We start from the raw sequence: 230,686 nt of genomic DNA, 5'->3' as shown, positions 1-230,686 counted from the left end.
GCTGCGCCGCCAAGGCTCGAAAAGCCTTTCCCCGGTGGGAGACCGCGTTCTTCTCCTCGGGCGACATCTCGGCGAACGTGCGCCCGTCTCCCCCGTGGGGCACGAATACCGGGTCGTAGCCAAACCCCTTACCTCCCCGAGGGGCCTCAGCAATTGTTCCGGCGGTCATGCCCTCGACCAGCAACTCGCGGCCCTCGGGGAATACCACTACCGCCACGGTGCGGAAGCAGGCCGAGCGGTCGGCGGTCCCTTCCAGTTCGGCCAGCAGTCGGACCCGGTTGTCGGCATCATCAGCGTCCTCGCCGGCATAGCGGGCTGAGCGCACTCCTGGCGCTCCCGCCAAGGCGGCCACCTCCAGGCCGGTGTCGTCGGCCACTGCGGGTCGGCCGGTGTGGATGAAGACTGCGGTGGCTTTCAGGCGGGCGTTGGCCTCCAATGTGTCGCCGTCTTCGACCACCTCCCCCAAGTCGTCGGGCCGGGCCAGCAATTCAACGGCCGGTCCCAAGATGGCCTCTATCTCGGCCAGCTTGTGCGGATTGGCGGTCGCCGCCACCAGTCGCGGCGTTTCCTCTGGAGCGAAGCTCAACGGGACGGCGGCGGATCGGCCAGTAGCTGGTTTTGCCGCTCGATGATCTGCTCGATACCCGATGTGGCCAAGTCCAGCAGCTCATCCAGATGGCCTCGGTGGAACGGCTGTCCCTCGGCGGTTCCCTGCACCTCAACGAAACGGCTCGACTCGGTCATGACCACGTTCATGTCCACCTCGGCGGCCACATCCTCCTCATACGGGAGGTCGAGCGATGGGGCGCCGTCGATCACCCCGACCGATACCGCGGCGCAAGCTTCGATCATCGGGTGCTGCTCAATCTGTCCTGCGGCCGCCAAGCGGGTGAAAGCATCGTGCAAAGCGACATAGGCGCCAGTGATGGCTGCGGTGCGGGTCCCGCCGTCGGCTTGAAGCACGTCGCAGTCGCAGATCACCTGGCGCTCGCCAAGCTTGGCGGCGTCGGTTACCGCTCGCAGCGAACGCCCGATCAGCCGCTGTATCTCTTGGGTGCGGCCAGACTGGCGGCCCCGGGCCGCCTCCCGCTTGACCCGCTCCGGCGACGACCCTGGAAGCATGGAGTACTCGGCAGTTACCCAGCCCTTTCCCCGGCCTTTCATCCACCGGGGCACATCGGAATCCACCGACGCAGTGCACAACACCCGGGTGCGGCCGAACGAGACCAGCACCGAGCCGTCGGCCATTTCGGTGAAATCTCGCTTGAAGCTGATGGGCCGCAACTCGTTCGCGGCCCGGCCGTCGCTTCTCATTTCGCTGCCCCCATACTTCTACTCCGTATCAAGAGGAACGGCCTCGACTCTGGCGGGATGAGTCGAGGCCGTTCGGCTGGAGCTGTGCTCCAGCGTGGTGGTGTGGTTTGGGTGTGAAAAGTTTAGCATCGCGGGGGGCTTATAGCACATCATGGAGAAGAAAACCCGCCCGAGGAATAATTTCCAAAAGGCCGGAATCAGAAGTAGATGATCGACTCGGCGCGGGCCGTTACCTGATCGATCGGGTCGGTCCACGCCCCAGTGGACAGGTATTTCCACCCGCCGTCCGCAGACACCACCACGACCGTGCCCTCCTCGGTACGCTCGGCCACTCGGGCCGCACCGGCTAGCGCCGCGCCAGTGGAAATGCCAGCAAATATTCCTACTTCCTCGGACAGGCGCCGAGTCCACTCGATCGACTCCCGGGGCCGCACGATACGCTTGCCGTCGAGCAGTTGGTCGCCGCCCCACTTCTCATAGACCGGGGGGATAAACCCGTCGTCGAGGCTGCGTAGGCCATCCACCAATTCTCCGGCAGGGGGCTCTACCGCCAGCACTTGTACCAAGGGGTTCCGCTCTTTGAGGTAGGCCCCCACCCCCATCAAGGTGCCACTGGTGCCCAAACCCGATACGAAGTGGGTGATTTGGGGGCAGTCGGCGTAGATCTCCGGGCCGGTGGTGTTGTAGTGGGCCCGGGGGTTGGCCTCGTTGCCGTACTGGTAGAGGAAAGCCCACTCCGGGTTTGCGTCGGCCAGCTTCTGGGCCATCCGCACGGCACCGTTGGATCCCTTGGCGCCCGGCGACCAGATGATCTCAGCGCCGAACACCTCGAGGAGCTGGCGTCGCTCAGCCGAGACGTTTTCGGGCATGACGATCTTGATCGGATACCCCCGGAGCCGAGCGATCATGGCTAGGGCGATCCCGGTGTTGCCCGACGACGGCTCGATAATGGTGCGGCCCGACTCCAGCATGCCGTCGGCTTCGGCTTCGAGGATCATCTCTCGGGCCACTCGGTCCTTCACCGAACCGGCTGGGTTGACGCCTTCAAGTTTGACGTGGATGGCCACCGACGGGTTCGGCGACAGCACGGTGACGTCCACCATCGGGGTGTTCCCGATGAGATCGATCACCGATTTATGCGCTGTCACAGGTTCTAGGCTACCCCTCGACAGACACCGGCTCTTCGGTAATCTCGCCGTCGAGAATGCGGTAGCAGCGCAGCGAGGGTTCGGGATCCTTCAGCGAAACGATTACATAAAGCAGCGCCCCGAAGGGGTCAAAGGCCGAGGCGTCGCGTACATCGGTGGGCGACGGAAAGGCCGTGGTGTGGGTGTGAGAGTGCATCACCGCCACCAGAATCATCCCCTCGTCATCGGCAGTGCGCTCCACCTGGAGATATTCGGCGTCATCGAGCCGGTATATCTGGCTCGACTCCGCCGCATTGCGCACTGGAAAGAACCGGTCTACCTGCTCTCGCCCACCCCGAGCAGCTAACAGCCCGCAGGCCTCGTTGGGCAGCCCCGAAAGCGCATGGGCAATGACCTCAGAGTAAACCTCACCACTCAACCGCAGCACCCGCTCACCCTACCCCTGCCCCGGCCCGATTCCGTCGACTTTGGGTTGCCACTTTGATCCCGTTCTACCCATAGCCTGGGATGTATGGCTCGGTTGTTCTTGGCGGTATTTCCGCCGACTGATGTCATAGATCGGCTGGACGGGGTTGGAGCGACCCGCGGTTGTCGGGCTGCCATTCGAGGCCGAGTTCCAGGCCACCGAGCTGCACCCCGGCATAGCCCGCTACAACCGGCTCAGCCAGTGGCCACTGACGGCAGGGATCTGAGAGAAGTCTTGATCAAGACTCCTCGACGAGAGGGACGAATCTCACGGGACAGAACCGCTGGGAGGTGGTCTTGTCCCCCGTTCGGGTAATGAGGGTCAGATTCTGGGACCGCGACGGTGACCCTACGGGAATCACCAGCCTTCCGCCGTCGGCCAGTTGGTCTAACAGCGCGGATGGGATGTTGGAGGCGGCCGCGGTCACCACTACTGCGTCATAAGGGGCGCCGGGTAGGTAGCCCTGTGAACCGTCGGCACACACCACGGTGGTGTTGGCGTACTCCAGCTCGGCCAGCACTCGGGCCGCGGCGTCGGCCAGCTTCCTGTGGCGCTCCACCGAAACCACTGAGCCAGCCAGTTCGGCCAGCACGGCGGCCCCGTACCCTGAGCCGGTTCCCACTTCCAACACCCGGTCGCAGGAGCCGATGGCGGCGGCCTCGGCCATGAGGGCCACGATGTAGGGCTGCGAGATTGTCTGGCCCGAGGAGATGGGCAAGGGGTGGTCTTTGTAGGCGTCGCTGGCCAGTGCTCGGGACACGAAACGGTGGCGAGGGACCGACTTCATGGCCTCCAGAACCCGCGGGTCGCATACCCCCCGCCCCTCAATCTGGCGGCGCACCATGGCCAATCGCCGGTCTCGGTGCCGATCGTCAGCCGCCGCAGCCATGCCCCATGATGCTCCAACCGCCCCCAATCCGGGGCGGAGAATGCTCTAGCCCTGTGATGACCTCGCCGCAGGGTAGGAGTTGGTCTTCTCGAATACAGCCTGAAGGGCGTCGGCATCGTGGGTGAATTCTCCGCCACGCTCGGCAGTCGCAGCCCATGGAGGTGCTGGAGCCCACCAGGGCGGCATCTCAGAACCGCCGTCGGCGGTCTCCTCGGGGATGAAGGCCAAGCACCATTGCCAGGAGCCCGTCTGTTCAGGGTCGTTGCTGTCAGGATGGCCCCCGGGGGGAACAAGGGCATAGGTGAAGCCCGGGCCGGGACCCGACTTCTCAACCTGGCGAAATGGGATTTGGCGAGAGCGCGGCAACCGGGCCGCCATAAACGGCAAGGCCAGTAACAACAGAATGATGATCGAAGTCACTACAGTGGTGAGGTTTAAATCGGGCATTTCAGGTGTCTCCGTCGAGAGCAGACCCTTGTTCTACTCAAGCAACACAGGCCCCTTTAACCCCACCCGCAACAAGAAGGTTACCGACCCTTTCCAATAACGTCAATCGGTGAAATTGTCTGAGGAATCCAGGAAAACTCAGATCACTACTACTGAGCGGAGCACTTCTCCCCGCTCCATAGCGTGAAACGCCTCCTCAACGCCTTCCAGCGCGATGGTCTCCGAAACAAACCGCTCCAGGTTCAGCCGCCCCTGGAGATACAGGTCGATCAACATGGGGAAGTCCCGAGACGGCAGGCAGTCGCCGTACCACGACGACTTGAGGACGCCGCCCCGCCCGAATACCTCGATCATCGGCAACTCAATACGCATCTCCGGGTTGGGCACTCCCACGAGCACCACCACCCCGGCCAAGTCCCGGGCGTAAAAGGCCTGTTCGTAGGTCTGGGGCAAGCCTATGGCCTCGATGGCCACGTCCACTCCGTGCCCACCGGTCAGCTCCCGGATCCGCTCCACCGCATCTTCCCTGGCGGAGTTGATGGTGTGGGTGGCACCGAACTCCTTGGCCCACTCCAGCTTGGTGTCGTCGATGTCCACGCCGATGATGGTGTGGGCCCCGGCCAGGCGGGACCCCTCAATGGCCGCGTCGCCGACGCCACCGCACCCGAATACGGCCACCGAGTCACCCCGGCCCACTCCGCCAGTATTCATGGCCGCGCCGAGCCCGGCCATGACCCCGCAGCCGATCAGACCGGCCACCTCCGGGGGGGCCTCGGGGTTGACCTTGGTGGCCTGGCCCGCGGCTACCAGCGTCTTTTCGGCAAAAGCTCCGATGCCCAGCGCGGGCGACAGCTCTTGGCCGCCCAAGGTCATCTTCTGGGTGGCGTTGTGGGTGGCGAAGCAGTACCACGGACGGCCCCGAAGGCACGATCGGCAATTGCCGCACACTGCCCGCCAGTTGAGGATCACGAAATCGCCGGGGGCCACATTGGTCACGCCGGTTCCCACCGACTCCACCACCCCGGCCGCCTCATGGCCCAATAAGAACGGGAACTCGTCGTTGATGGCCCCCTCCCGGTAATGCAGATCGGTGTGACAGACCCCGCAGGCCTGCACTGCCACCAAGGCCTCGCCCGGTCCTGGGTCGGGCACCTCGATGACTTCGATGCTGACCGGGTCGCCCTTGGCCTTGGCGATTACGGCTCGAACCTGCTGGGCCATCGGCTGCTCCTTTCGACCCGCCACCGGCTACCGAAGCCGAGGCATTTGCCGCGAACCTACTACGCCCCGAGAAAGCCAGGTGTCCAAGAAGAGCGGAGGAGGAGGGGCAGCCTGTCAGGCGTCCAAGAAGCGGCTCACCGCGATGCCCGAGCCCACCGTGCCCACGATCGCGCCCAGCCCCACCATCTGGAAGCCCAGCGCCCAGACCCGGGAGGGATCGACGGTGAAGCCCCGCAGCAGCTCTAGCGAGACGTCGTCGTTGATAACGCTGAAGAAGTTATTGGTCAGCCATATAAGCGGGATGGCGATCACCCCGCCGATGAGTCCTTGGATGAGCCCTTCAAACATGAACGGAACCCGGATGAACCAGTTTGTGGCCCCGACCAGCTTCATAACCTCAATGTCCCGTCGGCGGGAGAACAGCGCCATTCTGATGGTGTTCAAGATCAGAACCGCGGCGGCCACCAGCAAGACAATGGCAATGATGATCACCCGCTGCCGAAGCCCGCTGGAGAGGTCTTCGATAGCCCGTATGGTTTCGCTGGCGGTGACCACCTTGGCCACTCCCGGTTGGGCCCGGAAAACTGAGGCCAACTCGTCCACCCGCTCCGGGAGGGTGTCGGTGGGCTTGACCCGGAATGACGCCGGAAGCCGCTCCGGGGTGATCACGTCTACCAACTCTGGGGAGTCGCCCAAAAGATCCTGCACCTCGGCGTAGGCCTCATCCTTGTCGATGTAGGTGAACCCGCTGACCTCGGGTGAGCCCTCGAGTTGCCGGCGGACATCGGACTCCAGCTCGGGGCTGATATCGGGCTCCATGAAGACGATGAACTCCACCCCGTCCTTCCAGCGGACGGTGGCGTTGTCTACCGCGTCGCCGAACAAAAGCGCCGCGCCCAGAAGCGTCAGCGAGATCGTGACGGTGATAACGGTGGCCAGTGTGAGGGTGACATTGCGACGGAAGTTGCTTGCCGTCTCCCGCAGGACATAGTTCAACCTGAGGCTCATCGGTTCACGTCCACCGATCGACCCCCGGTGCCGGGATCCCTCCAGCCCATCGGTTATTCGTACACGCCCCGGGACTGGTCCCGGACAATCTGGCCCCGGTCGAGTTCCACAACCCGGCGGCGCATCTTGTCAACGATGCTCCGGTCGTGGGTGGCCATGACCACCGTGGTACCGGTGCGGTTGATGCGGTCGAGCAGCGTCATGATGCCCAGCGAGGTGTTTGGATCGAGATTCCCGGTGGGCTCATCGGCCAGCAGGATCAACGGCCGGTTCACGAAGGCCCGGGCGATGGACACCCGCTGCTGCTCCCCGCCCGACAGCTCGTCGGGATAGTTGTGCATCTTCTTGGACAGCCCCACCAGCTCCAAGATGGCCGGCACCTTGGACTTGATCACGCTGCGGGGGCGGCCAATCACCTCCAGGGCGAAGGCCACGTTTTGGACCACGGTCTTGTTGGGCAATAGTTTGAAATCTTGGAAGACACAGCCGATGTTGCGCCGCAAAAAGGGCACCTTCCAGCTCGGCAGCTCACCGATGTCTCGACCAGCCACGAATACCCGGCCCCGATTGGGCCTCTCCTCCTTGTTCAGCAGCCGCATGAACGTGGACTTGCCCGACCCGGACGGTCCCACCAAAAAGACGAACTCCCCCCGCTGCACATCGCAGGTGGCGTTCTGAAGGGCGAGCACCTCGCCCTTGTACACCTTGGTGACGTTGTCCATTCTGATCATGCGATGTGTGCTCCGAACTGCGAGCCGGTCTCGAACCACCCTACGTTGACCCAGAAACCCGGACCAACGCTACCACCGGCACCGGACGGCGCACGCTCACCCTCCTTCTGAGAGGGACAATGCTCAGCTCATCCGCCTCCAGCGCAGGTAGGCCTCGATCAGCTCGTCTAGGTTGCCGGCCAGGACGCCTTCAACGTTGCCGATGGAAATGCCGGTGCGGTCGTCTTTTACTTGTTGGTAGGGGTGCAGGACGTAGGAGCGGATCTGGCTGCCCCACTCGGCTTTCTGGTAGTCACCGGCTAGACCGGCGATCTCGGCTTCCCGCTCGGCCCGTTTTAGGTCGGCGAGACGGGCGGCCAGGATCTGCATGGCTCGGTCTTTGTTCTGGTGCTGGCTGCGCTCGTTTTGGCACGACACCACTACACCGGTCGGTATATGGGTGATCCGCACGGCCGAGTCGGTCACGTTAACGTGCTGGCCGCCTGCTCCCGAAGATCGGAAGGTGTCGATCCGCAGGTCCTTGTCGTCGATGTCCACCTCATCGGAAACTTCGTCGAAGAACGGGACCACCTTGAATTGGGCAAATGCGGTGTGGCGGCGGGCGTCGGAGTCAAACGGGGAAATACGCACCAGCCGGTGCACTCCCCGCTCCGACTGCAACAGGCCGTAGGCATTGCGCCCCGAGATGGTGAAATCGGCTGAGGAGATGCCCGCACCCTGGCCCGCCGACACGGAGTCCATCTTGAAGTCGAAGCCGCGGCTCTCGGCCCAACCCTGGTACATCCCCAGCAGCATCTCGGCCCAGTCCTGGGCGTCGGTGCCTCCTGCCCCGCTGTGCAGCTCGCACACCGCATCGGAGCTGTCGTGCTCGCCGCCCAGAAGCGAGCGCAGCTCCAGGTCATCTATTTTGGCGGTCAGAGACTCCAGCATTTGGGAGATCTCCGGGGCCAGCGACTCGTCGCCTTCCTCCACAGCCAGCTGGTGCAGCGTGTCGGCGTCTTCCAACGCGGCTTCCAGCCCGGAGAATAACTCCACGTCTTCGGCCAGCTCGGCCAGCTCCCGGGTTACTTTGCGGGCCCGGTCGGGATCGTCCCACAGGCCGGGGTCGACGGCGGCCTTCTCCAGGTCGGGGCGGCGGGCTATCAGGTCGTCGATGTGCAGGTAGCGCCGGGCTTCGTCGAGTTTGGATCGGAGCAGGGCGAGGTCGCCGCTGAAGTCGGGCACGGGGCTTTTGGGAGTTGAGCGGTCAGCGCCCGTGGCACTGTTTGAACTTGCGGCCCGATCCGCACGGACAGGGGGCGTTGCGGGGGGTCTTCTCCAATTCCGATTTCACCACCGGCACCTTTGAGGCGGGGGCCGATTCCTGGACCACCTCGGGTGCGGCTGAAGCACGGGCCAGAGAGGACTGCGTGGACGGGTCGGCCGGACCCGACTCGGTGATGTTGCTGGTGCCGGTGTCGTCGGCGCGAGCCGGAGCCTCCACGTTGATCTCCACGTGCATGATGTAGGTGACGAAGTCCCGTGCCACCCCGGCCATCATCTGGCCGAACATCTCGAACCCCTCCCGCTGCCACTCTGTGAGGGGGTCCTTTTGGCCCAAGGCCCGCAGGTTGATGCCCTCTTTGAGGTAGTCCATCTCGTAGAGGTGCTCGCGCCAGCGCTGGTCGATGATACGCAGCATGATCTGGCGCTCCACCTCCCGCATGGACTCGGCGCCGACTTCTTCCTCCCGCTGCTCGTAGTGGGCCACCGCCTCGCCCACCAGCAGGTCGTAGAGATCGTCGGTGGAAGTGGCGGAGGCCAATTCGTCGGTGCCCAGCTGGGTGGGCCACAGGACCCGGATCTCGGTTTCCAGTTGCTCCAGGTCCCAGTCAGCGGGATCCTCCGACGTGCACTGCCCGCCGATCACCGCGTCGACCGCCTCACCCAAGTGCTCAAGGGCGTCGGCCCTCAGGTCTTCGCCTGACAGAATCTGGGCCCGTCGCTTGTAGATCACCTTGCGCTGCTCGTTGAGGACCTCGTCGTACTTGAGCACGTTCTTGCGGGCCTCGGCGTTTTTCTGCTCCACCGTGCCCTGAGCCCGCTCGATGGCCTTGGTGACCATCTTGGCCTCGATAGGCACATCCTCAGGAAGGGCCTTGTCCATGACCCAGTTCATGGCACCGGTGGCGAAGATCCGCATGAGATCGTCTTCCAGCGATAGGTAGAACCGGCTCTCGCCGGGATCGCCCTGGCGCCCAGAGCGGCCCCGGAGCTGGTTGTCGATGCGGCGGCTGTCGTGGCGCTCGGTGCCCAGCACATAGAGGCCCCCCAACTCCCGTACCTTCTCGCCCTCGGCCCCGCACTCAGCTTCGTATTTCTCCAGCAGCTCGAATGCCCTGGCCTGGCCCTCGTCGCTGGCGAGGTCGAGTCCTTCGGCGACCGCGTCCCGGCGGGCCATGGCCTCGGGGTTGCCTCCCAAAACGATGTCCACCCCTCGTCCGGCCATGTTGGTGGCCACGGTGATGGCGTGCAGCCGACCGGCCTGGGCCACGATCTCGGCTTCCCGGAAATGCTGCTTGGCGTTGAGCACTTCATGGGGGATGCCCCGCTTGGTCAACACATCGGCCAGCTTCTCGGAGTTCTCCACCGAGACGGTGCCCACCAGCACAGGCTGGCCCCGCTCGTAGCGCTCCACCAGATCGCCGACCAGGGCGTCGAACTTGCCCTTCTCGCTCTTGTAGATGAGGTCGCCCTCGTCTGCCCGGACCACCGGCAGGTTGGTGGGAATAGGCACTACGTGCAGGCCGTAGGTGCTGAATAGCTCGTTGGCCTCGCTCACCGCGGTGCCGGTCATTCCGGCCAGCTTGTCGTAGAGCCGGAAATAGTTTTGGAGGGTGATAGTGGCCAGCGTCTGGTTCTCCTCTTTGATCTTCACCCCCTCTTTGGCCTCCACTGCCTGGTGCAGGCCCTCTGACCAGCGGCGCCCGTCCAAGACCCGTCCGGTGAACTCATCGACGATCTTCACCTCGCCCCGCTGCACGATGTAGTCCTTGTCGCGGTGGTAGAGCTCCTTGGCCCGCAGCGCGGCCTGAAGCTGGTGGACCAAATTGGCGCTGACCGAGTCGTAGAGGTTCTCCACCCCCAGCGCCCGCTCCACGGCGTGGACCCCCTCCTCGGTGGGGGCCACGATGCGCTTCTCCTCGTCCACGTCGTAGTGGACGTCGCGCCGCAGTCCCCGCACCACGCTGGCGAACTTGTAGTACGTCTTGGCGGCGTCGGCCAGGCGCCCGCTGATGATGAGCGGGGTCCGGGCCTCGTCGATGAGGATGGAGTCAATCTCGTCCACGATGCAGTAGTTGTGGCCTCGCTGGACCCGCCGATCGGCCGACATGGCCATGTTGTCCCGCAGGTAGTCGAAGCCCATCTCGTTGTTGGTGCCGTAGGTGATGTCGCACCCGTACTGCTCGCGTTTGAACTCGGAACCCCGTTCTACGGGAACCACCAGGCCAACGGTGAGGCCCAGCCACCGGTGGATCGCCCCCATCCAGTCGGAGTCGCGTGCGGCCAGGTAGTCGTTCACCGTGACCACGTGCACGCCCTTGCCGCCCAGGCCATTCAGGTACACGGGAAGCGTCGATACCAGGGTCTTGCCCTCGCCGGTTCTCATCTCGGCCGCCCAGCCGAAGTGAAGGGCCGCGCCCCCCATCAGCTGCACGTCGTAGTGGCGCTGGCCAATTACCCGCCAGGCCGCCTCCCGCACCACCGCGAAGGCCTCGATAAGCAGATCGTGGAGGTCCTCCCCGTTTTCCAAGCGTTGGCGGAATTCCCCGGTGCGGGCCCGCAGCGCATCATCCGACAGCGCCTTGGTCTCCGGTTCGAGCGCGTTGATGTCGGGCACCAGATCTTCTAGTGCCTTGAGCTTCTTGCCCTCTCCGGTGTTCAGAATCTTCTTGAACACACTCATGCCAGCCCAACTCTACCGCTACGCCCTCCCCATATAGTCAGCGGAGATGGGTCCGACTGGGCTTCGCGCGCCACCTCCTGCGGGCGGGTCAAAGTGCTGTTTGTCGCCTGCGCCGTGCTCAGCTGGCCCGGCGCTCCCGGGAGTGGTGTTGGCGATCCACCCGTCGTGTCTTGGTGCGGCGAAGCTGGCGCTCCAGCTTGGAGATGGCCCGATCCAAGGCCGCAAACGGCGTGGGGCCGTTGACTCGGCTGCGGATGTGATAGCCGTGACCCTCCAGAGTGACCTCGCAGATGTCGGGCTCGGCGATGCGGGGATTCTTCTCCTCGCTGAACCGGACCGTGGCGTGATCGATGCCCGACAGGTAGCGGCTTAGCTTGCCCACCTTTTTTCGGGTGGCCTCCCCCAGTCGCTGCGACACCTGCATCCCGCTGCTGCTAATGGTCACGTCCATGGCGGCTCCCTTTCGGCTGGGGTTGAGTTGTGACTTCTCATGGTAGTCACACCGGGCGGCTGTTGTAAGGAGGGCAGCGGTGTTGCCCCGGCCACCACCGCTTCCACGTGCCGGGCACCAGCCCGGATCAAGGCAGAGGCCGCCGCTTGGAGGGTGGCTCCGGTGGTGACCACATCGTCAACCACCAGCACCGCCGACTGCGGGGAACGGCAGGGAGCGAAAACAGGGGCGCAGTAACGCTGGCTGCGGCTCCGGCCGGTCTGGCCCGCGGCGTCAACTCTCTTCAAGAGGGAGACGACGGTCAATCCTGTCTCCCGCCCCAGAGCTCGGGCCAGCAGTTCAGCCTGATCGAAACCCCTACGACGGCGGCGCCGGGGAGATGTCGGCGCCCACGTGACCGCTTCAACAACCAAGCCCGAAGGCAGGGCACCGGCCATGGCCGACGCCACCCACCCCACACACGACCGCTGATTGCGGTACTTCAGTCGGGCCAGCAGCTCCCGGCCCGCATCCGCATAAGCGAAGGCAGCCCACAACCCGGACAAGGGCTCGGGTGGAAGCATCTCCCCCACTGCCCGCATGCCAGCGCGGCACGGCCCGCACGGCGACGGCCCCGGCCCTCCGCAGCCAGCGCAAACCCTCAGGAACAACATGGCCGCACCCTAGAGGCGGCCAGTGACATGTTCCCGCTGCTCAAACCACGACCAGGCCAACTCGGCATCAATGAATGCGGCCGCTGATGCCTTCTTCGGTGATGTAGCCGGTGACCAGTTCGGCAGGGGTAATGTCGAAGGCCCAGTTCTGGGCGATCATGCCCTCGGGGGCGAGCCGCACTCCGCCCACCTCGACCACTTCGCTGTCGGAGCGCTGCTCTACCACGATGTGGGACCCCGCAGGGGTGGCCGGGTCGATGGTGGAGGTGGGTGCGGCCACGTAGAAGGGGATGTGGTGGTGTCGGGCCAGCACGGCCAGCGAATAGGTGCCGATTTTGTTGGCCACATCCCCGTTGGCAGCGATGCGGTCGGCGCCCACTAAGGCCAGATCCACCTTTCCGGCAGCCATCAGAGATCCGGCCATGGAGTCCACTACCAGCGTGGCGGGGATGCCGAGCTGTTGCAGCTCCCAGGCAGTGAGCCGTGCCCCTTGGAGCACCGGGCGGGTCTCATCGACCCAGACCGACGGCTGTCGCCCGGCAACGTGGGCCGAGCGAATGACGCCCAGCGCGGTCCCCCACCCCACGCAGGCCAGCGATCCGGAGTTGCAATGGGTCAGCACTCGGGCGCCGTCGGGCACCACCGCGGTGCCGTGGGCTCCGATCGCTTGGTTTAAGGCCACATCGTCCACCGCGATCTGCACCGCCTCGGCCACTGGGTCGCCGGCGGCCAGTGCCCGATCCACCCCCCAGGCCAGGTTTACCGCGGTGGGACGGGTGGCCTTCAGCAGAGATGCCGTTTCAACCATCCCCCGGCCCTGCACCCAGGCCAGCGCCACCCCCATGGCCCCGGCTGCCCCCAGTGCAGGCGCGCCCCGGATGGCCAGCTCGGAAATGAGCTCGCACAGCTTCTCGATACTGTGCACCTCCACCAACACCAACTCTTCGGGCAGCCTCCGTTGGTCGATCAGCCGAATGTGATCGCCCATCCACTCGATGGTGGGCGGAATGGGAGAGTCCTCAGGCGGCGGCGATGGCATAGCTCGAACCAGCCGGCTCAGTACCGGTAGTGGTCGGCCTTGAATGGCCCGTCGGCCGATACCCCCATGTAGTCGGCCTGGTCGGGGGTCAGGGTGGTGAGGCGCACGCCGAGGGCGTCGAGGTGCAACCGAGCCACCATCTCATCCAATTCCTTGGGCAGCGTGGTCACTTCGTTCCCATAGGTTTCGGCGTTGGCGTGCAACTCCATCTGGGCCAGCACCTGATTGGCAAAGCTGCACGACATCACAAAGCTGGGATGACCGGTGGCGTTGCCCAAGTTCAGCAGGCGCCCCTCCGACAAGATGATGACCGAGTGACCGTCAGGAAAGACGTACTCGTCCACCTGGGGCTTGATGTTGGTCCTTTGCACATCCGACAGCGCATTGAGCCCGGCTATATCGATCTCGTTGTCGAAGTGGCCGATGTTGCCCACAACCGCCTGGTGCTTCATCCGCCCCAGGTGCTCAGCGCTGATCACGTCACGGCAGCCGGTGGCGGTTACGAACACGTCGGCCGTCTCAAGCACATCCTCAAGCCGCTGCACCTCGAAACCCTCCATGGCCGCTTGCAGCGCGCAGATGGGGTCCACCTCGGTGATCACCACCCGGGCGCCCTGGCCCCGCAGCGATTGGGCACAGCCCTTGCCCACATCGCCGTAGCCGCAGACCACGGCCAGCTTGCCGCCGATCATCATGTCGGTTCCACGGTTGATGCCGTCGATCAGCGAATGCCGACAGCCGTAGAGATTGTCGAACTTCTGCTTGGTCACCGAGTTGTTGACGTCGATGGCCGGGAAGCGCAGGGTGCCGTCGGCCTTCATCCGATAGAGCCGGTGGACGCCGGTGGTGGTCTCCTCCGATACCCCCCGAACGCCCTTGGCAATGGCTGTCCACAGCCCGGGTTCTTCGTCCAGCGTGCGCCCCAGCAGACGGCGGATCTCAGCCAAGTCCTCAGAATCGGCCTCATCGGGGTCGCCGGCGTTGCCCTCTGCCTCAGCGTCGGCCCCCATGTGGACCAACAGGGTGGCGTCCCCGCCATCGTCCAAGATGAGATTGGGTCCCCCGCCGTCGGGCCAGCGCAGCACCTTCTCGGTACACCACCAGTACTCTTCCAAAGTCTCACCCTTCCAGGCATAGACCGGAACCCCTTGGGGGTCATCGGGCGTGCCGCTGGCGCCAACGGCCACCGCGGCTGCAGCGGGATCCTGGGTGGAGAAGATGTTGCACGACGCCCAGCGCACTTGGGCGCCCAAGGCGGTGAGGGTCTCGATAAGCACCGCGGTCTGCACGGTCATATGGAGCGAGCCGGTGATGCGGGCTCCGGCCAGGGGCTGGTCGTCGAAGTGCCGGGCCCTCAGGGCCATCAGACCGGGCATCTCGTGCTCGGCCAGGCGGATCTCCTTGCGGCCGGCCTCTGCCAAGGCCAAGTCGGCCACTTTAAAATCGTGCTCCAGGGTCACCGCGACCCTCCCTTGCTATCTAGGTTTCTTTGCGGGGGTTCCCGATTGAATCTATGAAATGTCCCCGCCGAAGCCGTCATCGGGTGCGACCGGCCAGCGCCTGTCGCGCGGCCACGACGGCGGGCACCGGCCCGGGGTCGAGGCCCACCGCTGCGGCCATCTCCAACGATGTAATCGATCCCTGGTACATGAGGTCGAAGATCTGGGCCACCGGACCCTCTCCAGCCGCCTCCACGGTATGGACTGCGCCCACCACTTCGTCCATCAGGTCGATCATGATGTCGAAGCCCCGCATCACCTCGGGGTGCTCGTGATCGTGGCGCAAAACCACCATGCTGAACACCTGCCGGGTCAGATCGCCGTGCTGGCCCCAACCGGCGATCTCGTTGTGCAGCAGATCGGGAACTCCAGCGCTAAATGCTGGGGCCTTGGCACTGGTGTTGATCATGTTCTTCCAATGTCGGGCGGCCACCGAGCCGAGCCCTCCTCCGCCGTAAACCAGCGGCACCGTGCCTGCCAGGCGGCGGGCAAGGGATGCGGACCGTGCCCGAGCCGTGTCCCGGCGGCTGCGAATCTGCTCCACGGCAAAGCGCACCCATTGGGAAGCGCCGGGGAATAGGCCCATCTGCTCGAGGATGATCATGGGGGCCACGGTGAGAACGCTCAGCCCGGACCTTGGCGGGTACAGCATGGGATCCACTTCGACCAGAGGGGCACCCCAACCGGTGGCCATTTGGGCTAGTTGACCACCGCCGGTCACCGCCACCACTCGGCCTCCGGCTTCGGCAGCCTGGGCCGCGGCTTGGACGATCTCCGGTGTGTCGCCGCTGGCGGAGAGGGCGAACACCAGGGTCTGCTCGTCCACGTACGAAGGAGGCTGATAGCTCTTGACGACAACGATGGGAAGGGGCATGAACGGCCCGGCGGTCACCGACAGCAGGTCGCCGGCAAACCCGCCCGGTCCCATTCCCAGCACGAGCACATTGGTGATCTCCGAGCGTTTGGGCAGTCCGCGCATGTCCTTCGTCCTATCCAGCGCGTCCAGCATCTGCTCGGGCAGCCGATTGACCGCTGGCCACATCCCCAGCGTGTCTACCCGTTCGCTCATCAGCAGGCCCGACCTTGGATGGGTGTCGTGTTGCTCACGGCGTAAACGTGAAGGGAATGGACTCAGACTCAGCCCTGGCCATCAGTCGCTCGTGCTCAGCATCTTCCACGGTGGCAGCCTCGTCGATGAGCATATTGGGGATGTCGTCTTCCACCAGATAGCGGCGGCGCAGGCGGGGGTTGTAGAGCGCGTCTTCGTCGGGGAAATACAGAAGCGGCCCCTTGTCGTCGGGGCAGGCCAAAATCTCAAGTAGTCGGGGGTCCAGCGCCATGGTCACAGTCTTACCGATGGGCCGCCCCTGCTGCCCTATTCCAGGTGGTTGGTCCGGGCTCGAAACACCAGCCCAGTGCCAGAGATGGCGTACGCACCAGTCCCCGCTGGCAGCCACACCGCCCCACCGCCGGTGATCTCACGGCCGGCCGCGCTAACCCGGCCGGATGCGCACAGCACGATCTCCGGGCCTATGGGATGACAGCGGACTTCTTCGTCCACGTGAATGCGGGTGAGGCAGAAATCGGGCACTGGGGGACGAAATGTGAACAACGGACCATCAGGGGTTGTCACCGGTACTTCATGAACACGGCAATCCACCACCTCTAAAAGGGCGGGAACATCAACGTGCTTGGAGGTGAGCCCGCCTCTCAGCACGTTGTCGCTGTTGGCCATGATCTCCACCGCCACCCCCTGCAAGTAGACGTGGAGATTGCCTGCCCCCAGATAAAGGGCCTGCCCCGGACTGAGCTCCACCAGGTTCAGCATCAAAGCGATGGCCACGCCGATATCACCGGGATGCTGCTGCCCGATTCGCACCGCCCACCGCCGCTCAGCAGAAAACGAGCCAGGCTTGGCGCAGGCTTCCGCCACCTTGTGGGCGATTTCCGGGCCTGTCGACGCGGGTTGCTCCAGCAGCCACCGAAACGCCTGGTCGGCCTTGGCCTCCCGCAGGAAGCCCACTACTGGGGCCAGATCGGGGACCCTGAGCGATTCGAGCAGGTCTGCCGCAGTGTTCGGCGGGCGGAAACCGCAAAATGCGGTGAATGGTTCCAGCGCGCAGACCAGTTCAGGTTTGTGGTTGCGGTCGCGATACGACCGATGATCGGCATCGACAGGGATGCCTCTCCCATTTTCAGCGGCGAAACCCTTTTGGGCCTGCTGGCGGGTGGGGTGGGCCTGGAGCGAAAGCGGCTGGTCTACGGCCAAGATCTTGAGCAGAAAGGGCAATTCGCCGCCGAACGACCGAGCTGTTTCTCCCCCCAGTTCGCCCACCGGGTCGCTGGCTATCACCTCGTCGAGCGGATAATCCTCGCCGCCGCGGCGCAACATCGACGGTCCCCGGGGGTGGCCACCCAGCCACAGCTCGGCTTGGGGCTCACCGGTGGGCGGCATGCCCATGATCCGAGGCAGTGCCTCCCGCGACCCCCACGCATAGGGCTGCACCGTCCCGCGCAGCACGCCCGACTCGCTCACGCCCTCAACGTAAACACAAAGAACTCCGCGGTGCCCCTCAGGCCAGCCAGATCAGGTTGATTACCGCGATCAGATTGAAGCCCACATGGGCCCAGATGGCCGGTCCCAGCCGCTTGTATCGCTTCACCAGCAAAGCGGCGATGATTCCAAAGGCCATCAGCGCCGGAAGCTGGAGAAGTTGGAGGTGCACTACGCCGAACAGTGCCGAGGAGGCCAGCACCCCTAAGGTCGCCCCCCATTTCCGCTCGAACGCCCGCAACACCAGACCGCGGAAGAAGAGCTCTTCAAAGATGGGAGCCCCCACCACCACCCCCAGCATCACGAAGGCGATGTCGCTTCTGGTTGCGGCTCGGTCGGTGATCTGCCGTGCGGCCTCGCTCACGTCGAAGTCGAAGAACTGCTGGAACGGCGCATAGATGAGCCAAACCACCGCGATCTGGGCAAACACGCCGACAAACAGCCCAACGGGCGCATCCGACGCCTTCATCGACAAGCCGAAGTCGCGCCGCACTCCGCTTCCCCGCAGTGTGCCAGCTATCAGTGTGGTCAGGGCAAAACCAACCCACAGCCCAAGCTGCCCCACTGGCAGGGTCCAAAGGGGAAGCGCGGGATCGCTGCGTTCTTCGCTTATGACATCGCTCAGCCCGTAGCGACCCATATAGGAGCCGGTGCCGGTCTCGCCCCCGGTATCTAGCCCGACCGCGGCCAAAACAACGAAGAAAACCACCACCGCGGCCAGCCACGAAAAAACCACACCGATGAACACATCGGGCAAACCCCAGCGGATCTCCCGTGCTCTTGTCCGCTCAGTTGCTGCCACCAGGTGGCAGCGTAATGGTGAATTTGTCGCTGGCCACTCGTAGAATTATCCAATGGCCTCACCGCCGCCACCGCCTCCCCCGCCACCTGAGCAGCGCGAACCCGAGCGCGGGCCGGGTCAGCAGGCTCCACAGAGCCGCATGCCGCGCTGGGTGTGGTTCATCGTGCTCGGACTCTTGGCTGCTCTGCTGTTCTCCAACGTGTTCCGCAGCGAGGACAAAGGCGAGGAGATTTCCTTCAAGGCCTTCGTCGACTCTGCTGAATCCAGCGAAATCGAAGAGGCGGAGTACAACAACAACACCGGTGAGATCAAGGGCACAACGGTAGACGGCTCCAAATTCCACACCACCGGGCCGGTCCCGCTGAGCGAACAGGTCGAGGCGAACCTTCGGCGGAGTATCCTGACATTCGAGTTCCACACCCCCCAAAGCAGCATCTGGGCCAGCATCCTGCCGCTGCTCATCCCGGTTGGGCTGATCTTTTTGATCTTCTGGTGGTTCCAGCGCCGGGCCCAGGGCCAGATGAGCGGGATCATGTCCATTGGCCGGTCCAAGGCCAAGACCTACACCACCGAGCGCCCCGGAACCACTTTCGAAGATGTGGCTGGCTACGAGGGGGTCAAAAAGGAAATTGTCGAGGTCGTCGACTTCCTCAAACACCCCGACAAATTCGCTCAGATTGGGGCCCGCATCCCGAAAGGCGTACTGCTTGTGGGGCCACCGGGCACTGGCAAGACGCTTATCGCCCGGGCGGTGGCCGGCGAGGCCGGGGTGCCCTTCTTGTCGGTAACCGGGTCGGACTTCATGGAGATGTTCGTCGGGGTGGGGGCGAGCCGAGTGCGAGACCTATTCCAGTCGGCCCGCAAGATGGGCCGGGCCATCATATTTATCGACGAGATCGATTCCATCGGCCGTAAGCGGGGTGCCGGCCTCGGCGGCGGCCACGACGAACGCGAGCAGACACTCAACCAGATGCTGTCCGAGATGGACGGCTTTGAGGCTACTGAGGGCATCGTCATGATGGCGGCCACCAACCGGCCCGATATCTTGGACCCCGCTCTGCTGCGGCCCGGGCGGTTTGACCGCCAAGTAGTGGTCCCGCTGCCAGAAGCCGACGACCGGCTGCAAATCCTCAACGTCCACGTCCGGTCCAAGAAGATCTCTGCCGACGTGGACCTCCCGTTGATCGCCCGAGGATCTCCGGGCATGAGCGGTGCCGACCTCGCCAACTTGGTAAACGAGGCCGCCCTCTTCGCGGTGCGGGGTGATTCCGATCAGATCCGCATGGCCCACTTCGAGAACGCTCGCGACCGAGTGCTGATGGGCCAGCGCCGGGAGTCGATGGTCATGTCCGAGGAGGAACGGCAGATCACCGCCTATCACGAGGCCGGCCATGCGGTGTGCGCCGCAGTGCTGCCCCACGCCGACCCACTGCACAAGGTGACCATCATTCCCCGGGGGATGGCCCTGGGAGTGACCATGACTCTTCCCGAAGAAGACCGTCACACCCTGCGGCGCAACTATCTCGACGACATGCTGGTCATGCGCATGGGCGGGCGCATCGCCGAGGAACTGGTGTTTGGCGTATCTTCCAGCGGCGCGGCCGACGACTTGGCCGGATCCACCGAATTCGCTCGGCGCATGGTGCGCGAATGGGGCATGAGCGACCGCATTGGGCCGATGGCCTGGCGAAGCTCGGGACAGGTGTTCTTGGGCGATGACATGATGACCAGCCGGGAGTACAGCGACGAAACCGCTCGGGTCATCGACGAAGAAGTGGCTGAGATTTTGCGGACCCAGGAGAACCGGTGCCGGGAGGTCCTTTCCAAACACCGCAACGGCCTGGACCTGGTGGCACGGGCCTTATTGGAGCACGAGACGATCTCGGGTGAAGAAGTCACTCGGCTGGTGGAACTGGGCGCCGAGGATCCCATTGGAGATCCCCGAGACGTCATCGGCTCTGCTCTGAGCTCTCGAAACACAGGGGGGACGCGGGGTTCGGCTGCGACCACCGTTGCTTCGGCGGCTGACATTGATGAGCCTGACGCCCCGGAGTCGTGGCCCGCACTCTGATCGCCCTGGGGGTCATCGCCGGTGCGCTGGCAGTGGCCTGGATCTTTCGTCGCTTCCGCCCCTCGAACCCGACTGCACCCACGTACTCAGTGCCCGCCCGACTGGAACGCTGGGATTTTGCCCAGCCCAATGCCGACTGGCTATTGGCCGTGTTCACTTCCAAGACCTGCTCAACCTGCGCCGCGGTGCTCGAAGCTGCCGAGGGTTTGGCCGACGAAACGCTGGCGGTACAGGAGGTGGAGCATCGCCGGCACAGCGAACTGCACCGCCGCTATGCGATCGACGCCGTTCCCTTGGCAGTGCTGGCCGATAGCACCGGCACGGTGTGCGCTTCGTTGGCCGGCCCGGCCACCGAAGCGGAGCTGTCGGCCCTCGTCGCATCAGCCCGCCAACTGCCGGGTACGGTCTAAGCAAGTGAGCTTGTCGAGGGATTTGGCGCAGACCCGGGAGTTCTTCACACCCCGGGCGTCTGGCTGGGAGGACCGCCACCCCGACGACGACGTCTCGTTCAAGTGGGCCGTCGACCAGCTGGGGCTTTCTCCCGGCGATGCGGCCGTCGATGCCGGCTGCGGATCAGGTCGGGCGCTGGCTCCTATACGGGACGCGGTGGGATCCGAGGGCGCGGTACTCGGCATCGACGCCACTCCGGCCATGCTCCACGAAGCATCCCGTTTGGGGCGGCAGAACATATCGGTTTGCGCGTTGGGAGATGTGGGCCGGCTGCCGGTGCGCGACAACTGCGTAGCCGGGATCTTGGCCGCCGGGCTGCTTCCCCACCTACCCGATCCGGTGGGCACGCTGCGGGAGATGGCCCGGGTCGCTCAGCCCGGAGCACGGTTGGCCGTGTTCCACCCCATAGGCCGCCTCGCCCTGGCCGCTCGCCATCAAGAACGGGGCGCTCACGCCCATGACATGAACATCGACCCCCACCGAATCGGGCCTCTTTTAGCCGAGGGAGGCTGGACGCTGGAGCTTTTGGATGACGCCGAAGACCACTACTTGGCCCTAGGGGTGTGTGATGGCTGACCAGCCGAAGGGCGATTCCGTCTTGTTCGAGGTGGCAGACGGGGTGGCCTGGGTGACGATCAACCGCCCCGAGGCCCGTAACGCCATCAACCAGGCGGTGTCAGAAGGCTTGTCTGACGCCTGGGACCGGGTGGAGTCCGACGACGGCATCGCAGTGGCCGTGCTGACCGGCGCGGGCGAAGTCGCCTTCTCGGCCGGGGCCGACCTCAAGGAGATGGCCGCCCGAGCCGAGCGGGAGTTGCCCTCTCACCTCCTCGCCGGCCGCCTGGCCAACGGAGAGGTCTCCAAGCCGGTCATCGCCGCGGTGAACGGCGTGGCCTACGCCGGCGGTTTCAACCTGGTCATGCAGTGCGATCTGTGCGTGGCCGCCGATCACGCCCGCTTCGGCATCCTCGAGGCCAAGGTGGGCCGGGGCTCGCCGTGGGCAAACCAATTGGGCTGGCTGATTTCGCCTAGGGCGGCCATTGAGCTGCTGTGCACCGCCGAACCCATCAGCGCCCTGCGGGCTTACGAGCTCGGCTTGGTGAACCGGGTGGTGCCCGCGGCTCAACTGAGGTCGGCAACTGCCGAACTCGCCGCGGCAATCTCCGCCAACGCACCGCTCACCGTGCGCGCCGGTAAAGCCATGGTCCGAGCTACCGCTGGGCTGTCGCCGTCCGAAGCGGCCGCAGTGGCCGACGGGATATACAAGCCGGTCTATGCCAGCAACGATGCCCAGGAGGGCCCTCGGGCGTTCGCCGAAAAACGCCCTCCCCGATGGCAGGGCCGTTAGCCCAGCGCTTTCAGCAGCTCGTCCAGATTCTGGGGGCCGGTGGCTCTGGCACCGGATTCGATCTCACTCACCATCTTGTAGACAGCGTCGTTGACCGGGGTGGGGATGCCCAAGCGCAAGCCCTCCTGGGTGACGAACCCGCTGAACGAGTCGATCTCGGTCCTGCGGCCTCGCTCGATGTCGGTGGGCATTGAACCCTTGACTTCGCCCAATCCAGCCGCGGTGGCTTGCCAATCGGCGGCCAGCTCATCTGCCCCCGACCCTCCCGCACCTTCTACCAAGATGCGCCCGGAATCGATACAGCTGACCGGTTCGATCTGGTGGCCCAGGGCCCGCCCGACTGCCACCGCTTCTGACCCGCAGGCCAGGCTCACCCTGCGAGGCCCGGGTTGCTCCCGGCAATCCCGAGCTCGGCCTCCTAACACCGCGTTGACCGGATTGCTCATGCAGTTCATCACCAGCTTCGACCAAATGGCCCCCCAGATATTGTCGCTTTCCGCAACGTCAATACCCAGGCTCAGTGTCGACGACACCTGCTCTAGGCGATCAGAGCGACTTCCGTCAAGCTCGCCGATCTGAAGGATGGGATGCCCGTCGAGCCTTACCTGACCGGGTCCGACAGCTTCGGCGGGAAATAGCACCACCGATCCGACCACCTGCTCCGGACCGAGCAACTCGGCCAGCAATGGCTCGTTGACCCCGTTCTGGGCCGAAATCACCGTGGCGCCGTCGGCCAACTGTGCCGCCAACAGCGGGGCCAGCCATCGGTTGTCGAATGCCTTGGCCGCGATAACCAGTAGGTCTATCGGCGCCAGCCGCCGCCAATCATCTATGTGCCATGCGGGAAGCCTCACCGTCCGCTCCCCAGCCGGACTCGGGCCTACCAGGCGCAGGCCATCGGCCCGGATGGCCTCGACATGGTCGGCCCAGGCGTCGATCACGCTGACTTCCCCGCCGCCGAGGGCCACCTCCCCGGCAATGGCGCCGCCAATCCCACCGGCCCCGGCCACAACCACATGCATCAGCGCCATGCTAGGAATTCTCCATGGCCCTCACCCGATATCGAGATGTGGAGTGGTTCCAGCCCGGGGAGAACCCCAACCCCGACGACACCGAGCTGATGAAGGCATGGCTGCACCGGGGGTCGTTTTTCGCCCACGCCATCCGGTTGGCTCCCGGCTATGTGGTACCGCCCCACAGCCACGACCGGGACGAGCTGATGGTGGTGTTGGCCGGTAGCGCCACCCTAGAAAGCGGCGTGGTGGTAGAGCCGCCCGACACCCTGCTATTGGCCGCCAACTTGGAATACGGCTTCACCGCGGGCCCAGAGGGCATGGAGTTCATGGTGGTCCGCACCGGCCAAGCCGGCCTGACCATCACCGGATGAGCCCGTCGGCCAAGGATCTCACCCCACTGGTGCGGCCCCGGTCCATCGCGGTGGTGGGAGCCACCCCTCCGGGGGGCAACAAGCTGGGGTCGTGGGCGCTGAGCAATCTGCTCAAACACAACGTCTCGGCCGATCTCTACCTGGTCAACCCCCGCTACGAAACGCTGGCGGATAGGCCCTGTTACCCCGATCTCGGATCGCTGCCCGAACCCCCTGAATTGGTGCTGGTGCTGGTCCCGGCCGCCGCGGCCATCGACGTGTTGCGCCAAGCCGAGGCCATCGGCTCTAAAGCGGCCATAGTGTTCAGCGGGGGGTTCGGCGAGGGCGACCGGGCAGGTTCGCCGCTCGACCTTGAGCTCCAGGCGTTCTTGGCCGACACCTCGATGGCGGTATGCGGACCCAACACCAATGGCATCATCAATTGCGTCGACCGGATCCCCGCGGGGTTCCCGCCTTACGCCATGGCCGACGAACTGCCCGTCGGCACCCTCGGCGTGGTGTCGCAAAGCGGTGCTTTGGTTTCGTCTCTGGTGGAGCACCTGCGGGGAAACGGCCTCGGCCTCACTGTGGGCTTCGCGGTTGGAAACGGTATCGACCTGAAGGTGAGCGACTACGTCCGGTTCTTGGCCGGAGACGACCGCACCGAGCAGATCGTGGCGTATGTCGAAGGCTTGGACGACGCCGATCGGTTCTTTGACGCCGCTGATGAGGCCACCCGTGCGGGAAAGCCGGTGATCGTGCTCAAGGGTGGCCGATCTCCCGAAGGGGCTGATGCGGTCCGCGGCCACATCGGGGCATTGGTGGGCGACTACGACGCCTTTGCCGCCCGCTGCCGTCAGCACGGCATCTTGACGGCCCACGACCTGGCCGAATTGGCCGCTTTGCCCATGGCCCAAGGTCAGTGGGGCAAGCGGGTCGGGGTGCTTTCGTCATCGGGGGCGGTGGCGGGGATCCTGGCCGACTCAGCCCGACACAACGGCTTCGAGGTGCCTCCCTTGGGTGGCGCGACCCACTCGGCGCTGGCCGAGCGCATGACGCTGGGCGAACCTCGCAATCCTCTGGACCTCACCGGACAGTCGGTGGTCGACTTCGATCTGATGCCTGCGGCACTTGAGGCCATGGGCAACGAACCCGGGCTAGACGTGCTGGTCCACGGAATGCTGATCGGTCCCGATCGGTCCATAAACAGCCAAGTCGACGCCCTGCTGGCTCAGACCGAGCAGGGCACGCCGATCGCGGTGTTCAGCGCGCCCGGATGGCCTGCGGTGGACTACCCGAAGCTGCTCGAGGCCTCCATTCCGGTGTTCGGCTCAGCCGACCTCCTGTTTCGCTGTCTGGCTGCCTGGCAGAAACGGATGCCACAGCCTCCTTCGGCGGAAGGGCCGCGGACCTGGCCGGAGGAATCCCTCGAAGACCTGCTCGCCGACATATCGGCTCCCACTTGCGCGCCGGCCGAGTACTCCGATGACCAGCCCGCCGCGGTCAAGCTGCTGGGTGAAGGCTTGGACCACAAGACCGATCTGGGGCTGGTGGAGCTCAACGTGGCCCCCGAAGACATAGCCGATGCCGCCGCCCGACTGGAGGCTCGCGGCAAGGAGTTGGGCTTGGCCGACACCGCGGTGGTCGTCCAGTCCATGGCCGATCCCGGCGTGGAGCTGATTGTCGGCACCAAGGTCGACCCCGAGGCCGGTCCCTGCGTGGTGGCCGGACTCGGTGGCATGTTCACCGAGTTGGTCGACGACGTGGCCATCGCCCCGGCCCCGCTGGGCTTGGCCGATGCCCACGCCCTTTTGGACGCCACCAAGGCAGGCGCGCTGCTTGATGGCTACCGGGGCGAGCCGGGCCGCGACCGACAAGCCGCCGCCGAGGTGCTCATCCGACTGGGGCACATCGCGGCCCGCGACCACACGGAGGCCGAGATCAACCCGCTCATCGTGCATACTTCTGGGGTCACCGCCGTCGACGTGCTCATCGGCAGCCGCCGCAGCTGAGCGAGCATCACCCGCACAGGAGGCGCCCATGGATTTCACCCCCGAACAGGAGATGTTGCGGGAATCGGTGCGGGCGTTTGCCGCCAAAGAGATGCCCGACGGGTTCGCCCGGGAGTGGGACATCAAGGGCGAGCCCCCGCTGGACACCTACCAGCGGTTCGCCGACGCCGGGTTCATGGGGGTGGGCATCCCCGAGCAATACGGCGGCCAGGGGGGCGGCATCGTGGAGGTGGCCATCGTCTTGCACGAGCTCAGCCGGGCCATGATGTCGTTCGCCATCATGGTCTACCGGTCGGCCATCCACGCGTCGGGGGGATTGCAGATCTACGGCACCGAGGAGCAGCGCCAGCGCCTTTTGCCCGGCATCGCCAGCGGGCAGCACAAATTCTGCTTCTCACTCAGCGAGCCCGACGCCGGCTCCGACGCCTTTAACCTGAAATGCCGGGCGGTGCGCGACGGCGACGAGTTCGTGGTGAACGGCACCAAGATGTGGAACTCCTTCGCCCGCCACGCCGACTACGTGCTGCTGGCCACCCGAACATCCGATGAGCCGAAGAAACAAGACGGCATCACGTTCTTCGTGGTGGACCTGTCCAGCCCCGGCATCGAGATCACCCCTATCGAGACCATCGGCGAGCGGGCCAGCGGCACCAACATGGTCACCTATACCGACGTCCGAATCCCGGTCGCCAACATCTTGGGCATCGAGGGCCAAGGGCACCGCAACCTCCAGGCCAACCTGGAGCGGGAGCGGTTCTCCTCGCTGCCCATCAACCTCGGGCCGATGGAGGCCATCTTGGAGGAGGCCGTCGATTACGCCAATACCCGGGAGCAGTTCGGCCAGGCTATTGGCCGCTTCCAGGCCATCCAGCACATGCTGGCCGACGTGGCCGTGGACGTGAATATCGCCCGCACCCTCACCTGGGACCTGGCCCGGCGCATCGCCGCGGGTGAGCAGTGCGCCCTGGAGGTGTCGATGGCCAAACTGTGGATCAGCGAGGCCATGATGCGAGCTAGCTACACCGGAATGCAGGCGATGGGCGGCTACGGCTACACCCTCGACTCCAACATGCAGCTCCACTGGCGCAACGCCCGCCTCGGCACCATCGGCGCCGGCTCCAGCGAGATCCAGCGCAACATCATCGCCCGCCAAATCGGCCTCGGCCGCAAGCCAACTTGAGCTATTGGCCGTGGTCTTGGCTGTTTAATGCGAAGGACTGCCAGGGGGGGCGGCCCGTGGAATGACCCGTCTTGCATCACGGCGACCATTCGGGAGCTGTCCTGAAGGATTGAGATATCGACAGTCGGGTCCCCATCAATGAGCAGCAGGTCGGCCAGTCGGAGCTCCTCTATGGTGCCGACATCGAAACCGACCATCTCGCCGGCGGTCTTCGTTGCAGCCACCAGCACTTCGACCGGCGTGTAACCGAAGAGATCGACGAAGAGTTGGAGATCGCGCTCGTTGCGTCCGACAGGGTTGTACGGGAAGCCGTAGTCGCCCCCAGGGACGACGCGGATGCCGCGGCGCTTCATCTCGGGGTAGATCCGCTCCATGGACTCGAGACCAGAGACCGCACCCATCCGCTCTGCGGTCTCACGGTCTATGCCGAAGTCCTTAGCCTCGTGGATGCGGGAATAGAGCAGCCCCGGTGCCGTCGGAGATCTGCACGTTCTCGAAGAGGACGGCACCACCGCCGTGCCGTCCGATCATTTCGCATCTCCCGTGTCAGCGACAAGATCCACCGAGGTGATCCCGACGATGGCACAGATGTCGTCTTCGTCGGACGTTCCTCCGCTGATGCCTATGGACCCGAGGAGAGTCCCTTCATCTTCGCGGATGAGCACCCCGCCGGCGACCGGCACAATCCCGTGGGGCAGAAGCGGAGCAAGGGAGGTGAAGAACTTCGGCACGGCATCAGCTCGCCGGGCTAGCTCGCGGCCGCCGAAGCCCATGGCGAGACAGCCGTGGGCCTTGCCCATGGCGATCTCAAACCGGCCGATGCCAGACCGCTCATCGCGCTTGACCACCAGTATGTGCCCGCCCGCGTCGAGCACTACAACCGTCATCGGTGGGAAGCCGCGCTCGGCCGCAGCGGCCAGCGCGGCGTCGGCAATACGGTTCGCAACCGCCAAAGACAGGGCGCCGCTCACCCCGGCCCCGAAATCTCGTCGTGTGCCTCGGAAATCCAGTCCGCGATGAGGAACATAGTAGCTGCCTACTGAGATGCCAGACACCCCGGTGAACGAGTGTGGCGGCAAACAGGATCAGTATTGTCGATGCGGTGAGCAAACCCTCGAAGCTGTCAGAGTTGGCCCGGCGAGACCATGATGAGCTGGCGCTGGAGGACGACTCCCACCAGATAACCTGGGCTGAGCTGGATCGCCGTACCCATGCCATCGGGCGAGGGCTGATGGCCGCCGGGGCCTCACGAGGGGATCACGTGGGGCTGGTGTGCTCCAATCGCACCGAGTTCGTGGAGGTCATGTTGGCCTGCTTCCGGGCCGGGCTGAAGATGACCCCGATCAAGACCAACTGGACGGCTACCGAGATCGCCTATGTGCTGGACGACGCCGGTTCGGCCCTAGTGGCAACCGACTTGCCCGCAGCCAGGGACGCGGCGGGGGACCGCCCAGTGGTATGGATTGGCGACGATTTCGACGCCTGGGTCGACGCCCAGGATCCGAATCCCTTTCCAGCGGGGGGCACCGGCTACCGAATTCCCTACACCTCGGGTACTACCGGTCGGCCCAAGGGAGTCGAGCGCACACTGGACTCGGAGTCCACCTTCGAGCAGTGGTGGGAGTTCTCCTCATTGGGGGCCCAAGGGCTGGGCCTGCCCCGCGACGGCAAGCACCTCATGGTGGCCCAGCTCTTCCACGGCGCTCCCCTGGCCTTTGCCCTGGGGGCGCTGGCCAACGGTGCGCCCATGCGGATTATGGAACGGTGGGACACGGAGCGAGCGGTGGACGTTATCAGCGACGGGGTGACCGCTACCATCATGGTCCCCACCATGTTCCGCCAGCTCTTGGCCTTGTCCAACGAACGCAAGGCCGAGCTGGATCACTCCTATCTGGCCACTGTCCTGCACGGCGGCGAGCCCTGCCCGGTGCCCCTAAAGCACCGCATGATCGACTGGTGGGGCCCGATCTTCACCGAGTACTACGGATTCACCGAGGGTGGAATGACAATGTGCAGTTCCCCCGAGTGGCTGGCCCGGCCGGGCACCGTGGGCACCCCCATTGGCGAGCTGGCTATCCAGATCGTGGGTGACGACGGCGAACTGCTGGGCCCCGGCGAACCCGGCACGGTGTACTTCCGCCGTCCCGAGGGGCGCTATTTCCGCTACATCAATGCCGATGACAAAACCGACAATGCCTACAACGACTCCGGTTACTTCTCGGTGGGCGACATCGGCCACCTCGATGAGGACGGCTATCTGTACCTTTCAGGCCGCAGCTCCGAGGTGATCGTGGCCGCCGGGGTGAACATCTACCCCGCCGAGATCGAAGACGTGGTGTTCGCGGTGGACGGGGTGGCCGACGCCTGCGCGGTGGGCGGGCCCGACCCAGACCGGGGCGAGCAAGTGGTGGTGTACCTAGCCGTGGCCGACGGCTTCGAGCCCGACGAGGTGACTGGGGCCATCGATTCCGCCTGCGCCGAGCACCTCGCCGGCTACAAGCGCCCCCGTCGCTACATCATCCGCCCCACCGTCGATCGCGATCCCACGGGCAAGGTCCTCCGCACCAGACTCCGCGACGAGCTTTGGTCCTAGCCGGTGCCCATTTCATATTCCCTCAGGTCATAGAAGGAGTTATCAGCTTGCCCGCTGCGATCGTGGGAAGGGGTGCTCATGCGGTTCTCCCGTGTGCGTTGTCTCGCCATCTCTGTCCGAACGCCTCGAAGTAGTGCAGCGAATTCGGGTCCTGAAGAGCGCTGGCCGATGCGACCTGAGAGGCGGCTGCACCCAACAAGATGCGTTTCACGGGGACCTCGAGTTTCTTGCCCGAGATGGTGCGCGGGATAACAGGCGCGGACCGAATCTCATCCGGTACGTGGCGTGGCGACAGTTCGGCGCGCAGCCTCGTACGCAACCACTCGCGGAGCTCTTCAGTCAGCTCCTGCCCATCTCGCAACACCACGAACGCCAGCAGATCGCCGAGCCCGCCTTCGTCGTCTTCAAGATGCACCACTAGCGAGTCGTCGACCAGGTCGTGTTCCTCGATGACCGAGTAGAAGTCTGCTGTGCCGAGTCGCACTCCGCCGCGATTGAGGGTGGCGTCGGAACGACCACTGATAACACACGAGCCATCATCGAAAATCGTGATCCAATCGCCATGGGACCAGACGCCGTCGAATGACTCAAAATACGACCCCCGATAGCGCCGGCGATCCTCGTCGCCCCACAAGCCCACCGGCATCGAAGGTGCTGGGCCGGTGATCACGAGTTCCCCATCGATTTCCCGCAGCGGTTGTCCATCAGGATCGAACGCATCCACTCGCCATCCCAGCTGACGGCACGCGATGGCACCCGACCGAACGGGCAGCACGGGCGCCCCGCCGACAAACGCACTGCACACATCGGTCCCGCCGCTGATGTTGGAAACTGGCATCGGAGCAACGGCCTCGGAAATCCAGCGGTATCCCGCGTCGGGAAGGGGCGCCCCAGTCGAACCAATCTCCCGCAAGCGGCGTAGGTCCAGCGTTTCCCCAGGACGCAAGCCTGCGCTGCGGCACGCCATGAGGAAGGGGGCCGAGAATCCGGCGAGTGTCACGGCGCTCTGCTCGACGATCGACCACAGAGTGTCCAAGGTCGGCGAAGCGGGATCACCATCGAACATGACGATCGACGCACCCGCCAGCAGCCCCGACATCAGGTAGTTCCACATCATCCAGCCCGTCGTCGAAAACCAGAAGAACCGGTCTCCGGGTCCGAGATCGTGATGAAGCGCGAGTTGCTTGCCGTGTTCGAGCAGGATTCCTCCATGCCCGTGGACGATCTGTTTCGGCCGTCCAGTCGTGCCCGACGAGGAGAGGATGTAAAGAGGGTGGGCAAATGGGACGGGCTCGAATCGCAACGGCTCGGTCGTATCGGCAGTCAGGTCGGACCATGTCTGGACGTCCTTCGAAATGGTGGCATCCGGATCGAGATACGGCAGCAATACGGTGCTCTGCACTGACGGCAGGCCCCGTCGAATCTGATCTATGACGCCCGAGATGTCGATCGGCTTGGCGCCATATCGGTAGCCGTCGACCGCGAGAAGCACTTTGGGTTGGACCTGGGTCCAACGATCGAGGACGCCGCGGGCTCCAAACTCGGGCGCGCAAGAGGCCCATACCGCCCCGATTGACGCGGTTGCGAGAAAGGCTACGAGGGTCTCGGGAATGTTCGGCAGCAGCGCGACCACGCGATCTCCAGGTCCAACGCCGAGCCGTCGCAGGCCGGCGGCTGCTCGCCGGACCTCCTCGCGCAGCTCGCCCAAGCTGAGTTCTTGGGCAGGGCGCGTCTGGGACCTCCCGACTGCGGCAACATCGGTGTCGCTGAGCCCGTTTCCGCGCAAGATATGCTCCGCGTAGTTCAGGGTCGCGCCGTCGAACCACGTTGTGTTGGGCATGGGGCTGCCGCTGATGACCGATCGGGGCGCCTGCGTCGCATCGATCTCGAGGTAATCCCAGACTGAGGCCCAGAAGTCACCGGGTTCTTCAACCGACCACCGCCATAGGGCCTCGTAGTCGCCCAATGCCGCCGGTTGGTAGCGCTCAGCGAACTGCCCCATGCGGGAATTCGCCCACGCATCAGGAGGCGGACGCCACACCACGTCGTCAGCGATCGCAGGCGTCTGGCTCATGGGCGAAAAGCAGGGATGCGCACGCCAGTCGCTTCAGTCCAGGCTGCCGGTGACAGCGGACCCGTGGGCACCTGCGGTGCAGGAGGGAACTCGTAGTCCAGGAAGTTCCTCAGCTGCCCGCTCTCATGTGGATCCAACACCACCGCGGCGGTGGCCGAAGTGGCTGGCGTGGTGGGAGCATTGACCGTTGCACTTGCGGCGCCTGTGAGTTGGGCACTGGCTTGGGCGGCCGCGGCCGCCGTCACGATGGGTGAAGTTGAATCGGGTGCGGGGTTTTCAACGCTCGCACACGCAACGACAAGAACGGCGACTCCCACCAACAGCGCGCCAAGACGGACATCCACAATGCCACCCTAGGTGGCTCACATCGGCCCTAGGGAGCGGACTTCATCAACGCCTTGATTTTCGAGGCCGTGATGGGCAGGTCGGTAACAGTTCCAGGACGGCCGATGGCTTGCTCGATGGCGCTGGCCAGCGCAGCTCCGCAGGCATTGGTGCCGCCCTCGCCCGCGCCCTTGGCTCCCAGGGGGTTATGCGGACTGGGGGCGTCCTCGGAGAGCAGCACCTCCACCGCCGGCGTCTCCGATGCCGTGGGCATCAGGTAGTCCATGAACGAGGTAACTAGCGGTTGGCCCTGGCTGTCGTAGAGGAACTCCTCGAGCAGGGCACCGCCAATGCCTTGGGCGGCGCCGCCTTGGATCTGCCCCTCGATCAGCATTGGATTGATCGCCCTCCCGACGTCGTAGGCCACCACGTATCTTTCGATCTTGACGGCCCCTGTGTGCGGATCGATATCGACGACCACCGCGTGGGCGCCATACGGATAGGTCATGTGGTCGGCGGTGAATGATGCCTCAGCTCGCAATTCTCCTCCGATGGCCGCGGCAATCTCGCCCAAGGTGAGTGACCTGTCGGGCTGCCCGCGTACACCGATCGCTCCCGCCCGGTACTCCAAATCCTCTGCGCTTGCCTCGAGAATGTCGGACGCGACGTCGCGGGCGATCCTTTTGACGGCATCGGTGACAAGGCGGGTGGCCGACCCAGTCATGACGGTAACCCGGCTAGCAAACGCTCCGAGACCACGCGAGATGCGGTCGGTCTGTCCGTGGATCACCTCGATGTTGCGGTAGTCCATGTCAAGGTCATCGGCGCAGATCTGGGCAATGATGGTCTCGATCCCCTGCCCGACCGAGGCCGCGCCAGTAACCACTTCAACCGAGCCATTCTCGCGGATGGAGATTTGAACGTCTTCGAAGGGCCCTAGCCCCGACTTTTCAACGAACATGCCGATACCGAGTCCGACCAGCTCACCGTCCGCCCTGCGTTGGGCCAACTCGCGGTCAAGTCGTTCAAATTCGATGTGATCCACCATGCGGTCAAGGATCAACGGGTAGTCACCCGAATCGAGTACAACGGATGTGCCCAAGACGGATAGCTGGCGGTCGAACGGCATCGCGTCGGCCGAAATCAGATTCCGACGCCTGACGGTCACCGGATCGAGCCCCATCACGCGGGCTACGGCCTCGACCACCCGCTCGCAAACGAAGGTTGCCTCAAATCGCCCGGGAGCACGATAGGTGCCCGCCGGCGTCTTGTTGCTGAGGCAGATATGACCTCGAGACCGGTAGGCAGGAAAGGCATACGGGCCGGGCAGCATGGCGGCAGTCAGCGATGGCACGGTGGCACCGTGGGTGCGGACGTAGGCCCCTTGGTCATACCAGAATTCATCGTCGACTGCGGTGATCAGCCCGTCGCGGCTCACGGCGGCCTTGACTAGATGGCGCTGATCGCGGCTGTGGTTGGCAGCGATGAGATGCTCTCGCCGATCCTCGATCCACTTCACGGGGCGATTCAGGCGGAGGGCGGCCCACGACACCAAGACGTCTTCTGGATATAGCTCGCCCCGTATTCCGAATCCGCCTCCCACCGCGCACTCTCGGCCGACAACCGAATGGGGCTCCAAGTCGAGCATGGCCGAGATGGCGGCACATGTGTAGTGCGGGACCTTTGATGCACCGTGGAGCTCTAAACGACCCGTATCGGGATTTGGCCGAGCAAGCAGGCCCCGGGTTTCCATGGGAATTCCCGAGTGTCGGCCGACGGTGAGCTCAAGCTCCAGTATGCGGTGCGCCTCGGAGAACGCCTGGTCCACCGACCCGTACTCGCTCTCGAGCAACATGGCCTCAACCGGTTCGATCTCGAGGGGTTCGATGTCCACGACGACCAGCTCTGCGATGTCCTCGGCCACATAGGCATCCTCAGCGACGACGATGGCCACCGGTTCGCCGACGTATCGAACCGACTCCCGTGCCAGCACAGGTTGGCGGTAGGGCACCAGTTCGTCGTATCCGATCTGGCGGAAGTCGATCGGCGGTACCGGGGCCAGATCCTCCCCTGTCCAAACTCCGACAACCCCCGAGGACTGGAGTGCTTCAGAAACGTCGATGTCGACGATCAATCCGCTCGCCACCTCAGAGCGAACTACCCGCAGATGGGCCTCGTTGGGAAACGAGACATCGGCGATGAATTTGGCCCGCCCCAATAGCAGAGGGCGATCCTCGAGACGCCGTACCGACTCCCCGATCACTGCTGATCGCGCACGCTGCGAACGGCTTCGATGATCGTCTGATATCCGGTGCAACGACAGAGGTTCGAAGACAGGGCCTCGCGCAACTCATCGTCGTCGATGTCGGGCTGTCGGCGGAGGATGCCCTGGGCCAGCATCAGGAATCCAGGGGTGCAGAACCCGCACTGAAGGGCGTGATGTACCGAGAAGGCTTCCTGTAGCGGGTGCAGCTCCAGGTCGTCACCGGCAAGACTCTCGACGGTGGAGATCTCGCAGTCTTCGGCCTGCACGGCGAACACGAGACAGGAGCGGACCGGATCTCCATCGATCAAAACAGTGCAGGCTCCGCAGACTCCCTGCTCGCATCCCAAGTGGGTGCCGGTCAATCCGCAATTCTCCCGAAGGGTGTCGGCGAGGGTCCGTCGCGGCTCCACATCTACGTTGTGCTGCTCGCCGTTCACATGGAGGGTGAGCGCCTTTAGATCAGAGCTCATCGAGCGTCCTCCCGCGAGCGAATGAGCGCCCGGACCCTGTCGGGCGTGGCCGGCAGCTCATCAACAGCTAGGTCTAGGTGAGCCAGAGCATCGGATATCGCGTTGAGGATCGCGGCTGGTGCCCCAATGGTCCCCCCTTCGCCGAGGCCCTTGGCGCCAGTGATTGTGGCGTCGGTGATCGTCTCAAGGTGCCGTATTTCGATATCGGGAATCTCGGCCGCGGTTGGCGGCAAGTAGTCCATGAGCGACGCAGTCAAGATGTTCTCGTCATGGTCATAGACAACCTCTTCATACAGTGCATTGGCGATTCCCTGCGCGACACCTCCACGGATCTGGCCATCGACGATCATCGGGTTGATCAGCTTGCCAGCGTCCTCCACCACCACAAACCGGGTCACGGTGGTTGCCCCGGTCTCGGGGTCAACCTCCACCTCGGCGATATGGCATGCGTTCGAGAACGTGCCCGCAGGATCGTAGGAGGCTTCCACCGCGAGACCAGCCGGTGTGCCGGGTTCGAGGCGCTCGGCGTGGTGATGGGCGATTCGGGCCAAATCTGAGATGGGAATTCCTACCTCAGTGCCGGCCACGCTCGCCCGTCCGGCGGCGAAGACAATGTCATCGGCATTGGCCTCCAGCACTGCCGCTGCCACCTGGGCCAATCGCTGGCGCAAGCGGCCCGCGGCAATCTGGGTGGCACCGCCGGCGATCACCATCGAGCGGCTGGCAAAGGTCCCCCAGCCATAGGGTGCTCGGTCGGTGTCACTGTGGACGATCCGGATCTGGGGTACGTCGATGGCCAGCTCATCGGCAATCACCTGGGCCAGCGTGGTCTCGAGTCCCTGCCCGTGCGGTGAAGCCCCAATGCATGCTTCGACGAACCCCGACGGGTCCATGTTCATGGTGACCGTTTCGTAACCGAGGGTGATGCCCATAGATCGAGTTGCGAACACCGGCGTGCCATACCCGGTTCGCTCCGCGAAGGTGGAAATCCCAACCCCGAGCAGTGGGCCATCCGTTTTGCGGGCCTTTTCCTGCCGGTTCCGAAACTCATCGAGATCGAAGTGCTCCACAGCGGCGTCGAGCGATTCGACGTAGGTGCCGGCATCGTGCACCACGCCGGTAGCCGAAGTGTGAGGAAATTCAGTCACCAGGTTCCGGCGCCGAATCTCCACTGGATCAATGCTCAGACGACGGGCCGCGGCATCCATTAACCTTTCGAGCGTGGCGGTGATCACCGGGCGGGAAACACCCCGGTAGGGCGCAACCGGGCAGCGATGGCTGGCCTCACCCCGTGAACGGGCCCGGTAATGGGCCACCTTGTAGGGGCCGCAGAGTTCGCCCATGGCCATGAGCGGCTCAACGCCCCAGGTGACCGGATAACACGACCACGCGCCCACGTCGCAGGCAACCTCGGCATCGATGGCTAGCAGGTCTCCGTTGGCGGTGAATGCTCCCTTGACCCGATACACCTGATCGCGGCTGTGCCAAGACGAAGTGAGGTTCTCCGATCGGTCTTCGATCCAAGCGACGCTTCCCCGCCGCTGCACAGCCAGCCAAGCGACCACCACATCCTCTCGGGCGAGAGACATCTTCTGGCCGAATCCCCCGCCGACATCGGGGGCCACCACCTGAATATCGGCCTCGGGCATCCCGAGCAGATCACCAATCGAAGTTCGCAAGATGTGCGGGGTCTGGGTGGAGGCGTGAATGGTGAGGCGACCGGTCCGCCGGTCGTACTCGGCTGTGGCTCCGCGTGTCTCTATGGGCAGGGCGGCTTGTCGATGAGAAATCAGGCCTACGTCAACGAGACAATCCGCCTGTGCGACGGCGTCGTCGATTCCCGGGGTGGCGAACTCTCCTTTGATTACCGTGTTGGTGGCCGCGTCCGCCGGGTGGACCAATGTCTCTTCTTCAGGGTCGATTTCAACGACGACCTGCTCGGCCAGGTCCTCAGCCTCCTCCGGTGAGCTTCCGACGACAACCGCTACGGGCTCCCCCACGAAGCGCACACGGTCGCGAGCCAACAGGGGTTGGCTGACCTTGACGAAATCCGGGCGGTGAAGGACAGCCTCGATCTCGCCGACCCCAGCTGCGTCTAGATCAGCGGCGGTGTAGCAAGGTCCTTCGATAGATCGAATCAGTCCCGTCGACGACGCGCTGCGGACGAACCGCGCCGTCGCCATACCCAACGCCACGTCGCCGACAAAGCGACCATCACCGCGCACGAGTGCGGGATCCTCGACCCGGCGAATGGACCGCCCAACCCAGGTGTCGCTCAAAGTCACGAGAGCGCCCGTCGAGCCAGCGCCCGAACGAGGTCGCGCCGATACTCGGCTGACCCGTGAATGTCGCTCCGGGGATCTATTTCATCGCCGGCCACTTCCGACGCTGCCTCGATGGCATCAGTGCCCAAGGGCTGGCCAAGCAGCGCCGACTCGGCCCCGGTCAGGCGAACGGGGGTTGCGCCTACTCCCGCAGCCCCAATTCGCGCCTCGGCGATACGACCGTCTGCCAACCTGACGGCGCTAGCAACCGCAACCACTGCGAAGTCGCCCGCACGGCGGCTGAACTCCGAGAACCCTGTCTTCCAGTCGGCATCCAACCAGGGCAAGCGAACCTCGGTGAGCATCTCGTCGTCGTCGATCGAGGTGATAAAGGCCGATTGGAACAGGTCGGCGGCAGTGATGACACGTTCCCCGCGAGCTGAGGCAACGGCCACGTCAGCATCCAGCGTTCGGGCCAATAGGCACCATTCGGCGGCGGGATCGGCGTGGGCGATGGAGCCGCCGAATGTGCCACGCAAACGGATCGGGATATGTCCTACGTGCCGTGCTGCCACGGCCAGCAACGAGCTCAATGGCCCCTTGAACCTAGGGCGCTCAAGATCGACATGGCGCACTCGAGTGCCGATCTTGAGGTGCTCTCCGTACATCGCCACCTCGCCGAAGCCGGGAACCGCGCCGATGTCGATGATCACTTCGGGTCGGGCCAGGCGAAAGTTCATCATCGGAACCAAGCTCTGCCCCCCGGCCAAGATCTTGGCTTCGTCGCCATTCTCGGCCAGCAGATCCAAGACCTCGGCTACATCATGGGGCCGTTCGTACCGGAATGCTGCCGGCTTCACAGTATTGAACCGCCATACGAAAGGCCGTAGACGTCGGTGCGTCGGTCAGCACGCGGCTGGATCAGCGATCCTCGGGCCTCGGCACGCTGCACATCTCCGAGGTCGACCGTAACTAGTTGCGATTTGTCTTCGGTTCCCGACATCGGCCCGGCTGCTACTTGGCCAAAGCTGTCGATCACCAAAGACGACCCCAAGAAGTCAAACCCCGAGAGGGCTCCCACCTGGCTCGTGCAAGCGATGAAGACCTGGCTGAGCTTCGCCTGCAATGCGGCCCCATGAGCCTGGGGGCAGAAGCCGTCGGCGTCCCATTTTTCGGAGTCGAAGCCCGTGATCCACGCCGAGGGCACGCAGATGAGCTCGGCCCCTGACAGCGCCAGCACCCGTACTACCTCGACAAAACGCAGGTCGTAGCAGATGCACAGGCCAATTCGCCCCACGGGCGTCTCGACTACCGGGAGGCCCCGATCGCCTAGCGTGAAGCACGCTTTCTCCCCGGCGAACAAGTGCAGCTTGCGGTAGTGGCCGATAACCCCTGACTGATCCACGATGACGGCGGTGTTATAGATCGCTTCGCCATCGCGTTCGCAGAAGCCGCCAGCAACTAGTCCCGAATGATCGGCGGCCACTGCGGTCCAGGCATCGACGGTCGGCCCCCAGAGAGGCTCCGCTGTGCGAGCCACTTCGTCGGGCTCAACCGTGTACCAGGGCACGGCCAATTCCGGCAAGACGACTAATTGCGCACCCTGGTCGAACAGCAGTTTTGCCGCTTCCGCCGTCGCGGTTCGATTGATGCCTGCGTCTCCAGGTGGGCTGCCCATCTGGGCCAACCCGATCGAGACGGGGCGCGTCATAGGGCGCCACTCAGCTTGAGCAGATATCGGTCTGGAGGGCATGGTCCGCCAACGCTGACGATCCGACTGTCTCGGTCAGCTCGAACCGCATGCTTCACTCCGGCTGGCACATGGACCGTGTCTCCAGCCTCGAATTCGAGGACATTGTCGTTGTCAAGATCGGCCACTGACCCGCGGCCCTCGAGGATGAAAATCGTGTCCTCCGATTCTGAGTGGGCATGGGGAACGTTTTCTTCGTCGGGTTCGAGCACCACGTAGTTCATGTTTGCCATCTCGGAGCCCACCCCTGGCCAAACCACCAGACGGGCGTCTTTGGAGATCAACGGCATGTAGTGGTCGGGCTCGTCTCGATGGAATTGCTTGATGGCCATTGCTCAATCTCCTAGATGGGCGTAAAGAGAGGGATCGGGGGGACAGGGACCGCCCAAGAGCACTGCCCCTCCTGCACCCGCAATGAATCGGTAATTCGTTGCCGGCTCGATCAAGAACATCGACCCAATGGTGGCGTCGTAACTCTCGTCGGTGTCGAGGTCGACCATGGTGCCCGACCCAGTCGAAACGTGGTAGACGCACTCCGACTCATGGCTCAAGTCGACCGTGCGACCGCCGGGGTCAAGGGTTATGAGATGCATCGAGCGTTGTTGCGCCCCCACCCCGGGCCACACGACCGCATGAGCCGATCCACCAGTCTCAACCACCGACAGTCCTGGCCCGGGTTCAGAGGCTCGGACAACTTGTACTCGTCCACGCCGCATATCTTCGATGAGATTGAACGCTACCACGACCCCTCAGTCGTCGAGTTTCTTGTTGTTCAGCCTTTTTGAGCGATATTCGAGTGCCGCGGCTAATCTCCCGCCTACCGACGACGGGGTGAGTAGGTGAGTCAGACCGAAAATATCGAGCAACCTGCCCGCCCATGGTGGAAGCTTCCGCCAAGCTCTGAGCTGCCTCCCTCTGTGAACACAATCCTCTCGCTGGCAATCACGCTCGTGCTGGTCGCGGTGTTGATTCTCGCCATCGGGGCCAACCCCTGGGAGGCGGCCGAGGCGATTATCAAGGGATCGCTCATCGAGCCCTTCTTCCTCGGCCAAACCCTGATGATCGCGTCCATCCTCGCGCTTACCGGCCTGGCCGCCGCCCTGCCCTTCACATCGAGGTTGTGGAACATCGGAGGCGAAGGGCAGATGTTCGCCGGGGCAATCGCCGCGGTGGCCCTGGGAATCGAATTGCCGTCTAGCACTCCGAGGGTGCTGTTCATAGCAATCGTCATCCTGGGGTCGTTCGCCGGCGGAGCGGTTTGGGGGCTCATCCCCGGCGCTTTGAAGGCGTTCTACGGCGCCAGCGAGATCGTCACGACGCTGATGTTGAGTTTTGTCGCCGTGTTCGTCGCCAACTACATCATCGCCGAAGTCTGGCCTGACCCCTTTAGCCAGAAGACCGTTTCGATAGCCGAGAATGCCCAATTCCCAACAATCTGGGACGACGGCACCGTAGACATCAGCGTGCTCATTGCCATCGGGGCGGCGGCGTTGGCCTGGGTGCTGATTACGAAGACATCGCTTGGCTTCTCCATCCGTGCGATTGGGGCCAACCCCAACGCGGCGCGGCTGGCTGGCGTGCGGACAAAACGGGTCACTCTGCTCACCTTCTTGGTCGCGGGCGGGTTCGCCGGTTTGGCCGGTGGGGTCGCCGTAGCGGGAATCTTCGACGACCTCGACCTCAACTTCTCGAGCAACTTCGGCTTCATCGGCATCGCCGTCGCCCTGTTGGCACGGCTGAAGCCGTCCCTGATCATCCCGGCTGCCTTCTTGTTCTCCATGCTGCGGGTAGGGAGCAACAGCCTCCAGGCTTCGGCGGACATCTCGCCGTCCTTAGGAGACATCATCGTCGCGGTCTTCGTGATCTTGTTGATGGTCACCGGTGCCATTCGATTCCGCTACGCCCAGAATGTGGCCGACTGATGCCGTCCGAAGCAATCATCATCGCCTTCTTCGCAACAGGCTTGCAGCTCATGGTGCCGATACTGTTGGCTGCGCTCGGCGAAACGATCTCCGAGCGCAGCGGCGTGCTCAACGTGGGCATCGAAGGGTCCATGCTGATCGGCGCGCTGGCCACCGCCCTCGTCGGTATCGAGACCGAGAGCGTCACGCTGGCCCTGGCCTTCGGCTGGTTCGCCGGGATCTGTGCCGGAGTGGTTTTGGCGTTCCTCTATGTCAACCGCGGGACGGACCAGATCGTCACCGGCTTGCTGTTCAATGTATTCGCCCTTGGCCTCACCGGAGTGCTGCACGATCGTTTCATCGGGGGCAGGATCGGACCCACGCTCTCACCTTTGGACATCCCGTTGATTGGCGATATCCCCAAGGTCGGAGAAGTGCTCAACGGACAGAACTCAGTGTTCTGGATAACGCTCGCCATAGTTCTCCTTGTCTTCTACTTGCTGAACCGCACCTGGTGGGGTTTGTACGCGCGCGCCGCGGGCGAGCGCCCGCACGCAACCGAGTCCGGAGGGCTCGACGTACAGCGATTGCGCTACCCGGCAGTGATCCTGGCCAACAGTTTGGCTGCATTCGGGGGGGGCGCCCTGGTCATGTCATCTGCAGGCGGCTTCGTACCGGGCATGACCGAAGGCCGAGGCTTCATTGCCCTAGGTGTTGTCGTGGTCGCCCGTTGGAATCCGCTCTTGGCGCTGGCCACGTCGGCACTGTTCGGCCTCAGCCAGGCACTCCAGTTCATTGCCGGTCAGGTGGACCTGCTCGATGGCGTCCCCCACCAAGTGTGGCTGGCTCTGCCCTACGTTGCGACCGTGCTGGCGGTGTTGCTGTCCCGAGGCAGTCGGTATCCGGCCGCGGTGGGCATCCCGTGGCGGAGAGAAACTGCAGGCCGGGCGTAAGCTCGCTGGCGCTCCTGTCGGTGGCAATCTATATTGAGGATTGGCCGTAAGGCCTTTGAACCTAGGGGGGACATGTCAAGTCATCGACTTTTGAAGGTGTTGGCTATCTTTTTTGCATTCGTGCTAGTCGTTGCCTCATGCGGCAACGACGACGATGAAGAGGGCGAGCCAGCACCACCGGCCGCTACCGAAGCACCAGCCGCGACGGAGGCACCGGCCGCTACCGAAGCACCAGAGCCGGAGCCAGAACCAGAGCCGATGGAACCGTTCCGCGTCGTGTTCTTCTACCCAGGAACCAACGACGACCTCAGCTGGTCGAACGCGTGGTATGACGGAGCGCAGACGGCGATAGCCGACAACCCGAGCATCGAGGTTGAATTCGTCGAGCTGCTCAATGAGCCTGACGCCTACGTACAGCAGGGATCGGCGTTCGCTGACCAGGGATACGACTTCATCCTCTTTGCCCACGGCGCCATGGTCGACCCCGCGATCCAAGTAGCCGAGAACTTCCCCGACACCCAGGTATGCATGGCGCCGCACCATCCGACGGACGCGACGCCAGCAGCACCGGACAATCTGTGCTGGGTCGAGGTTGACCAGCACAACGCCAACTTCTTGACCGGGGTCATTGCTGCTCTTGTTACGGAAACCGGCTCGATCGGTTCACTCAACGGTTTCGAGTTCCCGGCGCTGACCCGTCAGCCCGAGGCCTTCCACCTAGGTGCTCGGTGCGTGGACTCCAATATCAGCTTCTCGCAAGAGTTCATCAACACCTGGGGCGACACCGCCGTGGCCAAGGCAGCCGCACAGTCCCTCATTGCCGGCGGAGCTGACGTGATCCTCTCCGCAACCGACCAAGCGGTGCTGGGCATCATCGATGCCGCGCAAGAAGCCGACTCCCAGGTCTGGGTGGTGCCGTCCTACTACGACAGTTTCGATATCGCCCCCGACGTGGTGATCACATCGGCCATCCACGGACTGGCCGATGCCGGCCGAGTGATGATCGAGCGGGCCTACGCTGGTGATATCGGTCCTGCTTCGTACCATCAGTTCGACGTTACGAACACCCCAGGCATCATCGCTGCGCCGCTATACGACAACGCCGATGCCCTCAGCCCAGAAGACCAGGCTATATACGAAGACATCGATGCCAAGGTCCGCTCAGGAGAGATCAGGATCCCCGACGAGACTGCCGGAGATCCCACCATCGGCGCATCAGGATCTGCTGCGGAAATCGATGTGACCGCGCTTGGTTGCACGCCGCGCTAGCCCGACGGCGGTCTTGATCAATGGGCTTGCCCGGGGGTATGGAACTGCGGTTTCGGCCTCCGGGCGAGTTCTATGGTGAAGCTTCGGGTCCTTGGCCCCGCGACCCCGCGCCAGAATGGCTAACAACCAGAATTGAACAGGAGAAGACATCATGGCTGAGAACGATCGGGTAGCCGTATGGGGCGGCGAACCAATGCCCCTCATGCCCTACAGCCCCGCGATCAAGGCGGGTGGCTGGGTCTTCATTGCCGGCCAGCTGGCGTCTGACTTCGTGACCGGCCTCGCGCCGGAGGCCGGCGGTGACGGCCGGAATCCCAACGGGTACAACGCCCTCGAACTTCAATCTCGGTACGTGCTGGAAAATCTCCAATTGACCCTCGAGGCGGCGGGTTGCGACATCGCCACCGACATCGTGCGGATATACCAGTGGTTCAGCTCACCCCACCCGACCATCGAAGAGTTCTGGGAGGGGAACGCCTGGCCGAAGATCAGTATCACCCCTTACCTGCGAACTCGTGATGAGTTCGTCCATCCCCCGCGGCCGGCATCGACGGGCATGGGCATCCGCGAGACGGGACTCCTGGTCAACAAGACCATCCTCGAAGTAGACATGATCGCCATTCCCGGCGGGGGCACCCAAGGCTTCGAAGTTCCCGAAGGCGTCCCATCGCCGCTAGCCGGCTACTCACCGGCGGTTCGAAGGGGCGACTGGATCTTCTGTGCTGGAGAGATCCCGGTCGACTGGATGGGCGACTACATGCAGGGCAATGACATGGGCACTCCCAGCGGCGTCGCCCCCGAGGCCCGCGTCAACCCGTATTTCTGGTACGGCTCCGAGATCGAATCCCAAACCGATTACGTCCTCCAGAAACTCGAGAAGATCGTCCAAGCCGCCGGCGGCTCAATACAGAACACCGTGAAGGCGACCGTGTATCTGGCCAGCCCGGCAGACTTCGAGGGCATGGAGCGCGTCTGGAAACAGTGGTTCCCCGAGAATCCTCCGGCCCGTGTCGTAATCCCCTACATGGGGCTTGGTGGCAAAGGCAGTCGCGTCGAGGTCGCGCTCAAGGTGCTGGCCGACGACGCCTCGATCCAGAAGGAGACCATCGAGACCTCCGATGCTGTGGAGTCACCCTGGCACGAGCCCCAAGCCGTGAAGGCCGGCGATTTTCTGTTCTTCAGCACCGCCATTGCCCACGACGAGCTCGGCAACCTCCCCGAGTCGGTACAGCGCCATCCGGAGTTCCCGTGGTACAAGCAGCCGCCGAGGCTGCAGATGGCCTACATCATGGACAACGTCTCGGCCATCTGCGAGGCGGCCGGAACCAGCGTCGAGAACATTGTCCGGCGCCAGTGCTTCCACGATGATTTCACCCATTTCCAGCAGTCGATTGAAGAGTGGTCCACCTACTTCCCCGGTGACCGGCCGGCCTCTACGACGCTGGAGATCGGCGGACCGCTCCAAGTGCCCGGCGCCCAGTTCCTCATGGACCTGATCGCATACGTACCGCCTAGCTGAGCACCCTCTAGTTGAGCATCCTCGGCAACTCCGTCCTACGCGTCGAGGATCGGGGACTGCTCACCGGCAGCCGTCCGTTCACCGCTGACCTCGTCACCCGCGACACTCTTCACGCCTGCTTCATTCGCTCCACCGTTGCCCACGGCAACCTCGTGAGGATCACCGGCCTTGGGGGCCTCCACACGGCCGCGTCCCTGGGGCTGCCAAAGCTCGTGCCGTGGCCGCCGACCCCCGACCGGTACGCGCGGGATCTGCTGGCGGTCGACAAGGTCCGCTATGTCGGTGATCCGGTTGCTGTGGTTACCGGCCAAAGCGCGGCGGAGGCCGAAGATCTGGCCAGCGACGTTGACGTGGAGATCGAGCCGCTCCCCCCCGTGGTGCATTCAAGGGACAGCCGCGAAGTCGCATTCGAGGTAGAGCCGCTGATGGACCTCTCGGTGCTCGAGGACGCGGACGAGGTTGTTGAGGCCACGTTCGTCAATCAGAAGCTGGCTCCGGTCCCCCTGGAGGCGAACAGCATTCTGGTCGTACCGGACGACGACGGTGCCGGTCTTTGCATCTGGGTGTCCACGCAGTTCCCTTGGGACATCCAATCGTCGGTCGCAGCCGCGCTGGATTTGGAGGCGGCCCGCGTCCGCGTGATCGCACCGGCTGTCGGGGGAGGATTCGGAGCCAAGGGACATACCTACCCCGAACACATCGTTGTCGCCGCGCTAGCCCACCGAATAGGCCAGCCGGTGACCTGGCAAGAGACTCGGTCCGAGAACCTGCTCAATATGACCCCCGGAAGGGGACAGATACAGCATGTAGCCCTGGGGGCGAGGCGCGACGGGACGATCACCGGGCTTCGGGTGGAAGTGATCGCCGACGCCGGGGCCTATCCCCATGTCGGCGCTTGGCTCCCGAACTACACCCGACTCATGTGTACGGGGACCTATCGCATTCCCAGGGTTGCCTTCAGCGCTCGAAGCATGGTGACGAATACGGCCCCGGTCGGCGCGTACCGAGGGGCAGGGCGGCCGGAGGCAACTGCGTTTCTGGAGCGCTCTATGGATTTGATGGCCCGTGAACTCGACCTGGACCCAATCGAGATTCGTCGGCGCAACCTTCTTGAGCGGCATGACACCAATCACATCACCCCCAGCGGAGCTGTCTACGACTCCGGTGACTATCGCGGGGCGCTCGACCACGTCGTCGAGCTGTCAGGCTACGAAGCCCTCCGTCGAGAGCAGCTCCTGCGGCGGACTCGCAACGATCAGTGGCTGCTGGGTGTCGGGGTGTCCTCCTACATCGAGGTGACCGGCAACGGACCCACCGAGGAGTTCGCCTCCGTCGCTATCGAGCCCGATGGCAGCGCCACTGTCCTCAGTGGAGTCTCGTCTCACGGACAAGGCCACCAGACCACATACGCCCAGATCGCAGCCGCACAACTGAGGCTGCCCATGGACAAGATCCGGGTGATCCAGTCCGACACCGCTGTCGTGCCGCGAGGGAATGGGACCTACGGCTCCCGCTCGCTCCAACTGGCCGGGAGCGCAGTGGACAAGGCCGCAGAGGCCGTGGTCGCCAGGGCCTGCCAGCTTGCCGCCGAGCGGCTGGAGGCCAACGCCGCGGATATGGTCGTTTACGACGGCATCGGGGTCGGCATCATCGGCAGCCCCGCCACCGCTATCCCCTGGGCGGAACTGGCGCCATTGGCCGTCGAGTTTGACTTCGACCAAGGCGCCCGCACCTATCCCTCGGGCGCGCACGTCTCGGTGGTCGAAGTCGATCGTGAAACCGGCGCCGTTCGGGTGAAGCGCCACATTACCGTCGACGACTGCGGAATCGTCGTCAACCCGATGCTGGCCCAAGGCCAACAACATGGCGGGATTGCCCAAGGAGTGGCCCAAGCCCTTTGGGAGGAGATGAGCTACACCGCGGAGGGCCAGCCCGTTACGTCAACGCTGCTCGACTATCTCGCCCCCTCCACTGGAGAGCTGCCCTCCTACGAAACTCACAGCATGGTTACGCCAACGCCCTTGAACCAGCTGGGTGTCAAGGGCATCGGCGAGGCCACCACCATCGGCTCGACGCCCGCGGTACACAACGCGGTTCTCGACGCTCTTGCCCCGTTGGGTGTAGAACATCTCGATATGCCCCTGACCCCCGAGAAGATCTGGAGGGCCATCAATGGATGAGATCCCGCAAGTCAACGGCTTTCCCAGATATTCGTCCGAGGAGATGGCGCATCGGTATCGCCAGCTCCGAGAGCTCATGGTCCGCCACCGGTTGGACGCCGTCCTGATCGGCGGGTCCACAGGGCCACACGACACGTCGGTTCAGTACTACTGCAACTGGCCACCGCTTTTTCCGGTGTACTTGATCGTGCCCCGCGACGATGACCCCGAACTCGTGGTCCGGCTCTGGAATCACATTCCCGACGCCGAGCGCATCTCAGTAGTCAAGAACATCAGCTTTGGCGGCGATGACCACTCCGAACTGGTGATTCGCGTCGCCGAGCGCCTCGGTGGCTACCGCCGCATCGGCACGATCGGTGTGGTTCCCTACACCGATGCAACCGCATTTGGATCGGAGCGCCTGGTCAACCTTAACCCCGACTACTTCGCACTTCGCCAGGTCAAAACGGACGAGGAGATGAAGTTCATCCGCATCGCCTCCAGCATGAACGACGACGCCGTCGCGGCTCTGGCTTCGAACACCGCTCCCGGTATGAACGAGTACGAGTTGGCCAAGGTGATCGAAGACGTTTATCTGGATCGACGGGGCACCAACCTCATTCACTTCACCTTGACCACCTCCATGGCCGATCCCGAATTTTTCGTGCCTCACCAATATCAGCCCGACCGGATCATCAAGGCCGGCGATGTCTTGGTGACCGAGATCAGCACCACGTTCTGGGGCTACACCGGACAGATCCTGAGAACTCTCTGCATCGAGGGTGAGCCAACGCCGCTCTACCAGGAAATGTACGAGGTGGCCGAGAACACATACTCGAGCATTGTGAGCATCATGCGCACCGGTGCGACGATCGGCCAGGTGCTCGATCGAGCCGAGTCGATACACGAGGCGGGCTATGACATCTGGGACGATCTTGTGCATTCCTACGGAGGTGGCGGCTACCTGGCCCCCATCGTTCGCACCCGGCAGAACCGCGGCGCCACACACCCCGACGACTGGGCCTATCCCGACGGCGCGGTCTTGGTCGTTCAACCGAATGTCATCGAGCCCAGGGCGCGAGCAGGCGTCCAAGTGGGAGACTCAATGTGGCTTCGACCGAATGGAGTTGAAGTGACCCAGAAACACCCGAGGGAAATGATTCGCTGTGGTTGAGAGCGTTGTAGAACTCCACGGCATTTCCAAGCAGTTTGGCGACGTCCAAGCCAACGACAGCATCGACTTTGATGTCCGGGCCGGTGAGATTCATGTCCTGCTCGGTGAGAACGGAGCCGGCAAGACCACGCTCATGAACGTCATGTTCGGCCACATCCTCCCGGACTCCGGCTCCATGTTCGTCAGGGGTCAACCAGCCGACATCCAGTCCCCCCATGACGCGCTAGGCCTGGGGATCGGGATGGTACACCAGCACTTTTCATTGGTCCCCACATTCACGGTGGCAGAAAACATCGTGCTCGGATCGCGACCCGCCCTCGATCTTCGCCTCAAGCCTCTGGCCATTCGCCGTGAGATCGCCTCGCTGGCCGAGAAGTACAGCATGCCGCTACCTCCCTCCACCCCCGTCCGGCAGCTCCCAGTCGACCTTCAGCAGCGGGTCGAGATCTTGAAGGTCCTCTATCGCGGCGCGAACATACTGATCCTCGACGAGCCGACGTCGCTGCTCGGACCCCAGCAGATCGAGAATCTACTGGGCATCCTCGAAGATCTGCGCTCCAGCGGACATTCCATCGTGCTGGTCACCCACAAGCTGGCCGAGGTCACCCAGGTCGCGGACCGAGTCACCGTGATTCGCTCCGGCAAAAAGGTGGTCGAGGTCGAACGCGGAGACTTCGACGAGCGCACCCTTACCCGAGCGATGACCGGCCAAGACATCACCGCCGTCAAGGTGGACCACACATTGCTTGGCGACGAGGTTGAAACCCTTCTTGAGGCAAGAGAGCTGGTGACGACCGGGGTCGGGGGCAATTCCCTTGATGGCTTGAGCCTGTCGGTCCGAGCCGGTGAGATCCTCGGCGTTGCCGGGGTCGAAGGGAACGGACAACGCGATGTCGTCAGTGCCATCACGGGGCTGAGCCCCCTTGAGTCTGGCACCGTCGTGATCGATGGCGCCGACGTGACCGGTTCTGAACCGGCCAAACTCCGCGACAGCGGCCTGGCGGTCATCCCTGAAGATCGCCATGGCTGGGGGCTGATCCTTGACATGTCCCTGGCCGAGAACCTGGCAATCAATGAGATCCCTGCGGGCCGGTTCTCCCGTCGAGGATTGCTGGACTGGAAGCGAATCAAGGAACAGGCCACTGGTCTGCTCGAGGAGTACGACGTCCGACCCGCCAATTCGGATCTTCTTGCGGGCACCCTTTCCGGCGGCAATCAGCAGAAGGTTGTATTGGCGCGCGAGTTCTCCCGGGAGCCGAAAGTACTCATCGCCGACAACCCGACGTGGGGGCTCGATGTTGGTGCTGTTGACTACGTGCACCGTCGACTGCTCCAGATCAAGGAAGCGGGCGCGGCTGTCCTTCTGTTGACGTTGGACCTAGAAGAGCTACTCAAGCTCAGCGACCGTGTGGTGGTGATGTTCCGCGGGCGCGTCGTGTTGGAGCGCAACGTGGACGAGTTGACCATGGATGAGCTCGCATTGGCCATGGCGGGCAGCCCCACAGGAGTGTCGTAGCGGCCAAGGGAGGAGCGCCATGGGTTTCGTCGGGGACTCTGTAGCCCGGCTCGAGGACCCTCGGCTCCTGCGCGGGGCGGGTCGATTCGTGGACGATATCGACCTGCCGGGCCAGCTTTGGATGCGAGTCGTGCGCTCAACCCTGGCTCACGGACGGCTGACGGGAATCGACACCTCCGCGGCCGCGGCTTTGGCCGGTGTTCGATTGGTGCTCGCCGGAGCCGACGTCGCCCACGTGGAGCCCATTCCGCTACGGCTGCCGTTCGACGGCCTCGGACTCGAACAGGCGCTCCAGCCGGTTCTTGCCCAAGAGCGGGTTCGCTACGTGGGTGAGCCGGTTGCGCTCATTCTTGCCGAAGACCCGTACTTGGCCGAGGACGCGGCAGAAGCAGTGATAGTCGACGTCGAACCGCTGGAAGCCGTGGTCGACATGCTCCGCGCCCCCAGCCAACCTTCGCTGTGGCCTGATTCTTCGAATGAGCTCTGCGTCCTCGAAAAGGGATACGGCGACATTGGGGCGGCTTTCGAACAAGCAGAACGGGTCGTGACCGCAGAGGTCGCCATCGGACGCCACTCAGGAGTACCCCTCGAAACCAGAGGATTGGTCTGCGACTTCGACGCCGGCCGTGACGAGCTCACGGTGTGGGGCGCGACGCTGGTGACGCACTATCACCGCAAGGTCTTGGCCCGCTTGCTGAAGCGATCGCCCACCACCATCCACATGCGCTCGACCGATGCCGGCGGGAGCTTCGGGGTCCGCGGCGACTTCTTCCCCGAGGATTTTCTGGTTGCCTACTGCGCTGTTCTGACCGGACGTCCGGTCAAATGGATCGAGGACCGGGCAGAGAACCTAACCACCACCAACCACGCTCGCGAGCAAACCCACCACATGCGGGGCGCCTTCGACACCGAGGGTCGTTTACTGGGGGTCGAGGCTGAGGTTTGGCACAACAAGGGGGCCTACATCCGCCCCACGGGGGTCATCGTGTCCGAACTCACTCTGGGGATGATCCCCGGCCCCTACCGTCTGCCCGCCTATGCGTCCAAGATCCATGTACTCACCACCAACAAGACCCCGGTAGGCCCCTATCGGGCGCCGGGTCGCTACGAACTCACCGTGGCCCGAGAGCAACTACTCGATCTGGCCGCCGCCGAATTCAACCTCGGTCCGGTTGAGATTCGCCGCAGGAATCTGCTCACGGCCAGCGAACTGCCCTATGAGCCCGGGTTCGAGCTAGCCGGCGAGTCGTTCCTCCTCGACTCTGGTGACTTCATCGGGCTAATCGATCAGGCCGGAGCCAAGTACGCAGAGTGGCGAGACGACATCACAGGCGCGAACGTCGAACGCCGGGGCATCGGATTGTCGATATTCATGGACAAGAGCGGGCTGGGCTTATACGAGACGGGAGCAGTCGACATAGACACAGCCGGCGCCGTCCGGGTATTCGTCGGGGGTGCGTCGTCGGGCCAGGGCATCGAGACGGTGATGGCGCAGATTGCCGCCGACGAACTCGGCGTGGACCCTGCCGACATCCAAGTCATCCATGGAGACTCAGACTTGGTCCCCGACGGCGTGGGCTCGTGGTCCAGCCGCTCGACGGTGATCGGCGGCATGGCCGTGCAAACCGCCGCCCGCCGCACCGCCGAAAAGGCCAAGCGAATTGCCGCCGACCTGCTTGAAGCCTCTACCGACGACCTGATTCTGGCCGATGGCTTGATTCACGTCGCGGGGGCGCCAGCCAAATCGGTAGCTCTCGGCCAGGTAGCCGAAGCGTGCGGGACGCTTGAGGCGGCCCAACGGGGTGAGGACCCGGGCCTCGGCGCCCGTGAGGTCCATTTCGACGAGCGGATGAACTATCCGTACGGGGCGGTGGTCGTTGATGCCTCGCTCGATTCTGAGTCGGGGCAGATTCGACTGAATCGAGTCTGGTTGGGCTGCGAGGTCGGCAAGGCGGTCAACCCGAAGCTCGTCGAAGGGCAGGTGCTCGGAGGGTTCGCCCAAGGGCTGGGAGGCGCATTGCTCGAGGAATTCGCCTTCGATGAGAACGGTCAGCCCCAAGCGGCCAACTTCATGGACTATTTGATGCCCACCGCTGCCGACTTGCCGCCGATCGAGACGGAAATCCTCGAGAACGCCCCGACCCCGACCAATCCCTTGGGTGTCAAGGGAGCAGGCGAGGCCGGGATTGCCGGTGCTGGCGGGGCGATCGCCGCCGCAGTAGGCCATGCGCTCGGCGACCCCGGTGCGGTGAGGGCGCTTCCGATCACGGCAGATTGGGTATTGGCTCAGCTCATAGCCAAACGAGATTCCTAGGGCTTGTGGCGCTTTTCTCGCCCAACCATTAAATTCAGTCTGATAGAAGACCAGCCCTACGAGGCAACCCACGAAAGCCGAGCCACCCATGAAGACTGAGATGTATGCATACCTTGAGGGTCGAGACCGCGTCGTGTTGCCCTCAGGCACTAGCAACTTCGAAGACGCGTTCGAGCGCTGGCTCGACCCTGACAAGACCGCTATCGCCTGTATCGACATGCACCGCGGTCACATAGGCCCCGAGGACGATCTGACCTGCCCGTGCCCGCGGGCTCGGGCGAAAATCCCCGCCCACGACATGTTCCACCGGATGGCCCGAGCCATCGACATCCCGATCATTCACGTCCAGCACTGGCAGAGGCACGGCGGTATCGACGACTTGAACTCCAAGCAGTACAACCGTATGGCCAACTGGAGAGTGCTGTACGAGCTGTATCTGCCCCCAAACCCGTCAATGGACCAGCACAGTTGGGAAGGTACCAAGTGGCTGGACATCATGGTCGAAGAGGAGGAAGGCGACTACTACATCCGGACCAAGAAGCGCCTCTCGTCCTTTGTCCCCACCGATTTCGAGTTCTTGCTCCGCCAGCTTGATATCAAGAACCTGGTCCTCACCGGGACAATGACCGACGCCTGTGTGCTGTCGACCGCTTTCGATGCCGCCAACCGCGATTTTCGAGTCATCGTGCCCGGCGACATCGTGGCCGGGGCCAGCGAGGAGGCCGAAGCCGCCGCGCTGCTGGTCACCTCGCTCCACCTTGGGCTAGTCACCGACGGCCCCGCCCTGATTCGCGAGTGGTACGCCCGTAAGGGTGTGGCCGTTCCGTGGGAGCTGGACGGCATCGAGAAGATGACCGAGGCGTCTGGCATCCTCGAGGACGCCGAGGTCTTTGCCTAGAGGTATGTCAGACGGCGGTGTAGCCCCCGTCGACGTACAAAAGGTGGCCGTGGACGAAGTCTGAGGCCGACGAGGCCAAGAACACAGCCGAGCCGGCGATATCGTTCGGCTGCCCGACCCGCCCGGCGGGAACCCGGGGAAGGAATGCCTCCAAGAAGCCCGGATCGTCGAGGAGGTACGCGTTCATGTCGGTTCGCACCGCGGTCGGCGCGATGGCGTTGACGTTCACACCGTGGGGGGCCCATTCCAAGGCCAACGTTCGAGTCAGCTGCATTACGCCGCCCTTGGAGGCGCAGTAGGCGGCGAACCCGGGAAAGCCCACCTCGCTGAACGTAGAGGCGAGGTTGATGATCTTGCCTGCACCTCCCTCGACGAAGCGAGCGCCCGCGGCCTGGCAGCAAAAGAACAGGGCCTTGAGGTTGGCGTCGATGGTCGCATCCCAGTCCTGCTCGGACACATCGAGCGCCGGTGCGGTCAACTGCATGCCTGCTGAGTTCACCAAGATGTCGAATCCACCGAGCTCATCGGCAAGTTCCGCGAACACGCCGGGAATGCTGTCGACATCAGTGAGGTCGGCCACTCTAACCCCGGCGGACTGGCCCAGCTCGCCAACCGCCGCCGCCGTTTCGTCAAGCAATTCCGCTGTGCGACCGATAACCGCGACGTCGGCGCCCGCCTCGGCCAACGCCACCGCTATGGCTGCGCCGATCCCCCTACCTCCGCCGGTGACGATCGCTTTCTTACCAGCCAGTGCCTGTTCAGCCATCTCGATGTTCTCCAATCCGGATTAGGTCTAGCTAGCTGGCGTTTTGAAGTGCCCGGTACACCGTTTCCGGTCCCAGCGGCGTTGCGGTGATCTTGGCTCCCAGCGGGAGCAGTGCGTCGGCCACGGCATTGGCGATTGCCGCCGGGGCGCCAACCGCACCGCCTTCCCCCGCTCCCTTCATCCCATCAGCGTTCAGGGGGGTGGGGACCGCCATGTGTTCCACCACCATCTCGGGCATATTGCCGATGGCGGGAACCAAGTAGTCCATGAAGTTCGCATTCAGCGGTTGGCCGTCGTCGCTGTAGGCGATCTCCTCGAGGAGCGCTCCGCCGATGCCCAGCGCCACGCCGCCTTGGACCTGACCATCCACCAAGAGTGGGTTGATCAGCGTTCCTGAGTCGTTGACCACCACATGGCGAATCAGGGTGACCACACCGGTCTCGATGTCGACTTCTACGGACGCAACATGGCATCCGTAGGAAAAAGTGTTCGTCGGCGGGTGATAGATGTCGGTCGCATCCAGGGTGTAGTTGACGACCCCCTCGGGCAGGGGTTGGCCGGGAGCCACCCTTCCCGCCACCTGGGCGAGCGACACCGAGCTGGCCGGTGACCCCTTGACGCGGACTTCGCCATCTTCCAGTTCGAGGTCCTGTGGCGAGGCTTCCAGCATCTCGGCGGCGATTCTGATCGCCTGCTCTTTGATCGAGCCGGCGGCATGGCGCACGGCGGTGCCGCCTATGGGCGCGCTCCGGCTGGCGTAGGTACCCACACCGCTGGCCACCAGATCGGTGTCTCCGTGCACGACCACGATGTCGTCGAAATCGACACCGAGCTCGTCGGCGGTGATCTGCGCCAGAACGGTATCGTGGCCCTGTCCGCTGCTGCAGGCCCCGGTGAACACGATCACTTGGCCGGAGGGCTCGACTCGAACGCGACCGCTCTCGTAGGGGCCGAGTCCCGTCTCCTCGACGAAAAAGCCGATTCCCATGCCCAGATAGCGGCCCTCGGCTCGGGCCCGCACTTGTTCGCGGCGGAACTCGTCCCACTCAGCCGCGGCGAGGGCACGGCTCAGGCACTCCTGATAGTCGCCCGAGTCATAGATGATCTCTCCGGCCAAAACGTTCCCGATCCCGCGGTGGAGCGGGAACACCTCCTTCGAGAACATGTTGCGCATCCGCACCTCGCCCGGGTCGATGCCGACGGCGGCGGCGACGACGTCGATGATGCGCTCCATTGTGAACGCCGCCTGAACGTGGCCGACGCCTCGGAATGGATTGAGGGGCGTGGTGTTGGTCATGACCACCGTCGACAACAATTGCTGATGCTCGATGACGTAGGGCCCCGAGAGCATCGAAACCCCGATGAAGGGCTCGACAAGCGTCAAACGCTGGAGGTAGGCGCCGGTGTTGGTTACCGCGTGGTCGCGGATGGCCAGAATCCTGCCGTCGTCGTCATAGGCCACGTCGACGTCGTGATACTGCTCGCGGCCGTGGGTGGACGCCAGAAAATGCTCGTAGCGGTCCTCCACCCACTTGATGGGGCGGCCGACCGATCTGGCGGCCAAGCCGAGGACGATCTCCTCGGGATAGGGCTGGAGCTTCACCCCGAAGGCACCGCCGACATCGGGGGCGATCACCCGGACGGCGTTCTCCGGCAGACCCAGGTAGCCGACCAGGGTGGCCTTCAGGCTGTGGGGAACCTGAGTCGACGACCACATGGTGAGGCCCTGGCGCGGCTCGTCCCACTCGACGATCACTCCCCTGGTCTCCAGCGGAGTGCCCGCATACCGCTGGGTCGCGAACCGCTCGCTGAGCGTGTGGGGCGCGGCTGCCAGCGCCGAGTCGGCGTCGCCCAGCGAGTACTCCAGCACATCGACCACATTCGATTCGAAGTGAACCAGCGGGGCGTCGGGAGCAACCGCCGCTTCAGCCGTCGACACCGCGGCCAGCGGTTCGTAGTCCACGTCGATCAGCCCGGCTATGTCTTCAGCGATGTAGCGGTCGCCCTCGACAACCAGCAGCGCCACCGGCTCGCCGACGAACCGGACTTTGTCCGTGGCCAGGATGGGTTGATTGAACGGCTTTGTAGTCTCCTCGGCGTCGATGCAGGGCAGCGGAGGCAGGCCGGCCGGGAGATCGTCGGATGTGATGACGCTGACCACCCGCGGATCGGCCGCCGCCGCGCTCGAATCGATTCCCCGAATCAGAGCGTGGGCGTGGGGACTGCGGACGAACACCGCATGGACCAGGCCGTGCAGCTTGATGTCAGACAGATACCGGCCATCTCCCCGAAGCAAGCGGGGATCTTCTTTGCGGCGAATGCTCGCACCAAACAAGCTCACGCTCCACCTCCCCGAAGGCTCACCGCTTCTTCCACTGCTTCCACGATCTTGACGTAGCCCGTGCAGCGGCACAGGTTCCCGCCGAGACCTTCGATGATCTCCTGCCTCGTCGGTGAGGGGTTGTCGTCCAGCAGCTCGGAGATGGTCATCACGAACCCCGGGGTGCAGAAGCCGCACTGCATTCCGTGCTTGGCCCAAAATGATTGCTCGATGGGACCGAGTTCGTCGCCGGCGGTCAGGCCTTCGAGGGTGGTGACCTCACTCCCGTCGGCCTGAACAGTGAGCAGCAGACACGCCCGGGCAGTCTCGCCGTCGACGAGAACAGTGCACGCGCCGCACACCCCGTGCTCGCACGCCAGGTGGGTCGCGGTGAGATCCAGCCGCTCTCGTAGGAAGTCGGCAAGCGTGAGGCGGGCCGGCACCGAGTCCGACCTCTCGACGCCATTTACGGAAATGGTGACAACGTGATCGCTCATACGGCGCGCTCCAGGGCTTGGGTAAGTGCTCGTCGGCTGGTCACCGTGGCGAGGTGCAGCCGATAGTCGCTCGAAGCGTGTACATCGCTGCCGGGGCTGAGGCCATCGGGGGCCAGCGCGGCTGCTTCGGTCGAGCTTGCCCCACCGAGGACTGCGGCCTCGACTCCGTGGGCCCGCATTGGGCGATCCCCGACACCGATCAGCGCCAGGTGGGCGTCGACGACGGCGCCGTCGTCTCCGATCTCGAGCTGGCAGAGCGCGCCGCACAGCGCATAGTCGCCTGGTCGGCGGGCAATCTCCACCACCGACCATCCGGTCCGCGGCCCCGACGCGGGCAGCTCCACCGCGGTCAGAATTTCATCGTCGGCGATCGCGGTGCTCAAAAACCCCTGAAACAGCTCCTCGGCTTCGATCGTCCGATCCCCAGCAGGGCCCGTGACTTGCACCCGCCCCCCCAGTGCCAACACCACCGCGGGCAATTCTCCCGCGGGGTCGGCGTGGGCCACGCTTCCGCCAATCGTTCCCCGAGATCGGATCTGCGGATGCCCCACATGGCGCAGGGACTCAACCAGCAGCGGGCAGCGATTGGCCACCATCGGATCGCGCTCGGCTCGGCGTTGCCGCGTCATCGCCCCGATGACCAGGCGGTCGCCTTCATCGGTGATGTGGTCGAGCCCGTCCACTCGGGCCAAGTCCACCAGTAGCGACGGGCCGGCCAGCCGGAAGGCCAGAAGGGGAATCAGGCTTTGGCCCCCAGCCAACACCTTAGCCTCAGTGTCGCTGCCGAGCGCTTTGACCGCGTCGTCGATCGATGTCGGAGCCACATAGTCAAAATCGGGTGGCTTCATCAGATCTTTCCTCGGATCCGTGCCCAGGCATGGGTCAGGAGATCAACATTGGACTCGCGCCAGCACTTCAGTGCCACCGATCCCTCATGCATAAGGCAGATATTGCACGAGACGCAGTCCACCATGCCCGTGCGACCAGCTTCGATCTGGCGAACCAGATCGGGTTCACGGATAAACGGTCGGGCCAGGGAGACGAAATCGGCCGACCCGTCTTCGATCACCTCGTTCATGACCTCGATTGTGCGCACGCCGCCGACGAGAATCGTCTGCCCCCTCGCTGTAGCCCTGTGGCGGCGAGCCTCCTCCCGGTAGTACGCCTCTTTGACCGGAGCCGCGAGCACACGATGCAGAAGCTTGTCCTGCAAGGCCCGTTTCCGGGTCACGCCCACGTATCGTGCCGCGCTTTCTGCCTTCGGCGACATAAGGCCGGCGGAGAGCTCGATGGCGTCCAGCCCGGCGTTGTCCATCATCGTGACCGTGGCCCGGCCTTCCTCGACCGTCAGGCCATCGGGTACGTAGTCCCACAGCCCGATCTTGTTGGTGATAGGAAAGTCGTCGCCCACGGCCGCCCGCATCGACTTGTACGTTTCGAGCAGCAACCGCTGGCGGTTCTCCAGCGATCCGCCCCACTCGTCCTCACGGCGGTTCGTGGCTGGCGATAGGAACTCCGAGAGGAGGTAGCCATGCCCGGCGTGAACGTGTACGCCGTCGAAGCCGGCCTCTCTCACCCGCCGGGCCGCGTTCCCGAACGACTCAATGGCCTCCCAGATCTCATCGGAGCTCGCCGCGGCGAACGGCAGGCGGTGAAACTGCGGATTCTCGACCACCGAGGGGGCCAGGGGCTCAATCGAATCATCGCGGCTCTGGCTGCCCGCATGGTTGAGCTGGGCAAAGATCTTGCCCCCTTCGGCGTGGATCGCGTCGGTCAGCTTCCTCATCGGCCCGATGGCCTCGTCTCGATCCAAGGCCGTCATGCCTCGGATGTAGTTGCCTCGAGGGTGGACCGAGCAGTGGCCGGTGAAGATGAGCCCTACGCCGTGACGAGCCAGCCTGGTGTGGAGGTCGAGGTACTGCTGGGTGATGATGCCGCGGTCGTCGGCCATGGTCTCGGAGGTGGACGACCGGATGATCCGATTGCGGGTCTCCACTCCTGCGATCTCTCCGGGTCTCAACACAGCAGGCAGCGACATCAGCTACTACCCAAGTGTCCGGGCCAAATAGTCGGCCATGCGGGGCCGGACCACGGGGCCCATGTTGTGACAGCAGTGGTCGCCATCGGGCTCAACCACGATCTCGGCCAAATCGTTGTGGGCCAGTCCTGCCTGTAGCAGCTCGGTCTGGTGCGGAGGGAAGATGGGATCGTGGATCCCCTGGATCAACAGGGTGGGGCAAGTCAGGTCTCCAATGGTCTGGGAGAGGTCGAACGTCTCTTGTAGATAGGCGCGGCCCTCGCCGAGGTCTTCGAACCCCGATACATACACGAATCCGCCGCGGGTATGGGGAGGCATGCCGTCGAAGTCGGACATGTCGGAAAACCCGCCCCACGCCACGCAGCTTTTCAGCCGCTTGTCGAGGGCTGCCGACTGCATGGCGTAGTAGCCGCCCAGGCTGCGGCCGAGCACCCCAATCCTGTCGCCGTCCACCTCCGGGCGGGGGGCAATGGCGTCGAGAACCGCCGAGGTATAGCGATGGAAGTCGGCGCAGAGTTTCACGTCGAAGTACATCTCGCCTTGACCAGGACCGTCGAAGGCAAAGGTTGCCAACCCGCGTCGGTGGCAGAGCGTCTCGAAGTGGTAGCTCTCCTCCTTGGTTGATTCCAGCCCGCCGATGAGAACCGCGCACGGGTGTGGCCCAGGCCCAGCCGGGAGGCGGAGATAGCCGGGGATGATCGTCGATTCGAATTCGATCTCCACCCGCTCGGCCGGGGCGATGAGATGGGGTGCCGCCAGCTTGTACATCTCGACCTTCTTGTGCTGGCCGTGCTCGCGGCGCTCAGGCTCGTGGAACCACATGAGCTGTCCGTAATGCCACGACAGAGATGCATGCCACAGCCATTCACCGCCGCTGACCCGGTCACCGGCTTCGATCGCCTCCATGCCCAGGGTTTCGTAGCGCCCAGCGGTCTCGGTCCAGAATGGCAGCCATTCGGCCAAATCGTCCAGCGCCCGGGCCGCGGCAAAGTCCGGGTAGGGAATGCCGTCCGACAGCATCCGGCCCGGATTCAGGATGGCCTCTACCTTTTGAGGCACCAAGTCGTCAGCACTCATGAGCGGCCTGCATTCCCAGGTGCGGACTGCTGGTCATCGACATTGGGCACACTTACCCCCTATTGGACACTAAACGCTGCCGCGAACATCCGCTAGCGACCTTCCTGTTCATTCCTTGCCACCGTGGCCTTCACCGCTTCGACAATGCCCTGATAGCCCGTGCATCGGCAGATGTTGCCGCTGAGCGTTTCCCGGATCTCAGGCTCGGTCATCGTGGACATTTCATCGAGCATCGATTCGATGGTCATCAGCAAGCCCGGTGTGCAGAATCCACATTGCAGCGCATGGGCGGCGCTGAAGGCCGCCTGGAGGGGGTGCAGGTCCGGGCCGGTCGCCAGACCCTCAACGGTGCGGATGGACGAGCCATCGGCCTGCACGGCGAAGAGCAGACACGACCGAACACCGTCGCCGTCGAGCTGAACGGTGCAAGCCCCGCAGACGCCATGCTCACAGCCAACGTGGGTCCCGGTCAGGTGAAGCTCGTGCCTTATGAAGTCCGAGAGCAACAAGCGGGGCGAGACCGAGCGCTCGTACACCGCGCCATTGACTTCGACCGTTACTGGGTGCGTGGTCATTGGAGTTCTTTCAGAGCAGTGATCCCTCACCAGCAGCCCCTGCTAGTCCTCTGCCGCCTGATCCAAGTGCTTCGGACCCTTCATGTAGTTCACGATCCACCAGCTGAAGAACACGTATCGAAGTACGTCCTCATCGGTCTCACCGAATTCTCCCGTAGCCACCAGCTCATCGAGCATGGTCTGGTACTCGGGGCTCAAGCTGACGGGAACGTCGGTGAGCGTGATGGGGTAATTGACGTAGTTCGGGACGTACGAATCGTCTTTGTAGAGCTCCCGATCGGCCTTGATGGGCTGAGCAGCCAAATCCGCCGTGGTGAGCTGGCTTCTGTATTTGACCAGCTCCGGCCGTCCCTCGAATTGAGCGAGGTCTTCGGGCAAACCCTCATAGATGGCAAGCCGCAATGGTTTCAGCTCGAAGCTGCTGGTGGCAAAGGTGTCGGCACCACAGACGTTGGGCACGGCCAACAGGTCGATCAAGGAGATGATCTCGACGTAGTCGCCGTGCTTGGCCACGTTTTCGGCGATGAATGGGTGTCCGGCCTGATCGACGCCGGTGTGCATAAAGAAGTTGAACGAGTCGTGAACGTCGTCGCTGGTCAAGCCGTACTCCCGCTGGGCTTCGGCCTGGATGTCGTGGCAGTTGGTATGGGGCTCCACCCCGAACTGGTATTCGTACAGCAAGCCGCTGCATCGGGGATACAGCACATCGTTGGTACCAACGGTGTCGGCGATGATCGCCGCTATCGGGCGATCCCGCGGCGGCGCCGACCATAAGAAGTCGCCCGTGGTGGGGTGCATTCCGTGCATGTGCCGGGTGCGTCCGGTGTGGAAGTACTCCTTGTAATCGTGGAGGTTGAAGCAGTTGAAGTCAGCGCACTGACCGGCCACTCCGATCTGTTCGAGTCGCATGACCTGTCCGGCCAGGAGCTCGACGGCCTTGCCGGTTGCCGGTTCCATCACGTGCTCATACAGCAACTTTCGCTCGGTCATGAGGAGTATTCCTTGTGGAACTCTCGCAATGCCCGCAGCAAGAGTTCTTCTCGGTCTCCAGAACTGGTTTCGTCAACGGAATCGTCGACCAACTCAAGTTGCTGCTGGTTCAAACGGACGACTACTTCTCGGAAATATCCATCATCTTCGTCGGCCATGACCTGGTCTCCACTCGTTCAAATTACCCTTGTCTGAGGCAATTTATCAGAAAATCCCTGACTCATTTCGGGGGAGGATCCACCACCGCGATGGCGTCGATCTCGACCATTAGCTCAGGAACGACGAGGGCGCTGATCTCAATCGTCGAGCTCGCCGGGGGATCGACCGGGAAGTACCGGGCCCTCACCTCCTGCACCGCGGGAAGGTGAGTCATGTCGGTGAGAAACACGGTCAACCGCACAACGTCTCCCAGCGTTGCCCCGCCTTCATTCAACACCCTCTGGAGATTCTCAAGCGTCGCCTCAGTCTGAGCCGCCGGATCCCCGACCCCGATGACCGCGCCGTCAGGATCCAGGGCGACTTGCCCAGCGGCAAAGACCATCCGGCCCGAGTCGCACACGACCCCCTGGGAGAACGGCTGAGGATACTCAAAACCCGCAGACGACGGATCCCACACCCCCGCCGGGCGCAACACGTGCCTGTCGACCATCGAACTCGAACCTCCACACGGGAAACGCCAGCAAACGCCTGCCGGGCAAACCCTACCCAAACACCATCGAAGTCGCCTGTGACCGCCCTCCTACTTGCCGGAGTAGCGGCCTAGCCGCATTGCCTTCGAGTCTCGGCCTCCGCAAGTATCATGTTCACCCGCGCGGAGAACAGTTCCTCCGCCGAGTGGTCGTGTTCGCCCAAATCAAAGCCCGAATCGGGGTTCTCAACCAGGGTGTCGTGGGCCAGTTCGTGCCGCTCGAACCCTTCCTTCCAGCGCTGCTCGGCAAGCGTTTGGCCGACAGCAGCATCCTCGCAGGCCGCGGTGTCGTGGGCCGAGCAAGCACAAACCGCAATCTTCAGCGCAATGGCTACGAGCCGGGCACCCTGTCGAGCCACAGAACGGTGGCTGTGAAAACTACGGCAAGCGGCGCGAAGATGGCGAAGGCGGCGTAGCCGAGATCGAAGGCAATGGTCGGAAACACCATAGCCGCGACCAGCAACGCGCTTCCGGCTCCCGAGGCGATCCTCCCCCGCCTGGTCCTGGGAGTGCTGGTTACGAGGCTCCATAGCTTCTTGCCCATATTCATCTCCTCAGCTGCCGGACGTGCAGAACAGAGTCTGGTTTGTCTCGCACTGCCTCTGGACGTGAGCCGATGCCGGTACCGCACCTGGATCTCGGGCTGTGAAGGTAATCTTGGCAGCGGCTGATGCGGCATTTCCCACGACACAGGTTCGGTACCGGTGCGGAAGAGCAGAGTGGTGGGCATGGAAACCGATGCTCGTGAATGTAAGCGAGACTCCTGCCCAGGAAATGCCTGACACGGTCCTATTTCTGGACCACCAGACCCTTACGTCGAACATGTCCTGAAACCAGCGTCGACGCTCCCAACGCTGTCGGTATCACGATCGCCACGCCGATCCCCCAGCCAAGCGGGGTGAATGAGCCCAGTGAAAGCAGCACAGCAACCAACACTGCCCACAGAACAACACGAGTTCCGATCTCTGCTCTCGACATGCCGACAAACTATCAAGTTCGTGGCGATTTTCAGTACCCCCGACCCTGTGCCCGTAAGCTGGCCTCCGGGCGTAGGGCCCAGCGCCCACGTTACGCGTTGACTAGGAAAAGCAGAAGCAGAACAGGCTACTCCCCACAGACATCTGTTCGCTGACAGCGCTCATATGGGCGATGACGGCATGAATCTCGATGACCGGCCAGACATCTGGCTGATCAATGGAGTATTCAAGGAAAGGGTGGGAAAGCTGCTCTGGAAAGTTGGCCCAGTGAAGTCGTCGTTCGCACTAGGGAACAAGAACCCTTGATTGGCTATGCGCTGTTTACGAAGGTCAGCTGAAGTAGTCGTAGATTTCCTGCGCTCTCGTCTTCGTGTCCTTGGCTCTGGCTGTGTGGCTGCCGTCTGTTGTCGCCGCGAGCATAGCGAGCAGCCTGTTCGTCGTTTCGAGGCGTGCGGCGATCTCTTAGAGCACCTGGGCTTGGTCCTCCTGGACTTTGATTTTGTCGTATTCGTTGATTAGTGAGGCAATTGCGCGGGGCTAACCGCACTTGTTCCGGGTTTCCGCCTCGGCGGCGATCATGTCGGCGCGCACGCTGAGGAGCACCTCTGCCGAATGGTCGTGGTCGGCGAGCGCGGAGCTTGATCCGGGGTTCTGCGAGTAGGCTTCGTCGGCGAGGAGGTGCCGCTCGAACTCCTCCTGCCACCGCTGCTCGGCGAGGGCTTGGCCCATAGCTGCCTGCTCGCAGTCTCCGGCGCTGTCGGACGCGCAACCCGCTACGACCAGGAGTCCGGCCAGCGCGAAGGCTGCGCTCAACTGAAGGACTGTTCGCATCCGCGCCGGTCATAGCGTTTGAGGACCACAATGCCGACCACTACTGCGACGACGAGCGATGACAGGCTGAGGGCCAGCTTCGCGTTGCCTGACAGGTCAAAGGCAGCGCCGATCAGAAGGGCGATCCCTTCGGCGGCTGACACCCACAGGGCGAAGATGAACATGGCGGCCATGGATGTGCCGAGCCGCCCCGACAGACGGCCTTCGGTGGTTGCGGTGGTCATGGTATGGCTCCTCAGTTGCCGATGTTGTTGATGAGCCTGGTGCAGCCGCGCTGCGTTGTCCCGGTAACGCTACCAGCCCAAGCGGGATGTCTCGTCCCGTAGAACGTGGCACCGCCGACCGCCGCCGAGAATCCGGCGCAGGCTAGATGGGTCCCCGCCCAGCGGGCAGCCCCCTCCCACCTATGGGTGTGGGCGACGCTGGTGCAGACCCACCGCTGCCTGGTCACGGTCTTGGTCGTCCACTCGCCATCAGCTCCGCGTGCCCGCGCCTGCGTCTGATAGGAGACCCACCGGCACGATTTCTTGTCGTGCGCGTCGGCCCGCTCGATGCTGTCGCCGACGAGGGGTACCCCCGAAGGGAGCGGTACCACTACCAGCAGCGACGCGACCACCGCGAGCGCTATGAGCAGGTGGGCGATAGACCTCCCGAGGGCCAGTGTTCCAAGCATGTGGTTCCTCCTTGTGCAGGGTGGCGGTTAATTGCCCTTAAGCACTGCTTTGGAGTCACAGCCGCAGGGGCCCTACAGGGAATCGTCGGCGGCGGGCGGTACAGCGGAAACCGCTGCGGTACGGGGGAATCGCCCGGTTTGAAGCCAGCAGGCCCGATCCGGGTTCTGGGCTTTGGGCGTGGGCCGCAAAAGCGGTGTGGCCGGAATTGCACGGTGCCGATTCGGGCTCGTTCCCACCCCGGGGCTGTTTGTCCCCAAGGTTCCAACCGGCAGCGGCACCCGACATAGACCCAGGCCAGCGAGCTGTCGGCATTACCTAGCCGGACCTCGGGGCTGGCGAAGTTTCCGGGGTAGTTGACAAGCACTCCGGTTCCCCGCTATTGGTTAAGGGCAATTAACCGCTACATAGATATATGAGCGGTGTGTGGCTAAGACATGGGCATGTGATGACGCCAGCCCCCCGCCGGGCTGCTAGTGCAGCGGCCATGAACACCACAACAGGAAGATTCACCAACATTGCGCGGGGCGGCATCGTTGTGTGCGTCTGCGGGGCCGACAGCCCAAACGGCGCACCGAATCCTGATGCCCCTACCGGACCCAGCGGCGGGTTGAGCGCTGAGGACATCGACCGGTTGGTCGCCGATGCCAAAGCGGCCAGTGTTGCCCCCAGCACCCGCAAGACCTACCGGTGCGGGTGGAAGAATTGGTCGTCTTGGGCGTCCGGCCACGGTGTGCCGGTGCTTCCCGCCCGCCCCCAAGACCTCCAGCGATGGCTGGTCTGGCTGGCCGACCAGGGCAAAAAGCCCAACACCTTGGACGTCTACCTCGCCGCAGTCGCCCACAAACACGACGAACTGCTCGACCCCAACCCCGCCCGCGACCCCCGAGTGCGCCGTGTGCGGTCAGGCCTGAGACGCCAGGCAGCCGAAGCAGGCTATGTCCCCAAACAGGCCGCCCCCCTGCGCCGGCACCACGTCGACCTGATCGCCGACGCCGCCTTCGAGCCGCGGCGCAACCAGCCCGGCGGGCGGCTGGAAACCCCTGAACAAGCCGCACACCGCGCCCTGATCGACATCGCCCTAGTCGCCGTCGCCCACGACGCCCTGCTGCGCGGCTCCGAGCTCCTCGCACTCAGATGGGGCGACATCAACATGGCAGAAGACGGCAGATGCGGCTTGGTGCGGATCCGCCGCTCAAAGACCGACCAGACCGCCAACGGCGCAGTGGCGCCCATCTCCAAGTCCGCCTACCAGGCACTCCAGCGCATCAACCCCCCAGACGCCGATCCCGAAGACCACATTTTCAACTTCTCAGCCACCACCCTCAACCGCCGCATCAAAGCAGCCGCCCAAGCCGCCAGCATCGACCCCGCCAACATCTCCTCCCACTCCCCGCGCGTAGGCACGGCCCAAGACCTCGTCTCCAACAAGATCGACATGGCCGCCATCATGCTCGCAGGCCGATGGACCACCCCCGCAATGATCGCCCACTACACCAAACGCCTCGCCGCCAACGACAACCCAGCCGCCAAACACCTCCAAACCCAACACCGTCCCACCGCCAAAAGACCACGCCGACAACCCCTGTCGCAGACCAAGGCCAACCCACTAGCCGCATAGGCCGCCCAGCCCGCCACGCCACCGCCGCAAAGCCAGCCCACGAAACCCACTGCCTTGCTACAGCGTGGAACTCCCTCTTGCTACAGCGTGGAACTCCCTCCCCTATCGTCCAGCGAGATCATCAGATCCAGCAACTGGGAAAACTGTTTCCACTTTTCTCATTTGTTGGGTTGTGCTTCGCAAGCCTTCAGCGAGAAAGAAAGTTCCAGTTTTCTCACTTATTGGGCGGAGTACCATGAGGTCATGGGCCGCTACACCATCCACCAGATACCAGCAGAGGAAGCCCCCCCGATATCCAAGAACGCTGCCCGAAAACTCGACCATCCCCCAGGGAGTTTCGCCGCATACCACCCCGATCCGCTCCTGACCGCCGGTATAGCCACCCTCCCCCACTGGGACAGCGCCGCCCGTGCAGCCGAGGCGGCGATCAAGGAGTTCGAAGAGCAGCACGGAGACTTCGCTTCCCGTGTCGGGTGGGTGCTCCAGAGGTCTGAGAGCGTCGGGTCCAGCACCATCGAAGACGTGAACCCCTCTCTGCGGAGGGTGGCCAGAGCCGAGGCCGTCACCAGAGGAGGCGGGAACCCCCGAGACGAAGCAGCGAACGAGGCCATCGGGAGCATCGAGGCGACCCGTCTCGCCGCAGAAATCGGAGACAGCCGAGGTCCGATCACCTTGGACGATCTTCTCGCGATCCACGCCATATTGATGGCCCACACTTCCAAGCCGGAGGTGGGCGGGCGACTGCGCCCCAGTTGGGTTCGCGTCGGCGGGGTACTGGGAGGCTACCCCCCGCCGGCCTATGTGGCCCCGCCAGCAGAGGAAGTGCCCGAGCTGATGGATGACCTTGTCGAGTACATCAACACCACCAACCATCACCCGGTAACTGCGGCCGCGGTCGCCCACGTCCAGTTCGAGTCGATCCACCCGTTCCGCGACGGAAACGGAAGAGCCGGCCGAGCTCTGGTTCAGACCATCCTCCGCAAGGGCGACATCACCCGCTATACAACCCCGCCCATCAGCGCCGTTCTCGCCTTCAACCGAGACGAATACACTGACGCCCTCGCCGAGTCCCGCTTCAAGGGAAGGGCCGGCTCACCCGAGCAAGCAGAGTCGCTCGACTCGTGGGTGTCGCTGTTTTCCTCGACGACGGAAACCTCCTGCGACTACGCCGATGGGCTAATCGCACGGATCGACACGGTTACCGACAAGTGGGACAAGAACCTCCGGAGCCGCAAGGGGTCGACTGCCCGCAAGGTCGCAGAACGCCTTCCCGAGATGCCCGTGTTCACCGTGCAGGGCATGGCTGCCCAGTTGCGTATTCCTCTGGCAACGGCCTATCGAGCCACCGACCGGCTCGTGGCCGCAGGGATAGTCGCACCAGTGCGTGGCAAGCACCGCGGCCGCGAACTATTCGAAGCCACCGACATCTTGGACGTGCTCAAGGCCGGAACAGAGCAAACAGAGAAGCCCGGTTTGGTTCCAGACGATCCGACTCCGCAGACAATCGACAGAATCGCCTCCAAGGAAGAGAAGGCTGCTGAAGCCATCCGATTGCGCCGTCAAGGGCTAACCCTCAAGGAGGTCGGGGAGGCGCTTGGAATGTCTACCTCTTGGGCGCAGGTAGCGACAAAGGATGTGAAGCGACACGGGAAGACCCTGCGCCATCGGTGATCGACCCAGCAGACTGCTAATGCGTCTAACTCTCTCCCCTGTCACCTAGCGAGACCATCAGGTCCAACAGGCGATCGTCTTCGCCGGGAGCGGCCAGAAGGCCGACTCCCACCGTCCGGGGATTGCCATCGCGGCGGACGGAGAAAACCGCCTGAGGGGCTCCGGTGAGGCTGCTTGGCGCCGCTAGCCGAAAACAGCCGCTTCTGAATTGGGCCAGCTGTTCGTCATCCCATGCTCGCATTGGACCGTGCTCGAGCATCACCGGGAGCACTAAGACTGTTCCCGGTTCGACTGCGGCGGTGAATGTCTGGGCGTATCTGAGCCTCTCCTGGTGGTCTTGTTCCTTGACCTCCGCTGGATCCCGGGAAAGGCGCTCGCATCGCTCCAGCCTCGACTGCACATCGTGGGCCAGAGATGAGCCGTGCTCTTCGACCCAGCGACCGTGGTTCGACCAGATTTCCCGTCCTTGAAGTCGGGCGAACAAGTCTCCGACATCGGTACTGGTGAAGTCGCCAAACTCGACCTCTTCGAATGGCACCCCCATGATGGAGGCCGCGGCCTCGGCAACAGCAGTCCCAATGCTGGTGGTGGTGGCATCCGCGGTGTCGAAGACGTCGGCGGCGAGCTTGACCCCGACGGGCGGGACGAGGCTGGTAGTTTGCGGCGCTAGCACCCGGAGCGCATCAGCGATGATCGAAGCATGAAGTCCGAATATGCCGACGACGTCGAGTGATTGCGCCAGCGGGATCACACCGTCGGGGTTTATCAGGCCGTGCGATGGCCTGATGCTGTGCAGGCCGCATGCGGCTGCGGGCACTCGAATAGAGCCTGCGGTGTCGGTGCCGAGGCCGATGTCGGCCAGTCCTGCCGCCACTGCCGCGGCCGACCCCGACGATGAGCCGCCGCAGAAGAGCCGGTTGTCGAGTGCATTGCGCGGCGGCGAACCCTCGCCCACGTTGCCGATCAGCGAATACGCCAGCTGATCCAGCTTCGTCAGCCCGACGAGGTCGGCGCCGGCGTTGAGCATGCAGGTCAAGATCGGCGATGTTTCTGACGCTTCGACATGGGTTGCCCGCCAGCGCTCGTGGCCGAACGAGCTTCGATGGCCCTTGAGGCTGAAGAGGTCCTTGGCTACGAAGGTGCGGCCCCGCAGACTGCCTGCTTCGGAGCCGCTTATGGCAACGCTGTTGGGCGCGAAGGCCCCGACGTCGGTCGGGTCAGGGGTCATGGTCCTTTCCATCCTTCGTGCCGCAGTCTGCCAATATCTAGGGACCTTCAACGTTAGTGAAACCGAGGGAGCGTCAGTCCGATGCCTTTTGAAGTGCGCAAGATCCCATTCGAACACGTCACGGACACCGCTGGGCTCGAACAGGCCATAGCGGAAGGCGCCTTCCGGGGCGATCAGATCGTCGGGGTGGTCGGCAAGGTCGAGGGTAACGGCGGCGTCAACGACTTCTCCCGTATCCTGGCCGACCGAGTGCTGCGCGACTTCCTAGTCGAGCAATGCGGGCACTCCCGGGAGTCGGCGCTGCAAGTGCCCATCGCCTGGTCTGGCGGCACCGACGGGGTGATCTCGCCCCACATGACTGTGTTCGCCAAAGTCGATGGGCCGGATGAGCCTGCAAACGAGAAGCGCCTCACCGTCGGGCAAGCAGTCTCGGTCCCCATCCTGCCCGAAGAGATCGGTCGCCTTGCCATGCTCGACAAGGTGGCCGACGCGGTGAAGCTGGCCGTCACCGACGCCGGCATAGATGACCCGGCCGATGTCCACTATGTGCAGACCAAGACGCCCTTGTTGACCGCCGAGCGCATCGCCGATGCTCATGCCCGGGGCCAGACGGTGGCGCTGGAGGACACCATGGAATCGATGGCGGTTTCCAACGCCACCTCTGCACTGGGCATCGCCACTGCATTAGGCGAGATCGAACGGCCTCGTGAAGACCAGATCGCCAAAGACCTCTCGGTCTACTCGTCAGTAGCGTCGTGCTCGTCGGGGGTTGAACAGACCCAGGCCCAGGTGGTGGTGGTCGGCAATCGCCTCGGCGTAGGCGGCCGCTACCGGTCGGGCCACTCGATCATGGAGGACAACCTCGACTTCCCCGGCATCTACCGGGCGATTCGCTCGGCCGGCCTCGACTTGCCCGAGCGGCCCATCCCCGAGGACCTCGACGGCCGCGTGGTCAACTGCTTCATCAAGTGCGAGATCCATCCGAGCGGCCGACTCCGAGGACGGCGCCAAGTCTCGCAAAACGATTCGGACATCCACCACACCCACCACACCAAGGGCGCCGTGGGAGGCGTGGCCGCCGCCGCGCTGGGAGATCCCGCCGTGTTCGTCTCGGTTGCCGGTCTCCAATCCGGCCCCGCGGGGGGCGGATCGGTGGCCGCCATCGTCGACTTGGGCTGAGATGGCGCGACTGCCCGGCCTGCCTCCAGGCGACCTCAACGCTGAGCAGCGGGCCCTGTACGACTCCATCGCGGGAGGCGATCGGGCCAAGGACGCATCGTTTCCGCTGACCGACGAGAACGGGGCCCTAATCGGACCCTTCAACGTGTTGCTCTACAGCCCTGGGGTCGGCGACGCAGTTCAGCGGCTTGGCGCCGCTCTGAGGTTCCACGGCGACCTCAGCGCAGCTGTGCGCGAGATGGCCATCCTCATGGTCGCCACCTACCACGACTGTGAGTTCGAGCGGTGGGCCCACGAACCGATCGCCCGACGCGTCGGGATGACCGAGGAGCAGGTCGCAGATCTGCGGGCTGGGACGCGGCCCGACCTACATGCCTCCGACCTAGAGGCGGCCTACGACGTTTGCAAGTCGATACTCCACAACAGGTCCGTCGACGACGACGTCTACGGCCGAGCTATTGAGGCGCTGGGGGAAGATCGCGTCGTCGAGCTGATGACGGTCGTCGGCTACTACGGGATGCTGGCCCAGCTCATGAACACTTTCGAGGTTGAGCCGCCTGATTGACGATTCCCCGCTCAGCCGTTCGGAATGTGCGGCACCAATACCCAGTTGGGAAGTTCGGGGCCGAAATGAACTGTGACCTGGTTATCGAAAATCTCCGGTGGGCGATTCCTAACATCGTCGTGCAGGAAAGGACCGCAGCCCCTTAGCTCGTTCTTGAAGTTCGACAGCTTGAGCCCAGTGGTGTCACCGGCCCACTCGTAATCGCGACCTCGAATCGACAAGCCGATGCGATAGCCCGAGGGAATCACGATGGACGTCGGCCAGATCTCGATATCCAGCTCATAGACCTCCCCCGGGATCAGCGACTGTTCCTCGTCATGGGTGTGGTATGGCCGCCACACCTCCGACAAGGACTCGTCCAACTTGCGGTGCGAGGCCCGCAGCCAACCCTGGGCGATGGGCGTGTGGGGGTCGATTGCCCCCATGAACGTCACTTCTTCCCCATTTGGGTCGAAGACCCCGAACACCAAGAACAAATCAGCATCAGTGGTGGACGACGAAATGTGGAGCTTGGCCGAGAGCGGTCCGGTCACCTCGGTCTCCTCTTCGACCGGCGCCATAAAGAACGTGAGCCCGTCGCCCATGGCCTCATACGAGATCGTCGCCGGCGTCGTTACCGGGTCGTGCACCAGCGTCTGGTCCGACGGGTCGAGATGCAGCTTGGTCCAGTCGGTGCGCGGGATGGGCCAGTCGGATTCGGCCCGCTCGACAAAGCGGTCGACGTGGCGGACCAACAGCTGCACCCGCGGCTGATCGTCCCACGCCGCGTCGTCGCCCTGGAGGTACTTGGCGAAGAAGCGCTTCTGGAGCTGAACGCCGTAATCGGTGTAGTACTCGGTCCAGTGCTCGATGCCGTGGCACTCGAGGAACTTCTCGGTGGAAGCGGCCCGAATGTAGGCCTCGATGTTGCCCCGGGGGTGGAGTCCCTGCCCGCCCCAGTTCGACGCCGACAAGAACGGCACGGTCACCTTCGACCAATCGGGAGATCGGTCTTGGTGGTACTGGTCGTCGAGGGGGTGAGAGGCGATCTCGTTGCCGAAGTCGCACCGATTGGCCCGCAGGTCCTCTTCGCTCAACGTCTCGGGACCGGCAACCAGCTCACCGGTCACGATGCTTCGGGCTCCGTTCTCGCCGACGCCGTACTGCACGGTCTTGATCTGCATGTCGTACCAGTTGTCCCAGAACGTCGACAGGATTCCCCCGTGGTAGGTCATATCCCGGTACCAGTCGGCAGCCCCCTCCCAGGGGATCATTGCCGTGAGGTGGGGAGGCTGGAGCGAAGCCACGTGCCACGAGTTGATGGCGTAGTACGAGATCCCCGACAGGCCGACTTTGCCGTTGGACCAGGGCTGCACGCCGGACCACTCGATGCACTCGTAGAAGTCTTGGGTCTCGCGGGGTGAGAAGTGGTCGATGTAGCCGGGACTGCGGCCCGCCCCCCGGGAGTCCACCCGAACGCACGCGTAGCCCTCTGGCACCCACTTCTCGGGGTCGCACACTTCCCAGTTCTGGTACTTGTTGGTCGAACCGGCCGCCACATCGGGGTGCTCCTCGACCATGCGGTCCCAGGCGCTGGGGTACCCCTCTTGGAAGGCTAGGCCCTTGGCGTACGGGCCATAGCTCAAGATGACCGGGTACTTGCCGTCGTCGTCAGGGCGATACACATCGGCTCGCAACTGAAGGCCGTCGTCCATCTCGACGATCACATCCCAGTCGATCCGCATACCGTCTCGAACCTCGCTGCTCCTGCTCATGAGTCCCCTCTTTGGATTGGGTCGCTTGCTTCAGCCCGCGCAGTCTAGGAGCCTTCTCACAACCGTTCTCCAAAACTCCAACTGGGAAGCTCCTATGCACGCCTTTACGCCCGGGCAAATCGGTCGCCTCGAGATCAAGAATCGCTTCGTCAGGGCGGCGACGTCGGAGACAATGGCCACCGACAGCGGCACGGTCACGCCAGCGCTAATCGAGCTCCACCAGACGCTGGCCGCCAACGGTGTGGGGCTGTCGCTTCTCGGGCATGCCTTCGTCCACCCTCGCGGCCAATCCCTGCCCAACCAGACCGGGATCCACGACGACGCCATGATCCCCGGGCTGGCCCAGCTCACCGACGCTGTCCACAATGCCGGCGGGCGGATCTTCGCCCAGCTCGCCCACGCGGGAAACCAGGGAGGGATGCCCGGCCTCGCACAGCTAGCCCCCTCCTCGGTCGCCAACGCGCTGACTGGGTCGGTGGCCGAGCCAGCCGGCGACGATGAGATCGAAGAAGTGATTGAGGCCTTCGGCACGGCGGCCACCCGAACGTCTGACGCAGGTTTCGACGGAATCCATATCCACGCCGCCAACGGGTACCTGATCAGCTCGTTCAGCTCTCCGCACTCGAACACCCGTACTGATCGGTGGGGCGGCGATGCCGAGGGGCGATCACTGCTGCTGACCCGGGTGTACCAGTCGATCCGCCAGGCGGTCGGGCCCGATTTCCCGGTGACCGCCAAGGTGGGCATGGTCGACCAAGTGGACAACGGCTTACTGCTCGCCGAAAGCGTCGAACGGGTACGGGTGCTGGCCGGCCTCGGACTCGATGGCGTCGAAGTGAGCGTGGGGCTGATGGCCTCGGGAGCCGACTCGTGCCAGAAGTACGTTGCCGTCGATGGGCGGCGGGCCCTGGCTGACCACCTCTACCACCGGATGTTCTCGCCGCCAGGCAGCGAGGCGTACTTCGAGCCCTACGCCCAGGCCATCCGGGCCGCAGTCCCCGACTTGAAACTGCTGCTTGTGGGTGGGATCCGAACCACTGAGACGGTTGAGCGGGTACTGGCCGAGGGATCCTGCGACTTCGTGTGCCTGGCCCGACCACTCATCCGCGAGCCGGATGTGGTGGCCCAGATCGAGGCTGGCCGTAGCGGCCGGTTTGATTGCACCTCGTGCAATCTATGCCTCGAAAACGAGGGGACTTTCCGCTTGCAATGCTGGCGCACGCCGCGTGTGCGGCTCCTCCATGCCGCCGCGGCCCACATTCGGCGCCGTGTCAAGAGCCAGGCTTACCAGCCGCCGAAATCAGACCTCACTTGAAACTCGAATGGATCGCGTGAAGTATGCATCCACGCCACGTTCGCCCGCTTCGTGGCTGTTGAGCACTTGAGGGAGGAGTCCTGCGCATGGCCACCCCGAACATCACCGTTGATCTGTTGAACCAATACTGCGATGAGTACCGCAACTGGGGCCGTTGGGGCGGCGACGACGAACTCGGCACGTTGAACCACATCACCCCGGAGAAAATCGTCGAGTCGGCTGGTCTCGTTCACCAGGGGAAGGTCTTCTCGCTGGAATTGCCCCTAGACGGAAACGGCCCTCAGACGGGCGCCTTTGGCCGCGTCAACCCCATCCATCAGATGGTCGCCACCGGCACCGATCACGTTGAGGGCACCCAAGGCTGGCCGATGGGTTGGGGGGTGGCCGACGACACACTGTTCTTGTTCTTGCAGGGCGGCACCCAGTGGGACGCGCTGGCCCACATCTTCTACGACGGGAAGATGTACAACGGCTACGACGCCAGGCTTGTGTCAAGCAGCGGTGCCGAGAAGAACGGCATCGAGAATCAGAAGACGGTGGTGTCGCGTGGCGTCTTGTTGGATATACCGCGTGTGCGAGGGGTCGAGCATCTCCAACCTGGCGATGCCATCACCGGCGAAGACCTGGATGCAGCCTGTAAGCACCATGGAGTCGAGGTGGGCACCGGCGACATTGTCCTGATCCGAACCGGTGACATGGCCCGGCGGCGCGAACTGCCGGGCTGGGATGGGTTCTCGGCTGGCGACTCGCCAGGGTTGTCGCTGTTGTCTGCGCCGTGGTTGGCCGAACGGGAGGTTGCCGCCATTGCCACCGATACTTGGGGTGCCGAGGTGCGGCCCAACGAGATCGAAGGCAGTTTTCAGCCGCTGCACTTGGTGATGGTGGTCAGCATGGGATTGTTTGTCGGCGAGATCTGGTACCTCGATGAGCTCGCGGCCGACTGTGCCGAAGACGGCGTCTATGAGTTCCAGCTCGTCGCCCCGCCGCTGGTCATACCCCGAGCCGTGGGGTCGCCCCTCAACCCCCAGGCAATCAAGTAGAGACCAAGCAGAGGTGGTAGAAGGATTTGCAGGCCGCCCAACGCGGCTCTCTTCTCACGCTATCGGGCTGCTCTTAACCACCCTCGGCGTCCTAGTTCTGTCGCCGGACAGCCTTTTCATCCGGCTCGTGGATGCCGACGTGTGGACCATCGTGTTCTGGCGTGGGCTCCTCATGGGCCTGACCATCGTGACCGCAACGGCAGTGTGGTCGCGAGGTGGCGCTCTGGCCCAGTTCCGCTCTCTTGGTCCCGTGGGGCTCATCGTTGCCGCGCTGTTCGGGTCGCAGCTCACCTTGTTCGCAACGTCGATCACCCACACGAGTGTGGCCAACACCCTGGTCATCTTCGCCACCGCTCCGCTGTTTGCTGCGGTGCTCAGCAGGGTCTTCCTCGGAGAACCCATTCCCCTGCGGGTCTGGCTTGCTGTGACGGCCAGCTTGGGAGCGATTCTGTACATCTTTTTCGGCAGTATCGGCACCGGTCGCGTCAGCGGCGATCTTGCCGCGGCCGGGGCCGCCCTGGCTATGGCCATCGGTCTCACCATCATGCGCCGCAACAGCCATGTAAGCATGGTCCCGGCTTGGGGGGTCGGCGCCTTGCTGGCTGCTGGATTCGCCGCCTCTTTTGCTGATCCGTTCGGCATTTCCGGTGAAGATGTTGCGGTTCTGCTTCCCAGCGGGATCCTGGTCCTTCCCATTTCCTTTGCCCTGATTGGACACGGCCCGAGACGACTCTCAGCCCCTGAGACTGGTCTGCTCATGATTCTCGAGACGATCATTGGCCCCTTGTGGGTGTGGTGGATCTTGGAGGAGCAGCCCAATGCCGAGGCGCTGATTGGAGGAGCGGTTGTCATTGCCGTTCTGGTGGCCAACTCATTGGTCGGACTCCGCCAACCCGCTCCTTCGTGAGCTGGCCGGCAAATGAGTCGGGACAGCCGGCTCAGTCTCCCGGACCGAACAGACCGAACCGCCAAGCCGGATCACCAGGACTCATGGTCGATTCGAATTGCGCCCGCTCGCCCATGCGCCGCGACTTTGCAGCCACGGTCTGGGCCAGGTCCAGTTGTTGACGCTCCCAATCAGCCAGCGCCCCATTCAGGTTGTCGCCCGCGGCCAGATGGTCGCGCAGCGCATATCCGTCGGCGCACGCCTTGGCCGTTCCGGCGGCCACGTGGGGACGCAACGCAGTAGCCGCATCGCCGATGAGAGCGATCCGACCATGGACGAATCGGTCGGCGGCCATGTCGAATATGGCCTGGATGAACGGCTCCTCACAGGCGAGGACAAGTTCCCGCAACTGCGGTGCAAGCAGCCGCTCGGCGTCGTGGCGGAGTTCGGCCACAAAACGATCTTGGGCCAGGCCCGGCGGCATAGTAGCGGGGCGGTGAACGCCGTTTCGGTCCACCATGAGCTCCTCGAACTCCGTCCTCGGCGCATTTCGATACCACACAAAGTTGAGCGCCCGCTCTCCAGGGACAATCGAGTCTCCCGGCCCCGGGATGGCATAGGCCAGGATGTGGGCATGGTCTAGCACTTGGTACACCATGGCGTCCTCGAAAATCGCTGCGGTGCTCGGCTCAAGGTCGCTTTCCAGCACAGTGCCCCGCCACGCCACATATCCGGCATAGTCGGTGGTGGTATGCGGTGAGACGATGCCGCGCACAGTTGAGGCGATGCCGTCAGCGGCCACCAGGAGGTCGCAGTCCCGAGCTTCTCCGTGCTCGAACGAAACGGTCACGGTCTGCGGCAACTGAGTGCATCCCGCGACACCGTGGGACAAGTGGTAGCGATCGCTGGGCAGTACATCGAGCAGTGCCCGGTAGAGGGTGTTCCAGGATGTGAACCGGTTGAACGTGGGAGCAGCACCGACGATGGCGCCCGACTGATCGACATAGCTCCAGTACGTAAGGGTTAGCGCCACGTCGGCCGCTCCCCCGCGGCCTTCGCCCAACGCCGAGCCCCTCTCGGTGAAGTAGCGCTCGGTCATCGGAAGCACGACGATGCCGGCGCCCCGGCCTTCCAGGGCACTCGTTGACCGTTCATAGACGTGGACGTCGTGTCCGAGTTCGTGAAGCAAGATGCCGGCCGTCAGCCCGCCGATCGACCCGCCGGCGATGGCTATTTGGAGGGGGTTGATCCCCGTCGATGTCATGCAGCGGTTCCCCGGCAATGCTCGGTGACTGGTCTGGCAAAGGATAAGTGGCCGGCAATGGCGATGCACTCCGATGACGGGGGCGACGCAATCGCCCGTCTCTGTAGGCTGTGTCACTCCCCCATCCCTGATCGGAGAACTGATGGCGGGCTACGCAAAAGGGCCATTCGCAGTCGACTGGGAAGACCGATACGACATGTCTCGACTGCGGATCGAGCGCGTCGAGGCCGCGCAGAGCCAATTGCGCAACCAGGGCGTCGATGGTCTGTTGGTCTGGAAGGACGAAAACGTCCGGTATCTGACCTCGTTGCGGGCACAGCTCATCGCCGGTAAGACCACCGCCCTGAACGGTGCCTTGCTCCAGCCCGACCATGATCCGGTGCTTTTGTGCTCGGGCGGTGAGATCGACAAGGCGCGGCTGGGCATGCCGTGGATCGGCGAAGCGCACGCCATCCCCATCATGGAGCAAGCCGAGCTGGTGGACGGCTTTGTGAAGGACATCCTCCGGCCCATCTTGCGCAACCGAGGGCTCGACAGCGGTCGGCTGGGTCTCGACGCCGCCAACATCTCGTTCATCGAAGCCCTCCGAAGCCATCTCCCTCATCTGGAGCTAGTCGATGGCGACCAGCTCATGCAGCGAGCTCGACTAATCAAGTCCGACGTCGAGATCGACATCATCGAAGAGGCATGCGCCATCGGCGACGCGGTCACCCAACGGGCGCTTGACGAGACCCGAGCCGGTCGGCGCGAGCTCGAGATCGCCGGCGACGCCATGCAGACGCTGTTCTATCTCGGGGGCGAGATGGCCCACGTCATCACCCCGTTCGTCGCCTCCGGCGAGCACATGTCGCCGCCACATCGGCTGGCCACCGACAAGCTCACCCGGAACATGGACCTCTGCTTCATCGACATCGGCGCCATGTGGAACGGGTATTTCGCCGACATCGGTCGGACCACGATCATCGGGAGGCCATCCCGGCGCCAACAGGAGATCTATACGGCCGTATATGAGGGCCTCATGGCGGGCATCGACAAGATGAGGCCGGAGTTCACCAACCAGGACGCAGCCGACGCCATAGTGGAGACGATTGGCGGCCATGGCCTCAAAGATCACCTGTTCAGCCTGTTCATCGGCCACGGCATAGGCATGGGTGCCAACGAGCCGCCCTACATCGGCGAGAACATGCCTGGTGCCACCGTGTACCCATTCGAGCCCAACATGGTTTTCGCGGTCGAGCCCCTTGTGTGGGTGCCCGACATTCCCGGCGGTGGCGGGGTGAGAATCGAGGACATGGTGCTGATCACCGAGGGGGAACCCCGTGTCCTCTCCAGAGTCGAATACGAGGAAAGGCTGTTGCTATGACTCTCCAAAGACCCTTGCCGCGTTGCCGCCCTTCATGGCAACCCGGTCGGCATCGGTCAACCCATCGGTCCGGTCGATTAGCCCCATGGGGTCGGGCTCGCCCATGTCGAAGGGGAAGTCGGTACCGGCCATCACCCGGTCGCTGCCCACCACCTCGACGAGGTGGCGGAGGTAGAGCGGCTGGAAGACCATCGTGTCGTAGAGGAGGCGCTTCATGTAGTGGCTGGGTGGGTGGTCGGGAATGTTCACCCGGGTCTCGGGGCGCACCTCCCATGTGTGGTCGGAACGCGATGCGTAAAACGGCAGGTAGCCGCCCCCGTGCACTAGAACCAGCTTGAGGTCGGGAAGCTCCTCGAACAGCCCCGAGAAGATCATGCGGTTGGCGGCCACCATGGTCTCGAGAGGGTTGCCGATGCAGTTGGTCATGAAGTACTCGCCGAATCGGTGGCTCTCCTCGTACCCATTCGGGTGCAATATGACCGGGACTCCCTTGGCCGCCACTGCCTGCCAAAACGGCCGAAAGCCCGATTCGTCGAGGTTGCGGCCCGCGATGGTGCCGCCGATCTGCAACCCCTTGAAGCCCAGTTCGTCAACCGCCCGGTCCATTTCGGCGATGGCCAAGTCGATGTCTTGGAGGGGCACGGTGGCGCCGAACGCCGCGAACCGAGACGGCCGATCGGACACCGCCTGAGCCAAGTTGTCGTTTTGGAGTCGAGCGGCTTCAGCTCCCACGGAAGGCGGCGCCCAATATCCGTACTCGGAGACGAACGTGGACAGGCCCTGAATGTCGACTCCCGTCGCATCCATGTGCTCGATCCGGGCATCGGGCTTCGTCAGCGCATCGAAGATCTTGGGAATCATGACCTTGTTCTGGTCAAGGGATTCCTGGCCCATGAAGTAGATATAGGGCTCGTCTTGAGGCCGCCCGTGGGGGCTGAGCAGCTCACCAGCCGACGGCGTGGCCAAATGGCAGTGAACGTCGATCGTCGGCGCCTGTTGAGCCATTCCCGGTCCCCCTGACCACATTCTCCTAGGACAAGACCGAACCCTATGTGATGGGAAAAGCGACTAGCTGCCCGGACCCGGAATGAATCGGCCCTGGGGCGGGGCGCCGTCTTCAATGACTCGGCCGCGCAGCAATACCGTCTCCACGCAACCCCGCACGTCGCGACCGGCGTATGGCGTCCATCCGGCCCGAGAGACCACATCTTCGTTGGTAATCTCCCAAGTGGCATCGGGATCGAGGATGACGAGGTCGGCGTCGTAGCCGACCTCTACTCGGCCTTTGCCGTGCAGTCGATACTGCGCGGCGGGACGCTGGGCATAGGCCTCGACCAGCCGCTCCAGCGATGTGCGACCCTTCAGGGCGGCATCCACCATGAGGGGCACGGTGGTGTCTAGTCCTGGCAGGCCGAAATGGCACTCCCAGATGGTGCCCTCCCTCTTTTGCGCCTCGGTCGAAGGGGCATGATCAGTTGAAAGGTGGCTGATTGAACCATCGTTGAAGGCGTTCCACATCCGGTCTTGGTCTTCGGCCGATCGGATCCGCGCCGGCGGCGTGAATTTTCGGAACGGCCCGTGCTCGTGGATCTCCGACTCGAAGATGTAGAGGTATTGGGGGCAGGTTTCCGCCACGATCGGTGACCCTGTGGCCCGCTCCCGCTGGATCAGATCCACGACATCTGCGCTGCTGGCGTGGGCCACGGTGGCCCGAACACCGGTGACCTTGGCCAGCAGCGCCGCCGACCCCACCGCCGCCAATTCCGCTTCCCGCGACCGCCATTCGGGGATGACCCCAGGATCGATGCGGCCTTCGGCTTTGAGGCGGCGCTCGTTGCGGGCGGTCATCACATCGTCTTCGCAGTGAACCAGGCAGGCGGCGTCGAGGCTGGCCAGCTCCTCGAACACCTCCAGCAGGATCTCAGGCGTGACGGCCGGAATCCCGTGGGTGGCGCAGGTGAAGATCTTGAAGAAGGTCACCCCGGCCTCCCAAAGACTGCCGATCTCGCCGGCATGCTCGGGGAATACGTGGGCCGCGAACGCGTAGTCCACATACGACCGATCCCGCAGGTGGTGCCGCTTCTCCTGGAATCGCCCGGCGTCGGTGAGCGGCCAGCCGTGGGTGTGCTCCACGATGGTGGTGACGCCCCGACGAGCAGCGGCCCGTGTCCCGGTCGGGAAGTCCTCTCGGGTCGAATCACCCGGCTCCATCAGATGCACATGGGTGTCGACCATCCCGGGGAGCACGAATCGCCCGTCGGCTTCAAGCACCGCATCGGCGGATTCGGGTGAGTTCGGGTCGAGGACTGCCGCTACGCGGCCGTCTTGTACGTACACATCGGCCCGCAACCGGCCGGTAGCGGTCACCACCGTCCCGCCCCGGACAGCAAGATCGAACGTCATGTCGGCATTCGGATTAGTCGCGGTAGCGGCGTACGCGCAGATCGGCTTGGGCTTGATGGCCGGCGAAGTTCTCTATGGCGCACAGCCGGGAGCAGTACTCGCCGATGGCCACGCTTGACGCGGGGTTGGTCACCCGCTGATAGGTCACGGTCTTGATGAACTTTCCAACCCAGAGTCCTCCGGTGTAGCGGGCGGCCGACTGGGTGGGCAGTGTGTGATTGGTGCCGATGACCTTGTCGCCGTAGGACACGTTGGTCATGGGGCCGAGGAAGACGGCTCCGTAGTTGGTCAGGCCTTCCAAGAAGAAGTCGTCGTCAGAGGTCATCACCTGCACGTGCTCGAACGCAAGCTCGTTGGCCATTTGGAGCATCTCGGCGCGGTCGGCGCAGAGGATCACCCTTCCGTAGTCGGCCCAGGCCTTGGACGCCACGTCTGCCGTTGGCAGTGTCTCAAGCTGCCGCTCCACCTCCTCCATCGTCGCCTGCCCGAGCTCGCGGGAGGTTGTCAGCAACACCGCCGGGCTGGTCGGTCCGTGCTCGGCTTGGCCGAGGAGATCGGTGGCGCACATCTCGGCGTCGACCGAGTCGTCGGTCAACAGCAGAGTCTCGGTCGGCCCGGCCAGCAGATCGATCCCCACTCGTCCGTACAGCTGCCGCTTGGCCTCGGCCACGAACGCGTTGCCCGGGCCAACGAGCATGTCGACCGGCGCGATGAACTCGGCCCCCAGAGCCATGGCCGCCACGGCTTGAACACCGCCCAGCAGATAGATCTCGTCGGCGCCCCCCAGGTGCATGGCCGCAATGGTCTCGGCCGGTACCGAGCCCTGGATCGGCGGTGTGCAGGCGGCCACCCGGGGCGCACCCGCCACTTTGGCAGTGACCACACTCATATGGGCGGAGGCGACCATGGGATAGCGCCCGCCCGGCACATAGGCGCCCACATTGGCCACTGGGATGTTCTTGTGCCCGAGCGTTACCCCCGGCAAGGTCTCGACTTCCACATCGGAGAGCGAACCAAGCTGGGCTTGGGCGAAGTTTCTGATCTGGGTCTGGGCGAACCTGATGTCGTCGAGAATTGCCGGGTCGACGCCGGATATGACCCTCTCGATGTCTTCAGCAGAGAGCTGGAACGACTCCGGCGACCACCCGTCGAAGTCTGCCGAATACTGCCGGACGGCTTCAGCACCGCGATCTTCGATGTCTTGGATGATCTTTGCCACCTGCTCGGCGAGTTCAGGGTCTGCGCCATGTGAGCCCTTGGCGGTGGCGTCCTTGAGGGTCTCGGCCATAGTCGCTCCGCACCTCTCGGTTTGATGGCTCTTAGATGGCGATCGGTCCCCGATGCAATGCATCGTGGCTGGCGATGTACGACGATATCAGTACATCCAAAGTGCCCGACCGAAAGCAGGTGCCCCATGAAGCTCGACAGGAAGGTCGTCGTTGTCACCGGCGCGAGCCAGGGAATCGGCCGGGAGATCGCTCTTACATGCGCGCAGGAGGGGGGCAGCATGGTGTTGGCCGCTCGCTCGGTCGGAGCGCTCGAGGAAGTGGCCAGCCTGATCGAAGCCGCCGGTGGCCAAGCCCAAGTGGTTGAAACCGATGTCTCCAACCCCGACGCGGTGGCCTCGCTCGCCAGCCAGGTCTTGTCTAGGTGGGGCCGCATCGACGTGTTGGTGAACAACAGCGGGATCGGCGGTCCTTCAGCGCCGCTGTGGGAAGTGCAGCCTGCCGATTGGGAGCAGACCTTCGCGGTGAACGTGACCGGAGTTTTCTTGTGCTGCCAGGCCATGCTGCCCTCGATGATCGAGCGCCGGTCCGGTTCGATCATCAACATCGGCTCGATCACCGGCAAGCGCCCGCTGCTGAACCGAACTGCCTATGCTGCCAGCAAGGCGGCACTCATCGGACTCACTCGCACGCTGGCGGTGGAGGCTGGACCCCACCATATTCGGGTCAACCTCGTCTCGCCTGGCTTTGTGGAAGGCGAGCGGATCGAATGGGTTTTTCAGCAACAATCAGCCCAGCAAGACCGCCCCGTGGCTGCCGTCCGTTCGGCCGCCGAGCAGATGACGCCGCTGAGGCGGCTGGTCACCGCCGTAGACGTGGCCCGAACCGTCGCCTTTTTGGCCTCCGATGAGTCCGCGGGGATCACCGGGGACGACGTCAACGTGACCGCTGGACTGGTGATGTACTGAGGTTGGTCAGTACACGATCATTTCGATCATGTTGCCCCAGGGGTCATTGAAGAAAACCTGGCGTAGTGCGGCCGGCGAATCCGGGAGCTCCCAGACTGAGACTCCGTGCCCGTCTAGGTGCTCCACCATTGCCTCGACATCGTCGACTCGAAAGGCCAGGTGGCTCTCATTCGCCCTGACCGGAGAATCGGTGCCTCTCAAGGTGCCGTCGGTGGTCAGGTGCACGGGGGTGCCGCCGGCGTCGAACCAGGCTCCAGGGAAGCCGAAATCGGGTCGGGGGATTTGGGGTAGACCGAGCACATCGCGGTAAAAGCTGACCGCCTCGTCGATGTCGCCAACGCATATTGATCCGTGGTCGAGTTTGGTGAGTCGAGGCATGAGAACTGAGAGCGCCTTCGTCGGTCGAGGTCGAAGAACAAGAATAGCCCCAAGCAAGGCAGCCTCGGCAGGGGGCTAGTCTCAGCAGATGCGGGCCGCACAACTCATCGAGCCTGGGATCGTCGAGGTCCTTGATGTGCCGACGCCCGAATCTGGAGATGCGGCTGTCATCCGGATGGAGACTCTCGGATTGTGCGGTACCGATTTGAGCATCGTGGCTGGCAAGATCCCGGTCGAGATGCCCCGTGTGATGGGCCATGAGGGAATCGGCACTATCGAAGTCGCCGGACCCACCGCGGATTTCGAAGCAGGTCAACGAGTCCTTATCAATCCTGGATTGTTCTGCGAACACTGCGATCTGTGTCGCCGTGGGTATCCCAATCTCTGTCCCAACGGTGGACTGCTGGGCCGAGAGCTCGACGGGTTGTTCTCCGACTATGCGGCAATTCCGGAACGGCAATTGCTCGCCGTCCCCGATGGAGTGTCCTCCGAAGCGTCCGGGGTGGTACAGGTATTGGGCACCTGTGTCCACGCTGTATCCAAAGCCCCGGTTTCGCCCGGCGATACCGCCGTGGTCCTCGGCCTTGGGGTGTCTGGCCAGCTCATCGCCCAGCTTCTAGCGGCCAAGGGAGCACAAGTCATTGGCGTCACCCGGTCTGAGTGGAAGCGAGAGCTTGCGCTCCAACTGGGCGCAACGGCTGCGGCCGCTCCTGAACAAGCGGCTCAAGTGGTGGCTGAGCTCACCGGCGGTCGAGGATCTGACGTGGTCTTCGAGGCGGTGGGCACGGTGCAGACCTTTTCCCAGGCCATCGAACTTGCCGGCTCAGCGGCCACCGTCGTGTTCTTTGGCACCACCACCGGGATCGGGGATGGACTGCCCTACTATCAGCTCTACTACAAGGAGCTGACACTGCGAAACCCACGGGGAGCCACGATGGCAGACTACGAGCAGGCAATCGCCTTGGTGGCCAGTGGAGTCATCAATGGCGTCCCGCTCATCTCGTCCCGATTTGGCCTGGATGAAGTCAACCACGCCCTTGACGCGACACAAGATCCATCGACACTTAAGGTGTTGATGGAGCTGAATTGAATGGAGCAAACATGAAGGAAGCATTCGGCGTACTCGCCACCGATTGGCGCGAAGGCATCAATTGGCAAGAGGTCCGCGAATGGCGCTTGCGAAGGGCTCGAGAAGCCATGCGCCGCCATGGCCTCGGGGCGATGCTGCTGATGTACGACGAGAACATCCGCTATGTCACCTCCACAATGACCCCCGGTTGGAACCAGCTCAAGCCCGGTCTGCGCTACGCCGTGCTCACCGAGGGCAAAGAGCCGATTCTCTATGAACAGGGCGACATCGGCTACCACATCCGCGAGCACTCGCCCTGGATCCCCAAGGAGAACGTCCGATACTCATACGCCTGGATAAAGGGCGCCGCCGGACCGGCTTCCACCGCACAGGTCGACAAATTCACCAACGCTCTGATGAATGATCTGGAGGACGCAGGCGTTTCCGATCAGCCCCTAGGCGTGGACTTCATGGACCTCAATATGATCCGCGCCTTCGAAGAGCGGGGCCTTAACTGGGTTGACGGCATGACCCCCATGATGGAAGCCCGGGCCATCAAAAGCCCGAATGAGCAGAAGGCATTGCAGATGGTCGGTTCGATCTGCGACGTGACCCACTATGAACTGACCCAGTGGCTGAAGCCCGGAATCACCGAAAACGAGGTCACCGCATTCACCATGGAGTACCTCTACAACTTCCCGGGCATGGAAAACGTGGAAGACGTCATCGTCTCTTCGGGGCCGAACGCCTGGCCAAACTGGCGCAATCACGGCGACCGGATTATTCGTCCGGGCGACATCGTAATCATCGATCTCGCCGCGCTGACCTGGAACGGGTTCAAGTCGTGCGTCTACCGGACCTACTGCGTGGGCGGTGAGCCTACCGACGAGCATCAGCAGTACTACGACCTGGCCTCCAAGTGGCTCTGGGATTCGATCGAACTAGTCCGGCCCGGGGTCACCACCGCTGACATCGCCTCCGTCTGGCCGTCGGCCAAGGAGATCTGGGGCTACGAGGAGGAAGACGAGGCCGCCGCCAACCTGTGGGGCCATGGCCTTGGCTTGGCCCAATACGACCAACCGGTTATCTCTAGGATCTGGTCGCTCGACCATCCCCAGGAGATCCAACCCGGCATGGTTTTCGCCCTCGAAACCCAGCACGGCAAGCTCCATGAATTCGGGGTCCGGCTCGAAGAAATGCTGACCGTTACCGACACCGGCATCGAGATGTTGTCCACTTACAAGAGTCACGAGATCATCCGCGCCGGATGACCGCAGACCGCTTTCGAGTCCGCGGTCTCGACGATCCATCGGCTGCTGACGTTGCCATTGGCGGTGCCAAGGGAGCTGGCCTTGCCCGCGCTCGCGCCGCGGGTTTTCCGGTGCTCGACGGTTTTGTAATCCCACCGGCGTGCTCCGAAGAAGCCCTCGGCCGAGCAGTCGAGGTGCTTGAATCCCGAGGTACCGGAGGGTCGAGGATGGCCATCATTGGACATCAGTTGCCCGACTCGCTGATTGAAGAGGTCAAGCAGTTCGCCACCGAACTCCAGCCGCCCTTCATCGTCCGATCCTCCAGCGTGCTCGAGGGCGAGGGCGAATGGTCGGGGGCGTTCACCTCGGTTCCCGAAGTCCAGCCCGGTGAGATCGGCCAAGCCGCCAAGAGCGTTTGGGCGACCAGCTTCGCCATCGAAGTGCTGGAGCGATTCGAGGCATCTGAGTTGGAGCCGGGGAGTGCACCAATGGGTGTCTTGGTTCAGCCTGAGGTGCAACCCGACTATGGCGGGGCGGCCATAGTCGATGCTGCCGGCGCGGTGACCGTCAACGCGGTGAAGGGGTCGCCGCGGGACTTGATGGCCGGCTGGGTGCCCGGTGTCCGGGCGGTCTACGAGGAAGGCACCCTTAGAGGAGACGAATGCGTTGACTTGATGGGGGAAGACCAAACCCTGGCCATCGCGGAACTGGCGTTGCGGGCGAAGGAAACGCTGGGCTCCAACCTCATCGAGTGGGCGATCGTGGAAAGCGCCCCCCTCTTGTTGCAGGTTCAACGTTCGGCCGTGCACGAGGTCGAGGAGGCAATGGTGGTGCCCGCGGCACTGGCCCATCCCTTCGCACTCGAGTTCGTGCGACTGACGCATCGCTACCCGGGTTCGCTCGGCGACGAACTGGTTCTCGGCTGGATGTCAGCTGCCCCCGCCGAACTCGAGGCGGCGGCGTACATCCAGACGGGCAACCGAGACGCGGTGCTCGAGGAGGCCCGGGAGATCGCGGCAACGCTGACCGCTCAAGCATGGGGAAAGCCCGCCAAGCAGGCTTTAGCACAGGCCGAGTTCGTGCTCCGGCGAATGCGAAGCGACCGTCCCAACGAATCCATCGACGCGCTACGGGATCTGCAACCAGTCGACCCGGTTCTGGCCAGCAGGCTGTTGGGCATGGTCGAGTACCTCATGAGCACCGATGTTGCTCCTCCACGACGCGGGATGGGCCGCTGGGAGCCGGTATTGGCCGGGGTGCTGGCTCTCCAAGGGGATGTCCACGAAGGCGAGCCCAGCGTCGGGGGTGTGGGTGCCGGCCGAATGGTGTGGCTCGACAGCTCCAAGCAGACTGGTCATGTGCAGCCCCGTGACATCATCGTCACCCAGTATCCGCTTCAGAACTTCTCTCCCCTCCTGTGGGATGCGGCTGGTATCGTGACCGTCGGGGGAGCGCCCACCGCCCACCTGTTCGAAGTCGCCCGATCGCTGACGGTTCCCGCGGTCATCAACTGCCCCATCGCCCACATCGTCAAGTCCGGCCCCCGCTTGGGCATGCTCGACGGCGACGCCGGCCGCGTGGCCCTGGCCAAGGACTGACCGATATGAACGAAAAGGCCCCAGTCGGGATCATCGGACTCGGTGTCATGGGATCGGCCATGTCTCGCCACATTCTCGCCGGTGGCCACCAGGTTGTCGGGTTCGACATCGATCCCGCTCGATCGGCCGAGTTCGCCGGATCGGTCGCCGACTCGGTGGCCGACGTCGCCAGGCAAGCCCAGATCATTCTCTTGTCCCTCCCGTCATCTAAGGCGCTGGCGCAAGTCGCGGCCGAGCTCGCCGCCAGTGCCACGCCTCGGACGGTTGCCGTCGAGATGGGAACGCTGCCGCTGGCCGACAAAGAAGCGGCCCAGGCCCTCCTGGCTGAGAACCACGTCGATTTGGTTGACGCTCCTGTCAGCGGAACCGGCCTCCAGGCCGCCGATGCCACCCTGGTGGTGTATTCCAGCGGTGAGGAAAGCTCCCACGAACGGGTAGCGCCGATCTTCGACCTCATCGGAAAACAGACGTTCTACCTCGGCCCCTTCGGCAACGGCTCAAAGATCAAGTACGTGGCCAACCTGCTCGTAGCGATTCACACTCTGGCCGCCGCTGAGGCCCACCAATTGGGCAGTGCCTGCGGGCTGAATCCCGAACTGGTCCAAGAGGTAATAGCGGCCGGCGTGGGCTCATCGGCAATGTTCGAAATCCGGGGCCCGATGATGGCGACGGGCACCTATGAGCCGCCATCGGCTCGCCTGGCCATCATCTTAAAAGACGCCAGCATCATCGCTGACTACGCCCGGAGTCTGGACTCGCCCACTCCCCTGCTCGACGCCGCTATTCCCCTCTACCATGCCGCAGCCGAAGAAGGTCTTGGCGACCTTGACGCCGCCGCCCTGCGCCAGCTGCTCGCAGAGCTCAGCTAACGATCGGTCAGTTGGCCGTCGGCCAAGATCATGAGGTGATCGACGACGACTGCGCCCTGGCCGCGGTCGAGAACCACGACCGGGTTGAGGTCGAGTTCGGTTAGGCGGTCGCCGAGGGCGGCAGCCAGGGCGGCGGTGGACATGATCACCTCTACCAGGGCGTCCACATCGGCGGGGGGGCGGCCGCGGGCCCCGTCTAGCAGGGGAAAGCCCTTTAGAGACTTGATCATCTCGTAGGCATCGGCCCCGTCAAGGGGCAGCGGGCGCACGGCGGTGTCGGCCAGCACTTCGGCGAACACCCCGCCGGTGCCCACCATGACCGCTGGGCCGAGCGTGGGATCGCGGGTCACGCCCACGATCATTTCGGTGCCGCCTGACACCATTTGCTGTATCTCTACCCCGTCAATGGAGGCGTTCGGGGCAGAGGCCTGAGCCCGGACCAGTATCGACTGGGCGGTCTGTTCCACGTCGTCGAGGGTGTCTACCCCCAGCACCACCAGTCTGGCGTCGGACTTGTGGGGGAAATCGGCCGAGGCGATCTTCACCGCCACCGGGAGGCCGATACGCTCCGCGGCCGCGCTGGCATCCTCAGCCGTCGCGGCCACCTCGCTGGCCACCAGCGGCAACCCGAACGCCCGCAGCACCACGTCGGCATTGGGCGGGGTGAGCTTGAGGGCCGCCTCAGCCTCTCTGGAAAGGGCATCGGACAGTGGCGGGCGCACCCGGAAATCGGCCCGCCGACGCTGGTAGTGGTGGTAGGCGGCCAGTGCGGCAAAACAGCCCCGAAACGAGCGGAACAGCGGAATCCCGGATTCCACCAGCCGGTCGAACCCTACCTCGTCCACCTTGAAGGAGTTCCAGGTGGCAATGAGGGGTTTGTCCACCTGGTCTACCAGTGCTGCGATGTCCTCCCCCAGGGGGTCGGTCATCGACGGCACCGCCCCGGTGATTCCGATCACCGTGTAGCCCACCGCCGGATCGTTGTTGATGTCGTGGATCACCTGACGGCGGATCTCGGCGGGCTGGGTGGTGATGAACGTGCCCCCGTTGTCCACGGGATTGGACACCGACAGATAGCGGGGAATATGCCGGTGCAGCTTCTCCTGAGTCCCCTCGGCCAGCGGAGGCGCCGCCACCCCGGCCAGCTCGGCAGCCTCGGCCATCAGCGTGCTCGAGCCCCCGGAGATGGAATAGAGCCCCGCGCCTTCGGCCACATCGGGACCCAGCTTGGCGAACAGGGCGGCGGTCTCCAGCAGCTCGTCGAGGTCGCGTACCCTCACGACCCCGTATTGCTCGAACAGACCGTCGATCACCGCGTCCGACCCAGTGAGGTGCCCGGTGTGAGACGACGCCATACGCGATCCGGCGTCGGTGGCCCCGATCTTCAACAGCACCACCGGCTTGTGCTGGGCATTGGCGGCCTCCAGCGCGGTGCGCAGCTTGTCGGCCGACCGGAAACCCTCGATGTAGCCGGCGATCACCGCGGTGTCTTTGTCGTAGGCGAAGTACTCGATGAAGTCGCTCACCTCCAGGTCCACCTCGTTGCCGCAGGGCACCTGGCGGCTGAACCCGATGCCAAAGTGAACGCCCTGCACGATGGGCCGGCCGTTGTGGCCCGACTGGGTTACCACCCCGATCTTGCCGCCCCGCAGATTGGGCACCTCGGGCACCGGCTCAAACGCGTTGGTGTTGGTGTTGGGACCGAAGATGCGGATGTTGTTGCGCCGGCCCGCCTCCCCCAGCTCGGCCTCCAGCGCGGCCCCTTCGGGGCCTACTTCACTAAATCCCGAGGAGAACACCAAGGCGTAGCGGATCCCGGCCGCGCCGCACTCGTCCACCACCGAGGCGCACACCGCAGGCGGGGTGGAGATCACCGCCAACGCCACCGGCACGGGCACGTCGGCCACTGACTCGTGAACGGGCACCGATCCGACGGAGCCGCCCTTGGGGTTGACCAAATGCCAGTTTCCTTCCCCCCACCGGGCGTCCATCGCCCCCCGCAGCGCAGCCTCGGTCTGGCTGCGGTCGACCCCGCCGATCACCGCCACCCCCTCAGGGTGGAAAAACTCCTCTAGGTCGGCTCGACGCTGGGCCATGGGAAACCGATGGTATCTAGCGGGCACTTCGCACCTAGTGGTGTGTCGCAGGTTTAGCGCCGTGGATTGCGACGGCAGCGGCGTTCCTCGCAAGGCGCACCGACGCTGCCATACCCGGAGCGTACGGCAAGGAGGAGCAACGCAGCGAGGGGCGTCGATGCCTAGCAGGACACGCGCGAATAAACCTGCGACACACCACTAAAGGCAGAACCGACCCGGCACTAGGCTGGCCACCATGGAGATCGGCCACGTCTATGAGATGCCGCCTATGCAGCCCGACGACGCTTACACCGCCTACTTCCCCGCTGGAGTGATCAAGATCGGAGTGGAGTACCGCGACCTCACCCCCGAGGCGCTGGTGGAGTACTACGGGGGCGACGAGGCCTACGTAGAGGAACTGCGCCGCACTGCACCGTTGGGCATCGAGGATCGGGGCGTGTCACTGCACGTGTTCGACGCCGAAGGCCAGTGGGAGTATCTGCGCTTCGACCTGTTTGAGGACGCCCCCCACTACCACTACAACCATCTCGGCGGCGGGCGGAACCACATCATCCCCTTCGACGAGACCGCACACGGCCCCATAGCCGAGTGGGCAGTTAACAAGATCCGTTCCGCCGATCTGGCTCCCATGCTGGTCCAAGCTGGCGGGACAGAGTTGGCCGAGGGGCTCGACCCCGACGTCCTGGCCGATGTGGCCGACCAGGTGGCCGCCTATGCCGCCGAGCTCCAGGAGCGGCTAGCGGCTGCCGTCTAGGGGCTGGAGCTAGCCGGCCAATTCGCCGAAGTCCACCTGGCCGGTGATCATCGAGCCTTGGAAGGCGTTGTCGATGTTGACGTTCACCCCCGACACGAACGACGCCGCATCCGACCCCAGATAGGCCAGCAAATTGGCCACCTCGGCGGCGGTCACATAGCGGCCCCCGGCATTGGCGGCCGTCCAGTCGATCATCCCCTCGCCCATGGTCTTCTTGAAGTCGGGCAAAAGCGGGGTGTCGATTGGGGCCGGGCAGGCGCTGGCGATGCGCACACCGTTGGCCAGCATCCCCTTGGCGGCCTGCATCGTGAAGATCTGCACGCACTCCTTGGAGAACATGTAGCCGTCGGCCACCACCTCGGGGTGCTCCTCCACCCAAGCCACCGCCTTGTCCCAGTTGTCGATAGACAAGAGCTCGGTGATCTCGGCCTGGTGGGCCGGCCAGTTCATCCCGGCAATGGAGGCGGTATTGACCACGGCGCCACCGGCGGGGATCTTGGGCAACAGGGCGTCGGTGAGGCGCATCAGCCCCAGGGTGTTGACCTTCATCACATCCTCAGGGGAGAAGGTGGCCGCGATTCCCGCGTTGTTGAACAGCACGTGCACCGGGGCGTCGATTGCCGCGGCCGCCTCGTCCACGGCCACCGGGTCTCCCATGTTGGTGGGGATGTACCGGGTTATCGGGCCTTCTGGCTCTTTGATGTCCAGCGCGGTGATCGACGCCGCCCCCAAATCGGCTATCAGCTCCACCAGCGCGGCTCCCACGCCGGAAAACGCGCCGGTGACCACTACATTGCGGCCTTCGTAGCTCATGGGGTTGGACATCGGGGGCCTCCTGGGGGGTTGATCGGCTGGCGAATTCTACTGCGACAAGTATCGTTTGGGTCACACTGGCGAACGACGAAGATCGACGGAGGATGCTGTGGATTTGAACGACATGATCCTGGTGAGCGTGGACGACCACCTGTGCGAGCCGCCCGAGATGTTCGACCAGCACCTCCCGGCCAAGTGGCGTGATGAGGCCCCCAAAGTGATCCGCACCGATTCGGGCGACGACGTGTGGTCGTTCAACGGCTCCATCATTCCCAACGTGGGCCTGAACGCAGTGGCCGGGCGGCCCAAAGAGGAGTACGGCATCGAGCCCACCGCTTTCGACGAGATGCGCCCCGGTTGCTACGACGTCCACGCCAGGGTCAAGGACATGGACGCCGCCGGGGTGCTGGGCTCGATGTGCTTCCCGTCGTTCCCTGGCTTCGCCGGGCGGCTGTTCGCCAACCACCCCGACAAGGAGTTCGCCGCCGACCTCATCCGGGCCTACAACGACTGGCACATCCACGAATGGGCCGGGGCCTATCCGGGCCGGTTCATCCCCATGGCCCTGCCCATGATCTGGAGCGCGGAGGAGTGCGCCGCCGAGGTGCGCCGGGTGGCCGAGCTGGGCTGCCACTCCATGACCTTCACCGAGAACCCGGCCAAGCTGGGCGAGCCCAGCTTCCACTGCGACTACTGGGATCCTCTGTGGGAGGCGTTCAGCGACACTGGCACCGTGTGCTCGATCCACCTGGGCTCCTCGGGGGAGATGGTTATCACCGCGCCCGATGCCCCCATGGACGTGATGATCCAGCTTCAACCCATGAACATCAGCCAAGCGGCCGCCGACCTCTTGTGGTCGTCAATCCCCCGCCGCTTCCCCGACATAAGGATCGCCCTGTCGGAGGGCGGCACCGGATGGATCCCCTACTTCATGGACCGGGCCGACCGCACCTACGACATGCACCACCTGTGGACCGGGCAGGACTTCGACAACCTGCTGCCCAGCGAGGTGTTCCGGCGCAACTTCTTGACCTGCTTCATCAACGATCCGGTGGGGGTGGTGCTGCGCCACGAGATCGGCATCGACAACATCTGCTGGGAGATGGACTACCCCCACAGCGATTCCACATGGCCCAACGCCCCCGAGTTGCTGGCCGAGACGCTGACCGGGGTTCCCGACGACGAGGTCGACAAGATGACCCATCTCAACGCCATGTCCTGGTACCAGTACGACCCGTTTGCCCACCGGGACCGGGCCGATTGCACCGTGGGGGCGCTGCGAGCCTCGGCTGTAGACCACGACATCTCGGTGCAGTCCATGGACAAGGGCCGCCACCAGGGCAAAGACCGAGACCTGGCCGGGTTCACCTCCCGGAACAAGGGCGTCAACCGCTGAAGTTACGCTCAAACTGACTGCTCGATGCTGTGCGCATCGGCATCGATACCAGGGGGACGTTCACCGACGCGGTTTGCGGGGTCGAATCCCCGATGCTGTAGCGTTCCCGCCTATGCGGCTCCGCAGGAAACCGACGGCGCGCCACAAGCTGTTGGCTTCCGCTGTTGTGTTGGCATTGAGTGTGGGAATCGCCGCCGCTAGCGGCCCAAAAGCGGCCAGCGGCCAAGGCAGCCCTGTCAACAGCGAGTCGATTTGCGCGGCACTCTTCGGTTTCGCCGCCGAACCAGTGCCCGTCGTCAAGGCCTCCGACGGCGAGACCATCCTGGCCTCAGTCAAATGGGGTTACAGCCCCGAACACAACCTCTGCTACCTCATCCTCGACGACACCGCCACCAACACACTGCGGGCCACCCCCCCCCCGCCGCCGGCTAACCAACCGCCCGACGACGCGGATGCCGCCGCGGCCGCCAAATGCCACAACGCCTACAACCCCGACCGCGGCTTCGCCGCCGAACCCGTCCCCGTAGTCAAAACCGCCGACGGGCAAACCGTGCTCGCATCGGTCAAATGGGGCCACAGCCCCGAACACAACCTCTGCTACCTCATCCTCGACAACGCCGCCCAGCAAACCCTCATCGCCCACCACCACGCCCTCATCGCCCTGTACAACGCCACCGGCGGCCCCAACTGGACCAACAACACCAACTGGAACACCGACAAACCCGTCCACACCTGGCACGGCATCGCCTCAGACCCTGACACCGGAGAACCAAACTCCGCCCTACTCCTCTCAAACAACAACCTCACCGGAACCATCCCGCCAGAACTCGCCAACCTCACCAACCTCACCGACCTCAGGCTCTATGACAACGACCTCACCGGACCGATCCCGCCAGAACTCGCCAACCTCACCGAACTCGCCGGCCTCGCGCTATTCGACAACAACCTCACCGGAACCATCCCGCCAGAACTCGGCAACCTCACCAACCTCACCTACCTCAGGCTCGACAACAACGACCTCACCGGAACCATCCCGCCAGAACTCGGCAACCTCACCGAACTCGCCATATTGGACCTACGGAACAACGGCCTCACCGGGCCGATCCCGCTCTCCTTCGCGGCTCTCACCGATCTTGAGCATTTCTACGTCGTGGAAAGCGACGTTTGCCTGCCCCGTGAATTGCGGGATTGGCACAACGCCATCCCCAACCGAGGCACCATCCCTCCCTGCGACGCTCCCGAGTTCCGGCAGGCCCTCACCGCCCTGTACAACGCCACCGGCGGACCCAACTGGACCAACAACACCAACTGGAACACCGACAAACCCCTCGGTGTCTGGCATGGCATCGCCTCAGACCCTGACACCGGAGAACCAAACTCCGCCCTACTCCTCTCAAACAACAACCTCACCGGAACCATCCCACCAGAAATCGGCAACCTCACCAACCTCACCGGACTCGGGCTCGACATCAACAACCTCACCGGAACCATCCCGTCCGAACTCGCCAATCTCACCAACCTCGCCCGACTCTGGCTCCGCGAGAACAACCTCACCGGAGCGATCCCGCCCGAACTCGCCAACCTCACCAACCTCACCAGCCTCCAGCTCTTCGGCAACGACCTCACCGGGCCGATACCCCTCACTTTCGCAGCCCTGACCAAACTTGAGGATTTCCACGTCGGAGGCAACGATGTGTGCCTGCCCCGTGAATTGCGGGATTGGCACAACGCCATCCGCAACCGAGGGACCATCCCTCCCTGCGACACTCCCGAGTTCCGGCAGGCCCTCATCGCCCTGTACAACGCCACAGACGGACCCAACTGGACCAACAACACCAACTGGAACACCGACAAACCCCTCCACACCTGGCACGGCATCGCCTCAGACCCTGACACCGGAGAGCCAAACTCCGCCCTGCTTCTCTCAAACAACAACCTCACCGGAACCATCCCACCAGAAATCGGCAACCTCACCAACCTCACCGGACTCGGGCTCAACGACAACGACCTCACAGGATCGATCCCACCCGAACTCGGCAACCTCACCAACCTCACAGGACTCGGGCTCTACAACAACAACCTCACCGGGCCGATCCCGCCAGCACTCGCCAACCTCACCAACCTCACCTACCTCGGGCTCTACAAAAACAACCTCACCGGAGCGATCCCGCCAGCACTCGCCAACCTCACCAACCTCACCGGACTCTGGCTCGGCGGCAACGGCCTCACAGGATCGATCCCACCAGAACTCGGCGACCTCACCAACCTCACCGGACTCGGGCTCAGCGACAGCGGCCTCACAGGATCGATCCCGCCAGAACTCGGCAACCTCACCAACCTCACAGGACTCGGGCTCCACGACAACAACCTCACCGGGCCGATCCCACCAGAACTCGGCAACCTCACCAACCTCACCGAACTCGGGCTCAGCGACAACGGCCTCACCGGGCCGATCCCACCCGAACTCGGCAACCTCACCAACCTCACAGGACTCACGCTCTTCGACAACGACCTCACCGGGCCGATACCCCTCACTTTCGCAGCCCTGACCGAACTTGAGGATTTCCACGTCGGAGGCAACGACTTGTGCCTGCCCCCGGAATTGCAGGATTGGCACAACGCCATCCGCGACCGAGGCACCATCCCTCCCTGCGACACTCCCGAGTTCCGGCAGGCCCTCATCGCTTTGTTCAACGCCACAGACGGCCCCAACTGGACCAACAACACCAACTGGAACAGCGACAAACCCGTCCACACCTGGCACGGCATCAGCTCAGACTCTGGCACCGGAGAGCCAAACTTTGTCCTAGATCTCTCAAACAACAACCTCACCGGATCGATCCCGCCAGAACTCGGCAACCTCACCGAACTCACCGGACTCCGGCTCCACGGCAACAACCTCACCGGGCCGATCCCGCCAGAACTCGGCAAACTCACCGAACTCACCAACATCAGCCTCAGCGGCAACAACCTCGCCGGATCGATCCCGCCAGAACTCGGCAACCTCAACGAACTCATCGCACTCAGCCTCAGCGGCAACAACCTCGCCGGATCGATCCCGCCAGAACTCGGCAACCTCAACGAACTCATCGCACTCTGGCTCTACAACAACGACCTCACCGGAGCGATCCCGCCCGAACTCGGCAACCTCAACGAACTCATCGCACTCTGGCTCTACAACAACGACCTCACCGGAGCGATCCCGCCCGAACTCGGCAAACTCACCAACCTCACCGAACTCTGGCTCTACAACAACGACCTCACCGGGCCGATCCCGCCCGAACTCGGCAAACTCACCAACCTCACCGGACTCGGGCTCTACAACAACGACCTCACCGGGCCGATACCCCTCGCCTTCGCAGCCCTGACCGAACTTGCGGAATTCTACGCCGACGTGTGCCTGCCTCTTGAATTGCGAGATTGGCACAACGCCATCCCTGATAAGTCCACACTCCCCGCCTGCTGACAGGTTCAACTATCGAGGCCTCGTATCAGACCCAGACAGTCCCCGTCAGGCGGTATTCGTCCACTGCTTCACAATCGGCTTGGCGCCACCATGAGTCCGAGATGGGAGGCGGCGGCGGTGAGTTGTTGGTCGCCACTGGCGAAGACTGTGTCCCTGTCGGCAACTGCCTGCGCAGCGGCCAGGTGGACGGCGTCGTAGCCGCTGAGTTGCTGCTCTTCGACCAAGGCGCCCGCAGATCGGACCAGTCGGTCGGTGATCTCGATGTGATCGATTTGGGCGCTGAGGTCGTCGAGTAGGGCAACTGCTGAAGCAAACCTTCCTCGGGTGAGGCGTCCGAGTCGCTGAGCCCGAGCCAACGCGGCTCGGGCCTCGACGTAGATGAGACGCACACTGACTACCCGCTCTGCTTCATTCCAAAGTCGCTCGCAGGAATCGGAATTCGGCTCGTCAATAATCAGGGGGATGAACGCGGACGTGTCAAAGTAGACGATCACTGGCGCTGTTCGGCTACGAGGTCGCTCACTGTTCCCTTGCTCTTAACCCTGGTGTGGTCCAACCGTGTCTTCGCCCCCTGAGCCGGAATGACCAGCCCTTCGTCAATCAGCCGGTCGATGGGACGGGGTTCATGTAGAGGAATCAATAGCGCTACTGCCTTCCCGTGATCGGTCACGGTGACCTCGGTCCCTGCTCGAACAGCGGTGAGGTAACGGCTCAAGTTGTCCCGCAACTCTCGAATTCCAGCTTCCACAAGACAATTATGGCGCTTTTAACAAGAATTATCTAGCCATATTTCTCTATGATCGAGCTACCAGCGGGAGCCGCCGGCGACGGTGATGCATTCGCCGGTGATGAACGAGGCCTCGTCGGAGAGCAGGAAGGCGATGACCGCGGCGGTCTCGTCGGGGTCTTGAAGGCGGTCGAGGGCGATCTTGGACCGCACCCATTGGCTGCGGTCGCCACCCGACTGGGCCACGGTCTGATCCAGATAGGGATGGCCGCTTTCGGAAGCGTCGGGGTCCACCCCCAGCGGGCGCACCCCGTTGACTCTGATCTGGTGGGGTGCCAACTCCATGGCCAACGCGACCACAAGGCGGTCAACGCCAGCCTTGGCCGCGGCGAACGCCGAGGTGCCGACGGCTGCGGCCACGGTGGCGTACGACGAAAGCAGCACAATCGACCCGCCGTCGCCCTGGCTAACCATCTGGCGGGCGGCAGACTGGGCCACCAAGAACGCCCCGGTCAGGTTTACGTCGGTCGACCGCCGCCACGATGCCTCGGTCAACTCCAGCAGCGGCGCCCACCCCATCTCGGGTCCCAACCCGCCAGCCACGTTCACCACCAGATTGAGCCGCCCCAGCTCCTTGGCACACCGCTCAACCGCCTCGTTCACCTGGGCTGAGTCGGCCACGTCAGCCTCTAGCCGCAGTGCCGCCTGGCCCTCGGCCCGCACCGCATCCACTGTGGCATCCAACGCTTCTGGCGATGCACAGGCTGAATCGGGCTGGCCAACCTCCACTCGGTCGGCGCAGGCCACATCGGCTCCGGCCCGAGCCAGCCGCACTGCCACCGCCCGCCCGATCTCCGGTGGACACGCCGCCCCCATCACCAGCGCCACTTTCCCCCCGAAGTCATTCATCCCCCCAGCATCCCCCACCCACTCTCTTTGCTTCCACCCTGGAATTTTCCAAAAGCAGCTCTGGCCACAGATCAAGTAACTCCAACAGCTCCTGCACGTTCATCTCGTGATGCGATGCGACGCTCTTGAGAATGCTCGACAAGGTTCCGGCCTTGATGGAGTTGTGGAGGGGAATCACCTCGTGGTGCTCACCGTTTACGTTTGTCGTTACGCGCACGTGCGAGCCGCGCTGTCGGGTAGTCCGGTATCCCAGCCGGTGCAGCGCTCTTTGTAGGTCAGCCCCGCGCACATTGCGCGGCAGCCTCAAATAACCAAGACCTCGCCGTGAGGAAAGTGCAGGCGGACCACTTCGGGGCGAGCCGATTCCCCGTCGAAATAGCACTCGAAGGCTTCTTGGACGTTCTCCCGGATCTTCTCGACGGTATCTCCCTGCGTGTGGATGCCGAAGCCAATGGCACTGGCGGAATACCCGCCGTCCACTTCATCCTCACGAACCTCGAAGACGATCTCCGTCCCAAGTAACGTCACGGTTCGCAACCTACCCTTGAAGGCTTCTTCTTTCAACCATGTTCTCAACCCGCAATTAGGGTGGCGGCGTGCAGGTGGGGGCGGGGCGCTATCAGATGGCCGGGGGGATTCACCGAATCCCAGTGCCGGGCGCATCCGGGCATCTCCACGCCACGGCTTTTGCGGTGACCGGGCCCGATCCGGCGGCGGCACTGGAGGATGTGGGGGCCGAGGTGATGGTGTGTCTGCTCACTGACGCCGAGATTGACATGCGCTTTCCCGACTATCCCGAATGGCTGGCCAATCCCTTACCTCACCAGGCCATTCACGTGCCGATGGTCGATCAAGGGGTCACCGGCGACGACGACGTTCGTGAATTGGTGAAAACCATCAACCACCACCTCAACCGGGGCACCGGGGTCATCGTCCACTGCGGTGCCGGATACGGACGGGCCGGGATCGTGTGCATCTCGGTGCTCACCTCCCGGGGGATGGACCTAGACCATGCGGTGGCCGCGGTGCGAGCCGCCCGGCCAGCGGCCGGACCCCAGTCCGATTCCCAGCAGGCCCAGATCACCCGCTTGGCCGTCACCGGCTGACCCGGCTACATCCCTCCGGCGATCTTGCATCAGTAGATGCCCAGCTCCAGGCCAGCGGCCAGGGTCATGCCCAGCTCCTGGCAGGCTGCCAGATGTTCGTCGGTCAGGTTGCCCACGGCCAGCACCGGAGGGGCCACCGCCTTCCACCCCAGTCCGGTGACCAGGGGCTCCACTGCCCGCACCGCGCCGGTGCCGTCATTGCCGGCCCGCACGAAGAGCCCATAGGGCCGGCCCCGGGTGTGGTCGAGGCATTCGTAGTAGACGGTGTCGAAGAAGTGCTTGAGGGCGCCGCTCATGTAGCCGAAGTTCTCCGGGGTGCCCAGCAGATAGCCGTCGGCGGCCATCACATCGTCGGCGGTGGCCTCCAGTGCGGCTGCCTGCACCACCTCCACCCCGTCGATGTCGGGATGGCTGGCCCCGGCGACCGCTGCTTCGGTCATGGCCTGGGTGCCCCCGGTCTTGGTGTGGGAAACGACCAGCACTCGCACTGCCCTGACCGTACTCCCGCTTCGATGGTTATTGAGGCCTAACTGGCGGCCGTGCCCACGTCCATCGAGTCGAACCGGCGAGTGCCCACCAGCCAGGCGGCCAGCACCACGATGGTGCCCGCGCCAATCGCCACCGTGATTCGGGCGCCAATCCAGTCGTACAGCGCCCCTTGCGCCATGGTGCCCACGCCGATGGCCACGTTGATGGCCATCAGGTACAAAGCGATGATCCTTCCCCTCATCGACTCGTCCACTTGGAGCTGGATGACGGTGTTCAGCGTGGAGGCGGTGGTGAGGTGGCAGCCCCCGAGGATGAGCAGGAAGACGATGGCCATGGCGTACCAGGGGGCCAGCCCGAACCCGGCCAGCGCCAGTCCGTAGACGCTCAGCCCTATAGCCAATAGTCGGGAACGGGCTGTGAACTGACCCCTACCGGCCACCAGCGGGAAGAAGATCACCGACCCGATGCCGGTGCCGGATGCCAGCAGGCCTAGTTGCCACCCCGTGGAGTTGAACTCCTCTTCGGCGAACACCACGATCAAAAAGATGAGGGGCTGCGCGCAAACTGCGGTGATCAGAACCGTCTTGAATGCCCTTTGGATGCCGGGCTGAGTCTTCCAGTAGCCCACCACATCCCGCAGGTCGGCGAACACCCGGATGGGGGGCGGGTCGTCGGGCAACAGACGGGGCACCTGGATGAGCACCACGGCGAACAGCACCGCAAAAAAGGACACGCCGTTGGCGAAGAACACCCAGCCCGGCCCGAAGAACCCCAGCAGCACGCCGCCGAGGGCAGGCCCCGCGGCCCGGGTGGCCTGGAACTGGGTGGAGTTGAGGGTCACCGCGTTCAACAGCAGTTCTTTGGGCACCAGCTCGGAGATGAATGCCTGCCAGGCGGGCAGCATGAACCCGTTGAGAATCCCATAACCCCAGGCCAAAAGCATGTATATCACCGGCGAGCGCACCCCTGTAGCCCACAGGGCGGAGAACCCGAAGGCTCCCACGCAAAGCAGGCTCTGGGTCACCAGGATGATGCTGCGCCGGGGCACCCGGTCGGCCAGCGGTCCGGCCCACAGGTTGGTGAGCACCGTCATCAGCATCTGGGTGATGGTCACCAGCCCGACCCAGGCCCCCCGATCGGTGATCTGGTCGATCACATAGGCCAGCACCAGGATCTGCATCCACGTCCCGGTGTTGGACACCAGGGCCCCGAACCAGAACAACCGGAAATTGCGCAGCCGCAAGGCCCGAGTCGAAGCCCGAAACCCCGGTCGATCAGCCACCCAGCGACCCTACCCCCACTCGGTTCAGCGGTAGACCACCAAGCCCACACCGGTAAGCTCCGAGGCCGTGCGAGCTTGGCGTGTTCATCAATACGGGCGGCCGTCGGAGGCGCTGCGGCTGGACGACATCGACGAGCCGGTGCCTGAGCCGGGCAAGATCCGGGTGGCGCCCACTCGGACGGTGCTGAACTTCAACGAGATCGACGGCTGCCACGGGCGCTACCGCACCGTGAACCCCGTGCTCCCCTACACCTTGGGCATGGAGGTGCTGGGCACGGTTGACGCGGCTGGGGAAGGGGCCGAGGAGTGGCTCGGACGCCGGGTACACGCCACCGCCGAGTCGGCCTTCGGGGGCTACGCCGACAAGGTGATCGCCCAGCCCGACATGGTATTCGACGCCCCCGAGTCGTTGGACGACACCGAGGCCGCCGCCTTCTTCTTCCCCTTCCATTTGGCCTGGCTGGGCTTGCACGAGCGGGGCCAGGTCCAGCCCGGAGAGTGGGTGCTGATCCACGCCGCGGCCGGTGGGGTGGGCTCGGCCGCGGTGCAGCTGGCGGTGGACGCCGGGGCCAGGGTGATCGGCACCGCGGGCAGCGAGGCCAAATGCGAGCTGGTTCGCTCCCTTGGGGCCGAGGCCGCGGTTAACTACCGCGACGGAGACTTCGGCACCGAGGTGCGAGACATCACCGGCGGGGCCGGAGTCGACCTGGTGTTCGACGGAGTGGGCGGCGAGGTTACCGAGGCCTCTTTGCGGTGCATGACCCGGGGCGGGCGGCTGATGATCATCGGCTTCGCCAGCAAGATCGAGGCCGAGGATGCCGTCGGCCTCCCCCCGAGGCTGCTGTGCTTCGGGCAGGTCTCGATCGGAGGGGTGCTTTTGGCCTATAGCAGCAACCCAGCGGTCTATGGCGGCATGGCCGGGTTCAACATCAACCCTCGGTCGCTGGGCGACCGGGTCCACGAGGAGCTCTGCGGGCGGCTGGCCGAGGGCCGGATCGCCCCGCTGGTGGGCGGCACCGTGGCCTTCGAGGAACTCCCCTCCGCCCTCGAGCAGATGGAGGACCGCCTCACCACCGGGCGCATAGTGGTGGTCTACTGATCCAAGCCCGGTTCTGGCCTCGCCGGTGGTCGCTTGCCCAACAAACAAGCCAAAATAGAATCATGACCGACCTCGGGTATCTCGCTTTCGACGCCGACAACCACTATTACGAGGCCACCGACGCCTTCACCCGTCACATCGACCCCAAGATGGCCAAGCGCTGCATGCAGTGGGCCGACATCGGGGGCAAGCAGCGGCTGATCGTGGCCGGGCGCATCAACCGGTTCATCCCCAACCCCACCTTCGACCCGGTGGCCAAGCCCGGCATCCTCGACGAGTACTTCCGGGCCAAAACCTCGGCCACCGACATGCGCGAGGCCTTCGGCGAGCTCGATCCCATCAGCCCCGCCTACCGAAACCGCGACGAGCGCCTGGCCCTCATGGACACCCAGGGGCTGGGCGGGTGCTTCATGTTCCCCACTTTGGGCGTGGGCATGGAGGCCTGTCTGGAACACGACATCGGGGCCATCACCGCCGCGTTCGGGGCCTTCAACCGCTGGCTGGATGACGACTGGGGTTTCTCCTACCGAGAACGCCTGTTCACCGCCCTGTACCTGAGCCTGGTGGACGTCGACTGGGCGCTGGGCGAGCTCGAGTGGGCCGTCGGCCGCGGCCTGCGAGTGGTGAACTTCCGGGCCTCCTCGGTGCCCGACGGCCACGGCAACTACCGCTCTTTGGGCCATCCCGACCACGACCCGGTGTGGCAATTCCTCAACGACCACGGCGTGTGCGTGTCGTTCCACTCCGGCGACTCGGGCTATTCGTTCATGAACCACCGCTGGGGGCTCGGCACCGAGACCGAGGCCTTCCGCTACAACCCCCTCCAGAGCCTTTTGTCGCACTCCCCCATCAGCGACACCATGGCCTCGCTTCTGGCCGACGGGGTGCTGGTGCGGTTCCCCAATCTCAGAGTGGCCACCATCGAGACCGGCTCGTATTGGGTGCGGCCCCTCATCCAGAAGCTGGCCAAGACCTACGGGCAGCACCGCTATGCCTTCGACGAGGATCCGGTGGAGACGTTCCGCAACCAGGTGTGGGTGTCCCCCTATTACGAGGACGACCTGCACGAGTTGGCCGGGCTGATCGGCACCGATCATATGCTGTTCGGCTCCGACTACCCCCACGCCGAGGGACTGGCCAACCCGGTGTCGTTCGTAAACGACCTGGACGGGTTCGGCGACGCCGACATACGCCGCATCATGAGCGACAATGGCGCCGGCCTGTCGCAGCTGGCCGTTTAGCCAGTCCCGGACCGGCAGCATCCTCTTCCCCGACTGAAAGGGGCCTCACATGGCCTGGGATTTCGAGACCGAGCCTGAGTTCCAAGAGCAGCTTGACTGGACCCGGGCGTTCCTCGACGAGCACATCCTGCCGTTGGAGACCATCGAGCTGGAGGTGACCAACGGGCAGTGGGCCGCGCTGACCGCCCCGCTGAAGCAGCAGGTGAAGGACCGGGGGCTGTGGGCCTGCCACCTGGACCCCGAGCTGGGGGGCCAGGGCTTCGGGCAGGTGAAGCTGGGGTTGATGCACGAGATCTTGGGCCGTTCGTCGATCGCCCCGGCCATCTTCGGCAACAACGCCCCCGACTCGGGCAACGCCGAGCTGCTGGCCATCGGCGGCAACGAAGAGCAGAAGAAGCGCTGGATGGAGCCGCTATTGGCCGGGGAGCTGCGGTCGGGGTTCTCCATGACCGAGCCCGACACCGCCGGCTCCGACCCCACCCTGCTGGAGACCGCCGCGGTGCGAGACGGCGACACCTGGGTGATCAACGGCCACAAGTGGTTCACCTCTGGCGGCTCGGGGGCCGACTTCCTGATCGCCATGGTGGTCACCAACCCCGACGTCCACCCCTACCAGGGGTCGTCGATGATCGTGGTGCCCACCGACACCCCGGGCCTGGAAATCGTGCGGGACGTGCCCAACATGCACCACCCCTATCCGGGCCAGTTTGCCCGCCACCCCATGGGCCACTCCGAGGTGGTCTACCGCGACGTGCGGGTGCCGGCCGAGAACCTGATCGGGAACCCCGGCGACGGCTTCGTGCTGGCCCAGAAGCGCCTCGGCCCCGGCCGCATCCACCACGCCATGCGCTGGATCGGCCAGTCGCAGCGAGCGCTGGACATGATGTGCGAGCGGGCCCTGTCCCGGTTCGCCCACGGCAGCCTGCTGGCTGAGAAGCAGATGGTGCAGGACTTCATCGCCGAGACCCGCATCGACATCGCCTCGGCCCGGCTGCTGTGCCTGCACGCCGCCTGGCACATGGACAAGCACGGGTCCTCAGCGTCCAGAACCGAGATTGCAATGATCAAGGTGTACGGCACCAAGATGCTGTACAACGCCATCGACCGCTCCATCCAAGTCCACGGCGCCCTGGGCTACTCCGCCGACATGCCCTTGGAGGAGATGTACCGCAATGCCCGGGCCTCCCGGCTGGTGGACGGGGCCGACGAGGTGCACAAGGTGTCCATCGCCCGCCGCACCCTCAAGGGGTACTCCGCGGTGGACGGACACCCCACCGAGCACATCCCCACCCGCCGAGCCGCCGCCCTCGACCGCTTCGCCGACGTGCTCGACATCGAGGTCATGAACAGCTAGGAAAATCAGCTAGCCCGGTAGCCTGTCGGGATGTCCAAGCCCCTGGCGCTGAGTTTTCTCAAGTCGGCCAGCGACGCCCGCCAGCTACCGGAGTCCCGCTGCGAGGTGGCGCTGGTGGGGCGATCGAATGTGGGCAAGTCTTCGCTTTTGAACTCGGTGGCCAACCGCAAGGGCCTAGCCCGCACGTCCAAGGCACCGGGAGCCACCCGGCTGATCAACATCTTCGAGCTGGACGGAGAGCCGGGCCGCTGGCTGGTTGACCTCCCCGGCTATGGCTTTGCCAAAGCGCCCAAGGCGCAGCGGGTCGGCTGGCAAAATATGATGGACGGCTACCTGCTCGACCGGCCCACCTTGGTGGAGGTGCTGCTGCTGGTGGACGGTCTCATCGGCCCCACACCGCTCGATCTCCAAACCGTGGAATGGCTGGCCCACCACGACGTACCCCTGCAACCGGTGGCCACCAAGGCCGACAAAGTGAAGTCATCCCACCGGGGTGCCCGAAAAGCCGAGTTGGCCAAGGGACTTGGGGTTGCCCCTGGCGATGTGATCTGGACCAGCGCCACCAAGGGCCAGGGCATCCCCGAGCTCCGAGCCCAGATCGGCGCCGCCCTCCGGCTCAACCCCTGAGAGGAAACCCCACCGCGGCCTCCAACTCGGCCAGCGCCTCGTCGGCGTCGACCACCTTGATGGTGGTCATCCCCATGGCCCGGGCCGGCTTGAGGTTCACCCCCAAGTCATCCAAGAACACACACCCCGAGGGTTCGACGCCCAGCGCCTCGCAGGCCAGCATGTAAAACGCTGGATCGGGCTTGCGCACCCCCACCACCGACGACTCCACCACCACGTCGAACCACCCCATCACCTCGGCCAACTCCGCCGACCGCTCCGACGACTCCATCGGCGCATAGTTATTGGTCAACAGCCCCGTTTTCAGCCGCTCTGAGCACCGCCGCACTGCCTCAGCCACCGTGGGCCGCAGCTCTCCGCCCAGCCCATTGAGCACCGCCATCCCATCCACCCGATGCCCCAACGCCGCCGCCTCGGTTTCAAATGCGGCAGCGAATTCCTCTAACCCAATCTCCCCCCGCTCCATCCGCGCCCAAGCATTGCTATCCGCATCAGTCGAATTGATCCGCCGAATCAACCCCTCCGGCAGCCCATTGGCCCGCTCATAAGCCGCAAACCCCTCCCAAGGCCCCGAAACAATCACCCCACCCATGTCAAACAACACCGCCTCAATCACAAGATGAGGCTACCCAGCAGGACGTCATCTACTTGAGATCATGAGCGCCCCACTCGGAGCTCGCGGCTAACTGCCTGTCGAATCCACGATGACACTGAACGGTCGTCGGCTTCGGCGGCTGCCCGGACCTGTTCGAGCACGTCAGGAGGAAACCTCACCGGTACCAACTCGGTCAGACGCTGCTTACGTCGCCTCACGGGTCCTTGTGGAGTCAAGTTCTCGGGGTTGCTATAGAAGGCGTGCTCTTCTTCTGGGGTCATTTTCGACTCGTTCACCGATCCTCCATGTACTGAATTGCCAGGCGTGCTGGCGCGACGTAGCACCCAATCGGGCGGCACTTCGCTGGGTTGCCAGAATCTGGCGGAGCCAGTGGCACGACCAGAACTCTTCCTTCCAAAGCAGACACCATCAGCCAGTGGGCTGGGGGTTTCGCCGGGTAGAAGTGCGGATCGCTTTGCCAGACCTCGTTGACGTCATCAATGCCCAGAGAGGCGTGCTTGAACAGGTGAGCTGCCTGGCGGTCGATCTCAAATGGATTGTGGTCATCTAAGAGGTCCAAATCGAATGGGTTTTCTGCTTGCATATTGTATTACAAGCGGATACGAAAACCAACACACTCCCCCATTGGGGGAAGGCTACGTTGGGGTCCTCCTCGCCGATTTCTTGGACAAGGGCCCATAAGTCGTCTCCTTCAAACAGTTCTGTCAAGGCCCGACGACCCTCGGGCGATAAGTGCGGATCTCTATCACCTGACCCGCGATAGCGACTGTACCGACTGACTCGCTCGAATACTCCTAAGTCACTTCGGCAGAGGCTGATTACTGCCTCTGGCGGACGGAGGCGGGGGTGAGGTCGGCTGCTTTGGGGACGCCGAGGAGGGCGAGGGTGCGGGTTAGGTCTTGGGTGAACTGGTCTAGGAGGTGGTCGACGCCGGGTTCGCCGGCGGCGGCTAGGGCGTAGAGGTAGGGGCGGCCGAACATCGCGGCATTGGCACCCAGGGCGAGGGCCATGGCGATGTGGCTGCCCCGGCGGACGCCACCGTCGCAGATGATGTCGAGGGTGCCGCCCACTGCGTCGGCCACCTGGGGGACAAGCTCCAGGATCGGGGGTGCGCCGTCGAGTTGGCGGCCGCCGTGGTTGGAGAGGATTATCCCGTCAACGCCCTGTTCGGCAGCGATTCGGGCATCGCCTACCGATTGCACGCCTTTGAGCACCAGCTTCCCGTTCCAACGCTCACGCAGCCAGTCCAGGTCGTCCCACGACAGCGCCTGGTTGAACTGGTTGTGGGCGAATTCGGCCAAACCCAAGGCTGAGCTGCCGTCGTAGCCCTGTACCCCGGTCAGGTTGGCGAAGGTGATGGGCTCAGACCGCAGGAGCGACCACGTCCAGCCCGGGCGGCGCAGCCCGTCCAATACAGTGTCGGGCCCCAGGGTCGGCGGCAGGGTGAAGCCCCGGCGCACGTCGCGCTCTCGGCGGCCGAACACTGGCGTGTCCACCGCCACCAACAGGGCCTCGTAGTCGCAGTCGGCCGCCCGCTGGAGCCATTCGGCCACCAAGCCCCGATCGCGCCAGAAGTAGAGCTGGAACCACAGCGGGCCGTCGCTCACCTCTCTGATCTCCTCGATCGAGCGGGTGCTCAGCGTGGACAGCGAATAGGCAATGCCCTTGCGGGCTGCGGCCCGGGCCACGGCCAGCTCCCCGTCGGGGCACACGATGCGGGTGAACCCGGTGGGCGACAGCGCCAGCGGCACCGGATGGTGCCGGCCCAGCAGCTCCACCGAGGTGTCCAGCTCAGAAACGTCCCGCAGCACCCGGGGCATGAACTCCCATTGATCGAACGCCGCGGCGTTGCGCTCCATAGACAACTCGTCCTCAGCCGCCCCGTCGATGTAGTCGAACACCCCAGCAGGCAGCCGCTTGCGGGCTATTTCCCGAAGATCAGCCACCGACGCTGCCCGGCTAAGCCGCCGCCTGGCCCGATTCGGCTCAAACCGCCGAAACCGTGCCACCGACCGCAGCGTCCGGATCATGCCCACGTCCTGAACATACAGCGGCCCGCCTCATCGTTTGTCAACCCGGCATGTGGGAACACAGCCACCGATGGTGTCCGACTACTGGCGAGACGGCTACTTCGCTCGGCGCAAGCTGGTGCCCGAAAAGCTGATCGACGCCCTCAACCAGCGCTTCGCCGACATTGCCGACGGCGCCATCGCCGTCCACTACGCCAACTCGCACTGTGAAGACATCTGGGAAGGCGCCTCCAAGTACATAGGCGAATACAACCCCCGCTTCGACTGCCGCCTAGTCCGCGGCCAAGACCCCAACAACTACGCCCAGCCGACCATCCAGCGCTGAGGGCGAGACCAAGGCCCCACATCCCCCTCCCTCCAGAGGACAGAGTCAGGCCAAGGCGCGGCGAAGGCCGGGGACAACCTCTTCAGCCAGCAATCTCTCGCACGTGGCGGCCTTGGCCGGGTCGGACCCGGGGCTGGGGCCGATAGCGATCAGCTTGTCGATCCCCAGTTTGGCTATCTCGCAAAGCCTGTCGATGCAACGGCTGGGCGAACCCGCCACCGCATAGCCGTCGATGAACTCGGGAGTCAGGGCGACCGCCTGTTCCGAACCCGACCTGGTGTGCTGGGTCATGTTGTACGCGCCATGCAACCGCTCCAAAACCATCCGCTGGTGGTCAGACACTGGACCTGAGACTTTTCCGTGCATGACCGAGAAGCGGGCCATCGTCGTCAGGCCGCCTTCGGCCAAATGGCGCGCCGCACTCGCATCGGGGTGGGGAACCACGTTGAGATAGGCCCCGAACTTGAGCGATTCCGGGTCCATTCCCGCATCAGACCGAGCCTGGCGCGCCACCTCCATGCCCCACCGGAGCCGGTCCGACTCGGCCCCCACCACCAAGATGACCCGATCAGAGCTGCGGGCCGCCGCTCCGATGACCCGCGGTCCCGACGCGGTGACTTCCACCGGCACATGGGGGTCGCCGCTGCGCCGCCACCTCAGTCGGCTCTTGTCGGGCGTGTCGGCCAATCCCAGCGTGGCCACATCGGGCGCCGCCGCCTCGTCAAAGCCCAAGTCGGCGAACTCCACGCCATCGCCGTGGAGGTACCCTCGCAGGGCGATCAGATAGCGCTCGAATAGGGCGACCGGCGCGGGGGCCCGGCCGAGATGCGCCAGTGCGGAGTCGCCTCGGCCGATTCCGACGGCCACCCGGCCCGAACCGTCGGGCCGGGCCGAAAGGATGCTCAGCGACAGGGCCGCGGCAGCAGTGACCGCGGGATGCCGGGTTATGGGGTTGGTCACCCCAGTGGAGAGCTTCAAACCGGTGGTCGCACCGGCCATGGCAGTGAGCGCCACCCAGCAGTCTCCAGCCAGATTCTGGGAGTCGGTGACGGTGAGGCCGTCATAGCCGGCGGCTTCGGCCTCGGCGGCCAGCCGGGTGGCGTGACGCGCCGAAGAAGTGGTGAGCCGCCAAACTTCCATATGCGGTGTGCTCCTTGCCCTCGATCGGGTTGCGCCCGACCCAGCGCGCCCCGCCAAGCGGTTGTCTGCCGGGGCCTGCTCTTGGTTCAGGTGCTGAAAGGCTACAAGGCGAGCAGAAGCCGTACCCCCGGAAGGCGGCAACGACTGCAACCCGCCACTGCGACGCCAGTACGATGACCAGGCGATGACCGCTCCCCGCAACGTCCCCGAGAAGCCTGCGCTCGAGGGCCTCGAAGCCAAGTGGGACGAAATCTGGGAAGCCGACGGAACGTACCGCTTCGACCGCACCGCCACCCGCGACCAGGTCTATTCGATCGACACCCCGCCCCCCACCGTCAGCGGCTCCCTGCATGTGGGCCACATCTTCAGCTACACCCACACCGACACCTTGGCCCGGTATCACCGGATGCGAGGCAAGCACGTTTACTACCCCATGGGCTGGGACGACAACGGCCTGCCCACCGAGCGCCGGGTGCAGAACTACTTCGGCGTCCGCTGCGACCCCTCCCTCCCTTACGACCCCGACTTCAAACCCCCCGACAAGCCCGGCAAAGACCAGCTCCCCATCTCTCGGCGCAACTTCGTGGAGCTGTGCGTTCAGCTGACCGCCACCGATGAGCAGGCCTTCGAGGAGCTGTGGCGCCGTCTCGGGCTTTCCATCGACTGGAGTCTCACCTACGCCACCATCGACGAGCGCAGCCGACGGGCCTCCCAGCGGGCCTTCCTCCGCAACCTGGCCCGGGGCGAGGCCTACCAGCAAGAGGCCCCCAGCCTGTGGGACGTGACCTTCCGCACCGCGGTGGCCCAGGCCGAGCTAGAGGACCGGGAGCGCCCCGGCGCCTATCACCGCCTGGCCTTCCACCTTCCCGACGGTGCCGACCTGCCCATCGACACCACCCGCCCCGAGCTGCTGGCCGCCTGCGTGGCGGTGGTGGCCCACCCCGACGACCAGCGCTACCAACCGCTGTTCGGCCAAACCATCACCACGCCGCTGTTCAAGGCGGCGGTGCCCATGGTGGCCCACACCCTGGCCGATCCCGAAAAGGGCACTGGGGCGGCCATGATCTGCACCTTCGGCGACACCACCGATGTGACCTGGTGGCGGGAGCTGAACCTACCGGTGCGGGCCATCGTCGACCGGGGAGGCCGCATCGTGGCCGACGCGCCCGAGGGGATCGACCCCGCCCCCTACACCGAAATCGCCGGGCGAACCATCCACGGCGCCCAGCAGCGCACGATCGAGCTGCTCAAGGAGTCGGGCGAGCTGATCGGCGAGCCCCGGCCCATCACCCACCCGGTGAAGTTCTTCGAGAAGGGCCAGCGCCCTCTGGAGATCGTCACCTCCCGCCAGTGGTACATCCGCAACGGCGGGCGCGACCAGGCCCTGCGCGACGCCCTGATCGACAGGGGCCGGGAGCTCAACTGGGTGCCCGAGCACATGAGGGTCCGCTACGAGAACTGGGTCGGCGGCCTCAACGGCGACTGGCTCATCAGCCGCCAGCGCTTCTTCGGCGTACCCTTCCCCATCTGGTACCCGCTCGGCCCCGACAGCCAGCCCGACTACGACCGCCCCATCGCCGCCGACGAGGCCGGCCTCCCGGTGGACCCCTCCTCAGAGGCACCCCCCGGCTACACCGAGGACCAGCGCGACCAGCCCGGCGGGTTCGCGGCCGACCCCGATGTGATGGACACCTGGGCCACCTCCTCGCTGAGCCCCCAGATCGCCTGCTACTGGGAGGACGACCCCGATCTGTTCGAGCGCACCTTCCCCATGGACCTGCGCCCCCAAGCCCACGAGATCATCCGCACCTGGCTGTTCGCCACCGTGACCCGGGCCCATTTCGAGCACGGCGGGCTGCCGTGGTCCACCGCGGCCATCTCGGGCTGGGTGCTCGACCCCGACCGCAAGAAGATGTCCAAGTCGAAGGGCAACGTTGTCACCCCCATGGACACCCTGGAGACCTTCGGCGCCGACGCCCTCCGCTACTGGGCGTCGTCGGGGCGGCCCGGAACCGACACCGCCTTCGAGGAGGGCCAGATGAAGGTGGGCCGCCGCCTGGCGGTGAAGATCCTCAACGCCAGCCGCTTCGTGCTCGGCCAAGAACCGGCCGCCGACGCCCAGCCCACCGAGACCCTCGATCGGGCATTGCTCTCCCGTCTGGCTGACTTGATCGACGACGCCACCGCCGCCTTCGACAAGGGCGACTACGCCCGAGCCCTGGAGAGCACCGAGACTTCGTTCTGGTCGTTCACCGACGACTACCTGGAGCTGGTGAAGAACCGGGCCTACGGCGGCCGGGGCGGCCCGGCGGGCACCTCGGCCCGCTACACCTTGGAAACGGCCCTTTCCGCCTACCTCAAGCTGTTCGCCCCGTTCTTGCCCTACGTGACCGAAGAGGTGTGGTCGTGGTGGCAACAGGGCTCGGTCCACCGATCCGGCTGGCCCGTCGGGGCCGAGCTGCGGGCCGCGGCCGGCGACGTGAACCCGCAGGCCGCGGCGGTGGCGGCCGACGCCCTGCGGGAGATCCGCCGCATCAAAAGCGACGCCAAGGTGCGCCTTGCCACCACGGTGACCACCGCCACCGTCACCGACACCGCCGAGCGGCTGGCCATATTGGCGCAGGTGGCCGACGATGTGGCCGACGCCGGGCGCTGCCGCGAGCTGCTCACCGCGGTGGGCCCGGAGCTGTCGGTCACCGCGGAGCTGGAAACCGAGACCGCGGCCTAGTCATGCGCCCATTGAGCCTCGGTGTTCTGGCCGGGGTTCTCGCCTGGTTGGTGACAGGATGCGGGGGTGGAGGCGAGAACACGGTGACCGTGTACGCGGCGGCGTCTCTGTCGGAGGCGTTCGAGGACTTGGCCGACGAGTACGAGGCCGCCAACCCCGATGTCGACGTGAGGCTCAACTTCGCGGGCAGCGCCCGGCTGGCCTCCCAGATCAGCGCCGGCGCCCGGGCCGACGTATTCGCGTCGGCCAACGGCGCCACCATGAACCGGGTTGCGGCCGAGGGGATCACCGTCGCGCCACCCGTAGTGTTCGCCCGCAACCGGCTGGCTTTGGTGGTGCCGGTGGACAACCCCGGCAACGTCGCTGAATTGACAGACCTGTCCGACGACAGCTTGGTATTGGCCGCGTGCGCACCCGAGGTGCCCTGCGGCGCCCTGGCCCGGGCCGTGTTGAACGACGCCGGGGTCGAAGCTGAGCCCGATACCGAGGAGACCAGCGTTCGGGCCGTGCTCACGAAAGTGACGCTCAGCGAGGCCGACGCCGGGCTGGTGTATGCCACCGACGTGGCGGCCGGCGGCGGAAAAGTGGCCTCAGTGCCCCTCGGTCCCCAGATCAGGTTCAACGACTATCCGGTGGCCGCGATCAGCGACCGGGCTGTGGCCGCCGATTTTGTGGATTTCCTGCTCGGCCCCAACGGCCAGGGCATCTTATGGCACCACGGATTCGATTCCCCGTGACCGACCGTCCCAGCGCCAAGAAACCGAACAACAGACCGCCGATCCCTGTTCTGGTGATGGCCCTCATCGCGGTGGGCGTTCTGGCGCTGCCCCTGGTGGGCTTGTTGCAGCGGACGCCGTGGTCTTCGCTGGGCACCACGCTGGGCGATACCGCCACATTGGAGGCCCTCCGGGTGTCGGTGGTGGTGTCGCTGGTGGCCACCGGAATATCGGTGGCTCTGGGACTGCCCTTGGCCTGGGTGCTAGCCCGCCAGTCGTTCCGAGCACGGGCGCTGGTGCGGGCCATGGTGCTCTTGCCCATGGTGCTGCCTCCGGTGGTGGGCGGCATTGCCCTGTTCTTCGCCCTCGGTCGCCGAGGGCTAGTCGGCCGGGCGCTGCAAAGCTGGTTCGGCGTTGACACCCTCATCGGCACCACCGCAGGCGCGGTAATCGCCGCGGCCTTCGTGTCGATGCCGTTCTTCGTCATCACCGCCGAGGCCGGGCTCCGCCAGCTCGACCCCCGGCTGGAGTCGGCCGCCTCCACCCTGGGCGCCGGGCGCTGGACGGTGCTGCGCCGCATCACGCTGCCGCTTCTGGCCCCGTCGCTGGCCGCGGGCGCCACCCTGGCGTGGGGCAGGGCCCTGGGCGAATTCGGGGCCACCATCACCTTCGCCGGCAACCACCCGGGCCGCACCCGCACCCTGCCGCTGGCCATCGCCCAGGCCAACGAGGCCGGCCAGCCCGATGCGGCCATCGCCATGTCGGTGCTGCTCATCGGGGTCTCGCTGCTGGTGCTCATCGGCCTGCGCCATCGCTGGATCGCCCCCCGACAGTCCCAAACGCCGGGCTCGCAGGAGACTTCGCCGCCATGAGCATCCAAGCCGACTTCCACGCGGCCGCCGGGGACTTCTCCATCCACGCGGCGTTCGAGGTGCCGACGGGAAGCTGCACCGCCGTCGTCGGGCCCAACGGGGCGGGCAAGACCACCCTGGCCCATGCACTCGCCGGGCTGATCCCGATAGAACAAGGCTCAATTGTGCTGGCCGGCCAGGTGGTGGACGATCCCGCAAAAAAGATCTGTGTGCCCCCCGACCGCCGTCCCATCGCCCTGCACAGCCAGCACAACCTGCTGTTTCCCCACCTCAGCGTGGTGGAAAACGTGGCCTTCGGCCCCCGCTGCTCGGGCCTGGGCACCCGCTCGGCCCGCCGGCGGGCCGAAGAGTGGCTCCACCGGGTCGGGCTGGCCGAGTTGGCCGAGCTTCGCCCCGCCCAGCTTTCCGGCGGTCAGGCCCAGCGGGTGGCTCTGGCCCGGGCCGCAGCATGCGAGCCCGCCGTGCTCTTGCTCGACGAGTCCCTGGCCTCCCTCGACGCCGAGACCCGCACCGCCGTGCGCCACCTGCTGGCCGAAATAGCTGCCACCCGGGTGCTGATCACCCACGACCCCGTGGAGGCCCGGGTCCTGGCTGACCAGCTTCTGGTGGTGGAGGACGGCGAGGTCGCGCAGTCGGGCACCCCCGAGGAGGTGACCGCCGACCCCCGAACACCGTGGACCGCCGGGCTCTTGGACATGAACCTGCTGACCGGCCGCGCCGCCGGCACCAGAGTCGCCCTCGACTGCGGGCTCAGCCTCACTTCGGCCACGGCCATGACGGGTCCGGCCCTGGTCACCTTCTCCCCTGCGGCGATCACCTTGTCGGCCACCCAGCCCCACACCAGCGCTCGCAATACATGGGAGGCCGAGGTGGCCCGTATACAGCCCGAGGGCGACCGGGTGCGGGTGTTGTTGGGGGAACCGGCACCCTGCCATGTGTGGGTCACACCCCAGGCTGTCGGCGAACTCGGCCTGGGCGCCGGGTCGCGGTGCTGGGCCGCTCTCAAGGCCACCGAGCTGACCGTTCGGGAGGCTTGATCCGAGAGCGCGGACGCGCGCGCCGAAGAGCCTTCTGGAGCGCATCGAGAAATTACTTTGGCGCGAAATCCCTGTTCATGGCGTCGCGCCAAAAAGCTCATTGATGAAGTTTCCCCTTTGTAATTACACTTTGAAGACTTCGCGCTGGCAAGCCTCATCCGCAGGGGGGACAGATGACACTCATACAGGAGCCACTGGCCGCAGTGGCCACCAATGGGGCAGATGCCGACCAAAATGGGGCCAGCGCAACCGGGATGCGGGTCCGCAAGCGCAACGGCGAGTTGGAGCCCGTGGACGTCAACAAGATCGTAAACGCGGTAGCCCGCTGCACCGAGGGTTTGGTGGGGGTCGATCCGATGCGGGTGGCCACCCGCACCATTTCTGCGCTGGCCGACGGCGCCACCACCCGAGAGCTCGACGAGCTTTCCATCCGCACAGCGGCCGGGCTCATCGTCACTGAGCCCAACTACTCCAAACTGGCCGCCCGGCTGCTGTCAACCTGCATAGACAAAGAGGTCCGCAACCAGAACATCCCCTGGTTCACTGAGTCGATCAAAACCGGTCACAGCCTGGGCCTCATCAGCGCTGAAACCGCCGACTTCGCCGAGAAGCACGCCCCCGCTCTGAACGCCTCCATCAGTTCGCTGCGCGACCGGAACTTCGAGTTCTTCGGCCTGCGCACGGTGTACGACCGCTACCTGCTGCGCCATCCCGACACCCGCCAGGTGATCGAGACCCCCCAGTACTTCTTTCTGCGGGTGGCCTGCGGCCTGTCGGCCGACGCCGATGAGGCCATCGCCTTCTACGATCTGATGAGCTCTCTGGCCTACCTCCCGTCGAGCCCGACGCTGTTCAACTCCGGCACCGCCCACCCGCAGATGTCATCGTGCTACCTGCTCGACTCCCCCACCGACAGCCTGGAGGGCATCTATGAGCGCTACACCGACATTGCCCGGCTGTCCAAGTTCGCCGGCGGCATCGGCGTTGCCTGGCACCGCATCCGCTCCAAGGGCTCTCTGATCCGGGGCACCAACGGCCTGTCCAACGGCATCGTTCCCTGGCTGAAGACCCTGGACAGCTCGGTGGCCGCGGTCAACCAGGGCGGCAAGCGCAAAGGCGCAGCCTGCGTATATCTGGAGACCTGGCACGCCGACATCGAGGACTTCCTGGAGCTGAAGGAGAACACCGGCGACCACAACCGGCGGGCCCACAATCTGAACCTGGCCAACTGGGTGCCCGATCTGTTCATGGAGCGGGTGGAAAAGGACTGGCAATGGTCGCTGTTCGACCCCAAGAAGGTCCCCCACTTCACCGACCTCTACGGCGACGAGTTCCGGGAGGCCTACGAGGAGGCTGAGCGCGAGAAGCTGTATGAGGTCCAGCTCCCCGCCCGCCAGCTCTACAGCCGCATGATGAGGAGTCTGGCCCAGACCGGCAACGGCTGGATGACGTTCAAGGACGCATCCAACCTTCGCTGCAACCAAACTGGCCAAAAAGGCCGCACCGTTCACCTTTCCAACCTGTGCACCGAGATAATCGAGGTCACCAGCGCCGATGAAACCGCGGTGTGCAATCTGGGATCGGTGAACCTGGGGGCATTCGTCGACACCGACACCGGCAAGATGGACTTCGATCGACTCGGCGGGGTGGTCCGCAGCGTGGTGCCGTTCTTGGACCGGGTGATCGACATCAACTTCTACCCCACCCCCGAGGCGGCCAACTCCAACGCCAAGTGGCGCCCGGTGGGGCTGGGCCTGATGGGGCTCCAAGATGTGTTCTTCCACCTGGCCCTGCCGTTCGACAGCGACGAGGCCCGCCAGTTGTCAGCCCGTATCTCCGAGGAGATCTACTTCAACGCCCTGTGGGCCTCCACCGAGCTGGCCGAAAAGCACGGTCCTCATCCGGCGTTCCCCGAGACCCGAGCGGCCGCCGGCCAACTCCAGTTCGACCTGTGGGGCAAGGAGTCCTCCGACCCGGCCCGGTGGCAGACGCTGCGGGACCGTATCGCCGAGCACGGCCTGCGCAACTCCCTGCTCATCGCCATTGCCCCTACCGCCACCATCGCCTCAATCGCCGGCTGCTACGAGTGCATCGAGCCACAGGTGTCCAACCTGTTCAAGCGGGAGACCCTCTCCGGGGAGTTCTTGCAGATCAATCGCTACCTGGTGAAAGACCTCCAGGAGCTGGGTCTGTGGGACGACCAGATGATCGCCGAGGTGAAGCGGTCCGAGGGCTCGGTGGCCGACATCGAACACATCCCCGACGGCCTAAAAGCGATCTACCGCACCGCGTGGGAGCTCCCCCAACGGTCGCTCATCGACATGGCCGCTGAACGGGGGGCCTTCATAGACCAATCGCAGTCGCTGAACCTGTTCATGGAGTCGCCCACCATCGGCAAGCTCAGTTCCATGTATCTGCACGCTTGGAAGGCCGGTCTGAAGACCACCTACTACCTGAGGTCCCGTCCGGCTACGCGAATCAACCAGACCACTAGTGGAGTTCCCGATGTCGCGAGTTCCGCCCCGGTTGCCGACGCCGATGCGGTGGCCTGCTCCCTGGAGAACCCCGAGACCTGTGAGGCATGCGACTGATGGCTCTGGCAGAAACACCCTTCCTCGAAGAAGAACTGGCCCTCAGCCCGGCACCGCAACCGGTGTCTGCGGCCGCACCGGCCAAAGGACGCATCCTCGATCCCGGCTTCAAGCTGACGCTGCGCCCCATGCGCTATCCGCAGTTCTACGACATGTACCGCGACGCCATCAAGAACACCTGGACGGTGGACGAGATCGACTTCTCCGACGACTTGGTCGACCTGGAGCGCACCCTTTTGCCCGCGGAGAAGCACTTGGTGAGCCGGCTGGTCGCGTTCTTCGCCACCGGGGACTCCATCGTGGCCAACAACCTGGTGCTCAACCTATACGGCCACATCAACTCCCCCGAAGCTCGGATGTACCTGTCCCGACAGCTTTACGAGGAGGCGCTCCACGTTCAGTTCTATCTGACCTTGTTGGACAACTACATCCCCGACCTCGCCGAGCGGGAGGCCGCCTTCGCCGCCATCGACAACATCCCCTCCATCCGCCAAAAGGCCGAATTCTGCTTCCGATGGATGAACTCGATGGACGACATCGAGGAGTGCGACACCCCCCAGCAGCGGCGGCGGTTCCTGTTGAACCTGATCTGCTTCGCCACCTGCATCGAGGGACTGTTCTTCTTCGCCGCGTTCGCCTACGTGTATTTCCTGCGGTCCAAGGGGTTGTTGAACGGGCTGGCCGCCGGCACCAACTGGGTGTTCCGCGACGAGAGCTGTCACATGAACTTCGCCCTGGAGGTGGTCAATACCGTTCGGTCCGAGGAGCCCGAGCTGTTCGACGCCGAGCTCAGCGAGCAGGTCACCACCATGATCCGCGAGGCGGTGGACTGCGAGTATCAGTTCGCCGAGGACCTGCTGGGCCAGGGCGTACCCGGCATGTCGGTGGGCGACACCCGCCGATACCTGGAGTTCGTGGCCGACCAGCGACTGACCCAGCTCGGGTTGCCCAAGCAGTTCGGCTCCAAGAACCCGTTCTCGTTCATGGAGCTCCAAGACGTGCAGGAGCTCACCAACTTCTTCGAGCGCACCGTGGCCTCCTACCAGGTGGGCGTCGAGGGCGATGTCGCCTTCGACGAGGACTTCTAGCCCCCCGCCTATACCCCCGGTCGCAGCAACTCCAGCAGGGCGCGGGCTTGGCCGGATTCCCATTCCGACTCCCGAAGCTTGTCCGCCGCCGTCTTGAGGCTTGCCACTCGGCGGAGCAGGTTGTCGTCGGCTGCCCCGGTGCGGGCCTGGCGCTCGAGATAGGTCAGCTCCCGCTGGGCCGACTCGTAGAGCAGGATGGCCATTACCACCTCTTGACGGTGGGAACTCCCTAACAACCCCTCGTCTTGTTCCACCAGCAATTCCCGCATCAGGGCAGCAAGACCTGCATCGGCCTCGGCCAGCAGAGCATCCATCTCCGGGTACTCCAGCAGGGCTTCGAACCCGCCCCGGTAGAGGGGATAATCGAACATCTCGGGGACGATTTCAGGCCACACCGCACTCGGCTCATTGGCCGCCAACCACAGCACCTGGCGCTCCACGTTGTTGGGCGGGGGACCGTCGGAGCCGCCGCCATCATCAAGAGCCGGTGAGCCCCCGGGGTCTGCGCTTGTCCCGAAGCCCGCGTCGGCCGGATGCGGCGCAGCATCGGGCGCGGGGCGGGGCCTTTGCACCGGGCCGCGGCGGCGGGCATCGGCTACCACCTTGCGCAGGTGGCCGGCGCTGACCGAGCAGCGGTCGGCGATCTCCACCAGGTACTTGTCCCGGATTTCGGCGTTGGGGTGTTCGGCCACCAGCCGAGCGGCCCTCTCCCCTGCCCTCACCTGGCCTTTGACCGTCGACAGGTCGGCCTCACCCACCACCCGGTTGATGCGGAAGTCCATGAAGTCCACCGCTTCTGCCACCGCGGCGGCCAGGCGACCGGGATCGCTTTGGGCCAGGTCGCCGGGGTCGGCGCCGGGGGGCAAGTCGGCCACCGCCACCTCCAGTTCGAAGGCATGCTCCCACTGGGAGAATCGCTCGGCTGCGGTCTGCCCGGCGGAATCGGCATCGAAGGCCAACACAATGCGGGGAGCGTACCGGCGCAGCACCCGCACATGGTCCTCGGTCAGGGCAGTGCCGCAGGTGGCCACTGCCCGGGTGATACCGGCCTGGGCGAAGCCGATCACGTCGGTGTATCCCTCGCACACGATCACCTCGCCGGCGTTCACGATGTCCTTTTTGGCCCAGTTGAGCCCGTACAGCACCCGGGACTTGCGGTAGACGGCGTTGTCCACCGAGTTCTTGTACTTGGGCCCTTCCTCGCCGGGCAGTACCCGCCCGCCGAACCCCACCGGCTTGTCACTGGGATCGAATATGGGGAACAGGAGCCGGGCCCGGAAGCTGTCCTGGATTCGCCCGCCCTTGTTGCGGAACCCCAGGCCGGCGTCTGAGAACACCTGGGCAGACATTCCCTGGTCCGTGCCTACCCCAAGGTCTTTGGCCAGGGCGTCCCAGTCATCGGGGGCCCATCCCAGCTTGTACTGGCGCACCACGTCGCCGTCGTAACCCCTTTGGCGCAGATAGCCCCGGGCTCGACCCGCGTCGGGCGCGGTCAACAACCGCTGGTGATACCACTCCACCGCCTTTTCCAAAGCTTCAGCGAGTTTGCCCCGCTTCTGTCGGTCGGCCCCTTCGCCGGGAGCGGTGTAGCGCAACGTGATCCCTGAGCGGCCGGCCAGGCGCTCCACCGCCTCGGGGAAGTCGGCGTGCTCCAGTTCCCGCAAGAAGGTGATGGCGTCGCCGCTGGCCTTGCACCCGAAGCAGTGGTACACGCCCATCTCGGCATTCACCGAAAACGACGGAGTCTTCTCGGCATGGAACGGGCAAAGACCCTGCCAGCGGCGTCCGACCCGCTTCAGCTGCACGTACTCGCCGATGACCGCGACGATGTCCGTCGCCTCTCTCACCCGGGCCACGTCTTCGTCGTGGATGCCCACGGTGTGAGACTACGCCGAACCGATGACAGCTTGGGCTGCCGCCAGTCGGGCGACGGGCACCCGATGAGGGGAACAGGACACATAGTCCACCCCCGCGAGGGCCCAGAAGGCGATCGACGCCGGGTCGCCGCCGTGCTCGCCGCACACCCCGATCTCGATGCCGGGTCGGGCGGCGTGGGCCCCCGATACTGCATCAGCCACCAACCGGCCCACCCCAGTCTCGTCGAGGGTCTCGAACGGGTTGGCCGCCAGAAGGCCGTGCTCGATGTAGGGGCGCATGATCCTGGACTCGATGTCGTCGCGGCTGAACCCGAAGGTCATCTGGGTCAAGTCATTGGTGCCCACCGACAAGAAGTCGGCCGAGCCCGCGATCTCGGCCGCGGCCAACGCTGAGCGGGGGGTCTCGATCATGGCCCCAACAGGAATGGACCGGCCCCCCAGTCGGCTCTCGTATCCGGCAAGCTCGTCGGTTACCGCTTCTCTCACATGGGCCAGCTCGGGCCCGCCCACCACCAGCGGCACCATGATCTGCATCCGGGGATCGCCCCCGGCGGCCACCCGGCGGGCGGCGGCCTCGGCCGCCGCGGCAGCCTGGGCCCGATACAACTCGGGGCGCAGAACTCCCAGCCGGGCGCCCCGCACCCCGAGCATGGGATTCTCCTCGGCCAGCTCCGGGTGGTCGGGCAAGAACTCGTGCAGGGGCGGGTCAAGCAGTCTGACGATGACCGGCAGTCCGTCCATGACTTCCAACAGCTCGACAAGATCGTTCACCTGGACTTCGACCAAGGCGTCCAACGACGCCCTTCCGCCGTCGGTGATGGCCCGCTGGATGAGCGGCAGCCGCCCCCCCAGGAACATGTGCTCGGTGCGGCACAGCCCCACTCCGGCTGCTCCGAACTGCCGGGCCAGCCGGGCGGAGAAGGCGTCGTCGGCGTTGGCCCGAACCACCAGCCTCCCACCCCGGAGCTCGTCGGCCCACCTCAGCAACGTGAACATCTCGTCGGGGATCTCCACCTCTCCCAACTCGGAGGCCCCCAGCATGATCGTGCCCGCTGAGCCGTCCACAGTGATGGGATCGCCGTCGCGCAGCTCCACGTCGCCCAGCCGGGCCGCCCCGGCCGCTACGTCCATCGCCAGGGTCTCCACCCCCACCACCGCGGGAATGCCCCAGCCCCGAGCGATCACCGCTGCGTGGCTGGCCATGCCTCCTTTGGCGGTGACGATGGCCGCCGCTGCCGACATGGCCACCTCGTCGGCGGGCGTGGTGAATGGCCGCACGAAAATGGAGGGAATGCCCTCGTCGTCGGCGTCTAGCACCGCGTCCACCGACAGGCACACCCGCCCAGACGCCGCTCCCGGCGAGGCGGCCACCCCGTGGGCGGCCACCGGCGCCGACGGACCGTCGGTCATCTGGGCGTGGAGAAGGTGTTCCACGTCGTCGGGTGCAACCCCTAACACCGCGTCGGTGCGGTCCAGCTCACCGCGCTCGGCGGCCTGCACCGCGGCTATGACCGGGCTGGTCACCCCGTCCGCCTCACAGTCCGAGTTTGGCGTCCAGGTGCTCGACCAAGTTGTCGATGGCCACCCGGTCTTGTTCCATGGTGTCGCGGTCGCGCACGGTGACGGCCCGGTCGTCCAGGGTGTCGAAGTCCACGGTCACGCAATACGGGGTGCCGATCTCGTCTTGGCGGCGATAGCGGCGGCCAATGGACTGGGTGACGTCGTAGTCGGTCATCCACTGGGGCTGGACCAGGCCCAGCACTTCCTCGGAAACCGCCTGGAGCTCGGGCTTTTTCGACAGGGGCAGCACCGCTACCTTGTAGGGGGCCAGTCGGGGGTGGAGCCGCAAAACCGTGCGGGTCTCACCCCGCACCTCCTCGGTGTCGTAGGCGGCCAGAAGAAACGCCATCATCGTTCGGGTGGCCCCCGCGGCCGGCTCGATCACGTGGGGCGTGTAGCGCTCGTCGGCCTGCTGGTCGTAGTAGTCCAAGTCGACGCCGGAGTGCTTTGCGTGCTGGGTGAGGTCGTAGTCGGTGCGGTTGGCAATGCCCTCCAGCTCGCCCCACCCCCAGGGGAACAGGTATTCCACATCGGCGGTGCCGGCCGAATAGTGGCTGAGCTCGTCGGTGTCGTGGGGCCGCAGTCGCAGCTTGTCAGCGGGTATTCCGAGGCCGGTGTACCAGTCCATCCGGGCACCGCACCAGTACTCGAACCACGTACCGGCCTCGTCGGGGGGCACGAAGAACTCCATCTCCATCTGCTCGAATTCCCGGGTGCGGAAGATGAAGTTGCCCGGGGTGATCTCGTTGCGGAACGACTTGCCGATCTGGGCGATGCCGAACGGCGGCTTGTGGCGCGCTGTGTTCAAAACGTTGGCGAAGTTGATGAACATGCCCTGGGCGGTCTCGGGCCGCAGGTACACGTCGGCCCCGGCGCCCGCCACCGGGCCGGCCTGAGTGCGGAACATCAGATTGAACTCCCGAGCCTCGGTGAACTGGCCCTTTGCGCCGCAGCTTGGGCACACATCGGGGTCTTCCAGCTGATCCTCGCGGTGGCGAGTGCCGCAGTTGCGGCAGTCCACCAGGGGGTCGGTGAAGTTGGTCAGGTGGCCCGATGCCTCCCACACCTCAGGGGGCGACAGAATGGAGGCGTCCAGGCCGACCACATCGGTGCGGAGCTGCACCATGGTCCGCCACCAGGCATCCTTCACGTTGCGCAACAGCAGCACGCCCAGCGGGCCGTAGTCATACGCGCTGCGAAACCCGCCGTAAATCTCCGCCGACTGGTACACGAACCCCCGCCGCTTGCAGAGGTTCACCACGTTGTCCATAACATCGTCGCCCGCGCCCTTAACGACATCGCCGCTGCTCATGACCCGCAGGCTACCGGCCCCCGATGACAGGACCGACACCGAAAACGGCTCGCCTCGGTGCTTCAGAGTTCTCAGATATACGCGCTGGCGGCGCGGAGGCGGCGTTCTAGGTGGTATTCCATGGCGGTGGTGGCTAGGTGCTCCACTTCGCCGGTGGCGGGCGATGGTGGTTCGGCCAGTGCGGCGCTGAGGCTGCCGCCCAGAATCATCCGGATCAGGTCCAGGGCATCGGGCGACAGCGGGGAACCCCGGCGGCAGCTGCGGCACAGCACGCCGCCGCTGGCGTAATCGAAGGACACCAGATCATCGGTGGCTCCGCACGATGCGCACACCCCAACCTCGGGGCCCACCCCGTCGTGGGCCAGGAGCTTGAGGTAGAAGGCGGGCACCACCAGCGCGGAGTCGCCCGCGTCCAGGGCTCGCAACCCGCCGAGCAGCATCCGGTACAGCGCGCCGTCGGGCTCCCGGTCGACTCCCACCCGGTCGACCGCCTCCAGCATGGCCATGGCCTTGCCCAACCGGTCCAAGTCCTCCCGCACCGCCCGAAACTGGTCCACCGACTCGGTCTGGGTAACGATGTCGAGTTCGCTTCGCCCCCGGTGGAGCTGGAGCTGCACGTGGCTGGTTGGCTCCAGCCTGCCACCGAACCGGCTGCGGGTCTTGCGGACCCCCTTGGCCACCGCCCGCACCTTGCCGTGCCCCCGGGTGCAAAGCACCACGATCCGGTCGGCCTCGCCCAACTTGTGAGTGCGAAGCACGATTCCCTGGTCCCGGTAGAGGCTCACCGCAACAAGCCTCCCACTCCCGGATCCCGGCAGAGGCTCATTGGGCCTCTTTATCTGACCCGGCCGAAACGGCGGTGGCGGTGCTGGTACTCGGCGATAGCAGCAAACAGGTCGTGGCGCGTGAAGTCGGGCCACAAGACGTCGGTGAACACCAGCTCGGAGTAAGCCAGCTCCCAGAGCAAGAAGTTGGAGATGCGGTACTCCCCGGAAGTGCGGATGATGAGATCGGGCTCGGGCATTTCCAGGTCATAAAGATGGCGGGCGATGGTCCGCTCGTTGATCATGCGGGCCGGGATCCGCTGGGCGGCAATCTGTCGTACCGCGTCCACGATCTCAGCCCGGCCGCCGTAGTTGAAAGCCACCACCAGCGTCATCCGCTCGTTGTATTGGGTGAGCTCGATAGCCTCGTCCATCTCTTTGATCAGGCCCTTTGGCACCCGCCAATCGCGGCGGCCCACAAAGCGGATCCGCACCCCCATCTCGTTCAGTTCGTCGCAGCGCCGCCGCAAGATAGTGCGGTTGAAGTTCAGCAAGAAGCGAACCTCGTCGTCGGGGCGGTTCCAATTCTCAGTGGAGAAGGCATACACCGTGAGCCACTCGATTCCCAGCTCCAGCGCACCCTCGATCACATCGAACAGGGCGTGCTCGCCTTGCTCGTGACCTTCGGTGCGGGCCATTCCCCGATGCTCGGCCCAGCGCCCGTTTCCATCCATAACACACCCGACGTGGCGGGGAATGCGATCCTGGTCAAGGCAATGGTCGGACAGGCCCACACCTGCACGGTACTCCCCTGCGAGCCCCGACAGGGTGCGGGAGAGAGCCAATTCATCCGATGCCCCCGTCAATATCACCGCACGGGGGTAGCGTCGGGGCGATGCCGGAAATCGCCGCGGTTGAAGAGGCTCTGGAATTGGCTATCTCGGCGCTGGAAGACGGGGGCGAGCGGCGGCCCGGGCAGCGGAAGATGTGCCAGGCGGTGGCCGAGACAATGGAGTCGGGCCGCCACCTGGTGGTGGCTGCCGGTACGGGAACCGGCAAGTCGCTGGCCTATCTGGTGCCACTGGTTCTGGGCGAAGGACCCTCGGTGGTGGCCACCGCCACCAAAACGCTTCAAGACCAGTTGGTCGACAAGGACCTCCCCCAACTCGCCGCGGCGTTGGACCTATCGGTGCGCTTCGCGGTGCTCAAAGGCCGATCCAACTACCTGTGCCTCCAGCGGCTCAAGGAGCACGCCGACGACGAGCAGCTGAGCCTCGCCATCGCCGAAGGCCCCAGGGTGGAAATCAACCGGCTGGCCGCGTGGGCCCAGCAGACCGACACCGGGGACCGCGCCGAGCTCGAATTCGAGCCCTCGCCCGCGGCCTGGGACGCGCTCAGCGTGTCAGGCAGAGAATGCCCGGGGGCGCAGCGCTGCCCTTCGGGCCCGGTCTGCTTTGCCGAGAAGGCCCGCCACCGGGCCGATGCCGCCGACATCGTGGTGGTGAACACCCACCTCTACTGCCTGCATCTGTTCAGCGATACGCCCATTCTGCCCGAGCACGACACGGTGGTAATCGACGAGGCCCACGGCCTGGAGGACATCGTGTCCGACACCGCTGGGCTGTCGCTGACCGGGGGGCGGTTCGACGAACTGGCTCGCAGCATCCGTGCCGTGGTGGCCGAATCGGCTGTCGCAGGCGACCTGGAAGACGCCGGGATGCGGCTGCGGGAGGCCTTGGCCCCGTTCCGCGACAAGCCGCTGCCCGCGCCCTTGCCGGGCGAGCTTCAGCGGGTGGCTGTTGTGGCTCGCGGCCGGGTTGAGCAGGCCGCCGTCGAGCTTCGGGCTGTGCCCGACGGCGCCCCCGGCGATGTCGCCCCCCGCAAGCTGCGAGCCATTTTGTCCGCCGGCGCTTTGGCCGAAGACCTGAACCGGGCGGTGGAGGCCAAACCCTCCGAGGTGGCCTGGGTGTCGGGCACCGAGGCTGCCCCCGCTTGGCGGATCGCCCCAATTCAGTTGGGCGATCTACTCAGGCAACGGCTGTGGGATCACACGACCGCAGTGCTGACCAGCGCCACCATCCCCATGAACCTGGGCGAGGTGCTGGGGCTGGAGCCTGACGAGCACCGCGCTATCGACGTGGGCAGCCCGTTCGACTTCGAGGCCAACGGGCTGCTGTATTGCGCCAAGCACCTGCCCGATCCCCGCAACCCCGGCTACGAGCCCGCCGTGCACGAGGAGCTGGCCGCCCTCATCGAAGCTGCCGGAGGCCGGACTCTCGCTTTGTTCACCAGCTACCGGGCCATGGACCGGGCCGCCGAGGTGTTGCGGGCCCAGCTCGACTTCGAGATTTACAGCCAGCGCGACCTGCCCAAACCCGAGCTGCTGCGGCGCTTCGCCGCCGAGGTGGAGAGCTGTCTGTTCGCCACAATGAGTTTTTGGCAGGGAGTGGACGTGCCCGGCGAGTCGCTGTCGCTGGTAACCATCGACCGCTTGCCGTTCCCCCGCCCCGACGACCCCCTGCTGGAAGCCCGCCGCGAGCGCTACGGCAGCGAGGCCTTCCGCCTCGTCGACCTGCCCCGGGCCGCCACCCGCCTCGCCCAGGGCGCCGGCCGGCTCATCCGCCGGGGCAATGATCGGGGCGTAGTAGCGGTGCTCGACTCCCGGATGGCCAAGGCCGGCTACCGCTGGGAGTTGGTGCGGTCCCTCCCCCCGTTCCCCCGCACCGCCGAACGCGACCGAGCCGTCACCCTATTGAGAATGATCCGGGACGGCGTCTGACCTACAGATCGGGGCTGGCCAAAGATCCCGGTCCGTAGCCCAGCCGATCGAGCATCTCAGGGCGGCGCTGCCAGTTCTTCTCCACTCCAACGCGCAGTTCCAAGAACACCCCCTCGGGAAGCTGGGCCCGAGCCGCGGTGCCCACCTTTTTGAGCACTGAGCCCTTCTTGCCGATCACCATCGGCTTCTGCGATTCCCGCTCCACCAATATCTCCACCTTGATGCGGGGCCACTCCCATTCGGTCACTGCCACGGTGATGGAGTGGGGAAGCTCCTCGTGAGTTGCGGCCAATAGCTGCTCGCGCACCAACTCGGCTACCCAGTGGGCCTCGGGCATATCGCGCACCATGTCGGCGGGATACAGCGGCGGGCCGGGCGGCATGAGCTGGCACAGCCGCTCGACCAAGGCATCCACCCCCTTGCCAGTGCGGGCCGAAGTGGGGAAGTACTCTGCGAACCCCAGGGCGCCGGCCGCGGCCAGCTGGGCCACCACCTTGGAGCGGGGGGCGGCGTCGATCTTGGTCACCACCACGATGGAGTCATCGCTGAGCCGCTCAGCGATGTACCGGTCGCCTCGGCCCAGCGGGCGGGTGGCGTCGATGCACAAACACACCACATCCACGTCGTCGGCCGCGTCGGCCGCGGTGGCATTGAGACGCTCGCCCAACGCAGTGCGGGGCTTGTGGATGCCGGGGGTGTCCACAAACACCACCTGCACCTCGTCGCGGTGCAAGACCCCCCGGATGGCATGCCGGGTGGTCTGGGCCTTGTCGGACACGATGGCCACCTTGGTGCCCAAAATGGCGTTTATAAGGGTGGACTTGCCCGAGTTGGGCCTCCCCAACAGCGTCACGAAGCCCGATCGGAAGCCCTCCCACAGATTCTGTTGGCCAGGGCTGCCGACCGACTCTCCCGTCGGCATGTCTCCCTGGTCGGCCACGGCGCCCAGACTACCCGTCAATTGCCGCCGCCTATCCCCCGTCGGCGGGGTACCTTGAGCCGATGGCCAGGTCGAAGCCGAGCTCGGGCGGCGAGCACGAGCCCACCAAAGTGGTGGCTACCAATCGCCGCGCCCGGCGCGACTACGAGATTATCGACGAATACGAGGCCGGCCTGGTTCTGGTGGGCTCAGAGGTGAAGTCGCTGCGGGAGTCCAACGTGACGCTCACCGAGTCGTACGCCCGCATCTATGATGGCGAGCTCTGGCTCCAGTCGCTGCACATTGCCCCTTACTCCCACGCCGCTGAATCCACCGGCCACGACCCCGACAGGCCCAAGAAGCTGCTATTGCACCGAGGCGAGCTCAACCGCATCAAGGCCCGCCTAGAACAGGACCGCCTGACGATGGTCCCCCTTTCGCTCTACTTCAAGCAGGGCCGGGCCAAGGTGCTGCTCGGCCTGGCCCGAGGCCGCCGCCGAGCCGACAAGCGCCAGGCCATCGCCGAACAAGACGCCCGCCGCGAAGCCCGCAACGAGATGGGCCGAGCGGCCAAATCGGGGGGATCACTGTCAGGCTGAGCCGATAACATGGCGGGGCACCTTGACAAGAAGTGCACACGGGGCTGATCGGTTTCGACGTTGGGACCGGGGGCTGCGCTGTGCGACCCGAGTTGCTCAGACTCGCAAAACGGGGCAACCAACTAAGCGGCAACGACCGTGAACTTCTCGCAGCCTGATCTTTCTGGCTTAGAGAAGCACCGCGACCGGTAACGGCACGCGGGGCCGGTCCACCGCAGCCCGGCAACAGAAGCGGTGGAGACAGTAGGGACAGACCACTGACGGCGGGAAAGACCGCTGACCCTGGGGAACAGACCCGGTGGCGGGCCCCCTAGCGGGGGCCAACCGACCCGGCGACGCAGTAGCCATCGACGCCGCACACCGGGAATGGTCGTATCACAGACAGACACCGCCCAGCGGACGGGGGTTCGATTCCCCCCAGCTCCACTTCCGGCCGATGCCGCTTCAACTCACCGCCACTCAAGTCAAGGCCATCACTGAACCGGGAAAACACGGCGATGGCGACGGGCTCTACCTTATTGTCTGGGGCACTGGATCCAAGTCATAGGTGAAGCGGATCTCGATTGACGGCCGCCGCCGCGAAATCGGATTGGGCGACTACCCGAAGGCAATCACGGCGGTTCACTGTTCTGTTTCAGGGGTCGCGGCTGTCGAGTGTCTGATGGCTGCAGGGCCAGTTTTGGTTGCGGCAGGTTTTCTGTTTGGCGGGTCCATGATTGGTGGCATGGCTGGTCAGGCGAGGCCGTTGAGCCGTATGCCGGTGTCGATTCCCGACGACATGGAAGACCGGACGCTTCCCAAGGCGACGGGGGTGGTGAAGCTGCCCGCCCATATCGCTTGGAGCCCGCCCTACACCTACGACTTGGGCCGTACCCGAAGCTTGCGCCGTGTCTATGCGAGGGTGATGACGGAGGGCCTCGACGAGGACGCGCGGTGGTTCATCGATCTCGATGTGCTGGTCGAGATTTGGGAGGAGCTGTACCTGTCGCCGCACGTGCGACAGGCGTGGAGCCGCTGGCTCACCCAGCGGGGGCTCGTCGGCTAGCACTGGGGCTCACCGACCTCCACCAAACAGTGAAGATGTGGGCGGGGAGCAGGCCGTCGGCATCTGACTTGCCACAAAACTGGCCCCGCGTGTTGCGGGTGCCTTGCCTGGGACTCGTCGGCGTCGGCGGTGTGCTCCTTGGACTTGTCAGCTGCGGCCGGTCCGGAACGAGCGACGTGACCTCATAGGAACCTGTGCGGCAGATGCCTCATCACTGTTATGTCCGTCCCGTCCCGGCACGCGAGCCGCTTCGAGAAGAAGGACAACAGCATGCCAGATCAGAACCAAACGGTGATCGCAGGGATCGACTGCCACACCGATTTCCATGTCGCCGCCGCGCTCGACCCCTTGGGCCGGGTGCTGGGCACCGAGTCGTTCCCCGCGACTTGTGCCGGCTATCGCTCGACCCATAGGTGGCTCGCGTCGTTCGGCCCGATCGCCGCGGTCGGCGTCGAGTCCACCGGATCCTACGGAGCGGCCCTGGCCCGGTCGCTGACCGAGCGGGGCTGCGCGGTGATCGAGGTCAACCAGCCGCACGCGCATCTGCGGTCGCGCCGCGGCAAGAACGACGCCATCGACGCCGAGGCCGCGGCCCGCAAGGTGCTCTCGGGCGAAGCGACCGCAGCCGCCAAACACACCACCGGGATCGTCGAGTCGATCCGCCAGCTCAGCGTCGCCCGCAGCGGCGCTGTCAAGGCCCAGGCGGCTGCGCTGTGCCAGCTCGGCGACCTGTTGGTCACTGCACCCGCCGCGCTGCGCGAGCAGCTCGACGGCCGCCGGACCCTGGAGGGCAAGGCCGCGGTGTGCGCACGGCTGCGGCCCGACACCAGACTCCTCGCCGATCCCGCCCAGGCCGCCAAAGCCGCTTTGCGCAGCCTCGGCCGCTGCATCGCCCAACTCGGCGCCGAAGCCGCCGAACTCGAGCGCCGCCTCGACCGGCTGGTCGCCGTCGCAGCGCCCACAACCCTTTCGCGCCTCGGATGCGGCACCCACCACACCGCCACGCTGCTCGTCGCCGCCGGCGAGAACATCGACCGGCTCAGCTCCGAAGCGTCGTTCGCCCACCTGTGCGGCGCCGCGCCGGTCCCTGCCTCCAGTGGACGCACCAGCCGCCACAGGCTCAACTTCGCCGGCAACCGCGAAGCCAACCGGGCCCTGCACATGATCGTCATCGTCCGGCTCCGCTACTGCGAACAAACCCGCAGCTACCTCGACCGACGTGTCGCCGAGGGCAAAACCAAAAAAGAAGCCATCCGCTGCCTCAAGCGCTACATCGCACGAGAGATCTACCGCACCCTCCGAGCCGACCTCGCCACCCTCAAAACCCGCACTTGACATCTATAGGAACATCCCAGGGACCACCACAGCCTGCGCAATACCCGGTGAGGTTTGAGCATCCCCCCTTTGGCCGGTCACCTCGATTAGGAGGTAATCATGTCATTGATGGAAAAGGAGAGGCCGCCGGGCAGGGCTAGGCGGCGTTTCACCAAGGAGTTCAAGGCTGACGCGGTGGCGTTGGTGTTGGACGGGGAAAGGCCGATCGCCCATGTGGCCCATGATCTGGGCATCGGGGCGACGAGTCTGGGGAACTGGGTTCGCCAGGCCCGCATCGACCGCGGGGAGAAACCGGGGTTGACGACTGAGGAGCGCTCTGAGCTGGTGCGGTTGCGCCGGGAGAACTCGAAGCTGCGGATGGAGCGTGAGTTGCTCAAACGAGCGACGGCCTTCTGGGTTCAGGAGTCGGGACAGTGACCCGCTATAGGTGGGTCGCTGCCCGGAAGGCCGAGGGATTCCCGACCACAAAAGCGTGCCGGGCCGCCGGTGTGAGCCGCCAGGCGTTCTACGACTGGTCTGGCCAGCAGGCCTCAGGGCTCAGCGCCAAAGCCTCAGCCGACGCCGAGCTGGTCGCCGCGATACGCAGCATCCACGCCGACTCCGGCGGCGCGTACGGGTCGCCGAGGGTGACCGCGGAGCTGCGCCGACAGGGCCGGCGGGTGAATCCCAAGCGCGTCTGCCGGCTCATGCGGCTCCACGGGATCTGCGGCATCCACAAGCGCCGCAAGCCCCGCTGGAAGGTCGCTGGCGGCTCCCGCCCGGCGCCAGCCGACCTGGTGCGCCGCGACTTCCGGCCCGGCCAGCCCGACCGGGTGTGGGCCGGCGACATCACCTACATCCCCACCGGCCAGGGATGGCTGCACCTCGCCGTCGTGTTGGACCTAGGGTCCAGACGGGTGGTCGGCTACTCCATGGCCGCCGACATGGCGGCCCGGTTGGTGGTAGACGCGCTGGACACTGCCGCCGCGTCCAGAGGCGGCCGCACCGGCGGGGTGATTTTCCATTCCGACAGGGGCCCGCAATATCTCAGCGGCGATTTCGCGTCGGCGCTGGCCCGCCACGGCATGCGCCAATCCGCAGGCCGGGTGGCAAATTGCTGGGACAACAGCGTCGCCGAGTCGTTCTTCTCATCCCTGAAAAGAGAGCTCGTCACACAGACCCGGTTCGCGACCCGAGACCAGGCCCGCCGCGAGGTCTTCTCCTGGATCGGCCGATACAACACACGCCGGATCCACTCCACCCTCCACTACCAGACCCCCACAGAATGGGAGAACCACCACCGGCAACGACTAAACCAAGCCGCATAAAACAAGTGACCAGCCAACAGGGGGAAGCCCAGTTCAGTTGCTAGTGTTGTGCGGCAGCGGACTGGGAGGTGTTGCGTCGGCGATGAGGCTGTTGGTGTGCGTGGCGGTGTTGGCGGCGGGGCTGGCCGCAGCTGGAAGTACTCCGGTGGCGATGGCACAAGACGACGTCCCCCAGAGCGCGGCGCATAGGTGTTTTGAGCATCACAGTTTCGGCGCCCAGCCCGTCGACGTGGCCAAGACCGCCGACGGCCAGACCGTGCTGGCCCAGGTGAGCTGGGGCTACCAGCACACCATCGGCTGCTACCTCACCCTCAACGACGTCGCCCTGGCGGTACTGCGGGCCGCCCCTGCGCCCCAGAGCCTGCCCAGTAAGGAAACCGAGGCGTCAAGAGAGTGCTTCGGGCACCATGAGTTCGGCCAGCAGCCCGTCGACGTGGCCAAATCCGCGGATCGCCAAATCGTGCTCGCCCGCCTCAGCTGGGGCTACCACGACGCCATCGGCTGCTACCTGGTGCTCGACGACACCGCCCTCACCACCCTGCGGGCCGCCGCCCAACCAGATTCCACGCCCGACCCGACACCGGATCCCACGCCCGACCCGACACCGGATCCCACGCCCGACCCGACACCGGATCCCACGCCCGACCCGACACCCGACCCCACGCCCGACCTTTCGGAGATTGTCGGCATTGCAAGCATCTCAGCCGGAGACAGTCATTCGTGCGGGTTGCTCGCCGACGGCGCCACTGTGTGCTGGGGCAACAACGACTGGGGCCAGGCGGACGCGCCTGCGGGCCAGTTCACCGCAATCTCAGCCGGGGGTTGGCATTCGTGCGGGTTGCTCGCCGACGGATCCGCCCCTTGCTGGGGCAACAACGACTGGGGCCAGGCGGACGCGCCTGCGGGCCAGTTCACCGCAATCTCAGCCGGGGGTTGGCATTCGTGCGGGTTGCTCGCCGACGGATCCGCCCCTTGCTGGGGCAACAACGAATGGGGCCAGGCGGACGCGCCTGCGGGCCAGTTCACCGCAATCTCAGCCAAATCATATCATTCGTGTGGGTTGCTCGCCGACGGATCCGCCCTTTGCTGGGGCAAAAACGAAGGGGGCCAGGCGGACGCGCCTGCGGGCCAGTTCACCGCAATCTCAACCGGGCTATATCATTCGTGCGGCTTGCGAGCCGACCACGCCATCGTTTGCTGGGGCAGCGACTACCATGGGCAGGCCTCGGCGCCAGAAGGGGAATTCGCCGCGGTATCGGCCGGTGACCGCCACTCGTGCGGGGTGCAGGCCGACGGCACCGCGGTGTGCTGGGGCAGCGACTACCATGGGCAGGCCACACCGCCGGAAGGGGAATTCGCCGCGGTATCGGCCGGTGACCGCCACTCGTGCGGGGTGCAGGCCGACGGCACCGCGGTGTGCTGGGGCTACGCCGGCTCTGGAAGAGCAGAGGTTCCCGAGCCGCAGCCCGGCCCAGTGTCGGTGGGCCGGCAGCACTCATGCCGGGTCCAGGCCGACAGCACCGTCGAGTGCTGGGGCGACAACGGCTCTGGGCAGGCCGCCGCTCCAGACGGAGAGTTCTTGGCGGTGTCAGCCGGGAATTGGCATTCGTGCGGGGTGCGGGCCGAACTAACCGTCGAGTGCTGGGGCGACAACGGCTCTGGGCAGGCCGCCGCTCCAGACGGAGAGTTCTTGGCGGTGTCAGCCGGGAATTGGCATTCGTGCGGGGTGCGGATCGACCAGACCGCAGTGTGCTGGGGCGACGACTGGGCCGGCCAGGCGACGCCGCCGCCTGGCCGGTTCATCGCGATCTCAGCCGGCGACTCCCACACCTGCGGCCTGCGAGTCGGTCGGACGATTCGCTGTTGGGGACGCGACCTCTACGGACAAACGGCGGCACCGGAAGAGGAATTCGCCGCGGTATCGGCTGGTGACCGCCACTCGTGCGGGGTGCAGGCCGACGGCACCGCGGTGTGCTGGGGCAGCGACTACCATGGGCAGGCCTCGGCGCCAGAAGGGGAATTCGCCGCGGTATCGGCCGGTGACCGCCACTCGTGCGGGGTGCAGGCCGACGGCACCGCGGTGTGCTGGGGCAGCGACTACCATGGGCAGGCCACACCGCCGGAAGGGGAATTCGCCGCGGTATCGGCCGGTGACCGCCACTCGTGCGGGGTGCAGGCCGACGGCACCGCGGTGTGCTGGGGCTACGCCGGCTCTGGAAGAGCAGAGGTTCCCGAGCCGCAGCCCGGCCCAGTGTCGGTGGGCCGGCAGCACTCATGCCGGGTCCAGGCCGACAGCACCGTCGAGTGCTGGGGCGACAACGGCTCTGGGCAGGCCGCCGCTCCAGACGGAGAGTTCTTGGCGGTGTCAGCCGGGGGTTGGCATTCGTGCGGGGTGCGGGCCGAACTAACCGTCGAGTGCTGGGGCGACAACGGCTCTGGGCAGGCCGCCGCTCCAGACGGAGAGTTCTTGGCGGTGTCAGCCGGGAATTGGCATTCGTGCGGGGTGCGGATCGACCAGACCGCAGTGTGCTGGGGCGACGACTGGGCCGGCCAGGCGACGCCGCCGCCTGGCCGGTTCATCGCGATCTCAGCCGGCGACTCCCACACCTGCGGCCTGCGAGTCGGTCGGACGATTCGCTGTTGGGGACGCGACCTCTACGGACAAACGGCGGCACCGGAAGAGGAATTCGCCGCGGTATCGGCTGGTGACCGCCACTCGTGCGGGGTGCAGGCCGACGGCACCGCGGTGTGCTGGGGCAGCGACTACCATGGGCAGGCCTCGGCGCCAGAAGGGGAATTCGCCGCGGTATCGGCCGGTGACCGCCACTCGTGCGGGGTGCAGGCCGACGGCACCGCGGTGTGCTGGGGCAGCGACTACCATGGGCAGGCCACACCGCCGGAAGGGGAATTCGCCGCGGTATCGGCCGGTGACCGCCACTCGTGCGGGGTGCAGGCCGACGGCACCGCGGTGTGCTGGGGCAGCGACTACCAAGGCAACGAAGACGACCGATTGATTTCGCCTGGCGAACTAGTCTCAGTGAGCCAAGGAATGTCCAAATTCGGGCATTTGTGCGGTGTGCGGACCGATGAGACTGCATTCTGCTGGGGCCTTAACGATCATGGACAGCTAAATGTTCCTGCCGGGGAGTTTCGGGCAGTGTCAGCCGGAGGCTCTTATTCGTGTGGCTTTCGGGTTGACCAAACCGTCGCGTGTTGGGGCGACAACAAACATGGGCTCTTGGATGCGCCCAGCGGGGAATTCTTGTCAGTGTCGGCTGGTTCTGAGCATTCGTGCGGGGTGCGGGCTGACCGCACGGTGGTGTGCTGGGGGTCCGATGACAGTTCTTGGGGAACCCGCAATGGCAAGGCGACGGCCCCCGGCGGGGAGTTCTTGTCAGTGTCGGCTGGTTCTGGGCATTCGTGCGGCTTGCGAGCCGACCACGCCATCGTTTGCTGGGGCGACAACGGCTCTGAGCAGGCCGCCGCTCCGGACGGAGAGTTCTTGGCGGTGTCAGCCGGGAATGGGCATTCGTGCGGGGTGCAGGCCGACGGCACTGCGGTGTGCTGGGGCATCGACGACTACGGGCAGGCCTCGGCACCAGACGGGGAATTCGCCGCGGTATCGGCTGGTGACCGCCACTCGTGCGGGGTTCAGGCCGACGGCACTGCGGTGTGCTGGGGCAGCGACGACTACGGGCAGGCCTCGGCACCAGACGGGAAGTTCTTGTCAGTGTCAGCCGGGAATAGTTTTTCATGCGGGGTGCGGACCAATGGCACAGTGGAGTGTTGGGGGACTATTAGGCGGCCCTACACCGGAACCGTTGATGTCCATGTGTTCTATTGTGCATCAGAGAGCCTGGGCTATACCGATGCTGACCTGCGGCGCGAAGTTGATGAGCTCAAACAGGTTGCCGATTTCTTCGGGATGCAGTCGTCAGGCTCAGTAAGCCTTCGCCTCGTTCCGGCTGCCGTCATATCCCCTGATGCGGATTCGGACATCCTCTTGCAGAGTGACCTATCGAGTCAGGGGATCTGTAAGTATAAGATCAAGCACCGGTGGAATACTCGACATGTACTCGTACTGTTTGGTGAGTATTTAACCGCTGCTAGCAAGGACCGCCAAGATGTTCCAGGAGGGTCCTTTGCATTCGCGGCAACACTTGAGAAACGCCGTGCGATATTTTGTGGCAGTGACGACACCCCTCGTCGTGTACGTGATCTGACCGATAACGTACTTTGCGCAAACCCGGCTAAAGATTTCCAGGTGTCTCCCCTTATAGATAACTACCTGAATAGCATTATCCATGAGATTGGCCACTCGGTGTTCAAGCTGGATCATCCTCTGGACTGCTCGGTCATGAGCTACATCTGCTATAGATATTGGAGGATGGGGTGCACCCACATATGGTTGCTGGGATGGCCTCCCCCCGATGAGTGCCCCACGGACCGCTCAGATGCGGATGTGGAGCGTTCGGCGTATATCAGCCTAAATCCAATTACATCTCATAACTATTGTGGCTTGCGAAGTAACGGCACTATTGACTGCTGGGGGTTGAACGTTTCTGGGCAGACGGATGCCCCCGAGGGTGTGTTCACCATCATTTCCACTGGCAGTAATCATAGATGCGGCTTAAGAGACGACGGCGTTGTCAAATGCTGGGGCGACAACAGCCACGGGCAGGTTGACGCGCCGACCGGTACCTTCGTCGCAGTGCGCGCCGACCAAAACTACTCATGTGCCACCAGAGCCAACGGCACCGAGAAATGCTGGGGAGACCACAACAGGCCATAGCCAGCGCTGCGGGGTCTGGTCCGAACCGGGCGATCGGCCTTTCCCCGTGCAACACCAACGCCACCGCGTCAGCCTTGAACTCCTTGGTGAAACGCCGCCTGGCCCTGCCCGGCGGCCTCTCCCTTTCCATCAATGACATGGATACCTCCTAATCGAGGTGACCGGCCAAAGGGGGGATGCTCATGACATTGGATTCTGCTGTCATGGATCTTGGGAGGTTGACCTCGGTAGAGAGTCCCTCACCTTTTGGAATTGCGTTGCTTTCGAGTTCGAGTAGCCGCCCCCGTTGCGAGAGGTAACCCGTAGGTAGGGCCAAGATGTCGTCGCTTCGCGCTCGAGTCGCCTGCTTTCAGACCTTCTGCTGTTCCTTCGAAGCCACCTCTACCTTGCACACAGTCTGCCCGCCCTGCCCGACAAACCAAGGGGGATTTCTTGGCTCAGGGCAGGCTGCTCTAAAGCCGATGACACCTTGGTTGAAATCCACTCATCTCGGTGCCAGGTCAATCGGGTGCACCACGACTGCCTGCCGGAATAACGGACCCTCTAGTAGGAATGGATTCTGCGGCTTCAAACTGACAAGTCGATAACCACATCGACGTGGCAAAAGGTGTGGGAAGAACAGCAATAGATAACAAGATATGGCCCCTTTGCTGGCACTTCTCCAGAGATTCGATTCCCCCCAGCTCCACTCTGATTGCGTTGTTAAGTAATTTTGCTCAATGGCGCAATCCGGGCCGTGGCCAGCAACCTCAACCGGGGGACCAGGCTAGGCCGCCGTCGACTTTGATGATGGCACCGGTGGTGAAGCTAGAGGCGTCGGACGCTAGATACAGGGCGGTGCCGACGATCTCGTGGGGTTCCCCGCCCCGGCCCAGCGGGATGCTGCGGGCTGCTGACTGGTTGAACGACTCCATATCCCACGCGGCAGCCACATCGGTGAGAAACGGACCGGGCATGATGCAGTTAACCCGCACAGCGGGGGCGTAAACCCGTGCTAGCGCCCGGGTGAGGTTGTTGAGCCCGGCCTTGGCCATGGCATATGGGACCTCTCCTTGGGTCGGCTGCACGGCAGCTCCGCTCGACACGTTGATGATGCTTCCGCCCCGGCCGGTTTGCACCATGTGGTCGCCCACCAGCACCGACAGCCGGAAGGGGCCCTTCATGTTGAGACCGACCACCGAGTCGAAGAGCCGTTCGCTCACATCAGCCAGCGACGCATACAGCGGCGAACTGCCCGCGTTGTTCACCAGTACGTCGATGGCCCCGAACTGGTCGATCACTCGAGCCACAAACGGCTCTAGCTCGTCCCAGCGCCCGACATGGAGGGCCAGGCCGAGAGCTTCCTGGCCGGTCTGCTCAGAAATCTCGGCAGCCAGCGCCTCACAGGTCTCCAACTTCCGGCTGGCCACCACCACCGTGGCCCCTCGCTCGGCAAAGCTCAAGCACATCTCCCGGCCCAAACCCCGGCTCCCTCCGGTTACCACCACTACCCGGCCGTCGAGGGAGAAAAGATCGTCTTTATCGGCCACCGCAGACTCCTCGGCCCGTCGTCACTCGCCGGGAGAGTACACCACTGCTCCGTGGCAGCCTTCAGCTCGCTGCCTTCAGGAGTCAGACCTCGGTGGCTCGCCAGCAGTACCAGGCGGCGATGCTGCGGTAGGGGCGGAAGGGGTGGCCTAGGGGTTCCAGTTCCTCGGCGGTGGGGGGCTCGGTCCCGCCGTGGGCCAGGCCGTAGCCCTTGCGGACCCCGAAATCACCCACCGGCCAGATGTCGAGGCGGCGCAGCGAGAAGATCAGGAACATCTGGGCGGTCCAGGTCCCGATACCCCAGACCTGGGTGAGCTGATCGATCACGTCCTGGTCGGACAGTCGGCCGAGTTTGGCCAGATCCAGCGAGCCCTGCTCGCAGTGGGCGGCTAGATCCAGCATCGCCCGGGTCTTGGCCCCCGACAGCCCGGCATCCCGCAGCGGCCCCTCCCCCAACGCCAACACGGCATCGGGCGCCCAGAGCGGCGTCTGGTCGCGCACCCGCCCCCAGATCGCAGCGGCTGCTTTGCCGGCTAGCTGCTGATAGGCGATCTCGCGGCTCAGCACCTCGAATCGCTCCCCCACGGTGGGCTTGGGCCCGAAACGGGCCGGCCCGAACCGCGCCATGAGCCCGGCCATCACCTCTGAGGCATCGCTGAGCGCCCGGCTGGCCTCGGTCAAGCTCACACTGCCCACTTCCTGCTCCTGTGCAAATTTCGAACTGAGTCTTCAGGTCAGGTCTGAGAAGAAGCGGGAACCGGCTTCACGATCACCCGGGCGATGCGCCGCCCGGTGACCCGTTCTACCAGCAGCTCCCATCCGTCTACTACCAGCGTCTCCCCTTCTTCGGGCACATGGCCCAGGGTGTTGAAGATCAAACCGCCCACCGTGTCCCAGTTGCCGTTGGGCAGCGGCGCGCCCAGCACCTCGCTCAGCTCGTCTATGGGCACCCGCCCGTTCACTCTCACCGTGCCGGGCGATACCCGCTCGATCATGGGCTCTTCAACGTCGAACTCGTCGACGATCTCTCCCACCAACTCCTCGATGAGGTCTTCCAGCGTCACGACTCCAGCGGTGCCCCCGTACTCGTCCACCACGATGGCTATGTGGAACTTCTCGGCCTGCATCTCCCGCAGCAAAAGGGAGATGCGCTTGGTCTCGGGCACGAAGCGGGGGTCTCGAGCCACCGCCACCGCAGGGGATTCGGCGCCTTGCTCCCGCTCGGCCCGCATGAGGTCTTTGGCGTGGACCACGCCCACCACGTCGTCTATGCCCTCGCTGTAGACCGGCACCCTGCTGTATCCATGGTCGATGACAATGCCGATGGCCTCTGCCACCGTGAGCCGGTCGCTCATGGCCACCGTATCGGTTCGGGGCACCATCACCTCTCGAACCACGGTGTCGCCGAACTCGATGATCTGGCCGATCAGCTCCCGCTCCTCGGGCTCGATGGCATCGGACGCCTCAGCCGCCTCGGCCATGGCCAGCAGCTCTTCCTCGGAGACTTGCGGCGACTCCCGGCGCCAACTGGCCCGCACCAGTCGCCGCAACAGCCCGAACCTGCCGAGGACGCTCATGGCGACCCGGCCTGAGAACCAGCGAAGGAGTCGGCAGACGATGCCAGCGCGAGCAATTCCCGCTCCCTTTCCTCCATCTTCTCGGCATCTGTGTCGTCGATGTGGTCGTAGCCCAGCAGATGCAGGGTGCCGTGTACTACGAGCAGGCCCAGCTCATCGTCGATCGCCTGGCCGCGGTCCACGGCGTTGGCAGCAGCCACAGACGGGCAGATCACCACATCGCCCACCAAGCGGGGTTCGTCGTCGGCGCGAGGGGCGCTGCCGTCGTCCGCGCCGAAGGCCAGCACATCGGTGGGCTGGTCGATGCCCCGGTGGGCGGCGTTGAGCGCGGCCATCTCACCGGCAGCCACGAACGAGAGACCGGCCTCCCAGGGGGCATCCACCCGCTCTTCGGCCAACACCCGACGCATCAGCCCCGCCCAGCGCTGTTGGGACACGAGCAGGTCTTGCTGGCGGTCGGACACGACGACCACCTCGCTATCAGAGTCGGATTCCGGGCATCTAGTGCCCGCGTCTGCGTCAGCCGTCACCGCTGGGCCCGCTCATAGGCGTTCACGATGTCGGCCACGATGGGGTGGCGCACCACATCGCGAGAACTCAGATGGACGAATGATAGGCCGTCGATGCCCGTCAGGATTTTCTCCAAGGAGACCAGCCCGCTGCGACCCCCCTCCACATCTACCTGCGTAACGTCGCCGGTCACCACGGCTCTGGAGCCGAAACCGATCCGGGTCAAGAACATTTTCATCTGCTCGGGGGTTGTGTTCTGGGCTTCGTCCAAGATTATGAAGCTGTCGTTTAGGGTTCGGCCCCGCATGTAAGCCAGCGGGGCGATCTCTATGACCCCTCTATCGATCAGGGACTGCACTTCCTCGTTGTCAAGCATGTCGTAGAGGGCGTCGTAGAGCGGGCGCAGATACGGATCGACTTTGGCGATCATGTCACCGGGTAGAAATCCGAGGCGCTCCCCCGCTTCCACCGCGGGCCGGGTCAGGATGATCCGCTCCACGGTATGGGCCTTCAGCTCGCGCACTGCGGTGGCCACCGCCAGCCAGCTCTTGCCCGTGCCGGCCGGACCAATGCTGAAGGTGATGATGTTGGCCCGCATGGCATCGACATAGCGGCGCTGGCCGGCTGATTGCGGCCGGATGACCCGGCCCCGGTCCGACCGCAGCACGTCGGTGTCCATCACTCCCGAGGGGCTCTCGTCTGCCTCCACCATGTTGATCGCCCGGCCCAGCGTACGGGGATCTAGCTGGTGGCCACCTTGCACCAGTTGAACCATTTCGTCGAACAGACCGGCCACGCGGTCGGCGTCTTGGCCCGACACTGTGATCCGGTTGCCCCGCACAAAAATATCGGCGTCGGGGAACGATCGCTCGATCTGGCGGAGATGCTGGTCGCGCTCACCCAGCAGGGCTGCCATGAGCCCATTGCGCGGAATGTCTATAGTGACCGGCGCGGCGGTGGTCATTCAGGAGTCGGCATCTGCGTCGCTGTCATCGCCCTCATCGTCATTGCCGGTAGAGACGGGATCGGGATACAGGTGACCCAGTGTGCCGGGCTCGATTCGACTGCGCTCGATGAAGGCATCCACATCGGCCTGTTTGACCCGGATCACCCTACCCATCCGATACGCGGGCAAGCCGCCTTCGTTAATGAATCGGTACAGCGTTCTGGTGGTGATACCCAGCCGCTTGGCCGCGGTCTCGGTGTTCAGCCACATAATCTGAGTATCGCTCATCCGCCTTAACCCTATCCCATTCTTTTGCCGCCTCACCGCAAAACCTTGGGACTCGATCCAGCTTCAGTACGACCGCGCAAAGCAACAGCGCGGGCTTCTCACACCGCCTCTACAGGTGGAGGAGCATCATTGACGTGACGAAGCATCTGCACCGCGCTGACGATTAGCAAGATGGCGAACAAGTTGGCCGACAAACGAGGGCTGAGCTCGCTGGCACCCAGCGCACCGACAAACGCCGAGGCCACCCCGGCAACGCCAACCACTAGCGCCGCCTTCGGGTTGATGTTGCCAGAGGTTCGATTCCGCACAGTGCCGATAACGGAGGTAGGAAGGATCACCAGCAGCGAAGTGCCCTTGGCGGTAGCGTCTGCAAAGCCGAACAAAAGGATCATGGCCGGAATCATGATCACTCCCCCGCCCACCCCCATAGTCCCCGAAAGCAGCCCGGTGAACAGGCCGCAGGCAATGTAGGCAAAGGCTAGGCCCAGTGTGATGTCGCTGTGGCCGTCGGTGTCGGGGACGACGGCCAAAAAGCGGGCCGCAGTGGCCAAAAGCAACAGGGCAAAGCCGATCCGCAGCATTCGGATGGGGACGCTGTTCAGCAACGAGGTGCCGACGGTGACCCCAACGGAGGAGCCCGCGAAGATGAGCAGGCCGGGCAGCCAAGCCACTGAGCCTTCTAGAAGAAACCCGCCCAATGCGGATGCAGAGATGAGCACCATGGCCCCCAGCGATGTGCCGTGGGCCCTGCGCTGTTCCATACCCAACAACAGCACCAAGCAGGGAACCATAAGGATCCCGCCGCCGACTCCGAACAGACCCGAAAGGAAGCCAGTGGCCACTCCGACCCCAACCGGCCCCCACTTCGAGATGTTCATGACATGCCGATGATTGCAGTGTCAGGAGCTATAACAGCAGTCACTCGGCGGCGGCTTGCTCGCGCAGCACGTACTTCAGCACTTTGCCGGAGGCGTTGAGCGGGAGAGCATCGGTGAATCGCACTCGGCGAGGCACCTTGTAGTTGGCCATTTGATCGCGGCACCAGCCGATGATCTCGGCATCCGAAGGGTCGGCCCCGGGGACGGGCACCACGTTGGCCACCGCCACCTCGCCGAGTCGGTCATCAGGCATCCCGATCACGGCCACCTGCCCGATTTCGGGATGGGCCAGCATGATGTTCTCGATCTCAGCTGGATAGGCGTTGAACCCGCCAACGATGAACATGTCTTTCTTGCGGTCGGTGATGTCAATGTTTCCGTTGGCGTCCATCACGCCAATGTCTCCGGTGTGGAGCCAGCCGTTGGCATCGATGGTCTCGGCGGTCTGGGTGGGATCGTCCAGATAACCGCGCATGACGTTGTAGCCCCGTACCACAATCTCACCAGGCTCGCCCCGAGGCAGCTCATTGCCGTCGTCGTCAGTGATCTGCACCTCCACGTTGGGTATGGCTCGGCCCGAAGTGTTGGCGATGGTCTCGGGGTCATCGTCGTGGCGGCACATGGTGGCGATTCCCGACGCCTCAGTAAGCCCGTAACCGGTGACAATGGTCTCGAACCCCAGCCTGGCCCGCATCTGGAGGATCATCTCTACCGGGATGGCGGCTGCCCCGGTCACCGCCAATCGCAGAGTGGACATGTCGAAGCTGTCCAATTCAGGGTGGTTTAGGATGGTCTGGTAGATGGCTGGCGGGCCGGGGAGCATGGAAATGCTCTCCTCGGGTACCCGGGCCATCACCGCGGGAACGTCGAACACCGGATGGGGGATGTTGGTGGCCCCGGTCATGAGACAGGCCAAGATGCCCGAGTTGAGGCCGAAGGCATGGAAGAAGGGGTTGATGATCAGGTAGCGGTCGCCGGCCCGCAGCCCGATCACCTCGCACCATGACTTGAACCCGCGGCATATGGCCGAGTGGATGAGCATGGCCCCCTTGGGCAGGCCGGTGGTGCCCGAGGTGAACATGATGTGGCACAGGTCGTCGCCGCTCACCGCAGCCGACCGGGCGTCGCCGTCGGCCTCGACCACCTGGTCGGCCCGCTCCAGGAACTCGGCGAAACCGGTCGTCCCGTCAGGCACGGTCCCTCGCAGCACGACGATCTCGTCAAGGCATTGGCCGCCGTCGGCGTCGCGCAGCAGGGCCACATAATCGTTGTCCAGGAAGTCGGTGACGGTGAACAGGATGCGGGCCCTTGACTTCTGGAGGATGAAGTCGGCCTCTCGGCCCTTGAATCGGGTGTTCACTGGCACCAGCACGCCGCCGGCCAAGTGGATTCCCAGCCCGGCCACCACCCATTCCCAGATGTTGGGAGCCCACACTGCCACCCGATCGCCGGGCTCAATTCCCGAAGCCATCAGCGCCCGGGCCGAAGCGCGAATGCGGTCGCGCAATTCGGGAAAGGTCCAGCGCACATCGCCGTCCACGAGCGCCTCTAAATCGGGGAATCGACGGGCCGCGTCGTCAACCAATTCGCAGATTGTGTTCCACGATCCTTCGGACATGGCTGCGACCCTAATTCACTGCTTTCGGCTCAACGGAGTTGGCCGGCTAGTCGGCGGACCGTACTGCGCCTTGTTGAACGAGCTGGGCAATTTCATCGGTGCTCAAGCCGAGATCGTCGGCCAATACCGAGCGGGTGTCCTCGCCCAGTCGGGCGGAGCGGTGGGTGACTCCCACGGTGGCGTCGCTCATGGCGAACGGTTTGGCCGGCACCGGAATGCCGGGACGGATCTCGGCTATGAGACCCCGGTCGGCGGCCCAGTCGGTTGCGGCTAGCTCGGCTACCGAGCTAATGCGGGCCGCGGGCAGCGGTTGGCGCTCAACTACTTCGGCCAGATCCTCGTAGGTCGAGAAACCGGCCACCAGACCTCGCAGCACGGCAAGGGCCTCCTCGCGGGTGGGTTGGTCGGGGCAGTCCTCGGCGTTGCCTCCTAGAGCGGCCACCCATCGGGGCAACATAGCTTCGGGGTTGCCGATCAGCGACACCGCCTGGCCGTCGGCAGTGCGGGCAACGGCGTAGTTCCAAGTGTCGAAATCCCTCGGCCCTTCGTAGCCCGAAATGTCGTTGCCCGCCTGGTCGTTGGCGTAGACGAGGGTTTCGGCCATAGCGATGTCGAGGTGCTGGCCGGTGCCAGTGTGCTCCCGCTGGTAGAGCGCGGCCAGCACCGCGGATACCGAGATAAACCCGGCGTACAGGTCGCCGTGCTGGTGGATCTCCTGGAGGGGCTCGGCCTCCCGCAGGCGGGCAGCCAGTTCGATGGTGCCGGCGACGGCGTGCATCATGGGTGCGTGGGCTCGGCGATGGGTCCACGGCCCGATCTGGCCGAACCCGGTGATGGAGCAGAACACCAGCCGGGGGTTGCGGGCCGACAGCTCTTCATACGACAAGCCATAGCGGGCCATGACGCCGGGGCGGTAGTTCTCCAATAGCACATCGGCCCGATCGGCCAGCGCGGCCACCAGCTCGGGGGCACCTTCGGCTTTGAGGTCGATGCAGATGTTGCGCTTGCCCGCGTTCATGTGGCTGAACGTAACCCCTATGCCGTCGGAGTCCACCGGCGGGACCGGACGGGTGAGGTCGCCGGAGGGGGGCTCAACTTTGATGACGTCGGCGCCAAGGTCGGCCAGCACCCGGCCGCAGATAGGTCCTGAGAAGATCCGGGTGAGGTCCACCACCCGAATGCCGTCCAGAGGCCCTTTAATCATCGCCGTTTAGCAGCCGCAGACGCGGCCGTGCCCGAACCGCCGCCGGTAGGGCAGCCGATCGGGCACGGCACGGTCGTTATTGATTCAGTTGGCTTAGCGGCCGGGGTCGCCGTAGCAGACGAACGGGTAAGCCACCACGTAGTCGGCGTCCACCACTTGCACCATGCCGGTGCAGTCGGGGGCAACTACGTGGTCGGCTGGCCACTTCACCGGGCCGAGGGCACCGGACTGCTGGGTGGTCTCGAAGCCGTCGATGTTGACCGCCTGGTAGAAGCTGCCGGTATTCAGGTCTTCACCGGCAGCGGCGATCATCTGAATCATCAGATCGGCCGACCAGTAACCCACCAGGCTGCCGAAGCCGGGGAAGGCCCCGACTTCTTCATAGTCCGCCAGAAGCTGCTGGATTGCCGGCTCGGAGTCGTCCAGCGGGGGCACCTGGGTCACGGCGTAGCCGCCCTCCAAGGCCTGGCCCAAGTCGGGGCTGGACCCGGGGAGGCCGGGAACGTAGGTCAGGTAGTCGGCCACCGGGCCCTCATATCCTGAAGCGGCAATGGTTGCCTTGAGGGTGATGGCGCCGGCGAAGTCGGTGGACAGGATCACCAAGTCGGGGTCGTGCTCTAGCACCGTGTTGACGAATCGGGTTGGATCGGTGATCCCCCCCCCGGTCTGGGTGGGCACGAAATCGTTGAAGGCCAGCTTGCCGGCCCACAGATTCTCGTACAGCGCATGGCCGGCACGACCGGCGTCGTCATCACTGTTGAAGATGCCGACCACTATGTCTTCGGTGCCGAAGAAGTCGTACCAGATGTTCTGGACCGACACGAGGGGATCAGCGCCTTCGACTCCGAAGGCAAAGCCGCTCAGGCAGCCGTTGAACCCGAAGCCCCAGTCGTTGGGAGCGCAGAATCCGGGCATGAACCCCCAGCCGGTGAACGGCACCTGGTTCTCGGCCAGGTAGTCGGTGGTCTGGGGGAGCGAGACCGCCGAGGTGACCATGATGCCGAACACCTCGTCGTTCTCCACCATGCTCCGGGCCCCCTCGAAGTTGGCCTGCGGATCGCTGCCGTCGTCCACGTACTGGACCAGCTCGACCATCCGGCCGCCGGGCAACTCGCCGTCGCGGTTGGCCCGCCCGAGGCGGGCGTTGATCCCGTCGGTGAACCCCCCGTAAAGCGCATCCTGGGTCATAGCACCTAAGCGCACGGCGTCGTCCGTGACGCCCCTAGTGGAGGGCTCGAAATCTATCTCGTAGGTGAAGGCGCCCCACGTGCGGGAGGTCGCCATCTCGTCGTCCATGGGCTCGTCGTCATCCATGGGCTCGTCGTCATCCATGGGCTCGGGGTCGTCCATAGGCTCGTCGTCATCCATGGGCTCGTCGTCATCCATGGGCTCGGGGTCGTCCATAGGCTCCTCGGCGGGCTCTTCAGCCGGCGCGGGAGCGGTGTCTTGGTCCGGAGCGTCGTCGTCGTTTCCGCATGCAGCGGCCACCAACATGAACGCGGCCAAGAGCGCGAGAAGCTTGTACAACAGTGATTTCTTCATGTCCCCTCCGAATGTAGGAATTCCGACATAGTAGGACAGCGCCTACCGGCTGTCACCCTGAGCCGGTCAGTCTGAATTGGCGGTTGCCTCGCCGAGATAAGCAGCGTCGAGCTGGTCGTGATCCACCTCAGATCGGGGACCGTGCCAGGTGATGTGGCCCAAGCTGATGAACGCCACCGAGTCGGCGATCTCCAAAACATCGCGGGCCTTCTCCTCTACCAGCAATAGGGCCACGCCCCGCTCTTTGAACTCGATAAACAGTTCCAGGATCTGGTTCACGATCAGCGGGGCGAGGCCCAGCGACGGCTCATCGGCGATCAGCACCTCGGGGGGGTGGGCCAACAGCGGAGCCAGGGTGAGGATCTGCTGCTCTCCTCCGGAGAGGTTGCCGGCCAACTGGTTCTGGCGCTCCCCCAAGATGGGGAACCGCTCGCAGCAAAGCTCACGGTCGTCGGGGTTAGGCAGCCAGAGTTGCATATTCTCCCGAACAGTCAGCCCGCTGAAGATGCCCCGGGCCTCAGGGGCCAACACGACGCCCCGGCGGGCACGGCGATGACTGCGCAGCGCCGTAATATCTTCCCCGTCGAGCCGGACAACACCGTGGGTGGCAGGCAGAAGGCCGGAGGCCACCGCACAGGTGGTGGACTTACCCGCACCGTTGGGGCCCAGCAGCGCAGTGATCTCGCCCCGGGGCACTGACAGGTCGATCCCATGAAGGGCCTCCACTAGGCCATAGCTGGCCCGCACTCCCACGAGTTCCATGGCTGGCGGATGGTCGCCGGCGTACTGGTCGCCCGATGATTCGGCTGACTCTGGAATCTCCGAAGGCTCCAAGGCAGCCATGACGGTGGTCGGACTACTGACATCGGCTGGAGCTTGTTCGGCAACGACAGCACCCTCGTTCCATGCCGCCAGACGCCGGCGCCAGGCGTCGCGGCGGACTCGGTTCTGAGCAGCGGTGAACGCCAAGATTCCATCGGGCTCTCGGGCCAGTTGCATGGCACCGATACCGAACATGAAGGCGGTGATGTTGCGGGCTTCGTCGTACTGGTCGAACCCGTCCCAGTCGATGGGATACCAGGAGTACACCCGGGCCAGGCAGATGAAGGCCAGCACCGCCAACACGCCGATTATGGGCAGCGAGAACGGCAACCCGACTTGGCGATCCCGAATAGCGGTGGCCACCGCCGCCGCCCCGAAAACCGACGCCACCAGCACGACGTGCCACGACTCCATCCACTCCCAGTGCCAACCGGTGCCAAATGTGTGTCCGCTGGCCGCCACCATGATGCCGGCCATGACCGCGGCGCCGGGCCGGCGGATTCCGACCAAGATAACCACCGCCAGCCAGAACAGCCCGGCTTGAGTGGTTGCGGTGAACGGGGTCACATTGCCGATGAACGCGGCGAAGAACACCCCGCCGAACCCGGCCAACAGCGCGGAGAGGGCAAACACTGCGAGTTTGGTGCGGACCACCGAGTGCCCCGAGGTGGCCGCGGCCGGCTCGGAGTTACGCACCGCGATGATGGCCCGGCCGGTGACCGAGCGCTGGAGGTTCCGCACCAACCAGGCCGCAGCCAGCACCAGAATAACCAATAGCGCCGCAAGAGATTTCTCATCCTCAAAGTCGAAGGGGCCCAACTTGGGACGGGGGATGTCCCACCCTTTGGTGCCTTGCCCGTTCTTGAACCAGCTCCACTCGAACAGCACCCGCTCGCTCATGAAGGCCAGCGCCAGGGTGGCCAGGGCCAATGGCAAGCCACCCAACCGAAGGGCGGGCAGGGCCACGATGACGCCAAGCACTCCGGCGATTATCACCCCCACGATCAGCGCGGGAATGAACGGCAGCCCGGTCTTGTCCAGGATCAGACCGGCGGTCATAGCGGCCATGGTCACGAAGGCAGCTTGGGCCAAGCTGACCATGCCGCCAAGGCCGGTGAGCAGCACCCAGGACATGAACACCAAGCCAAAAGCCAGGCCCGTGACCCACAGCCCCAGCCAGAACTGATCGGCGAATATGAAGACCTGAAGCACGATGAACACCGCGCCTAGCACCCAGGGCAGGCGCACCCGCCACGCGGGGAGGTCGTTGGTGTAGTCGGTCGCTGGGGGAGCGTCGGCCACTACCCCGCTGCGGCGGGTGCGCTCCCGGGCCATGAACAGCAGTCCCACCAACAGCACCACAAACGGAACCGAGCTCTCGAATCCTCGAATGTCTTGCGCAAAGGTTGCATACCGGCCCACCCAGCTGGTGACCACGCCCAAAGCCACCCCCCCCGCAAACGCCAGCGGTATAGAGCGAAGTCCGCCCACCACCGCGGCCGCGGTGGCGATGAACATAAACACGTTGTACTGATTGGACTCGAGCGAGTTGAACACCGGGGCGCCTACTACTCCAGCCAGCCCGGCCAGCATGGTGCCGATGATCCACGCGGCCGATGAGGTGAACGACTCGCTGACCCCTCGCAAGCCGGCCAGGTCAGGGCGGTCCACCACTGCCCGCATTTGGAGTCCAATACGGGTGTGGCGCATCAGCGCCCATAGCGCCCCTGCCACAACCACGGCCACCACCAGCACCGCCCACTGGTTGCTGCTAATACGCAGGTCGAAGCCGCCGAGATCGTAGGTCCAGGTCTCGCTGGGCACCTTCCACACCCCAGGGGTGAGGAACACGTAGTCGGTGCTCTGCAGGCCCCAGTCCCACGTTTTGGTGCCCAAGTCAACGAGCAAGTCGGTTAAGGCAGGCAGAGCCACCAGAATCCCGATGGTGGCCATTACTTTGGCCGCGTCGTTGGCCCGGGCCAGAGGGCGGAACACCGCCACGTTAAGGAGCTGGCCCAGCAGCGGGCAGAACACCACCACCACGAGGAAGAACGACAGCAGCCGCATGCCCAGGCTCTCGATGCCCAGGGCATTGATGAGCTGGAAGTAGAGCATCGCCGAGGTGTAGGCGATGCCCCCGTAGGCCAGGTTGAAGATGCCGGTGGAGGTGTAGCTGAGCGTGAGCCCAGCGGCGATCAGCGAGTAGATGGAACCGGCGATGGCCCCGCTCACTAGCAATTGGATGAACTCGCCCACCCGACTACTTCCCCCTCAACTATTCGACCTGCGCCACCTTAGTGGGCCTTGTTGATCAGTACATTCGTTGGATGGACGATGTGCTGTTGGACGACCTCGCCGCCGAGCACCAGGTGCTGGACGATCTGGTGGCCCCGCTGCCTGCGGAAGTGTGGTCCACGCCATCGCCGTCGCCGGGCTGGACGCTGGCCCACCAGATCCACCACCTCGATGTGAGCGAGGGAGCGGCCCTTCTGGCCCTCACCGGCCACAGCGATCAAGTGTTCTCCCCCACCGGCCGCTGGCCAGACCGCCCCCTGCCCGACGATCCGACCGAGGTGCTGGACAACTGGCGGGATTCTCGGGCCGCCAGCCTGGAGGCAATGGCCGCGCTAGACGCAAAGGCCCCCGTGATCTGGGGACACGGCCCCATGACCTGCCGCTCGTTCGCCACCGCCCGGCTCATGGAGACCTGGGCCCACGGACTCGACTGCTTCACCACCGTCGGCGCCGAACCCACCGACACCGACCGCCTCCGCCACGTAGCCCACATTGGCTACCGAGCCCTCCCCTACGCCTTCCACAGCCAGGGGGTGACCCCACCCACCCCCCTCTCAGAACTCCGCCTAGAACTGACATCCCCCTCCGGCGAACGCTGGACCTACGGCAACCCCAACGCCCCCCAATCCATCACCGGCCCCGCCCCCCACTGGTGCCGAGTAGCCACCCGCCGCATGAACCCCGCCGACTCGGACCTCGTAGCCGATGGCCCCCTAGCCCAGTCAGTCCTAACCACCGCCCGCGCCTACCTATCCGACGGGGCATCCCCCTAACCAACAACAACCAGTCGATTGCTCGGGCTATGCCGGTAGGCGGGGCGGCGGGCCAAACATATGGGTCGTGGTGGTGGGTGGCCCGGCTCAGGGCGCCCGCCGCCCGCAGCTCTGCGAGGACGGCGGGCTGGGCCGGGACAGGCCCCGCCACCACGACCCCATCAAGACAGCCCGCCGCCCCGCCGGTTCGCTCCACAAGACAGAACCCGCCACCAAGCCAACCAAACCAAAATCGTGCCAAAATAAGCCATGACCGCAACCCGAGATCAGCTCCGAGTAATCGACGTCGACACCCATCTGACTGAGCCCCATGACCTGTGGAGCAGCCGGGCTCCGGCGGCCTATGCCGACCGGTTGCCGAGGGTGGCCGATGTGGACGGACGGCCCCACTGGATCCTCGACGGCGAGCCTCTGGGCGCGGCCTCTTCCAACGGGGTGGTGCGGCCCGACGGCAGCAAGGCCATGGGCACCGACTTCTTCACCTGGACCATCGACGATATCCACCCCGCGGCCTACGACATGGAGGCCCGGGTGGAGCTCATGGACCAGCTCAATGTCCACGCCCAGATCATCTACCCAAACTTGGCCGGCTTCGGCAGCCAGAAGTTCGGCCAGATCGAGGACGTGGAGCTCAAGCGGCTTTGCGTGTCGGTGTACAACGATGCCATGGCCGAGATCCAGGGCAATTCTGGAGAGCGGCTGTTCCCCATGGGGCTGATCCCGTGGTGGGACATCGAGGGTTCGCTAGCCGAGGCCGAGCGCATCGTCGGCCTGGGCCTGCGGGGCATCGTGATGTGCAGCGACCCGCAGCTTCGGGGGCTGCCCGACCTGGGCGAAGAACCGTGGCGGCCTCTTTGGGAGTTCTGCTGCGACCACGAGCTGCCGGTGAACTTCCACATCGGGGCCAGCGAGAGCTCGATGGGCTGGTTCGGAACATCGCCGTGGCCTTCACAGGGCGACGACCAGAAGCTGGCCATCGGCTCGGCCATGATGTATTTGACCAACGCCCGGGTGCTGGCCAACCTGATCTTCTCCGGCGTTCTGGAGCGGCACCCGACGCTCAAGATCGTGTCGGTGGAGTCGGGAATCGGCTGGATCCCGTTCGTGTTGGAGTCGCTGGACTACCAGATGGACCAGCTCCGCACCGACGTGCAGGCTCAGTTCAGCCTGCGGCCCAGCGAATACTTCCGCCGCCAGATGTTCGGCTGCTACTGGTTCGAGGACGTGGCACCCGACGTGCTCATCAACCAGCTGGGCCCCGACTGCGTGCTGTTCGAGACCGACTTCCCCCACCCCACCTGCCTCTACCCCTATGGCCTCGACCAGGCGACCAACGCCCTCAGCGGTGTGGACGACGACGTAGCCCGCAAAGTGCTCCAGGACAACGCCGCCGAGCTTTACAAGATCGCGGTCTAGAGATCCTCGTAGTCGATCCGGTCGCTGCGGTGGGGTTGGCGGCCGGTGCGGAAGGGGCTGAGGGGGGCATCGACCAGCAGGAAGCGATGCCAGGCCTCCACCAAGTGATCCACCCCGGCCCGCCAACGGGCTAGCCCTTGGTCGGTGCGCTGGGTCTTCTCGAAGTCGGCCCATGATTCCCAAGAGGGGATGGCCCACAGCAGAAAGGCCTCGTCATCGGCCACCATGGCGGTTTCCCATACTCCGGCCAGCTCCCAGCCGAACGGCTCATAAGCGGAAATTGCATCGGTTCGCACCCGCTCCAAGAACTCGGCTGACGCGCCCCGCCTGAGGCTCACCTGCTCGTGGGCGTAGCACTCGCCGGTCACCCCGTCGGCGCACAGCTCTTCGATGGTGCGGGTCCAAGGGGCGGGCACCAGTAGCCGGTCGGTGCCGGAGCGGCGGTAGTTGGCCGCCTGGGCCCACCACTTGGCCAGTTTGGGGTCCTGCATGCCGGCGCCCTGGCATTCGTGTCGGAATGATGTGGCCATGCCATCCCAGCCGTCTTCCTCCCACAGGTTCAGCACCTGCGGCCAACCGCGGGTAGTTCCGACGATGCCCCACACCCCGTAGCAGAGCTGGTCGCGCTCGTCTTGGGCAATGGGCGACCAATTGGCCGTCATGTGGTGCATGTAGTTGGCCCGGTTCTGGCCGATGATGTCGATGAACTCGTGGATGTAGAGCTTTTCGTTGGCCACGGTCAGCCTTTCCCCCCGTCGCCGAAGTTCGGAGTGCGCTTGTTCAAGAATGCGTCTACGGCCTCGCGGTGGTCGTCGGTGTCGAAGGTGATGGCCTCGAGGGCAAATGCCAGGTCATAGAGGCGGTTCACCCGGTCATCCAGCTCTTTGTTGCACAGCCGCTTGTTGAACTCGATGGCATGGCGGGGACCAGAGGCCAACCGCTGGGCCATGGCGACCGCCGACGCCAGCACGTCGCCAGCGGGGACCACGTGGTTGACCAGGCCGAAGCGCTCCGCCTGGGCGGCGTCGAGCAGGTCGCCGGTCATGAGCAGCTCTTTCGCTCGGTTGAGCCCCACTAGAAGCGGCCACAGCACCGCTCCCCCGTCGCCGGCCACCAACCCCGCGTTCACGTGGGGGTCGCCGATCCGAGCGGTGTCGCTCAAATAGACGATGTCGCAGAACAGCGCCAGCGACGCTCCCAGGCCGATGGCGTGGCCGTTGACCGCGGCCACCATAGGTTGGCGCACCCGCAGCGCCCCCCGGGCGATGTCGATGCCGTCGTCGAGCAGGTCGGGGCGGCCCTCGGGATAGCCGGTTCCCAGGTTCTCCTCCATGACCGCGAAGTCGGCGCCCACGCAGAACGAGCGGCCCGCGCCGGTGAGCACCACCACCCGCACATCGACATCTTCAGCGATGCGGCGGTAGAGATCCCTAAAGTCAAGGTGCATCTGCTTGTTGAGACCGTTGCCCCGATCAGGCCGATTCAGCGTGGCGGTGAGCACCCCAGTGGAGTCGATCTCGGTGGTGATGGTTTCCAATCCGTACCGGTCAGCCATGGCGCTAGCTTCGCACTTGGCTGGCCGAATGGGGAAAGCTAGGCAAATGCGAGCTTGGGTGGTTGAAGGGTCGGGGGCGCCGGGAGAGGTACTGCGGTTGACGGACAGGGACGCGCCCGATCCTCGGGAGGGAACGTTCCAAATGAAGGTGGGCGCGGTGGGCGTGGGCCTGCCCGACGTGTTCATGTGCCGGGGGGTGTACCCGCTGGGACCGTCGGAGGGTTCATTCACCCCTGGTCAAGAGGTGTGCGGGACGGTGGTGGAACCCGGCGAGGGCGTCGACCTCGACGCCGGCCAGCGGGTGATGGCGGTCACCTCGTTTCAGACCGGCGACGGCGGATTCGCCGAGCTGTGCCTCGGGCTGGGGGGCTCGGCCTTCACCGTGCCCAACTCTATGGACGACGCTGCCGCGGCTGGATTCTTGATCCCCTATCACACTGCCTGGATCGGCCTGGTGCGCCGGGGCAGGCTGAAGGCGGCAGAAACCCTGCTGGTGCTGGGTGCGGCTGGGGGCACCGGGGCGGCGGCCTGTTCGCTGGGCGCGGCATTGGGGGCCCGGGTTATCGGGGTGGCCGGCGGACCAGAGCGCTGCGAAGTGGCGGCCTCTTTCGGCGCCCACCAGACCGTGGACCACCGTGAAGGCGACATCGCCGCCGGAGTCATGGACCTGACCGACGGCCGAAGGGTCGACGTGGTGTACGACCCGGTGGGGGGCGACGCCTATACTGCCGCTTCCCGATGCGTGGCCCGCGACGCCCGCATCGTGCTCATCGGGTTCGCCAGCGGCGAGTGGGCGCCGGTGAACGTCCGCCACGTGGTGCAGCGCAATTACTCGGTGGTGGGGGCCATTCCTGCCCGCTACAGCCGAGAGGAGCGGCTGGCCGATCACCGCGAGCTCAGCGCACTGTGGGATGCGGGCAGCATCGCTTCGGTGGTCACGGCCTCTTTTCCGCTGGAGGAACTTCCCGAGGCCATGAGGGCCTTGGAATCACGCGAGGTGATCGGCCGGGTGGTTCTGGACCTCTCGTCGGGCTGAGCCTGCCCAGTACCCGGAGAGTATTCTGCGGACCGCAGCCATATAAGGAGGAACACCGTGGAGTTCGCCATTTTCTTGCAGGGATCGCCCCGTCGGGGCGGGGCCCGCAGCCCCTACTGGGAGCATCAGTCCTTCGAGAACGAGCTGGAGATCGTGCGGGTCGCCGACCAGCACAACTGGAAGTACATCTGGGTGAGTGAGCACCACTTCCTGGAGGACTACTCCCACACGTCGGCCAGCGAGGTGTTCATGGCCTACTCCTTCGCTCAAACTTCACAGATACACATGGGGTCGGGCATCTTCAACCTGAACCCCATCGTGAACCACCCCATCAAGCTGGCCGAGCGGGTGGCCATGCTCGACCACATGAGCAAGGGCCGGTTCGAGTTCGGCACCGGCCGAGGAGCGGGCAGCCATGAGATAGGCGGCTTCGGCCTCGACCCGTCGGATACCAAGGCCAACTGGGACGAGGTGATCTGGGAGTTCAAGAAGATCTGGGGCAGCACCGCCTACTCCCATCCTGACGGCGCCGCCTTCCAAACCCCCGAGATCGGCACCTGGGGCGCCTTCAACGTGCTGCCCAAGCCCTACTGCCATTCGCATCCGCCCATGTGGGTGGCCGCGGGCAACACCCCCACCTATGAGAAGGCCGCCCGCCACGGCCTCGGCGTGCTGGGGTTCAACGTGTCAGCCATCTACGACATGGCCCCCCACGTTGAGGCCTACAAGAACGCCATTCCCCATGCCGAGCCCGCCGGCGAGTACGTGAACGACAACGTGATGATCGCCAATGGGCTGGTTTGCCTGGAAGACGGCCAGGAGGCCCGCCGAGTGGTGGTCGAGCAGATGCAGCTCAGCTACCTCCAGTCGCTGGTGTTCAAGTACCACGACACCTTCCCCAAGCCCGAGGGATTGCCCGTGTACCCCGAGCTGGTCCCCGAGCCCACCATCGAAGACGTGGAGGAGCGCATCGAGGCCGGCTTCCTGCTGTGCGGCGACCCCGACGAGGTGCTGGAGCAGGTTAAGCGCTACGACGAGATCGGCTGCGACCAGGTGTCGTTCGGCCTCCCCATCCAGCTCGACCAAGAGGTGTGCCTGGAGACCATCCGGCTGTTCGGCACCCATGTGATCCCCAAGCTGGACAAAGACCCGCTCCACAACAGCACCCGCCAGCGGATCGAGTACGGCGGCCCGCTGGCGATGACCCCCGACCCGCTATACGAAGTTCCCCGGGCCGAAGAACTCAAATAGTCGGGCAATGAGCGATTCGGGCCCGGACATCCTGGGATTGAGGACCGACCGGACCGAGCTGCGGGCGCCATTGGCCGGGTGGCTGGCCGACCGGCTGGGGGCATCCCGTGTACAGGTCGGCCCTTTCGACGTGCCGTCGGGGGGCTATTCGGCGGAGACCCTGCTGTTCGACGCCGCCATTGACCGGGGTGCCAGCTCGACCGTCGAGCGATTTGTCGTCCGCCGGGAATTGCCCGAACCGCCGGTGTATCCCCAGCAGGCGTCTGGCGAGCTCGACGTCGAGGTGGACATCCAATACCGGGTGATGTCGGCGGTGGCCGCCCACAGCGACGCCCCCATCGCCCCGCTGATCGGCTATGAAGCCGACGAGGCGGTGCTAGGCGGCCCGTTCTTCGTGATGGGGTTCGTGGACGGTGACATCCCCCGGGAAGATCCCATCTACACCAGCGCCGGTTTCTTCTTCGACGCCCGGCCCGAACAGCGCCGCCGGCTTGTGGACCGGGGACTGCGGACCATGGCTCAGATTCACGCCATCGACTGGGAGGCGGCCGGACTCCACTGGCTGGTGGCCACCGGTGACCGACCGGGCACCGACACCCAAGTGCGGATCTGGCGGGACTACTCCGACCGGGAGCTCGACGGCCGCAGCCACCCGATTCTGGAGGCCGGGTTCTCCTATCTCTACGAGAACATGCCCTCCGACGACGGCTTGTGTCTGAACTGGGGCGATGGTCGACCCGGCAACATCATCTGGCAGGACTTCAAGCCGGTCTGTGTCACCGACTTCGAGGCTGCCTGCATCTCCTCGCCGCTGGTCGACCTGGGGTGGTGGCTCATGTTCGACCGGTGGTCGCACGAGCACATGGGCAACCAGCCCCGCCTGAATGGCGAGCCCACCCGGGCCGAACAGCGCGATCTTTACACCTCCCACGCGGGCCATGACCCGGGCGACACCACCTGGTACGAGGTTTTCGCCGCGGCGCGTTACACCGCCATCGTGGTGAGGGTGATGAACCGCACGGTGTTGCGGGGCGAGATGCCCGCCGACAACCCCTTCTGGCTGGAGAACCCCTCCAGTGACTGCCTCAGAGCTCTACTCGACGAGCTCTGAGCGGTATTCGGCTGGCCCTGGCTAGCTTTCGACCACCCGGTCGGTCTGCTCGCGGTATTCGTAGATGAGGCGGACCAACCAATAGCGCATGAAGCGCTTGAACGAGCTGATCGTGATCATCACCAGGCCGATGAACGTGAGGGTGAGGCCGAATATGGCCGACACAACCAGATCAAGGTGATTGGACTGATGGAGGTTGCCGCCCTCGGTGTCGTAGGGCTTGCCAGTCAAGATGAAGGAGACCACGGTAAAGGCCAGGCCGACAATCGTGAGGATCAATCCGAGGCGAAACACCCAGCGATCCGGATTGGCCCGGCCGCCGGAAGCCCGGAGCTGGGCCACCTCTCCGTGGAACTCCTCGAGCCGGCTGCTCTCGCCCGGGGCGTCGGTTGTGTCACTCATCGTTTTCTCCTCAAGACATGCCTAGATAGGCGGCGGTCAATTCTTCGGCGATTTCATCGGGCGGCCCAGTGCGCTGGATACGGCCGTGGAGCATGATGGCGGCCTCATTGGCCACACCTAGAACCGCCTGGGCGAATTGCTCCACGATCAGGATGGAGAGGCCCGCCTCAGCCAATGTGGCGACCTGCTCGTACAACTCCTCCACGATGATGGGGGCCAACCCCATGGACAGCTCGTCCAGCATCAATATGGCCGGGTTGGTGGACAGCGCTCGGGACATGGCCAGCATCTGCTGCTCGCCGCCCGAAAGAGTCCCCGCCATCTGGTTGCGGCGCTCCTGCAAGCGGGGGAACTGGGCGAAGGCCCTTTCCTGAACCTGCTTGTACGACACACCAGCGTAGGTGGACATTCTCAGGTTCTCGGCCACGGTCAGGTTGGGGAAGATGCCCCGACCCTCGGGGATCAAGCACACCCCGGCTCGGGCCAGGCGGTCGGGAGAAACCCCGTTTACCTCGTGGCCGTCCAGCAGAACCGAACCAGCGTGGGGCTGGATTTGGCCGCTGGCCACACCCAGCGTGGTGGTCTTGCCCGCCCCGTTGGGGCCCAGGAGGGCGTAAACCGTGCCGGGCATGACCCGGAGATCCACCCCGTGGAGCACATCGATCGTGCCGTAGCCGGCCCGGACGCCGACCAGCTCCAGAAGCGGGGTTTCCGTCTCTGAGCTCATTCGTCGACTCCCGCGTATGCCCCTCGAAATTCGTCGCCACCCAGGTAGGCAGCCCGCACGGCTTCGTCGGCCTGTACCTCAAAGGCGGTGCCCACCGCGATGATCTTGCCGAAGTCCAGCACATGGATGCGGGCGCACACCCCCATCACGAAGCTCATGTCGTGCTCCACCAGCAAGACCGCCAAATCGTTGTCCTTGTCGGCAACCAGTTCCAACAACAACTGGCCAATGGAGGAGGTCTCGTCTTCGTTGAGACCCGAAGACGGCTCGTCCAGCAGCAGCACCCGGGGCCGACAGGCTAGCGCTCGGGCCAGTTCCACTAGTCGAGCACTGCCGGTGGGCAGCGTGCCCACGGTGACATCGGCCACCTCGTCGAGACCCACCTTGCCCAGCATCTCGTGGGCCACATCGCTGACTCGCCGGTGCTTCCACTTGGTCCGGTGGTTCTTCTCCACCGCCACCCGCACGTTGTCGAACGCGCTCAGCGTGTTGAACGCCTCCAGCTTCTGGAAGGTGCGGGCGATGCCCATCTGCGAGCGCCGGGCCACGGTGGACCGGGTTATATCGACACCGTCGAATTTCACCTTGCCGCTGGTGGGGGGCAGCAAGCCCGTGATCACGTTGAACAAGGTGGTCTTGCCCGCGCCATTCGGGCCGATGAGGCCGGTCACCCCCCCGGGTTCGATATCCACCGAGGCGTTGTCAAGGGCCACCACGCCGCCGAAGCGCATAACCACGTTCTCAGCTTCGAGAAGTGCCATAACCCTCCTTCGGAACGACATCGTCCAAGATCTCCAACCGCCGATCGATGGCAATCACCTCTTCGGGAGTGAACGGGCGCTCTAGCCCCAGCTCTCCGATCTCCGGTTCGCGCTTTTGGGCATTCTCCGCCGCGATCTCTGCTCGGGCATCGCTGCGCCACGGCAGAATGGGCGAGAAGCCCCGCCCCATCTCGAAGATGGCCCCTCGGGGGTTGAACACCATGCCCAGCACCATCAACCCGGGTCCGTATGTCGTCATGATGTCGATCAGAGTGACCAGGAAGTCGACGTTGCCGGCGTCCTCCAATCGAAGACCAAAACCCTTGAACAACGGGATGAAGATCAGGAATATCCCGGCCATGGGAATGGAAACCCCCGCGGCCGCCACCAACAGCACAATGTTGAATCCGATGAGCAAGTCGAATCCCTGGACGCTGTCCACGTTGCCCGACACGGTCGCCCAGAACACCCCGGCGATTCCTGCCATGGAGGCTGAGACGGCATACACCACTACTTTGGTCCACACCACCGGCACGCCAAGGGTGGCCGCAGCCGCTTGCGAGTCGTTGATAGCCATCCATCTTCGGCCGTAGCGGGACCTACGCAACAGCACCAACGCGTACACAAAGATGGCGAATACGCTCACCATCAGCATGAAAAAGCCACGGCGGTCGTCGAAGGTGATACCGAAGAGGTCGATATGGGGGAACTGCCGACCGGTGCCGATGATGGGCATAACCCACGGATGGGGGAAGAAGATCAGCGACATGGCCTGGGCGAAGGCCATGGTCATGAGGGCCAAGTACAGACCCCGCAGCCGCGCCGCGGGTAGGGCCACAAGTGCGCCCAGCGGCGCGCATAGCAATCCCACCACAAGGATCCAATAGCCATTGCCGGTGTCCCCGGCCAGTTTGAGATAGACGAACGCGCCGAACCCGGCAAAGGCCAAGGGCGCGAAGTTGATCTGGCCGGCCCAGCCGATCAAAGGAACCAAGGACAGGCCGATCAGGGCCAGTGCCATCGCCTCATTGGCCGAGTTCAGCTCTCGGCTCCCCCAGGCACCGGGGTCCCAGCCGCCGAAGTCCAGCCAACCGCCAGAGAACGCCGCAGCCAACAGGATGACCACCCCGCAGCCCAAAAGCCCCTCCCACCAATTGGTGTAGCGCTCGTGACGGCGAAGGTGATGGGCTAGCCGTCCCACCTCCAAACGAGCCTGGGGCAAGGCGATTACCACAAACAGCAACAGCAGCGGGGCGATGGACAGGTGGGCGAAGCGGAAATCAGGCCCAAAGTCGAGCCATGCCCCGGTGTGAGCTCGCAACAGCCCGATCAGCATCGCCCCGATCACCGCCATGGGCAGGTTCTTCAGCGCTCCAAAGGCCGCCGCCGCGAACGCAATGATCACCACGTTGTTCAGTGTGGCCGGATCAAGCCCCAGTTCGGGGGCGATGAGGATGCCTCCCAGCGCACCCATCATGGAGCCCAGCGCCCACGACGTAGACGACACCACGTTGGGGCGAGCCCCGTTGAGGGCGGCCAGCTCCCGGTTGTCCACAACGGCCCGCATTGCCGTGCCTATGCGGGTGCGTCGCAGCAAGAAACGCATGGACACGGCAATGGCAATAGCCACCACGAACACGATGAGCCGGTGCCAGGGAAGCTGAGCAGGCCCGAGGTCGATCCCGTTGTTGATGCCGAACAAATATGGCACCCGGCGGGGAGTATCGGCCTCCCAGATGTCGCCCACCACCGACAGCAGCAGCACCATGATGGCCACCGTCACCATGAGCTGCACCACCAGCGACGCCGTGCGCAGGCGCCTCATGATCACGATGTCCAGCACCACGCCCAGCGCAGGGGCGAACAGGCCTACCACCACGAATAGGGCGAGGATGGAGTGCCAGCCCCGGTTCACATGGAGTTCCCAATACAGGAAGGCAGCAAAAACGCCGATGGCACCCTGGGCGAAGTTGAACACCCCGGTGGTGGTGTACACCACCACCAGTCCAGTGGCGTACATGGCCCACAGGGCTCCCAGGAAGAGCCCGATGTAAGTGGTGACTAGGAAGGTCTCGCTCGTGACCGGGGCGCCCTTCCAGGTGAGGATAGAAATGATCACCGCCGCCACTGTCCCCAGTGAGGCGGCGATCACTACAGATAGGCGCAAGCCCAAGATCACGAGAGCTCAGCCCTTCCTGGCCTCTCTGCGTCTCGTCCGGCTAACCGCCGAACTCAGCGCCCCAGTCCCGGGTCAGGGGAACCACGTTGTCGGCGTTGCAGTCCAGTTCGCCCCGCTCTGCGGGGTGCACCCGGACAAACTCGTTGTTCTGCACCTGCATCAGCATGAAGCAGGGCATGATGTTCTCGGTGGTGGAGTAGTCCGCTGGACTCCACCAGCCATTCACGTCGAAGGACGTCAGATTGCGGGCGCCGTCCAACACTGCCTGTCGGGTGAGGGCATTGGGGCCGCCTTCTGCGACAACTCCATTCACGACCTGCTCAAAGAGCACGCCGTCGGCCCATGAGCCCGCAGCCCATGCTGGCGGGAACGGGTTATCGATGGCCTCCATGAAGTCGGCCAGCTCTTGGTTTGTGTCGGCCTCATCAAACGGCAAGAACCAAATCCACATGTAGGTGTTCTCGACCACATCTCCGGCCTCAAGGAAGCTGGGGGTGTAGCAGGCCAACTGGCACATCCAGATCACACTGTCGGCGTCCAGGCCTTGGGCTTCGGCCTCACTGCGCCACTTGATCATGGACTGGTCGTCGGAGCCGGAGTAGGCGAGGTTCGAGTTCGAGTCCCGCATGATCTGGATGAAAGCGCCATACTCCGACTGGGTGGTGAAGCCGCTTATGCCGGGCTCCCCGTCAATGACAACGCCGATCTCCTGGAAGGACCGAACCTGGGGCATTGACGTGGCGATGGTGGACGGCAGGTCGGAGGGCACCAAATACACGCCATTGAGATTGGCATCGATGTTCTCCTGGAGCCACTGGATGTGACCCACCTGGCTCTGCACGGCCCGGTCGCCAGTGCCAGCGTAGGGGCACTCGCTGTTGGGCCGGCTGGTGGCAAACGTCACAACCGAGCACTGGTGAGGGGGCTCAGTGGTGATGTAGGCGAAGTCGGGCACTCCGATTTCGTTGCCCTGGGCATCGGGGCAGGACTGCAAATCGGTGGTGTCGAGAGCGAACAGTGCCGTCGTGCCGACCAGGGCGAACGCGTCTTCGCAGGCCACCAGGAAACCGTTGGTGGTCTCGGTGGGGTTGATGGCCGAGTCGTGCTCGATCACCTCGACTTGGCGGCAAGCCAAGCCGCCTTCGGCGTTCACATGGTCGGCCCAGGCCTTGACACCGTCGATGGAGCCCTGGAACAGGCCAGGCGCCAGCGGGGAGCCAACATCGGCCATGACCAGCACGGTGATGGTGTCTGAGGTGATGCCAATGTCAGTGGCCTCGAGATCGACGTTTGCGCACGGATCAACTTCGGGTTCTTCAGTGGCAACCGGCTCGGCATCGGACTCGTCCATGTCGTCCATGGGCTCATCCATCTCTTCATCCATGGAGTCATCGCCCATGTCGTCATCCATAGAATCTTCCATGGAGTCATCGCCCATGTCGTCATCCATAGAATCTTCCATGGAGTCATCGCCCATGTCGTCATCCATGGAATCTTCCATGTCATCTGGAGCGTCGGTGGGCGCGGCAGTGGGCGCGGCAGCACCTGAGTCGTCATCGTCATTGCCGCCGCCGCAAGCCACAGCGACCAGTGCAAGCACGGCCAGAAGGCCGATAATCCAACGGAGATGCTTCACGTTTCCCCCTTCAACGGACCGGTGCGCTTCTCTTGACGGCGTACCGGAAATTCAACGCGGCAGACAGTCTTACCCATGCAATCGTCCTTGCGCCACCTGCGGAATAACCAAGCTCGGGAGGGAGGACTCGAACCCCCAATATCGGGACCAGAACCCGGTGTGTTGCCTATTACACCACTCCCGAGAGCAGCCGCCAGTGTACTCCCCCACCTCTGCTCAGGAACAACGCATTAGTAGAGGAGGATCAGAGTTGGGAGCGGGCATTTTGCAATCGTCGGAGGACCTCTTCCCTGCTTAAGTGCTGCACCATTGGATCGAACAGCGGGGGGCCTACTGAACGGCCGGTGACGGCTACTCGGACGGGGGCTTGGGATTTGGAGCGGTTTACACCGTTGGCCTCGCCCACGGCGAAGACGGCGTCTTTGACGGTGTCGGGGTCCCAGGGGCAATCGGCCAGGGCGACGATGGTGCCGTCGAGGATCTCGGCGGAGGCTTTGCCCCGCACGACCGACTTATCCCATGACGCCTCGTCCATGGGCGGGTCGGAGCAGAAGAGCCAGTCCACCTGGCGTTCGATGTCGGACAGGGTTCGGAGCTTCTCTTGCACCAGCGGAATCATGTCGGCCACAACGTCGGGGCGGTAGTGCTCGGGGGGCCAGGGGACCTGGTCGGATTCCAGGTATGGGGCTAGGGCGGCTAACAGCTCCTCAGGTTCAAGCTCGCGGATGTAGACCCCGTTGAAGTGCTCCAGCTTGGCCAGGTCGAAAAAGGCCGGCGCCTTGTTCACGTCCTCCAGCCGGAACTGCCCGATGATCTCGGCCATGGGCCGGATCTCCACTCCGTCGCGCGGCCCCCAGCCCAAAAGGGCCAGGTAGTTGGCCATAGCCGAGGCCAGGTAGCCCCGCTGGCGGTAGCTTTCCAACGACACGTCGTCGCGGCGCTTCGACAGCTTCTTGCGCTGCTCATTTACCAGTAGGGGCAGGTGGGCATAGGTCGGCGGGGTGGTCCCCAGCGCCTGGGCCACCAATACTGCTCGGGGGGTGCTCGACAGCAGATCCTCACCCCGAATGGCGTGGGTGATGGCCATGTCGGCGTCGTCAACGGCGTTGGCCAACACGAATGTGGGCGAGCCGTCTGAGCGCCAGATCACAAAATTGCCCAACTGGGCGTGGTCCACCGCAACCTCGCCTCGGATCACGTCGTCGATCACCGTGGTGCCCTGTTGGGTCCGGAACCGCACCGCCCGGCCGTCGGCCATCTCGGTACCGGGAAGCTCGTTGTCGTCGGCATCGCACAGATAGGCCCGGCCATCATTCAGCATCTGCTGGACGGCTTCTCGGTGACGCTCCCGGCGCTCCGACTGGTAGTAAGGACCCTCGTCGTAGTCGATACCCAGCCACGCCAGGTACTCGAAGATGGCGTCGGTCAGCTCGGGACGGTTGCGGCTCTCGTCGGTGTCTTCGATCCGCAGCACCATGGTCCCGCCGGAAGAGCAGGCAAACAGCCAGTTGAACAGAGCCGTTCTAGCCGAGCCCACATGGAGATAGCCGGTGGGCGACGGCGCGAAGCGTACCCGCGGCTTGCCAGCCGAACTCACTGGTGGGTCAACAACTTGGATCGGTCTGCGGCACAGGCCGCCTCGATCTCGCTGGGAGGCAACCGCAGTACCGACTCTGGCACCAGGCCCACCAGGTGTCGGGCCTCGGCATAGTGGTGAGAGTGGCTGACACCGGCGAACAGCTCCTTGCGCCAGGCCACCAACGACTCATCGGGGTCGGGGGGCAGGAATCCAAACACCCGGAAGGCCACCTCAAGATCGACGCCCACCGGAGCCCGACCAAAAGAGGCCGCCCGCTTTAGGGCCACACCGACACAGCCAGCGATCGCGTCCTCGGCACTTTCTCCGGGGCTTAACAACAGCCGATCCTCAAAGCGACGGGCCAGCCGCAGGGCATAGCCCTGGTCGGGTCCGGGCACACCCAGCCCGGCGCCCATGGGCTGACCCTCGATCAGCTCGCCCGGCCGGTCGGCCAGCCATGGCTGGGGCCGCCGGGGCGGCGAGACATAGTGACGGTCGGCCACCGCGGTGTCGTTGGGGACATAGTCAGGCGCGGCCATTGCTACCCTCGGCTTTCTTTGTCGGCGCGGTCATTTGATGCACTGGCTTCGCTGTGGAGCAGCCCGTACACCAGGCTGTCCACCAATGCCTGCCAACTGGCTTCCACGATGTTGGTGGACACGCCGATGGTGGTCCAAACCCGGTCGCCGTTGGTGGAGTCGATGATCACCCGAGTCACCGCCGCCGTCCCTGCCGCAGTGTCCAGCACCCGCACCTTGTAGTCAATGAGGGAGATCGACCGGAATGCAGGATAGCGATCGCCCATCGCCATCATCAGCGCGGCGTGCAGGGCGTTGACCGGGCCGTTGCCCTCTCCAGTGGCCACCATGCGCTCGCCGCCTACATGGAGCTTTACCGTGGCCTCGGTTTCCATCTCCACCGCCACTTCGTTCCAGGCCCTGGCTCCCGTGCCCGAACGGTGCTCGGTGCCCACCTTGAACGACTCCAGCTCGAAATACGGCTGCTTCCATCCTGATGCCCCCCGCATCAGCAGCTCCAGGGAGGCGTCGGCCACCTCGAAGTGGTATCCGGCGTGTTCCAGCTTCTTGAGGGTGTCCACGATCTCGCCGATTGCCTTGCCGTCGAGGTCAAGACCCAGTTCCTCAGCCTTGAGCTCTACCGTCGACCGCCCGGCCATCTCCGACACCACGAACCGGGTGCCGTTTCCCACCGCGGCTGGGTTGATGTGCTCGTAGGCGTCTGGGCGGCGGGCGATGGCGCTCGTGTGGAGACCGGCTTTGTGGGCGAACGCCGACGATCCGACATAAGCCTGCTGGGGGTCGGGCGTGAAGTTGACCAGCTCGGCCACATGGTGGGACACCGCGGTGAGGCGCTCCAGGCGATCGGGGGGAACCGTCTCCACGCCCAACTTCAGGCTGAGGTTGGCGATTATGGGCACCAGGTTGCAGTTGCCGGTCCGCTCGCCGTAGCCGTTGATGGTGCCCTGCACCTGGATGGCTCCAGCCCGCACTCCGGCCAGGGCGTTGGCCACGCCACACCCGGTGTCGTCGTGGAGGTGCACGCCCACCGGGGTGTCCAGGTAGTCGACTACCGCACCCACGATGTCTTCCACCCGAGTCGGCAACGAGCCCCCGTTGGTGTCGCACAGCACCAGCCGTTCAGCTCCCGCAATTGCAGCTGCTTCCAGCACCGCCAAGCTGAATTCCCGGTTGTCCTGATAGCCGTCGAAGAAGTGTTCGGCGTCGAAGAACACCCGCATGCCGTTGTCGGTCAAGAACCGCACCGAGTCGGCCACCATGGCCACACCCTCGTCGAGGGTGGTCCGCAGGGCTTCGAGCACGTGGTAATCCCAGCACTTGCCCACTATGCAGGCCACTTCGGTGCCGGAGGCCAACAGGTTGGCCAACGTGAGGTCCTCATCGGTGCGCCCTTTGACCCGGCGAGTGGAACCGAAGGACACCAGGGTGCTGGTTTCCAAGGCCAGTTCGTCGCGGGCCCGGGCGAAGAACTCGTCGTCTTTGGGGTTGGAGCCAGGCCAGCCACCCTCGATGTAGTGGACGCCGAGGGAGTCGAGTTGGCGGGCAATGCGGAGCTTGTCCTCCACTGTGAGGGATATCCCCTCGAGCTGGCTCCCGTCGCGAAGGGTGGTGTCGTAGATCTCTACAGAGCTGGGCGAGGACCGGGAACCGGCCGCCTCACCGGTCGACATGCTCGTTCCAGTGCCGATATTGGGCCTGTCGGCCCCTCACCGCGTCTTGGAACACCTCTTGGATCTTGCGTGTGATCGGACCGGGGTCGCCGATTTCTCGGTCATCCACCGACCGGATGGGCACCACCTCGGCCGCGGTGCCCGACAAGAAGGCCTCGTCGGCCAGATACAGGTCGCTGCGAAGCAGGTTGTCGGCCACATACGGAATGCCCAAATCAGAGGCCATGGTGCGGATGGCGTCCTGGGTGATTCCCTCCAGGGCTCCCACCGAGGTGGGCGGGGTGATGATGGTGCCTTCGCGCACCACAAACAGGTTCTCGCCGGTGCACTCGCTCACAAAGCCCTGGGGCGATAGCAAGATGGCCTCGTCATATCCGGCCTTAACCGCCTGAACCTTGGCCAACTGGCTGTTGATGTAGTGACCGCACCCCTTGGCCGCAGTGGGCATGGAGTTGGGGTCGTGGCGCTGCCAGGAGCTGACCATCAGCCGCACCCCGTTCCTGATCCCCTCATCGCCCAAATAGGCGCCCCACGGCCACACGGCGATAGCCACATTGACTTCACACGGCAGGGGATTCAGCCCCATCTCGCCGTAGCCCAGGTAGGCCAGCGGCCGGATGTAGCCGCTCGTCATGTTGTTGACCCGCACGGTCTCTTTGGTGGCCGCCACCAGCTCCTCCACCGTGTAGGGAATGTCGATCTGAAGGATCTTGGCGCTGGCGAACAGGCGGCGGATGTGGGGGGTGAGTCTGAACACGGCGGCACCCTCGTCGGTCTCATAGGCCCGAATGCCCTCGAAAACGCCGTTGCCGTAGTGAAGCGTGTGGGTGAGCACATGCACGGTGGCGTCCGCCCAGTCCACCAGCTCGCCATCCATCCACACCTTCTCCGTGGTCTCGATCGGCATCGTGCTCAGATCCTTTCTGGATTCACAGCCTTGGTATTCAACGGACTCACACCCGCTCGGCGATGGCATCGCCGATTTCGGTGGTGGTCCCGTATTGAGTTGTCGGGTCGGCGCAGGCTGCCCGAATCCGGCTGGCGGATTCGGTTTCGCCTAGGAACTCAACCATCATCGCGGCCGACAAAATCGCGGCGGTGGGGTTGGCCCGGCCAGTGCCCACAATATCGGGTGCCGAGCCGTGAACCGGCTCAAACATCGACGGCCCAGTGCGGTCGGGATTCAGGTTGGCCGAGGCGGCCAGCCCTATGCCACCGGAAACGGCCCCTCCCAGATCGGTGAGGATGTCGCCGAAAAGGTTGTCGGTCACGATCACGTCGTAGCTCTTGGGGTCTTCAACGAAGTAGATGCAGGCGGCGTCCACATGGTTGTAGGCAGTGGCCACGTCGGGATACTCCTCAGCCACCTCGTTGAAGGTCCGCTCCCATAGATCGCCGGCGAAGGTCAACACGTTGGTCTTGTGCACCAGGGTGAGATGGCGCCCAGGCCGGCTGCGGGCCAACTCGAAGGCGTAGCGCACGCAGCGCTCAACCCCGAAGCGGGTGTTGACCGACCCCTGAGTGGCAACCTCGTGCGGGGTGTTGCGGCGCAGGAACCCGCCTTCGCCCGCGTATGCGCCCTCGGTGTTCTCTCGGATCACCTCGAATTCGAAAGCGCCGTCGGGATCCCGGAACGGGCGGCGATTCACGTACAGGTCGAGCTCGAAGCGCATCCGCAGCAAGAGCCCCCGCTCGATGACGCCGGGGGGCACGTCGGGAGTCCCCACCGCCCCCACGTAGAGGGCGTCCAATCCCCGCCACTCCTCCATGATCTCGTCGGTCAACACGGTGCCGTCCCGCAGATAGCGAGCGCCGCCGAGGTCGTAAGCCACCGTGTCGAGCTCCACGCCGGCCGCAGTCAGCACCTTCAGGCCCTCGGCTACGACCTCAGGGCCTATGCCATCGCCGCCGACAACTCCAATAACGTGGGCCATGGCCCATCAGAATACGAATACCGCCTCTCTAAAAGCGAACACTAAAATGTTCCGCTATGCCGGAAACCCATGAGCTGTCCCAGACGGCCCACGACCGCCTAAGTGCTGAGTTCGAACAACTCACCACGGTCGGACGGGTGGACATTGCCCGCAAGATCGAGGCAGCCCGGGAATTGGGCGACCTGAGCGAGAACGGCGACTACCACGCGGCCAAAGACGAGCAGGGCAAGATGGAGACCCGCATCGCCCAGCTCGGCGCGCTATTGAGAAATTGCCGGATCGTTGAGGCGGGCGACGGGACCACTGTCGCGGTGGGTTCGGTGGTCACTGTGGCCCACGACGGCGATCCCGACGACGTCGAGACCTACTTGGTCGGATCGATCGAAGAGCGCCATGACGGCCTCGATGTGATCTCGCCGGCCTCCCCGATGGGCTCGGCGATCATGGGGGCAAGGGTCGGAGAAACCCTGTCGTTTGAGAGTCCCGCCGGTGGGACTTTGACCGTCCAAATTGTGTCCCTTGACCGGTAGCGGCGCGCCGGTTGGCCCCAGCCTGCCGGCGGGAGACCTCATCGAGCTGCCCGACCAGGGCGAACTGTTTGTAAGGCGGACTGAGGGACCGCGGGGCTCGCCCACGGTGGTGCTCCTGCACGGCTGGACCGTGACCGCCGATTTGAACTGGTACCCGGCCTTCGAACCCCTGTCGCAGCGGGCTTCGGTGGTGGCGTTTGACCATCGGGGCCACGGGCTGGGCCTTCCCACCCGCAGATTCACGTTCTCCGACTGCGCCTCCGACGTTTTGGCCGTGGCCGACGCCTTGGGCATCGACCGCTTCGTATGCGTGGGCTATTCCATGGGCGGCGCCATCGCCCAGATGGCCGCCCGCCTTGCTCCCGACCGGATCAGCGGGCTGGTTCTGGGCGCCACCTCCACCAGCTTTCGAGGTCGAGGACTGCGGGCCATTCGGTTCTCGCTGCTCCCCGTGGTGGCCGCCGCCTCCCGTTTGACTCCGATGAAGTTGCGGTACTGGGGCTGGGAGCAAACTGTATTCAACGTGATCGGCACCAATATCGGCCGATGGGCCCAGACCGAGGTCCTCAAGGGCGATCCGCAAGCGATGTTGGACGCCGGAACCGAGCTGTTCAACTTCGACTCCTCGCCATGGGTCGCGGAGCTGCCCATGCCGATCGCCCAGATCCACACCCTGGGCGACAAGGTGGTGCCCGACTATCTTCAACAGGAGCTGGCCGACGCCGTAACCGACATCAGCGTCTACTCCTATCGGGGAGGCCACGCATCGGTGGTCACCGACTTCAACAGCTTCTGGGACTGTCTTAGCAAGGCCCTCGATTCCGTGGGAGTCCCTGCCTCCCCCGAATCCACGAGCAGTATGGCGCCCGACCCATCCACGTCTGAGGCCACCCGATAGCCTCAGAACCACCTCGGGCAACCCAAGAAACCGGAGCGATTATGGGCCGAACCCTCAGCGAGAAAGTCTGGGACCAACACGTCGTCCACCAAGCCGACGGCGAGCCCGATCTGCTGTTCATCGACCTGCACCTCATCCACGAGGTGACCTCGCCGCAAGCCTTCGACGGCCTTCGCATGAACGGCCGTACGGTGCGTAGGCCCGACCTCACGGTGGCCACCGAGGACCACAACGTTCCTACCGACAACATCGCCTGGCCCATCGCCGATCCCGTCTCCCGCCAGCAGGTGGAGACGCTGCGGGCCAACTGCGGGGAGTTCGGCATCACCCTTTACCCGATGGGAAGCCCCGGCCAGGGCATAGTTCACGTGATCGGCCCGGAGATGGGCCTCACCCAGCCAGGCATGACCATCGTGTGCGGCGACAGCCACACCTCCACCCACGGGGCGTTCGGAGCACTGGCCTTCGGCATCGGTACCAGCGAGGTTGAGCATGTGCTGGCCACCCAGACCCTCCCCCAGCAGCGGCCCGGCACCATGTCGGTAGCGGTGGACGGCACCCTGCCGGTGACCTGCACCGCCAAGGATGTGATCCTGGCCATAATCGGACGCATCGGCACCGGCGGGGGCATCGGATCGGTCATCGAGTACCGGGGATCGGTGATCCGGTCGCTGTCGATGGAGGGGCGCATGACGGTGTGCAACATGTCGATCGAGGCTGGGGCCCGAGCTGGGTTGATCGCCCCCGACAACACCACCTTCGAATACCTGCAAGAACGGCCCCACGCTCCGAAGGGGGCGGCTTGGGAGGCCGCTCTCGACGACTGGCGCGGCCTCTACAGCGACGACAACGCCGCTTTCGACAAGGAGGTGGTGATCGACGGATCGGAGCTGGTGCCCCATGTGTCATGGGGCACGAACCCGGCCCAAGTCGCCCCAATCAATGGCACCGTGCCCCATCCCGACAGTTTCGCCGAGGGCAGCGGGCGAGAGTCAGCGGCCCGAGCGCTCGAATATATGGGCCTGAAGCCGGGAACCCCGCTGAAGGAGGTTCCGGTGGACACCGTGTTCATCGGCTCCTGCACCAACAGCCGCATCGAAGACCTCCGGGAGGCCGCCGCGGTGGTGGAGGGTCGCCAGGCGCGCCCCGGCGTGCGCACCTTTGTGGTCCCCGGCTCGGGCGCTGTCAAGGCCCAAGCCGAGTCTGAGGGGCTGCACGATGTATTCAAGGCCGCCGGGTTCGACTGGCGGGAGCCGGGCTGCTCGATGTGTTTGGCCATGAACCCCGACAAGCTGGCCCCCGGAGAGCGCTGCGCCAGCACCTCCAACCGCAACTTCGAGGGCCGCCAGGGCAAGGGGGGCCGCACCCACCTGGTATCGCCCGCGGTGGCCGCCGCCACCGCGGTGGCCGGCACCTTCGCCACCCCGGGAGACCTGTCATGAAGCCGGTTCGGACTATCACCGCCACCGCGCTGCCATTGGACCGCAGCGATGTGGACACCGACCAGATCATCCCCAGCGACTGGCTCAAGCGGGTGGAGCGCACCGGTTTCGAACAGGGCCTGTTCTCCGAATGGCGCGAGGATCCCAGCTTCGTGCTCAACGATTCCCGCTTCGCTGATGCCCGCATCCTCGTGGCCGGCCCCAACTTCGGCACCGGCTCCTCCCGAGAGCACGCGGTGTGGGCCATCCAGCAGCACGGCTTCGAGGCGGTCATCTCTCCCCGCTTCGGCGACATTTTCCGCAACAACTCCACCAAGAACGGCCTGGTCCCAGTACAGGTGAGCGAAGAAGTGTCCCGCACCCTACTCGACGCGGTGGCCGACGACCCCTCTATGGAGATCACCGTAGACGTCGAACAGCTCACCGTTTCGGCCCCCGCCGCCAGGGTCAGCACGGCCTTTCCCCTGGACGGCTCTGTCCAGCACCGCCTGCTGAACGGCCTAGACGACATCGGCATCACCCTTGTCCACACCGACGCCATCAGCACCTTCGAAACCACCCGCCCCGATTGGCTGCCGTCTCTGGCGTAGCCTGACAACATCGATTCCCCGGGAACCAACCAGCGCGGACGCGTCGTCATAGGGGGAATGATGAAGCTTTCAAGAATCGCCCTCGTAGTTGTTGCCCTGGCATTGCTAGCTGGAGCCTGTTTGTCTGATTCTGCTGTTCCGCCGGGAATTACTGGGGGAACGTCGGGCCAGACAACTGGAGAGGCCACCGGTGAGCCAGATGGCACGTCGGAGCCGACGGTGGTGCTCGATGACATCGAGCTGTTGTCAGCGCTGCGGAACTTTGGGGATTGCACCACCCTGCTCGACTATCTGCGGACCGAGACCGTCAGCCGTGTGGGCCCCTACGGCCTTGATGATGGGCCTCGATTCGGCATTCCCGAGCGAATGATGGTGGAAGAAGCCGAGGTGATGGCCGACGATTCCGCCGCCCAGTCGGCCCCGGCCGGCGGCGACGACGGTGGTGACTTCTCCAGTACCAACGTGCAAGTGGCCGGGGTGGACGAGCCCGATATTGTCAAGACCGACGGCAACCGCATCCTGGCCGTGGCCCAAGGTCGGCTGCACTATGTGGATCTGTCCGGCGACCAGCCCCAGAATCGAGGCAGCGTCGATTTGGTCGGGGAGTCGGGCTCAGGCTGGGGCCAGGAGATATTCATCCGGGGCAACCGGGCCATAGTGTTCTCCACCAACTACGCCGACTGGCTTGAGCCGGTGTCGGCCAGCGACCTCGAAGGCGACCACGTGATCGCCGAGGACATCATGTTCCGAGGCGGCCCGGTGTCGCTGATCCAAGAAGTGGACCTGTCCAACCCGGCATCAATGGACGTGGTGTCGGAACTCCGGGTGGAGGGAAATTACCTCAGCGCCCGGGCGGTGGGCGACGTGGTGTGGATGTCCATGTCCAGCTATCCCACCCAGTTCCAGTTCGTATATCCCAGCGGCCCCGCCGCCGAAGCTGCCGCCGAAGCGGCCAACAAGGAGATCGCGGCCACCGCCGACCTGGGCGCCTGGCTGCCGGCCTACCGCTTCGACGGCCCCGGCGGCACCCGAGCTGGCCTGCTGCCGGAATGCGAACAGCTCTACACCCCCGCCGAGTTCGACGGCTTCACCGTTTTGTCGGTGCTGAGCTTCAACTTGGACGAGCCGCTGGGCACCGGCGACGCCGCCTCGGTGCTGGCTGATGGCCACACTCTCTACGGCTCCGGCCAATCGCTCTATCTGGCCACCAGCGAGCCGGTGTGGGCCGAGCCCGTCGCTGACGGAGACTCAATCAGCATTTCGGCGCCCACGGAATGGACCACCGTCGTACACAAGTTCTCGGTGTCGACCGACGGACCGGCCCGCTACGAGGCCACCGGCACGGTGGAAGGCCACCTGCTCAACCAGTTCTCCATGGACGAGCACAACGGCTATTTCAGAGTGGCCACCACCGTCGGCGAGCCGTGGAACACCGAGACCTCCGAGAGCCAGGTGGTGGTGCTCGAACAGCAGGGCCGACGGCTCACCGAGGTGGGAAAGGTCGGCAACTTGGGCCGAGGCGAGCGCATCTTTTCAGTCCGCTTCGCCGGCGACACCGGCTATGTGGTCACCTTCCGCCAGGTCGACCCCCTCTACGTGCTCGATCTGTCCGATCCCGTTGCACCGGCAGTGGCCGGCGAGCTGAAGATCCCCGGCTTCTCCACCTACCTGCACCCCATAGGCGATGGCCTGCTAATTGGCGTGGGCCAAGACGCCGACGACACGGGCCGCACCCGCGGCACCAAGGTGTCGCTGTTCGACGTCAGCGACCCAGCCAACCCAACCGAGCTAGACGTGATCGTGTTCCCCAACGCCCACAGCGAAGCCGAATGGGACCACCGGGCCTTCCTCTACTGGGCCCCCGAAGATATGGTGGCCATCCCCCTCACCCGCTACGACTACGAAGACAACGAAGAGAGCTTCTTCGGCGCAGTTGCCGTACGGGTGAACCGCGACGGCATTGCCGAACTCGGCCGGGTGTCACACCGAGAACAGCAGATCACCTTCGAAGGCTGCCGCCCGGTGGACAACAACGAACTCGCCCGGACCTTCGGCGGCGAAAGCGAAATCCGCATCTGCCCCCTCGATGCCCCCGACCGCTACGGCAACCAGGACTGCGAGCCCATGAAACCGGAGTGGGCCAGGGAGGAATGGCCTTCCGTCGACATCGCCGACGACGAGAAGCTGATCATCTGCTGGATCTGGACCCCACCCATCCAACGCCTATTGGTAATCGGCGAAACCCTCTGGACCATGTCCGAACACGCCCTCCAAGCCAACAACCTCACCACACTCGCCTACGAGAACCAGTTCACCTTGTCTTCAAACTGAGTGATCGCCCGACCCAATCGTGAGGACCACAATCTAGGCAGGGCGGCGGGCACCAAATTGGGCTGTGGTGGGGGGTGGCCCGGCTCAGGGCGCCCGCCGCCCGCAGCTTGTCGAGGACGGCGGGCTGGGCCGGGACAGGACCCGCCACCACAGTCCCCGCCAGTACAGTCCGCCGCCCCTGCCGGAGGGAAGCTAACCCAACCCCGCGCAAGCCCGGTTCAGGGCGCTCACGATGGCCCGCATAGATGCTGTCGTTATATCCGTGTGGATACCGCACCCCCATAGCTCCCGGCCGTCAACCAGCAGCTCGATATAAGCCACGGCCTCAGCATCAGTCCCCCCGCCCCGGGCGTGCTCGCTGTAGTCCACCACCTTGACCGGGCTGTCGATGATCTCGTTCAAGCCACTCACAAAGGCGTCCAGTGAACCAGCCCCCTCACCGTGGACCACCACCTGCTCGTTGCCGGTGGTCAGCCGAGCCGTCACCACGGTGCGGTCGGCCCCCCGTGCGTTCTGGGCCGACTCGTAGCCGTTGAGGCGGTAGGGCTCATCCAGATCGAGGTACTCGGTGGCGAACTCGTTGTAGATCTGGTCGGCGGTGATCTCCTCGCCGGTTTCGTCGGCGATCTGCTGGATCACCCGGCTGAACTCGATCTGCATGCGCCGTGGGAGGTCGAGCTGCACCTCGGCCTGGAGCAGGTACGACACCCCGCCCTTTCCCGATTGGCTGTTCACCCGCACCACATCCTGGTAGGAGCGGCCCACATCCTTGGGGTCGATGGGGATGTAGGGAACCTCGAACAGGGTCTGGCCGCTCTCTTCCATGGCCTCGAATCCCTTCTTGATGGCGTCTTGGTGCGACCCGGAAAAGGCGGTGTACACCAGATCGCCCACATAGGGGTGACGGGGGTGGATGGGAAGTTGGTTGCAGTCCTCGGCCACCCGGCGCAGCCCGTTGATGTCGGAGATGTCCAACTCGGGGTCCACCCCCTGGCTGAACAAGTTCATGGCCAGGTTCACCACGTCTACGTTGCCGGTGCGCTCGCCGTTGCCGAACAGGGTGCCCTCCACACGGTCGGCGCCGGCCATGAGCCCGAATTCGGCCGCGGCCACCGCCGTTCCCCGGTCGTTGTGGGGGTGCAGGCTCAACACGATGCGGTCGCGTCGTGCCAGGTTGCGGTGCATCCACTCGATCATGTCGCCGTAGATGTTGGCGGTGGACATCTCCACCGTGGCCGGCAGGTTGATGATGACCGGCTTGTCATGGCCGTCGGCCAAGATCTCGGTCACCTCGTCGCACACCCGCTTGGCGAACGGCAGCTCGGTGCCGGTGAACGACTCGGGCGAGTACTCGTAGAACACCTCGGTGGCAGGCACCTGCGACTCCAGCGACCGGCACCACTCAGATGCCTGTGTGGCGATCTTGGCAATGCCGTCCATATCGAGGCCGAACACCACCCGGCGCTGCACGGTGGAGGTGGAGTTGTACAGGTGGACGATGGCGTCGGCCGCCCCGTCGATGGCCTCATAGGTGCGCTCGATGAGCTCCTTGCGGGCCTGGGTGAGCACCTGGATGCGGACATCGGAGGGGATGGCCTTCTGCTCGATGATCTCCCGCACGAATCCGAAGTCGGTCTCCGACGCCGAGGGGAAACCCACCTCGATCTCCTTGAAACCGGCCTCCACCAGCGCGGTGAACATCTTCCACTTGCGCTCGGAGTTCATGGGCTCGATGAGGGCCTGGTTGCCATCGCGCAGGTCCACCGAGCACCACCGGGGGGCGGTGGTCAGAACTGCGTTGGGCCAAGTCCGATCAACAAGCTTGATCGGCTCGAACGGCTGGTACTTGTGGATCGGCATTCCCGACGGCTGTTGGGGGTGTAATCCGGTTTTCATGGGCATGGCCTCTATTGGAATTGACTCACGAAAAAACCCCCTGCCCTTGCGGGTTCAGGGGGTCGGGGCGAGCACCTCTGGGTGCTCGCCCTACAAGAGCAGCAGGTGGGTGTGGATGCGGCTCATCGATTCAACTCTACGCCAACCCCTGATGTATTCCAAACAACTGGGCTCTTTCACGCTTGGGCCGGAGCCAGTCCCATATAGCGGGCCGACTGCACCCCGTCGATGGCCACCAGGGCGTCGGCCACCTCCTTGGGCACGGGATGGGGGGTGGCGATCACCATGGATGCCCCCTCCCCGGTAGGCGCTCGTCCCACGTTCATGTCGTTGATGTTGATGCCGGCACTTCCCAGCAGAGTGCCCACTGCGCCGATCACGCCGGGGCGGTCGTCGTTGGACAGCAAGATCATGTGGGCCGCTGGCGGCATGTGGATGGCGTGGTCGTCGGCCAGCACCAGCACCGGATCTTGTCGCGCCCCGGTCAGCCGCCCGCCGAGGCTATGACCCCCGCCCCGCACAGTGAGCAGGTTCACATGATCTTTCGAGGTGGGCGTGCTGATCGCCCGCACCTCCATCCCCCGCTCTTCGGCCATAGTCAGCGCGTTCACATAGCTGACCTGCATGTCCGACACCGCGCTCAGCAAGCCCTTGACCACCGACATGACCGCCACAGTGTTGTCGGGCTTGCCGATCTCCCCGATCAGCTCCACCTCCAGCACCTCGGGCAGCCGTTCGCACAGATTCCCGAACAGGCGTCCGAGCTGCTCGGCCAGCGGCAGATAGGGACGCAGCACGTCGGGGACGTTCTTGGCCGGAACGTTCACCGCGGCGGGCACGAACTCTCCGCCCAATGCCAGCATCACCTGCTCGGCAATGGCATCGCCCGCCTTGCTCTGGGCCTCTTCGGTACTGGCCCCTAGGTGGGGGGTGACCACCACCGAGTCCAAGTCGAACAGCGGCGACTCGGTGATGGGCTCTCCGTCGAACACATCAAGGGCCGCCCCAGCGATGCGCCCCGAGGCCACCGCCTCGGCCAAGTCGGCCTCGTCCACGATCCCGCCGCGTGACACATTGACGATTCGCAAGTTGGGCTTGGCCAGCTCCAGCAACTCGGAGTTGATAAGCCCGATGGTCTCCGGAGTGCGGGCCACGTGGATGGTGATGAAATCCGACTGGGCCACCAGCTCCTCCAGCGACACCAACGACATCACGCTGTGGAGGGCCATCTCCTCAGACACATAGGGGTCGCTGGCGATCACCCGCATGGCGAAGCCCAACGCCCGCTCGGCCACCAGCCGCCCGATGCGACCCAGCCCGAGGATGCCCAGGGTCTTGTCGCTCAGCTCGATGCCCTCCCAACGGCCGCGCTCCCAACGGCCGTCGGTGAGCGCGGCATGCGCCTGGGGGATGTTCCGGGCCTGGGCCAAGATCAACGCCATAGTGTGCTCAGCGGCCGAGATGATGTTGGACAAGGTGTCGTTCACCACCAAAACGCCATGCTCGGTGGCCGCGTCCACGTCCACGTTGTCGAGGCCCACCCCGGCCCGGCCCACGATCACCAATTCGCGGCCCGCGTCGAACACCTCGGCAGTCACCTGGGTGGCCGACCGGATGATCAGCCCGTGAACCCCTGCGACCGCCTCCAGCAGCTCATCGGGACTCATCCCGGTGCGGACCTCCACGTCATGGCCGGCGTGGCGGAGCTTGGCGACCCCGATGTCGGCGATCTTCTCTGCAACAAGGACCCTGGCCATCGGCTCTCAGGCTAGACGGAATTCTGTGGCCCGCTGGGGACCAATTGTCAGCCGCGTGATTGATTTCGGCTATCGGCGGATATCCACCTGCGGAATGTCGCCGGCCAAATCGAACCCCAATATCTCGGCGAAGAACGCCAGCTCGGCTTCTAGGGCGGCCACGATGTTCTCGGCTTTGCGGAATCCGTGCTGTTCTCCTTCGAACAGCAGGTAGGCCACGGGAATCGAGCGCTGCTCCAGGGCGGCCACGATCATCTCGGCCTGGTTGGGGGGAACCACCACGTCTTCAGAGCCCTGGAGCACGATCATGGGGGCCTCGAAGTCGTCCACGAAGTGAATGGGTGAACGGGCCTTGTACACCTCTTCGTCTTCGGGGTACAGCCCCACCAGGCTGTCCATGTAGCGGGCCTCGAACTTGTGGGTATCGATGGCCAGGGCGGCCAGATCGGCGATGCCGTAGCGGCTGGCCCCGGCCGCGAACACCTCGTGGAAGGCCAGCGCGCACAAGGTGGTGTAGCCGCCCGCGCTGGAGCCTCGGATGATGAGCCGGTCTCCGTCCACCTCGCCGGTGCGCACCAGATGGCGGGCCGCGGCTACACAGTCGTCCACGTCGCTGACGCCCCAAAGGCCTTGGAGCGCCTCCCGGTAGGCGGTGCCGTAGCCGGTGCTGCCCCGGTAGTTCACGTCCACCACCGCGATTCCCCGGCTGGTCCAGTACTGGATGCCGAGCTGGAGTTGGCTGCGAGCCGCACCAGTGGGCCCACCGTGGCCTAGAACCAAAAGCGGCGGCTTCTCACCGGCCGGTGCCCTCGCGCTCGGATTGGCGGGCGGGTAGTAAAGACCGTGGGCCTCCGCATTGTCGGTGGTGGGAAAGCTGATGGGGCGAGGGCTCGACAGATACGCCGGATCGACCGCGGTCCGGGCCGGCGGGCGGATTACCTCATGCGAACCGTAGGCGACGTCGATTCGCACCGCGGTAGGCTCTTGGGTCGGTGAAGCGGCAATAGCGCAGACGGAATGGGGTCCGGCAGGGCGGACACTTGCATAGGAGGTCCAGGGCAGATCGAGCGGCACAGGCCCAGAACCGTCGGCAGGAATAGCCCACAGTTCGGCCAACGATCCCCGCATGGCCGCCACCACCACCGTGTTGTCGTCGCACACCGCATAACTGGGATCGTCGAAAACCCAGGCCGCGCGGTGCATCTCGGAGTCGAGCTCTAGAACCGGAACGAGGTCGCCGCCGTCCAGCCAATACAGATTCCACCAGCCATTGTGGTCGCTCACCACGTAGAGCCGGCCGTCGGGACCCCACTGGGGCTCCACGACCGAGCCCATGCCCGATATCGCGCACTGGCCGTCTACCCACAGCTCGGTGTGGTCCCAGGGCATGTTGGGGTGGTTCCACTGCACCCACGCCAGCCGCTTACCGTCAAGGCTTGGACGGGGCCAGGCGTAGAAATCGGCCCCGGTGGCCACAATCTCGGCCTCGCTCGAGCCGTCGCCGCTCAGCCGCACGATTTGATTGGCCTCTTCCAAAATGCGGCCCTCTTGTTGGGCCACCCGGGCCGCGTGGTGGTCCTCCCGTACACACACCGTGGCTTCGCCGAGGGTTCGTCCATCGGCGTAGCGCCATCCGTGGGCGAACGCGGGCTCGGGCGTTACCGGGCGGGCCGTACCGTCAGCCGACACGTGCCACAGTCGGCCGTCGGCGTCGTCACAGGCATACACCCCATCGGCACCGTCGGGCCACCATGCTCCGCCGCCGTAGCTGTGTACCCGGGTCCGCACCGAAGCCGCGGTCCACAGGTCGGTGCCATCGCAAACCAGCGCATTGCGGCCGGACTCGGTGGGACGGGACTCGGTCCACCACATCCGGCCGTTCTGGCTCCACACGCCCACCGGCACAGCGGCGTCGGCCACCATTGATTGAGCCGAAATGGGCGACGGCCAGCTGCCGTAGGGCAGGTTTGTCGGCTCAGTCACTGCAACAAGTCAGCGATGCGACCGATGCCCTCACCCAAGTCGTCGTCGCCTAGGGCGAACGACAGCCGGGCATAACCGGAACCAGCGAAGGCCTCGCCCGGAACGATGGCCACCTGCGCCTCGTCGAGGATCCATCCGGCCAACTCGGCGGTGGTGTCGGGGATACCGGGCCGGCCCAAGACGCCTTCGAACGATGGGAAGGCGTAGAACGCCCCTTGGGGTTCAAGGCAATGCACCCCGTCGATTCCGTTCAGCAACCGGTGCATGGCCTTACGCCGCCGGTCGAAGGCGGCCCGCATCTCGGCCACGGCGTCTAGCGGCCCGCTGACCGCGGCCAGCGCGGCCCGCTGGGCTACGTTGGACACATTCGAGGTCTGGTGCGACTGGAGGCTCACCGCGGCAGAAGCCGCGTCGGGGGGGCCGATCAGCCAGCCCACCCGCCAACCGGTCATGGCGTATGTCTTGGCCACTCCATTCAGCACCAGGCAGCGATCGGCGATCTCGGGGACCACCACCGGGATGGAGCTGAACTCATTGTCGTCGTAGGTCAGATGCTCATAGATCTCATCGGTGATCACCCACACGTCGTGCTCCGCGGCCCACCGGCCGATGGCCTCCACCCGATCCCGGGGGTACACCGCTCCGGTGGGGTTCGACGGCGACACGAACACCAGCGCCTTGGTGCGGTCGGTGCGGGCCGCCTCTAGCTGCTCGACGGTCACCATGAACCCGTCATCGGCGGTGGTGGGCACCTCCACGCTGACCCCGCCAGCCAGCGAGATGGCCTCGGGATAGGTGGTCCAATAGGGCGCTGGCAAGAGCACCTCGTCGCCCGGGTCCAACAGCACGGCGAAACCGTTGTACACCGCGTGCTTGCCCCCGTTGGTGACCACCACCTGCGATGGCTCCACCTCGTATCCCGAGTCGCGGAAGGTTTTGGCCGCGATAGCCTCCCTCAGCTCCGGCAGCCCCCCGGCTGGGGAATATCGATAATTCTTCGGGTCGTCTACGGCGGCTCGAGCCGCGTCCAAGATGGCCGCCGGGGTGGGAAAGTCGGGCTCTCCCGCCCCAAAGCTGATCACCGGCGCACCCTGGACCTTCAGGGCCTTGGCTTTGGCGTCCACCGCCAGCGTGGCCGAGGGGGCGATGGCGGAAATGCGCTGGGATATGCGAGCCATGAGCGCAGCTTTTCACACCGCAACCGGGATTTTGGTGCTCAATTCCTAGTTGGCCGAACACCGCCTAATGTGCGCTCCGCATAGATAACGTGGGTTCTCGTGAGCAGTGTTGCCCTAACCCCCAAAGTCACCATTCCCCCCGACCTGTTGCCCGAAGACGGCCGCTTCGGCAGCGGGCCATCACGGGTGCGGCCGGATGCGGCTGCCGCTCTGGCCGCGGCCTCCGACGGCTTCCTCGGCACCAGCCACCGCAAGTCCACCGTGAAAGATGTAGTCCACCGTCTGCGGAGCGGCGTGGCCGAGTTGTTCTCGCTGCCCGACGGCTACGAGGTGGCGCTTGGCAACGGGGGCACCACAGGGTTCTGGGACGCCGCGGTCTTCAACCTGATCGAAACCCGCAGCCAGCACCTGAGCTTCGGGGCGTTTTCGGCCAAGTTCGCCGCTGGGGTGGCGGGTGCCCCCCATCTGCAAGAACCGGTGATCATCAGCTCAGAGCCTGGCACGCATCCCGAGGCGGTGGCCGACTCATCGGTGGACGTCTATGCCCTCACTCACAACGAGACCTCTACCGGGGTGTCGATGGAGCTGCGCCGCCCAGCCCCTGAAGGCCTCGTGCTAGTGGACGCCACCTCCGGCGCGGGCGGGCTGCGCTTCGATGCCGCGGAGACTGACGTGTACTACTTCGCCCCCCAGAAGTGCCTGGCCGCCGACGGCGGGCTGTGGCTGGCCTGCTGCTCGCCCGCCGCGGTGGAGCGAATCGAGCGCATCGCGGCGTCCGACCGCTGGATCCCGCCATTTTTGAACTTGGCCATTGCCCTCGGAAGCTCCCGAAAAGACGAGACCTACAACACCCCGGCGCTGGCCACCGTGTTCTTGGCCGTTCACCAAGTGGAGTGGATCAACGAGAGCGGCGGGCTGGAGTGGGCCGCCACCCGCTGCGATCAATCGGCCGACGTCATCTACACATGGGCCGAGAGCCGGGATTTCACCACTCCGTTCGTGACCGACACCGCTATTCGCAGCCATGTTGTAGCCACCATCGACTTCGAAGGAGTGTCGGCCGACGAGGTAGCCACGGTGCTGAGAACCAATGGGGTGGTCGACGTGGAGTCGTACCGGGCGCTTGGCCGCAACCAGCTCCGGGTGGCCCTTTTCCCGGCCATTCCCCCATCGGATATCGCCGCTCTGTGCGGCTGCATCGACTACGTGGTGGAAAATCTCTAGCAATGGACGAAGGGGCTGACACCACCGGGAAGCTGCTGGTGGCCACCCCACTTATTGGCGACGGGAACTTTGAGCGCACCGTGGTGCTTATGCTGGCCCATCAGGAAGAGGGCGCGGCCGGTGTGGTGCTCAACCGGCCGTCGGGCCTGCTGGTCAGCGATGCCCTGCCACAGTGGGCACCGCACCTGGTCTCGCCGCCCACCATGTTCATCGGTGGGCCTGTGTCCAACGAGTCGGTGGTGGCGCTGGCTCGAGTGCGACAAGACCCCGACCAAGGGTGGTGGACCCCCGTGCTCGGGCTGGTGGGCACCCTTGACTTGGAGGCCGATGCCAACGAGGTGGCCAGCGCAGTAGACGGCGTCCGCCTGTTCGCCGGCTACGCCGGCTGGTCCCCCGGCCAGCTTGAGGAAGAGATCGAATCCGGCGCCTGGTTCGTGGTCGAAGCCGACCCCTCCGACCTCTTGACCGAAGCCCATGGCGACCTGTGGGCCACCGTGCTAGCCCGCCAGCCCTCCCCCATCTCCTGGTTCACCCACTACCCCACCCACCCCAGCCACAACTGACTGACCGGCTCAGCTCAACCTTGATCGGAGGTCGGCGGAAAGGCGGGCGATCTCGTCAGGGGGGTTGAGAGAGTCGAGATGGTCGAGGTCGGCGCGGGCTTGGTCGGTTTGGCCGAGACCGATGGATAGCCAGGCTCTCCAGAGACGGGCTTCAGGGTGGTTGGGAGCGGCTTCGACTGCTTGGTTGATGCGCCGGGCCCCTTCGGCCACCTGGTCGTCGAGACCGGTTTGTGCGAGCATCACCCCGCTGAAGGTCAGAGCGCCAGCGTGGCGGGGATGATCGACCAACACCACCTGGTACACCCGCAATGCCAGCGCCGGGTCGCCCAAGCTGGGAGATTTCGGATCCCATAGGGCGCGGGCTGCGGCCACGGCGTCGTCGGCGGCCAATCCCAGGTCGGCCAGAGTCTCAAATTGCTCCCCGGCCAGCGACGCAATCTGGCATAGGGCGATGTTGGTCCTCAGGCCCTGGTTTTCCACCAACTGGGAAATGAATTCCGGTGGATCAGTTGCATCGAACGCCCCCAACTCACCCGCCGCCCCGGAGCAGTCACCGGTGCGATACAGCACAATGGCCCGAAACGCTCGGGCGTCGGAATAGCCGGGGGCGGCCACCACCGCGTCGGCCAGCACATCGGCTGCCTCTGCCTCTTGGCCCTCCAATACGAGCAGCCAGCCCTTGTAGGCCAGCGCATTGGGGTTCGAGGGCGACCGCTCCAGCACTCGGTCGTAAATGGCAATGGCCTCACCCAAGTCTCCAGCGGCCGCCGACTCCTCTGCGTTTCTCAACAACCCAGGCACGCTGGTCACCGCATCGTTGCCGGTGATGGTGTCACCCGAATGGCGCGACCCCACTGCCCGCCCCAGAAAGATCCCAGCAACAATCCCTACCGCCACTAGCCCGATCACCGCCGCGACCAGCTTGCCTCTTCTCCGCCCATCTGGCTGCTCAGGCTCCCCCCGATCTCCCCGAAGCGCATCTGCCGCCTTGCGGGTATAGCTCCGGCTCAGAGCCTGATGGTCCTCAGGGTCCAGGTCGCCTGCGGCCAGTTCTTCATCTAGATCCTCCAATGATGCAAGCCAAAACTCCTGCTCATCACCCCGAGAATCATCCACCGTCCTCACCCCCACCAGCATCGGGCAACTGCCGGTCAGGCAACTGGGCACGCGCCGACTCAACCAAGGCAAGATCTTCTTCAGAAACCGCTTCGCCGCCCTGCGCAGCCCGCCGCCACCGATTCAGCGTCAGCCCGAGCAACCCCACCCCCACCACCAGGCCCGCCACTGGAATCACCCACACCAACCCGCTAACCCCCGACGTCGACGGCGTCAGAATGACCCAGTCGCCGTAGTGCTCGGCAAAACGAGCTCGGATGTGGTCGTCGCTGTGCCCGGCCACGACGAGCCGGCCGATCTCGGCTCTGATCTCCCGGGCAATGGCCACGTCCGACTCCACCACCGACTGCCCCACGCACTGGGGGCAGGCAATGGTGGCGCCGATGTCATGGGCCCGCTCGGCATTGGTGCGGTCGTCTCGACCGTCCACCACCCCGAACACCAACATGGTGGCGGCGGCCACGCCGACCAGCAACCACGACAGGACCATCTTGCGGCGACGGGAGATCACAAGGCGGCCCCCGAACGGGCCAGCTGAGCCTCGAGCCCGGCCAGGGTGACGCCTCCGGTGAACTTGGACACCACCCGTCCACGGGGATCCACAAGGTAGGTCTCCGGCACGGCGGTGACCCTGAATTCAATGGCAATGCGGCCGGTGTTGGAGATCACAATGGGCCAATCCCCGCCCTGCTCAGCAAAGAACCGGTCGATGACCTCTACTTCATCTCGGAAGACCACGCTCACCAGCCGAATATTGGGATCGCCGCGGTAGCGGTCGTGGAATGCCACCAACTCGGGATGCTCCACCACGCACTGCACGCACCAGGTGGAGAAGAAGTTAACCACCACCCAGCGACCCCGCTGGGCGGCCATGTGGAATTCACCCCCGTCCAACGTCTCCTCGGCAAACTCAGGGGCGAATTCGGGCACCGGCGGCCCTCTTCGGTCACGCTCAGACACAGCGAACACCACGATGAGGGCCACGACCAATACACCGACTGCCAGCCCCACCCACCGAACCGTTCGCAGCCGCGAGGGCCTTTCAGACTGATCGGAATCGACGGGCTGGTCGGCGGACGGCGGCTGCTCAGGCAACGGGCGCCCCGCGTTCTCGAAGGGGAACTCCCGACACCGGAGCCGACACCGGCATGGTGGGCGACCTCCGACGGCCGGGAAATGCCGAGAACACCGCGCCCAGCAGCATGATTGCGCCGCCTATCCACAGCCACAGGGTCAGCGGCTGAACGGTCACCCGCACCCCGGCGGGGCCATCGGGCTCGTCGGGCAAGTCCAACACCGCCACCTGGATGTCCCGCACCGGCGACGACTTGGTGCCCGGCGTGCGCACCACTCCACCGTTGGCGAATCGGCTCACCCCCGGCCGGACCACCGTGCCGTCCACCAGCACCACCGCCTCGGTTTTGACCTTGTTGTCGAACACCTTGTCCTGGGTGCCCACAAATACGATCTCATGCCCGCTGACGTAGGCCGTCTCGCCCGGGGCGATGGTCAGCTCGCTCTGGTGCAGGTAGCTGTTGCTGGCCGCCAGCGCCACCGCCACCACGACCACGCCGATGTGCACCACCATGCCGCCGTTGGCCCGGCCCACCAAGCCCCGCCACCCCTGCCTCCGAGAGGCCAACACCAGCTGGCGCACCGCCGCGCCCCCAGCGAACCCGGCCAAACCAAACGCCAGCAGCGGGGCCAGGCCCCGAGCCCCCACCAGCAGGGCGATCAGCAGCCCGGCCACTGCTGCCCACCCCGGCCACATCAGCCGCTCCGACAGCCTCTCGGCGGTGGTCTTGCGCCACGGCAGCACTGGGGCCACCGCCATCAAGAACAGCAAGAGCAGCCCTATCGGCATGGTCATCTGGTCGAAGAACGGGGTGCCCACGCTGATCCGGTCGCCGTTTAGCGCTTCCACAATCAGCGGGAACACCGTCCCCAACAGCACCACGAACGCGAACAACCCGAACAGCAGGTTGTTGGCCAAAAACGACGCCTCCCGAGACAGCGCCGAGTCGATCTGCCCCGGCGAGCGCAACCGGTCGCCCCGCCAAGCGATGAGCCCCACGGTAACCACCACAATCAAGGTGAAGAACACCAACAGCGCCGGTCCCACCGCATCGGCGGAAAACGCATGAACCGAGTCCACCAGCCCCGAGCGGGTCAAAAACGTGCCCAATATGGTGAGCGCGAAGGTGGCGCACACCAGCGACAGGTTCCACACCCGCAGCATTCCCCGCCGCTCCTGCACCATCACCGAGTGCAGATAGGCGGTACCGGTGAGCCACGGCAACAGCGAGGCGTTCTCCACCGGGTCCCAGCCCCAGTAGCCGCCCCAGCCCAGAACGTCCCACGACCACCACGCCCCCAAGATGATCCCTGCGGTGAGGAAGGCCCAGGCGAATAGGGTCCACCGGCGGGTCTCCAATAGCCACCCCTCTCCCAAACGACCGGTGGCCAACGCCGCTATGGCGAAGGCGAACGGCACTGTGAACCCCACGTAGCCCAGGTACAGCATGGGAGGATGCACTGCCATCAGCCAGTGGTTCTGCAACAGCGGATTCGGCCCGGGACCGTTATAGCCCGGCGGCACGTCCATCCGCCGGAAGGGCTGGGCCAAGTCGAGGTTCGGCCAGTTGAACATCAGCACGAAGAAGAACAGGCACACGATGAACAGCACCGCCATGGCCCATCCCACCAGCGGATCACCGAGGCGGTGGCGGAACTTGGTGACCACCAGCACCAGATAACCGGCCAGGATTAGGGCCCACAGCAAGATTGAGCCCTCCAGCGCGGCCCACAGCGTGGCGACGTTGAACAGCGCTGGGGTGGCGTGGCTGCCGTTTTCCGCCACATACGACACCGAGAAGTCCCGGGTAATGAGGGCCCGTTCCATGGCGAACACCGAGAGCGCGGCCCCGCCCAACACCAGCCAGGCGCACAGCCGCACCCTGTCGAGTCGACGGGCGGCCACCATGAACACCCCAAGAGCCGACGAAGCCATCGCCATGGAGATGCCTAGAACCCCCAGGGTTATGTTCATTGCCGGCGGTCGCCCTTCAGCAATGAACCGCCGCTGTTCATTCGTATTGCCCGCGCTCTTCGGCGTCGTCGATGCGCTCTTGGTTGTCCACCCGGTAGTCGTTGTCGTGCTTGACCAGCATCCGGTCGCTGGCGAAGTACCACCCATCATCGGCCACACCGCCATAGGCGCCGCTTCGCACCCAGTAGCCGTCGATCACCACGGGCACCTCGGGCTGGAACTGGTCGGACACTCCGCCGGTGTGAACCACGTCGGCCACCACTCCGTCGAGGGTCACCGAGAACGCCACTGCCGGGCGCCCGTCGTCCAGAGTCACATCCTGCGGCGACCCGCTCACCGGCGAGCCGATCATGCGGAACCGGTCGTCGCCCAGTTCCTCCCGGCGCTCCACCGCATCGTCCACCTCGCGGAAAACCAGCGTGGCGTCGGCCAGCACCTTCCACAGCACAAAGCCGATCACCAGCAACACCGCGGCCACCAGCAGCACCGGAATCCACCGGCGGATGCCCCTCCGGGCGGGCCGGGGCGGCCTGGGGCTCAGATCCATGGCCTCGCCCGGGTCCACCAACTCCTCGGTCGGAGAGTCAGTCATCGGGCATCATCCACCGGCGGCGGTTCTCGGGCACCCGACGGCTCAGCGATCGGCCCCGCATCAGCACCCACCCGGCATAGGCCACCACCGCGGCCACCGAGATACTCCAACCGGCAACGATATATCCCACATGAGTCATGGCTGCTCCTCTGAGTCATCTGGCAGACCTGCCTCGGCCCGCCGTTCTTCCATGGCTTCGTCCACCTCAAGTTGTTCGATCTGGCTTTCGAGGTAGGCCAATCGGAAACGGTGCAGCAGCAGCCAGGCGAACAGCGCCATGCCCACTGCGAACGAGAACGACAGGGTGAACAGCGTCTCGTCTCTGATCTTGCGGGCGGTAAGCGTGGACTGCTGGTGCAGGGTGCGGTTCTCCCACCAGTCCACCGACCGGTTCACGATCACGATGTTCACCGCCCCCACCAGGGCGATCACCGCCGATCTCCGGGCCTTGACCACAGTCTCGGCCGGGATGCGGCGCACCGCCAGATAACCGACGAACACCAGCACCATCACCAGGGCGGTCACCTGGCGAACGTCGCCCCACTCCCACCAGGTCTGCCAGGTGGGACGACCCCAGATGGAGCCGGTCACCAGGGTGAGCACTCCGAATATCACGCCTATCTCGGCGGAGGCGTGGGCCATCATGTCCCACCAGTCGGTGCGCCACCGCAGATAGGCCAGGCTGGCCAAAAAGGTCAGCCCGAATCCGGTGTAGGCCAAGATGGCCGACGGCACATGGACGAACATCAGGCGCACCGCGTCGAACTGGCCCACCACGTCGCCCTGCTCGGTTATGCGGGTGTCTTCGGGCACCCAGGCGAAGGCCAGTGCCACCAGCACTGCAAAGCCGGCCAGCGCCAGCCAGCCCAGGACTCTCGTCGCCTTCGACGAGGTGGTCGCCGAGGCGCTGGCTTCGGTCGCCTGTGAAGAGGTGGTGGCGGCCACCGCGGTGCTCATGCTTCCTCCAAGAGAGCGCCATAGGTCAGCGCTCCGAATACCCCATATATTCCGGCGAATCCGGCCAGAAGGCCCAACCAGGCCCATCCTTCGGCCCCGGCCACGCCGAATGCGTCCTGAAATGCCCGAGTGGCCCCGACGAGCACGGGGGCCACAACCGGCAGCAACAGCACCGGCAGTAGGGTCTCCCGCACCCCAAGCCCAGATACCAGCGCCCCATACAGGGTGCCCGCGGTAGCCACACCAGCGGCGGCAGCCAGTCCCGCACACACCAAGAGGCCGTAGCGATGCACGGTCACGTCGAACAAAAGCACCACGCCGGCTGCCAACAGCACCTCCAGCACCACCAGCTGAATGGCGATGGCCGCCGCCTTGCCTCCGAACACGGCGATGGGGTCGATTCCCGACAACAGCAGCCGGTCGGAGGCCCCGTCGGCCAAATCCACCGCGAACGAGCGGCCGATGGCCAGCAGCGACGCTAAAAGCACCGTCACCCAGAACAGCCCGGGGGCATAGGTGCGCAACGCCTCCTGATCGGTGTCCAGCGCGAAAGCGAACAGCACCAGTACCGTGACCGCAAACGGCACGATCTGGTTGATTCCCACCCGGGCGCGCATCTCAATCCTCAGGTCCTTGCCCGCGATCAGCCACGCATCACGAAACACGGCGGTCTCCCCCAGTGGAAGCATTCTCACCGCTTGAGCCACCAGCCGGGTCGCTCCCAGCGCCCACCATCCCGCCCACGACGCTCACCACCCGAGGCTTGAGTACCTGGATCCGCTCTAGCTCGTGGCTGGCCAATACCACGGTGGCCCCGGCGGCGGCTGCGCCGCGGACCAGCGTGTCGACGGTGTCGCGCGACTGCTGATCCAGGCCAGCGTGGGGCTCGTCCAATAGCCACAATTCGGGTCTCCGCACCACCAGCGAGGCGATGGAGGCCCGGCGGCGCTGGCCTGCCGATAGCCGGCCCACCCGAGTGTCGGCCAGGCGCCCGGCGAGCGAGAGACGCTCAATCGCCTCTCCTACGTCGGCGCCGCCCGTCCCCGCAGCCCGGGCCCAAAAGGCCACGTTCTCTGCCACCGTCAGATCGTCGTACAGCCCGGTGCGGTGGCCCAGCAGCGCCACCCGGCGGCGCACCATCCGGCGCTCCTTGCTGAGATCGTGGCCTAGCACCCACCCCTGGCCCGAGGCCAGCGAGCACAGTCCGGCGCACAGCCGCAACAGGGTGGTCTTGCCCGCCCCATTGGGTCCTTTCAGCAGGACGATCTCCCCCGGCGTAATGTCGAGATCAACTCCGGCCAAGGCGGGGAACCGCCCCAATAACGTCACCGCGGCCCGGAGCCGGACAGCACTATCCACAACTCCCCTCAGGCTACAGGGGCACTCTTGTATCCCGGAAACCAAGCGTGCTCCGCTCCCTGTAGCCGCAGCCCCCATATCATCAGCGATGTGTTCGCGTTGGTGACCGAGAAGGCGTACCAGCAGCATCGGCCCCATTTCGACGCTCTGGATCGCGAGGGGCACGGCCTCCGGTGGCTGCGCTTATCCGATGGCGGGCAGCTACACGGACCCGCCGATGCCTGCCCCGAGGTGGCGTGGCTCTCCAGCGACTTGTTCTTTGGCGGCATTCTGGACCGATTCTTCGAGATCGCGGAGGGGGCGCCCGATTTTCGCTGGCTCCAGTCGGCCGCGGCCGGGGTGGATCTGGACGGGTACCAGCGGCTCATGGACCGGGGTGCCCGGATTTGCAACGCCCACCTCACCGCCATACCCATCGCCGAGTTCGTGCTGCGAGCAGTGCTCGACGAGTTCCAAGCCGCCGGGCGCTGGCGGGTTGCCCAGGCCGAAGGGCGCTGGGAGCACCACAATTTCCGAGAAGTGTGGCGATCCCGCTGGCTGGTCATCGGTCTGGGGGCCATCGGCGCAGAGACCGCCCACCGGGCCCGGGCGTTCGAAGCCCATGTGACCGGAGTCCGCCGCCACCCCGCTGGCGATGAGCCGGTAGACGAGATGATCTCGCCCGCCGAGATACCCAATGCCCTGCCCGATACCGACGTGGTGGTACTGGCCGCCCCGGCCACTCCCGAAACCGAGAACCTGGTGGACGACGGCTTCCTGTCGGCCATGAAACCGGGGTCGGTGCTGGTGAACATCGCCAGAGGCAAGCTGGTGGACGACGAAGCCCTGCTTCGGGCTCTGGACGGCGACCGCCTGGCCGCCGCCATTCTCGATGTCTTCAACGCCGAGCCTCTCGATCCGGCCCACCCCTATTGGACCCATCCCAAGGTGGTGCTCACCCCCCACTCCTCCGGCGGGGGCATCGGTCGATGGGACCGGGGCGCCGAGCTGTTCTGCGACAACTTGCGACGACTGCTGGCCGGCGAGCCGCTCGTCAACGAGGTGACCTCGATGCAACTGCCCGCCGACCTCCCCTTCGTCACGGGCAAGAAAAGGCAATGAGCCCGAAGCGGGGGGCGCTGGCCGGGCTCCGGGTGCTGGATATCTCGTCGTTTCTGGCCGCTCCGCAGGTGGCCACCTTCTTGGGCGACTTCGGCGCCGACGTCGTCAAGGTCGAACCGCCGTCGGGCGAGGCTCTGCGCCGCATCGGGGCCAGCCGCAATGGGGAGTCGCTGGTGTGGGCCATGGTGTCTCGCAACAAGCGGGTCATCACCTGCGACCTCAACCGCTCCGAGGGCCGCGACATCCTCCGCGGGCTGGTGGCCGAGGTACACGTGCTGGTCCACAACTACTCCCCGGCCATGCTGGGGCGCTGGAACTGCACCTGGGAGCAGCTTCGGGCCATCAATCCCGCTCTGGTGATGGTGTCGGTCAGCCCTTACGGGCACACCGGCCCACTGGCTGATCGGCCCGGCGCGGGAACCATGGCCGAGGCCTTCGCTGGGCTCACCCACATGACAGGTGAGGCCGACGGCCCGCCCATGCTGACCTCCATCCCGCTGGGCGACACCCTCACCGGGATATTCGGACTCATCGGCGCGCTGGTGGCCTGCTATGGCCGGGATGTGAACGGCCTCGGCGGCCAGCATGTGGACGTGTCCATGTACGAGCCTGTCTTGACCTTGATGGGCAGCACCCTGGCCGCCTGGGATCCCGACGGCGACGACCCGCCCCCGGCCCGGTTCGGGTCTCGCCTGGAAACCGGCGTCCCCCGCAACATCTACCGCACCTCCGATAACCGCTATCTGTGCCTGTCGGGAACCACCGACCGCCAGGTGGAGCGCATCCTGGCGTTGACCGGGCGGGACAGCCCCGAAGACCAGGCCAAGTTCGCCCGAATGGCCGACCGCCTGGCCCACAACGATGAGCTCGATGCCCTAGTGGCCGACTGGATCGCCCAGCGCCCCCTGGACGAGGCCGTCACCATCTTCGTCGAAGCCCGCATCCCGGTGGCCCCGGTCCACGACTTGCCCGGCCTGCTGGCCGATGCCCAGGTGCAGGCCCGCAGCAGCGTCACCATGGTGGCCCACGAAGTGCTGGGATCGGTGCCCATGGCCACCCCTGCTCCCATCCTGAGCGAGACCCCAGGCGCCATCGCCCACCCCGGCGCCCCCATCGGCGCCCACAACGCCGAGGTCTACGCGGAGTTGCTCGGCTGGGATGCCGACCGCCTAGCCCAAGCCCGATCCGACGGCCTCGTGTGACTACGCTGCGGGCCGAGACATCAGTGGGGCACCGGGGGTGTTCCGGGAAAGGGCAAAGAAGATGACCCCAGAGGAGACAGCTGCGGCGACGGGGATGCCAATTGCGACTATGGGGCGCAGCTATTTTGCAGCAGATGCAGTGGGCCAGGCACTCGGCGAGGCCGGGTTCAGCGGGATAGCCCGGTATATCGGCGCCCGTGGCGGGGTGCTGGGTGACGTGGCATCTGACGTGGCGGTATCCGGCTTCGCTCTCTTCCACCCGGCCATGATCGAAGCAGGTTGGAACCAAACCAATGAACAGGGGTCGCCCGCTGACGCGGCCGCAGCCTTTGCCGCCGGCATCGGGAAATGGGCTGCCGACACTTTCGGCCACCTCGACGGTCTGGGCGACTTCGCCGCCGCAGCACGCGCGGTGATCGGCGCCGCCGAACCCATGAGCCAGGCCCTCTACGCTGGGTGGCGGGCCATGCCGATGCCCGACGATCCAGCGGCCGCGGCCGGCCTGGCCATCCAGGTGCTTCGGGAGCTGCGCTTCGGATTCCACGTCCACGGCCTGAGCGCCGTTGGCCTCGCCCCCGTAGAGGCCATCATCGCCCAAGCCAATCCCCAGCACGCCCAGTTCTTCGGCTGGAGCGAGCCCTTCCCCGACCCTGAGCCCCTCAAGGACAAGCACCGCCAAGCAGAAGAGATCACCTCAGCCCGAATGGCCGAGGTCTACGAGGCCATCGACGCCGAACAACGGGCTCAATTCGCGGCCACCGTCAATGCCATCGCCGAGAACACCAACAGTTGACGGCTAGACGTCTAACACCGACAGCCGGTCCCGGGCCTCGAACTCCGACCTGATTACGGTTACATCCTGAACAGCAAGCTGGCGATAGATGTCGCCGTCGCGCACCCAGGTCTCGTCGTCTGATTCCCAGCGCTCTCGGCGCAGGGTGCGCTTGAGGATCTTGTTGGTCTCGGTTTGGGGCAGGGAGTCGGCCCAGCGCAGGTAGCGGGGGGCCCATTTGGTGCCCAGATCGTCTTGGGCGGCCAAGAAGCCAGCGAACCCTTCCGGATCGAATGCCGCACCGGGGCGGCGTACCACCGCGGCCATCACGTCGTCGCCCACCGTCGGGCTGGGCACGGCGAACACCGCAGCCAGGTCGATGTCGGGGTGGCGCACCAGAATTCGCTCGACCGGGGCGGCCGCGAAGTTCTCCCCGTCCACCCGCAGCCAATCGAAGTTCCGGCCCGCGAAGTACACGAACCCCTCGGCGTCCCGATAGGCCAGATCGCCCGACCAGTAGATGCCGCCGTGGGTGCGCTCCTCGTCGGCCTCGGGGTTGTTCCAGTAGCCCTCAAAGGTCGGCGCCGACACCATCGACACCAACTCGCCGATGGCCTCGTCGGGGTTGAGCAGCTTGCCGGTTTCGTCGAACACGGCCAATGGCGCCTCCTCCCCGGTGTCGGGATCGAGAATCTTCACGCTCTCGTCGGCCCGGCCCAAGGCGTTGGGAGGGGTGTCGGGGGTGCGGCTCACCGCCACTCCGCCCTCGGTGGAACCGTAGGAGTCCTCCACCGGCACGCCGAATCGGCGGGAAAACCGCTCTAGGTCGTGAACCGCTCCCTCATTGCCGAACACAATCCGCAGGGTGTTGTCGGCATCGTCGGGCTGCTCGGGAGTGGCCAAGATGTAAGTGAGGGGCTTGCCCACGTAGTTGAAGTAGGTGACGCCGAATTGGCGCACATCGGGCAGAAACCCCGACGCCGAGAACCTGCGCCGGAAGGCGGCGATGCCTCCCGCGGTCAGACAGGGCACCCAGCCGGCCATCAGCGCGTTGGAGTGGAACATGGGCATGGCCTGGTAGAACACGTCGTCGGGCGTCAGCTTCCGCATCTCGGTGATGACCTGGCCGATCCGAGCCAGCCGGGCTTGCGAGCAAATGGCCGCCTTGGGGTCGCCGGTGGTGCCCGACGTGAACAGCAGCAGGTAGGGAGCCAGCGGATCGATTTTGGCCTCGGGGGGCTCGGCGTCGGTGTGGAGGGCCAGCGCGGCCGCCCACTCCGGGGAGTCTGTGTCCAGCACGCGGCCATTGGCCGCGCCTAGATCCAACCCTTCCAGCAAACCCAGGTGGCGGCTCTCGGTGATTATGACGCCGCAGTCGGCATGGGTGATGTCGCGGGCCAGCTCCACCCCCTGCCGAGTGGGGTTGATGCCCACAACCGCCGCTCCGGCCACGGCGGCCCCGCCCAGCAGCATGGAGTATTCCGGCCCGTTGTCCAGCAGCGCGCCCACGTGGAAAGGCCCCTCACCCCAACGGTCCAGCAGCAAGTGGGCCCGAGCTATGCACCCGGCGGTGAACTCTCGGTAGGTGTGCTGCTCGTCCTCGAACAGCATGGCCAAGCTGTCGTCGTCGGCCCGGCTCAACACCAGTTCTCGCACGGTGGGCAGGGATTCGGCGGGGACGTCCATGACTGGATGGTAGACAGGCGGCAAGTGAAGCTAGAAAGCTGAGGGGTCAAGGGCAACGGGATCGAAGGGGACCGAGCCTCCAGAGGCTGAGCCGGTCCCGACCCGAGCCTGGAGCGAGCGGCTCACCGCCACCGGCTGGCTGGCCTCCACCAGCAAGGCGTAGGCGTCGCCTTCAGCCAGCCGGTCCACAGGCACCACCAGTCGGCCGTGTGGCGCCACTTCCACGGGATCGAGCTGGGCGATCGGAACGACCTGGCCGTCGGCGACCTTCGACACGGTGACCAGCGCGATGGAGTCGGGCGAGGGATTGACCACGGCCAATGCCACTTCGGCCCCATCGGCCCGATTCCCAGCAATCAGGTGCCGGACCGCGGTGACCGAAGCACCTGCCGCGGTCGTCACTCCCGCCGATGACGACAATGCCGAAGCGGCGGCCACCCGTTCAGCCACGATGGGGACTCCGTTGTACACCTGCACCGCAGTCCAGAACCCAATGCCGTCGGACAAAGAGCTCAAAGCGCTATAGGAGAAGGGGGCGGGGGGAAGCGGGTAAGACCCGGCATCTCCAAACACCAGAGCGATCTGCTGAGCCGGAGGCACTGATACCTCAAATGGCGCCAGCGCGCCACCGGTGTCGGCGGCGTCCAACCGGATGCCTACATAGGCAGACGCCTCCTGTTCCGAAGGGTTGTACAAGATAATGTGCTCGACCATGCCGGAGTCTGCGGGTCCGGCCGGGAATACCCACTGCATCCGGGGCTCCGGAATCCCTGGGCCCGCGGTCAACCCCTCCAGGCCCTCTGCGCCGTCGAAGAGCTGGAGCCTCCCGGCGACGATTCTCCCGACCTGCGACTCGATCGTGGTGGAGACCGACGAGAACCGGGGGACCGCGTCGTCGGCATCGACTACCACCAGCGACCGAGCCGGCACCAAAACCCCCCTGAGCGTCTGAGGCTTGCGGATTCCTTCGTCGGTGGAGAACGTAAACTTCACCACCGCGCGGTCGGGAAACGGGTTGAACAGGGTGAACGCCAACCGGGCATCTCTCCGAGTCGATCCGGCGGCAAAGTGCCAGACTGCGGACGAGCGGGTGGCGCAAGGCATGACGTCCAGGCCGGTGGGACCCTGCACTCGCTGCTCAACTATCGCCTGGCCTGAATCGATTTCGACCAGCGCCGCGGTGTAGGGGGACTCCACCACATCGGCCAGGCGCAGGGATGCCTCCGACTTGGCTGCCACCGCCAGCGTCACCTCTCGAGGTGCAGCCGACGCCGACACAGAGCCCGCCGGCGTCTCCGGAAACACCGACACTGCCGCTGTCATCGGAGTGTCGGTGGGGTTGGCCACGATCACCGAGTGATCGGCGAACTCTCCCGGCATCGACGTTCCATCTCCGCAATACCAAACCCCTCCCTCTGCGTCAGGACCAGGTGCTGCGCTTGTGACCCCTAGGCCCACCAGGAGGGCGCCTTGTGCCGACTCGTCGCCATCCTTATCCGCCACCGCCAGCCCAACCACCATCACCAACGCCAGCAAAACCAATGGCCAGCGGACCGCCCTGCCGAGCCCTTTCCCGACGCTCACCGCATCTCACCCCGGAGAGCTCTTCGGCGGCTAGCTTCGTCGGTGCTGATACGGGCCAGCCCGATCAGAGCCGCTACCCACAATGCCAGCTGCACTGCCAACAGCAGCCGGGTCAGTCCGGAGGCGCTGTCGTCGGGCGACACGGCCACCGAGAGTTCGGTCGTCGACGGCTTCAGCGCGGTGTTGTGATACGTGGCGATGCCTGCGGTCAGACTGCCAGGGGCCAAATCGAGCTGGCCGTCGAGCATCTCAAACAGCCACCTTGGCGCGGGCTGAGACAAGTCGCCATAGGGCGCAGGTGCTAGCCGTTCAGCCACCAGAATCGTGTCAATTCCCCACTGGGAGAGCTCAGCGCCCAACCGCTTGGTGCCCGCCGTTGGGGCTCCGACGACCGATTCCCCCACTTGGCGGGTGCGGTCGTCCAGTTCGCCGACCCAGCGTTGAGCCACCGTGGGAAAGGCTCCGCTGTCCGACACGGCAAACGACAAGCCATCGTCCAGCTTCCAGCTGCCCTGCGGCAAGACGTCGGGGTGGCCGATCCACAAGACCCGGCTCTCTAGGCCGTCGCTATCGCCGGCGGTGTTGTCGGAGAACGGGGCGACATCAGAGTAATCCTCGTCGGTTGCGTTCCAGTGGCCGCCAGCGACAACGGCCAGCAATGGGAGCATGGCCGCCACCAAGGCGACTAGTGCAGTAATCGGCACGAACTGTCGCCACCCGAACCGGTAGCGCGGAACATCCACTTGAAATGCGGCCATTCCCATGGCTGCGGCGATCGCCAGGCCCACGGCGCCGGGCACCTGAACGACCTCGGGCCTAGGCAGAGGCACCGGGGACCAATCCTGTTCAGCGGCCAGAGCGACCGCCGCGGAGCCCAAGTAAAGCATCCACCCCCGCACTGCCCAAGCCAGGCGATAGTCGTTGGCCAAAGCCAAAGGGAGCACTGCGCCAATCGGCAGGGCCCATCCAAGGCGGTCATCACCAAATGGCCCAGTGTCGAACCGGAGGAGCTCCGCCCAAGAGCTTCCGCGGCCGCCTCCCGGCCTATCGCCGAACAATGACGGCAAACTGTCCAGCAGCCAAGGCAGGTTCAGCACAGCGGCAACGGCTGCCCCGGCCACTGCAACCAGTATTATCCGCACCGTCCCTTCGGCAGTCCCAGCCAGAACCGATCCCAGAAGCAAACCAGCAAGTACCAGAGCCACCACGATCAATGCCTCCGACACCATGGCAATGGTCAAAGCAAGCAGCAGGCCAACAGACAAGGCCTCCCCGAAAAATGATGGTCGGTGGGAGACCGGGCCGGAGGTGCCCTTCGAAGAGCCGAAGGGGGTGAGCCTTCCCCCAGTCAGCAAAGCTCCCATCAACCAGGGAACCGCCCCGTACAGCAGCAACGCGTCCCAGACCCCGTTGGCCAACGCGTTGTAAGGCACCGGATTGGCCATATACACCGCGAGAGCCACGACCTGGACCCATTGGGCGCCGAACGGGCGCATGAGCCGCCAAACCCCCAATCCCCCCAGCGGAACCATCCCCACGATCAGCACGGTGCGCAAAAGGCCGGTCTCCCCCAAGAACAGCCAGCTCAGCAGGGTCAATACTCCCAAACCGGTGGGAGCGAACCCTTCTTGACCCAATCCGACAGGGCGGAATTCGCTCCACCAGCCGCTCAAGAGGTCGGAACTAGATCCAAGCCCGGTCAACCCGCCTGCCACGGGAATACCCCCAGAAATGAGGCCGCGGGCACCCAGCAATACCAGGATCAATGCGGCCAGCCACACCACCACCGAAACCCGTGAGCGGCTCAACCGGGATAGAAGGGTGCTCCGGGCCGAAGGCTCGCGCCCAAATCCAGAACTGCCCGCCCCTCCACCGCGTTCGGTCAAAAACGAGGCAAGCTGGGCGAATCCCCGAGCCTGGGACAGCCGAATATGGGCATCTCCGACATGGCGGACGCGGCTAATCTCCCGCCGCCGCTGCCTGATCGATCCGGGGCGCACCAGGTTGTAGCCCCACGATCCCGCGATCTCCCGGGCTCGGCTCACATGCCCGGTGAGTACAGCCGCCAGCAGCCCTACCGCCGACAAGATCATCGCCTGGGGAACCACCCTCAGTGAGTGCCAGAACCCGTAGACAGAAAGCAGAGTCCGCACTCGGTGACGGCGGTAGAACCGCCCAACCAGCGGAGGCGGGAGGCGTTCGTTCAGCCGCTGTCGGTGGCGGACTACCGCCGAGGGCACCACCATTACCCGCGCTCCCACGATGCGGGCTCGCCAGCACAGGTCTACATGCTCATAGCAGAACGACATCTTCGGATCGAAGCCGCCAACTACCCGGAACAGGTCTGCGCGCACCAGCACGCACCCTCCAGGCACCGCGAACATGTCCTGAACAGCATCGTGCTGCTGTTGGTCCAGTTCCCCCTCCTCCACCGTGGAGACCGGAGTCCCGGTCTTGTCCACCAGAAGGCCCACCTGTCGAATGACCGACTGATCATCCCAGTCCACATACTTGGGCCCGACTATTCCGGCGTTGGAGCGAACCGCCTCCTCGGCCAGCAGCCGCAGCGCATTGGGCGCCAGCACCACATCGTCGTGGCAAACCGCTATGAAACCTGGGGCGGGATCAGCGTCCAGCACGCGGTTGGCCGCCGAAGCGAATCCAGTAGTGGACTCCAGCCGGAGGACGGTGGCCTGGGGCAAGAAACGGTGAATCCGGGCTGTGGGGTCGGCCTCGCTGCCGGTGTCCACCACCGTCACGTCCACCAGGTGATGGTCTTGGGCGGCAACCGACTCCAACATTTCGTCAAACCACAAACCCGGATCGTGGCTCACGATCACCACTTGGATTCTGATGTCGGATGTGGCTTCCATCAGGATTCGGTGCGACTGACGAATTCTCGGAGGGCGACCGCCAGGGCGGGGGCTTGCTCGACGGCATCGGACAATACGGTGCGGACAGAGTCGGGAAGCTGCCGGGCCAGGTCAGCCACGGCGTATCGGACGTCGTCGGGGATCTGCTCGGCTAGATCGGCGAAGGCGTCCCGCAAATCGTCGGGCATCTGCCCGGTCAGGTCCCGCCGAGCGGCCTGCAAGCGGTTTATGGCCAGCAGTCCGAGGCCCGCTGCGGTGTAGATGCCGTTTTGAATGCACTCGACCAGCGGGTCATCCTCGGTTCCTGATTCCTGATCCGACCGCGTTTCGCCCACCTCACCACCGTACCGGCCCGCCCGACAGCAAAAGAGACACGGCTCTGACCTCTTGATGACTCGTCACCGAGTACGGCAAATGCGCGTCCGAAGTGGCACACTCGTGGCGATGCGAGCCCTGGTCACTGGGTCGCGGGGTTTTGTGGGAACTCACCTCGTCGCTCATCTGAACGCCTGCGCCGACGACGTGATCGAGGTAGACCGCGTCATCGGCAGTCCCCCCATCGAAGATGCCGGCGCGGTATCAGAGCTGATCGCGGAGGCAAAGCCAGACGCGGTGTACCACTTGGCCGGCCAAAGCGACGTGGCCGGTTCGTGGGACGACCCCCTTGGCACATTCCATACCAATGCCGACGGCACGCTGCACGTGGTCCGGGCCTGTATCGACGCAGGGGTCGAACGCCTGCTATCGGTGACCAGTAGCGACATTTACGGTCTGGTCAGCCCCGAAGACCTGCCGCTCGATGAGTACGCCCCACTCCGGCCGGTTAATCCCTACGCGGCCAGCAAGGCTGCCGCCGAGATGGTGTGCATCCAGGGCTTTTGGGGCCATGGCCTCGGGGTGATCCGGGCTCGGGCCTTCAACCACCTGGGCCCTGGCCAGAGCGACCGCTTCCTGGCCCCCGCGCTAGCCGCTCGGATCGTCGACAATGAGCAGACCGGCAAGACCGAGGTGCCCGTAGGCAACCTGTCAGCCCGACGCGACTTCACCGACGTGCGCGACGTGGTACGGGCCTATCGCCTGCTGGTGGTGGACGGGGTACCCGGCGAGGCCTACAACGTGTGCTCCGGCCAGGATGTGGCCGTGTCCGAGATCGCCGAGATCCTGCTGGGCCTGGCCGAGGCACCGCTGACCCTCGAGCAAGACCAACGCCTGTTCCGCCCCGTTGATGTGCCAGTGATGCGGGGCGACAACGCCAAGCTCCGGGCGGCCACCGGGTGGGGGCCCGATATCGCCTTGGCCGACACCCTGGCCGACCTGCTAGTCGATGTGCGTCGGCGCCATACCCGCCAAACTGGAGAGATCCATGGCTGAGCACCATCCCCGCCGCGCACTGATCACCGGAATCACCGGCCAGGACGGCTCCTACCTGACTGAGCTTCTGCTCCAACAGGGGTACGATGTAGTGGGCCTGGTGCGGCGATCCAGCACGGTCAGCTTTGAGCGCATTGCCCACCTCCAAGACCGGATCACCATCGTCAGCGGCGATCTCCTCGACGAAGCCTCCCTCATCGAGGCTCTGCGGCTGCACCGGCCCGCCGAGGTGTACAACCTGGCGGCCCAGTCGTTTGTCCAGACCTCATTCGGCCAGCCGGTGCTTACCGGGGAGACCACCGCCTTGGGAGTGACTCGCCTGCTCGACGCCATCCGCATCGTGGATCCGAGTATCCGCTTCTACCAGGCCTCCAGCAGTGAGATGTTCGGCAAAGTGCGGGAGGTGCCCCAAACCGAGACCACGCCGTTCTATCCCCGGAGCCCTTACGGCGTGGCCAAGGTGTACGGCCATTGGATCACGGTCAACTACCGGGAGAGCTACGGCCTCCACGCCAGCTCCGGCATTTTGTTCAACCACGAGTCCCCCCGCCGGGGTCTGGAATTCGTTTCCCGCAAGATCTCCCACGCCGCGGCGGCCATCTCACTTGGACGCCAGCGCGAGCTGCGCCTTGGGAACCTGGACGCCAAGCGCGACTGGGGTTTCGCGGGCGACTACGTGAAGGCCATGTGGCTGATGGTCCAGCAGGACAAGCCCGGTGATTACGTGGTGTGCACCGGGGAGACTCACTCGGTGCGGGAGTTCTGCGAGCTGGCCTTCGCCCACTTGGGCATGGACTACCGGGACTACGTGGTGATCGACGAGGCGTTCATGCGCCCCGCCGAGGTGGATCTGCTGGTGGGCGACGCCGGCCGAGCTGCCTCCGAACTCGGTTGGCACCGGGCAGTCGGGTTCCAGCAACTGGTCGCCATGATGGTGGACGCCGATCTGGACCTGCTCCAGGGCAAGCTCAAAGGAATTTCGTGATTAGACCCACTGGCGTCTCACCCAAGGGAATTTCGTGATCAAGCCCGCCGGCTACCCCTTCAGAGTGATTTCGTGACCCCCAGCGTCGTCACACTGGCCGGAGGAGTGGGAGCGGCCAAGCTGCTCACCGGCCTGATTCGAGCCCACCCGCCCGACGACCAGCTCGCGGTGGTGAACACCGCCGACGACGCGGTGCTGCACGGCCTCCATGTGAGCCCCGACCTGGACACCGTGGTCTACACGCTGGCCAATGCGGTCAACCCCGATGCCGGCTGGGGTCTTGCCGGAGAGACCTGGCAGGCCATGGACGCCTTGGACCGTTACGGCGGGATCACCTGGTTCAGGCTGGGCGACCGCGACCTGGCCACTCATCTGTACCGCACCCACCGCCTCGGCCAAGGGGCCGATATGGCCACCATCACCGCAGAGATCGCTGCGGCGTGGGGTTTGGAGCTGGCCGTCGTGCCCGTAACCAATGACCGGATCGAGACCAGAGTCACCACTATCGACGAGGGCGAGATCGGCTTCCAAGACTATTTCGTGCGCCGCCGCCACGATGTGGCCGTGACCGCAGTCCGGGTAGCTGGATCGGAGAGTGCTAAGCCCGCGCCCGGTCTCATCGAGGCCTTGGCCACGGCCAAGCAGATCGTCATCGCCCCCTCCAATCCGATCGTGTCCATCGGACCGGTGCTGGAGGTGCCCGGCGTGCGAGAGGCAGTGGCCGCCCGCCGCGACGCCGTGGTGGCAGTGTCGCCCATCGTGGGCGGTGTTGCACTGAAAGGCCCCGCCGACCGGCTCATGCGGGAACTGGGCCACGAGAGCTCGGCAGTCGGAGTGGCACGGCTGTACCGGGACGTGGCGGCCACACTGGTAATCGACGAGACCGACGCCCACCTGGCCGACAGCGTGGAATCCGCTGGTATGGCCTGTGTGGTGGCACCCACCATCATGGACGGAGTCGAGTCGTCCATTGCGCTGGCCCAAGTGGTTCTGGGCTGTACCACCCACAAAGCCCACCGATGAGACTCGAGATTCTCGGCGTGGAGGGTATGCCCGAGATCAATGCGGGCGATGACCTGGCCGGCCTCATCGCCGAAGCAGCCGATCTGGCCGATGGCGATGTCGTGGTGGTCACCCAGAAGATCGTTTCCAAGGCCGAAGGAGCCATGGTCGCGGTTGACCCCGACGACCCCCAATCGCACAAGCCGGTGGTGGAGCAGGAGTCGGTTCGGGTGCTTCGGCGTCGGGGCCATCTCATCATCAGCGAGACCAAGCACGGGTTCGTATGCGCCAATGCCGGAGTTGACCGGTCCAACGTCGACGCCGACCAAGCCGCGCTGCTGCCCGACGATCCCGACCGCTCGGCCCGGCGCATCCGCGACGGGATCCGAGCCAAGGCCGGTGTGGAGGTCTCGGTGATCGTATCCGACACCTTCGGGCGTCCCTGGCGGCGAGGGGTGGCCGACGTGGCCATTGGCTCGGCCGGGGTCCGTCCCATCCTCGATCTGCGGGGTACAGAAGACACCACGGGACGGGAACTCCAGGTGACCGAGGTGGCCATCGTCGACGAGCTGGCTGCCGCCGCAGAGTTGGTCATGGGCAAGGCCGAGAACATCCCGGTGGCCGTCATCCGGGGTATTGACCCAACCTGGCTCGGCCCTGGCAGCATCCAAGCTGACCTGATCCGCTCCCCCGCCGAGGACCTGTTCCGCTAGGCAGTGATGTGGTGTTTGGGGCTGACAATGGCCCGGCGGATTTCGACGTTCGCCTGGACCGTGCTGTAGGGCAGCAAGACGGAGTCCGCTACCCGGGCTCCGGCGGCAACCGCGGCGTGGTCCATTATCACTGAGTTTGTTATCTGTGCACTGCCGGCGATTTCGGCGGTGGGATGGATGTGAGTGCCGCCAGCGAGGGCCATCTGGACCTCTAGGTAGGCGGCAGGGGTGCCGGCGTCGATCCAAAAGCCGTCTCGGGCCACCGCGTACAGCGACCCCTTTCTCACGAGTGCCGGGAAGGTCTCCCTTTCGATTGAGGCGGGGCGGCCTTCGGGGATCAACTCGACCACCGAGGGGTCAAGAACGTACATCCCGGCGTTTATCCACCGGCTGGGGGCCTCTTCAGCGGGCGGCTTCTCGACGAAGGCCCGCACCCGACCATCGGGGTCGCACACCACCACTCCGTAGCGGGAAGGATCCTCCACCGGGGTAAGGGCAATGGTGGCTGCCGCGCTATTCCCGCGGTGGGCGTCGAGCAGGTCGACCAGCGGAAAATCGCTGATCACATCGCCGTTCACCGCGATAAACGTGTCCTGTACCTCGGCCATTCGGGCGGCAAAGGCGATGGCCCCCGCGGTGTCCAGTGGCTCGGGCTCCACCGCGTAGAACAACTCCACCTCGGCACAGCGGCGCTGGGGATAGGCGGTTTCAAAGGCATCCGGCCGATATCCCAGCGACAGCACCGCCCGGGTAACTCCCTGCTGGCCCAGCCTCCCCACTACGTGCTCGATCATGGGCCGGTCTACCACTGGCAGCATCTGCTTTGGACGAGTCAGGGTCAGAGGCCGGAGCCGGGTTCCGAATCCGCCGACCAGTACGACTGCGTCCACGAGGAGCTAACCGTCGTCTTCCACCCTGACGCCCGGAACGTCCTCGTCGATTCCGTCGTCGAATTCAACCGGGCCCTCGGGCTGGGAGATGTCGGCCACCAGCGAGGGCGACACCCCGAGCAGATCATTGACGGTGGGAGGCAGGGGCACCACCGCATCGCGGGGCGCCAAGGCGATGGTGAAGGCCTCGCCGTCCCTCTTGAAGCGGACATCGCCGAAGTCCGCGTAGATCCGCTCGTCAGGCTCGGCGGCTTCCGCGGTGAGCGCCCTGGACCAGCGCACAATCTGCATCACAGCCGGCTGCCCATCGCACACCGCGTCCACTGCGCTGATCACCCCGAACTCGGCGGCGGTGATGCCGTTCATATCCATCTTCACGAACATCGACTCGAAGAACTTGGCCATGATGGCGTCCTCGCCCGCGGCGTTGGCGGTGAACGGGTGGACGTGGATCAGCCCGTCGGAGTGGGAGTGGATGCCCTCAGGGTCATAGGGATAGCCCTGGGGGTTTAGCCGACCCTCGAAGATCGGCTGGAACGCCCCTTCGCCATTGTTATCGGTGCAGTCCCATACTCCATAGGCCGAGTGCCAGTGATCGCTGAGGCCGGGACGAGACTCAGCCTCCCGCAGACTCCAGGCGATGGCCACCACGCCGGAGCCGATCAAGATGATGAGCACCACCAATGCGGGAAAGCCGATGATGCGGCGCTGTTGGCCGACATCGCCCATCGACGCAGCCCGCGCCACTTTTCGAGAACCAGAGGCTCTTGCCACGGCTTTACAGGCTACTGGTCTGACGGCGCGATCAGCGCATCAATCGCCGGAACAGATCGAGATACCGGTCGGCCACCTGTTGGGGGCTGGCGGCCTGCTCGGCGTAGGACCTCCCCCGCCGACCCATCTCGGCCAGGCCGTCGGTATCGTCGGCCATCTCGGCCACCGCGGCACAGAAGGCATCGACGTCGTCGGGGCCAACCGTCCGCCCCGCACCGGATTCGGCGAGCAGCCGCTCCACTTCGCTGTCCCGGTCGACGCTGGCCAGCACCGGGCGGCCCGCAGCCAGCACTGAGTACACCTTGGAGGGCACGCTGGAAGCGCCCAGCCCGGCCCGCAGCAGCACCACGTGTAGGTCAGCGGCGGCCAGCACCTCCCCCAGACGCTCCGGCGGTTGCCAGCCCACCAGGTGCAAATTGTCAAGCCGAGTGGCCGCCGCGGCCACCGATGAGCGGGCCACCCCGTCGCCGTTGACCACAAACTGGACGTCGGCCCGCCCCCGATCGGCGAATTGCTCTGCTGCGGTCACCATCAAGTCCAAGGGCTGGGAGTGCCCCAGGTTGCCGGCGTACATCACCACCGTCTTGTCTGAATCGCCACCCGGCCCAAGGTCGGCTCGATAGGAGTTGTGCCGATCAGACGGGACAATGCGATCGGCGTCGGCCGTGTTGGGTACGACCACCACCTTTTGCGGGTCATCACCGGAATCCAGTTTGGCCCTCACGTTTTCGGCCATGCCCTCCGAAAGCACGGTCACCACATCGGCCCGCCGATACACCCAACGCTCAAGCCTGCTGGCTGCGGCCACCGCCTGAGGGTTGCGCAGAACCCCCGTCTCCACTGCGGCGTCGGGGAAAACATCCTGCACGTTGAACACCAGTGGAACCCGTCCCCGCCAGGCCGCCGCCCACCCCGCAGCCCCCAAAGTGAGCGGGGGCGACATGGCGACCACCACATCGCAGCGGCCTGCTGCGGCAACGGCATCGGCCCCCGCCAGCACGGAAAACCCGGCGAATGCTGCTGCCCGGGCCACCAAACGCCCCTTGTCGGCAGGAAACGGATGCCAGCGCCGGATCCGACCCCACGGTTCGCGCTGGGTGCGGACGAGGCGCCCGGACCATCCCTCGGCCACCGCGTGGTCCCGGTACCACGGAAGGCTGGTGACAACCTCCACCCGGTGGCCACGGGCCGTCCATTGCTCGCAGATGGCGGTTATCACCTCTCCGGTGGGAGCGGTATCCGGCTCATAGTGCGGGCACAGCACCAAGATGCGGAGATGATTCATCTTCGGGCCACTTCGGCATAGAGGGCATACATTCCCGCGGCCGAGTCGAACTCGGCCAGCTCACGCACCCTGGACTGACCTGCTTCGCTCAATGCCTGGCGGGCGTCGGGATCCCTCGCTAGGTGGCCGATGGCCTCGGCCCACCGGGCATCGTCATCGGCATCCAACAGGGACCCGCCCGATGCCACCACTTCAGGCAATGCCCCGGCGTCAGCGGCCACCACTGGACAGCCCCGGGCCATGGCCTCGACCACAGGGAGACCATAACCCTCGTATTTCGACGGGAACACCGTGGCCACCGCCTGCCGAAACAGGCCGTCGAGCACCGGGCGGGGAATGCGGCCCAGCCGGTGCCAGCGGCTCCCCACCTCCAAATCGATGGCCAACTGGTCCAGCTTGGCGTCTCGCGGGCCGGGTGCCCCAGTGGCCACCAGCTCCACGTCTACCCCGTCGGCGGCCAACCGGGCCAGCGCCCGCAGCAGCACTTCGTGGTTCTTGTGGGGGTAGGCCACCGCCGGATACAACACGAACGGGTGGGACAAATCCGGCACTGCGGCAGCCAGCGGCATCTCCGAGTCGCCCAAAGAGGCGTCAACCGGCGCCGGCAGGACCGCCACCCGCTGGGGATCGACCCCCAAGCGCTCCTCCAGGCGGCCCCGGTTGAACTCGCTCACCGTCACGATCGCCTCGGCCCGGCGCACCGACCACGGCAGCATAGACCTCAGATACATCCGTTTGATCAAGCCGAAGCGCCTGGGACAGTCCAGAGGCTGCAAATCGTGGATGGTCACGATGGCGGGCCGGATGCCCATCCAGGGCACTGTCCCCCCAAAGTGGTGGACCATGGCAAGGCCGCGGCGACGACATTGGCTGGCCAGCCAGGTGTTCTCGACAAACACTCGCAGTGGCCGACCCCTCGCCGGTGGAGAAACCACCACCTCGTGGCGCTCAGCCAGCGACGGGTGGGCCTCGGCGAACCCACGCGGCGCGAACAACGTCAGCCTCACCGGGGCGTCCGGCGAGATTGCCGACAGCAATCTGACCGCATAGTCCTCAGAACCCCCCACCTTGCCCGACCGCAGCCACAACAGGTTCACCCCCACCGTTACGACCGGATCAGACGAGCCCATCAGCCGGCCAGCTCTCGGTACACATCAACCAGCCCATTTGCCGTGCGCTGCCAGGTGAACTCGGCCAGGGCCCGCTCCCGGCCCTGCTTGCCCAATCGGGCCGCATCATCGGGGGAGTCGAGTAGCCCGGCCAGCGCGTCGGCGATCTCCTGAGACCTGGTCGGATCCACCAGCACCCCGGTCGAGCCAGCAACCTCGGCGGTGGCCCCCGTCGTCGAGGTCACCACCGGCGCCTCCTGCACCATTGCCTCCAGCACCGGCAGGCCGAATCCCTCGGTCAGGCTCGGATAGCACACCACCGCGGCGGCCCGCATCAGCGCCCGCTTGTCGGCCTCGGCCACAAACCCCAACCGGCGGATCGACTGACCAGACGAAGCCAATTCCATACCAAGGTTCGACTTCCACCCTTCCGGGCCCACCAAGACCAAATCCTCGGCGGTTCGGCCCAGCATCTGCCATGACTCCAGCAGCCCGGCCAGGTTCTTGCGAGGTTCAGCTGTGCCCACCCACAGCACAAACCGACCAGCCAGGCCATACCGCTGCCGCACCTCGTCGGCCTCCTCGGGCGGGACCAAGCGGTCGTTGGCCCAATACGGCACTACCCGCACCCGATCACCGTCGATCCCCGCCTGAGCGCAATCATCTGCCGTGTGCTGCGATGGGCACACCACCAGATCGGCATCGATCCGGGTCAGCTCCAGCGATCGAACGAAGAACCGCATGCCCCGCGGTGTGAAGTGGTCGGGATGGCGCAAAAACGCCAGGTCGTTGACCGTCACCGCCAGCGGCGCCGTCCGGGGAGGCACCGCCATGCCGGTAGCATGGATCGCGTCCACCGGCCCCGCTGTCCGCTCCACTGCTGGCCATCGCATTTGGTGCCAGCCCCAGTACAAGCCGGCTCGGGGTAAACGCACAGCCTCCACCGCAATGCCCGGAGCGAACGGCTCTTGGGGGGGATTCCGATGCCAAGCCGATACGCCAACGATCTCTGGCCCCGCCGACAGCCGTCCCAAGGCCTCCACGCATCCCAGTGCGGCCGCAGCCGTCCCCCCCGGCACCGAGTGCCAGCACTGCTCCAGCGTAATCGCCACTCTCACTGCTCTGAGTCTGCCAGCCCCAACTCAATGCGTACGCTGCGGACCACTAGTGTGAAGTCCGATGAGCGGCTTTTGGGTTGGCAAACGAGTCCTGATCACCGGGGGTGCCGGATTCTTGGGCCAAACGGTTTGCCGACTGGTCAACCAGCAAAAGCCCTCCCTGCTGGCCGTCCCGTCCAGCGCCGACTACGACCTGCGCACCGCCGAAGACGCCCACAGGCTGCTGGCCGATACCCAGCCCGATGTGGTCATCCACCTGGCAGCCCGGGTGGGGGGCATCGGCGCCAACCTTCAGCGGCCCGCCGACTTGTACCTCGACAATCTCCTCATGGGGACCAATGTCATCGAGCAGTGCCGGCTGGCGGGAACCGACCGGCTGGTGGTGGTGGGCACCATCTGCTCGTACCCCAAGCACACGAAGGTGCCGTTCACCGAGGACTTCCTTTGGACCGGGTACCCCGAAGAGACCAACGCCCCTTACGGAGTGGCCAAGCTTGCCCAACTCGTGCAACTCCAGGCCAACCGCGACCAGTACGGCCAGCAGGGCATCTATCTGATGCCCACCAACCTGTATGGCCCGGGCGACAAGTTCCACCCGTCGGTGTCACACGTCATCCCCGCTCTCATCAAGAAGTGCGTGGATGCTGTCGAAGCCGGCCATGACAGCATCGAGGTGTGGGGCACCGGCACGGCCAGCCGAGAGTTCCTCTATGTGGACGACGCCGCCCAGGGCATCCTGCTCGCCGCCGAACACTACCGGGGAGCGGCTCCCGTGAACCTGGGGGCCAACCATGAGGTCGCCATCAAAGAGCTAGTCCACGACGTGGCCGAGATCACCGGATTCGCCGGCCGCATCGAATGGGATGCCACCAAGCCCGACGGCCAGCCTCGCCGCTGCGTCGACCCCGCCCGGGCGAAGGAACTATTCGGTTTCGAGGCCACCACACCGTTCGCCGAAGGTTTGCGACGCACCTATCGGTGGTATCTGGCCAACCGTCACGAAGCCGAATCGCGAGGCGTGCCGGAAACCCCGGCATAGTCAGCGCCCACCACCAACTCCACATCGGCGCCGTCGATCTCGGCCACCAGTTCTAGCCGCGGCACAGGCTCCACATGGCGGGCCAGCTCCTGTGCCTCGTCCTCGAATGCCACGGTATAGCGAACCATGGTTATGCCCACGTCAAACCGGTCGGCGTTGGCCCGTTCCACCACGGAGAACCCGGCCCGCTCCAGGGCATCCTCCACTCCGGCCACGGTGCCCGACGGATTACCGTTCAGCACTCTCACCCGAACCCCGGCCAGGCTCCCAGCCCGGAAGAACTCCAGCGCCGGCTGGGCCGCATCCTCTACCAACAGAAGCACCTGTTTGCCGTCGATGGTGGCATCAGCCACCGGCAGCTTGTACCGCTCAATCTGATCTACCCGGAACGACCGGAACTCATCGCCCAAATCCACAATCTGACCCAAGGTGATGCGGTCGTCCAGGGTGATGCTGGGGCTGTCGCCGTCCAATAGCTCGTTGGCCACCCTTCGCAGGGTAAGCGGATTGCGAATTCCCTTCTCCACCGCCCGTTTGAGGGTGGCCACCATGAATTCCTGCTGGCGCTGGTTACGCTCGAGGTCGTTCCACACTCCGAGGGGCACCCAGTCGTCGTCGTTGGCCGGATTCCCCCCCTCGATCAGCGTCAGCGGCCGACGAGTCCGCACATAGGCCAGCGCCGCGTCGGGATCGAGAGTCACCACCCCGGCCTGCTCGATCCTCAACCCCACCGAGTCATCCCGGATGGACTGGGCGATCTCCACCGGCACCCCGTCTACCGCTTCCACGATCCGGAGGAATCCGGCGAAATTGATCTCCACATAGTGGTGGATGGGCACACCGAGGAAATCCGACACGGTTTCGATCAGTGTGCTGGCTCCCCCGATGCCCCGAGCGGCATTCACCCGTTCGCTCCATCCTTTGCCGGAAATCGGCACCCACAGGTCGCGGGGGATCGACAGCATTGCCACCCGGTCGGCCTCAGGATCGATGCGCACCAAGATCACCGAGTCGGTCAACAGGGTGTTGATGTCCCGGTCGTTGTGAATCGGGCTGTCGGGGTCGACCCCCAGAGCACTGTCGATCCCTACCAACAAGAAGTTCCGAGCCTCCGAATCGCTCTGCTGCTCAAAAGAGAGCGAAAGGCCGACCGACACCCGGGGAATCTTGTTAATCTGCGACTTCACCACGGCCAGCCCCGCGGCCCCGCCCACCGCCGCGGCGAACACCAGCAACCCAAACAGCACCACCATGAGTTGCCACCAGGTTCTCTTGCGTACTCGCCGCCTGCCGCGCCTCATTCACTGCCAGTGTAAAAGGCTGATCAATTCGTTTTGGTTCAGCCTCCAGCACCGGATAAGTGCCAACAGAGTCCGGATACTCAAAGGCTGCCCTTTTGGGGAAAGCGATAGGTACACTGCACCCAATGGAGGTGGCGGCTGTTGCCGTGGTGGGACACCATCTGTGTTCCAGGCTGGCCGACGTCACCGACGATTTAAGCGCCCTGGAGTCGAGCGGGTTCTGGGCAGTGGCCATTGACTTCCACGGCAAAGCAGTGTGCGCCCGCTTCGACTCGGTGCGTCCTGCCCGTCCCTGGAAGGGCCGTCCCTGGAAGGGCCTCCCGGCCGACACCTGGACCAGTTCTCTTGATCGGGCCGGTTTCACCCGCGGCGTGTCGGCCATTCGGGAGATGATCGGCGTCGGTGACGTCTACCAGGTGAACCTCACCCGCCGGCTCAGCGCGCCGCTCATCCATCCCGACACCGACATTGCCGCTTTGGGGGCCGCGCTGGCCGAGGGCAACCCCGCTCCCTACGCCGCCGTGCTGCGCCTGCCTGAACACGGCGTCCACATCGCCTCTGCCTCGCCCGAGCGGTTTGTAGTCCGCGACGGCCCGTGGGTGAAGTCGTCCCCTATCAAGGGAACCGCAGCTGAGCCATCTAAGCTGACTCCCAAAGACCAAGCCGAGAATCTGATGATCGCGGATCTCGTGCGCAACGATCTAGGACGGGTCTGCGACTACGGGACGATCAGCGTGCCCGAGCTGTTCTCCCTGGAACACCATCCTGGGCTAGTGCATCTCGTGAGTACCGTTCAAGGGCGTCTGCGCCCCGGCTGCGGATGGCCCGAGCTGATCGAGGCAACATTCCCCCCCGGATCGGTCACCGGCGCCCCCAAGTTGGCCGCTCTTGACGCCATCGCGGCCTTGGAGCCGCAGGCCCGCGGGGTGTACTGCGGTGCGGTTGGGTGGGTTGACGCCGACCGCCAGCAGGGCGATTTGAACGTGGCCATCCGCACACTCTGGCTTGAGGACGGGCACCTCCACCTCGGCACCGGCGGCGGCATCACCTACGACAGCAATCCCGAAGACGAGTGGCGGGAGACCGAGCTGAAGGCCAAGAGGCTGCTCGCGGTGGCCACCGGAGAGTACATCCCGATATGACCGAGACGCAGATTCCTGCTGAGACTTCGCCAAGGGCCCGCATAGTGTGGATAAACGGGGAGCTGGTTCCCGAGGACCAGGCTCGGATCTCCCCCTTCGACCACGGCTGGCTGGTGGGAGACGCGGTGTTCGAGACCTTGGTCATTGTGCGGGGCATGCCGTTCGCCGCCCGCCGTCACCTGGAGCGGCTGGCCTACTCGGCTGAGCACCTGGGTGTCACGGTGCCCGATGCCGGTGTGCTCCGGGAAGCCATGATCGGGGTGGCCGCGGCCAACGGGCTCGATGAGGGGCGATTGCGGGTGACCGTCAGCAGCGGCACTGGTCCACTGGGCAGCAGCCGGGGCGACAGCCCGCCCACCGCCACCGTTGCGGCCACCCCCCAGCCTCCGTGGCCAGCCACCACCGCCGTGGCCACCATGCACTGGACCATCAACGAGTGCGGCCCCCTGGCCGGCCTCAAGACCGTGTCCTACGGAGCCAACGTGCGGGCCCTGGCCTCGGCCAAAGCGACCGGGGCCAGCGAGGCCGTCTTTGCCAACACCCAAGGCCAACTGTGCGAAGGCACCGGCAGCAACGTGTTCTTGGTTCACCAAGGCCGTCTGATCACACCATCGCTGGCTTCAGGATGCCTGGCCGGTATCACTCGCCAACTGGTGATCGATTTGACCGGCGCCGTCGAACAAGACGTGCCCCTTAGTGCCCTCGCCACCGCCGAAGAGGCGTTTCTCACCTCCACCACCCGTGACGTTCACCCCATCCACGCCGTCGACGGCCATACGCTGTCCTCCGCCCCCGGCCCCCTCACCCAGGCTGCCATCCAGGCCTTCGCCCGCCTCAAGGCAACTCAGATTGACCCCTAAGGTGCACAACATCTCCAACCACAACCCTTCGCCCACCGTCCAGAAGCAACGCACCCCGCTCATCCAAATCCTGGGCCAAACCCTCCAACACCGTTCCATCTCCTAGTTCCACCGATACCCGGCAGCCCAGGGTGGCCGACTCGTGGCGCGCCGCAGCCACCAACGCAGCCTGGCCGCTAGCTTTCTCAACTCTCGCCATCCAGTGGGCGAAACCGGTCAGAATCTCCCCCAGCATCTCTCGGCGGTCGATCACCGCACCACACACATCTTCAAGAGACACGGCGGTATCAGCAGCTTCGGCGGGGGCCGCACCGGTGCGCACGTTGAGACCCATGCCCACCACCACAGCCTCCAGTCGTTCCCCGACCACCACCGATTCGGCGAGCACGCCGGCTAGTTTGCGATCACCCACAATCAGATCGTTGGGCCACTTCAACCATGGCCGCACCTCGGCTTGAGTCTTACAGGCCTCCACTGCTGCGAGGGCCAACGCGGTGGTCACCAAGTGGGAAGCTTCAGCGGCGAGCTTGGGCCTAGCCAATACCGAGAACAACAGGCTCGACTCCGGAGACGCCTCCCAGGTTCTCCCCCGTCGGCCTCGTCCAGAACTCTGGTAGTCGGCCACTAAGACTTTGTTCGGCTCAGCGCCGAGGCGGGCCGCAGCCAAGAGGTCGGCGTTGGTCGAGCCGGTTTCAGCAACCCAACCGACGCGAAAACCTGCCATCAAGCTCTCCTCCACGACTCACCCCCTGCCAACTGGTCCACAACCACCTCTCCTGTCATTATTCGCGTGCTAGAGAATCCGTCTGCCACCATATTGCCGTGTTGTCCAAGGTATTGGTGGCGAACCGGGGTGAGATCGCTGTACGGGTGATCCGGGCCTGCCGGGAGATGGGCATCGCCACGGTGGCGGTGTACTCCGAGCTCGACCGCAGCGCCCTCCACGTGCGCATGGCCGACGAAGCCCACGCCTTGGGCGGCCAGACTGCGGCCGAGAGCTATCTGAACACCGAGGCCATCCTCGGGATAATCGAGCGCACAGGGGCCGACGGTGTCCACCCCGGCTACGGGTTCTTTTCCGAGAACGCCGACTTCGCCCGGGCCATCACCGCCCGGGAGGTGGCGTTCATCGGCCCCAATCCCGAGGCAATAGAAGTCATGGGCGACAAGATCTCCGCTCGCCAGGCCGCCGAGCGGGTAGGGGTAAACGGCGTGCCCGGCACCACCGAGCTCATCACCGACCCCAGCCAGGTGCGAGCCTTCGGGGCCGAATACGGCTACCCGGTCGCCATCAAGGCGGCCTACGGCGGTGGCGGTCGGGGCATGAAGGTGGTGGCCGACGAGAGTGCGGTGGAGGATGCAATCGAGTCGGCCCAGCGGGAGGCGCTCAGCTATTTCGGACGGGACGAGATCTACATGGAGCGCTATCTGGAGAAGCCCCGCCATGTGGAAGTGCAGGTGTTGGCCGACGGCCATGGCAACTGCGTGTATTTGGGCACCCGCGACTGTTCGGCCCAGCGCCGCCATCAAAAGCTCATCGAGGAGGCCCCCGCGGCAGGCATCGACCCCGATGTGCTCACCGCCATGGGCGAAGCCGCGGTCAAGGTGGCCCAGGGCTGCGACTACGTGAACGCCGGAACGGTGGAATTCCTGTATGAGGACGGCGCGTTCTACTACCTGGAGATGAACACCCGGCTCCAGGTGGAACACCCGGCCACTGAGCTGGTAACCGGTGTCGACCTGGTGGAGCAGCAGATCCGGGTGGCCGCAGGCGAACCGCTGCCATTCACCCAGGACGACATCGCAATCTCCGGACATGCCATCGAGGTGCGCATCAATGCCGAAGACCCCGCCGAAGGCGCCTTTCTGCCCTCGCCGGGGCCGATTACCGGTCTGCACCTGCCCAGCGGCTTCGGCACCCGCTGGGACGGCGGCTACGAGGCCGGCGACGAGATCAGCCAGTTCTACGACAACTTGGTGGGCAAGTTGGTCTGCTGGGGCCGGGACCGGCCCACCGCCATCGCCCGCACTCTGCGGGCCCTCGACGAGTTGGAAGTGAGCGGGGTGGCCACCACCATCAGCGCTGACGTGGCCATCTTGTCCCACCCCGATTTCGCCGCGCTCGCCCACTCCACCAAATGGGTGGAGGAAACCCTGGACCTCACCGGAGTCAAGGGCTCGTCGGACACCGACATCCCGCCAACCGATGACGAACCCCTGGTGCAGCGGGAAATCGATGTCGAGGTCAACGGCCAGCGCTACGCGGTGCGGATGTGGGTGCCCGAGACCGCCCAGGTGGCAACCGCCGCCGCGCCAGGCGGGTCCAAGCGCCCCAAGCGGGCGTCCGCCAGCAAGAGCGGCGGAAGCGCCGGCAGCGGCGAGGTGACCGTGCCCATGCAGGGCACCATCGTGAAGGTGATGGTGGCCGAAGGGGACACGGTGGAGGCCGGAGATCCCATCGTGGTGCTCGAGGCCATGAAGATGGAGAACAACGTGTGCGCCGAGAAGTCGGGCACAATTGCCGAAGTCCGGGTAGCCGAAGGCGACTCGGTAGGCGGCGGCGACGTGGTCGCGGTCATCGAATAGTGCTGGAGCCGTCAGCTCAGGGCCAGGCCAGAACTTCGATCATCATCCCCAGCGCCGGTTTCTCTCAGCCCGGCGCAAATGAGACCATGCTCGATCGCTGTCTTGAGACGCTGCGGATGCTGGATCCCCCGCCTCTTGAAGTGATCGTCGTCGTGGGCGACGAATTCCAGGGAGAACTCCCCCGGCCGATTGGCTACTTCCCGGTGCAAATAGTGAACCGCGGACCAGGCAGCTTTGACTTCTCGATGGCCGTCAACTCGGGGCTGCTGGCCTGTCGGGGGGAGCTGACCCTCTTGCTCAACGACGACATCGAGGCAGAAACCTCCGATTGGCTTGGGCGGATGACAGCCCACCTCGACGACCCAACCGTGGGGGTAGTGGGGGCGGCCTTGGTCTATCCCGACCGGTCGATTCAACACATAGGAATGGAAATCAAAAACGGTCATCCCACCCACTCATTTCGGGGCTGCCCACTGTCAGACGCCGCAGCCCATGGAGTCGATGTGGCCCGAGACGTGATCGGCGTGACTGGAGCCTGCCTGCTGGCCCGTCGGCGAGACCTTCTGGCCGTTGGCGCACTGTCACCGGTGTTTCCGGCCTCCTATGGTGACATCGATCTGTGCTTGCGGCTGCTCAGATCGGGACTCCGGGTCGTTGTGGAGCCCGCTGCAATCCTTGTCCACCACGAGAGCGCCAGCCGGGAACCGGTAATCGAGCCCTGGGAGTCGGAGAGATTCGTTCACCGCTGGGCCGAGTTAGCCGATCCATGGCACCACCTCCGCGATCACCGCCCTGACTACACCGGCTCTAGTATTCGCCCCATGACCGCCGATCTGGTCGATGGCGAGGACATCGAACCGCTTCGCCACGAGATCCTCCGCCTACGCGATCAAGCTCTTGGGGCTGACGCTGAAAACGAACATCTCCGCGAGCGCTTTGTCAACGAGGACGACCGGATCGCTGAGCTTGAAGACCGGGTTGGTGAGCGGGACACCCGCATCGAGGAGTGGAAAGACCGGGTTGGCGAGCGGGACGCCCGCATAGCCGAAAGAGACACCCGCATCGCCGAACGGGACACCCGCATAGCCGAACGGGACGCCCGCATAGCCGAACGGGACGCCCGCATAGCCGAGTTGGAGGGTGAGAACCGCCGACTGCACGAAGAACTGGCCCGCCCGGCCATAATCCGGCTTGCCCGACGAATCGTTCGGGGATCGCGAAAAAATGAACAGATCTGACCCCGTTGACACCAAGAGGGTCGGCGTGGAAATCGAGGCCAAGGCCGAGAACCGGCGCCGCCAAGACCAGGAGATAGCCCGACTCGAGCGTGAGGTTGCACAGGTTTGGGCCGACATATCCCCCGCCAGAAACTCTCCAGAAACTGCAAGTGATGAGAATCCTCTGCTAGACCAAATCGCCAATCAAGCCGCCCTCGATCCCCATGTCCCCATCGGATCGCGCCGGGGGCTCCGGAGCATCAAATGGGCGATCCGCAAGCTGACTTACTGGTACATACGCTTCTTGAGCGATCAGTTCAATGTATTCGCCGGAATGTTGGTCCGGCACCTGCGCAACCTCGAAACCCGTCTGGGCCGATTGGAAGACGCCGCCGGGTATCCGGTCGCTCAGTCTGTTCCGGCCGGATTTGGCATTCTGGACAATCCCCCCGAGCCTTCCGCCACTGTGGTGTCTCATGTGGCCGGCTTCGCGAGCTCAGGTCCTTGCCTGGTGATTTCGGGAGGGGAGGGTGACATCGTGGAAGCCATCGGCAATCGAGGGGTCCTCTCCCACGGAGTTGAGCAAGAACCCGACCGGGTGCTCGCAGGGCTCAAGCGTCAACTCGATATTCGAACTGGCGACGTACTGGCCCACCTTCTTGACGCAGAGGACGAGTCATTCGGAACGATTGTGCTCACCGGCGTGGTGGAGACGCTCCCGTTGGCCAACCTGTTGGAAATGGTTGACCAAGCCAGCCGGAAGTTAGATAAGACTGGGCGGATCATTGTGGCAGTGGCCGATCCTGCGAGCCGGGGACGGGTGGATGCCGAACTGGGATCGGGGCTGGGCATCTCACCGATCACGTGGCGCCATCTCTTACAGGGCATCGGCTTTGACGCCCGTTTGGAGCCCTGCCCCGACTCTCGCATTGCTGAGATAGTTGTCGCCCAACGCGCCACGAAGCAGAGCGACCCATGAGCCCCGCGGTTGACCTGTTGATCCCGCAGATGGCATCGGGGGATGCCACCAGCAATCACACCCGGCTGATTCGGGAACTCCTTGAGGAGAGGGGTATCGGGGTCCGCATCGTCGTAGAACGCAAGAACAGGTCAGACAGCGACTCCATTCCCATCGAGAAGTGGAAGGGCGACGCCAAAGTCTCGATTCTCCAGCACTCCATAGGCTCAGAAGTTGCCCAGTCTGTGATCCGCAAGAAAGCACCGGTGGTGCTGAACTACCACAACATCACACCGGCCAATTACTTCCAGGCCTGGCAGCCCGAATTGGCCAAGAGCGTTCAACGAGGACGCCAGCAACTCAGCCAACTCGCACCGATCACCCGCAGGGGGATTGCCGACTCAAAGTTCAACGCCAGGGAATTGAGGGGTTTGGGCGTCGACGACGTCGTGGTCGCTCCGGTGCTATGGCAACTGGGCAGCGGCCCGCAGCCGGCCAACCAGAGCGACGACGCAGTGGATGAGGAAGGCGGGACGGTGCTGTTCGTTGGTCGGCTGGCCCCCAACAAGTGCCAGCACGACCTCATTGCCGCCTTGGCCGTGCTGTTGCGATTCCGGCCCCAATCGCGGCTGGTGCTGGTGGGCGACGCCTCACCGCCCCAATACCTGCAATCCCTCAAGAGCCTCGCCAGACGGCTCGACGTAATCGACCGGGTGGTGTTTGCCGGGAAGGTCTCCGACAAGAAACTGCTCCAGTGGTACCAGCTTTCAGATGTGCTCGCCTGCGCATCTGAGCACGAGGGATTCGGGGTCCCCTTGGTAGAGGCCATGGCCAACGGCCTGCCGGTTGTGGCCTTTGACGCCGCCGCAGTAGGCGAGACTCTTGGCGATTCCGGCATTGTTCTCAGCGACAAGCGCCCGGCAACTATGGCCATGGCACTGCAACGGGTGCTCGGCGACCAGTACCTTAGAACCAGCCTGCGCCGCCGAGGCATTGAGTCGGCCCAGCGATTCGATATCTCAGTCACCCGAGAGCAGATGTGGGTTGCCCTCAAGGACCTACTCGAAGCTGGAGGCTGACCCGAAGACTCCCCTCAACCGCCTGCGAATGCCCCGAGCCAGCCTGGCGATCTTGTTGTGGATCCTCTCCCGCCAGGCCACCCGGTCCAGGCGAGCCCGGGTCTCCGCCAACTCTGCCCGGCTCTGGGCTAGCTGAGCCTCGGCTTGGGCCAGACGAGCCCGTGTCTCCGCCAAGCCCTCGGCCAGCTCATTTGCCCCGGATAGCTCGTGTGAACTACTTAGCTCAATTGCCCCGGTCAGCTCGGCGATGAGCTCCTGCTGGCGGTGAACCAGGTGCTCCATGCGCCGATAAGGGGCCATGGGCGAGCTCAATAAGTCCATTCGAGACCGGCTTCCAGCATCGTGAAGCTCAGCCAGTCTCACCGCGGGCTGGCGGTAGATCCTACGAATCAGATCATCTTCGGCCTGCCGCCACCGCTTCAGCAGCTCGGCATCTATGTCCTCGCCGATCAGGCCGCCCAAGTGGGCCACTAGGCGGTCGTTGCTCCAGGTAACCGGCCAAGGCAGTTGACAGCGGGAACTCAACATGGCCGATACTGTTTTCCATAACCCTCTGACGACGGCCAGGCGAACGTCTACTCCCCCGGCAGCCACCCACTCCCGGTCCACAAACTCGAGCCCGTCAGCGGTCACCACGAAGTTGTCCGGCCCGGCATCCAACCAAACCGGGGGCAGCACCCGGCTGGAATCCTCGGGAAGATAGGGATGGGGCGCGTCTACTGAGTCAATGGATGTCTCTCGTGCAGCCAAGGCGGCCCGCCAAGTGCGCAAATGCTCAGCGATCCCGTCGGCATCACCTTCCCGGGCACGGTCCAGCAAGCACTGCTCAAGATTTCGGCCCTCGACATAGGGCTCCTCAGACACTTCGACCTGCCTCAGCCACCCTCCCAAATCGCTCTCTCTGTCCTCAGCCAAGAGGCGGCGCCTCATGGTCAAGCCCTGATCCGATTTGACCACCAGGGCTTGCTGCCTCCAGCGCCGACGACGGTCAGGCGCCACCCGCCAAGCCAGCGCCTGCTTGTCAACTCGTTCCGCCACCGCCTCGGGATCCCGGCCAGCAACGACCAAAAAGGAGTTCGCCACATCGGGTCCCAATCCTGCCGCCAACATCGCTCGGTGGGCAGCCCGTTCATCGGCAACCAGCACCGGCCGGGCAAACTCCTCGCTGGTCGGGCGACCCACTATCTGGTCGACCAAGTCGACCGCCTGAGGCTGGTCGTAGATCTCCTCGGCCAGCACCGCTGTGGGCAGTTTGTAGTCGGGAAACGGGTACAGCCATTTCTGAGCACTCAACCCCGCGTCGGCCAACATCTGGGCCAGCTCCCGTCGAGACCACGTCGTCGGTTCGCCGGGGCGGTAACCCTCCCAGCCCACCCAGGGCAGACCCAGGTGGTCTTCTGGAAAACCAAGCAGGTACTTGAGACCCAAGCGGTTTTCAATGGCCAGCACCACCACCCCACCGGGTGACATGGCATCGGCCACCCTGGTCAAGAGTGCGGCTGGCCCATCGCCCCCGCCATGGCCGGCGCCCGAATACTCCAGCACTCCAACGACCAGAACGACATCAAATCCCTCCCGCCGGTCTTCACCCAGACATTCGAGAGGGCCGCACAGCACCTCCACTCCATCGAGCCCGGCACAGCGGTGTGCGATCAGCTCCGCCCGGGCAGCGCTGCCCTCCACCGCGGTCACCGCGGCCCCACGGTCGGCGCAAAGGCGGGTGTTGACCCCCGAGCCCGCCCCCACATCCAGCACTCGGTCTCGTGGTTTGATGACCACCGGGTCCAAGAGGACGGCCCGCTCCGGAGCGAGGTGGTATGCCGTAGGCCAATCCCGGATGGCGTCAGCCAGCTCATCAGACCCCACCCGTCGATCCTCGGCGGCGCTGATAATCGCCAACAGCTCCGACTCCGCGCCGTCGGCATAGGGCAGCGAGTCACCGATGGAGATGATTGACAGAGGCTCAGGACTCACTTGTGCATCCAAGCCTCAGTTACCGGCCTGCCAGTTGCCCTCCAGGTTGAAGAGCCCATTGGCCTGAGGGTCGGGCTCTCCGGAGACTTGCAGCCAGAACTCCCGAGCCCGGCGGTCGTAGAGGAACGAGGCATCGGAATCCTGCACCGCGGCATTGACGTGAAACGCCCCCGTGCGGAACGGAATGCGAGACAGGCGAAACTCCACCCAGCTTTCGCCTTCCACCTTTCCGGGGCGGAACCCATCGACATGGGAGCGAGGTCCGGCCAGATGGAGGTTGTTGTGGTCATAGAACCCCAGCGAGAAGACCGGGTCTTCGATGGGCTCGGAGGCGAAGTAGTGGACGCGGACGATCAGCGGGTCGCCGGATGCAAACGACTTGGGGCGATGGCCGGCTCCGTCAAAGAACTCCAGATTCGTGATGCGCAGCGGCGTATCCCCCTCGTCATCGGGCCGGGGGCGGTGGCCCACCGAGGCCGCCCCCTCGGTGTCGATGGTGTCGAGGTAGGCGTTGACCACGTCCTGCGGATCACCCGCCGCGGCCAGAAGGCCCCGATTCAGCCATGCCATCTGATCGCAGTTGGCTCGCAGCATCCCCAAGTCGTGGCTCACCAACACGATGGTCACGCCATGGGCCCTCAGCGACTCCAGGTGGCTGAAGCAGCGGAGCTGGAATTCCTCGTCGCCCACGGCCACCACCTCGTCGACGATAAGTATTTCGGGGTCGACGTGGACGGCCACGGCGAAGCCGAGCCGAACGTACATTCCACTGGAATAAATCTTCACCGGGCTGTCAATGAACTCTTCCAGACCGGCGAACTCGATGATCTGCTCTACCCGTTCGTCGATCTGGGCTTTGGGCACCCCCAACACCGAGGCATTGAGATAGATATTCTCCCGTCCGCTCAGCGCCGGGTGGAACCCCGCTCCCAGCTCCAAAAGAGCCGATGTCCGACCTTTAGCCTCAATCCGGCCCGCGGTAGGGCGATAGATGCCGGCCATGATCCGCAGCAGGCTTGACTTGCCCGATCCATTGCGCCCCACCAGCCCATACATCGACCCGCGGGGCACTTCCAGGCTCACATCTCGGAGCGCCCAGAACGGCTCGCTGCTGATCCGGCGAAAGCGTCGGCCCGACCCGGGGCGCAGGCCCGTCCAGGCTTCCTTCAGACTGAGAGGCCGGTCTGTGGTCAGCCGGAAGCACTTGGAGACGCCTTCGACCACCACTGCGTTGTCGCCCGCCACTACAGCTCCTCGGCGATATCGCGGGTTCGGCCTTTGAACATCACCCAACCTGTCGCACCCACCGCCAGCGAGATCACAGCCATGAGGCCCAATCGAAGCAGACCGGGCCAGTCCAGCCCGTAGAGAAGCTCGCGAGAGGCCTCAGTGAACTGGGAAAGGGGATTCAGCCGGATGATGTCGCGTACCGGCATCCCCATGGCTCGCTCAGGGATCAGTGACAGCGGGTAGACGATCGGCGTTACGTAGAAGAGGAACTGAAGGGCGATGGTGGCCAGATAGCCCACGTCGCGATAACGCACGTTCCACACGCTGAGCACCAGACCAATCCCCAAAGCGAAGACAGTCAACAGCACCAACAGCAGCGGCCACAGAAGGAAGGTCCAGCTCACGTTGACCAGGCAAATGAGGATCAGCATCAGGATGGACGCTTCAATGGCTGCTTGGAAGAGCACGGTGACCAGGGCGGCTACCGCGGGCGCCTCGGGGGGGAAATACACCTTGCCCAGTAGTGACCCAAGGTCCAGCAGAGCACTCATCGCCCCGGTGATCACCCCGTAGAAGGCGTTCCACATGACCAAGGCACAAAACAGGTAAAGGGCAAAGTTGTCGAAGCGGCCATTGCCTGCTCGAGGAGGGTCGAACTTCAACAGCACGCCGAAAACCAGGGCGTATATGGCCAGCGTGGCCGCTGGATTTAGCATCGACCACAGCCAGCCCAGCACCGACCGCTTATAGCGCGACCCGAGCTCCCGCTGTACGAGCCGACCGATTAATTCCCGGTAGCCCCAGATCTCAAGGACACTGCCTCGGTCGGTCAATGCCCTCATCGCTGCCCTTCGGGGTCGCACAGATACCCGTACACCCCAGACAGGTTCTGATCCCAGCGGGCGTGGCGAGCGGCGATGTCGGCCAAGCCTTGCTCGGCCAACCGCCAGCGGCGGGCCGGATCCTGGGCCAAGGCGATGATCTCCGCGGCCAGCCCGTCGGCGGTCTGAGGCGATTGCATGCAGTTGTGATCGTGGCGCAGCAGCCAGTCTCCCGCGGGGTTCTCGAACGTCACCACTGCGGTGCCGCAGGCCATCAGCTCCAGCGGCAGATAGGAAGGGTGCTCAGAGGTGGTGAGGGCCACTCCGATGTCGCAAGTGCGATAAAGCGGGCCAGTATCCCGGTAGTCGAGCTGGCCCATGTGGGTTATGAGGGCGTCCATGTGCTCGGGAAAGGCCCACGATCCGGCGGTCACGATGCGTACATCGTCGGCTAGCGCGTCCTTCACCAGGCGCACAGCTCGAGCGGCCAGCTCCCAGCAGTTCCGCAGATGTCCGGGGCGGGAATATATGAACACGGTCACCGGCCGGTCGGGATCGGATTCGATGCGGCCGCGGGCGTGGAATACCCCCCCGTCGACTGCGGGCCAGAAATGGCTGGCCACTCCGCTGTATCGGTCCCGATAGATGTCGGCCAAGTGGCCGGTGTTGCACAGGCCGTATAGCCCCAGGCGGTAACTGTGCTCTGCCAGCGCGTAAAGAGTGCCTGCCGGGTAGAACATGGGCTCGAAGTCCTGGATCATGTAGAAGCGGCGGGTCTGGCCAGGGGTGCGGGCTGTGAAGTACGCGGTGGTCCACATGGTGGCGATGGCTGCATCGGCCGTGGGAATGACAGCAGGGTCAAAATTGAAGGAATCGTGGTGGCTGATCGGGCTGTCGGCCAGCGACCGGAAGGCGGCAGAGATTCCCGACCGATACCACCGCTCGTCGTGGTCTTTGGGGCCGGTCATCACAATGAACCGATTCTCCACACCATGGTGGATGGCCAAGTGGTCGGCCAGCCGGAACACGGTGTGAATGCCCCCATAGAACGGGTTCTGGAACTCGGGCACGAACCAGTTGACGGTGCGCACATCTTGCCGACCCAGGACGGCCCGATGGCCCTGGTGTACCGCCTCGGCGAGTTCCCGGTCGGCCTCGGACGCGAACGCCAAGGCGTGGGCCTCTCCCGCCTCGTTGCGCTGGTAGAAGACCTCCATGGGCCGTCCCAGCATCTCGGTGAGCTGCTTGAGCACGCCCGGATTCTCCTCACAGTGAATTACCGGCTCGGAGTGATCCGGGCTCAGGTTCGGCGAGAAGTAGGGGTCGCCTCCCATCAGCCACCGCTGGTAGGACCAATAGCTGGCGAACACGTCGTTCGCGGGCACATGCTGGCCCCGGGTGGCCGACTCCTTATGAGCGACCGGAGTGGCTGCGGAAACCACATTGCGATAGCCGGCCTGACGGGCCCGCAACCCGAGCACAACGTCGCTGCCGCACAGCTCCAAATGCTCGTCGAACCCTCCTATTTCCTCGAAAACCGACCGACGCACGGCCAAACAGGCCCCGGTCGCCGCCATTGTGTTGCGGGTCCAATCAGTCGGCCCTATGAGGCTGTCGGAGTGCGGGGCCATGCCCTGGAATAGGTGGCCGGCTAGGCCGTTCATCCCAATAATCACCCCCCCGAACTGGATGAGCCCCTCCTCATCGAGAAGCTGGAGGCCAGCCACACCGATCTCGGGGCGATTGGCCCAACCGATGAGATTACCGAGCCATCCGGGATGGCCAGGCGAGGTGTCATCGTTCAAGAACACCAGCACTTCGCCAGTAGCCTGCTCGGCAGCCCGATTGTTTACCGCCGAGTAGTTGAACGGCTCATCCCACCAGACTATTTCGGGGCTCAGATCCGCAACCTGAGCCTTATACCACACCTCGTTTTCCGCGCTGTACCCTCCGTTGTCCACAATGACGAGCTCCAAGTCCGGATGGCCGGCCGAGCGGATCAAATCAAACGCCCCCTCTAGGAGGTCTCGGTTGTGGCGGGTGGCGATTATCACGCTGACGGGCACGGTCTGATTGGGCGTCCACACCAAGTTGACACCGCTGTCCCCCGCTTCGGCCCGAGCGGGCCAGCCCTTGTGCAGCAGCCATCGGTTCACCAGGTCCAGATGGTGCGGTTCGACGCGGTGATCGCGGTTGCCGACGGTCTGCAAAACCGCGGGCAAACGGCGCACCTGCTGATCGGAGACGTCCAAGCCCATGAGCAGATCCCACCAGAGCGAGTCGTCATCAACCCCGGCATCGCGATAGCGCAAAGCGGCTTCGGTTTGCAGTCTGTGGGCCCGAATGGCAAATGCCCGCCCAATGTAGTTGGCGCACAATAGGAGATCGGGCGACCACTCTGGTTTGAGCCGAGGCTGGGTCAATCGCTCCAGATCATCATCGAAGTAGACGCCTTCCGGCATGCCTTCGACGTACCATTCCCAGACCTCGGCCAGATCAGCCAGGTCGTCGTCCCAGTAAACCAGGTCCAACCACGGGTCTCGCCACGCAGCCTGCACAATCTGAAATACCGCGTCGGGTCGCAGTCGATCGCCAGACCGCAATAGCAGCACCAGATCTTTGGGACTGCTTTGCGACAGCCGATCGAATTCATCGGCCAGTCCACCCGGTTCTACTCTGACCACTTCGAGCAGGCCCCAGGACTGGTCCCGCAGCGAAGCCTCCGTTGCGGCTACCTCGCCACCATCGTCCACTACCAGCCCCCACACCTTCAACGGCCGAGGCCATTCTTCATACGATTGCCGCTGAACCTCCAGAATGCTCGGATCGGCTGGCAGCCGGCACCACCAGTCCCGATAAGTCACTCCGGCAGGATGGCGTTGGGATGGCGGCTCTGGCCCCGATACTGGTGCCTCCGCAAAACTCTCGGATAACTCCTCTCCATCCACGCTCGGCGGCTCTGCATCGGGCTTGACATCAATGCGGCGCCGTTGCCACTCGGCTCGGATGCGATTGGCTGTGTCGCGGGCTTCCCGGACGATCACCATTGCCCCGCCAGCCAGCCGCCGACGGCGGGTGTTCCGGGGCAGCGCTCGCTCAATAAGACGACGAACCACTAAGACACCCTACCTGCACGCCCCGGATTCGCTTTCACCCGAATGGCCCTCCATAGCCTTGAGTCCCCCGCCGGGAATCGGTGCGTACTTGATGGCTCGGGCGGAAACTGGGACAATTGGCGGGCGGGCGGCCAACCGGTTCTGGACGTTTTATGCTTTGGCAGCGGTCGGCGTTGAAGAAACGCCTACGCTTATCCCCGCTACTCGCCGCCTCATTGCCTCTCGCCGCCGCGGCATCGATGCTGGCCGCGACACCCTCTTCGGCCCAGGACAGCTCTGATCCCGAGCCCGTGCTGATCGTCGACCCCGACTCGGCGATCACTTTCGCCGGAAGCGGGTGGGGCCACGGAGTGGGCATGAGCCAGTGGGGGGCCTACTCCCGGGCCCTCGCCGGGCATCTCGTCCCCGACATCCTGAGCTTCTACTACGAGGGTACCGAGCTGGTGGCAAACTACGGTCGGCCGGCCGCCAGCACCGACCCCGAACCGACTCCGGCGCCGACGCTCTCGCCGCAACCAACTTCGACACCGCCACCGACTTCTCCCGAGAATCCGGCACTGGTCTTGCTGGCCACCGCGGACACCACCACTCTGGTGCCCGAGGGCCTCAACCGCATCACCATCGACAACGCCGACATCGCCCACGGCGGCCAGGACGCGACCCGAGTCCCACCGGGAGCCCCCATCACCGTCACCCGAGCCGGCAACAACTGGCACATCTCCTACAACGGCATCAACATCTGCCCCAACGGCTGCTCCGGCCAGACCGCCCAACTCCACTTCGCCACCGACACCGCCGTAGCCGTCTCCAACACCGGCCGCTCCTACTCCCACGGACGCATCAACCTCATCGCCACCGACCAAAACCCGACCCGGTTCCACATAACACTCGACTCCCTCACCATCGAGAAATACCTCACCGACCCCCACAACGATCCGGCCTCAGAACAAGAGCAGCCGGAGGATCTAATACAGGCGCTGCTGGCCACCGCGGACACCACCACTCTGGTGTCCGAGGGCCTCAACCGCATCACCATCGACAACGCCGACATCGCCCACGGCGGCCAGGACGCGACCCGAGTCCCACCGGGAGCCCCCATCACCGTCACCCGAGCCGGCAACAACTGGCACATCTCCTACAACGGCATCAACATCTGCCCCAACGGCTGCTCCGGCCAGACCGCCCAACTCCACTTCGCCACCGACACCGCCGTAGCCGTCTCCAACACCGGCCGCTCCTACTCCCACGGACGCATCAACCTCATCGCCACCGACCAAAACCCGACCCGGTTCCACATAACACTCGACTCCCTCACCATCGAGAAATACCTCACCGACCCCCACAACGCCATCCCCGGGTCACCCGGGCCAGAGACCGATGACCTGTCTGAACAGGAACTCGATCCGCCACCCGAGCCAACCCACCCCACCGACGCCATCCGCATCCTGCTCGCCACCACCACCGGCACCACGCTGATCCCAGAGGGCCTCAACCGCATCACCATCGACGGCCAAGGCGACATCCGGGTGCCCGAGGGCACTCCCGTGGCCGTCACTCGGCACGCCGGCCACTGGCACATCGTCCATGGCGGCACTGACGTCTGCGGCGCGGGTTGCACGGGATCTACCGCTCAGCTCAATTTCGGCACCGGCACCTCGGTGGCCGTCTCCAACACCGGCCGCTCCTACTCGCACGGACGCATCAACCTGGTCTCCACCGGCGGAGCGTCCAGCGAGTTTTACATCATCCTCGACTCCCTCTCCATTGAGAACTATCTGCGGGGCATAGCCGAAACCCCGATGAACTGGCCGCTGATCACCCACGAAGTCCAGGCCATCGCCGCCCGCAGCTACGCCACCGCCACGCTTTTGGAGCGGCGGGCGTCCGCCACGTGGACCAGGCCATTCGACCTGTACTCCACCGTCTGGGACCAGGCATTTGTGGGCGATACCCGGGAGAAGCACGCCGACGCCGGGACGTGGCTCCAAGCGGTCGCCAACACGGCAGGCCAGGTGCTGGTCTATGAGGGGGCACCGATCCGGGCGTTCTACTCCGCGTCCAACGGCGGCCACACCGAGCGCAGCGGCTATGTGTTCTACGCCGATCTCCCCTACCTGCCGGCCAAGCTCGACCCGTTCGATCCCCAGCACAGCCCTCACGCCTCCTGGGAGCGGGTCTACACGGTGCGCGAGTTCAACCAGTGGTTGAATGATCACCCCGATACCGCGGTGGGACGGCTCCAAGGCATGGAGATTACCGGCGGCACGGGCGCGTCGGGCCGAGTGGACGACGCCGATATACGGATCACCGGTACCAGCCGCACCGTCACCGTCACCGGTAGCCGGCTCCAGAGCCGAATCAACACCGCGGCCCGGGAACGCGGGCAGGGGCAATTGCTGTCCACCAAGTTCGTATTCAGCTTCTCGGAAGAGACGCTCGTACCCGACACCTCCCGACCCACCTCGCCAGAGGAGGCACCGCGCGATGATGCTCTCTTCTATTCGGGGATCATCGACGGCCCTGACTTCTGCTTCAACCGCAGCCTGGGCGGACCCACAACCTACGCCCATGACAGCAACGGCGACGGTATCGCCGATGTCTGCTCGCTCCCCCGAACCCGCCGAGAAGCCGCCGCCCGCCAGCAAGCCCTGGAGCGCATGGCCCTTCTGCCCAGGTTCAGAGATGACTTCAACGCCCGTTTGGCCGAGGAATGCCTCTCGGTACCTGAGACCCTGGGGGAGCCCGACAAAGAGCCCGCAGACGAGTGTCAGCAGCACCGGGAGCGCTCAGCCAACGCGCCATCCAACACCGGTTCGACGCCACAGCCCAATTCGGCCACCCCGGCACCGCCCAACGGCAACGGCCTAACGCCCGACGAAACTGGAGACGGGCTGTTTTATTCGGGAGTCATCGACGGCCCTGACTTCTGCTTCAACCACAGCCTGGGCGGACCTACAACCTACGCCTACGACAGCAACGGCGACGGCATCGCCGACGTCTGCTCGCTCCCCCGAACCCGCCGAGAAGCCGCCGCCCGCCAGCAAGCCCTGGAGCGTCTAGTGCTCGAGAATCTCGACGCGTTCACCTTGCTCTTTGAGGTGGCCTGCATTGAAGGCCCGAAGACGCTGGGCGAACCCGAGAAAGAGATCGCCGACGGGTGCCAGCCTCACATCGGGGCCCAAGCGGTCTGACGCTGCTGGACAGCCCAATAGATCGACCACCAAAACCCGGTGTATCGCAAAACCAGGGCGAACTCACGACGCCAGAGCGACGCCCACCGGCAGATCGGCAGTCCAGTCCCAGCACTCCACGGCACCATCGGCTCTGACCCCACAGGAATGCCTGTAGCCGGCGGAAACGGCGGCGAATCGGCCCGCGGGTACGTTCACCTGCCCGTACCAATTGGCCCCCCAGCACTCGACGGTGTTGTTGATTCTGATGCCGCACGAGTGGAAACCGCCAGCAGCAACGGCTGTGAAGGAGGACGATTCCAGGCGGTAGGTGTTGACGAGGGATTGTCGGGCGGGGTCATCGAGGATTAAGAGGCAGATGTCGTTATCGACGCTGTAGCCCCATCTGACCGAAGCCAGCACGGTCTGCCCATCGGCGGACTTGACCACCGGCACCGGCTCGGCGGCAAAACCGAAAAGGATGGCGCAGCCCGACGCACCGCCAAAGGGATTCGTCTGCCCGCCAGCCACCGGAGCGCCAGCGGTCGCGGCCAGCCCCGCGGCAATCACGACAACTACCACCGACGCCAACAGCTTCCCCGCCATAATCTAGAAACCCCCGAACAGTTGACGAGCCTTACACACACCCAACGCTCGATCGCACATCCCAGGTGCACATCGTCCTAGACCACAAGGTTCGAATACCGGTACCAGCCGAGCAAAGCGCGCTGCCCAACGCCGACAGTCAGCCCAACAGGTCAGCCACCAGACCTCTCAGCGGCACTCTGAAATCGGGCGGACGATCCAGGCCGGCGAGAGCCAGCGCCCTATTCTCCAGCACCGAGTTGGCCGGGCGCGTCGCAGGACGGGGCGGTTGCAGATCGGCGGTGGTGATGGGCGTAACCCGGTCGAGGTCATGGCCAGCAGCCGCCATGACCTCCCGGGCGAATTCGTACCAAGACGCCGACCCCTGGTTCGTCACGTGATACAGCCCCGGGCGGCGGTCGACGCACAGCCGCTCGATCACCGCGGCCACATCAGGAGTGAACGACGGAGACCCACGCTGGTCGTCCACAAACCGCATCGGCCTGCCCTCGGAGGCCAACTGCAATACCGTCACCACCATGTTGGAACCGTGGCGACCGCACAGCCACGAAGTCCGCACCACGGTGGCCTCCTCGCCAGCTTCCCGTTCGCCAGCAAGTTTGCTGGCCCCATATACCGACCGAGGATCAGGCCGGTCCCACTCGTGATAAGGCTCTCCCTTGTCGCCGGAAAAGACGTAGTCAGTGGAGACGTGGCACAAGTGAGCGCCGAACCGGCGGGCGGCCTCGGCCACATGTCGCACCGCCAGGGCGTTGATCTGAAAGGCCCGGTCGACGTCCGTCTCACAGGCGTCCACCGCAGTGAAGGCTGCGCAATTGACCACCACATCGGGGCTTACGCTACCGATGACGCTCAGCACCTGGTCGCGATGGGCAACATCCAGCTCCCGGCGGCCCGCGGCAACCACCTCGTGGCCTGAATCGGCGTACCGAGCAACCACATCACTCCCAAGCTGCCCGTTGGCGCCGGTGACCAAGACCCTCACGACACCGCTCTCATCGGCCAGCATCTCTCACGGCATCGCCCTTTTGAGCGGTTCCCACCACCAGCGATTGTCCCGATACCAGGCCACAGTGGCGGCCAGAGCCTCATCCAGCTCCCGGGCCGGCCGCCAACCCAGCTTGTGAATTTTGGCAGAGTCCACTGAGTACCGCCGGTCGTGGCCCAGCCGGTCGGCCACCCGCTGGATAAACGACTCGTCCCGTCCGCACAGCGCCACCAGGCGCGCCGCCAAATCGAGATTGGCCAGCTCGTTGCCCCCGCCGATGTTGTAGATCTCCCCCGGCAGCCCTTGGCGCAGTACCCGGTCGATGGCCGCGCAATTGTCCTCCACATGACACCAGTCCCGCACGTTCTTGCCGTCGCCGTACAGGGGTGCCGCCAGCCCGTCCAGCAGGTTGGTGGTGAATAGGGGGATGACCTTTTCCGGATGCTGGTATGGGCCGAAGTTGTTGGACGACCGGGTAATAGTCACCGGCAGCCCGTAGGTCTCCCGATAGGCCAGCGCGATCAGATCGGCCCCGGCTTTGGACGCCGAGTAGGGCGAACGGGGTGCCAGCGGGTCGGTCTCGGTGAACGATCCCACATCGATCGATCCGTACACCTCGTCGGTCGAGACGCAGACCACCTTGTCCAGCTCCAATCGCTGGGCGGTGTCGCACACCACGTTGGTGCCGCCGCAGTTGGTACGAACGAAGGCGTCGGGGCTGACAATAGAGCGATCCACATGGCTTTCGGCCGCGAAATGGACCACGGCATCGCAACCGTCCATGGCCCCAGCAACCCCGTCACGGTCGCACACGTCACCCTTCACGAACGCTAGACGGCAGTCGCCCTCAAGGTCCCGAAGGTTGTCCCGATTGCCAGCGTAGGTGAGGGCGTCGTACACCACCACGGTGTCATCGGAGTGGGACAACGCCCAGCGGACATAGTTGGAGCCGATGAACCCGGCACCCCCAGTGACGAACAGCCTCA

The 230,686-nt window shown here is 64.8% G+C and carries 205 protein-coding genes, 1 tRNA gene and 1 other RNA gene (3 of these 207 running past the window's edge); 80 read left to right on the top strand and 127 right to left on the bottom strand.

From position 1 onward, the window contains the following. The 19 genes from rdgB to ACOOGG_RS16610 all read right to left on the bottom strand — a co-directional run. Positions 1–553 carry the 5' portion of an RdgB/HAM1 family non-canonical purine NTP pyrophosphatase gene (rdgB, locus tag ACOOGG_RS16700; RefSeq protein ID WP_420437103.1) on the bottom strand. It extends 11 nt beyond the left edge of the window, so 553 of the gene's 564 nt are visible here — the first part of the coding sequence; it begins with the start codon at positions 551–553; its stop codon lies beyond the left edge, outside the window. Between the two features lie 29 nt (positions 554–582). Next, the gene (gene rph, locus ACOOGG_RS16695) at positions 583–1,314 is read right to left on the bottom strand and encodes a ribonuclease PH (RefSeq protein ID WP_420437101.1); all 732 of its coding nucleotides are present in this window, start codon (positions 1,312–1,314) and stop codon (positions 583–585) included. Between the two features lie 197 nt (positions 1,315–1,511). Next, positions 1,512–2,462, bottom strand: a complete 951-nt coding sequence (locus ACOOGG_RS16690; protein WP_420437099.1) for a PLP-dependent cysteine synthase family protein — start codon at positions 2,460–2,462, stop codon at positions 1,512–1,514. 10 nt (positions 2,463–2,472) lie between these two features. Further along, complete coding sequence (locus tag ACOOGG_RS16685) at positions 2,473–2,889, bottom strand: Mov34/MPN/PAD-1 family protein (protein WP_420437097.1); 417 nt, start codon at positions 2,887–2,889, stop codon at positions 2,473–2,475. A gap of 277 nt (positions 2,890–3,166) precedes the next feature. After that, positions 3,167–3,817 (bottom strand): protein-L-isoaspartate(D-aspartate) O-methyltransferase, encoded by a 651-nt coding sequence (locus ACOOGG_RS16680; protein ID WP_420437095.1) that lies wholly within the window; start codon positions 3,815–3,817, stop codon positions 3,167–3,169. Positions 3,818–3,862: 45 nt separating this feature from the next. After that, complete coding sequence (locus ACOOGG_RS16675; RefSeq protein ID WP_420437093.1) at positions 3,863–4,237, bottom strand: hypothetical protein; 375 nt, start codon at positions 4,235–4,237, stop codon at positions 3,863–3,865. A gap of 165 nt (positions 4,238–4,402) precedes the next feature. Continuing rightward, on the bottom strand, positions 4,403–5,485 hold the full coding sequence (locus tag ACOOGG_RS16670; RefSeq protein ID WP_420437091.1) for an S-(hydroxymethyl)mycothiol dehydrogenase: 1,083 nt from the start codon (positions 5,483–5,485) through the stop codon (positions 4,403–4,405). A gap of 114 nt (positions 5,486–5,599) precedes the next feature. Further along, positions 5,600–6,493 carry a cell division protein FtsX gene (locus tag ACOOGG_RS16665; RefSeq protein ID WP_420437089.1) on the bottom strand — a complete coding sequence of 298 codons (894 nt, stop codon included), beginning with the start codon at positions 6,491–6,493 and terminating at the stop codon, positions 5,600–5,602. 53 nt (positions 6,494–6,546) lie between these two features. Continuing rightward, entirely contained in the window at positions 6,547–7,224 is a 678-nt protein-coding gene (gene ftsE / locus ACOOGG_RS16660; RefSeq protein WP_420437087.1) for a cell division ATP-binding protein FtsE, read from the bottom strand. Between the two features lie 123 nt (positions 7,225–7,347). Then, positions 7,348–8,448: a peptide chain release factor 2 gene (gene prfB, locus ACOOGG_RS16655; RefSeq protein ID WP_420437085.1), complete on the bottom strand. Its 1,101-nt coding sequence runs from the start codon at positions 8,446–8,448 to the stop codon at positions 7,348–7,350. 22 nt (positions 8,449–8,470) lie between these two features. Continuing rightward, the gene (secA, locus tag ACOOGG_RS16650) at positions 8,471–11,170 is read right to left on the bottom strand and encodes a preprotein translocase subunit SecA (RefSeq protein WP_420437083.1); all 2,700 of its coding nucleotides are present in this window, start codon (positions 11,168–11,170) and stop codon (positions 8,471–8,473) included. A 118-nt stretch (positions 11,171–11,288) separates the two neighbouring features. Then, a complete protein-coding gene (hpf, locus tag ACOOGG_RS16645) occupies positions 11,289–11,621 on the bottom strand; it encodes a ribosome hibernation-promoting factor, HPF/YfiA family (protein WP_420437081.1) in 333 nt (110 codons plus the stop codon). After that, complete coding sequence (locus ACOOGG_RS16640) at positions 11,612–12,274, bottom strand: ComF family protein (RefSeq protein WP_420437079.1); 663 nt, start codon at positions 12,272–12,274, stop codon at positions 11,612–11,614. The genes hpf and ACOOGG_RS16640 overlap by 10 nt, the downstream gene beginning before the upstream one ends. Positions 12,275–12,341: 67 nt before the next feature. Further along, complete coding sequence (gene mtnA, locus ACOOGG_RS16635; RefSeq protein ID WP_420437077.1) at positions 12,342–13,262, bottom strand: S-methyl-5-thioribose-1-phosphate isomerase; 921 nt, start codon at positions 13,260–13,262, stop codon at positions 12,342–12,344. Positions 13,263–13,330: 68 nt separating this feature from the next. Then, positions 13,331–14,767, bottom strand: coding sequence for an adenosylhomocysteinase (gene ahcY / locus ACOOGG_RS16630; RefSeq protein ID WP_420437635.1), 1,437 nt, complete (start codon positions 14,765–14,767; stop codon positions 13,331–13,333). Between the two features lie 82 nt (positions 14,768–14,849). After that, positions 14,850–15,881, bottom strand: coding sequence for an SIS domain-containing protein (locus ACOOGG_RS16625; protein WP_420437075.1), 1,032 nt, complete (start codon positions 15,879–15,881; stop codon positions 14,850–14,852). A gap of 34 nt (positions 15,882–15,915) precedes the next feature. Continuing rightward, positions 15,916–16,152: a Trm112 family protein gene (locus ACOOGG_RS16620; protein ID WP_420437073.1), complete on the bottom strand. Its 237-nt coding sequence runs from the start codon at positions 16,150–16,152 to the stop codon at positions 15,916–15,918. A gap of 35 nt (positions 16,153–16,187) precedes the next feature. After that, the gene (manA, locus tag ACOOGG_RS16615; protein ID WP_420437071.1) at positions 16,188–17,348 is read right to left on the bottom strand and encodes a mannose-6-phosphate isomerase, class I; all 1,161 of its coding nucleotides are present in this window, start codon (positions 17,346–17,348) and stop codon (positions 16,188–16,190) included. A 37-nt stretch (positions 17,349–17,385) separates the two neighbouring features. Then, positions 17,386–18,168 carry a CPBP family intramembrane glutamic endopeptidase gene (locus ACOOGG_RS16610; RefSeq protein WP_420437069.1) on the bottom strand — a complete coding sequence of 261 codons (783 nt, stop codon included), beginning with the start codon at positions 18,166–18,168 and terminating at the stop codon, positions 17,386–17,388. 139 nt (positions 18,169–18,307) lie between these two features. Here ACOOGG_RS16610 and ftsH point away from each other — a divergent pair, with 139 nt between their 5' ends. Genes ftsH through ACOOGG_RS16590 form a run of 4 tightly spaced genes read left to right on the top strand, consistent with a single transcriptional unit; the run spans position 18,308 to position 22,037 of the window. Further along, positions 18,308–20,239, top strand: coding sequence for an ATP-dependent zinc metalloprotease FtsH (ftsH, locus tag ACOOGG_RS16605; RefSeq protein ID WP_420437067.1), 1,932 nt, complete (start codon positions 18,308–18,310; stop codon positions 20,237–20,239). Next, positions 20,224–20,649, top strand: a complete 426-nt coding sequence (locus ACOOGG_RS16600; RefSeq protein ID WP_420437065.1) for a hypothetical protein — start codon at positions 20,224–20,226, stop codon at positions 20,647–20,649. The genes ftsH and ACOOGG_RS16600 overlap by 16 nt, the downstream gene beginning before the upstream one ends. A gap of 4 nt (positions 20,650–20,653) precedes the next feature. Further along, positions 20,654–21,265 carry a class I SAM-dependent methyltransferase gene (locus tag ACOOGG_RS16595; RefSeq protein WP_420437063.1) on the top strand — a complete coding sequence of 204 codons (612 nt, stop codon included), beginning with the start codon at positions 20,654–20,656 and terminating at the stop codon, positions 21,263–21,265. Then, positions 21,258–22,037 carry an enoyl-CoA hydratase/isomerase family protein gene (locus tag ACOOGG_RS16590; RefSeq protein WP_420437061.1) on the top strand — a complete coding sequence of 260 codons (780 nt, stop codon included), beginning with the start codon at positions 21,258–21,260 and terminating at the stop codon, positions 22,035–22,037. Before ACOOGG_RS16595 ends, ACOOGG_RS16590 begins: the two co-directional genes overlap by 8 nt. Here ACOOGG_RS16590 and ACOOGG_RS16585 read toward each other — a convergent pair. Continuing rightward, positions 22,034–23,068 (bottom strand): ketopantoate reductase family protein, encoded by a 1,035-nt coding sequence (locus tag ACOOGG_RS16585; RefSeq protein WP_420437059.1) that lies wholly within the window; start codon positions 23,066–23,068, stop codon positions 22,034–22,036. The two genes, ACOOGG_RS16590 and ACOOGG_RS16585, sit on opposite strands and share 4 nt — an antisense overlap. A 14-nt stretch (positions 23,069–23,082) precedes the next feature. Between ACOOGG_RS16585 and ACOOGG_RS16580 the strand changes: the two genes are divergently transcribed. Genes ACOOGG_RS16580 through ACOOGG_RS16570 form a run of 3 tightly spaced genes read left to right on the top strand, consistent with a single transcriptional unit; the run spans position 23,083 to position 26,595 of the window. Beyond that, positions 23,083–23,424 (top strand): cupin domain-containing protein, encoded by a 342-nt coding sequence (locus tag ACOOGG_RS16580; protein ID WP_420437057.1) that lies wholly within the window; start codon positions 23,083–23,085, stop codon positions 23,422–23,424. Continuing rightward, complete coding sequence (locus tag ACOOGG_RS16575; protein WP_420437055.1) at positions 23,421–25,415, top strand: acetate--CoA ligase family protein; 1,995 nt, start codon at positions 23,421–23,423, stop codon at positions 25,413–25,415. Before ACOOGG_RS16580 ends, ACOOGG_RS16575 begins: the two co-directional genes overlap by 4 nt. Before the next feature lie 28 nt (positions 25,416–25,443). Next, entirely contained in the window at positions 25,444–26,595 is a 1,152-nt protein-coding gene (locus ACOOGG_RS16570; RefSeq protein WP_420437053.1) for an acyl-CoA dehydrogenase family protein, read from the top strand. A 527-nt stretch (positions 26,596–27,122) separates the two neighbouring features. On the opposite strand, the gene ACOOGG_RS16565 is transcribed toward ACOOGG_RS16570, so the two are convergent. Continuing rightward, positions 27,123–27,566: a GlcG/HbpS family heme-binding protein gene (locus ACOOGG_RS16565; RefSeq protein ID WP_420437051.1), complete on the bottom strand. Its 444-nt coding sequence runs from the start codon at positions 27,564–27,566 to the stop codon at positions 27,123–27,125. Positions 27,567–27,697: 131 nt separating this feature from the next. On the opposite strand from ACOOGG_RS16565, the gene ACOOGG_RS16560 reads away from it, so the two are divergent. Beyond that, complete coding sequence (locus tag ACOOGG_RS16560; RefSeq protein ID WP_420437049.1) at positions 27,698–29,188, top strand: AMP-binding protein; 1,491 nt, start codon at positions 27,698–27,700, stop codon at positions 29,186–29,188. 76 nt (positions 29,189–29,264) lie between these two features. Here ACOOGG_RS16560 and ACOOGG_RS16555 read toward each other — a convergent pair whose 3' ends face one another. The 8 genes from ACOOGG_RS16555 to ACOOGG_RS16520 form a co-directional block, all read right to left on the bottom strand. Beyond that, positions 29,265–31,262: an acetoacetate--CoA ligase gene (locus ACOOGG_RS16555; protein WP_420437047.1), complete on the bottom strand. Its 1,998-nt coding sequence runs from the start codon at positions 31,260–31,262 to the stop codon at positions 29,265–29,267. A 373-nt stretch (positions 31,263–31,635) separates the two neighbouring features. After that, positions 31,636–33,849 (bottom strand): xanthine dehydrogenase family protein molybdopterin-binding subunit, encoded by a 2,214-nt coding sequence (locus ACOOGG_RS16550; protein WP_420437045.1) that lies wholly within the window; start codon positions 33,847–33,849, stop codon positions 31,636–31,638. Next, positions 33,846–34,322 (bottom strand): (2Fe-2S)-binding protein, encoded by a 477-nt coding sequence (locus ACOOGG_RS16545; RefSeq protein WP_420437043.1) that lies wholly within the window; start codon positions 34,320–34,322, stop codon positions 33,846–33,848. Before ACOOGG_RS16545 ends, ACOOGG_RS16550 begins: the two co-directional genes overlap by 4 nt. After that, a complete protein-coding gene (locus ACOOGG_RS16540) occupies positions 34,319–36,607 on the bottom strand; it encodes a xanthine dehydrogenase family protein molybdopterin-binding subunit (protein WP_420437041.1) in 2,289 nt (762 codons plus the stop codon). The genes ACOOGG_RS16545 and ACOOGG_RS16540 overlap by 4 nt, the downstream gene beginning before the upstream one ends. Continuing rightward, positions 36,604–37,446, bottom strand: a complete 843-nt coding sequence (locus ACOOGG_RS16535) for an FAD binding domain-containing protein (protein WP_420437039.1) — start codon at positions 37,444–37,446, stop codon at positions 36,604–36,606. The genes ACOOGG_RS16540 and ACOOGG_RS16535 overlap by 4 nt, the downstream gene beginning before the upstream one ends. Next, positions 37,443–38,297, bottom strand: coding sequence for a nitrilase-related carbon-nitrogen hydrolase (locus tag ACOOGG_RS16530; protein ID WP_420437037.1), 855 nt, complete (start codon positions 38,295–38,297; stop codon positions 37,443–37,445). Before ACOOGG_RS16530 ends, ACOOGG_RS16535 begins: the two co-directional genes overlap by 4 nt. Next, positions 38,294–38,668, bottom strand: coding sequence for a cupin domain-containing protein (locus ACOOGG_RS16525; protein ID WP_420437035.1), 375 nt, complete (start codon positions 38,666–38,668; stop codon positions 38,294–38,296). Before ACOOGG_RS16525 ends, ACOOGG_RS16530 begins: the two co-directional genes overlap by 4 nt. Positions 38,669–38,671: 3 nt before the next feature. Further along, on the bottom strand, positions 38,672–38,929 hold the full coding sequence (locus ACOOGG_RS16520) for a hypothetical protein (protein WP_420437033.1): 258 nt from the start codon (positions 38,927–38,929) through the stop codon (positions 38,672–38,674). 324 nt (positions 38,930–39,253) lie between these two features. On the opposite strand from ACOOGG_RS16520, the gene ACOOGG_RS16515 reads away from it, so the two are divergent. The 9 genes from ACOOGG_RS16515 (at position 39,254) to ACOOGG_RS16475 (ending at position 52,039) form a co-directional block, all read left to right on the top strand. Further along, entirely contained in the window at positions 39,254–40,258 is a 1,005-nt protein-coding gene (locus tag ACOOGG_RS16515) for an ABC transporter permease (RefSeq protein ID WP_420437031.1), read from the top strand. Then, a complete protein-coding gene (locus ACOOGG_RS16510; RefSeq protein WP_420437029.1) occupies positions 40,258–41,190 on the top strand; it encodes an ABC transporter permease in 933 nt (310 codons plus the stop codon). Before ACOOGG_RS16515 ends, ACOOGG_RS16510 begins: the two co-directional genes overlap by 1 nt. A gap of 72 nt (positions 41,191–41,262) precedes the next feature. Continuing rightward, a complete protein-coding gene (locus ACOOGG_RS16505) occupies positions 41,263–42,459 on the top strand; it encodes a BMP family lipoprotein (RefSeq protein ID WP_420437027.1) in 1,197 nt (398 codons plus the stop codon). 151 nt (positions 42,460–42,610) lie between these two features. Next, a complete protein-coding gene (locus ACOOGG_RS16500; protein WP_420437025.1) occupies positions 42,611–43,978 on the top strand; it encodes a RidA family protein in 1,368 nt (455 codons plus the stop codon). A gap of 11 nt (positions 43,979–43,989) precedes the next feature. Continuing rightward, positions 43,990–46,158 carry a xanthine dehydrogenase family protein molybdopterin-binding subunit gene (locus ACOOGG_RS16495; RefSeq protein WP_420437023.1) on the top strand — a complete coding sequence of 723 codons (2,169 nt, stop codon included), beginning with the start codon at positions 43,990–43,992 and terminating at the stop codon, positions 46,156–46,158. Beyond that, positions 46,151–47,311 carry a M24 family metallopeptidase gene (locus ACOOGG_RS16490; protein WP_420437021.1) on the top strand — a complete coding sequence of 387 codons (1,161 nt, stop codon included), beginning with the start codon at positions 46,151–46,153 and terminating at the stop codon, positions 47,309–47,311. The genes ACOOGG_RS16495 and ACOOGG_RS16490 overlap by 8 nt, the downstream gene beginning before the upstream one ends. Beyond that, a complete protein-coding gene (locus tag ACOOGG_RS16485; protein ID WP_420437019.1) occupies positions 47,304–48,827 on the top strand; it encodes an ABC transporter ATP-binding protein in 1,524 nt (507 codons plus the stop codon). Before ACOOGG_RS16490 ends, ACOOGG_RS16485 begins: the two co-directional genes overlap by 8 nt. 19 nt (positions 48,828–48,846) lie before the next feature. After that, positions 48,847–51,141, top strand: a complete 2,295-nt coding sequence (locus ACOOGG_RS16480; protein ID WP_420437017.1) for a xanthine dehydrogenase family protein molybdopterin-binding subunit — start codon at positions 48,847–48,849, stop codon at positions 51,139–51,141. Between the two features lie 88 nt (positions 51,142–51,229). Then, on the top strand, positions 51,230–52,039 hold the full coding sequence (locus ACOOGG_RS16475; protein ID WP_420437015.1) for an isochorismatase family cysteine hydrolase: 810 nt from the start codon (positions 51,230–51,232) through the stop codon (positions 52,037–52,039). Between the two features lie 7 nt (positions 52,040–52,046). Here ACOOGG_RS16475 and ACOOGG_RS16470 read toward each other — a convergent pair whose 3' ends face one another. From ACOOGG_RS16470 to ACOOGG_RS16400, 15 genes are all read right to left on the bottom strand, one after another. Further along, positions 52,047–52,805, bottom strand: coding sequence for an SDR family oxidoreductase (locus ACOOGG_RS16470; RefSeq protein WP_420437013.1), 759 nt, complete (start codon positions 52,803–52,805; stop codon positions 52,047–52,049). A 31-nt stretch (positions 52,806–52,836) separates the two neighbouring features. Continuing rightward, entirely contained in the window at positions 52,837–55,146 is a 2,310-nt protein-coding gene (locus tag ACOOGG_RS16465; protein ID WP_420437011.1) for a xanthine dehydrogenase family protein molybdopterin-binding subunit, read from the bottom strand. Further along, positions 55,143–55,622, bottom strand: a complete 480-nt coding sequence (locus ACOOGG_RS16460) for a (2Fe-2S)-binding protein (RefSeq protein ID WP_420437009.1) — start codon at positions 55,620–55,622, stop codon at positions 55,143–55,145. The genes ACOOGG_RS16465 and ACOOGG_RS16460 overlap by 4 nt, the downstream gene beginning before the upstream one ends. After that, entirely contained in the window at positions 55,619–56,470 is an 852-nt protein-coding gene (locus ACOOGG_RS16455) for an FAD binding domain-containing protein (protein WP_420437007.1), read from the bottom strand. The genes ACOOGG_RS16460 and ACOOGG_RS16455 overlap by 4 nt, the downstream gene beginning before the upstream one ends. Further along, complete coding sequence (locus ACOOGG_RS16450; RefSeq protein ID WP_420437005.1) at positions 56,470–57,660, bottom strand: NADH:flavin oxidoreductase; 1,191 nt, start codon at positions 57,658–57,660, stop codon at positions 56,470–56,472. The genes ACOOGG_RS16455 and ACOOGG_RS16450 overlap by 1 nt, the downstream gene beginning before the upstream one ends. A gap of 6 nt (positions 57,661–57,666) precedes the next feature. After that, the gene (locus ACOOGG_RS16445; RefSeq protein ID WP_420437003.1) at positions 57,667–58,737 is read right to left on the bottom strand and encodes an alpha/beta hydrolase family protein; all 1,071 of its coding nucleotides are present in this window, start codon (positions 58,735–58,737) and stop codon (positions 57,667–57,669) included. Positions 58,738–58,829: 92 nt separating this feature from the next. Then, a complete protein-coding gene (locus tag ACOOGG_RS16440; protein WP_420437001.1) occupies positions 58,830–59,312 on the bottom strand; it encodes a (2Fe-2S)-binding protein in 483 nt (160 codons plus the stop codon). A gap of 42 nt (positions 59,313–59,354) precedes the next feature. Further along, complete coding sequence (locus ACOOGG_RS16435; protein WP_420436999.1) at positions 59,355–60,302, bottom strand: DUF1989 domain-containing protein; 948 nt, start codon at positions 60,300–60,302, stop codon at positions 59,355–59,357. Beyond that, positions 60,299–60,460 (bottom strand): hypothetical protein, encoded by a 162-nt coding sequence (locus tag ACOOGG_RS16430; RefSeq protein ID WP_420436997.1) that lies wholly within the window; start codon positions 60,458–60,460, stop codon positions 60,299–60,301. The genes ACOOGG_RS16435 and ACOOGG_RS16430 overlap by 4 nt, the downstream gene beginning before the upstream one ends. Before the next feature lie 62 nt (positions 60,461–60,522). Further along, positions 60,523–60,951 (bottom strand): RidA family protein, encoded by a 429-nt coding sequence (locus ACOOGG_RS16425; RefSeq protein ID WP_420436995.1) that lies wholly within the window; start codon positions 60,949–60,951, stop codon positions 60,523–60,525. 110 nt (positions 60,952–61,061) lie between these two features. After that, entirely contained in the window at positions 61,062–61,349 is a 288-nt protein-coding gene (locus tag ACOOGG_RS16420) for a hypothetical protein (protein ID WP_420436993.1), read from the bottom strand. Then, positions 61,322–61,534, bottom strand: coding sequence for a hypothetical protein (locus tag ACOOGG_RS16415; RefSeq protein WP_420436991.1), 213 nt, complete (start codon positions 61,532–61,534; stop codon positions 61,322–61,324). The genes ACOOGG_RS16420 and ACOOGG_RS16415 overlap by 28 nt, the downstream gene beginning before the upstream one ends. Positions 61,535–62,504: 970 nt before the next feature. Next, complete coding sequence (locus tag ACOOGG_RS16410) at positions 62,505–62,780, bottom strand: hypothetical protein (RefSeq protein WP_420436989.1); 276 nt, start codon at positions 62,778–62,780, stop codon at positions 62,505–62,507. Then, positions 62,777–63,022, bottom strand: a complete 246-nt coding sequence (locus ACOOGG_RS16405; protein ID WP_420436987.1) for a hypothetical protein — start codon at positions 63,020–63,022, stop codon at positions 62,777–62,779. The genes ACOOGG_RS16410 and ACOOGG_RS16405 overlap by 4 nt, the downstream gene beginning before the upstream one ends. Positions 63,023–63,033: 11 nt before the next feature. Further along, the gene (locus ACOOGG_RS16400; protein ID WP_420436986.1) at positions 63,034–63,471 is read right to left on the bottom strand and encodes a hypothetical protein; all 438 of its coding nucleotides are present in this window, start codon (positions 63,469–63,471) and stop codon (positions 63,034–63,036) included. 485 nt (positions 63,472–63,956) lie between these two features. Here ACOOGG_RS16400 and ACOOGG_RS16395 point away from each other — a divergent pair, with 485 nt between their 5' ends. After that, on the top strand, positions 63,957–65,090 hold the full coding sequence (locus ACOOGG_RS16395) for a tyrosine-type recombinase/integrase (RefSeq protein WP_420436984.1): 1,134 nt from the start codon (positions 63,957–63,959) through the stop codon (positions 65,088–65,090). Between the two features lie 243 nt (positions 65,091–65,333). Next, positions 65,334–66,761, top strand: coding sequence for a Fic family protein (locus ACOOGG_RS16390; protein ID WP_420436982.1), 1,428 nt, complete (start codon positions 65,334–65,336; stop codon positions 66,759–66,761). A gap of 25 nt (positions 66,762–66,786) precedes the next feature. Here ACOOGG_RS16390 and ACOOGG_RS16385 read toward each other — a convergent pair whose 3' ends face one another. Further along, positions 66,787–67,989, bottom strand: coding sequence for an amidase family protein (locus ACOOGG_RS16385; RefSeq protein ID WP_420436980.1), 1,203 nt, complete (start codon positions 67,987–67,989; stop codon positions 66,787–66,789). Positions 67,990–68,070: 81 nt separating this feature from the next. Between ACOOGG_RS16385 and ACOOGG_RS16380 the strand changes: the two genes are divergently transcribed. Together ACOOGG_RS16380 and ACOOGG_RS16375 are read left to right on the top strand one after the other, a co-directional pair. Next, on the top strand, positions 68,071–69,168 hold the full coding sequence (locus ACOOGG_RS16380) for a ring-opening amidohydrolase (protein WP_420436978.1): 1,098 nt from the start codon (positions 68,071–68,073) through the stop codon (positions 69,166–69,168). A gap of 1 nt (position 69,169) precedes the next feature. Next, positions 69,170–69,733 (top strand): carboxymuconolactone decarboxylase family protein, encoded by a 564-nt coding sequence (locus ACOOGG_RS16375; protein ID WP_420436976.1) that lies wholly within the window; start codon positions 69,170–69,172, stop codon positions 69,731–69,733. An 11-nt stretch (positions 69,734–69,744) separates the two neighbouring features. Here the strand turns inward: ACOOGG_RS16375 and ACOOGG_RS16370 are convergent, their stop codons facing one another. Further along, positions 69,745–71,487, bottom strand: a complete 1,743-nt coding sequence (locus ACOOGG_RS16370) for a CocE/NonD family hydrolase (RefSeq protein WP_420436974.1) — start codon at positions 71,485–71,487, stop codon at positions 69,745–69,747. A 94-nt stretch (positions 71,488–71,581) separates the two neighbouring features. Between ACOOGG_RS16370 and ACOOGG_RS16365 the strand changes: the two genes are divergently transcribed. From ACOOGG_RS16365 to ACOOGG_RS16355, 3 genes are all read left to right on the top strand, one after another. After that, positions 71,582–72,802, top strand: a complete 1,221-nt coding sequence (locus ACOOGG_RS16365) for an NADH:flavin oxidoreductase (protein WP_420436972.1) — start codon at positions 71,582–71,584, stop codon at positions 72,800–72,802. Positions 72,803–72,888: 86 nt separating this feature from the next. Continuing rightward, entirely contained in the window at positions 72,889–73,842 is a 954-nt protein-coding gene (locus tag ACOOGG_RS16360) for a cyclase family protein (RefSeq protein ID WP_420436970.1), read from the top strand. After that, positions 73,727–74,749: a DMT family transporter gene (locus ACOOGG_RS16355; protein ID WP_420436968.1), complete on the top strand. Its 1,023-nt coding sequence runs from the start codon at positions 73,727–73,729 to the stop codon at positions 74,747–74,749. The genes ACOOGG_RS16360 and ACOOGG_RS16355 overlap by 116 nt, the downstream gene beginning before the upstream one ends. 31 nt (positions 74,750–74,780) lie before the next feature. On the opposite strand, the gene ACOOGG_RS16350 is transcribed toward ACOOGG_RS16355, so the two are convergent. Further along, positions 74,781–75,992 carry an FAD-dependent monooxygenase gene (locus ACOOGG_RS16350; protein ID WP_420436966.1) on the bottom strand — a complete coding sequence of 404 codons (1,212 nt, stop codon included), beginning with the start codon at positions 75,990–75,992 and terminating at the stop codon, positions 74,781–74,783. 142 nt (positions 75,993–76,134) lie between these two features. On the opposite strand from ACOOGG_RS16350, the gene ACOOGG_RS16345 reads away from it, so the two are divergent. After that, on the top strand, positions 76,135–77,355 hold the full coding sequence (locus ACOOGG_RS16345; RefSeq protein WP_420436964.1) for a M24 family metallopeptidase: 1,221 nt from the start codon (positions 76,135–76,137) through the stop codon (positions 77,353–77,355). Here the strand turns inward: ACOOGG_RS16345 and ACOOGG_RS16340 are convergent. From ACOOGG_RS16340 to hisD, 3 genes are all read right to left on the bottom strand, one after another. Continuing rightward, positions 77,350–78,360, bottom strand: coding sequence for an amidohydrolase family protein (locus tag ACOOGG_RS16340; protein ID WP_420436962.1), 1,011 nt, complete (start codon positions 78,358–78,360; stop codon positions 77,350–77,352). The two genes, ACOOGG_RS16345 and ACOOGG_RS16340, sit on opposite strands and share 6 nt — an antisense overlap. Before the next feature lie 63 nt (positions 78,361–78,423). Then, the gene (locus tag ACOOGG_RS16335) at positions 78,424–79,758 is read right to left on the bottom strand and encodes a dihydroorotase (protein ID WP_420436960.1); all 1,335 of its coding nucleotides are present in this window, start codon (positions 79,756–79,758) and stop codon (positions 78,424–78,426) included. 13 nt (positions 79,759–79,771) lie between these two features. Next, complete coding sequence (gene hisD / locus ACOOGG_RS16330) at positions 79,772–81,046, bottom strand: histidinol dehydrogenase (RefSeq protein WP_420436958.1); 1,275 nt, start codon at positions 81,044–81,046, stop codon at positions 79,772–79,774. Between the two features lie 126 nt (positions 81,047–81,172). Between hisD and ACOOGG_RS16325 the strand changes: the two genes are divergently transcribed. Further along, positions 81,173–81,952 (top strand): SDR family NAD(P)-dependent oxidoreductase, encoded by a 780-nt coding sequence (locus ACOOGG_RS16325; RefSeq protein WP_420436956.1) that lies wholly within the window; start codon positions 81,173–81,175, stop codon positions 81,950–81,952. A 6-nt stretch (positions 81,953–81,958) separates the two neighbouring features. Here ACOOGG_RS16325 and ACOOGG_RS16320 read toward each other — a convergent pair whose 3' ends face one another. Next, positions 81,959–82,330 carry a VOC family protein gene (locus ACOOGG_RS16320; protein ID WP_420436954.1) on the bottom strand — a complete coding sequence of 124 codons (372 nt, stop codon included), beginning with the start codon at positions 82,328–82,330 and terminating at the stop codon, positions 81,959–81,961. An 88-nt stretch (positions 82,331–82,418) separates the two neighbouring features. Here ACOOGG_RS16320 and ACOOGG_RS16315 point away from each other — a divergent pair, with 88 nt between their 5' ends. The 4 genes from ACOOGG_RS16315 to ACOOGG_RS16300 are packed head-to-tail and all read left to right on the top strand — an operon-like array spanning position 82,419 to position 87,116. After that, on the top strand, positions 82,419–83,420 hold the full coding sequence (locus tag ACOOGG_RS16315) for a zinc-dependent alcohol dehydrogenase (RefSeq protein WP_420436952.1): 1,002 nt from the start codon (positions 82,419–82,421) through the stop codon (positions 83,418–83,420). An 11-nt stretch (positions 83,421–83,431) separates the two neighbouring features. Further along, a complete protein-coding gene (locus ACOOGG_RS16310) occupies positions 83,432–84,670 on the top strand; it encodes a M24 family metallopeptidase (protein ID WP_420436950.1) in 1,239 nt (412 codons plus the stop codon). After that, on the top strand, positions 84,667–86,247 hold the full coding sequence (locus ACOOGG_RS16305) for a PEP-utilizing enzyme (RefSeq protein WP_420436948.1): 1,581 nt from the start codon (positions 84,667–84,669) through the stop codon (positions 86,245–86,247). Before ACOOGG_RS16310 ends, ACOOGG_RS16305 begins: the two co-directional genes overlap by 4 nt. Positions 86,248–86,252: 5 nt before the next feature. Then, positions 86,253–87,116: an NAD(P)-dependent oxidoreductase gene (locus tag ACOOGG_RS16300; protein WP_420436946.1), complete on the top strand. Its 864-nt coding sequence runs from the start codon at positions 86,253–86,255 to the stop codon at positions 87,114–87,116. On the opposite strand, the gene ACOOGG_RS16295 is transcribed toward ACOOGG_RS16300, so the two are convergent. Then, on the bottom strand, positions 87,113–89,212 hold the full coding sequence (locus ACOOGG_RS16295; protein WP_420436944.1) for an acetate--CoA ligase family protein: 2,100 nt from the start codon (positions 89,210–89,212) through the stop codon (positions 87,113–87,115). The two genes, ACOOGG_RS16300 and ACOOGG_RS16295, sit on opposite strands and share 4 nt — an antisense overlap. 235 nt (positions 89,213–89,447) lie before the next feature. On the opposite strand from ACOOGG_RS16295, the gene ACOOGG_RS16290 reads away from it, so the two are divergent. Further along, entirely contained in the window at positions 89,448–89,966 is a 519-nt protein-coding gene (locus ACOOGG_RS16290) for a DUF7700 domain-containing protein (protein WP_420436942.1), read from the top strand. 9 nt (positions 89,967–89,975) lie between these two features. On the opposite strand, the gene ACOOGG_RS16285 is transcribed toward ACOOGG_RS16290, so the two are convergent. After that, positions 89,976–90,791, bottom strand: a complete 816-nt coding sequence (locus ACOOGG_RS16285) for a coniferyl-alcohol dehydrogenase (protein ID WP_420436940.1) — start codon at positions 90,789–90,791, stop codon at positions 89,976–89,978. A gap of 97 nt (positions 90,792–90,888) precedes the next feature. Here ACOOGG_RS16285 and ACOOGG_RS16280 point away from each other — a divergent pair, with 97 nt between their 5' ends. Next, on the top strand, positions 90,889–92,175 hold the full coding sequence (locus ACOOGG_RS16280) for an amidohydrolase family protein (protein ID WP_420436938.1): 1,287 nt from the start codon (positions 90,889–90,891) through the stop codon (positions 92,173–92,175). 112 nt (positions 92,176–92,287) lie between these two features. After that, complete coding sequence (locus ACOOGG_RS16275; protein WP_420436936.1) at positions 92,288–95,641, top strand: hypothetical protein; 3,354 nt, start codon at positions 92,288–92,290, stop codon at positions 95,639–95,641. Positions 95,642–95,709: 68 nt separating this feature from the next. Here the strand turns inward: ACOOGG_RS16275 and ACOOGG_RS16270 are convergent, their stop codons facing one another. The 5 genes from ACOOGG_RS16270 to ACOOGG_RS16250 are packed head-to-tail and all read right to left on the bottom strand — an operon-like array spanning position 95,710 to position 97,805. Next, positions 95,710–96,135, bottom strand: a complete 426-nt coding sequence (locus ACOOGG_RS16270; RefSeq protein ID WP_420436934.1) for a type II toxin-antitoxin system VapC family toxin — start codon at positions 96,133–96,135, stop codon at positions 95,710–95,712. After that, positions 96,132–96,389: a type II toxin-antitoxin system Phd/YefM family antitoxin gene (locus ACOOGG_RS16265; RefSeq protein WP_420436932.1), complete on the bottom strand. Its 258-nt coding sequence runs from the start codon at positions 96,387–96,389 to the stop codon at positions 96,132–96,134. The genes ACOOGG_RS16270 and ACOOGG_RS16265 overlap by 4 nt, the downstream gene beginning before the upstream one ends. Before the next feature lie 57 nt (positions 96,390–96,446). Beyond that, positions 96,447–97,277, bottom strand: a complete 831-nt coding sequence (locus ACOOGG_RS16260) for an SDR family NAD(P)-dependent oxidoreductase (RefSeq protein WP_420436930.1) — start codon at positions 97,275–97,277, stop codon at positions 96,447–96,449. Next, positions 97,270–97,566, bottom strand: coding sequence for a type II toxin-antitoxin system HicA family toxin (locus tag ACOOGG_RS16255; RefSeq protein WP_420436928.1), 297 nt, complete (start codon positions 97,564–97,566; stop codon positions 97,270–97,272). Before ACOOGG_RS16255 ends, ACOOGG_RS16260 begins: the two co-directional genes overlap by 8 nt. Positions 97,567–97,580: 14 nt before the next feature. Beyond that, positions 97,581–97,805: a type II toxin-antitoxin system HicB family antitoxin gene (locus tag ACOOGG_RS16250; protein ID WP_420436926.1), complete on the bottom strand. Its 225-nt coding sequence runs from the start codon at positions 97,803–97,805 to the stop codon at positions 97,581–97,583. A gap of 68 nt (positions 97,806–97,873) precedes the next feature. Between ACOOGG_RS16250 and ACOOGG_RS16245 the strand changes: the two genes are divergently transcribed. Further along, on the top strand, positions 97,874–98,383 hold the full coding sequence (locus ACOOGG_RS16245) for a protein-tyrosine phosphatase family protein (RefSeq protein ID WP_420436924.1): 510 nt from the start codon (positions 97,874–97,876) through the stop codon (positions 98,381–98,383). Positions 98,384–98,412: 29 nt separating this feature from the next. Here ACOOGG_RS16245 and ACOOGG_RS16240 read toward each other — a convergent pair whose 3' ends face one another. Together ACOOGG_RS16240 and ACOOGG_RS16235 are read right to left on the bottom strand one after the other, a co-directional pair. After that, complete coding sequence (locus ACOOGG_RS16240) at positions 98,413–98,823, bottom strand: flavodoxin family protein (RefSeq protein WP_420437633.1); 411 nt, start codon at positions 98,821–98,823, stop codon at positions 98,413–98,415. A gap of 86 nt (positions 98,824–98,909) precedes the next feature. Then, a complete protein-coding gene (locus ACOOGG_RS16235) occupies positions 98,910–100,154 on the bottom strand; it encodes an MFS transporter (protein ID WP_420436922.1) in 1,245 nt (414 codons plus the stop codon). A 67-nt stretch (positions 100,155–100,221) separates the two neighbouring features. Here ACOOGG_RS16235 and ACOOGG_RS16230 point away from each other — a divergent pair, with 67 nt between their 5' ends. The 4 genes from ACOOGG_RS16230 (at position 100,222) to yihA (ending at position 104,475) form a co-directional block, all read left to right on the top strand. Beyond that, entirely contained in the window at positions 100,222–101,253 is a 1,032-nt protein-coding gene (locus tag ACOOGG_RS16230; protein WP_420436920.1) for an NADPH:quinone oxidoreductase family protein, read from the top strand. A gap of 62 nt (positions 101,254–101,315) precedes the next feature. After that, positions 101,316–102,494 (top strand): amidohydrolase family protein, encoded by a 1,179-nt coding sequence (locus tag ACOOGG_RS16225; protein ID WP_420436918.1) that lies wholly within the window; start codon positions 101,316–101,318, stop codon positions 102,492–102,494. A gap of 49 nt (positions 102,495–102,543) precedes the next feature. After that, complete coding sequence (locus ACOOGG_RS16220; protein ID WP_420436916.1) at positions 102,544–103,848, top strand: acyl-CoA dehydrogenase family protein; 1,305 nt, start codon at positions 102,544–102,546, stop codon at positions 103,846–103,848. A 30-nt stretch (positions 103,849–103,878) separates the two neighbouring features. Then, positions 103,879–104,475 carry a ribosome biogenesis GTP-binding protein YihA/YsxC gene (yihA, locus tag ACOOGG_RS16215; RefSeq protein WP_420436914.1) on the top strand — a complete coding sequence of 199 codons (597 nt, stop codon included), beginning with the start codon at positions 103,879–103,881 and terminating at the stop codon, positions 104,473–104,475. Here the strand turns inward: yihA and ACOOGG_RS16210 are convergent. From ACOOGG_RS16210 to ACOOGG_RS16195, 4 genes are all read right to left on the bottom strand, one after another. Then, positions 104,465–105,091 (bottom strand): HAD-IA family hydrolase, encoded by a 627-nt coding sequence (locus tag ACOOGG_RS16210; RefSeq protein ID WP_420436912.1) that lies wholly within the window; start codon positions 105,089–105,091, stop codon positions 104,465–104,467. The two genes, yihA and ACOOGG_RS16210, sit on opposite strands and share 11 nt — an antisense overlap. A 38-nt stretch (positions 105,092–105,129) precedes the next feature. Then, a complete protein-coding gene (locus ACOOGG_RS16205) occupies positions 105,130–105,366 on the bottom strand; it encodes a YlcI/YnfO family protein (RefSeq protein WP_420436910.1) in 237 nt (78 codons plus the stop codon). Beyond that, positions 105,363–105,674 (bottom strand): hypothetical protein, encoded by a 312-nt coding sequence (locus tag ACOOGG_RS16200; protein WP_420436908.1) that lies wholly within the window; start codon positions 105,672–105,674, stop codon positions 105,363–105,365. The genes ACOOGG_RS16205 and ACOOGG_RS16200 overlap by 4 nt, the downstream gene beginning before the upstream one ends. A 235-nt stretch (positions 105,675–105,909) precedes the next feature. Further along, positions 105,910–107,121 carry an alpha-hydroxy acid oxidase gene (locus tag ACOOGG_RS16195; RefSeq protein ID WP_420437631.1) on the bottom strand — a complete coding sequence of 404 codons (1,212 nt, stop codon included), beginning with the start codon at positions 107,119–107,121 and terminating at the stop codon, positions 105,910–105,912. Between the two features lie 73 nt (positions 107,122–107,194). On the opposite strand from ACOOGG_RS16195, the gene ACOOGG_RS16190 reads away from it, so the two are divergent. Further along, positions 107,195–107,446, top strand: a complete 252-nt coding sequence (locus tag ACOOGG_RS16190; RefSeq protein WP_420436906.1) for a hypothetical protein — start codon at positions 107,195–107,197, stop codon at positions 107,444–107,446. Between the two features lie 45 nt (positions 107,447–107,491). On the opposite strand, the gene ACOOGG_RS16185 is transcribed toward ACOOGG_RS16190, so the two are convergent. Next, complete coding sequence (locus ACOOGG_RS16185) at positions 107,492–108,586, bottom strand: LLM class flavin-dependent oxidoreductase (RefSeq protein WP_420436904.1); 1,095 nt, start codon at positions 108,584–108,586, stop codon at positions 107,492–107,494. Between the two features lie 184 nt (positions 108,587–108,770). On the opposite strand from ACOOGG_RS16185, the gene valS reads away from it, so the two are divergent. From valS to ACOOGG_RS16155, 6 genes are all read left to right on the top strand, one after another. After that, complete coding sequence (valS, locus tag ACOOGG_RS16180) at positions 108,771–111,314, top strand: valine--tRNA ligase (protein ID WP_420436902.1); 2,544 nt, start codon at positions 108,771–108,773, stop codon at positions 111,312–111,314. A gap of 2 nt (positions 111,315–111,316) precedes the next feature. Beyond that, on the top strand, positions 111,317–112,051 hold the full coding sequence (gene modA / locus ACOOGG_RS16175; protein ID WP_420436900.1) for a molybdate ABC transporter substrate-binding protein: 735 nt from the start codon (positions 111,317–111,319) through the stop codon (positions 112,049–112,051). Next, a complete protein-coding gene (modB, locus tag ACOOGG_RS16170) occupies positions 112,024–112,902 on the top strand; it encodes a molybdate ABC transporter permease subunit (RefSeq protein ID WP_420436898.1) in 879 nt (292 codons plus the stop codon). The genes modA and modB overlap by 28 nt, the downstream gene beginning before the upstream one ends. After that, on the top strand, positions 112,899–113,939 hold the full coding sequence (locus ACOOGG_RS16165) for a sulfate/molybdate ABC transporter ATP-binding protein (protein WP_420436896.1): 1,041 nt from the start codon (positions 112,899–112,901) through the stop codon (positions 113,937–113,939). The genes modB and ACOOGG_RS16165 overlap by 4 nt, the downstream gene beginning before the upstream one ends. Before the next feature lie 173 nt (positions 113,940–114,112). Beyond that, positions 114,113–116,530, top strand: a complete 2,418-nt coding sequence (locus ACOOGG_RS16160; protein ID WP_420436894.1) for a ribonucleoside-diphosphate reductase subunit alpha — start codon at positions 114,113–114,115, stop codon at positions 116,528–116,530. Further along, a complete protein-coding gene (locus ACOOGG_RS16155) occupies positions 116,530–117,618 on the top strand; it encodes a ribonucleotide-diphosphate reductase subunit beta (protein WP_420436892.1) in 1,089 nt (362 codons plus the stop codon). Before ACOOGG_RS16160 ends, ACOOGG_RS16155 begins: the two co-directional genes overlap by 1 nt. 8 nt (positions 117,619–117,626) lie before the next feature. Here the strand turns inward: ACOOGG_RS16155 and dnaG are convergent, their stop codons facing one another. From dnaG to uppS, 5 genes are all read right to left on the bottom strand, one after another. Then, positions 117,627–119,495 (bottom strand): DNA primase, encoded by a 1,869-nt coding sequence (gene dnaG, locus ACOOGG_RS16150; protein WP_420436890.1) that lies wholly within the window; start codon positions 119,493–119,495, stop codon positions 117,627–117,629. 9 nt (positions 119,496–119,504) lie between these two features. Beyond that, positions 119,505–121,019, bottom strand: coding sequence for a putative PEP-binding protein (locus ACOOGG_RS16145; protein ID WP_420436888.1), 1,515 nt, complete (start codon positions 121,017–121,019; stop codon positions 119,505–119,507). 10 nt (positions 121,020–121,029) lie between these two features. After that, complete coding sequence (locus ACOOGG_RS16140) at positions 121,030–122,367, bottom strand: glycine--tRNA ligase (protein WP_420436886.1); 1,338 nt, start codon at positions 122,365–122,367, stop codon at positions 121,030–121,032. A 71-nt stretch (positions 122,368–122,438) separates the two neighbouring features. Further along, positions 122,439–123,152 (bottom strand): DNA repair protein RecO, encoded by a 714-nt coding sequence (gene recO, locus ACOOGG_RS16135; RefSeq protein ID WP_420436884.1) that lies wholly within the window; start codon positions 123,150–123,152, stop codon positions 122,439–122,441. A gap of 50 nt (positions 123,153–123,202) precedes the next feature. Next, a complete protein-coding gene (gene uppS / locus ACOOGG_RS16130) occupies positions 123,203–123,925 on the bottom strand; it encodes a polyprenyl diphosphate synthase (RefSeq protein ID WP_420436882.1) in 723 nt (240 codons plus the stop codon). Between the two features lie 101 nt (positions 123,926–124,026). Here uppS and ACOOGG_RS16125 point away from each other — a divergent pair, with 101 nt between their 5' ends. Continuing rightward, positions 124,027–125,910 (top strand): ATP-dependent DNA helicase, encoded by a 1,884-nt coding sequence (locus tag ACOOGG_RS16125; protein WP_420436880.1) that lies wholly within the window; start codon positions 124,027–124,029, stop codon positions 125,908–125,910. Position 125,911: 1 nt separating this feature from the next. Here ACOOGG_RS16125 and era read toward each other — a convergent pair whose 3' ends face one another. Then, positions 125,912–126,832, bottom strand: coding sequence for a GTPase Era (gene era / locus ACOOGG_RS16120; RefSeq protein WP_420437629.1), 921 nt, complete (start codon positions 126,830–126,832; stop codon positions 125,912–125,914). Positions 126,833–126,912: 80 nt separating this feature from the next. Here era and smpB point away from each other — a divergent pair, with 80 nt between their 5' ends. The 7 genes from smpB to ACOOGG_RS16085 all read left to right on the top strand — a co-directional run bounded on the left by smpB (position 126,913) and on the right by ACOOGG_RS16085 (position 135,907). Then, positions 126,913–127,428 carry an SsrA-binding protein SmpB gene (smpB, locus tag ACOOGG_RS16115; protein ID WP_420436878.1) on the top strand — a complete coding sequence of 172 codons (516 nt, stop codon included), beginning with the start codon at positions 126,913–126,915 and terminating at the stop codon, positions 127,426–127,428. A 40-nt stretch (positions 127,429–127,468) separates the two neighbouring features. Continuing rightward, positions 127,469–127,857: a transfer-messenger RNA gene (ssrA, locus tag ACOOGG_RS16110) on the top strand. Positions 127,858–128,152: 295 nt separating this feature from the next. Further along, positions 128,153–128,473, top strand: coding sequence for a hypothetical protein (locus ACOOGG_RS16105; protein WP_420436876.1), 321 nt, complete (start codon positions 128,153–128,155; stop codon positions 128,471–128,473). 270 nt (positions 128,474–128,743) lie between these two features. Then, positions 128,744–129,808 carry an IS110 family transposase gene (locus ACOOGG_RS16100; RefSeq protein WP_420436874.1) on the top strand — a complete coding sequence of 355 codons (1,065 nt, stop codon included), beginning with the start codon at positions 128,744–128,746 and terminating at the stop codon, positions 129,806–129,808. A gap of 99 nt (positions 129,809–129,907) precedes the next feature. Then, entirely contained in the window at positions 129,908–130,225 is a 318-nt protein-coding gene (locus ACOOGG_RS16095) for a transposase (protein ID WP_420435385.1), read from the top strand. Then, positions 130,222–131,115, top strand: a complete 894-nt coding sequence (locus ACOOGG_RS16090) for an IS3 family transposase (RefSeq protein WP_420436872.1) — start codon at positions 130,222–130,224, stop codon at positions 131,113–131,115. Before ACOOGG_RS16095 ends, ACOOGG_RS16090 begins: the two co-directional genes overlap by 4 nt. Before the next feature lie 82 nt (positions 131,116–131,197). Next, the gene (locus ACOOGG_RS16085; RefSeq protein WP_420436870.1) at positions 131,198–135,907 is read left to right on the top strand and encodes a hypothetical protein; all 4,710 of its coding nucleotides are present in this window, start codon (positions 131,198–131,200) and stop codon (positions 135,905–135,907) included. 749 nt (positions 135,908–136,656) lie between these two features. On the opposite strand, the gene ACOOGG_RS16080 is transcribed toward ACOOGG_RS16085, so the two are convergent. From ACOOGG_RS16080 to ACOOGG_RS16030, 11 genes are all read right to left on the bottom strand, one after another. Further along, positions 136,657–137,436, bottom strand: a complete 780-nt coding sequence (locus ACOOGG_RS16080; protein WP_420436868.1) for an SDR family NAD(P)-dependent oxidoreductase — start codon at positions 137,434–137,436, stop codon at positions 136,657–136,659. Positions 137,437–137,518: 82 nt separating this feature from the next. Next, complete coding sequence (locus ACOOGG_RS16075) at positions 137,519–138,130, bottom strand: DNA-3-methyladenine glycosylase family protein (protein WP_420436866.1); 612 nt, start codon at positions 138,128–138,130, stop codon at positions 137,519–137,521. Positions 138,131–138,168: 38 nt separating this feature from the next. Beyond that, entirely contained in the window at positions 138,169–139,011 is an 843-nt protein-coding gene (locus ACOOGG_RS16070; RefSeq protein WP_420436864.1) for a hemolysin family protein, read from the bottom strand. Next, entirely contained in the window at positions 139,008–139,541 is a 534-nt protein-coding gene (gene ybeY / locus ACOOGG_RS16065) for an rRNA maturation RNase YbeY (RefSeq protein ID WP_420436862.1), read from the bottom strand. Before ybeY ends, ACOOGG_RS16070 begins: the two co-directional genes overlap by 4 nt. Then, the gene (locus tag ACOOGG_RS16060; protein ID WP_420436860.1) at positions 139,538–140,437 is read right to left on the bottom strand and encodes a PhoH family protein; all 900 of its coding nucleotides are present in this window, start codon (positions 140,435–140,437) and stop codon (positions 139,538–139,540) included. The genes ybeY and ACOOGG_RS16060 overlap by 4 nt, the downstream gene beginning before the upstream one ends. 48 nt (positions 140,438–140,485) lie before the next feature. Next, positions 140,486–140,755 carry a helix-turn-helix domain-containing protein gene (locus ACOOGG_RS16055; protein WP_420436858.1) on the bottom strand — a complete coding sequence of 90 codons (270 nt, stop codon included), beginning with the start codon at positions 140,753–140,755 and terminating at the stop codon, positions 140,486–140,488. 98 nt (positions 140,756–140,853) lie between these two features. Beyond that, positions 140,854–141,633, bottom strand: coding sequence for a sulfite exporter TauE/SafE family protein (locus ACOOGG_RS16050; RefSeq protein WP_420436856.1), 780 nt, complete (start codon positions 141,631–141,633; stop codon positions 140,854–140,856). Between the two features lie 40 nt (positions 141,634–141,673). Further along, the gene (locus ACOOGG_RS16045) at positions 141,674–143,251 is read right to left on the bottom strand and encodes a FadD3 family acyl-CoA ligase (RefSeq protein ID WP_420436854.1); all 1,578 of its coding nucleotides are present in this window, start codon (positions 143,249–143,251) and stop codon (positions 141,674–141,676) included. Between the two features lie 46 nt (positions 143,252–143,297). Beyond that, complete coding sequence (locus ACOOGG_RS16040) at positions 143,298–144,455, bottom strand: CaiB/BaiF CoA transferase family protein (RefSeq protein WP_420436852.1); 1,158 nt, start codon at positions 144,453–144,455, stop codon at positions 143,298–143,300. Between the two features lie 93 nt (positions 144,456–144,548). Continuing rightward, positions 144,549–145,997 (bottom strand): ABC transporter substrate-binding protein, encoded by a 1,449-nt coding sequence (locus ACOOGG_RS16035; RefSeq protein ID WP_420436850.1) that lies wholly within the window; start codon positions 145,995–145,997, stop codon positions 144,549–144,551. Between the two features lie 66 nt (positions 145,998–146,063). After that, positions 146,064–149,075, bottom strand: coding sequence for an ABC transporter permease subunit (locus ACOOGG_RS16030; protein WP_420436848.1), 3,012 nt, complete (start codon positions 149,073–149,075; stop codon positions 146,064–146,066). A gap of 71 nt (positions 149,076–149,146) precedes the next feature. On the opposite strand from ACOOGG_RS16030, the gene ACOOGG_RS16025 reads away from it, so the two are divergent. Both ACOOGG_RS16025 and ACOOGG_RS16020 read left to right on the top strand, forming a co-directional pair. Then, entirely contained in the window at positions 149,147–149,887 is a 741-nt protein-coding gene (locus ACOOGG_RS16025; RefSeq protein ID WP_420436846.1) for a maleylpyruvate isomerase family mycothiol-dependent enzyme, read from the top strand. Between the two features lie 249 nt (positions 149,888–150,136). Beyond that, positions 150,137–151,303: an amidohydrolase family protein gene (locus ACOOGG_RS16020; protein WP_420436844.1), complete on the top strand. Its 1,167-nt coding sequence runs from the start codon at positions 150,137–150,139 to the stop codon at positions 151,301–151,303. Here ACOOGG_RS16020 and ACOOGG_RS16015 read toward each other — a convergent pair. Together ACOOGG_RS16015 and ACOOGG_RS16010 are read right to left on the bottom strand one after the other, a co-directional pair. Next, the gene (locus tag ACOOGG_RS16015; protein WP_420436842.1) at positions 151,300–152,040 is read right to left on the bottom strand and encodes an NIPSNAP family containing protein; all 741 of its coding nucleotides are present in this window, start codon (positions 152,038–152,040) and stop codon (positions 151,300–151,302) included. The genes ACOOGG_RS16020 and ACOOGG_RS16015 overlap by 4 nt on opposite strands. A gap of 2 nt (positions 152,041–152,042) precedes the next feature. Then, positions 152,043–152,858: an enoyl-CoA hydratase/isomerase family protein gene (locus ACOOGG_RS16010; protein ID WP_420436840.1), complete on the bottom strand. Its 816-nt coding sequence runs from the start codon at positions 152,856–152,858 to the stop codon at positions 152,043–152,045. Positions 152,859–152,904: 46 nt separating this feature from the next. On the opposite strand from ACOOGG_RS16010, the gene ACOOGG_RS16005 reads away from it, so the two are divergent. Genes ACOOGG_RS16005 through ACOOGG_RS15995 form a run of 3 tightly spaced genes read left to right on the top strand, consistent with a single transcriptional unit; the run spans position 152,905 to position 156,256 of the window. Beyond that, positions 152,905–153,894, top strand: coding sequence for an NADPH:quinone oxidoreductase family protein (locus tag ACOOGG_RS16005; protein ID WP_420436838.1), 990 nt, complete (start codon positions 152,905–152,907; stop codon positions 153,892–153,894). 57 nt (positions 153,895–153,951) lie between these two features. After that, the gene (locus ACOOGG_RS16000) at positions 153,952–155,145 is read left to right on the top strand and encodes an LLM class flavin-dependent oxidoreductase (RefSeq protein WP_420436836.1); all 1,194 of its coding nucleotides are present in this window, start codon (positions 153,952–153,954) and stop codon (positions 155,143–155,145) included. A 7-nt stretch (positions 155,146–155,152) separates the two neighbouring features. Then, the gene (locus ACOOGG_RS15995; protein WP_420436834.1) at positions 155,153–156,256 is read left to right on the top strand and encodes a phosphotransferase family protein; all 1,104 of its coding nucleotides are present in this window, start codon (positions 155,153–155,155) and stop codon (positions 156,254–156,256) included. A gap of 21 nt (positions 156,257–156,277) precedes the next feature. Here the strand turns inward: ACOOGG_RS15995 and ACOOGG_RS15990 are convergent, their stop codons facing one another. The 11 genes from ACOOGG_RS15990 to ACOOGG_RS15940 all read right to left on the bottom strand — a co-directional run bounded on the left by ACOOGG_RS15990 (position 156,278) and on the right by ACOOGG_RS15940 (position 167,683). Beyond that, the gene (locus ACOOGG_RS15990) at positions 156,278–156,658 is read right to left on the bottom strand and encodes a hypothetical protein (protein WP_420436832.1); all 381 of its coding nucleotides are present in this window, start codon (positions 156,656–156,658) and stop codon (positions 156,278–156,280) included. A 10-nt stretch (positions 156,659–156,668) separates the two neighbouring features. Then, positions 156,669–157,385: an ABC transporter ATP-binding protein gene (locus ACOOGG_RS15985; RefSeq protein WP_420436830.1), complete on the bottom strand. Its 717-nt coding sequence runs from the start codon at positions 157,383–157,385 to the stop codon at positions 156,669–156,671. Next, positions 157,382–158,146, bottom strand: coding sequence for an ABC transporter ATP-binding protein (locus tag ACOOGG_RS15980; RefSeq protein ID WP_420436828.1), 765 nt, complete (start codon positions 158,144–158,146; stop codon positions 157,382–157,384). The genes ACOOGG_RS15985 and ACOOGG_RS15980 overlap by 4 nt, the downstream gene beginning before the upstream one ends. Continuing rightward, positions 158,127–160,325: an ABC transporter permease gene (locus ACOOGG_RS15975; RefSeq protein ID WP_420436826.1), complete on the bottom strand. Its 2,199-nt coding sequence runs from the start codon at positions 160,323–160,325 to the stop codon at positions 158,127–158,129. The genes ACOOGG_RS15980 and ACOOGG_RS15975 overlap by 20 nt, the downstream gene beginning before the upstream one ends. A gap of 40 nt (positions 160,326–160,365) precedes the next feature. Next, positions 160,366–161,961 (bottom strand): ABC transporter substrate-binding protein, encoded by a 1,596-nt coding sequence (locus tag ACOOGG_RS15970; RefSeq protein WP_420436825.1) that lies wholly within the window; start codon positions 161,959–161,961, stop codon positions 160,366–160,368. Between the two features lie 112 nt (positions 161,962–162,073). Next, positions 162,074–162,145: transfer RNA gene (locus ACOOGG_RS15965), tRNA-Gln, on the bottom strand. 60 nt (positions 162,146–162,205) lie between these two features. Then, positions 162,206–163,558 (bottom strand): glutamate--tRNA ligase, encoded by a 1,353-nt coding sequence (locus tag ACOOGG_RS15960; RefSeq protein WP_420436823.1) that lies wholly within the window; start codon positions 163,556–163,558, stop codon positions 162,206–162,208. Further along, entirely contained in the window at positions 163,555–164,079 is a 525-nt protein-coding gene (locus tag ACOOGG_RS15955; protein WP_420436821.1) for a hypothetical protein, read from the bottom strand. Before ACOOGG_RS15955 ends, ACOOGG_RS15960 begins: the two co-directional genes overlap by 4 nt. A 2-nt stretch (positions 164,080–164,081) precedes the next feature. Continuing rightward, entirely contained in the window at positions 164,082–165,749 is a 1,668-nt protein-coding gene (gene cimA, locus ACOOGG_RS15950) for a citramalate synthase (protein ID WP_420436820.1), read from the bottom strand. Then, complete coding sequence (locus ACOOGG_RS15945) at positions 165,736–166,656, bottom strand: branched-chain amino acid transaminase (protein WP_420436819.1); 921 nt, start codon at positions 166,654–166,656, stop codon at positions 165,736–165,738. The genes cimA and ACOOGG_RS15945 overlap by 14 nt, the downstream gene beginning before the upstream one ends. 46 nt (positions 166,657–166,702) lie before the next feature. Then, positions 166,703–167,683: a 3-isopropylmalate dehydrogenase gene (locus ACOOGG_RS15940; protein WP_420436817.1), complete on the bottom strand. Its 981-nt coding sequence runs from the start codon at positions 167,681–167,683 to the stop codon at positions 166,703–166,705. Between the two features lie 56 nt (positions 167,684–167,739). On the opposite strand from ACOOGG_RS15940, the gene ACOOGG_RS15935 reads away from it, so the two are divergent. From ACOOGG_RS15935 to ACOOGG_RS15915, 5 genes are read left to right on the top strand one after another with little or no spacing between them, the layout of a single operon-like run. Beyond that, a complete protein-coding gene (locus tag ACOOGG_RS15935) occupies positions 167,740–168,213 on the top strand; it encodes a GreA/GreB family elongation factor (RefSeq protein WP_420436815.1) in 474 nt (157 codons plus the stop codon). Beyond that, positions 168,203–169,111, top strand: a complete 909-nt coding sequence (locus ACOOGG_RS15930; RefSeq protein WP_420436813.1) for an alpha/beta fold hydrolase — start codon at positions 168,203–168,205, stop codon at positions 169,109–169,111. Before ACOOGG_RS15935 ends, ACOOGG_RS15930 begins: the two co-directional genes overlap by 11 nt. 41 nt (positions 169,112–169,152) lie before the next feature. Then, complete coding sequence (gene leuC, locus ACOOGG_RS15925; protein ID WP_420436811.1) at positions 169,153–170,553, top strand: 3-isopropylmalate dehydratase large subunit; 1,401 nt, start codon at positions 169,153–169,155, stop codon at positions 170,551–170,553. Further along, positions 170,550–171,143, top strand: a complete 594-nt coding sequence (leuD, locus tag ACOOGG_RS15920; RefSeq protein ID WP_420436809.1) for a 3-isopropylmalate dehydratase small subunit — start codon at positions 170,550–170,552, stop codon at positions 171,141–171,143. The genes leuC and leuD overlap by 4 nt, the downstream gene beginning before the upstream one ends. Before the next feature lie 60 nt (positions 171,144–171,203). After that, positions 171,204–173,474: a beta-propeller domain-containing protein gene (locus ACOOGG_RS15915; protein WP_420436807.1), complete on the top strand. Its 2,271-nt coding sequence runs from the start codon at positions 171,204–171,206 to the stop codon at positions 173,472–173,474. Between the two features lie 192 nt (positions 173,475–173,666). On the opposite strand, the gene leuA is transcribed toward ACOOGG_RS15915, so the two are convergent. The 4 genes from leuA to ACOOGG_RS15895 all read right to left on the bottom strand — a co-directional run bounded on the left by leuA (position 173,667) and on the right by ACOOGG_RS15895 (position 180,288). After that, a complete protein-coding gene (leuA, locus tag ACOOGG_RS15910) occupies positions 173,667–175,370 on the bottom strand; it encodes a 2-isopropylmalate synthase (protein ID WP_420436805.1) in 1,704 nt (567 codons plus the stop codon). Positions 175,371–175,546: 176 nt separating this feature from the next. Next, on the bottom strand, positions 175,547–177,127 hold the full coding sequence (serA, locus tag ACOOGG_RS15905; RefSeq protein ID WP_420436803.1) for a phosphoglycerate dehydrogenase: 1,581 nt from the start codon (positions 177,125–177,127) through the stop codon (positions 175,547–175,549). A 69-nt stretch (positions 177,128–177,196) separates the two neighbouring features. Then, the gene (locus tag ACOOGG_RS15900; RefSeq protein ID WP_420436801.1) at positions 177,197–179,110 is read right to left on the bottom strand and encodes a S9 family peptidase; all 1,914 of its coding nucleotides are present in this window, start codon (positions 179,108–179,110) and stop codon (positions 177,197–177,199) included. Continuing rightward, positions 179,107–180,288, bottom strand: a complete 1,182-nt coding sequence (locus ACOOGG_RS15895; protein ID WP_420436799.1) for a pyridoxal phosphate-dependent aminotransferase — start codon at positions 180,286–180,288, stop codon at positions 179,107–179,109. The genes ACOOGG_RS15900 and ACOOGG_RS15895 overlap by 4 nt, the downstream gene beginning before the upstream one ends. 99 nt (positions 180,289–180,387) lie before the next feature. On the opposite strand from ACOOGG_RS15895, the gene serC reads away from it, so the two are divergent. Both serC and ACOOGG_RS15885 read left to right on the top strand, forming a co-directional pair. Then, positions 180,388–181,512, top strand: a complete 1,125-nt coding sequence (gene serC / locus ACOOGG_RS15890; RefSeq protein WP_420436797.1) for a phosphoserine transaminase — start codon at positions 180,388–180,390, stop codon at positions 181,510–181,512. 2 nt (positions 181,513–181,514) lie between these two features. Beyond that, entirely contained in the window at positions 181,515–182,075 is a 561-nt protein-coding gene (locus ACOOGG_RS15885) for a YqgE/AlgH family protein (protein ID WP_420436795.1), read from the top strand. A 9-nt stretch (positions 182,076–182,084) separates the two neighbouring features. On the opposite strand, the gene ACOOGG_RS15880 is transcribed toward ACOOGG_RS15885, so the two are convergent. The 9 genes from ACOOGG_RS15880 to ccmA form a co-directional block, all read right to left on the bottom strand. Then, entirely contained in the window at positions 182,085–183,191 is a 1,107-nt protein-coding gene (locus tag ACOOGG_RS15880; protein WP_420436793.1) for a tetratricopeptide repeat protein, read from the bottom strand. Next, entirely contained in the window at positions 183,184–183,681 is a 498-nt protein-coding gene (locus ACOOGG_RS15875) for a cytochrome c-type biogenesis protein (RefSeq protein ID WP_420436791.1), read from the bottom strand. The genes ACOOGG_RS15880 and ACOOGG_RS15875 overlap by 8 nt, the downstream gene beginning before the upstream one ends. 17 nt (positions 183,682–183,698) lie before the next feature. Continuing rightward, complete coding sequence (locus ACOOGG_RS15870) at positions 183,699–184,202, bottom strand: TlpA family protein disulfide reductase (RefSeq protein WP_420436789.1); 504 nt, start codon at positions 184,200–184,202, stop codon at positions 183,699–183,701. Positions 184,203–184,278: 76 nt separating this feature from the next. Further along, complete coding sequence (locus ACOOGG_RS15865) at positions 184,279–186,240, bottom strand: heme lyase CcmF/NrfE family subunit (RefSeq protein WP_420436787.1); 1,962 nt, start codon at positions 186,238–186,240, stop codon at positions 184,279–184,281. Between the two features lie 37 nt (positions 186,241–186,277). Beyond that, a complete protein-coding gene (locus ACOOGG_RS15860; RefSeq protein WP_420436785.1) occupies positions 186,278–186,832 on the bottom strand; it encodes a cytochrome c maturation protein CcmE in 555 nt (184 codons plus the stop codon). Next, positions 186,825–186,971: a hypothetical protein gene (locus ACOOGG_RS15855; RefSeq protein WP_420436783.1), complete on the bottom strand. Its 147-nt coding sequence runs from the start codon at positions 186,969–186,971 to the stop codon at positions 186,825–186,827. The genes ACOOGG_RS15860 and ACOOGG_RS15855 overlap by 8 nt, the downstream gene beginning before the upstream one ends. After that, a complete protein-coding gene (ccsA, locus tag ACOOGG_RS15850) occupies positions 186,968–187,789 on the bottom strand; it encodes a cytochrome c biogenesis protein CcsA (RefSeq protein WP_420436781.1) in 822 nt (273 codons plus the stop codon). The genes ACOOGG_RS15855 and ccsA overlap by 4 nt, the downstream gene beginning before the upstream one ends. After that, positions 187,786–188,454 carry a heme exporter protein CcmB gene (locus ACOOGG_RS15845; RefSeq protein ID WP_420436779.1) on the bottom strand — a complete coding sequence of 223 codons (669 nt, stop codon included), beginning with the start codon at positions 188,452–188,454 and terminating at the stop codon, positions 187,786–187,788. The genes ccsA and ACOOGG_RS15845 overlap by 4 nt, the downstream gene beginning before the upstream one ends. Next, the gene (gene ccmA / locus ACOOGG_RS15840) at positions 188,444–189,148 is read right to left on the bottom strand and encodes a heme ABC exporter ATP-binding protein CcmA (protein ID WP_420436777.1); all 705 of its coding nucleotides are present in this window, start codon (positions 189,146–189,148) and stop codon (positions 188,444–188,446) included. The genes ACOOGG_RS15845 and ccmA overlap by 11 nt, the downstream gene beginning before the upstream one ends. A gap of 90 nt (positions 189,149–189,238) precedes the next feature. Here ccmA and ACOOGG_RS15835 point away from each other — a divergent pair, with 90 nt between their 5' ends. The 3 genes from ACOOGG_RS15835 (at position 189,239) to ACOOGG_RS15825 (ending at position 192,244) form a co-directional block, all read left to right on the top strand. Further along, on the top strand, positions 189,239–190,249 hold the full coding sequence (locus ACOOGG_RS15835; protein WP_420436775.1) for a D-2-hydroxyacid dehydrogenase: 1,011 nt from the start codon (positions 189,239–189,241) through the stop codon (positions 190,247–190,249). Then, the gene (locus tag ACOOGG_RS15830; protein WP_420436773.1) at positions 190,246–191,451 is read left to right on the top strand and encodes a CaiB/BaiF CoA transferase family protein; all 1,206 of its coding nucleotides are present in this window, start codon (positions 190,246–190,248) and stop codon (positions 191,449–191,451) included. Before ACOOGG_RS15835 ends, ACOOGG_RS15830 begins: the two co-directional genes overlap by 4 nt. Positions 191,452–191,512: 61 nt before the next feature. Next, positions 191,513–192,244, top strand: a complete 732-nt coding sequence (locus ACOOGG_RS15825) for a helix-turn-helix domain-containing protein (RefSeq protein WP_420436771.1) — start codon at positions 191,513–191,515, stop codon at positions 192,242–192,244. 3 nt (positions 192,245–192,247) lie between these two features. Here ACOOGG_RS15825 and ACOOGG_RS15820 read toward each other — a convergent pair whose 3' ends face one another. Genes ACOOGG_RS15820 through ACOOGG_RS15805 form a run of 4 tightly spaced genes read right to left on the bottom strand, consistent with a single transcriptional unit; the run spans position 192,248 to position 198,701 of the window. Next, positions 192,248–193,909, bottom strand: coding sequence for an AMP-binding protein (locus tag ACOOGG_RS15820; RefSeq protein ID WP_420436769.1), 1,662 nt, complete (start codon positions 193,907–193,909; stop codon positions 192,248–192,250). Positions 193,910–193,939: 30 nt separating this feature from the next. Continuing rightward, a complete protein-coding gene (locus ACOOGG_RS15815; protein WP_420436767.1) occupies positions 193,940–195,493 on the bottom strand; it encodes a DUF5719 family protein in 1,554 nt (517 codons plus the stop codon). After that, positions 195,490–198,366, bottom strand: a complete 2,877-nt coding sequence (locus tag ACOOGG_RS15810; protein WP_420436765.1) for a glycosyltransferase — start codon at positions 198,364–198,366, stop codon at positions 195,490–195,492. Before ACOOGG_RS15810 ends, ACOOGG_RS15815 begins: the two co-directional genes overlap by 4 nt. Beyond that, on the bottom strand, positions 198,366–198,701 hold the full coding sequence (locus tag ACOOGG_RS15805) for a hypothetical protein (RefSeq protein WP_420436763.1): 336 nt from the start codon (positions 198,699–198,701) through the stop codon (positions 198,366–198,368). The genes ACOOGG_RS15810 and ACOOGG_RS15805 overlap by 1 nt, the downstream gene beginning before the upstream one ends. 109 nt (positions 198,702–198,810) lie before the next feature. On the opposite strand from ACOOGG_RS15805, the gene ACOOGG_RS15800 reads away from it, so the two are divergent. The 4 genes from ACOOGG_RS15800 to cofE all read left to right on the top strand — a co-directional run bounded on the left by ACOOGG_RS15800 (position 198,811) and on the right by cofE (position 202,437). After that, on the top strand, positions 198,811–199,737 hold the full coding sequence (locus tag ACOOGG_RS15800) for a GDP-mannose 4,6-dehydratase (RefSeq protein WP_420436761.1): 927 nt from the start codon (positions 198,811–198,813) through the stop codon (positions 199,735–199,737). Beyond that, complete coding sequence (gene gmd, locus ACOOGG_RS15795; protein WP_420436759.1) at positions 199,730–200,722, top strand: GDP-mannose 4,6-dehydratase; 993 nt, start codon at positions 199,730–199,732, stop codon at positions 200,720–200,722. Before ACOOGG_RS15800 ends, gmd begins: the two co-directional genes overlap by 8 nt. Before the next feature lie 72 nt (positions 200,723–200,794). Continuing rightward, on the top strand, positions 200,795–201,745 hold the full coding sequence (gene cofD / locus ACOOGG_RS15790; RefSeq protein ID WP_420436757.1) for a 2-phospho-L-lactate transferase: 951 nt from the start codon (positions 200,795–200,797) through the stop codon (positions 201,743–201,745). After that, positions 201,742–202,437, top strand: a complete 696-nt coding sequence (cofE, locus tag ACOOGG_RS15785; protein ID WP_420436755.1) for a coenzyme F420-0:L-glutamate ligase — start codon at positions 201,742–201,744, stop codon at positions 202,435–202,437. Before cofD ends, cofE begins: the two co-directional genes overlap by 4 nt. On the opposite strand, the gene ACOOGG_RS15780 is transcribed toward cofE, so the two are convergent. Genes ACOOGG_RS15780 through ACOOGG_RS15760 form a run of 5 tightly spaced genes read right to left on the bottom strand, consistent with a single transcriptional unit; the run spans position 202,434 to position 207,613 of the window. After that, positions 202,434–203,327, bottom strand: a complete 894-nt coding sequence (locus ACOOGG_RS15780) for a sugar phosphate nucleotidyltransferase (RefSeq protein ID WP_420436753.1) — start codon at positions 203,325–203,327, stop codon at positions 202,434–202,436. The genes cofE and ACOOGG_RS15780 overlap by 4 nt on opposite strands. 6 nt (positions 203,328–203,333) lie before the next feature. Further along, entirely contained in the window at positions 203,334–204,101 is a 768-nt protein-coding gene (locus ACOOGG_RS15775) for a hypothetical protein (protein WP_420436751.1), read from the bottom strand. A 31-nt stretch (positions 204,102–204,132) separates the two neighbouring features. Continuing rightward, positions 204,133–205,386 carry a glycosyltransferase family 4 protein gene (locus tag ACOOGG_RS15770; protein ID WP_420436749.1) on the bottom strand — a complete coding sequence of 418 codons (1,254 nt, stop codon included), beginning with the start codon at positions 205,384–205,386 and terminating at the stop codon, positions 204,133–204,135. Next, on the bottom strand, positions 205,383–206,516 hold the full coding sequence (locus ACOOGG_RS15765; RefSeq protein ID WP_420436747.1) for a glycosyltransferase family 4 protein: 1,134 nt from the start codon (positions 206,514–206,516) through the stop codon (positions 205,383–205,385). The genes ACOOGG_RS15770 and ACOOGG_RS15765 overlap by 4 nt, the downstream gene beginning before the upstream one ends. Continuing rightward, positions 206,516–207,613, bottom strand: coding sequence for a glycosyltransferase family 4 protein (locus ACOOGG_RS15760; RefSeq protein WP_420436745.1), 1,098 nt, complete (start codon positions 207,611–207,613; stop codon positions 206,516–206,518). The genes ACOOGG_RS15765 and ACOOGG_RS15760 overlap by 1 nt, the downstream gene beginning before the upstream one ends. 61 nt (positions 207,614–207,674) lie before the next feature. Between ACOOGG_RS15760 and ACOOGG_RS15755 the strand changes: the two genes are divergently transcribed. After that, a complete protein-coding gene (locus ACOOGG_RS15755) occupies positions 207,675–208,652 on the top strand; it encodes a GDP-L-fucose synthase family protein (protein ID WP_420436743.1) in 978 nt (325 codons plus the stop codon). Here the strand turns inward: ACOOGG_RS15755 and ACOOGG_RS15750 are convergent. Beyond that, positions 208,610–209,953: an LCP family protein gene (locus ACOOGG_RS15750; protein ID WP_420436741.1), complete on the bottom strand. Its 1,344-nt coding sequence runs from the start codon at positions 209,951–209,953 to the stop codon at positions 208,610–208,612. The two genes, ACOOGG_RS15755 and ACOOGG_RS15750, sit on opposite strands and share 43 nt — an antisense overlap. A gap of 125 nt (positions 209,954–210,078) precedes the next feature. Here ACOOGG_RS15750 and ACOOGG_RS15745 point away from each other — a divergent pair, with 125 nt between their 5' ends. Together ACOOGG_RS15745 and ACOOGG_RS15740 are read left to right on the top strand one after the other, a co-directional pair. Beyond that, positions 210,079–211,095 (top strand): chorismate-binding protein, encoded by a 1,017-nt coding sequence (locus tag ACOOGG_RS15745; RefSeq protein WP_420436739.1) that lies wholly within the window; start codon positions 210,079–210,081, stop codon positions 211,093–211,095. Further along, on the top strand, positions 211,092–211,955 hold the full coding sequence (locus ACOOGG_RS15740) for an aminotransferase class IV (RefSeq protein WP_420436736.1): 864 nt from the start codon (positions 211,092–211,094) through the stop codon (positions 211,953–211,955). Before ACOOGG_RS15745 ends, ACOOGG_RS15740 begins: the two co-directional genes overlap by 4 nt. Here ACOOGG_RS15740 and ACOOGG_RS15735 read toward each other — a convergent pair. Continuing rightward, positions 211,930–212,679: a biotin--[acetyl-CoA-carboxylase] ligase gene (locus tag ACOOGG_RS15735; protein ID WP_420436734.1), complete on the bottom strand. Its 750-nt coding sequence runs from the start codon at positions 212,677–212,679 to the stop codon at positions 211,930–211,932. The two genes, ACOOGG_RS15740 and ACOOGG_RS15735, sit on opposite strands and share 26 nt — an antisense overlap. Before the next feature lie 98 nt (positions 212,680–212,777). Between ACOOGG_RS15735 and ACOOGG_RS15730 the strand changes: the two genes are divergently transcribed. The 4 genes from ACOOGG_RS15730 to ACOOGG_RS15715 are packed head-to-tail and all read left to right on the top strand — an operon-like array spanning position 212,778 to position 217,795. After that, positions 212,778–214,541, top strand: a complete 1,764-nt coding sequence (locus ACOOGG_RS15730) for an acetyl/propionyl/methylcrotonyl-CoA carboxylase subunit alpha (RefSeq protein ID WP_420436732.1) — start codon at positions 212,778–212,780, stop codon at positions 214,539–214,541. Continuing rightward, on the top strand, positions 214,541–215,779 hold the full coding sequence (locus ACOOGG_RS15725; RefSeq protein ID WP_420436730.1) for a glycosyltransferase: 1,239 nt from the start codon (positions 214,541–214,543) through the stop codon (positions 215,777–215,779). The genes ACOOGG_RS15730 and ACOOGG_RS15725 overlap by 1 nt, the downstream gene beginning before the upstream one ends. Beyond that, on the top strand, positions 215,766–216,737 hold the full coding sequence (locus ACOOGG_RS15720) for a hypothetical protein (RefSeq protein ID WP_420436728.1): 972 nt from the start codon (positions 215,766–215,768) through the stop codon (positions 216,735–216,737). Before ACOOGG_RS15725 ends, ACOOGG_RS15720 begins: the two co-directional genes overlap by 14 nt. After that, positions 216,734–217,795, top strand: coding sequence for a glycosyltransferase (locus ACOOGG_RS15715; RefSeq protein WP_420436726.1), 1,062 nt, complete (start codon positions 216,734–216,736; stop codon positions 217,793–217,795). The genes ACOOGG_RS15720 and ACOOGG_RS15715 overlap by 4 nt, the downstream gene beginning before the upstream one ends. Here the strand turns inward: ACOOGG_RS15715 and ACOOGG_RS15710 are convergent. From ACOOGG_RS15710 to ACOOGG_RS15695, 4 genes are read right to left on the bottom strand one after another with little or no spacing between them, the layout of a single operon-like run. Next, entirely contained in the window at positions 217,775–219,769 is a 1,995-nt protein-coding gene (locus ACOOGG_RS15710) for a methyltransferase domain-containing protein (RefSeq protein WP_420436724.1), read from the bottom strand. The genes ACOOGG_RS15715 and ACOOGG_RS15710 overlap by 21 nt on opposite strands. A 15-nt stretch (positions 219,770–219,784) precedes the next feature. Further along, entirely contained in the window at positions 219,785–221,014 is a 1,230-nt protein-coding gene (locus ACOOGG_RS15705) for an ABC transporter ATP-binding protein (RefSeq protein WP_420436722.1), read from the bottom strand. Continuing rightward, entirely contained in the window at positions 221,014–221,841 is an 828-nt protein-coding gene (locus ACOOGG_RS15700; RefSeq protein WP_420436720.1) for an ABC transporter permease, read from the bottom strand. The genes ACOOGG_RS15705 and ACOOGG_RS15700 overlap by 1 nt, the downstream gene beginning before the upstream one ends. Beyond that, on the bottom strand, positions 221,838–224,936 hold the full coding sequence (locus ACOOGG_RS15695; RefSeq protein WP_420436718.1) for a glycosyltransferase: 3,099 nt from the start codon (positions 224,934–224,936) through the stop codon (positions 221,838–221,840). Before ACOOGG_RS15695 ends, ACOOGG_RS15700 begins: the two co-directional genes overlap by 4 nt. A 215-nt stretch (positions 224,937–225,151) precedes the next feature. On the opposite strand from ACOOGG_RS15695, the gene ACOOGG_RS15690 reads away from it, so the two are divergent. Then, positions 225,152–228,127 carry a SpoIID/LytB domain-containing protein gene (locus ACOOGG_RS15690; protein WP_420436716.1) on the top strand — a complete coding sequence of 992 codons (2,976 nt, stop codon included), beginning with the start codon at positions 225,152–225,154 and terminating at the stop codon, positions 228,125–228,127. A gap of 63 nt (positions 228,128–228,190) precedes the next feature. On the opposite strand, the gene ACOOGG_RS15685 is transcribed toward ACOOGG_RS15690, so the two are convergent. Continuing rightward, positions 228,191–228,712, bottom strand: a complete 522-nt coding sequence (locus ACOOGG_RS15685) for a hypothetical protein (RefSeq protein ID WP_420436714.1) — start codon at positions 228,710–228,712, stop codon at positions 228,191–228,193. A gap of 139 nt (positions 228,713–228,851) precedes the next feature. Beyond that, a complete protein-coding gene (rfbD, locus tag ACOOGG_RS15680) occupies positions 228,852–229,697 on the bottom strand; it encodes a dTDP-4-dehydrorhamnose reductase (protein ID WP_420436712.1) in 846 nt (281 codons plus the stop codon). 27 nt (positions 229,698–229,724) lie between these two features. Further along, positions 229,725–230,686: the 3' portion of a dTDP-glucose 4,6-dehydratase gene (rfbB, locus tag ACOOGG_RS15675; protein WP_420436710.1), read on the bottom strand. The gene runs 1 nt beyond the window's last position; the window shows 962 of its 963 coding nt (coding positions 2–963); its start codon straddles the right edge of the window (only 2 of its three bases are visible, at positions 230,685–230,686); it ends in the stop codon at positions 229,725–229,727. Next, positions 230,684–230,686, bottom strand: partial view of a dTDP-4-dehydrorhamnose 3,5-epimerase family protein gene (locus ACOOGG_RS15670; protein ID WP_420436708.1) — the final stretch only. Its footprint extends 570 nt past the window's final position; the window shows 3 of its 573 coding nt (coding positions 571–573); the start codon falls outside the window, past its right edge; its stop codon occupies positions 230,684–230,686. Before ACOOGG_RS15670 ends, rfbB begins: the two co-directional genes overlap by 4 nt.

Source organism: Candidatus Poriferisocius sp., from assembly GCF_965214065.1.
GTDB lineage: Bacteria > Actinomycetota > Acidimicrobiia > Acidimicrobiales > Bin134 > Poriferisocius.
Note: the sequence above shows the minus strand (reverse complement) of the source record. Positions and strands in the feature narration are given on the sequence as shown.

Excerpts from the sequence above, each read along its gene's own strand:
- rph (WP_420437101.1), bottom strand. The coding sequence starts at position 1,314 with ATGAGAAGCGACGGCCGGGCCGCGAACGAGTTGCGGCCCATCAGCTTC.
- ACOOGG_RS16680 (WP_420437095.1), bottom strand. The coding sequence starts at position 3,817 with ATGGCTGCGGCGGCTGACGATCGGCACCGAGACCGGCGATTGGCCATG.
- ACOOGG_RS16670 (WP_420437091.1), bottom strand. The coding sequence starts at position 5,485 with ATGGCCCAGCAGGTTCGAGCCGTAATCGCCAAGGCCAAGGGCGACCCG.
- ACOOGG_RS16665 (WP_420437089.1), bottom strand. The coding sequence starts at position 6,493 with ATGAGCCTCAGGTTGAACTATGTCCTGCGGGAGACGGCAAGCAACTTC.
- ftsE (WP_420437087.1), bottom strand. The coding sequence starts at position 7,224 with ATGATCAGAATGGACAACGTCACCAAGGTGTACAAGGGCGAGGTGCTC.
- secA (WP_420437083.1), bottom strand. The coding sequence starts at position 11,170 with ATGAGTGTGTTCAAGAAGATTCTGAACACCGGAGAGGGCAAGAAGCTC.
- hpf (WP_420437081.1), bottom strand. The coding sequence starts at position 11,621 with ATGGACGTGACCATTAGCAGCAGCGGGATGCAGGTGTCGCAGCGACTG.
- ACOOGG_RS16640 (WP_420437079.1), bottom strand. The coding sequence starts at position 12,274 with ATGTTGTTCCTGAGGGTTTGCGCTGGCTGCGGAGGGCCGGGGCCGTCG.
- mtnA (WP_420437077.1), bottom strand. The coding sequence starts at position 13,262 with ATGGGCGATCACATTCGGCTGATCGACCAACGGAGGCTGCCCGAAGAG.
- ACOOGG_RS16625 (WP_420437075.1), bottom strand. The coding sequence starts at position 15,881 with ATGAGCGAACGGGTAGACACGCTGGGGATGTGGCCAGCGGTCAATCGG.
- ACOOGG_RS16620 (WP_420437073.1), bottom strand. The coding sequence starts at position 16,152 with ATGGCGCTGGACCCCCGACTACTTGAGATTTTGGCCTGCCCCGACGAC.
- ftsH (WP_420437067.1), top strand. The coding sequence starts at position 18,308 with ATGCCGCGCTGGGTGTGGTTCATCGTGCTCGGACTCTTGGCTGCTCTG.
- ACOOGG_RS16590 (WP_420437061.1), top strand. The coding sequence starts at position 21,258 with ATGGCTGACCAGCCGAAGGGCGATTCCGTCTTGTTCGAGGTGGCAGAC.
- ACOOGG_RS16585 (WP_420437059.1), bottom strand. The coding sequence starts at position 23,068 with ATGGCGCTGATGCATGTGGTTGTGGCCGGGGCCGGTGGGATTGGCGGC.
- ACOOGG_RS16580 (WP_420437057.1), top strand. The coding sequence starts at position 23,083 with ATGGCCCTCACCCGATATCGAGATGTGGAGTGGTTCCAGCCCGGGGAG.
- ACOOGG_RS16575 (WP_420437055.1), top strand. The coding sequence starts at position 23,421 with ATGAGCCCGTCGGCCAAGGATCTCACCCCACTGGTGCGGCCCCGGTCC.
- ACOOGG_RS16570 (WP_420437053.1), top strand. The coding sequence starts at position 25,444 with ATGGATTTCACCCCCGAACAGGAGATGTTGCGGGAATCGGTGCGGGCG.
- ACOOGG_RS16555 (WP_420437047.1), bottom strand. The coding sequence starts at position 31,262 with ATGAGCCAGACGCCTGCGATCGCTGACGACGTGGTGTGGCGTCCGCCT.
- ACOOGG_RS16545 (WP_420437043.1), bottom strand. The coding sequence starts at position 34,322 with ATGAGCTCTGATCTAAAGGCGCTCACCCTCCATGTGAACGGCGAGCAG.
- ACOOGG_RS16530 (WP_420437037.1), bottom strand. The coding sequence starts at position 38,297 with ATGACGCGCCCCGTCTCGATCGGGTTGGCCCAGATGGGCAGCCCACCT.
- ACOOGG_RS16525 (WP_420437035.1), bottom strand. The coding sequence starts at position 38,668 with ATGGCCATCAAGCAATTCCATCGAGACGAGCCCGACCACTACATGCCG.
- ACOOGG_RS16520 (WP_420437033.1), bottom strand. The coding sequence starts at position 38,929 with ATGCATCTCATAACCCTTGACCCCGGCGGTCGCACGGTCGACTTGAGC.
- ACOOGG_RS16510 (WP_420437029.1), top strand. The coding sequence starts at position 40,258 with ATGCCGTCCGAAGCAATCATCATCGCCTTCTTCGCAACAGGCTTGCAG.
- ACOOGG_RS16505 (WP_420437027.1), top strand. The coding sequence starts at position 41,263 with ATGTCAAGTCATCGACTTTTGAAGGTGTTGGCTATCTTTTTTGCATTC.
- ACOOGG_RS16500 (WP_420437025.1), top strand. The coding sequence starts at position 42,611 with ATGGCTGAGAACGATCGGGTAGCCGTATGGGGCGGCGAACCAATGCCC.
- ACOOGG_RS16490 (WP_420437021.1), top strand. The coding sequence starts at position 46,151 with ATGGATGAGATCCCGCAAGTCAACGGCTTTCCCAGATATTCGTCCGAG.
- ACOOGG_RS16480 (WP_420437017.1), top strand. The coding sequence starts at position 48,847 with ATGGGTTTCGTCGGGGACTCTGTAGCCCGGCTCGAGGACCCTCGGCTC.
- ACOOGG_RS16475 (WP_420437015.1), top strand. The coding sequence starts at position 51,230 with ATGAAGACTGAGATGTATGCATACCTTGAGGGTCGAGACCGCGTCGTG.
- ACOOGG_RS16470 (WP_420437013.1), bottom strand. The coding sequence starts at position 52,805 with ATGGCTGAACAGGCACTGGCTGGTAAGAAAGCGATCGTCACCGGCGGA.
- ACOOGG_RS16460 (WP_420437009.1), bottom strand. The coding sequence starts at position 55,622 with ATGAGCGATCACGTTGTCACCATTTCCGTAAATGGCGTCGAGAGGTCG.
- ACOOGG_RS16455 (WP_420437007.1), bottom strand. The coding sequence starts at position 56,470 with ATGAAGCCACCCGATTTTGACTATGTGGCTCCGACATCGATCGACGAC.
- ACOOGG_RS16450 (WP_420437005.1), bottom strand. The coding sequence starts at position 57,660 with ATGTCGCTGCCTGCTGTGTTGAGACCCGGAGAGATCGCAGGAGTGGAG.
- ACOOGG_RS16445 (WP_420437003.1), bottom strand. The coding sequence starts at position 58,737 with ATGAGTGCTGACGACTTGGTGCCTCAAAAGGTAGAGGCCATCCTGAAT.
- ACOOGG_RS16440 (WP_420437001.1), bottom strand. The coding sequence starts at position 59,312 with ATGACCACGCACCCAGTAACGGTCGAAGTCAATGGCGCGGTGTACGAG.
- ACOOGG_RS16435 (WP_420436999.1), bottom strand. The coding sequence starts at position 60,302 with ATGACCGAGCGAAAGTTGCTGTATGAGCACGTGATGGAACCGGCAACC.
- ACOOGG_RS16430 (WP_420436997.1), bottom strand. The coding sequence starts at position 60,460 with ATGGCCGACGAAGATGATGGATATTTCCGAGAAGTAGTCGTCCGTTTG.
- ACOOGG_RS16425 (WP_420436995.1), bottom strand. The coding sequence starts at position 60,951 with ATGGTCGACAGGCACGTGTTGCGCCCGGCGGGGGTGTGGGATCCGTCG.
- ACOOGG_RS16415 (WP_420436991.1), bottom strand. The coding sequence starts at position 61,534 with ATGGGCAAGAAGCTATGGAGCCTCGTAACCAGCACTCCCAGGACCAGG.
- ACOOGG_RS16405 (WP_420436987.1), bottom strand. The coding sequence starts at position 63,022 with ATGACCACCGCAACCACCGAAGGCCGTCTGTCGGGGCGGCTCGGCACA.
- ACOOGG_RS16400 (WP_420436986.1), bottom strand. The coding sequence starts at position 63,471 with ATGCTTGGAACACTGGCCCTCGGGAGGTCTATCGCCCACCTGCTCATA.
- ACOOGG_RS16395 (WP_420436984.1), top strand. The coding sequence starts at position 63,957 with ATGAACACCACAACAGGAAGATTCACCAACATTGCGCGGGGCGGCATC.
- ACOOGG_RS16390 (WP_420436982.1), top strand. The coding sequence starts at position 65,334 with ATGGGCCGCTACACCATCCACCAGATACCAGCAGAGGAAGCCCCCCCG.
- ACOOGG_RS16385 (WP_420436980.1), bottom strand. The coding sequence starts at position 67,989 with ATGACCCCTGACCCGACCGACGTCGGGGCCTTCGCGCCCAACAGCGTT.
- ACOOGG_RS16380 (WP_420436978.1), top strand. The coding sequence starts at position 68,071 with ATGCCTTTTGAAGTGCGCAAGATCCCATTCGAACACGTCACGGACACC.
- ACOOGG_RS16375 (WP_420436976.1), top strand. The coding sequence starts at position 69,170 with ATGGCGCGACTGCCCGGCCTGCCTCCAGGCGACCTCAACGCTGAGCAG.
- ACOOGG_RS16370 (WP_420436974.1), bottom strand. The coding sequence starts at position 71,487 with ATGAGCAGGAGCAGCGAGGTTCGAGACGGTATGCGGATCGACTGGGAT.
- ACOOGG_RS16365 (WP_420436972.1), top strand. The coding sequence starts at position 71,582 with ATGCACGCCTTTACGCCCGGGCAAATCGGTCGCCTCGAGATCAAGAAT.
- ACOOGG_RS16360 (WP_420436970.1), top strand. The coding sequence starts at position 72,889 with ATGGCCACCCCGAACATCACCGTTGATCTGTTGAACCAATACTGCGAT.
- ACOOGG_RS16355 (WP_420436968.1), top strand. The coding sequence starts at position 73,727 with ATGAGCTCGCGGCCGACTGTGCCGAAGACGGCGTCTATGAGTTCCAGC.
- ACOOGG_RS16350 (WP_420436966.1), bottom strand. The coding sequence starts at position 75,992 with ATGACATCGACGGGGATCAACCCCCTCCAAATAGCCATCGCCGGCGGG.
- ACOOGG_RS16345 (WP_420436964.1), top strand. The coding sequence starts at position 76,135 with ATGGCGGGCTACGCAAAAGGGCCATTCGCAGTCGACTGGGAAGACCGA.
- ACOOGG_RS16340 (WP_420436962.1), bottom strand. The coding sequence starts at position 78,360 with ATGGCTCAACAGGCGCCGACGATCGACGTTCACTGCCATTTGGCCACG.
- ACOOGG_RS16335 (WP_420436960.1), bottom strand. The coding sequence starts at position 79,758 with ATGACGTTCGATCTTGCTGTCCGGGGCGGGACGGTGGTGACCGCTACC.
- hisD (WP_420436958.1), bottom strand. The coding sequence starts at position 81,046 with ATGGCCGAGACCCTCAAGGACGCCACCGCCAAGGGCTCACATGGCGCA.
- ACOOGG_RS16325 (WP_420436956.1), top strand. The coding sequence starts at position 81,173 with ATGAAGCTCGACAGGAAGGTCGTCGTTGTCACCGGCGCGAGCCAGGGA.
- ACOOGG_RS16320 (WP_420436954.1), bottom strand. The coding sequence starts at position 82,330 with ATGCCTCGACTCACCAAACTCGACCACGGATCAATATGCGTTGGCGAC.
- ACOOGG_RS16315 (WP_420436952.1), top strand. The coding sequence starts at position 82,419 with ATGCGGGCCGCACAACTCATCGAGCCTGGGATCGTCGAGGTCCTTGAT.
- ACOOGG_RS16310 (WP_420436950.1), top strand. The coding sequence starts at position 83,432 with ATGAAGGAAGCATTCGGCGTACTCGCCACCGATTGGCGCGAAGGCATC.
- ACOOGG_RS16305 (WP_420436948.1), top strand. The coding sequence starts at position 84,667 with ATGACCGCAGACCGCTTTCGAGTCCGCGGTCTCGACGATCCATCGGCT.
- ACOOGG_RS16300 (WP_420436946.1), top strand. The coding sequence starts at position 86,253 with ATGAACGAAAAGGCCCCAGTCGGGATCATCGGACTCGGTGTCATGGGA.
- ACOOGG_RS16295 (WP_420436944.1), bottom strand. The coding sequence starts at position 89,212 with ATGGCCCAGCGTCGAGCCGACCTAGAGGAGTTTTTCCACCCTGAGGGG.
- ACOOGG_RS16290 (WP_420436942.1), top strand. The coding sequence starts at position 89,448 with ATGGAGATCGGCCACGTCTATGAGATGCCGCCTATGCAGCCCGACGAC.
- ACOOGG_RS16285 (WP_420436940.1), bottom strand. The coding sequence starts at position 90,791 with ATGTCCAACCCCATGAGCTACGAAGGCCGCAATGTAGTGGTCACCGGC.
- ACOOGG_RS16275 (WP_420436936.1), top strand. The coding sequence starts at position 92,288 with ATGCGGCTCCGCAGGAAACCGACGGCGCGCCACAAGCTGTTGGCTTCC.
- ACOOGG_RS16260 (WP_420436930.1), bottom strand. The coding sequence starts at position 97,277 with ATGAATGACTTCGGGGGGAAAGTGGCGCTGGTGATGGGGGCGGCGTGT.
- ACOOGG_RS16240 (WP_420437633.1), bottom strand. The coding sequence starts at position 98,823 with ATGACCGAAGCAGCGGTCGCCGGGGCCAGCCATCCCGACATCGACGGG.
- ACOOGG_RS16225 (WP_420436918.1), top strand. The coding sequence starts at position 101,316 with ATGACCGACCTCGGGTATCTCGCTTTCGACGCCGACAACCACTATTAC.
- ACOOGG_RS16220 (WP_420436916.1), top strand. The coding sequence starts at position 102,544 with ATGGCCTGGGATTTCGAGACCGAGCCTGAGTTCCAAGAGCAGCTTGAC.
- yihA (WP_420436914.1), top strand. The coding sequence starts at position 103,879 with ATGTCCAAGCCCCTGGCGCTGAGTTTTCTCAAGTCGGCCAGCGACGCC.
- ACOOGG_RS16200 (WP_420436908.1), bottom strand. The coding sequence starts at position 105,674 with ATGCAAGCAGAAAACCCATTCGATTTGGACCTCTTAGATGACCACAAT.
- ACOOGG_RS16195 (WP_420437631.1), bottom strand. The coding sequence starts at position 107,121 with ATGATCCGGACGCTGCGGTCGGTGGCACGGTTTCGGCGGTTTGAGCCG.
- ACOOGG_RS16185 (WP_420436904.1), bottom strand. The coding sequence starts at position 108,586 with ATGGAAGTTTGGCGGCTCACCACTTCTTCGGCGCGTCACGCCACCCGG.
- valS (WP_420436902.1), top strand. The coding sequence starts at position 108,771 with ATGACCGCTCCCCGCAACGTCCCCGAGAAGCCTGCGCTCGAGGGCCTC.
- modA (WP_420436900.1), top strand. The coding sequence starts at position 111,317 with ATGCGCCCATTGAGCCTCGGTGTTCTGGCCGGGGTTCTCGCCTGGTTG.
- modB (WP_420436898.1), top strand. The coding sequence starts at position 112,024 with ATGGCACCACGGATTCGATTCCCCGTGACCGACCGTCCCAGCGCCAAG.
- ACOOGG_RS16165 (WP_420436896.1), top strand. The coding sequence starts at position 112,899 with ATGAGCATCCAAGCCGACTTCCACGCGGCCGCCGGGGACTTCTCCATC.
- ACOOGG_RS16160 (WP_420436894.1), top strand. The coding sequence starts at position 114,113 with ATGACACTCATACAGGAGCCACTGGCCGCAGTGGCCACCAATGGGGCA.
- ACOOGG_RS16155 (WP_420436892.1), top strand. The coding sequence starts at position 116,530 with ATGGCTCTGGCAGAAACACCCTTCCTCGAAGAAGAACTGGCCCTCAGC.
- ACOOGG_RS16140 (WP_420436886.1), bottom strand. The coding sequence starts at position 122,367 with ATGAGCAGCGGCGATGTCGTTAAGGGCGCGGGCGACGATGTTATGGAC.
- ACOOGG_RS16125 (WP_420436880.1), top strand. The coding sequence starts at position 124,027 with ATGCCGGAAATCGCCGCGGTTGAAGAGGCTCTGGAATTGGCTATCTCG.
- era (WP_420437629.1), bottom strand. The coding sequence starts at position 126,832 with ATGCCGACGGGAGAGTCGGTCGGCAGCCCTGGCCAACAGAATCTGTGG.
- smpB (WP_420436878.1), top strand. The coding sequence starts at position 126,913 with ATGGCCAGGTCGAAGCCGAGCTCGGGCGGCGAGCACGAGCCCACCAAA.
- ACOOGG_RS16105 (WP_420436876.1), top strand. The coding sequence starts at position 128,153 with ATGGCTGGTCAGGCGAGGCCGTTGAGCCGTATGCCGGTGTCGATTCCC.
- ACOOGG_RS16100 (WP_420436874.1), top strand. The coding sequence starts at position 128,744 with ATGCCAGATCAGAACCAAACGGTGATCGCAGGGATCGACTGCCACACC.
- ACOOGG_RS16095 (WP_420435385.1), top strand. The coding sequence starts at position 129,908 with ATGTCATTGATGGAAAAGGAGAGGCCGCCGGGCAGGGCTAGGCGGCGT.
- ACOOGG_RS16085 (WP_420436870.1), top strand. The coding sequence starts at position 131,198 with ATGAGGCTGTTGGTGTGCGTGGCGGTGTTGGCGGCGGGGCTGGCCGCA.
- ACOOGG_RS16070 (WP_420436864.1), bottom strand. The coding sequence starts at position 139,011 with ATGAGCGTCCTCGGCAGGTTCGGGCTGTTGCGGCGACTGGTGCGGGCC.
- ACOOGG_RS16060 (WP_420436860.1), bottom strand. The coding sequence starts at position 140,437 with ATGGCAGCCCTGCTGGGTGAGCGCGACCAGCATCTCCGCCAGATCGAG.
- ACOOGG_RS16055 (WP_420436858.1), bottom strand. The coding sequence starts at position 140,755 with ATGAGCGATACTCAGATTATGTGGCTGAACACCGAGACCGCGGCCAAG.
- ACOOGG_RS16050 (WP_420436856.1), bottom strand. The coding sequence starts at position 141,633 with ATGAACATCTCGAAGTGGGGGCCGGTTGGGGTCGGAGTGGCCACTGGC.
- ACOOGG_RS16045 (WP_420436854.1), bottom strand. The coding sequence starts at position 143,251 with ATGTCCGAAGGATCGTGGAACACAATCTGCGAATTGGTTGACGACGCG.
- ACOOGG_RS16040 (WP_420436852.1), bottom strand. The coding sequence starts at position 144,455 with ATGATTAAAGGGCCTCTGGACGGCATTCGGGTGGTGGACCTCACCCGG.
- ACOOGG_RS16035 (WP_420436850.1), bottom strand. The coding sequence starts at position 145,997 with ATGAAGAAATCACTGTTGTACAAGCTTCTCGCGCTCTTGGCCGCGTTC.
- ACOOGG_RS16025 (WP_420436846.1), top strand. The coding sequence starts at position 149,147 with ATGGACGATGTGCTGTTGGACGACCTCGCCGCCGAGCACCAGGTGCTG.
- ACOOGG_RS16020 (WP_420436844.1), top strand. The coding sequence starts at position 150,137 with ATGACCGCAACCCGAGATCAGCTCCGAGTAATCGACGTCGACACCCAT.
- ACOOGG_RS16010 (WP_420436840.1), bottom strand. The coding sequence starts at position 152,858 with ATGGCTGACCGGTACGGATTGGAAACCATCACCACCGAGATCGACTCC.
- ACOOGG_RS16005 (WP_420436838.1), top strand. The coding sequence starts at position 152,905 with ATGCGAGCTTGGGTGGTTGAAGGGTCGGGGGCGCCGGGAGAGGTACTG.
- ACOOGG_RS15995 (WP_420436834.1), top strand. The coding sequence starts at position 155,153 with ATGAGCGATTCGGGCCCGGACATCCTGGGATTGAGGACCGACCGGACC.
- ACOOGG_RS15990 (WP_420436832.1), bottom strand. The coding sequence starts at position 156,658 with ATGAGTGACACAACCGACGCCCCGGGCGAGAGCAGCCGGCTCGAGGAG.
- ACOOGG_RS15985 (WP_420436830.1), bottom strand. The coding sequence starts at position 157,385 with ATGAGCTCAGAGACGGAAACCCCGCTTCTGGAGCTGGTCGGCGTCCGG.
- ACOOGG_RS15980 (WP_420436828.1), bottom strand. The coding sequence starts at position 158,146 with ATGGCACTTCTCGAAGCTGAGAACGTGGTTATGCGCTTCGGCGGCGTG.
- ACOOGG_RS15955 (WP_420436821.1), bottom strand. The coding sequence starts at position 164,079 with ATGGCCGCGCCTGACTATGTCCCCAACGACACCGCGGTGGCCGACCGT.
- cimA (WP_420436820.1), bottom strand. The coding sequence starts at position 165,749 with ATGTCGACCGGTGAGGCGGCCGGTTCCCGGTCCTCGCCCAGCTCTGTA.
- ACOOGG_RS15945 (WP_420436819.1), bottom strand. The coding sequence starts at position 166,656 with ATGCCGATCGAGACCACGGAGAAGGTGTGGATGGATGGCGAGCTGGTG.
- ACOOGG_RS15940 (WP_420436817.1), bottom strand. The coding sequence starts at position 167,683 with ATGGCCCACGTTATTGGAGTTGTCGGCGGCGATGGCATAGGCCCTGAG.
- ACOOGG_RS15935 (WP_420436815.1), top strand. The coding sequence starts at position 167,740 with ATGCCGGAAACCCATGAGCTGTCCCAGACGGCCCACGACCGCCTAAGT.
- leuC (WP_420436811.1), top strand. The coding sequence starts at position 169,153 with ATGGGCCGAACCCTCAGCGAGAAAGTCTGGGACCAACACGTCGTCCAC.
- leuD (WP_420436809.1), top strand. The coding sequence starts at position 170,550 with ATGAAGCCGGTTCGGACTATCACCGCCACCGCGCTGCCATTGGACCGC.
- ACOOGG_RS15915 (WP_420436807.1), top strand. The coding sequence starts at position 171,204 with ATGAAGCTTTCAAGAATCGCCCTCGTAGTTGTTGCCCTGGCATTGCTA.
- leuA (WP_420436805.1), bottom strand. The coding sequence starts at position 175,370 with ATGAAAACCGGATTACACCCCCAACAGCCGTCGGGAATGCCGATCCAC.
- serA (WP_420436803.1), bottom strand. The coding sequence starts at position 177,127 with ATGGCCAGGGTCCTTGTTGCAGAGAAGATCGCCGACATCGGGGTCGCC.
- ACOOGG_RS15895 (WP_420436799.1), bottom strand. The coding sequence starts at position 180,288 with ATGGCTCGCATATCCCAGCGCATTTCCGCCATCGCCCCCTCGGCCACG.
- ACOOGG_RS15885 (WP_420436795.1), top strand. The coding sequence starts at position 181,515 with ATGGACGAAGGGGCTGACACCACCGGGAAGCTGCTGGTGGCCACCCCA.
- ACOOGG_RS15875 (WP_420436791.1), bottom strand. The coding sequence starts at position 183,681 with ATGGTCCTGTCGTGGTTGCTGGTCGGCGTGGCCGCCGCCACCATGTTG.
- ACOOGG_RS15865 (WP_420436787.1), bottom strand. The coding sequence starts at position 186,240 with ATGAACATAACCCTGGGGGTTCTAGGCATCTCCATGGCGATGGCTTCG.
- ACOOGG_RS15860 (WP_420436785.1), bottom strand. The coding sequence starts at position 186,832 with ATGACTGACTCTCCGACCGAGGAGTTGGTGGACCCGGGCGAGGCCATG.
- ACOOGG_RS15855 (WP_420436783.1), bottom strand. The coding sequence starts at position 186,971 with ATGACTCATGTGGGATATATCGTTGCCGGTTGGAGTATCTCGGTGGCC.
- ccsA (WP_420436781.1), bottom strand. The coding sequence starts at position 187,789 with ATGAGCACCGCGGTGGCCGCCACCACCTCTTCACAGGCGACCGAAGCC.
- ACOOGG_RS15830 (WP_420436773.1), top strand. The coding sequence starts at position 190,246 with ATGAGCCCGAAGCGGGGGGCGCTGGCCGGGCTCCGGGTGCTGGATATC.
- ACOOGG_RS15825 (WP_420436771.1), top strand. The coding sequence starts at position 191,513 with ATGACCCCAGAGGAGACAGCTGCGGCGACGGGGATGCCAATTGCGACT.
- ACOOGG_RS15820 (WP_420436769.1), bottom strand. The coding sequence starts at position 193,909 with ATGGACGTCCCCGCCGAATCCCTGCCCACCGTGCGAGAACTGGTGTTG.
- ACOOGG_RS15810 (WP_420436765.1), bottom strand. The coding sequence starts at position 198,366 with ATGGAAGCCACATCCGACATCAGAATCCAAGTGGTGATCGTGAGCCAC.
- ACOOGG_RS15800 (WP_420436761.1), top strand. The coding sequence starts at position 198,811 with ATGCGAGCCCTGGTCACTGGGTCGCGGGGTTTTGTGGGAACTCACCTC.
- gmd (WP_420436759.1), top strand. The coding sequence starts at position 199,730 with ATGGCTGAGCACCATCCCCGCCGCGCACTGATCACCGGAATCACCGGC.
- cofE (WP_420436755.1), top strand. The coding sequence starts at position 201,742 with ATGAGACTCGAGATTCTCGGCGTGGAGGGTATGCCCGAGATCAATGCG.
- ACOOGG_RS15770 (WP_420436749.1), bottom strand. The coding sequence starts at position 205,386 with ATGAATCATCTCCGCATCTTGGTGCTGTGCCCGCACTATGAGCCGGAT.
- ACOOGG_RS15765 (WP_420436747.1), bottom strand. The coding sequence starts at position 206,516 with ATGGGCTCGTCTGATCCGGTCGTAACGGTGGGGGTGAACCTGTTGTGG.
- ACOOGG_RS15755 (WP_420436743.1), top strand. The coding sequence starts at position 207,675 with ATGAGCGGCTTTTGGGTTGGCAAACGAGTCCTGATCACCGGGGGTGCC.
- ACOOGG_RS15750 (WP_420436741.1), bottom strand. The coding sequence starts at position 209,953 with ATGAGGCGCGGCAGGCGGCGAGTACGCAAGAGAACCTGGTGGCAACTC.
- ACOOGG_RS15745 (WP_420436739.1), top strand. The coding sequence starts at position 210,079 with ATGGAGGTGGCGGCTGTTGCCGTGGTGGGACACCATCTGTGTTCCAGG.
- ACOOGG_RS15740 (WP_420436736.1), top strand. The coding sequence starts at position 211,092 with ATGACCGAGACGCAGATTCCTGCTGAGACTTCGCCAAGGGCCCGCATA.
- ACOOGG_RS15735 (WP_420436734.1), bottom strand. The coding sequence starts at position 212,679 with ATGGCAGGTTTTCGCGTCGGTTGGGTTGCTGAAACCGGCTCGACCAAC.
- ACOOGG_RS15720 (WP_420436728.1), top strand. The coding sequence starts at position 215,766 with ATGAACAGATCTGACCCCGTTGACACCAAGAGGGTCGGCGTGGAAATC.
- ACOOGG_RS15715 (WP_420436726.1), top strand. The coding sequence starts at position 216,734 with ATGAGCCCCGCGGTTGACCTGTTGATCCCGCAGATGGCATCGGGGGAT.
- ACOOGG_RS15700 (WP_420436720.1), bottom strand. The coding sequence starts at position 221,841 with ATGAGGGCATTGACCGACCGAGGCAGTGTCCTTGAGATCTGGGGCTAC.
- ACOOGG_RS15685 (WP_420436714.1), bottom strand. The coding sequence starts at position 228,712 with ATGGCGGGGAAGCTGTTGGCGTCGGTGGTAGTTGTCGTGATTGCCGCG.